Here is a 224974-nt window from a genome sequence, read left to right as displayed (position 1 = left end):
GAGACGACGTTGAACACCCCGTGTCGGAGCGTCGGCTCGAGTCGGCCGCCGAAGTCACCCTCGAGTGCGAGGATGGCGACGACGACCCCGCCGAAAAACGCCAGGACGGCGAGGTAGAAGCGAAACTCCTCGTTCTCGAGCGGACGGCGGTACTCACCCAGCGTGACGTAGTACAGCAGGATGAAGTTCGTCGCCCCCACGATCATGAAGGGGACGATCGCCCACTGTGCGGCCGGCGAGAACGCGCCGATGCTCTCGGCTTCGGGCGAGAAGCCGGCGGTCGAGACGCTCGTGAGCGCGTGGGCGACGGCGTTGAAGAAGGTCATGTTGGGTGCGAGTCCGAGGAGGTACAGCAGGTAGAACGTCGCCACGGCGAGTGCCGTAAGGCCGACGTACAGCCCCCAGATGAGCCGCGCGGTGTCGTCGATCTCCGGCCGGAGCTTCCGGACGCTTTTGGTCTGGGTTTCGGTCTCCATCAGCTGGGCACCGCCGACCATCAGGTTCGAGAGCAGCCCGATCGCGATGATCAGGATGCCGAGGCCGCCGAGCCACTGGAGGAGCTGTCGCCACAGCATGATCGCCCGCGGGTGGGCCCCGAAGTCTTCGATAACCGTCGCCCCGGTGGTCGTGATCCCGCTCGTGCTCTCGAAGAGGGCGTTGACGGGGTGGGCCAGGACGCCGTTGCCGGCGAGGACGAACGGCACCGCGCCGACGACTGCGACGGACAGCCAGGTCAGCGCGACCATCAGGAACGCCTCGCGCTGGCGGAGCTGGCGGTCGGCGCGCAACTGCTCGAGGCCGTATCCGATGGCGATCGTGACGGCGATCGCGGCGACGAACGGGACGGGATCGTCGCCGTCGTAGACGGCCAGAGCGAGCGGGACCGAAAGCGGGACTGCGAACCACTTCAGGACCGTCCCCGTGAGGCTACAGCTCGAGCGCCAGTCGACGCGAATCTGCATCGACCGACGAAATGGTCGCGAGCGACGAAAATCCTCCGGGGCGACGAACGTTACGGCTGGTTGTAGCCGTGGCCGGCGTAGAGGGCGAGGAGGTTCACTGCGACCAGGCCGAGGAACGCGGCTGTGACGCCTGGCTCGTCCAGTCCGCGCACGAGGAGGGGGACGTGTACGAACGGGAGCGTGATTGCGACCCAGAAACCGAGAAACTGAATCGGGCCTTTGACCGAGCGGACGAGCCGTTGTCGGCGGCCGTCGTGCTGGCGTTCCGTCTCAGGGCTGGACGGTGCGATCGAATCGTTCGAGAGCGGGGAGTGGTTGGGCATCGGTCGGCTACTCACCTCCAACTATCCACGACATTCTCTCCATGTATCATATAAACGGCCGAACGTTGGTCTCGTTTCGGCCCGTTTCATCTCGGTATACGACTGATAACCACCTTTCGAAACGGCTTCAGAACCGTCTAGATATTTTATAACCGCCTTTCAATCCGTTTCGATAGAATCGTCCAGTCGTCGAGTTTCGGGCTTCCACGCGAACGGAATCGCCTTGTACCGTCGCTGACCTCGTGTTAGCCATGAGCGAGCGAACCGCGACCGTCTCGCGGGAGACCGCCGAGACGACCATCGACCTCACCCTCGACGTCGACGGGACCGGCGAGACAGACGTCGAGACCGGCATCGGCTTCTTCGATCACATGCTGACGTCGTTCGCCAAACACGGTCTGTTCGACCTCACGGTCGAGTGTGACGGCGACCTCGAAATCGACGACCACCACACGATCGAGGACGTGGCGATCGTCCTCGGGACGGCGTTCGACGAGGCGCTGGGCGATCGATCGGGGATCGTCCGCTTTGCCGACCGCCGGGTGCCACTCGACGAGGCAGTCGCCAGCGTCGTCGTCGACGTCAGCGGACGTCCCGTCTTCCGATTCGACGGTGACTTCTCCCAGGAACGGGTCGGTGGGATGACCAGCCACATGGCGAAACACTTCCTGCGATCGCTGGCGACAAACGCCGGGCTGACGCTGCACGCCGACGTGGTCGGCGAGAACGCCCACCACGAGATCGAGGCGCTGTTCAAGGCCACCGCACGGACCCTCGACGACGCGACGCGGATCGACGACCGCCGCGAGGGGACGCCCAGTACGAAAGGGAAACTCTAGGGCCGCTCGAGTACGCCTCGCTCTTCGACGAGTTCGCCGTCGTCGATCGCGTGGTCGACGATCGCCTCGGCCTCGTGGCTCTCGAGGTCGTACGCGCCGGCGGCGAGTTCCTCGACGGCCGTCCGCTCCATCGGGAACTCGCGGTTGCGAAGCAGGCGCACGACCTTGCTGTAGGCGCGTGGCGGTCGCGCGGACTCCGTGGCGTCGGTTCCAGTTTCACGTCGACCGGCGGCCGCTCGAGTCGTCGTCTGCTCGTCGGTTGCGTCGTCGCTTCGTCCGTCGTCTCCCGTCTCGTCGCCCGACGACGGCGCGGTCGGTTCGCTCGAGTCGACGCTCTCGAGGCTCGTTTCGTCCGCATCGGTGTCCGTCGTCTGCGTGATCTCTCGAGTCGTGATCGTGACGCCGGTATCGGATTCGTCTTCGGAACCGCCTGTGGCTGGACGCTGCTGACGCTCGTGACCGCGCGTCCGTCCGTCGGTCGTCGCGGCGACCGTCTCGTTCGCGTCGCCGCCGGCGTTCGCCACGTCCACGCTTCCGTCGACACGGGCGAGCAGCGGCTCGAGAAGCGTCTCGAGTCGGTCCCGACAGTCTGGACAGAGGACGACGCGACGCTGTTCGTCTTCGCTCGGCTCGAGTTCGGCGGGGACGACCTCGAAGGTGCCGACTGCCTCGGATCCACAGAAGTCGCAGCTCTGGAGTGCGCGCATGCCGGATCGATCTCGTTTGGGAGTAAAAAAACGTCCGTCAGACGCCGTCGATCGTCGAACACCGACCATTATACGCTAGCGTGCGTAGTGGCTCCAACGGATGTTCGACGAGATCATGGAGAAGTTCGAGGGGTCGCCGAGTCAGCAGGCCGTCATTCGGTTGCTACTCGAGCGGGGCTTTTCGGTCAACGACGAGGGCAGAGTCGTCTCCGGCGGTATCGAAATTCCAAACACCGGCATCGCCCGGGAGATCGACGTCGACCGACGCGTGGTCGACTCGACGACGGACGTCATCCTCGAGGATCCCGAACTCAGGCGCATCTTCCAGAACATCTCGCAGGTGCCGAGTCTGATGGACCTCGCGCCGGTGCTCGACCTGACGGTGCTCACGATCGCGGTCGAGGATCCGGACCAGAAGGGGATCGTCGCTTCCGTCACCGGCTTGCTCGCCGAACACGACGTCTCGATTCGCCAGACGATCAGCGAAGATCCCGAGTTCACCGACGACCCGCGGCTGTATCTCGTCACGGACCAGGACCTGCCGGGCGAACTCATCACCGAACTCCGGGATCTCGAGTTCGTCCGCAAGATCGAGTTGCAGTGACCGCGCGCACGTAGCGTGGGCGGTTCGTGGCTCGACGAGCGTTTCGATGCCCTTACTCTCCTCGTCTGTACTCTCCTCGGCTCGTTCAGACGGCCGACTCGCGAGCGTCGGTCGGCCGGAACATGTGGTAGACGCAGCTGCCGTCGACGCGTTTCGTCGCCACCGTTTCGTAGCCGAACTGGCGGTAGACGTCCCGGTTCAGGTCGTCCGTCGTCGCGAGGTACACCCCCGACGTACCGGGATCGCGGTCGACGAGGTTCTGGACGGCCTCGAGCAACGACCGGCCGATCCCCCTGCCACGCCAGTCGGGGTCGATTCCGATCGCCTCGAGCGTGTAGGTGGCCGTCGGTAACACCTCTGGCGGCGTCGCCGTCCGGTAGACGCGGTACCAGCCCGGCCAGTCGGCCCGTCCGAGCAGTCTGAGCGTCGACGGCAACCGGGCGACGAGCGACCGTACGAGTCGCAACCGAGAGGGGCGAAATCCCGGCCGATCGACGATCGCCACGCCGACGACCCGGTCGTCGACGGTCGCGACGAAGACGGGCTGGCCGACCTCGAGGTACGTTCGCAGGCGGAGTTCGACGATCCGACGCAGGGCACGATCGAACCGCCCGTCGCGGTCGTGAAACGTCGTCTCCGTGAACGTCTCGGTGGCGAGTGCGGCCGAGAGGACGGCTGCCGCCTCGAGCAGGTTCTCCTCGCGAAGTGCGGTGATCGTGACGTCGGTCGACCCCGTGTCCGGGCCGACCGTGATCGACGACACCCGACGGAGACGATCGAGGACGGGCGTGAGCGGGAACAGTGCGTCGAGGCTCATCGAAGTCGCTGTCTCTCCGCGCCGAGAGAGTATAACGGTAGTGTCGCCCCGGATCGTCGGTGGTGGCTTCGACCTCGCGTGCGACGGTATCGGCGGGCGTCGGACCGACGTACTCTTTTCGCCGGCGAGAGTACCGCCGCCATGGAGTACACGCGGTGCAGACGTGGTGAACGGCCGTGAACCGAACGTACCACACCGTCGCCGAGCCGGCCACCGCGAGCTTCGTCGTGCAGGGCTCGGAGTTCATCGGCCACGTGCGGCCCGTCGAGTCGGTCGAGGCGGCAGAGACGTTCGTCGACGCCGTAAACGCGGAGTACGACGACGCGACCCACAACGTTCCCGCCTACCGGGTGCGGGCCGACGCCGACGGCGACCTCCTGCGGGAGTACTCGAGCGACGAGGGCGAGCCCTCCGGCTCCGCCGGCAAACCCGCGCTGAACGTCCTCCAGGGGCGTGACCTCGAGAACGTGGCCGTCGTCGTCACCCGCTACTACGGCGGGACGAACCTCGGCGTGGGCGGACTCGTCCGGGCGTACTCCCGCGCGGTCAAGGAGGCCGTCGACGAGGCCGGCGTCGTCGAGGAACGCCCCCACGAGCGCGTCTCGATCACCGTCGCGTACGACGACTCCGGCACCGTCCGGGGGATCCTCGAGAGCGAGGGCTACGAGTTCGACGCAGCGTACGAGGAGGCGGTGTCGTTCGACGTGCGCGTTCCCACGGCGGAGGCGGAGACGTTTCGCGACCGCATCAGGAGTGCGACGAGCGGCCGGGCCGACCTCGAGTGATCGTCGTCCGGACCGCTGTACGTCCGTCCGGCAGCGACCGCGTCTCCTCGGGCGGTCGCTGCGGAAGACAGGGACAACAGCCCGTATCAGGCGTCGCCTGGCGCAACCGTCGTCGCTTCTTCCGTCTCGGCTTTTGGCGACTGGCGGCGGTTGCGACTGGTCAGTCCGGCGAGCAGCGCGAGGCCGACGGCGCGAAGCGAGACGGTGAAGACGAACGCGGTCAGCCCAAGTTCGGCTCCGGCGAGGCCGAGCGCCCCCTCGAGGATCCGCAGCGGGATGTCCGGCACCATGAGGAAGATCGACGACAGCGAGAACAGCACTCGCTCGAGGCCGTCGACGGTCGCGTACTGGTAGCCGATGATCGCGATGCCGAGCGTGTAGATGCCGAGGAACATCCCGACGATCGGGATGAGGACCTCGGGGACGGCGTAGCCGAGGTCGGTGAGTTCCGCCAGACCGACCATGTCGAACCCGTTTTCGGTCGGCTGGATCAACAGGATGCCCGGCGAGAAGACGAACGCGAACGGGACGAGGATCTTGTTCAGCGAGAGCAGGAAGGCGATCGCCGCCGTGCCGAACTCGTCGGCTTTGGCGACGCCGGCGGCGGCGAACGCCGCGACCGCGACCGGGGGCGTGACGTCGGCCATCAGCCCGAAGTAGAGGATGTACAGGTGTGCGGCCAGCACCACGACGCCCAGGCTCTCGAGGGCGGGGCCGAGCATCGCGACCAGGATGATGTACATGACGGTCGTCGGCATCCCCATCCCGAAGATGATCGCGGCGACCCCTGCCATGACCATCAACAGGAGCATCGAATCGCCGCTGACCGTCGTGATGAGTTGCGTGAGGTTCGGTCCGAGTCCGGAGACGCTGATGACGCCGGGGATGATGCCCGCCGCGGCGACGGCGATGACGACCGTCGTCGCCGTCCGCGCGCCGGAGGCCATCGACTTCAGGATAAAACTCCCGAACTGGAACGCCGTGTTGTCGGCCAGATCCGGCCGTCCGAGCGCAGCAGCGCCGTTCGCCGCGCTCTCGTCGACCGCGTCGTCGAGCTCGAGCAGCGGCGCATCGCGGTTCGGCCGGGCGAGCATGAACGCGACGCTCACGAGAATCGCGATAGTCCCGAGGTCGGAGACGGCGGCAGTCGCGGCGGCATCGAGCGAGAGCGGATCACCACCGGCGTCGATCCCGGCCAGCACGCCGAGTGCGTCGACGAGGCCGACGCCGTAGGTCGCGTAAGCACCCAGCTGTGCGAGCGCGAGAACGCCGATCGTGCCGAGCAACGGTACGCGGTTTCGTTCGTCGTACGCCGCGATGACGGCGATGAGCGCAACGATCGTGACGATCGTGTACCAGCCGGCGCGGTTGATCGAGAGGCGAAGACCGATCAGGAAGTACAGCAGGAGCACGAGCGGCAGTAGGTAGAACCAGCCCTGCAGGAAGTGCGAGCGGACGTCCGGCAGTTCGCTTCGCGAGAGCCCACCGATGCCGCCGCGGGCGGCCTCGAAGTGGACCATGACCCACATCCCGAAGAAGAACGCGATCGCCGGGAGCGCGGCCGCGGTGATCACGTCGGGGTAGGGCGTCCCGGTCAGTTCGACGATCAGGAACGCCGCCGCGCCCATCACGGGCGGCAGGATCTGCCCACCCGAGGAGGCAGACGCCTCGACTGCACCCGAGAACTCCCGCGAGTACCCCGAGCGTTTCATCAGCGGGATCGTGAACGCCCCCGTCGTCACCGTGTTGGCGATCGACGAACCCGACAGCATCCCCATGAAGCCACTCGAGACGACGCTGGCTTTCGCGGGGCCGCCCTTGCGGGTCCCCGTCAGCGAGTACGCGAGGTCGATGAACCACTTGCCGGCCCCGCTCATCTCGAGGAACGCGCCAAAGAGGATGAAGATGTAGATGAACCGAACGCTGACGTCGACCGGCGTCCCGAAGACGCCGGTTTCGGTCGTGTACCACATGTTCCGGACGATGCTGTCCCACCCGGACGGCGGGATCGCAAGCGCGCCGATGGGCGAGTCGGCGGGGATGACGTACCCCCAGCGGGCGTAGGCGAGAAACGCCGCGATCAGCGACGTGAGCAGCAGTCCGAGCGCCCGACGGGTCGCCTCGAGGACGACCAGAACGCCGACGATGCCGAGCAGGAAGGCGTAGGAAATCTCGTCGAGTGGCACGCCGACGGCGGCGACGACCGACACGATCGGCTCGAGTACCGGGTAGACCTCCTGGATCGGCCGTACGCTAGCGAGTCCGAAGACGGCCGTCTCTCGGACCTCGTCGAACTCGGTCACGATGTAGGTGGTCGGAACGACCGAGAGCACGATCAACACGAGGTCGAAGGGCGTCACCCGCTCCATCTCTCGATCCACGGCGAACCAGCGGACGCCGTCGCCGAGCCGTTCGACGACGCGCGTCAGGACGTGATCGGTACCGAACCGATCGCGAGCGACGGGCTCGAGTCGGCCGAGCCGGCGGGCGACGGGGCCGTCGCCGCGGGTCGGCGGAAAGAGGAGGAACGCGATCACGAGCGCGAACGAGACGTGGATCGCGTTGAGCTGGAGCTTCTGGAGCTGGCCGAGCCGGTAGGGCTCCCCGAACGGGATCGGTATCTCGAAGGTGAACCCGCGGGCGGCGAGCCACATCTGGAACGCCGAGAAGGCGAGCCCGACGAGCGCGACTGCGATTGCCGCGGGTCCGCGAAGCGATCGTTGTCGCTCGACCTCCTGCAGGATCTCTTCTCGTTCTTCGTCGGAGATTGCGTCCGTGTCGGTCTCTACACTCATATTAGATGTCGGATATCATTGGTTCGTCTCGTCTCCACCCACCGCAGTACGTACCTCGGTAACGATTCCGTCGAAGAGTCCGCCGTCGACGAAGATGGCGACGCTGTCGACGTCGTCGCCAAGTGCGACCAGATCGTACCGGTCGTCGCCGACGACGAGTTCGTGGCCCGGAACGGGTCTCGGGGCGACGTAGAGCCGTTCGGTCGGTTTGTCGACCCTGGTTACGAGCCCGTCGCCGGTCTGTTCGACGTCCGCCCTCGCAGGGAGTCCCGCGCCGTAGGAGTTGAACTCCATTCTGACCATTCGGAGTCGATCTCCATCGACGACGTAGACGTCTTTGACGGGCGTTTTCTCCACGCTGTGGGTGTACGAAAGCGTCACCTCCGTCCCGTTCTCGACGGGCACCTCGAGCAACCGTTCGCCGGAGTCGGCGTCGGCGACGACGACCGTTCGGTCGGTCGACTCGGTCGCATACGCCGTCGTACCGACGACACTGCCCGCTACGAGCACGACGAGGAGTACAACAGCCAGCCGTTGCCGCGATAGTCGAAACACGATCGATGCTGTCGGGAGCTGACGTCGGTTAGTTGAAGTAGGCGTCAGCGCCAGCGTGCAGCTCGATCGACATACCTTCCTGTGCGGAGTCGACGCTGATGAAGTCGGCCTTGGTCGACAGCTCGTCGACGTTGTCGAAGATCGCCGCCGTAACCTCCTCGACGACGGTCTCGTCGACGCCGGTGTGCGTGGCGATCATCGCCTGCACGGAGACGGTCTCGACGTCCTCGTCGATGCCGCCGTACTGGCCGCCGGGGATGGTGTCGTCGGCGAACCACTCCGCGTCCGATTTGATGTCTTCGCGGACGTCTTCCGGAACTTCGACCAGCGAGATGTCCGACGTCGTCGCGAGGTCCTCGATCGCGCCGACGGGCCAGCCGCCGACGACGAACGCCGCGTCGATGTCGCCGTCTTTGATCTGGTCGGACGCCGAGGAGAACCCGGAGTTCTGTTCTTCGAAATCGTCGGTCGTGATTCCGACCGACTCGAGAATCTGCAGGGCGTTGACCTGCGTCCCGCTACCCAGGTCGCCGGTGTTGATCGTCGTCCCCTCGAGGTCCTGAATGGAGGAGATTCCCGAGTCGGCCTGCGTGACGATGTGGATCGTCTCGGGGTACAGCGTCGCGACCCCGCGGAGGTTCTCGACCGGTTCTCCTTCGAACTCCTCGAGGCCGGTCCCGTTGGCCGCGAAGTAGCCGACGTCGTTCTGGATCAGCGCGAAGTCGGCCTCCTCGCGACCGAGGCTGCCGACGTTGGCGACACTCGCGCCGGTCGACTGGACCTGCAGCGAGTAATCGGTGTTTTCGTCGACGATGCTCTTGAACTCGTTCGAGAGCGGGTAGTACGTCCCGCTTTGCCCGCCCGCGTGCCAGGAGAGTTGCGAACTGTCGCCGCCGTCGCCGTCGCCGCCGTCGCCGTCGCCGCCGAGACAGCCGGCGATCGCGGTAATACCTGCGACACCCGCCGCTTTGAGCAGTTTGCGTCTGTTGACGGAAGATACCATGTGGTTGAATCTGTACCGACTGCGTATATACTTTTAAAATTCGTATTACTATTCGGCATCGGTTGACAATTCATCACTGTTGGCCGTTATACATTGAAATAAATAACCGTTTTCGGATCGAAACATATACTCCCCTATGAACGATGATACTGGTCATGAACCGCATCGAAGCTCGCGATCATCGCGACCTCGTTCAGGTCGAGGATCCCCAGGTCGCACCCGACGGCGAACGCGTCGCGTTCGTCCGCAAGACTCCCGACGACGACGAGTCCTACGAGGCGACGGTGTACGTCGTCCCCGTCGGCGGCGGCCAGCCACGGCAGTTCACCGTCGCCGAGGGCGTCGACGGCGAACCGCGCTGGAGTCCCTCGGGCGACCGACTCGCGTTTGTCAGCACGCGTGGCGACGACGACGATCGGCCACAGCTGTGGCTCCTCTCTACCGACGGCGGCGAAGCCCGGCAGCTGACGACCGTGGTCGGCGGCGTCGCCGACCTCGAGTGGAGCCCCGACGGCTCCCGGCTCTGTTTCACCCAGCGAGTCAGCGCCGACGACCGCGAGCAAGAGCGCGACCTCGCCGTCGACCCGGAGTACGAACCCGACGAGCCCGATCCCCGCGTGATCGACCGGATGATCTACCGCGCCCACCAGGAGTACTTCGACGGGCGGCGAAGCCACGTCTACGTCCTCGACGTCGAGGCCGCACTCGAGGGCGACGACGCCGGGATCGAACGGCTCACCGACGGCGACGCCGACTACGTCGCGCCGACGTGGGGCGACGCCGAGACCGTCTACTACGCGTCGAAAGGCGATCGGCCGGACGACTCGATCACCTTCGACATCTACGCACACGACCTCGAGGGCGACGGCGACGCCGAGATCGTCACCCAGACGACGGGCGGGGTTTCGATGCTCGATGCGACCGCCGACGGCCGCGTGGCCTACCCGTACACGCCCGAGGAGAAGTTCTCGCTCCGCCAGACCGAGATCGCGGTCTACGACCGCGAGCGCGAGGAAGAAGTGATCCCCACCGAGTCGCTTGACAGGACGTTCGGCTACAAGGGCAGCTTCGAGTGGGGGCCGGACGAGGACCTGCTGTACTTCTCGACGCCCGACGAGGGTTCGATCGTCGTCCACTCGGTGCCGGGCGATGCGAGCGACGATCCGCGGACGATCTACGGCGAGGGCGTCACCGTCGAGGGCTTCTCGGTCGGTGAGAACGCAATCGCGTACGTCCAGAGCGAGTGGGACCACCCGGGCGACGTCTTCCTCTCGACGCGCGGCGGCAACGAGGTCACCCGGCTGACCCGCGTCAACGCCGACTACCTGAACGAACGGGCGGTTTCCCAGCCCGAAGAGCTATGGTTCGAAAGCGAGCAGGGGCCAGTCCAGGGGTGGGTGCTGACGCCGCCGGACTTCGACCCCGACGAGACCTACCCGCTGGTCGTCGAGATCCACGGTGGTCCCCACGTCCAGTGGACGACCGCGGGGACGATGTGGCACGAGTTCCAGACGCTCGCCGCCCGCGGTTACGTCGTCTTCTGGTCGAACCCGCGGGGATCGACGGGCTACGGCGAGGAGCACGCGATGGCGATCGAGCGCGACTGGGGAGAGGTCACGCTCACCGACGTGCTGGCCGGCGTCGACGAGGTCTGCGAGCGCGAGTACGTCGACACGGACAACCAGTTCGTCACCGGCGGTAGCTTCGGCGGCTTCATGACCGCCTGGACGGTCGGCCAGACCGATCGCTTCGCCGGCGCAGTCAGCCAGCGCGGCGTCTACGACCTCACCGGCTTCTACGGCTCGACGGACGCGTTCATGCTCGTCGAGGGCGACTTCGATACGCTCCCGTGGGAGGAACCCGACTTCCTCTGGGAGCGGTCGCCCGTGGCCCACGTCCCCGACGTGACGACCCCGACGCTCGTGGTACACTCCGACCGTGACTACCGCACGCCCGCGAACACCGCCGAACTGTTCTACCTCGGACTGAAGAAGTACGACGTCGATACCCGTCTCGTGCGCTACCCACGAGAGGGTCACGAACTCTCCCGTTCGGGCGAACCCGCACACGTCGTCGACCGCATCGAGCGCATCGCTCGCTGGTTCGACGGCTACTCCGACCACCACGACGTCCCACCTGCTCTAGAGCGCGACCCCGACGCCGACCTCTCGGCGGGTGCCGACGAGGACGAAGAGTAATCGCGCGAGTCGATCACAGGCCGGTTTCGACTGGAAAACCTCGGCTAACGACTCGCCGCAGTCTGCCGGTTTCGACGCGAAGTGAGCGGGTTCCGACCTGGAAGATCGACTCGCCGGTTCGACGCGGTGCGGTGACCGCGAGGGCAGCAGACGGCTGCGTCAGGTCGTCCGGAACGCGCGGTCGCCGGCGTCGCCCAGACCCGGGACGATGAAGCCGTCGTCGTCGAGGCGGTCGTCGATCGCGACGGTCAGCAGGTCGACGTCGGGGAACGCCTCGCCGACGCGGAGCAGCCCTTCAGGTGCCGAGACCGCCGAGAGAACGATCAGGTGCTCGGGGTCGGCGGAGTTCTCGATGACGTGATCTAACACCGTACACATCGTGCTCCCGGTCGCGAGCATCGGGTCGGCGACGATCACCGTGTCCTCCTCGGTGATCTCGGGCAGTTTGACGTAGTCGACCGTGATCGGGAACGACCCATCCTCGTCGCGTCCCGCCTCCTCGTTTCTGCTCGCGCTGATGACACCCTGGCGCGCCCGCGGGAACGCCTTGAGCAGCCCCTCGACGAACGGCGTCGCCGCCCGCAACACGTTGATGATGACCACGTTGTCCAGTCCCTTGACGCGCTCGCCCATCGTCTCCTCGAGTGGCGTCTCGATCTCGACGTACTCCGTCTCCATTCGCCCATCGATGATCTCGTAGCCACAGATGCGCCCGAGTTTGACGAGCCCTTTCCGGAAACTGACCTGTTCGGTCTCGACGTCTCGCAACTGCGAGAGAGTGTGTTTGGCCAGCGCGTGCGTGACGAGATGTGCCTCGTCCCGGTCTTCGATCGTCATTTTCGTTCGAACTGGTGGTCTCCGGGGAGTATAAGGTGTCGATACACGAATCGTCATCGGTGCAAACTGTCGAGTCGTCCAGGTTCGTCCGAGCCCCACCAGACGCAGTCGACCGTCATCTCACGCCCGAGACGATCGTCGAGTACGAGGGAAGTTTCACTGTCAGGGACGTTCGAGAGCGCGAGGACGACTGGCTCGTAACCGCCGGGACGGCCACCCTCGAGCTCACGTTCCGATTCGAACGCCTCGACAACGGCTTCTACTACGAACAGGAAGGGGAGGAGGGACCACTCGAGGTCATGGAGACGACGCTCACCTGCGAACCCGAAGACGAGGGTACCCGCGTCACCGTCCAGTCGACGGTACACATGGGACTGTGGCCGGCGGCGCTGACCGATCGGATCGCCGCCTGGAAACGACGAAGCGAACTCGAGCGGGCACTCGAACGGCTCGCGGCCGACCTCGAGTGATACTTACTGCCGGACAAAACGGTTCATACGGATTATTGTCACTGTGTGCCGGTGTACCCGCAGGACGGTCGCGGGTACACCGGTAATGACTGACAGTAAACCGTATCAGACATCGATCGCACTCGAGACGCTGTCGTCAGCGACGACAGCCGTCGAGACGCGATCGAGTATTCACTGACTTTGTCCGGGAGTAACTGTCTCGAGCCCTGCTCTCGTGTGCGCGTCGTGCACGGCCGGGGATACCGTTTTGATCCTGGCGTCCCTCGTTGGAATATGGGAATAGTTAACACTATCCGCGAGGCGTTCGGCGCGATCGAACCGGAGCGTCGCTCGAGCGCCGGCGGCGCGTACTGGTGTGACGACTGTGCGATCCGCCGTCCCGTCGACGAGGCGCCGGCGTCCGACGCGGACCGCCCGTCCTGTCCCGAGTGTGGCGAGTCGATGCGGTTCGAGCGCTCGCCCGACTCGGCCGGCTGTGCGTGCTGACCGCGCCTCGAGTGTCCTTCGACCGCTAGTGAGTCACGACGTAGGTGACGACCATGAGCAGGATCGTCAACACGGCAAACCGGAGCCACGTGAACGAGACGAGGTCGGCGAACTCGAGCAGCGAGAGGACGATACTGGCGAACGCCGCCGAGAGGATGGCGTTCAGTACGAACAGCACGCGCGGATCGCCTTTCGACGAGGAGACCCCCTCGGAGACAGACATTACGTCGACGTTTATGCTCCGTCCGAATAACTGCTTTGCCCGTCGCTGGACCGATCGCGATTCTGGTCTGTCTCGCCGGCCGACGGCTTTCATAGACAGCCTCCGTGGCTATATTGCTCGAGGCCGTCGATACGTGCGAGCCACCCATGCGCTTTCGACTCCGCAACGACGACGGGACGGCCGTCGACCCGGTTCCGTTTCTCGTCGTCTCACTGCTCTCGATCCCGATCCTGATCGGCTGGGGACCGCCCTTTCTCCTCGAGTGGGGCGTCCCCCTCGCCCCGGCCGTCGCCGTGTCGATAACGCTTACCGCCGGCGTCGTCGTCGTCGCCTACTATCGGTACGTCCTGTCTGCCCAGCCCGAACTGCGCGACGAAGTTCCCGTGGCGCTCAGAGTTCGACGGCTGCTGTACGCCATCTTCGTGGGCGTCGTCGCCCTGCTCGGACTCACCGGTGCGCTCGTCCTGGCGACCTGATTCCATCAGGATGACATCCAGGATGTCCTCGATCGCGTCTCGACGGCTGTCGTCGCCGGCGAGAGCGTCTCGAGTGACATCGACGGCTGAACCGTGCTGTCCGGCAGTATTACTTACAGCAGAGCGGTTGTCACAGAAGTGTTCCCATCGTGTTAATATGTAGTTCTAATTTAGCTCGTCGAGAAGTTGGTTCGCACGGATAATGATGTACAGAAAAACAATCCCACTGCCAACTGCGAGGATAAATTGTGCTGCGAGCACGAATACGAGTCTCAATATGGAGAATTCTACGACAAATTCAATTAATTGAAGAGCCAGGATTGGAAGAAAAGCGACTATAACGACGGCCCCGATAAGTTTTGCAAGGGGGAGCGCTTCATCAAGGATCTGAGCCGTATTGAGTTCCTCCGACGGAGACGTAAAGAACGGTTTTGGAGGCGACATATCTCTATAGGTTAATTACCGTCAGCCATGTTTTTTCCGATTCACTCCTGAAGCTATCTTGAGAGACTACCCGCAGAATTTCTTGGGTAAGTGAATGCGAATGCCGAATCAATTGTACATTCAGCAGGATATTCTGGAGAACATTCGATGAAACAAGCGTGTCTCATAATAGTGGCTGTGACTGGTTGCCGACGCAACCGCAAGATAGTTCGCGGTTGCGGCGGGACAGACTCACAGCCATCGTTATCAGTCACTGTAACACCTGTACTGATCGAATCAGGGTGCCTACAGAGTCGGTGTGAGAGACGCTTATGACACCCCTACAGCGGACGGTATCACTCGACGACCAGCGTCTCGCCGTCCCGTTCGGGGAACTCGTTCTCGTAGCTCGACCAGTCGTCGTCCATCTCCGCGTCGGTCAACAGGCAGTCGTCGAGCGCCTCGATCAACCCCGTCTCCGCGACGTCGGTGCCGATGAACACCAGTCTGCTCTCGCGGTCGCCCCACTCGGGGTCCCAGTGGTCCGTCGGCCGGTTGTCACGGTAGAGGTCGCGCTGTGGCTCGGGGAGACTCGCGATCCAGCGCCCGGACACGTCGACGCGGATCGACGGACCGGCGACGTTCAACACGAGCACCGGTTCTTCGCGACCGGCGACCCAGAACCGTCCTTTCGCGCGGACGACGTTCGGCGGCACCGAGGCGAGAAACGACCGGAACCGTTCCGGATGGAACGGGCGCTCGCGCCGGTAGGATACGGAGGTGACGCCGTAGACGTCCTCGGGGTTGCGATGGTCGTGATCGTGGTCGTGCTCGCAGTGCTCGCCGTGATCCTGCTCGTGCTCGAGTGCCTGCTTCCACCCCGCGGCGTCCTGTGCCTGGTTCGGATCGAACCGTCCCGTCTCGAGCAACTCGTCGGGGTCGACCTCGCTGTGGGTCGTCCGAACGATCGACGCAGTCGGCTGGAGCGCGCCGATCAGCGCCTCGACGCGCTCGCACTCGCTTTCGGTGAGCAGGTCGCACTTGTTGAGGACGACGACGTCGCAGAACTCGACCTGCTCGATCAGCAGGTCCGACAGCGGCCGGTCCTCGGCACCCGGCGCGGTCTCGCGCTCGAGCGGTTCCTCGGGATCGACCGTCTCGAGAAAGGCCCGGCCGTCGACGACCGTCACCGTCGTGTCGACCTCGTACAGCGCCGCCGCGCGCGACTCGGTGGTAAACAGCCGGGCGATCGGCGCGGGTTCGCTGATACCCGACGCCTCGACGACGAGGTAGTCGAACTCGCGATCGCTCGCGAGACGCGCGACCTCGGTCTCGAGGTCGTCCTGACGCTCACAGCAGATACAGCCGTTCGAGAGTTCGGCGACGCCGCCGGTGGGATCGAGTTCCGTCCCCGCCTGGAGCAACTCGGCGTCGACGTTGATTTCGCCCATGTCGTTGACGAGCACTGCGATCGAACGCCCCTCGTTGTTCTCGAGTAAGTGATTGAGAAGCGTCGTCTTTCCCGCTCCCAGCGCGCCGCTGACGATGGTGACGGGAACGCGGTCGTCGTGCATATCTCTACCAATCGATCTGTCGTACTTAGTGTCGTCGTCAGCGGAACGCGACGGGTACCGTCCGGCCGATACGTCGCCGACACGCTTTTTCCCGCCCGGTTGCGTAGCAACGTGTATGACGCTGGCAGACAGGATCGCGACGTTTCGCGACGTCGTCGAAGAGTGGCTCCGTGGGCTCTACCACGGGATGATCACGCATCCTGCATACGAGAAAATCGAGAAGGAAGCCGAAGACCTGGAAGACGCGTTCATGCTCGCCTGTTTCCCCGATGCCTTCGGCATTCCCAGCCCCGTCTCGTACTACACGGCGGAACTGCTGCCGTACCTCTCCGAGGAGTTCGAGGCCTGGGAACGCCGGATGTGGGACCGCGACTCGCTCGTCGAACGCAAGGGCCAGCAGTATCACTTCTGATGGCACGATTCGTCTTCTTCGGTGGCAAGGGCGGTGTCGGCAAGACGACCGTCTCGAGCGCGTACGCACTCGAGTGCGTCGACGCCGGTCTCGAGACGCTGCTCGTCTCGACTGACCCCGCCCACAGCACCTCAGACGTGTTCGACCAGCAGTTCGACGACGAACCCCGTCCCGTCGAGGGGTACGACGGCCTCTCGTTGATGGAGATCGACCCGGAACAGGAGGTCCAGGATCACCTGATGGACCTCAAGCGCCAGCTTGGTTCGCAGCTGAGTCCGGCGATGGTCAACGAGGTCGACGTCCAGCTCGAGATGGCCCACCAGACGCCGGGCGCCTACGAGGCTGCGCTGTTCGACCGCTTCGTCGAGGTGATGCGCGACGCCGACCCGTACGACCGGGTCGTCTTCGACACCTCGCCGACGGGGAGTACGCTCCGCCTGCTCTCCCTGCCGGACCTCCTCGAGCGATGGATCGAGCGGCTGATGCACAAACGCGAGCGAAGCATCGACCTCTTCGAGAAGGCCGCGATCGGTGATATGGAACCCCGCCGCATGATGGAGGGCGATCCGATCCTCGCGCGCCTCCAGGAACGCAAGGAACGCTTCGAGTTTGCCGGCGAGGTGCTCCGCGACGACGCCTCGTTTTACCTCGTGTTGAACCCCGACGAACTCTCGATCCGCGAGACCGAGCGATCGGTCGAGACGCTCGCGGAAGCCGACCTCCCCGTCGCGGGACTGGTCGTCAACCGCCTTACGCCCGAACCCGATCCGGACGAGGAGGGCCGTGGCGCACGATTCCTCCGCCAGCGCGTCCAGACCGAACGCGAGCGCCTGGAGCGGATCGACGCCGACTTCGACGTCCCCGTCGTGGCGACGATCGAGACACGCGTCGAGGAGGTTCGCGGAACCATTCTCGACGAGGTCGCCGCCGAACTCGAGGTCGACGTCGCGCCGGCCGACGGCGTCGCCGAGTCGCGATCCTGACCGGCGACTGCGACGGCGAGAATCCAGCGACTGTTATGATTCTCACCACTTCAGGTTGGTAAAAATACGAAAAACTGGTCGAACTCCGCTCGAATCACAACGATTCTTGAATACATTTATAGTGGACCCGCCCCAGAAGTGTGACAGGGTAACACTATGGCAGGAGTAATCTGGATCGTTGCACTGGTACTGGTGACGTTTTCCGTCGCGTACGTCGGGTACGGGCGGTACCTCGCCGAATTCGTCGACCTCGACGACTCGCGTGAGACACCGGCGCACAAGTACCAGGACGGTCAGGAGTACGTTCCGGCGAAAAAGCCGGTTCTACTGGGGCATCACTACTCGAGTATCGCGGGCGGCGCACCCATCGTCGGCCCGATCACGGCCGCGCTCGTCTGGGGCTGGGTGCCGGCCGTGCTGTGGGTCGCGATCGGAAATCCGATCCTCGGCGCGGTCCACGACTTCATCTCGCTGTCGAGCAGCCTTCGTCACGAGGGGAAGTCGATCGGCTACATCATCGGCGAGTACGTGGGTGAGCGCGGCAAGAACATGCTGCTGTGGTTCGCGTTCCTGTTGATCATCCTCGTCGTGGCGGTGTTCGCACTCGTCATCGGCGTCGTGTTCAACGCGTACCCGCAGGCGGCGACCTCGAGTCTCATCTACGTCACGCTCGCGTTCCTGTTCGGGTTCTGGCTGTACCAGCTGAACCTGCCGTTCTCGATCGGGACGGTGATCTTCGTCGCCGGCGTGTTCGCGTCGGTCTGGGTCGGCATCCAGTACCCGCTCGCGATCATGCCGGGCGAGTACCCCGAGGGAACGATCGTCCTGTTGAGCGGCGATCCGGCGTTCGTGCCGGCGCTGCTCGAGAGCACCAATATCGGCGCCTGGGTCGTGACGATCCTCGTCTACGGTGCGCTGGCCAGTATCCTCCCGGTGTGGATGCTGCTCCAGCCGCGTGACTACCTGTCGTCGTTCCTGCTGTATACGGGTGTCGGCGGCGGACTGCTCGCGGTCATCGTCGGCACGTTCTTTACCGGCATGGACGCGACGCACCCGGACACCGGCGCACCGCTCGACTTCGAGATCGCGACCGGCGCCTGGTACGGCTTTTTCGGTCAGGGTGGCCCGGTCGCCGAGTCGCTGCCGCTCATGCCGCTTTTCCCACTGCTTTTCGTCACGATCGCCTGCGGGACGATCAGCGGCTTCCACTCGCTGGTCTCGTCGGGGACGACGGCGAAGCAGCTAAACAGGGAGTCCGACGCCAAACTCATCGGGTACGGCGGAATGCTCGGTGAGGGACTGCTCGCGGCGGTCGCACTCTCTACCGTCGTGATCGTCGCGCTGCCGGAGGCGACCGGCGGCATCGGCCTCGCGTTGCCCAACTTCGCGACGGGCGGCGGCGCGATCCTCACCGGACTCGGCGTTCCGATGTCCTACGGCGCGCCGTTTATGGCGCTCGTGCTCGCGAGCTTCCTGCTGACGAGCATGGACACCGCGGTCCGTCTCGGTCGGTACATGATGGAGGAGATCGTCGGCACGCCGGAGACGACCGCCCAGGAGTACGCGGCCAACCGCTACGTCAACACGACCGTCATCGCCGTCGTGGCGTTCTTCCTGCTCGGAAGCGGCCGGTGGGAAGACCTCTGGACGCTGTTCGGCGGTGCGAACCAGCTGCTGGCGTCGCTCGCCCTGCTGACCGGCACCATCTGGATCGCCAACTGGGACGAGTCGAAACAGCTCATGTCCACCGGCGGCCCGATGGCGCTGATGGCGGTCATCACGCTCAGCGGCCTGACGTGGGTCGGCGCCTACCAGGTCATCGGCGGTCGACTCCTCGGCATCACCGCCGAGGCCGAGACGACGCTGCTCGGGCAGGTCTCCGCCGTCGTGCAGGTCGTCATCATCGCGACGCTCATCTTCCTCGCGCTGTCGCTGTTCAAGATCGGCTACGAGAACATCCAGACGGTCCGGGGAACCGGCGACGCGGTCGCCGCCGACGGCGGCGAACCCGGTCCGAACGACGACTAGCGACGCTACCGCTGTAACCGCCGGGCGATCGATCGGAGGACGCCCGGTTTTTCCGATTCTATCGGCTCCCAGAGTCGAAACGCCGCCCCGACGGTCGCTTCCTCGCTCGCGGCGAGTTCTTCGGTCTCGGGTGCGACGACGACGAGGTTGATCTCGTAGTGACCGTGGAAGCCGTACTTCAGCATGCTCCGATCGCGGAACGACTCGACGCGCTCGGCGACCTCGTCGGGAATCGTCGGCGCGATCACGACGAACGTAAAGTCCGTGCTGAAGTGCTCCTCGTCCGGGTCGATCCACTCGTCGGCGAGCTCGTGGCCGAGGTCGACGAGCCGATCGAGCGTCGCGTCGTCGACGCGATCCGTGCGCGTGACGAACAGGTGCTCGTGTGTCTCGTGATGGCCAAAGGACAGCGCCGGATGCAGGACGTGTTTCTGGCTGTGCAGTTCCATCCGTCCGTACATCGTAAATCGCTCCCCCCCGACCTTCCGATCCTTCTCGAGGTCGTAGTTGTGAACGAGGCGGCCACAGACCCGCTCTATGTACTCGTCGTCCCACTCGGGCAGATCGAGCTGTCCGCGTTCGTCGTCCGGGTCGCGGTCGGATGCCGGCGTCGAGTCGCTCATGAGCTGCGGTCGGTCCGTCCCTCGAGTTGCGTCGCTTCCTCGAGCGACGGCGGGCACGTCTGACACTCGTGCTCGTGCGTCGAGTCGACTGTCACCGGATCACTCGTGTCGTCGTTCATGTCCGTACTCAGCGACTGGATCGATTTATATCCACTGTCGAGCCCGAACCTTCTTTCCGATCGAACCCGTAGGAATGATCATGGCGGATAGAACAGAAGCCTGCGGCCGGTGCAGCGTTACGACCGTCGTCGACGCTGTCGACGAAGGCGACGACGAGGGGGGCCGAAACCCCTTCGACGGCGAGCGGATCGAACTTCGCGACGAGACGATGCGCCGGACCGCGTTCGTCGCCGTCTGGCTGGGACGGCTCAAGCGCCGGCTCGACGAGACCGTCTTCTCGCTCGTCTACGGCCGGTAATCGGTCGTTTTCGTCCTCGAGCCCTCGGAGCGACATCGCTTCCGCCTCGGGCAACGGCCGACGGCTGTGGCGACAACGTCGGAATTCGTCGTTCGAAATCGTCGTAACGGTTGTGCCGCTTTATTCGACCGATCACCGTAGCTCCCGTCGCCCCATCCAACGGGCAGTGATCGTAATGAGTCAACAGCACCAGCATCAGCCAACTCAGCAGCAGCCGATGGAGCGTGAATACGGTCAGCAGCCGACGCGGCGCGGGTCGATGGGCCAGTCGACACAGCAATATGGACAGGGCCAGCAGATGGGCGGTCAACAGTTCGGCCAGCGAATGGCCGGTCGACAGCCCACCGCACAGTTCGAAGACCACCTCTCGAACGAACTTCGCATCGCCCTCGAGGACCTGAACCACGTGGCCCACGTCGCCGAGTGGTGTGCAAGAGAGTGCGCCACGGCGGGGCCACAGCTCGCCGATTGCGCCCGGGTCTGTCACGACGTCTCCGAACTGGCCGAGATCAACGAGCGATTTATCGCGCGCGATTCGCCGTTCGGTCCCGAACTCGCGGACCTGTTCGTCCGCACCGCGATCGAGGGCTTGCCCGAACTCGAGCAACACGAGCAACAGCACCCACATATCACCGAGACGATCTCGGCGATCGACCGCGCGATCGACTCCTGCGAGACGGTGTTACAGACCGTCGGGCAGGAGACACAGCCGACTGGCGGGCAGCGTACGCAGGGGATGCAGTCGATGGGCGGCCAGCAGATGCAAGGCTCCGGCCAGCAGTTCTACTGAAACGGTATCCCTCATTTTTGGGTCGTCGGAGAAGTTTATACCGGCCGACCGCATACCACCCGACCAGCCGAATGGAAGAGAGCATCTCGGGATTCAGGGTTCGCGGTGACTGGGGCGACGTCGTCGAGCACGGCGAGCGGATCACGCGCGCGCTTCGAGACAGTGGCGTCGACGACCCAGATGCGGCCTACGACGCCCGGTTTGCCCGTGCGTTCGAGGAGTGGGAGGAGTGGCGTCCCAAGTCCCACGAAACGCTCGATGCCGACGTAAGCGAGAAGACGGCCGAGCAAGCCAGCGTCGAGGAAGGCAAAGGCGAGAAGGCCGGCAAAGATCCGGACGAGGACATCAAGACCGCAGGCGAGAAGCTCTCGGAGTCCTACGAGGCTCTCGAGGAGGACGACGCCGAAGGTGCCGTCGGCAAGTGGTCGGAGTCGATCGACTACGTCGCACGCGCTGCGGACTCGGCCGGTCGCAAGGCGCTGCGGCGCGTCGAGGACACGGTCTACCAGCGCGTGATGACGCAACTGGCACCGTACTACTTCGACAACGACCTCGTCAGCGCCAACATCCAGCAGTCCAGCCGGGGGAACGGCGAGGAGTTCGTCTTCGAGGTAAACGTCAACGACGACGACCTCAAAGACGAGGTCTCGGACACACTCGCCGAGTACGAAGACGAGGTCGACCGCTGGCACATCGAAGTCGAGAAAGACACAGAGGCAGCCGAAGCGATCGAGGGTGCCGAACCTCCGCCAGAAGCCGAGGACAACTCGAAGTCGACGCGGAACGGATGACGGTCGTCGATCGCGACGGTAGGCCGGCACACACTTGTAGGGGCCGCAAGTAGCCACTCGTAGATGGTCGACGTCGCGACGTTTGGAACGTTCGCCGTTGCCGCGGTAGCGAGTCTCTTTATGGCCTGGTCGATCGGGGCCGGCTCGAGCGGATCGACGCCGTTCGCTCCCGCAGTCGGCGCGAACGCGATTTCGGTGATGCGGGCCGGGTTCTTCGTCGGCATCCTCGGCTTTGCGGGCGCGGTCATGCAGGGGGCAAACGTCTCCGAGGCGGTCGGACAGGAACTGATCGGTGGCGTGACGCTGTCGCCTGTCGCCGCCACGCTCGGGCTGACGATCGCCGCGATCCTGGTTGCGACCGGCGTCTTCGCGGGGTATCCGATCGCGACGGCGTTTACCGTCACGGGTGCCGTGATCGGCGTCGGGCTGGCGATGGGTGGCGATCCCGCGTGGGCGAAGTACCAGGAAATCGCCGCCCTCTGGGTGCTGACGCCCTTTGTCGGTGGTGGGATCGCCTATTCGATCGCCCGCCTCCTGCGAATCGAACCCGTCCCGGAACGGTACCTGATTCTCGCATTCGCCGCGATCGTCGGCGTGCTCGTCGCGAACGTCGAGTTCGCCGTGCTCGGTCCCGAGGGAAGTGGTGCGTCGATCGCAGTCGCGGCGAGCGACGCGCTTCCAGGCTCGCGGACGGTCGGCGTGATCGCCGTGACGGCGCTCGTGGCGGCGCTCTGGGCGCTCGTCCTCGCGGTCGACCTCCGGCGGGACGTCGAGGCCGGGGAGCGACACTTCCTGCTCGTCCTCGGGGCGCTGGTCGCTTTCTCGGCCGGCGGGAGTCAGGTCGGCCTGGCGATCGGCCCGCTGATCCCGCTGTCGACCGACCTCGAGTTGCCGCTTTTCGCCCTGCTCGTCGGCGGCGGGTTCGGACTGCTCGCCGGCTCGTGGACCGGCGCACCGCGGATGATCAAGGCGATCGCACAGGACTACTCCTCGCTCGGCCCGCGCCGATCGATCGCCGCGCTCATCCCCTCTTTCGCGATCGCCCAGACCGCCGTCCTCTATGGCATCCCCGTCTCGTTCAACGAGATCATCGTCAGCGCGATCATCGGTAGCGGGTACGCCGCGTCGGATGACGGCGGCGGCGTCAGCGTCCGCAAGATGGGCTACACCGTCCTCGCGTGGGTCCTCTCGCTCGCGATCGCGCTCGGCGTCGGCTACGCGGGCTATACGGTCGTCGACGCTCTGCTGTTCTGACCGTCGGCCGACGAGACCGAACCGACTTTACCCGGTGGAATGCCAGGTTGCCCCATGGGAAACTCCCGAACGGTTCAGTGGCGACGTGACGCCTCGAACTCCCGGACCGTTCGCGTGCTGTGGGCGCTCGGAACCGGTACCTTCCTCGCTGCGATCGTCCTCATCGTCGCCGCGCGGCTGTTCTTGCTGCTCGGACAGACCGAATCCGTCGTCGTGGCCACGCTCGTCGCGGTCGCGATCGTCGCCGTCGCGGCCGTCAGCCGAACCACGGGCCGCCTCGAGTTTCTGCGCCGACGGCTTCCGTTCTCGAACGCCGGCGGTGGACTCGATCGCGTCCGGGATTCGACGATCGGTGCGATCGTGATGGCAGTGGTCATCCTCGTCCTCGCTCGCGGCGTCGGCGGTGGTCTCGGTCACGGTCTGGCGGCACTGACGATTCCGTTCGCGTTCGTCGCGATCGTCCTCGCGACCGCCCTCGAGTCGGTCGGCGAACTCGACTGCGAGCAGCGACGGCTCCGTCTCTACGACCCCGAGGAAGTCGTCGACCTCGAACTCGTCGACGACGTCTCCGTCCGAAGCGTCGGCGACACGGCGTTGCTCACGCTCGAGTACGCCCAGCCCGACGGCACGTACGTACCAGGGCCGCGACGCCTCGTCGTTCCTGCTGCGGTCGCTCGCGAACTACAGGCGCTCGTCGCCGAGCGATAATTACTCTTCGCCGGCGTCGTCGCCGTTTCCGGTCACCGTCTGTTCCTCGAGTTTCGTCAACCGTGCGCGCATGATCCGGGTGTTCTCGACTTCCTCGACGGTGATGCGGACGCCGTCGTAGGTGATCTCCTCGCCCTCTTCGACGAGCCGACCCGCGCGGTTGAAGATGAAGCCGGCGATCGTCTCGAACTCCTCGCCTTCGGGGAGGTCGATCTCGAGGGCCTCGTTGACGTCCTCGATGTTGACCTCGCCGCGGACGATGACGGTGTCCTCGTCGATCTCCTCGATGGGCTCTTCCTCGCCGCCCTCCAGGATCTCGCCGACGATCTCCTCGATCATGTCTTCCATCGTCACCAGCCCCTCGGTGGTGCCGAATTCGTCGATGACGATCACCATGTGCATCCGGTTTTCCCGCATCTCGCTGAGCAACTCGTCGACGTTTTTCGACTCGGGGACGTGCAGCGTCGGCTGGATGAGGTCCTCGAGTTCGAGGTTCTGGGTCTCGCCGTAGTTGAGATCGCGCACGAGGTCGCGAATGTGGACGACCCCCTGGACGTTGTCGAGGCTGCCCTCGTAGACGGGGATCCGGGCGTGGCCGCTCTGGATACAGGTCTCGATCGCCTCGTCGATGGTGGCGTCTTTCGGCACCGCCGTCATGTCCAGTCGCGGCGTCATCACCTCCTTGACGATGCTGTTGTTGAACCGGAAGATGCGCTGGAGCATCTCGTGTTCTTCTTCCTCGAGGACGCCCTCGCGCTCGCCCGTCTCGATCATGTCCTGGATCTCGTCGCGGGTGACGTACGGCGTCTCGATCGCGCTCGTCGAGCCGGTGAGCCGGTTGACCTGCCTGGTGAGGTAATCGAACAGCGCGATGAGCGGATAGAGGAGATACTCCGTCGCCTTCAGCGGCCTGGCGACCCGTAACGCCCACGACTCGGTGTTCTCGACGGCGTAGGACTTGGGGGCGCTCTCGCCGAACAGCAAGACGACGGCCGTGATGCCGAACGTCGCCAGGACGACCCCGAGCAGTCCGCCGAAGTAGATACTCAGCAGTGCCGTCGCGATCGACGACATCGCGATGTTGACGAGGTTGTTCCCAACCAGGATCGTCACCAGCAGACGGTGGGGATCGTCGTTGAGCGCTTTGACCCGCTTTGCGCCCGCGACGCCTTCCTCGACCATCCCCTCGATACGGTGTTTCGGCAGCGAGAACATCGCGATCTCGGACGAAGAGAAAAACGCCGAGAGCGCGATCAACACGGCCACCGCTATCACTCCCGCGATCGTCACCGTCGACTGGGTGACCTCGAATCCCGTTGTGGGGACCTCGTACGCGGCTAACATCGCCTCGAGGAGCGGAGACTGCAGCATTGACTGCCCGACGTTTGTCACCCTGCCGATTAACGTTTTCCGCTTTTCGTGCTCCAGATGCCGCCGACGACACGTTTACCCGGCCGCTTTTCGAACGAACGTGTATGAGCGAGACGACCGACCCGCAGATCACGTTCTACCGACTGCAGGGCTGTCCGTTTTGCGAACGCGTCGCCCGCCTGCTCGAGGAGTACGACCTCTCCTACCGGTCGCGATTCGTCGAACCGTTGCACTCGCGACGGAACGTCGTCAAACGCGTCGCCGGTGTCCGAACTGTCCCCGTCGTCGTCGACGACCGGACCGGCGCCACGATGGCCGAGAGCGCGAACATCGCCGAGTACCTGGAGGCAACCTACGGAGACGAGATCACGTCGGACGCCGACGTCGCCGCCGCGGACGGAGGTGAGCACTGATGGAGTTCGACGTCGTCGACCTCGGCCCGGCGGACCACCCCGAACCCGGCGACGAGGTTCCCGACTTCACCCGGCCGCTGGTCACCGACGAGTTCTGGGAGGATCGCTCGCTCTCGGAGCTCACCGCCGACGGTCGCGTCGTCCTCGTGTTCACGCCGATGGACGGCACGTTTCTCGCACAGTACACCTGGGACGAACTACGCGATCGCGGCTGGGACGAGTACGACGCGACCGTCGTCGGCGTCACGATCTCGACGCCGTACGTCCACTCCCGGTTCATCGACGACCGCGACCTCCCGTTCGCGCTCTTCGCCGATCCGACCAACGAGGTCGCCGACGCGTACGGCATCGCCCACGACCTGGACGACATGACCGGCGTGAGCGAACCTCGCCTCGCGATCTTCGTCGTCGACGAGGACCGCGTCGTCGAAGACGCCTGGGTGACCACCGAGTGGCCCGAGTTCCTCGCGTACGACGAGATCGAGGCCACGCTCGAGTCGGCCTGATCGTCGTCTCCAGACTCGAGACGCGGTACGTTTTTGCCCGCCACCGCCCGACTTGCGACTGATGGAAACACTCGCGCGTGCGGCGGACGCGATCCGGGCCGGCGAACTGGTCGTCTACCCCACGGAGACCGTCTACGGACTCGGCGCCGACGCCACGAACCCCGACGCAGTCGAACGCGTCTTCGACGCGAAAGGACGGGACCGCTCGAAGCCGATTTCGTTCGCAGTGCCGTCGGTCCCGGCGGCACTCGAGTACGTCCGTGCGACCGACCGCGAACGGCAGTTCATGGCGACGTTCCTCCCCGGCCCCGTCACGGTGCTCTGTCGTCGTCGCGACGCCGTCCCGTCCGCGCTCACCGCCGGCCGCGACCGGGTCGGCGTCCGGGTCCCGGACCACCAGCTCGCGCTCATGCTACTCGAGCGGGCCGGAACGCCGGTCACGGCCACGAGCGCGAACGTGAGCGGCCGGGAGAGCGCGCGAACCGTCGACGACCTCGACCCCGAGATCGTCGAACGGGCGGCCGTCGTCGTCGAGGACGTCGACGACCTGCCCGCGTTGCCCCGACAGCCACAACTGGGTGAGCAGGCGGCCGTCCCCGAGAGCACCGTCGTCGACGTCTCGAGCGACGAGATCCACCGCCGTGGGGCAATGGCCGACGAGATCGAACGCTGGCTCGAAGAGCACTGACACTGCCAGTCTCGGTTTCGGCCGCTGGCCGTCAGCCGAACCCGAGCAGCGACCGCAGCGTTCGGGTCCGCACGCCACACGTTTCGGCGTACGCACAGGACTCACACTTCGAGCGGTTTCGCACGCGCGGCGGCGGTCCGTCGAGGCTCCTGACGGTTCGAAGCGTGCGGCGATACGACGCCTTTCGTCGCGTCGTGAGGTCGATTCGCCGAATTACGCCGTAGGCTGGGTACTCGACGACGGCGGTCTCGACTGCCGTCTCGCGTTCCCACGCCAGGGCCTTCGCCGCCGCGACGGCGTGGACCGAGTGGGGTTCCCAGACGCCACGCGCTGGCGGTCGACCCGGCGAGAGCAGCGACGGCTCGAGCGGGTCGGCGAGCACCTTGTGGACGACGCCGCGACAGTGCCGTCCCATCGCCAGCAGGTCCCGCGTTTCGGGCTCGCACAGCGTCGCCCAGCGATCTCGTTCCTCGAGTCGATCGCGGGCCGTCTCGAGGCGCTCGCGGTAGGTCGCTGGACCGACGGCGATCGGTTCGGCTGCGAGGGTGGGGTCAGCCGACTCGAGGAGGTCGTCGTACCGAAACGCGAGGTCGCGGATGGCGTCGACGGCGGGTGGTCCACCGCGGTCGTCGTCCTGGCGGGCGTAGTAGAGCTTTCGGGGACAGTACGCCGCCGTCCGGAGGTCGCTGAAGGAGACGTGCGTCACGAGGGGGTCTGGCCCTGCCTTCCGATAAAAACCCTCGCAACGCCGATCGTACGGTAGTTTTGGCGCACCTACGACCTGTCCGCAGGGTGCACCGAGGGTCAGGTACGACCGGCAGTATCAGAACGAGACGTCGGTTTCCATCCCCTCGGTCGCGTCCTCGAGTCCGTCCTCGCGGACGTCCTTTGCGATCTGCGTCGAGAGGTCGGCGTCGGCGAGAATGCTGTCGAACTCGTCGCGGTACCTGTCGTTTGCCGCTCGCGACTCGTCTTTTGCCGCGGCGACGCGACGGTATCGACGGATCGTTCCCTCGTCGACACCGTACTCCGCGGCGAGCGTGGCGTCGTCTTCGTCGCGCTCGCGGATCGCGACCAGGTCGACCTCGTCGGCGTCGTCGTCGCTCACGAGGTGAAGCGCCATTCGGGCCTCGAAGACCGTCGACTCGTCGATGCCGAGTTCGTCGGCGATCTCGCCGTCGTCGCGTCCCTCGTAGAACCGCTTTGCGATGGCGACCAGCTCGTCGTCCTCGAGCGGCGTCTCGAACTCGTACCGTTCGCGCATTCTCGCGACGACGCTCTCGAGTCGCTCGTCGACGGTCCGGTCGTCTTTCTCGAGCGAACCACGGGTGTCTTCCTGGGATTCGGTGACGGTGTCCTCGTCGGCGACGCTGGTGAAGATATCTCGGAGCTCCTCGGTTTTCTCGTTCATGGATGGACACTGGCGATGGGCGGCTATTTAAGCCTGTTGCCAGATAGCGTCGGGAAACGCTCACTATTACCGACGGTTGTGGCTCATCTCCGACGCACCCACGACCTACCGTGTGGTTGCGTCGGGACACGTCATACTGCTGGACAACAGTCAGTGAATACTCGATCGCGTCTCGCCGTCTGTCGCCGCTGGCGACAGCGTCTCGAGTGCGATCGATGTCTGAACCGTGTTGTCCAGCAGTATCATAACCGATATTGTGGCTCGGCGGCGAACGACGTACGTCCGACTGGAATCCTTGCGTGCGACCGCTGCTATAAACTCACAACTTCGATACGATTCTCGACGGACGGCACCGGGGTACATCTGAATCGTTGTGACAAGAGTTAAGTCACCTCACTCCGGGTCATAGTACATGATAGGTGTCGCACAGACAGGGGAGACGCCGACTCGTGAGACCTTCTGGGGTCTCGGCGGCGTCGAAGAGATACTGTTTTACTATCTCGCCGCGGTCGCCATCGTCGTCTTCCTCTACGGTGTCTATACACGTTTCGCACGATACGCCGACGGCGACGACGACTGGTTCGACCGACTCGACGACTTCGGGAACCGGGTCCTCACGGCGACGAAGATCGTCCTCTCGAACGAGAAGCAGTTCAACCGCGACCTCTACGGCGGGTTGATGCACTCGTTTATCCTCTGGGGCTTTCTCACCCTGCTGATGGCGACGACGATTCTGGCGTTCGACATGGACGTCTGGACCAAGGCGCTCGGCCAGGACTCGTTTTTCGTCGGCGACTTCTACCTTGGCTACCAGTTCGCCGTCGACGCGATGGGACTGCTGTTCGTGATCGGCGTCGGGATGGCGCTCTACCGTCGCTACTGGGTCCAGAACGACCGCCTCTGGGGACGCCACACCTCCGGCGAGGACGCCCTCTTCGTCTGGACGCTCTTTCTACTGAGCGTCGGCGGCTTCCTCCTCGAGGGACTGCGCATCCTCGGGAACGGCTACCCCGAGTTCGAGACCGTCAGCTTCGTCGGCTGGGGGATCGCGATGACCCTCGAGGCGGCTGGGATCACGACCGAAGCCGCCGCGACGTTACACCGGTGGGCGTGGTGGTCGCACTCGCTTTTCGCGTTGTTTTTCGTCGCGTGGATCCCCTACGCCAAACCGTTCCACATGCTCTCGTCGTTCGCGAACGTCGTCACGCGCGACGAGAAGGCGGGCGCGCGCCTCCCCGGCGTCCCGTCGGACCTCGACGCCACGAACGCCGAGTCCATCGCTGATTTCACCTGGAAGGAACTGCTCGACCAGGACGCCTGTACCAAGTGCGGTCGCTGTTCGTCGGTCTGTCCCGCGAAGGCGTCGGATCGGCCGCTCGATCCCCGCGACGTCATCCTCGACCTGAAGAGCTACCGGGAATCGCTCGACGCCGGCGGCGAGGAACAGCCGATCGTCGCCGACGGCGGCACGTCGGTCATCGACAGCGAGACGATGGAGTCGTGTATGGCCTGTATGGCCTGCATGGACGCCTGTCCCGTCGAGATCGAACACCTCAAGTCCTTCACCCGGCTCAACCGCCAGCTCACGGATCAGGGTGACATCTCGCCGAACATGCAGGACGTCTTCCAGAACGTCATGCAAAACGGCAACACCTTCGGCGACGCCCCGCGCAACCGCGCCGACTGGGCCGACGACCTCGACTTTGACCTCACTGACGCCCGTGAGGAAGAAGTCGAGTACCTCTGGTACGTCGGCGACTACCCGAGCTACGACGAGCGCAACAAGAAGGTCGCCCGCTCGCTGGCGACGATCCTCCAGGAGGCCGACGTCAGCTTCGGCATCCTCTTCGAGGACGAGAAGTACGACGGCAACGACGTCCGGCGGGTGGGCGAGGAGTTCCTCTACCTCGAACTCGCCGGCCACCATGTCGAGTCCTTCGAGGCCTGCGAGTTCGACAAGATCGTCTGTACGGACCCACACTCCTACAACACCTTCAAGAACGAGTACCCGGAGGTCGACTTCGAGGAGTTCGCCGACGACCCGATGATGCCCTTCGAGTACGACGAGTACTGGAACGAAGACGGCGAGGTCGACGTGCTCCACTGGACCCAGGCCGTCGAGGAACTCGTCGCCGAGGGCAAACTCGCGCTCTCGGGCACGGAACTCGACTACACGGTCACCTACCACGACCCCTGCCATCTGGGCCGGTACAACGACGAGTACGAGGCACCTCGCGAACTCATCCGGGCGACGGGCTGTGAACTCGACGAGATGCCGCGCAATCGCGCCGATTCGTTCTGCTGTGGCGGCGGTGGCGGCGGCCTCTGGATGGACTTCGACGAAGATCCCAAACCCAGCGAGGAACGCCTCCGGGAGGCCCTCGAGGACACCGACGCCGGCGCGGCCGTCGAGAAGTTCGTCGTCGCCTGCCCGATGTGCATGACGATGTATGAGGACGGCCGCAAGACCGGCGGCTTCGAAGACGACATCGAGATCGTCGACGTCGCCGAACTCATCGTCGAGGCGATCGACGCGAAAGAGCGGGCCGGACTCGAGGCAGAGGCGACGGCCTAGACGGACGCGGGATCGACGCGGTCGACGATCCCGTCGAAGTCGTCGTCGAAGCTGAGGACGGCGTCGATGTTCTGTGTTCTGACGGTCGCAACGATACTCGCGTCGGTGAAGCTGAGCGCGTGGTCGTCGTACCGGTCGAACGCGTCGATCGTCCGTTCGAACAGGTCACTCGAGACGGACAGGAGCTCGATTCGGTCCGGATACGATTTCCGTCCCGCGATGCGATCCCCGACGGTGCACGCCTCTCGGTGGCTTCCGGTTCGACGACGAACGACCGTCACTGTCTCGTCGTATACGTAATCGCTCGTGTACAATGCGCCAAACTCTCCCTTAAACGCCGTTTCCAGGGCCGATCGTGCCGCATCGTGATGTTCGTCCCGTTCGTTCTGTAGGGCGACGAATACGCCCGTGTCGACGAAGAGACTCATTCTCCGTACAGTACCTCGTCGATCTCTTCTTCTGTCGTTTCGACGCCCCAGTCGGACGTCCCGGCCATCCACTGGTCGATCTCTTCGTCGGTGAGCGGTTCGAACTCGTCGCGAAACGAGTCGAACAGTTCGTCTTTCGACTCGTACGTTTCCGCGACGATCCGCTCGAGCAGTTCCTGCTGGGTGACGTTTCGGCCCGTCTCGAGGCGAATTTCAGCCTGTAGCTCCTCGAGCCAGTCTTTCGTCTGATCCGTTACCTTGACCGACGTGCTCATAATCGCTAGTAGCAACTTCCACGTGGTAAGTACTTCCCCTAGAAGTAATACTCCACCTACCGCGATTCGGGCCGACCAATAGCTACACGTATTCCGAACGTGTCAGATATGCTGTGTCACCAGTAGCGACCCCACCGATCGTCGAGGAGGCCCGGCTTTCGTCCGGTCGCCTCGAGACGCTCGCCGATCGCGTCGAGACGACGGGCGGGCGCGAGTCGATCCCCGTCCGTGCGCCAGCCGTCGACGAGGTGATCGGGGAGATTCCCGCCTGTACCGCGACGGACGTCGAGGCCGCCGTCTCACGCGCCCGAAGCGTACAGCCGAGCTGGGCGAACAGGGACGTCGAGGACCGCGCGGCGGTTCTCGAGCGCTTCGGCGACCTCGTCTTCGAGCACCGTGAGACGCTTCTCGATCTGGTTCAACTCGAGACGGGCAAGGCCCGGGGCCACGCCGTCGAGGAGGTGCTCGACGTCCCCCTGACCTGTTCGTACTACGCCGACGTCGGTCCCGGACAGCTCGCCGAGGAGCGACGGCGGGGCGCGATCCCGCTCGCGACGGACGTCCGCGTGAACTACGACCCGGTGGGCGTCGTCGGGATCATCTCGCCGTGGAACTACCCGCTGACGCTCGCGATGACCGACGCGATTCCGGCCCTGCTGGCGGGCAACGCCGTCGTCTGCAAACCCGACGCGAAGACGCCGTTCGTCGCGCTCGCGCTCGCCGACCTGCTCCAGAAGGCCGGCCTCCCGCCGGGCCTCCTCGAGGTCGTCACCGGCGAGGGATCGGTCGTCGGGCCGGCACTGATCGATCGCGTCGACTACGTCGCGTTTACCGGCAGCACCGAGACCGGTCGAACTGTGGCCGAACGCGCGGGACGGAACCTGATCGACTGCTCGCTCGAACTCGGCGGGAAGAACCCGATGGTCGTCCTCGCGGACGCCGACGTCGAGACGGCCGCCCGCGGGGCGATCCAGGGCGCGTTCACCAACGCCGGCCAGCTCTGTCTGGCTCCCGAGCGGATCTACGTCGACGAGTCCCGGTACGACGAGTTCCTCGACGCGTTCGTCGGCGCGACTCGCTCGCTGTCGCTCGACCTCGCATTCGACTACGGCCCCGATGTCGGCTCGCTGATCGACGCCGACCAGCTCGAGCGGGTCCAGTCCCACGTCGAGGACGCCGTCGCCGACGGCGCGTCGGTCCTCTCGGGCGGTCGCCACCGTCCCGACGTCGGCCCGTTCGTCTACGAGCCGACGATCCTGACCGACGTCGACCCCGATTCGCGGGTTGCCTGCGAGGAGACGTTCGGTCCCGTCGTCTCCGTGACGCCGGTCTCCGATACCGAGGCGGCGATCGAGGCGGCCAACGACTCCCCGTACGGCCTGAACGCGAGCGTCTGGACCGCCGACCGCGAGCGCGGCCGCGCGGTCGCCGACGAGATCGACTGCGGGACCGTCTGCGTCAACGACGCCTACACGGCGGGCTGGGCGGCCGTCGACGCACCGATGGGCGGGTTCGGCGACTCCGGGCTCGGTCGCCGCCACGGTTCCGAGGGACTCCGCCGCTACCTCGAGGCGCGGACGGTCGCCACCTCGAAAGTCGGCCCGCTCGCGCCGCCGCCGGGCGTCCCGACATCGTGGTTCGTCCGCGGGTTGACCGCGCTGACTCGCGTGCAGCGTCGTCTCCAGGGGTGGCTGCGATGAGTTCGACCGAGCCGACGATCCTGCTCACCGGCTTCCCCGGCTTTCTCGGCTCCGCGCTGCTCGAGCGGCTGCTCGCTCGCGGCGACGGCCCGGTCGCCTGTCTGGTCCAGCCGACGTATCGTGAACTCGCCGAGCGGCGGGCGGCCGAAATCGCCGGTCCCGACGACGACCGGATCCGGCTGTACGAGGGGGACATTACGGAACCAAACCTGGGACTCGACGGGCTCGCCGATCTCGAGTCCGTCCGCGAACTCTACCACCTCGCGGCGGTCTACGATCTGGCCGTCGACCCCGCCGTCGGCGAGGCAGTCAACGTTCGGGGCACAGAGCACGTCCTCGACGTCGCCGCCGACCTCGCCGTCGAGCGCTTCCAGTACGTCAGCACGTGCTACGTCAGCGGGCGCTACGACGGCGTGTTCACCGAGGACCACCTGCGGGAGGGCCAGTCGTTCAACAACGCCTACGAGGAGACGAAGTACCGGGCGGAGGTCGCAGTCCAGGAGCGGATGGCCGACGGGCTGCCCGCGACGATCTACCGGCCTGCGATCGTCGTCGGCGACAGCGAGACCGGCGAGACCGACAAGTACGACGGGCCGTACTACCTGCTTCGGCTCCTGCTCGCCCAGCCGTCGCGGCTCGCGCTCTCCGTTACCCTCCCCGGCTCGAGCGACGCCGAACTGAACGTCGTCCCGCGTGACTTCGTCGTCGACGCTATCGCCTACCTGAGCGGTCTCGAGTCGTCCGCCGGCGAGGTCTACCAGCTGTGTGACCCCGCGCCGCTTTCGGTACCGCGGTTCGTCGACGCCCTCGCCGAGGCCGGGGATCGCCGGACCCTCTCGGTGCCGACGCCGAAGCCGCTCGCCCGAGCGGCGACGGAACGGCTCGCCGATCGCGGCCTGCCCGCCGAACCCGCCACGATCGACTACCTCGACCACCCGACGCGGTACGCCTGCCCGAACACGCAGCGGGCACTCGCCGGAAGCGGTCTCGAGTGTCCTCCGTTCGAGTCGTACGTCGACCGACTCGTCGCGTTCGTCCGCGAGCATCCCGAAGTCGGCGACGCGGCGATGGTCTGACTGACGAACCGGGTCGAACGCTCGAGCGAGGCGTTTTTGCGTCCGCCGTCGAACAGTCGGGTATGGACCTCACCCACCGTCCGCGACGGCTCCGCCAGGACCGCGTTCGGGATCTCGTCAGCGAGACGACCCTCGAGCCGACGGACTTCGTCGCGCCCGTCTTCGTCGACGCGACGACCGACGAGCGGATCGAGATCGAGTCGATGCCCGGCCACGAGCGCGTGCCGATCGACGAGGCCGTCGACCGCGTCGAGGAAGTCCTCGAGACCGGCGTCGAGGCCGTCATGCTCTTCGGGATTCCGATCGCGAAGGACCCCGAGGGGACCCGTGCGTGGGCCGACGACGGCGTCGTCCAGGAGGCGACCCGTCGAATCGTCGCCGAGACGGACGCCTACGTGATCACCGACGTCTGCCTCTGTGAGTACACAGACCACGGCCACTGTGGCACCCTCGAGGAGGAGCTTCGGACGGACGCGGACGACGCCCACGCGACGTGTACCGTCGACAACGACGCGACCCTCGAGTCCCTCGAGAAAATCGCCGTCTCCCACGCCGCGGCGGGCGCTGACATGGTCGCCCCCAGCGGGATGATGGACGGCATGGTCGGCGCGATCCGCGGGGCACTGGACCGCGAGGGATTCGAGAACGTCCCCGTCATGAGCTACGCCGCGAAGTACGAGAGCGCCTTCTACGGCCCGTTCCGGGACGCCGCCGACGGCGCACCGGCGTTCGGCGATCGACGACACTACCAGATGGACCCCGCCAACGCTCGCGAGGCGATCCGCGAGGTCGCCCTCGACGTCGAAGAAGGCGCGGACGTGTTGATGGTCAAACCCGCGCTCCCGTATCTCGACGTCGTCTCCTCGCTGCGCCGGGAGTTCGACCATCCCATCGCCGCCTACAACGTCTCCGGCGAGTACGCCATGCTCCACGCGGCCGCCGAGAAGGGCTGGCTCGACGTAGAGGAGACGGCCCTCGAGTCGCTGTTGTCGATCAAACGCGCCGGCGCGGACCTGATCCTGACGTACTTCGCCGAGGACGTCGCGGCGCGTCTGTAGGCGCCTGCCTCGCCACTCGAGTTCGACGATCGTCAACTTCCGTCCCTCGAGCGTGGCGAGTGCGAACGCGATCCGCCGCGTGCAAGCGGAATCTGCGCTGTGGCCCCTCGTTCGGCGGGCTCGCGCCCACGTGCTCGCTCGAGTCGGTAGACGATCGTCCAGATTCGATCCCGAAATCATCCAGATTCTGGCGATCCGAACACCTTATATTGGGTAAGATATCCATATATTTCCGCATTCGTCTACCCATACACCCTAAACATAGACAATCATCAACGCTAAGCCTTATATCTACTACCTCCATCGAGTTCGAACGTGATGAAGCAGACGACCACAAACAAAAATCCGAAATATATGGACGAACGTCTAAGTAAAAACCAGTACACTACTATGATCACGGAGGCGGTATCATGGTAGATGCGACCGTCCTCGCGGAGGGGGTCAACCTCGCGTGGGTCCTGCTGGTATCGTTCCTGATCTTCTTTATGCACGCCGGCTTCGCGATGCTCGAGTCTGGGCAGGTGCGATCGAAGAACGTGGCGAACCAGCTGACCAAGAACTTGCTCACCTGGAGTGTGGGCGTTCTCGCCTTTTTCGTCCTGGGTGCGGGCGTCTCGACGGTCGTCGGTACCCTGACCGGCGGCGGCGGATTCGCGCCGGCGGACCTGTACGCGACGATGACGACCACGGCCGTCAACGACTGGGTCGACTGGCTGTTCGGCGCGGTGTTCGCGATGACTGCCGCGACGATCGTCTCCGGGGCGGTCGCCGGCCGCGCGAAGCTCCGGGCGTACGTCGGCTACACCCTGTTGCTGTCGGCGATCATCTACCCCGTCGTCGCGGGCATCACCTGGGGCGGCGGCTTCCTCGCCGACGTCTTCGGCGTCGGCTTTCACGACTTCGCGGGCGGGATGATCGTCCACGGCATGGGCGGTATCGCCGGCCTGACCGCGGCGTACGTGATCGGACCGCGTCTGGATCGGTTCAACGACGACGGCACCGTGAACGTCATCCCCGGCCACTCGATGACCTTCGCCGTGCTCGGGACGCTCGTGCTCGCCTTCGGCTGGTACGGGTTCAACGTCGGGACCGCTGCGACGGTGTTCGCCGTCGAGGGCGGCGAACTCGTCCTCGGTGACTTCGCCTACGTCGGCCGGGTCGCACTCGCGACAACCCTCGGTATGGCTGCGGGCGCGATCGGTGCGAGCGTCGTCGCGCTGGCGAAGACGGGCAAGGTCGACACGCTCTACGTCGCCAACGGGCTGCTCGCCGGTCTCGTCGGCGTGACCGGCATCGCCGACGCCGTCACCTGGTGGGGCGCGATCCTCGTCGCCTTCCTCGCCGGCGCACAGCTGCCGATCGTCTTCGAGTTCGTCGAGCAGACCCTCGAGATCGACGACGTCTGTGCAGTCTTCCCGGTTCACGGCAGCGCCGGCGTCCTCGGCGTCGTCGCCCTGCCGTTCGTCCACGTCGACGGCTTCTCCGCGAGCCTGCTCGCGGCGCAGGTCTCTGGCGTCGCCGTCATCACCGTCTGGACCGTCGTCGCGACCGCCGCCGTCTTCGGCGCGTTCAAGGCCGTCGGCCAGGCCCGGGTCACCCCCGAACACGAACGCGACGGGCTCGACGTGAGCGAACACGGCGTCGACACCTACCCCGAGTTCGGTAAACCGGAGCTCGCCACCGACGGCGGGAACCTGCGTACCGACGGTGGGTCCGCCGGCGAGATCAAGATGGTCACGGCGATCGTCCGTCCCGACCGCCTCGGTGACGTCAAACAGGCGCTGGCCCGCGTCGGCGCCCCCTCGCTGACCGTGACGAACGTCTCCGGTCGCGGTTCCCAGCCCGCGAAGAAAGGGCAGTGGCGCGGCGAAGAGTACACGGTCGACCTCCACCAGAAGGTCAAACTCGAGTGCGTCGTCGCCGACGTCCCCGCGGCCGACGTCGTCGACGCGATCCGCGAGGCGGCCAACACGGGTGAACCCGGCGACGGGAAGATCTTCGTGCTCCCCGTCGAGGACGCCTGTCAGGTTCGTACCGGCGCGACCGGCCCCGAAGCGGTCTAGTACGGAACGGGCTAGACGATCGAACCTCGGTACTACTTTCCCTTCCCGTTCCCTACCCGTCGCGTATGAACGACGAACACTCCCGTACGCTGTACGATCGGGCGCTGTCTGTCATGCCCGGCGGCGTCAACTCGGCGGTCCGGGCGGCGATCGAACCGTATCCCTTCTTCGTCCAGAAAGGCGACGGCGGCCACGTGATCGACGCGGACGGTAACCGCTACGTCGACTGGGTGATGGGACTGGGCCCGCTCCTTCTGGGTCACGACCTCCCCGAGGCGGTGACGGCCGCGATCCAGCAGCGGGCAAGCGAAGGGCCGATGTACGGCACGCCCACGGAGGTCGAGGTCGACCTCGCCGAGTTCGTCGTCCGACACGTCCCGAGCGTCGAGAAGATTCGCTTCGTCAACTCCGGCACCGAGGCGACGACCTCCGCCGTGCGACTTGCACGCGGGTACACCGGCCGGAACAAGATCGTCGTCATGCAAGGCGGCTACCACGGCGCACAGGAGTCGACGCTCGTCGAGGGCGACGCCGACGACCCGAAACCCTCCTCAGCAGGCGTCCCCCAGTCCTTTGCCGAGCACACTCTCCCCGTCCCGTTCAACGACGAAGACGCCGTCCGCGAGGTCTTCGAGGAACACGGCGACGACATCGCGGCCGTAATGTCTGAACCCATTCTGGGGAACTACGGCATCGTCTACCCCGAGGACGGCTACCTCGAGTTCCTCCGGGAGATCACCGACGAGTACGGCGCGCTGTTTATCCTCGACGAGGTGATCACCGGCTTCCGCGTCGGCGGCCTCGGCTGTGCTCAAAGCGAGTTCGGCGTCACGCCCGACATTACGACCTTCGGAAAGATCGTCGGCGGCGGCTTCCCCGTCGGTGCGATCGGCGGCCGCGCGGAAATAATCGAACACTTCGCGCCCTCGGGCGACGTCTTCCAGGCGGGCACCTTCTCGGGTCACCCCGTGACGATGGCCGCCGGCCTCGAGACGCTGCGCTTTGCCGCCGAGAACGACGTCTACGACCACGTCAATCGGCTGGGCGACCGGCTCCGGTCGGGACTGACCGACATCGTCGCCGACCAGGCCCCCGAGTACACGGTCGTCGGCACCGACAGCATGTTCAAAGTGATCTTCACGCGCGACGGGCCGGGTGCCGGCAGCCTCGAAGAACAGTGTACGAGTGGCTGTCGGCAGGATCCAACCTGTCCGCGCTACGACTACTGTCCGAAAAACGCCGGCGACGTCAAACGCGCCGAGACCGACCGCTGGCGGCGGCTCTTCTGGGGGCGGATGAAAGAGCAGGGCATCTTCCTCAGTCAGAACCAGTTCGAGTGCCAGTTCGTCAGCTACGCCCACATCGACGAGGACGTCGAGGAGACCCTCGAGGCGTACAAAGAGGCGCTCTAGCGCCACGGCGTTTCTGTTCGGCGGTTACGAGAACGCGTCCGAGCGATCACTGTCGCTCGTTTCCGACTCGTCGTCGTGTCCGTGATCGTGATCGGGTCCGTCGTCGTCGACGACGCGGCAGCGCACGTCCGATCGCACGAGCGCACACGCCTCCGGGCAGACGAGTCGGTCGTCTCGCGTCGACTCGGCGCTGACCCTGTCGCTGTCGGACCCCTCGAACTCCCAGACCCGCCGTTTCAGGCAGTCGCTACATCGATCTCGAACGACTGCCGCGACGTCCGTACGGCTCGCGTCGGCGAGGCTCCGGAGGTGACCCGTCTGTCGGGCGGCCGTCTCGCGAAACGACACGGGCTCGAGACGGTCGGTCCGGTCGCGGTACCAGGTCGCGATCGACGCGGGGTAGACGTCGTCGACCGCCCGGACTACACCTCCAGCGTCGAGGCGGAGACGCCAGCCACGTTGGAGTGTTTCACTCCCGCGGAGCGGCCGATAGTCGCCGTCCTCGTCGGTCCGTGCGAGTTCGGGGAGGTCGAACGGATCGATTTGCCGAAGTGCATCGGGTTCGACGGCCGCATCTTCGACGTGGCGAAGTTCGTACCGGCGATTGCCGGTCCGATCGCGTTCCACGCACACCGTGAGCTGGCCCCACGTTCGACACAGTCCCTTCCAGAGGTCGTCATACCGTTTGGCGATCGTCTGATCAGCCACGTCAACACCCTCGAGCCACCGGAGAAACGCTCGTTCTGGTGTTCCGTGACCGCCGACGGTTCGCTCCCAGTAGAACCAGTCGGTGACAAGTGGCGCGTGGTGGTCGACGACCGCATCCGGTGTGGCGTACCGATGCGTGTCGTCGTCGTCGACTCGGACCCCGGAGTCGGTCGCGACGACGGAGACGACCGCGGGTTCGTCGTGGGCGGCGTCGCTCCCGGGCCCAGGGTCCGCCTGCCCGTATCGGTGTTCGACGACGCCCGCGTCCTCGAGCGTCGTACGGAACGCCGCACGGACGCCGTCAGGCGCTTCGAGCGGTTCGACGAGTGCGTCCGTCACGAATCGGTCACCTCCGTCGTGGCCTCGAGGACGCGTCGAACGGCGACGTCTGCCAGGGCAGGGTGGGTCCCGATCGGCTCGGTGTACCTGACGGTCCGGCCATCGATCTTGCCCGCATGCGTCGCGGTCGCCGCGTCGTCGATCCGTTCAGTGGGATCGAGGCCGAGCAACTCCGGAACGTCGGTCGTGACGTGGCCGCCCTGTCCGACGAAAAGCGGGACGGCGACGATCTGCCGACGATCGAACGATTCGAGCACCTCGCTCACGTATGGCGGTTCTTCGAGGTAGAACGCCTCGACGGCCGCGTTCGGATCGTGGCTGCGAAGCCGCTGTGCGTGGTCGGCCGCCGCGACGGCGCTCCGAGGATCGTTCTCGGCCCCGTGGGCGACGATCGCGACAGCGATGTCCGCGAGATCACAAACGGCGTCGTCGGCCCGGAAAACCTCCAGTGCACGCGAGGCGATCAGGTCCGTGACTGCTGGAGCCGTGCCGACGGGGTCGGTGATCGTGACGTCGTCTTCGACGCCTGGAGGCGCAGTGAGTTCCCGCGGCAGGACCGTCCGCGTGAAGTACCCCTCACTGGCGAACAGCGGGACGACGAATCGATGCGTGGCCGTCGTCGCCCGCAGGACCTCGGCGAAGCCGGGTTCTTCCTGCCAGAAGGCGACCTGCACCTCGTCGAAAATGGGTCGTCTCCGGAGACGGCGCGCGTGGCCGTAGACCGGATCGCCGGAGCCACGGCTCCGGTGGGATCCGTGAGCGGCGAGTACGACCCCGAGGTCGCGGTCGAGTGCTCGCGGCGTCGCGTTCGTCGGTCGATACTGCTGTCGGTGTCCGTGTGATGGTGACTTCGTCATGGCTCAGAGAGGGTGTCTGGTGGCGACGATCCATCGGTCGACGTCGTCTCGGTCTCGAGCGGGCGTTCCGGATAGACCCGCACCTCGCCGTTGGTCTGGGAGACCGTCGCGTCGATCCCGAACACGTCGGCGAGCAACGTCTCCGTCAGCACCGTTGACGGCGTGCCGCTGTCGTAGATCTCCCCGCCGTCAAGTGCAGCGACGCGGTCGCCGAAGCGAGCGGCGTACTGGAGGTCGTGCAGTGCCGCGACGACCGTCCGGTCCTCGAGTCCTGTCAGCACCTCGAGGACGAGCAGCTGGTTGCGCAGGTCGAGATGAGTGAGCGGTTCGTCGACGAGCAACACCTCGGAGTCCTGAGCGAGACACATCCCGATCCAGGCGAGTTGCTGCTGGCCGCCGCTCAGGTCGTCGACGGGCCGATCGCGGATGGGCTCGAGCCTGGCTCGCTCGATCGCCCGCTCGATCGCCTCCCTGTCCTCGTCGCTGATCCCGTCGAAAAAGCCCCGGTGGGGATAGCGGCCGTGTTCGACGAGCTCTGCTACCGTGAGCCCGTCGGGTGACGGCCGACGCTGTGCGAGAAAGCCAAGCTGGCGTGCGAGTTCGCGCGTCCCGTACTGCTGGATTGCACACCCGTCGAGGACGACCTGTCCGTCGGAGGGCGAGAGCTTCCGGGACAACCCCCGCAATAGCGTGCTCTTGCCGCTTCCGTTCGGTCCGATCAGTGCTACTGTTGATTCTGCCGGAACGTCTATCGTGACGTCCTCGATGACGGGTTCCGTGGCGTCGGGATACTCGAGTCGGAGTTCGGTCCCTGTCAGTACGGCGTGCGATTCGTCTCGTTGGTGTCGTCTATCCCTCGTCATAATTTGCCGAGTCGTCGTCGTTTCCGCATGAGATACAGGAAGTACGGTCCCCCCACCAGTCCGGTGACGATCCCAACCGGTACCTCGACCGGCGAGAACGCGAGTCGCGCCGCGGCGTCTGCAGCCAGCAACAGTGCCGGACCGACGAACAGACAGCCGAGGACGACCCGGGCGTGTGCGGTGCCGACGATCGTCCGGACGACGTGGGGAACGATCAGCCCGACGAAGCCGACGATCCCGGCGAGTGCGACGCTTATGCCCGCCGAGAGGATCGCCACACAGGAGAGTCCGAACCGGACCCGCTCGACCGGCATTCCCAGCGAATGGGCCGTCTCCTCGCCGAGCAACAGCACGTCGAGCTGTCGTGCACCTACGATCGTCAACACGACGGTGACGACGCTCACGAGCAATCCGATTCGAACCCGGGGCCAGCCGGCCGAGGCGAGCGAGCCGGTCGTCCAGGCGAGCGCCCCCTGGACGACGCCGAGATCGTCGGCAACGAAGAACAGTCCCGTCTGGAGCGAGCTGAAGACGGTGCCCACGATCACGCCCGCGAGCACGAGCCTGACTGGACTGGTCCCGCCGTTCCAGGCAACGGCGTACACAAGCAGGAACGCGATCGCGCCGCCCAGTGCTGCGAAAAGCGGCAGGAAGTAGATCAGACTTCCGAGAAACAGCATCGTCAGGATGACAGCGAGCCCCGCCCCCGAACTCACCCCGAGTATGAACGGGCTGGCGAGTTCGTTCCGGGTCACCGCCTGGAAGACCGATCCCGAGATCGCGAGGTTGAGGCCGACGACGAGTGCAGCGAGAACCCGGGGCAGTCGGAGCTCCCAGACGATCGTCGTCTCCGTCGAGAGGTCGGTTGCCTCGCCGAACGCCGCCGTCGAGATCCCCTCCCCGAGCAGGAATCGGCCCAGGGTGGCCGGATCCCCCCAGACCGCCGGATCGAAGACGGCACGCCAGGCAGTCGCCGTCGTCATCGAGTACGCGCCGAAGCTCACCTGCACCACGCCCGTCACGAGACAGACGACGAGGCTGCCGAGGACGATGGGAACGAGACGCGAGTCGATCGACTCGAGACCAACCGCCGTCCGAACGCGATCGACGCGTGAGGAGTCACTCGACATGACGGTTATGCGGTCGCGATCAGTTCGCGGAGTCGGTCACGGTCGAACAGCCACTCGTCGTCTGGAATCTCGCCGACGCCGTGGAACTCCCCGAACTCGTCGGGATACAACTGTTTCGCGAGCATCTCGAACTGGAACAGGCTCGTGATCGGGCCCTGGTAGGGTGTGCCGCCGAGATAGAGGCGGTCGTTTCGAACTGCGCTGATGTCAGCAGCGACCGGACTGTTTCGAAGGACGTCCGCGGTTTTCGCGGCGTCGTCTCGCTGGCCGAGCCCGAAGTTGAACACGATGACGTCTGGATCGGCCGCTGCCATCGCCTCGTGACCGATTCGAGCGGTAGAGCCCGTTTCGTGGGCGCTCCCGTCGAAGGCTTCGCGGGCACCGAGCTGCCGGTACTGCACCTGTCCGTACGTCCCGTCCCGTCTTGGCAGCGTGTTGTAGAGGAAGTACGCGCCACCACGCCCCTCCGGATTCGGCCACGCGAGCAAGAGCGCAACGCGAGGTCGTTCGGATTCCGGTGGAAGGCGGTCGGTGACCTCGGTGATTACGTCCTCACGGAACGCGACGATCTCTTCCATCCGGTCGGTCTCGTCGAACAGCTTCGCGTACTTCAACAGCAGCTCCGAGAATTCGTAGTACCGGTACTCGCCGTCCGGCCAGTTCGGCCAGCCGCTCCCTCGAGCCTCGCGGCTATAGTTTCCGAAAAACGGCGCAACGTTCCGCTCGAGTTCGTCGAGGTCGGTCACCTCGAGTCCGTTGTTCACGACGAGGCGGTTCGGGTCGACGGCGATTACGTCCGGATCCAGTTCGTACAGGAGTTCTTTGTTCACCTGGTGGGTTTCGGGCTCGACGTTGGTCACGTCCGAGAGATCGACGTCGAGCCCGAGTTCCTCGAAGAAGCGCGTGTAGACGGAGTCGGGACGTACCATTCCGACCAGCGAGTCGAGTTCGCCGAGACAGAGTGCCACGTCGACCGCAAAGTCCCGTCCACCAATCCAGCGACCCGGCGGTTCCTCGAGCGGGAGTGTCCCGACCGGCTCGATCGCGACGCTGTAGTCGTCACTCGAGCCGGCCAGGGTCTCGTCGTCGACGTCAGAGCCGTCGTCGAGACACCCCGCACCGATTCCGCCGAGTGCCATCGTCGCGATCGATCCGAGCGCCGTTCGCCGGTCGATACGAGTGTGTCGGCTACCGGTGTCGTTCATCATCGGCCAGATGTTAATAATCTCGTAACCATATTATTTACTATTCATAACTTGGATTGCCTCATTAATATTGTCATCGACACACCTGGGTCGTGGTACCAACGCTGGACCACGCGGGCCCGTTCGTTCGACGGGACGCCCGGCGAGAGTTCGATAGAATCACACTGTCAGACAACGCGGTTCACACACCGCTCACACTCGAGACGCTCTCGCGGGTAGCGACAGTCGTCGAGACGCGATCGGGCTCACTGACTGCTGTCCGAGAGTATCAATAGCGGGGGACTGGTCAGTATGGAGAGGCGAAGCTACTCGTCGTCGAACAGGTGGTCCGCGAGGAGTTCGCGGCCGCGCTCGAGACGCGTTTCCCGCTCCTCGGGAGTGCGGGTTCGTCCGTGTACCCGTTCGCGGACGCGCTCGCGTAGCTGCTCGACGGACTCCTCGTCGGGGTCCAACTCCGGCGGCAACAGGTCGTCGAACCAGCTATCGAAGTCCCAGTCCTCGTAGCGGTGGTCGTGAACGACCCAGTCGTGGTGACGACGTGCGAGGTCGTCCCAGTAGCCCTCCTCGCACAACGCGTCCCGAACCACTGCCATGCCGGTCCGGGCACCGTCACCTGCTGCGACGAGGGCCTGGTGTTCCACACCGGCCAGGCGACCGGCAACGTAAAATCCCGTGACGTCGGTCCGGCCCGCCTCGTCACACGGGACGTGGTAGTTCCGATTGTCGTGTGTCGCTGGCCCGCGATAGAGTTGGCCATCAGCAAACCCCTCGAGATAGTCGTTTTCGGTACCTGAGGCACCGACGACGCGACGGGCTCCGATCGTCTCCCCCTCGGCGGTGGCGAGACGGAACCCGTCGTCGAGCTGATCTATCTCCTCAACTCGATCCGCCACGATTCGACACCCCTCTTCGCGGGCATGATCGGTCGCAAGTTCGAGGAACGAGCCCGGATCGACACCGCCGGGAAACCCCAGGTAGTTCTCGAGGAGGTGACACCGGAGCAGCGACGTCCGTCCACCGGTGAGACACAGTGTCTCGAGTTCGTTTCGTGCGGTGTACAGACCGGTCGCGAGTCCAGCGACGCTCCCGCCGACGACGACCACGTCGTAGTCGAAATCCTGTTCTTTCGATTCGTTCTGTTCGTTTTCGATTGACATGGGTTCGAATTCGATGCTCCCGACGAGCTGCCCTTGCGGGAGCGGTCTTGCAGTGAATCAATTCGTCGACGATGTGGTCGACATCGCCGACGGTCGATTCGCCATCGGACTGGTTATTATCAGAGATATATTTTTATTTCGTATTATTATAGTTTGGCGCTGTGTTAATACACGACGTCGCAAGCGAACCGCTGGGGTACACTAATCGAGAAACCGGCCCCGTGAAACGGAAACGGATCTAGCCGCGGTGAAACTCCCGTCGCATCGATAGACGGCTCCGAACTGGGCATCACGTCGACCCGGTCCGACTCGCCAAGCAGCATCTACGCCGTCGTCGGCGACGCTACTATTGTGCTTGCTAGCCAATTTCGAGGTATGGCCACAGACGATTCGCTTCTCCGGACGATCGTACTCATCGCCGCCATCGTGTTGCTCGCGCCGTTTCTCTTCATGATGCTCGCGATGCCGATGATGGGGATGTGGGGTGGCGGCCACATGTGGGGGTGGGACGGTGCGGGCGTCGGCTTGGCGTGGCTCCTGCCGTGGGCGCTGTTTCTCCTGCTGTTTCTCGGAATCGGCTACCTGCTGTACCGAACGGCGCTCGGTACCGACCGGAAGTCGGACGCCGCACTCGAGGAACTGCGCGTCGCCTACGCCCGCGGCGACATCTCGAGCGAGGAGTTCGAGGAACGACGGGAACGCCTGGAGCGCAGCGAGTGACGGTCGACCCGAACACGTTCGCTGTCATCTCGCGCGGACAGAGCGTGCGCTTTTCATAGCCGAAGCGCCGACGGACGAGTATGCGAACGCGTGGGACGTTACGACTGGCGACGCGGGGGTCGACGCTCGCCCGGCGACAGGCCGCCCTGGTACAGGAGGCACTCGAAGAGCGCCGGTACGAGGTCGAACTCGTGACCGTCGAGACGACGGGCGACCAGATCAGAGACGAGTTGATCCACCGCCTCGGGAAGACGGGCGCGTTCGTCCGTGAACTCGACGAGCGCGTCCTCGAGGGCGAGCTCGACGGTGCGATCCACTCGATGAAGGACATGCCGACCGAACAGCCCGACGACCTCGTAACCGCCGCCGTGCCCGAACGGGGTCGGCCGAACGACGTCCTCGTGACGCCCGACGGCGACGCGCTTGCGGACCTGCCCCAGGGTGCGGTCGTCGGCACCTCGAGTCTCAGACGCCAGGCCCAGCTGCTCTCGGAACGGTCCGACCTCGAGGTCGAACCGCTGCGTGGGAACGTCGACACGCGACTCGAGAAGTTGCTCGCGCCCGCGCTCCAGGCGGAACACCAGAAACGCAGCGAGGCCGACAAAGAGCGCAAGGGCAACGCCGGAGACGACGACTTCGAACCCGAGTACGACCGCACCGTCGACGAGTGGTTCGACGACCTCTCGGAACTCGAGAAACAGGCACTCGGCCGCGAGGTCGAGACCGACTACGACGCCATCGTCCTCGCGGAGGCCGGCCTCGAGCGCAGCGGCCTCGCACACTACGTGGAGTACCAGCGGCTCCCGCCGACGCAGTTCGCACCCGCACCCGGCCAGGGCGCGCTCGCGGTGACAGCCCTGGATGGCGAGACCGCCCGCGAGATCAACGAGGCGATCGACCACCCTCGAACGCGGGTGGAGACGACCGTCGAGCGGACGCTGCTCGCCGAACTCGGGGGCGGCTGTATCGCGCCGATCGGCATCTACGCCGTCGTTCAGGGCGAGTACGTCCACACCGCCGTCCAGGTGTTCGACCGCGACGGCGAGGAGTCGATCACCGCGACGCGCGACCTGCCGGTCGAGAGCTATCCGACGGCGGCCCGCGAGTTCGCCAACGACCTCGAGGACCGCGGTGCAGCCGAGCTGATCGCCGCCGCTCGTCGCGAGGCCGACGACGAACCGGAGGGGAAGTGAGATGGCCGACTGCCCCACTGTCGCCGTCTTCCGTCCCGACGACGAGCGCCTCGCAGAGGCCGTCGACCTCCTCGAGTCCCGCGGCGTCGATCCCGTCGCCGATCCGATGCTCGCAGTCGAGCCCACGAGTGAGACACCGCGGATGGACGCCGACTACGTAATCCTCACGAGCAAGACCGGCGTCGAACTGGCCGCCGAAGCCGACTGGGAGCCCGGCGACGCCACCGTCTGTGCGATCGGGCCCCGCACTGCCGACTCCCTCCGGGACGCCGGCTACCCCGTCGACGTCGTCCCCCAGGCGTACACCTCGAGCGGACTCGTCGCCGAGCTCGAAGACGAGGTCGACGGCGCTCGTATCGAGGTCGCCAGAAGCGATCACGGCAGCGAAGTGTTACTCGACGGACTCGAGACTGCTGGCGCGTACCTCCACGAGACGATCCTCTACCGACTCGTCCGTCCCGAAGGCAGCGGTGAGTCGACCGAACTCGCCGCGGACGGCGACCTCGACGCCGTCATGTTCACGTCCTCGCTCACCGTCGAGAACTTCCTCTCGGCTGCCGACGAGCGGGGCGTCCGCGAGACCGCGCTCGAAGGACTCGCGGAGGCGACCGTCGGCGTGATCGGCGACCCGACGCGGGAGACCGCCGAGTCGCTGGGCGTCGACGTCGACGTCGTCCCGGAAGACGCGACCTTCGACGCGCTCGCAGCGGCGACGCTCGAGGAGACGACCGGCGACGCGCGCGAGTGACCGACGCGTCCCATCTCGGTCTCGTTTCACCGGCGTTTTTACCGACTCGAGTCGACCAGCCATGCATGGAACGCGAACGCGGTCGACCGACTCCCGTCCGTCGCTCGCGGACGTGCTGGGGGGTCGAGCACCAATGACCGTCGGTCGTCGGCGACTGCTCGCGACGGCCGGGACCGCGATCGCGGGCGGCTGTCTGACGTCGCCCCGCCGACGTTCGGCACTCGACACCGACCGGTACGACCACGAGGACGGCACTGTCGTCGGCTTCGTCGGCGACGTCATGCTCGGGCGCAACCTCGACGAGTGCTACGGCGACGGCGGCCGGGATCCGGCATCGGTCTGGAGCGGCGTCCGCCCTCGCCTCGAGTCGCTCGACGGCGTCTTCTGCAACCTCGAGTGTACGCTCTCGACGCGCGGCGAGCGGTTTCCCGACCGTGCCTACTACTTCCGGGCCGATCCCGCCTGGGCCGTTCCCGCACTCGACGGCGCGAACGTTCGCTTCGCCGCACTCGCGAACAACCATCTGCTCGACTTCGGGGAACCGGCGCTTCGCGACACGCTCGCGGCGCTCGACGACGGTGGGATCGCACACGCCGGAGCGGGCGAAACCGCGACGGACGCCCGCCGGCCCGCGCTCGTCACCGTCGGCGACGTCGACGTCGCGGTCGTCTCCTTCGCAGACCACTACGCCGAGTACGCCGCGACCGCCGACCGGTCGGGGACCGCCTACCTCGAGTGCGACCCGGAAAATCCCGATACTCGGGCGGCCGTCGACGACGCGCTCGAGCGCGCCAGTGAGCGCGATCCGGACCTGCTCGTCGCGTCGCTACACTGGGGACCGAACTGGGTCGAGTATCCGGACGACCGGTACCGCGAGTTCGGCCGCTGGCTGATCGACCGGGGCGTCGACCTCGTCCACGGCCACAGCGCCCACGTCGTCCAGGGCGTCGAACGGTACGGGGAGGGCGTGATCCTCCACGACGCGGGCGACTTCGTCGACGACTACGTCGTCAAACCGGAGCTACGAAACGACCGCAGTTTCCTCTACGAGGTTCGCCTCGGCGACGACGGCAACCTCGAGCAACTGCGACTCGTCCCGGTCGTCATCGACGACTACGCCGTCCACGCTGCGACCGACGCCGACGCGTCGTGGCTCCACGAGACCATGCGCGAGCGTTCGGCCCCGTTCGACACGAGCTACGAACGCGACGGCGACGACCTGCTGCTCTCGTTGTGACGCGCCGCTTTACCCGACTCGAGAGTCCACGGGTTTATGACCAAAGCCGTCCCAATGATCCGTCGATGGCTGGACCGGTCCCCGAACTCGACGATCGCGCGGCCGCGTGTGCACGACGACTCCGCGAGGCCGACCGCGTCCTGCTCGCCTCCCACATCGACGCCGACGGGCTCACCAGCGCCGCCGTCGCTGCGAGCGCGCTCGAGCGCGCCGAAATCCCGTTCGAGACGGTCTTCGAGAAGCAACTCGACGCCGAGGCGATCGCACAGATTGCGGCCACCGAGTACGACACCGTCCTCTTTACCGACTTCGGGAGCGGTCAGCTCGACGTTATCACAGATCACGAAGACGCGGGCGACTTTACACCCGTTATCGCAGACCACCACCAGCCAGCAGACGCCGAGACCGCGTACCACCTCAACCCCCTGCTGTTCGGCATCGACGGGGCCTCGGAACTCTCCGGCGCGGGTGCGAGCTACGTCCTCGCACGCGCGCTAGAAAATGGATCGAGCAACCGGGACCTCGCCGCACTCGCCGTCGTCGGTGCCGTCGGCGACATGCAGGCCTCCGGCGGCGAACTCCACGGAGCGAACGAACGGATCGTCCAGGAGGGCATCGAGGCCGGCGTCCTCGAGACCGCGACGGACCTCACGCTGTATGGCAAACAGACGCGTCCGCTACCGAAACTCCTCGAGTACGCGACTGACGTCCACATTCCCGGCATCTCCAACGACGCGGGCGGCGCGTTGCGCTTTCTCGATGGCCTCGACCTCGAGTTGAAACGCGACGGCGAGTGGCGTCGCTGGGCCGACCTCACGCGCGAGGAGAAACAGATCGTCGCGAGCGCGCTGGTACAGCGGGCCGTCTCGAAGGGCGTCCCCGCCTCGAAGATCGACGACCTCGTCGGGACGGCCTACGTCCTGAGCGAAGAGCCGATCGGCACCGAACTCCGCGACGCCAGCGAGTTCTCGACGCTTTTGAACGCGACCGCACGCTACGAGCGCGCGGACGTCGGCCTCGGCGTCTGTCTTGGCAACCGCGAGGGCGCACTCGAGCGCGCCCGCAAACTCCTCCGGGACCACCGGCGAAACCTCTCGGAGGGGATCGACCTCGTCACCGAGGAAGGCGTCACGCGCGAGGAACACCTCCAGTGGTTCCACGCGGGCGATCGCATCCGCGAGACGATCGTCGGCATCGTCGCGGGGATGGCCGTCGGCAACGACGGCGTCGACAGGAACAGGCCGATCGTCGCCTTCGCGAACAAAAACGACGAGGAGGTGAAAGTCTCCGCCCGCGGGACCTACAGTCTCGTCGAGAACGGGCTCGACCTCTCGGTCGTGATGGGCGAGGCCTCCCGGTCCGTCGGCGGCGACGGTGGCGGTCACGACGTCGCCGCCGGGGCGACGGTGCCGAAAGGGAAAGAAGAGGCGTTCGTCGAACGCGCCGACGCGATCGTCGGCGACCAGCTCTCGTAGCTACAGTGGTTCCGCGAGACGACGCGAGAAATCGCCCGGTTACAGTCGAAGCTCGAAGAAGGCCGATACAGTAGCGAGCGTATCCGGCGACTGTACCGCAAGCGAACCTGTCGCCGCGATCACGCCCAGGAAGCACTGTGTCGTGACTTGCTCGAACGACTCTACGAGGACGGCGTGGACACGGTGTATATCGGCGGGCTGACTGACGTGTTAGAAACGCACTGGTCAGTCGACACCAACGCGAAGACCCACAACTTCTGGGCGTTCAAGCAATTCACCGAGCGACTCGCCTGTACTGCCGAGGAATACGGCATCTCAGTCGAAGTTCGGTCGGAAGCGTGGACCAGCCAAGAGTGTCCCCAGTGTGGTTCGATAGACAGAACGACACGGCATCAGGACACGCTCACCTGTACGTGTGGGTTCGAGGGCCACGCTGACCTTACAGCGTCAGAAACGTTCCTGAAGCGTCATCAGAACTCTCCGAGTTCTGATTGGCGAACGAGACACGTCGTGTCTCGTCAACGGCACACAAACAAAGAAGTCAGGCCGATGGCACGGCCCGTGCGGTTCGAGTGGGACGACCACAACTGGTCGGGGATACCACACCCTCACGAAAGTCCCAAAGAACAGCGCACAGACCCGAGTACCGTCCACCGTGACGGGAATGTTGCCTCCGGCGAGTCGTAGACCGGCTGAGACTCCCACAGAGGAAACCGCGCCGTTTACGGCGCGGAGGATGTCATGACCGGTCCATCGACGCGGGGATCGTCGGCACGAGTGGCGTCCGCGACGTGACCAGGTACGTCGACTTTCGAACGGCCCCTTTCGCGTACTGGATCGTGCTCTTGTGGACGGGCGTTCGCTTGCCGCGAATCTGGGTTCGGCCCTCGAGGATCGCGCCGACGAGGTCGTCGCCGTCGATGTCGGCTCTGGTCACGCCAGCGTTGTCTGGTTCGACCAGGATCTCGGTGTACGCCCGTCCGACGTTGGGCAGGTAGTGGGCGTCGCTCGCGCCGATCTGGGGATAGTCGCGACGCCGGGCGAACGTTCGCGCCCGGCGGTTCCGGTAGCCCGTAAAGAGCATCGAGTTGTACACCTCGATGGCGTCGGCGTCCTCGATGTGTCGCTTGCGGACGCCGTGGCGACTGCGCTGGAACGGGTGGGGGACGATGGCGGCTCCGCCGAGGTCCCGAACTGCCTCGACGGTCTCCATGAACGGTCGTCCGGGGTCGGGCCGTTTCTCGACGCCGATCGCGAGCAGGTGGCCGTGTCGTGTCGACACCTCGACGCCCGGAATCCCGATCAGCCCGTACTCGGGGGCCAGTTCCGCCGCGCGCAGCGATTCGCCGATCTCGTCGTGGTCGGTGACGACGACGCCATCGAGTTCGATGTCGGCCGCGTGCTCGAGAATGAGCTCGATCGGTTCGCGGCCGTCGTACGAATCGTTGGAGTGGACGTGAAAGTCGATGGCAAATGGGATCGGCGATGTCATTGGACTTCCAGGAGCGCTCGTCTGTCAATACCTCGTTGACGTGTATAAGCACTGCGCCGCCGACCAGTTTTCTGACGCTGATGTGCAATTTAGTATCGTAATATATGATTTATCGCGTGCGCTGCGACCGTCGTCCCTGGAGAGGAACGCTGACGTCGAGCAGTTCGTTCGACCGATGCGAAACCGCCAACGTCGTCGTTACTCTCGAGAGCCGACTACGACGAGACGGCGGCCAGAACACGTCGGGTCACGACTCGACGCTCGAGGTCACGGCGACCGGGCGTGTGACCCGTTTCGTCACGTCGTATAGGCCCATCGGCTGCCGCCGTACTCGAGCGCCTGTCTCGGCCGGAGACGCCTTCGCCACCGTCTCGATAACCACCCGGTCTTCGACGGATGTCCCCCAGTCCATCGTGGTCGACGTGGGGTTCGTGCGATCGTCGGGACTGACACTCCAGGGTGGATCCGACCGATACCGGCTACTGGCCGAGCACGTTCAGCGCCGGCGACGCGGACCGGTGAACGGTCCGTCGGTCGACTCACTCCCTCGTGTGACTGTCTCCTGTTTCACGTACTCTCCAGCGGCGGGTGGTCGCTCCGACTGCGCGCAGAGCCGTTCGCGATTCGAGTGCCACCGTTTCGCGGCCGTCGTCGATGGCGCTGCGATATTTCGTGGCAACTCCGGAGGACGTCCGGCCTACAGTACGAACGGCGCATCTCCATAGCGTCGTCTCGGATACGTGCACTGACCATCGGTGGCTGGTCTTAAACTACATCACGATATATGGAATCGGTACGGGCCGTGGGATGAGTCGACGAACGGGACTCGAGGGAGAAATTCGATCGCGGGTTCGCCAGCGGCGTATCCTCACACTCTCGAAACGACTCAGCCGAGCGTCGAAAACCTAAATTCGCGATTCCACGCGAGGTGCCCCTGCTCACTGCGGCCTCGCCGCTCCGTCGGGAACGACGCTGTCGAGCGAGACGCTCTCGAGGGCGGTCCTGACCTCGAGTGGATTGTGCAAGTCGTCGACGAACTCGTGGATGCGGTTCATACTCTCGAGGAGTCCCTCGAACGCAGCACGTCGGGTGGAGACGTGGCCGATCGATTTGGTGATCGAAAGCTCACCGATCGGGTGCCGGTAGCGAAGCTCCCAGCATCGACAGAGACCGAGAGCCGGGTGTGACTGATTCGCCTCCGTTCGCTCGGCGACGAGTTCGATCTGTGGCTGCCTGTGTCGGTACGCGACGTGATCGTTGCGAACCTCGGCTGGCCCCCACCCCGGCGGAAGCGCTTCGTGCGGGATGGGTGGCTGGTCGGTTGGCATCACCACTGCGAATGGTACTGGCGGGGGTGCCCGTTCGGCTTGCGTACTCATCCGTTATATGTAGGGGCCCACTAACGAGTCAGCGGATTAGCCTGTCGGCGGTGATCGATCGGCCGACTTTTGTCGTCACCGGTCCACGACCCGCACATGACCGAGTTCGATCCCGAGAAATTCGAGGACAAGTACGTCCACTACTTCCCCGAGTTACAGCAGGCCTACAAGAACGTGTTCAACCGGATGAACGATCGGTACGACTCCCAGTTGATCCACGCCATCGACCAGCAAGTGCTCAACGAGAGCGAACCGTTCTACGACGGTGCGCCGGACGACTCGAGCGACGGCGAGTTCTACGTCGACCTGCCCGACGATCCGTACGATCGGCTTACCGGCGTCCTCGTCGACCAAGAAACGTTCGAAACGGTTCTCGAGGAGTACGTCGCCGAGATCGAATCGGAACTCGAGCGCGTGTTCGGACTCGCCTGATACCTCTGCTGTCCGTCGTTCCCGGAACGACTGAACCTGTCGGCGGTGTTCGGAAACCAGCGACAGTCGACGTCGTGAATCCGTCGACCCCCGACGACGGAAGGTCTAAGGACGCTGACCCCCAATGGCGAATCATGAGTACCGAGACCCAGGACGAGGGAGACGACCTCGAGGAGCGCGTCACGAACTTCCTGCGTCGTAACTTCCCGCAGATCCAGATGCACGGCGGTAGCGCAGCTATCCAGGACCTCGACCGCGAGACGGGCGAGGTTTCCATCGCACTCGGCGGGGCCTGCAGCGGCTGTGGCATCTCGCCGATGACGATCCAGGCGATCAAGAGCCGCATGGTCAAAGAGATTCCCGAGATCGAGCAGGTCCACGCCCAGACCGGGATGGACGGCGGCATGGGCGGCGGCGGAGGGATGAGCCCGTCGTTCCCCGGCGAGACCGTCGACGACGACGGTGAAGAAGACGAAGGGCCAGAGGCGCCGTTCTAGACTACCGGAGCCCGTTACCACGTTCCCACGCTCGGATCAGCGTCGCGAGCATCCGATTTCTCGTCGCCGTGAGCCCGCGGCTTGTCGCTCGGTCGACCACGTAGCCGTTTATCGCGTCGACTTCCGTCCGCCGACCCCTGGTGACGTCCTGGTGCATCGAGGACGTGTTCGCCGCCGTCGCTTCTGCGACCGACTCCATCGCCGCCAGCGCCTCGCGATCCGAGAGCGACACGTCACACGCTCGAGCGACGCGAGCCGTCTCGCGGGTCGCCCCGCGGGCAAGCGCGGCCGCTGGCTCCTCGAGTATGGCCCCGTTTTCCGTTCGCGTGAGCGCCGTCACGGCGTTGATGCCTGCGTTGACCGCGAGCTTTTCCCACAGCCGACGAGGCATGTCGGGGGCGACGGTCGTCTCGAGGCCGGCCGCCTCGAACGCCTTGCCGACGCGGTCGGCGACCGACGAGGGGCCTCCCTCGGGGGGCCCGAGGACGACCTCGCCGATGCCAGTACACTCCACGACGCCCGGCTCGTGAAGGACCGCGCCGTATGTCGCCGTTCCCGCCAGGACGGGCGACTCGAGGTGCCTCGCGAGCGTCTCCTCGTTGCCCATCCCGTTCTGGAGCGAGAGCGCGGCGTCGACCGCACCCGTCGCGAGCGTCCGCGCTGCGGCTGCCGTATCGAAGGACTTGACGGTGACGACGGCGAGGTCAGCCTCCAGGTCGCGCCCGTCGGTCGTCGCCGCCGGCCGGACGCGTGCCTCGAGTTCGCCCTCGACGACGAGGCCGCCCTCGTGGACGGCGTCTGCGTGGTCGTCGCGGCCGACGAGCGTGACGTCGTGCTCGCGTGCGAGGACGCCACCGACGAGACTCCCCAGGCTTCCCGCCCCGAAGACGACGATTTCCATGCCGGAGGCTCTGAGAGGCGGCTACATAACGAGTTCGTCTCGACCTCGAGCGGCCGGGACGGTCAGTCTTCGGTCCAGTACATCAGGTTCTCCTTCTCGGTGCCACAGTTCGGACACTCCTCGGGGAGTCCGTCCTGAATCTCACCCATCTCGCCACACTCGATGCAGCGCCACATCAGTTCGGCCTCGCCGAACTCGTGGCCCGACCTGGCGTGTTCGACCGAGAGCGCCTCGACGCCCTCTCGAGTAGTCACGAAGAATCCGCCCTTGTCGAACCCTCGAACGCGGCCGAGCGCGTCGCCGTCCTCGCTGTAGACGGTCTCGCCGAATTCGACCTCGTGGACCTGCTCGACGGCCTCTTCATCGTCTTCTCTTGCTGGCGTCTCGCCTGTTCCTCCCATAGGCGCGGTGACATCGCCGTCGTCAATAAAGCCCCACCGCGCATTCGACGCCCGGTTCCCAGACCGGTCGTCTCACATGAAATCCTCGATACCTGATTGTTTGTTTTTGTCGTTTTCGAAGATACTCTCGAGCGAGCGCTCGAGTACCTCGAGGCGCTGTTTCGTGTAGTCCCGGCAGCCGTACTCCTCGGCGACCTCGATCGCCGTCTGCATGTACTTGTTGACCGAGCCCTGGTGGACGGTGAGGTTGACGCGCCCGCCACACTCTCGGCAGACCTCGGTCAGGGGCATCCGCCGGAACTTCTCGCCGCAGTCGAGACACCGCGTCTCCTGCCGTGAGAACGCCCGCAGGTTGCCGATCAGGTCCGGCAGGAAGTGATACTCGATGACCCGCTCGGCGACGTCCGTCTCGTCGACCGCCCGCAGCTTCCGTGAGAGCTCGAGCTGGGCGTCCATCTTGTCCATCATCGACCCGAGCGTCTTGTACGCCGACAGATCGGGCCCGAGCGCGATGTTCGACGTGTCGTGGGTGTGTTCGAAGCCGGTGTACTCCTCGTCGGTCCCCAGCGTGTCCTCTGCGATCTCGACGTCGACCTCGCCGGGGTCGGCCATCTCGAGGCTGGCCTCGTAGAACTCCCGCGGATACTGCGAGACGACGTCCATGTTGTGGGCCTCGTCGTCGATCTCGGCGGGATCGATGCGGGAGGACATGACCAAGGGCGCGTCCATGCGCCCGCCCCGCTTATTTGGCAAGAAACTGATACTAAAGTTCAACAGACCGTCCATAAGCAGCATCACGCAATCTTCGTCACCGTCGCAATTGCGACGTTTGGCGGCGTGAAAGAACGGATGAGCGTATCCGACCGCTGCGCTCGTGAAACCAATCACTCTCCCGACAGTTGCCGCCGACGTGTGGGGTGCCATCCCGAACACCAACTCGCCCACGAGGTCCTCCCGATCCTCGAGTTCGTAGAACGGCTCGAGCCCGTAGTAGTTCTCGAGGAGGTCGTCGATGAAGTCGGCCGTCTTGAGCATGTGTTCGGCCGCGCCGTCGGAGAGGACGATATCCTGGACTTTGAGTTCGACCAGCTGGTCCTCGTGGGTCAGCGGTTCGCCGTGGACGTCCTCCTCGTAGCCAAGCGCCTGGAGCTGGCCGACGGTGACGTCGAGTTCCGACGCGCGAACCGCCGTGACGGGCAGGTCCGTCATATCGTAGCGGACGGTACCGTCCTTGAACGTCGAGACGTCGTGTTTCGCCCGCAGGATCCCCTTCTCCATCGGTTCGGGAATCTTGTTCGTCGAGGTGAGCCCCTTGACGCCTTTCAGGATCTCGAAGGCGTTCTCGCGCTCGCCGACCGACTCGAGCGCGTCGCGATACTCGGCGTTGAGGTCGACCTCCTGGTGTTCGACGCAGGTCGCCTCGACCTCACAGCGGTCGCACTCGACGCGGCCGGCCTCGTCTGGTTCGACTTTCGCGTCACAACTCGGACAGCGGTAGTCGGGTTCGGTCCGCGAGCCACAGTCCGGACACCGGTTTTTGAACGTCTCTGTGTCACAGGCCCCACAGTACTGGCGACCGACCTCGAGTTCGACGACGCCCGGCGTGTCGGACATCGTCTCGGCGTGTTTGCCCGCCTTGGCGACGTCGCGCTGTGCGCCGCCGGCCTCGCCGATCGGGAACAGGGTGTGGACGGGTGGGCTGAGGTCCCGGCGCTCTGACTTCTCGGGGCGGCCCATCCGGTTGCCGATCCGCGTCGGTGCCCGTTCGCGGACCGCGAAGGGTGCGACCTCGTTGACCGCCTCGATCGCGTTCTCGCCGTCGGCCCACGTTCGGGCGCGCTCGGAGAGGTCCTCGTCGCGCCAGGTGCGCTCGAGGTCGGTCGTCAGTCCCAGCGTTCGGACGAACGGCTGCCAGTCGTCGACCTCGATCCGACCCTCGCTCTCGCGCTGGCGATGCTCGAGGACGATCGTCTCCAGGGCCTCGCGGGTCTCCTCGCGGAACTCGAGAACCAGCGTGTCGTCTTCGATCCGGCCGTTCGAGACCGCCTCGGCGAGGTCGCAGAACGCCTCGACGGAGAGGTCGTGCCAGAGGGAGGTGTACTCGGGGTGCAGCGGGGCGTCGTAGCGTTCGGCCCACTCGAGTGCGCGCTCGACGGTCGGCTGTTCGACGTCGACCCGGGGGTCGTCCTCGAGTGCCTGGGCGTCAGCGCCGGCAGCCTCGAGGTCCTGGATCCACCACTCGGGGACGTAGGAGGCGGGCGCGAGCGGGTGGTTGTTCTCGACGAACTCGCCGTAGTTGACGAGGTACTCGCCCAGATCGAGGATCGCCTCGACGCCGTTTCGGACCTCGAGTGCCTCGTCGGGGTCGTCGATCCGGCGGACGTCACCGTTGGCGAGTTTGACGGTCGGGCCTTCGATAGTGTCGACGGGGACGACGCCCGCCGCCTTCCCCGGCCGTTCGGTTTTGATCTGCGTCCCGGTCGCGAGGAAGTCGTCGACGAGGTGCATCGTCGCGGGGTGGACGCCGGCGGTCGCGAAGCCGTGGTTTCGTGCACGGCCGTAGCGCAGACGAAAGCCGCCCTCGGCACAGGGGTGAGAGAAGACGGGGCGGCCGGCGATCAGGTCCCGGAGGAACTTCGTCGACTCGTCGACGCGCGTCGGTCCCTGTGGCTCGTCGTCGTCCTCGGTTTCCCCGTCGTCGACCTCGTCGTCGTCCCCGCCGCTGTCGTCCTCGTCCTCGTCTTCGTCGGCTTCCTCTCCGTCGTCTTCGCTCGCTTCGTCCTCGCTTTCGTAGTAGGTGCCGTCGATCAAATCCTGGAGCCACGGCCAGTCGACCTCCTCGAGCTGGGAGGTATACCGCTGGATCTTCGGCGCTTTCAGGGCGATCCCCTCGGCCATGACGAGACACATCCCGCCGCGGGCGGAGTTAGTGTCGACCCGTTCCAGGTCGCGGTAGCCCGACACTTCTTCGTCGCCCGTCGCCTCCCCATCGAGCATGATCGGGAGGTGTCTGGCGATGAACTTCGTCTCCTCGTCTTTCGGAGAGTACTGCAGCCCCGTCTCCTTGTCGTAGAGGGCGACCTCCTCGGCGTAGCGTTCGGTTTCCTCGTCGCGGGCGTCGTACTGCTCTAAGCCGACGAGTGCCCGTGTGTAGTCGGCGACGAGCACCGACAGCGCCTGTGCGGTCCCGCCCGCAGAGCGGATCGGCCCGGCGTAGTAGACGTTGACGAACTCCGTGCCGTCGTCGTTTTCCAGGATCTCGATCTTGTCGATTCCCTCGATGGGCGCGGCGACGACGCCCTCGGTAAGCAAGGCGACGGCGGTCCGGACTGCGCCCTCGACCTTCCCGGCTTTCGTCTCGTAGTCGCCGACGTTCCCTTCCGCGAAGTCCTTCGCGAGTTCGAGGGCGGCCTCCTCGCGGGACATCTGCCCCTCGAGTTCGCGAACCCGCTCGGCGACGCCGTCGATACCGAGGATGTTCTCGACGCGGTCGGCCATGTCCTGGGCGACCGGAATCTCGACCTCGGGTTCGGGGTCGTCGCCGCGTTCTTTCGCCGTCTCGGCGACGTCGAACGCCGCCTCGAGTTGCTCTTCGAGTCTATCGAAGTACTGCTCGTCCTCCTGGCGCATCTCAGAGCCAGAGGTCGAGGTCGGTCGTCTCGTCGTGGGCGCGCTCGAGCGGCTCCTCGAAGACGCGCATGTGTACCTCGCCGGCGAAGACGGTCGCCTCGTTCAGGTGGCCGGCGACGGCGCCGCCGTCGGGTCCCGAGAGGACGACGTGGGTGTGTGCGAAGCGCTCGCCGTCTAACAACGAGACGTTACCAACGCAACTTGCGACCTCGAGCGGTTCGTCGAACTCGATCGGGCGGTACTCGAGGTCGTCCTGGTCGTAGAACCAGAGTTCGGCGTCCTGGACCGCGCCGAGCGCCGTAAACCAGGCGGCGTCGGCCTCGACCTCGTCCGCGAGCGACTCGATCTCTGCCCGCCAGTCGGCTCCGGTCTCGAGGCGGGCGACGTACTCACGTGTCGTCTCGACGGCGCGATAGTTCATACACGTGTTCTGTATCGGCTGGGAGAAAAATACCACGGGTCGCGAGCGGATCCAGTCGTCCGCCCCGGCAGTAGTGGCGTCGACGCTGCTCGGGGCGGCCGGTCACGACCGTCGACGGTGGCGTTCCGTCGACTGGGGTGGGGTGTGGGGTTTCCGGTCCGTGTGAGGCCGATCTGGGCGTGTCGTCTGACGAACGCCGGGTTGACGCCACACGCGGGTAGACTCAGTGTGCAGGAACGTTCCTCAGCAGACAGATGTGGGGACAGGTGGATCAGGTATTTCGACTATTCTCGAGAGTAAAAGCCGATTTGCATATTTTACCCTGTTGATACCAAAATAGGTGTGGTGATAACATCTGCCAAGATGGTGCTAGACCAGACCACTGTAACGCGGCGGCAACTGCTCGGTTCGGGTGCTGCCGTCTCCGCAGCAGTGATCGCAGGGTGCATCGGTGGCGACGGAAACGACGACAACGACGACAACGAAGGCGGCGGTGGCGGCGGTGGTGGCGGTGGCAACCGCCTCCACTTCACGCAGGAACAATCGCGCGAAGAGAACTTCGACCCCGTCATCTCGAACGACGCCTACAGCTTTCAGGTGATCCAGCAGGTCTTCGACGGCCTCTACGAGTACGGCGAGAACCTCGAGCTCCAGCCGAAGCTCGCGACGGGCGAACCGACCGTCGAACGCGACGGCACGCGATTCATCTTCGAGATCGTCGAGGGTGCGACGTTCCACAACGGGGACGAGGTGACCGCCGGCGACGTCGCCCACTCGTTTACCGCGCCCGTCGAAGAGGAGACGGAGAACGCGTCCACGTACGACATGATCGAGAGCACCGAGGTCATCGACGACTACCAGCTGCAGGTCGACCTTGGAGAGGACCCGTACGGCCCGTTCGAGCTCGCGACGATGGGGGTGACGGTCGTTCCCGAGAGCGTCCGCACCGAGGATCGCGAGGCGTTCAACACCAGCCCGGTCGGCTCCGGCCCGTTCGAGTTCGCCGAACTCCAGGAGAACGAGTACGTCGACCTCGCGCGCAACGACGACTACTGGGACGACCTCGAGCCGAACCTCGAGCAGGTCCGGTTCGTGGCCCACGACGACGACGCGGGCCGTATCTCCGACATCCGGGCGGAGAACACCGACGTCATTGCGGGCATTCCCAACGACGACTGGGACGTCCTCGAGAACGAGGGAGGCGTCAATCTCCACTCGGCCGAGAGTCCGTCGTTCATGTACATGGCGTTCAACTGTAACGAGGGGCCCACGACCAACCCCGAGGTTCGTCGGGCAATCGCTCACTCGTTCTCCATGTCGGACTTCATCGAGTCCAACGCCGGAAACGTGGCCTCGCCGATGTACAGTCCGATTCCGCCGGTCGTCAACGAGGTCTGGGGGTTCCCACAGGACGAGTACGAGGGGATGCTGCCGGAGTACGATCCAGACGAGGCTCAGTCGTTACTCGACGAGCACGCGCCCGACGGCTTTACGCCGACGATCATCACGCCGGAGGGGATCCGTGCGCAGTTAGCCGAACGGCTCGCCACCCGACTGGACGAGATCGGCTACGGCGCGGACGTGCAGGTCCTCGACTTCGCGACCCTGGTCGACACCTACACCAGCGGGAGCGCCGACGACTACCAGATGTACCTGCTGGGCTGGACCGGCGGTCCCGACCCCGACTTCTACCTCTACCCGCTCTTCCACGAGAGCCAGGCGGGGGTAAACCAGGGCCACTACTACGAGGGGAGCGCGGACTTCCACGACAACATCGCCCAGGCGCGCAACTCGGCCGACCAGGAGGAACGCTACGATCTCTACGAACCCGTCATCCGGGAGATCGTCGAGCAACTCCCCGTGTTGCCGGCGTTCACGCAGGACAACACGATGGCCTCCCGCGACTACGTCCAGGGCCTCCAGCCCCACCCGGAAGTGACGAGAAACCCGACGCTCGTCGCGGACTACACGAACGTATCGCTGCAGTGAACGCAGCGGCGTTTCCGGCTGTCGACGGGGCGAGCGGCCGGTTTCCGGTCGACAGACCGACGACGCAGTCGACGCCGGTACGATAGCGACGAAACGACTGATCAATGAAACTACTGAAATACGCACTGTTCAGGCTCCTGCAGGCGATTCCCGTCCTGATCGGGATCTCTATCATCACGTTCCTGCTCGCGAACCTGGGGCCAGGCGATCCGGTCAGCCTCATGCTCCAGGGACAGGAACACGACGAGGAACTGATCAGGGCGATCGAACAGCGGTACGGGCTCGACAAACCATTACACGAACGGTACGTGACGTACATGACCAGTCTCCTGCAGGGCGACTTCGGCCAGAGCATCTACTACCAGCGACCGGTTTCCGACCTGATGATGGACCGGATCGGGCCGACGCTCCTGCTGGTCCTGTCGGCGTACGCGTTCGCGCTGGTGACGGCAGTTCCACTCGGCGTCGTGGCCGCCAACCGACGAAATGCGCCGACCGACCACGTCTCGCGGATCGTCGCGCTCGTCGGCGTTAGCACCCCGTCGTTCTGGATCGGGATCGTCCTCATCCTGATCTTCGCGGTCAAACTCGGCTGGCTCCCCTCGAGTGGACTCGTCTACCCGTGGCGACCGCCCGACGCCTACCGGGGGATCGACAGCCGTCTCGAGTTGTTCCAGCAGACGATCAGACACCTGCTGTTGCCGATGATCGCGCTGGGGACGTTGCAGATGGCGACGATCATGCGCGTCGAGCGGACCCAGATGATAGAGTCGCTGCAAGGCGAGTACGTCAAACTCGCCCGCGCGTACGGTGTTCCCGAGCAGACGATCCTGCGAAAGCACGCCTTCCAGGTCGCCCAGCTACCGATCATCACTATCGTCGGTCTCAACCTGTCGACGGCGCTCGGCGGTGCAGTCCTCACGGAGACGGTGTTCAACATCAACGGTATGGGCCTGCTGTTCGTCAACGCGATCCAGCGGAACGATTACCAGCTCGTGATGGGCGTCACGATAGTGCTCGGCACCCTGTTCGTGATCGGCGTCATCATCACGGACATCTCGTACGCGTACGTCGACCCGCGAGTCACCTACGGAGAGCGTGAATAACAATGGCAGTCGGTGAATCACAGGTCGAGAGCAGTACGGATGCGGCCGGCGAAGACGAGGAGGTCGAAGCCCGCGTCGGCTGGCGGTACACCGTCGCGCGGATCCGGCAGGACACGACGGCCCGCTGGGGACTGTACGTCGTGGCGTTCGTGCTGTTCGTCGCGATCTACGCCGCTGTCGACAGCAACCTCTCGCGGCTCACGTTCGGCCAGTTCTCTGATTACACGTTCGCAAAGCTGTTGCCGATCTTCGATCACCCCACTCGCATCCCGCCACCGGGCGAGGGGACACAGCACATGCCGCCGTACTTCCCGCTCGCCGAGCAGCCGTGGAACCCGCTGCCAGCGGGCGGTACGCTCGAGCATCCCCTCGGAACGGACTCCTCCGGTCGAGACTACTTCACGCGGATCGTCTACGGCACGCAGGTGTCGGTGTTCGTCGGCATCGTCTCGACGACTATCGGCCTCGCCGGCGGCACGATCGTCGGCGCCGTCGCCGGCTACTACGGCGGCAGGGTCGACGACACCCTGATGCGGCTCGTCGAGATCGTCTACGCGATCCCGCCGCTGATCCTCATCATCGTCTTTACCGTCTTCGTCGGCGGTGCGAACATCTGGTACGCGGTCCTCGGCGTCGGGATCGCGTTCGTTCCCGTCTTCGCCCGCATCATCCGGAGCCGGGTCCTGAGCATCCGCGAGATGGATTACATCGAGGCAGCCCGCGCGTCCGGGGTGAAAGATCGCGACATCATCATGCGACACGTCGTGCCGAACAGCTTCGCGCCGGTGCTGGTGTACGCGACGCTCCAGATCGGCGTGACGATTCTCATCGTCGCTGGACTCTCGTTTCTCGGCTACGGCGCACAGCCGCCGACCCCGGACTGGGGCCAGATGCTCAACACCGCACACGGCTACATGCACTCGAACGTCTGGCTCTCGATCTGGCCGGGGCTGGCGATTATGATCACCATCATGGGCTTCAACCTGTTCGGCGACGGCTTACAGGACGCCCTCGACCCGCGAATCGACGACTAACATGAGCTCCGAACCACTCCTTCGCGTCGAGAACCTCAAGACGCAGTTCTTCACAGAAACCGGTACAGTACGCGCTGTCGACGGCATCTCGTTCGAGGTCTACGAAGGCGAGATCGTCGGGCTCGTCGGCGAGAGCGGCGCCGGCAAGAGCGTCGCCTCGATGAGCCTGCTGCGACTCGTCGAGTCCCCCGGCGAGATCGTCGGCGGCGAGATCACCTACAAGGGCGAGACGATCTTCGGCCTCGAGGAGGGGCCGGACGGCGACCTTCGGGAGCGTGACGACGTGCTCTCGAACGAGGAGATCCGCACCCGGATCCGGGGCAACGAGATCGCCGTCATCTTCCAGGATCCGATGGAGTCGCTCAACCCGGTCTTCACCGTCGGGGGGCAACTGCGGGAGTTCATCGAACTCAACCGCGGACTGTCGGAAGACGAGGCGCGACTCGAGGCGGTCGACATGCTCCGGGAGGTCGGCATTCCCGATCCCGAAAAGCGGTACGACGAGTATCCACACCAGTTCTCCGGCGGCATGCGCCAGCGGGTACTCATCGCGATGGCGCTGGCCTGCGAACCCAACCTCATCATCGCCGACGAACCGACGACGGCGCTGGACGTCACCGTCGAAGGCCAGATCATCGACCTCGTCGACGAACTCCAGCAGAAGTACGGCACGAGTTTCATCTGGGTCACCCACGATCTGGGCGTCGTCGCAGAAATCTGCGATCGGGTAAACGTCATGTACCTCGGCGAAATCGTCGAGCAAGCGCCCGTGGACGAGCTGTTCTACGACACGAAACACCCCTACACCGACGCCTTGCTCGACTCGATCCCCCGTCCCGACCGGACCGTCGAGGACCTCGAGCCGATCGAGGGGGTGATGCCCGAGGCGATCAATCCGCCGTCGGGCTGTCGGTTCCACCCCCGCTGTCCGGACGCCAGGGAGGTCTGTCGACGCGTCCACCCCGAGAACAGGCGGGTCGCGCTTGCGGGCGACGAGCCACATCGTGCGGCCTGCGTGAAACACGATGCCTTCGACGTCGGCTACGACGAGAGCGTCCCGATCGATCCCGAACCCGAGTTGACGGCGGACGCAGGTTCTGCCTCGGCGGACGGAGGTGAGGACCGTGAGTAGCCCCGATCGTCCGTCGGTCAGTGAGGGCGAGACGATCCTCGAGGTCGACGGCCTGAAGAAGCACTTCGCGTCCGAATCCGGCCTGTTCGCGAGCGTCAACCTCGAGCTGGATACGTTCCCCCCGATCAGCCTCGGCGTGGATCGGGTGAAAGCCGTCGACGACGTCTCCTTCGACGTCAGGCGAGGCGAGACGCTGGGGCTCGTCGGCGAGTCCGGCTGCGGGAAGAGCACGCTCGGACGGACGATCCTTCGGTTGCTCGAGCCTACGGCGGGTCGCATCTCGTTCAAAGGCGACGATCTGGCGGAGCTAAGCGGCGAGGAGATCCGCCGGAAGCGCTCGGAGATCCAGATGATCTTCCAGGATCCCCACGCCTCGCTCGACCCGCGGATGAAAGTCGGCCAGATCATCGAGGAGCCGATGCGCGCCCACGACATGCTAGACGACGAGGGCCGCGAGGCCAGGGCGAAGGAACTGCTCGAGAAGGTCGGCCTCGATCCACGCCACTACAACCGCTACCCCCACGCCTTCTCCGGCGGCCAGCGCCAGCGGATCAACCTCGCCCGGGCGCTGTCGGTCGACCCCGACTTCATCGTCTGTGACGAACCCGTCTCGGCGCTGGACGTCTCGATCCAGGCGCAGGTGCTGAACACGATGGAACAGCTCCAGGAGGAGTTCGGGCTGACCTACCTCTTCATCGCCCACGACCTCTCGGTGATCCGTCACATCAGCGACCGCGTGGCGGTGATGTACCTCGGGCACGTCGTCGAACTGGCAGACAAGGAGGAACTCTTCGAGAACCCACAGCACCCCTACACGAAGGCGTTGCTCGACTCCATTCCGACGCCCGATCCCCGCGACAGGGACGAACGCGGCGTCCTCGAGGGAGAGGTCCCGAGTCCGGTCGATCCCCCCTCTGGCTGTCGGTTCCGGACCCGGTGTCCGCGACTGATCGCACCTGACTCCGTCGAGTGGCGCGATCGGGAGTGGGAGCAGACGCGGGCGTTCATGCGTGCGGTCAAGCGACGGTCGTTCGAACCGACCATCGAGGCCGAGATCCGCGCGCGCTTTTTCGACGACGGGACGCCCCGCGGCGAGGCGGGCGAGATCGTCGACGAGGCCATCCGGCTGATCGCGATCGATCGCACCGCCGACGAGACGGCCGACGACGGCGATCGACAGGGGTGGGACCGGGCGACGACGCTCCTGCTCGAGTCGTTCGCCGAGGAGAGCATCTGTGCGCGGGAACGGCCCGCCTACAACGTCGAACCCGGGCACGGCACCGGGGAGCACTTCGCCGCCTGTCACCTGCACCGGTGACGTCGGTCGGTCGAATCACTCGCCGACGGCGTCGAGGTTGTCGTCCAGGTCGGCGATGTCGATCGTCGTGGCCGCGGTCGAACCGGCCGCGGTCGCTTCCGTGAGCCCCGTTCCCGTGGCGACCGCGACGACGTCGTCCGTCGACTCGAGGACGCCCTCGGCGACTAGCTTCCTGACGCCGGCCAGCGCCGTCGCGGACGCGGCCTCGACGCTCAGACCTGCCTGGGTCGCCAGCACGCGCTGTGCGGTCCGGATCGCGTCGTCGTCGACGGCGATCACCGCACCGTCGGTGTCGCGGGCTGCCCGGAGCGCGCGGGTTCCACTCGGCGGGTCGGCGTTGGCGATGGAGTAGGCGACCGTCTCGCCGCCCTCGACCGGCGTGACCGCGTCGGCCCCGGCCGCGTCCGCCTCGGCGATGGGTGCACAGGCCGCCGCCTGGACGAGGTACAGCCGCGGGAGGTCGTCGATCGTACCGGCCGCCTGCAGCTCGCGCAGTGCCTTCCAGACGCCGCTGGCGTGGCCGCCGCTGCTGACCGGCATGACGATCGCGTCCGGCACGTCGGGCGCGAACGCCTCGCAGATCTCGAGGGCCGTCGTCTTCTGTCCCTCGACGCGAAGCGGGACGTCGGAGTTGAGAAAGCAGACGCCGGACTCGAGGCCCCGCTCGAGCGTCCGTTCGTAGAGGCGGCCGTAGTCGCCGTCGACTTTGAGCAGCGTCGGGTCGTACTGTGCGATGACGTCCAGTCGCGCAGGTGGGACGTCGGTCGGGGTCATCACGACACAGGGGACGTCGGCCGCGGCGGCGAAAGCGGCGGTGCTCATCGCCATGTTGCCGTGCGAGACGGTGCCGACAGCGGAGACGTCGCCCGCGGCACCTGCCTCGAGGGCGGCCAGGCCGAACGCGCTCCCGCGATCCTTGAAGCTCCCGGTCGGGTTCTCGCCCTCGACTTTGACGTGGACGCGGGCACCCGCGAACTCGTCTACGGCCGGCTCGTGAACGAGCGGCGTTCCGCCGGCGGCGTCGGCGAGGCCTCCGGGTGGTTCGACCGGGAGCAGTGGCCCGTAGCGCCACATCCCCGGCGCGTCGACGACGTCGTCCCAGTCGAACGAGCCGGGGTCGGTCTCGAGCCAGAGCGGCTCGCCACACTCACAGCGAGCGACGGGTGCGGTCGTTCGCGTGCCACAGTCGTAACAGACGCGGTCGTATCTCATGGGTCGAAAACGGCGTATCACCCGGTTTCGCGGCCGCAAATAAAGCTCTTCGGCTCCGGACGATCACCGAAGCCTGACAGTCGTCGAGTCGCTCGGCTGGTACGTCTCGGGGTGGGTCGCGACGAACGCCGTGATCTCGTACTCGCCGGGTTCCGGTACTACCGACTCGTGGAGCCCGTCGGTTCGCTCGAGTCGACCGTTCCAGACGACCGAGACTCGCTTTCGCTCGCCGCCCCGGAAGTCGAACGTCGACGGGTCCGACCGGGTGTACCGGCGCTCGTCGCTGGCCTCGAGGTCGCCGTCGACCGTCCACCCCCACAGCCGGCGTTTCGGCGTCGGCACCGCGATCGGAACCGGGAGGCGATTCTCGAACTCGACGGTGATCTCGACGGGGTCGTCGCGCTCGTAGACGCGCTGGTCGGTGTCGACCGAGACGGCGACGCCGCGTCGAGCCAGCGTCGCCGGGACGAGGTCGGCGAACCGACGCGAGAGGCCACTCCGGTCGTCGAGGCCGAACTCGTCGACGGACTCTGGCTCGGACCGCGTTCGACGGCGTGGCATTCGGTCCCGATTCGACGCCCGCGAGTAAAACAGTCCCGCCCCAGATGCCGGACGACAGTCTCATACGGACCGCTGTACGTCCGTCCCGCAGCGACCGCGTCCCGTCGGGCGGTCGCTGCGGAAACTCGGTACAGCAGACCGTATCAGCGCCAGGCTGGAAGGGTTGCCGCCTCGTCCGCTCGCATCGAGAGCCACGCGCCGTCCGCGGAGATGTCGGCGATGACGTACTCGTCGCTGCGGCCGTCCGAATCGATCGAGCCGACGATCGTCTCGTTCGACGTGTCGGCGTGCCCGTTGTGATCCACCACCATGAGTGTAATTCACATTCGGCGACGTATAAAGTCGTCGAAATGCACCGCCTGCGTCCGGGCGCGCTCGCCGGCGACGTCACGACCCCTCGCGTGCGAGGGTGTCTCGAAACACTGGCTTTATACTCGGTTTGGCCGTACGAGCGGGATATGAACGTAGCCGACGCGATGACTCCCCGCTCTGAGGTGGTAACCGTCGAGTTGCCCGGCACCAGAAGCGACGTTCTCGAGTACCTCCAGGAACGGTCGTTCTCCTCGGTTCCCGTGATCAAACCGACCGACGACGGCCCGGAGTACCGGGGGCTCGTCTCTCGAGAGGTCCTGATCGAACAGCCGGACGAAGACCAGCTGGTGATGCTGATGGAAGACGTACCGACGACGACCGCGGACACGACGATCGAAGACGTCGCGTCACTGATGATCGACGAGGGTGCCCGCCGCGTGCCGGTCGTCGACGGCGAGTTCGAGGGCATCGTCACGGTGACGGACGTCGTCCACGCCATCGCGGCCGGCGACGCCGAGGTCGACGCCATCGTCGAAGAGTACGCCAGCCCCGACGTGAACACGACCTACGAGGGCGCGCCGCTACCGGTGGCAGAGCGTGGCCTCTCCTACGCGAACGTGCCCTACACCGTCGTGCTCGACGACGACGGGCGGATGTGTGGCGTCCTCACCGAGGTCGACATCATCGACGTCGCCCGGATCGTCGAGGGCGAAGAGGAGACGGGCAACTCCTTTGCCGACCAGGACTCGGAGTGGGCTTGGGAGGGGATCAAGGGCGTCGGCAGCCGGTATCTGCCGACTCGAGACATCGAACTCCCGGCCGGCCCCGTCTCGGAGTTTATGACCGACGACGTCGTCACGGTCTCGACCCAGAAGAGCGTCGAGGAGGCCGCACAGCTGATGATCAGCAACGACATCGAGCAGATCCCGATGGTCAGCGGCGACCGACTGGTCGGCATCGTCCGCGACGTCGACCTGCTCGCGGCGCTGTCGGCGTGACGCGGGCGATCATACTGCCGGACAACACGGTTCAGCCATCGATCGCACTCGAGACGCTGTCGTCGCTGACGACAGCCGTCGAGACGCGATCGAGTATTCACTGACTGTTGTCCGGTAGTATCAGTCCGTGCGCTGCTCCCGTTCCTCGCGTCGGAGTTCGACCCGGCGGATCTTGCCACTCGAGGTCTTCGGCAGTTCGTCGACGAACTCGATCCGGCGGGGGTACTTGTACGGTGCCGTCTCTTCTTTCATGAACGCCTGGAGGTCGTCTTTCAGGTCGTCGCCGCCCTCGTAGCCCTCCGCGAGGACGACGTAAGCCTTGACGACGCTGCCTCGCTCTTCGTGGGGGCTGTCGACGGCGGCGGCCTCGGCGACGGCGTCGTGGGAGACGAGGGCGTCTTCGACCTCGAACGGACCGATCCGGTAGCCCGCGGAGATGATGATGTCGTCGGCCCGTCCCTCGAAGAAGAAGTAGCCGTCGGCGTCGCGGCTCGCGAGGTCGCCAGTGCGGTAGTACTCGCCGTCGAACGTCCGTTCGTCCAGGTCTGGCTTCTCGTAGTAGCCGTCGAAGATGGCCGGCGAGTCGACGGGAACGGCGATCTCGCCGATCTCTCCGGTCTCGACTTCGTCTTCCTCGTCGACGTCGACGATCGTCGTTCCGACCCCCGGCGTCGGCTTGCCCATGCTGCCGGGCTTGACGTCGATGCCGGGGTAGTTCGTCACGAGTGCGACCGTCTCGGTCTGGCCGTAGCCGTCGCGAGGCGTGACGCCGACGGCTTCCTCGAAGCGCTCGATCGGCTCACGGTTCAGCGGCTCGCCCGCCGAGAGGGCGTCCGTGAGCGCGAGGTCGTACTCGGAGAGGTCGGCGTTCGAGAACATCCGGTACTGGGTGGGGACGGCACAGAGCCGGGTGACGCCCTCCGCTTCCATGATCTCGAGGAACCGATCGGGTTCGAACTCGCCGTCGTAGAGCAACTGGGTCGCGCCGGTCGTCAGCCCGACGCCGACGGGGCTCCAGAACCACTTCGCCCAGCCCGTCCCCGTGGTGGCCCACAGCAGCTCGTCCTCGAGGTCGGTCTCCTCGTCGACGCCCCACCAGTACGGGGCGTTGATCCGCTCGAAGCAGTACATCCAGCGGTGCCTGTGGAGGACGGGTTTGGGCTGGCCGGTCGTCCCGCTGGTGTAGTTGATCGACATCGGATCCTCGGCGGCGAGGTCGGGGCCGTCGAATGCGGTCGGCTGGTCCGCGACGACGTCCGCGTACGACGGATACTCGTCGCCGTCGCCGTCGAGGACGATCACGCGCTCGAGGGGCGTCTCCTCGGCGACGGGCTCGACCATCTCGAGCAGGGAGTCGTGGACGACGACCGTCTCCGCCTCGCAGTCGTTCGCGCGGAAGGCGATGTCCTTCGGCCGGAGCATCGACGAGCAGGGAACCAGCAACGCGCCGGTCGCGAGCGCGCCGAGCTGGACCGCGAAGGCGTCCGGGTGGCGCGGGAACAGGTGCATCACCCTGTCGCCCTTCTCGACGCCGCGCTCTGTGAGGCCGTTCGCGAACCGGGACATGTCCGCACGCAGGTCGTCGTAGGTTCGTTCGGTCCGCTCGCCGTCCTCGTTCAGGTATCGGACCGCGACTCGGTCGCCGAACGCCTCGGCGTGGGACTCGACGACTGACGGAATCGCGTATTCGGTCGGGACGTTCCACTCGAACTCCTCGGTCGCGGTGTCGTAGCCGACAGCCATGTGTTAATAGTCAACCAACATCATTATCAGTGTTCTTCTCTCCGGCGTGTTCAGAGAGACACCGTTAACATCGTTCCCCGACAATTCCGGGCCAGATGACCGACCTCGCCATCGAGACCGTGGGACTTACCAAACGGTACGGCGACGAGACCGCCGTCGACGACCTCTCGCTCGAGATCGAACCGGGCGCAGTCTACGGGTTTCTCGGTCCGAACGGTGCCGGGAAGACGACGACGATGCGGATGCTGACGACGCTCACCCGCCCCACCGCAGGAACCGCACGCGTCGTCGGCCAGTCGGTCGAAAACCGCGACGCGGTGACGCCCCACATCGGCTACCTCCCCGAAGAGCCGCCGATCTACGACGAACTCACCGGCCGCGAGCAACTCGAGTACGCCGCCGGCCTGCGAGACCTCCCCGAGGAGGCGGCGAGCGAGCGCATCGAGGCGATGCTCGAGCGCTTCGACCTGCTCGAGGACGCCGACAAGCGCATCGACGCCTACTCGAAGGGGATGCGCCAGAAAGTCGGCGTCATCCAGGCGGTGTTGCACGACCCCGCCGTCGCATTCCTCGACGAACCGACCAGCGGTCTCGATCCCCGGGCCGCCCGAACGATGCGCGAGACCATCGCCGACCTGGCCGACCGGGAGATGACGATCTTCCTCTCGACGCACATCCTCCCTGTCGTCGACGAACTCGCCGACACTATCGGCGTCCTCCACGCAGGCCGCCTCGTCGCCGAGGGCGACCCCGAGACGCTGAAACGCCGCGCAGAAGCCGGCGCAGTGGCCGACGCGACCGGTGGGCGAACCCTCGAGGACGTCTTCCTCGAGGTCACGGATACCGACGAGTACGTCGACCAGCGGGCATGAACTGGCCCCGGACGATCGCGCTCGTGACCGCGGTGCGCCACCGCGTCGAACTGCGCCGTCGCCGCAAGCACCCACAGCTGGGGTTCGCCGTCCTCCTCGGTGCAACGTTCGGAACGCTGTCGATCGTCGGACAGCTCCCGCTGCCACGCTACGAACGACTCTGGCCGGAACCGGGCGCGTACCACTACGGGACGCTGGTCGCAGACCACCCGGAGGCCGTCCTCGCACTCGTCCGCGAGGTCGCGGCGGTCGCGATCGTCGTGATCGCCGGTCTCGCCTCGCTGACCGCGGTGGTCAGCGACGACTGGGAGGACCCGCCGGTCGAGCTCGTGACGGCGGTGCCGCTGCCAGCGGCGATCCTCGGCGTCCTCGGAGACGAACTGCTCGAGAGCGTCTGGTTCGTCGGCCCGGTCGCGGTCGGTGGTGGGCTGGCGTTTACCGCCGGGACGGGACGGCTCGTGACGGTCGTCGGGGCGGCCGTCGGCGTCGTCGCCGTCGTCGCGACGGGACTGCTCGCGGGGACTGCGGCCGGTCTCGGCTTCCGAACGGCCATCCGCCGGTCGCCGCGCCTCTACGGAGCGCGGTACGCAGTCGGTGCCGTCACGCTGTTTCTGACGTTCATCGGGCTCGGAATCAGCCGGGCTGCCGGTGCAGCGCTTGCGGCCTCACCGCTTGGCTGGTACGGTGACCTGCTACTGGCGACGACGCCCGCGATTCCGACGGCGTCGGGACGGGTACTCCTCGCGCTCGCAGCGGCCGGCGTCGTGCTCACGACCGCGCTCGCCGTCGTCGTCGCGACGGCGCGGTCGCTGTGGTTCGCCGAGACCGTCCTCGACGACGGAACCGTCGACGCCGACGGATCGCGGTCGCGGTTCGAACCGTTCCTCGCGCGTCTCGTCGCCCCTCGAACGGCTTCGGTCGTCCGCGCGACGTGGCGGCGCATCCGTCGGTCGCCGCGGGCGATGATCTACGTCCTCCTCCCGTTCGCGCTCGTCGGCCCCGCGTCGGTCGAACTCTCGGCTTCCCGGCCCGGGTTCGTCCCGGTCCTGGTGACACTCTACGCTGCCAGCGCCGTCGGAATGGGGACGACACTCAACCCGCTCGGCAACGAGCGTGTCGCGCTCCCAGCGATCCTCACGACCCCCGGCGGCCGAACGTCGGTCCTGCACGGACACGCCGTGGCCGCGTTGCTCCCCGGCGCACCGTTCGTCGTCGCGGCCGCCGTCGTGACCGGCCTGTTCGGCGGCTACCCTCCGGCGGTCCTCCTCGCGCTCGTCGTCGCCGCGCTCGCACTCGTCGTCTCCGGCGTCGGCGTCTCGCTGGGCGTCGGCGCGTTCTTGCCGAACCTCGAGGGGCCGGCGAACGCGACGCTCGTCCCGCCCGAACTGTACGCGATGTTCGCGTACCTCCTGGCGATGTCCGTCGTCGCCTCGCCGTCGTTCGCCGGGTTCGGTGCTGCCGCGTTCGGCGACTCGCCGACCACAAGCGCCGCGGTCGCGACCGTCCTCACCGTCGCACTCGCCGCCGCCGTCGGCACCGCCGGCTACCGCTACGCGGCGCGAACGCTCGAGCGCTTCGAGGCCGACGGCGTCGAAAATTGAACACCTGCTCTCGATCGATCTAGTCGTCTGCGGGCGCAACGTCAGCGCCCTCGAACGCGCTCGCGGGAACCGTGCCGTCGTCGTTCCAGCCGCGTTCGTCGTAGTACTCCGCCAGCGCGTCCTCGAACTCGGGGATGTCGTACGGCAACCGATCGTCCGTCCGATCCATGCCGCGCTGGTTGTTGAAGTGTCGCTCCATGTCGATCACGCGGGCACCGATCTCGAGTAAGTCCTCGTAGTCGGCATCGAGCAGCGTCTCGAGGCGGTCGGGCGTGACGAAGTCCCGGGAGAACTTACAGAGGACGCCGCTGTCTTTGATCGCGTTGAGGTTCTCCTTCTCGATCACCTTCGGGGGTTTGCCCTCGAGTCCCGCTTTGTCCATCGCCTGCTCCTCGTCGACGAGCGGGTACTCGTAGGGGTAAAACTCCGCGTACATGTGGTCGGCCCCGCGGTTCGAGGTCGCAAAGGCGAGTCCCTGTCCGTTGAGGGTGCGGCCGTCGTGGGCGGGGAACTCCATGCCTTTCACCGTCCAGTTTCCGACCCCGAGGTCGTCGTGACAGCGCTCGACGCCCTCCGCCAGGACGTCGCCGACGCCCTCGCGGTGGGCGATTTTCTCGACGGTTTCGTGGATCAACTCGACGTTGCCGAACTCGTCCTCGCTCGCCAGGTAGGCAGCGACCGTGTCGCCACAGGAGATGGTGTCCATCCCGAGTTCGTCACAGAGTTTGTTCGACTGCATCACGTCGACGATGTCGTCGACGCCTGCGTTCGATCCGAACGCCATCACCGTCTCGTACTCGGGACCCTCCGTCTCGAGGCCGCTCTCCTCGTCTCGCGTGGGGAGTTTGCAGGCGAATGCACAGGCAGAACACGTTCCCTTCTCGTACTTTTTCTCCTCGACGCGGTCGCCGCTGATCCCCGACGCGCCCTCGAAGGAGAGTTCCGAGAAGTACCGCGTGGGGAGTGCCTCGACGGCGTTTGCGAACTCCGTCACCGAGGTGGTCCCCTGGCGTTTCATGATGTGATCGGAGGTGGCCGCCTCGCGGTGGACGTCCATCTGTAGCGGTGGAATCTCGACCTCGCGGGTCGAGTCCCCGTCGAAGGTGATTGCTTTGACGTTCTTCGCGCCGAGGACGGCACCGAGGCCGCCGCGACCGAACGCCCGCTCTCTCGAGGTCATGATCGAGGCGAAACGGACCTCGTTCTCGCCGGCCGGGCCGATGGTGACGGTGTGCTCGACCCCGAGGCCGTGTTCGTCCTCGATGTAGTCACAGATCTCGGAGGTCGTCGCACCTTCGAGGTCGGGCACTTCCTCGAACTCGACGCCCTCGTCTGTGACGTGGACGACGAGCAACTCGTCGCTTTCACCCGTGATCTCGACGGCCCCGTAGCCCGTGTCCGTGAAGTTCCGCGAGAGAAAGCCGCCGGCGTTCGAGGAGAGCAGGCCGTCGGTCAGCGGCGAAAGACCCGTCGCCGACATCCGGCCGGTGAAACTCATCGTCGAGTGCTGCAGTGGCCCAGTCGCGAAGTAGAGGCGGTTCTCCGCGCCCAGGGGATCGGCGTCGAAGGGGATCCGGTCGTGGGCGAGTTTCGTCCCGACCCCGCGACCGCCGACGAACGATTCGAGGACGTCGTCTACGTCTTCGGTCTCGGCCGTCCGGTCGCCGACGTCGATCGAACACAGCGGTCCTCGTACGTGTTTCATACTCTCAACGTGGTGGATACGCGCGCAAAACGATACCGATTTTTCGAGATACCCCGGTTCGACACGGCGGCGAGTGCGTGCTGATCGGCTCGAGCACGCCGGCGTTTCCAGCTGTGAAACAACGCTTAATGTGCCGGGGCGGGACCATCGGATAGATGGTGCGCCACGACTCCGCCGCCGCCGTCTATCGGCAGGCGCTACCGGTTATCCTCGTCAGTCTCGTGGCAGGGCTGTTCGCCGGAACGCTGCTCGGCACCGAATCCATGCGCGAGGGGATCGAGAACGTTCCCGGCCTCCTCCTCTTGCTCCCCGCGTTTCTCGCCACCCGTGGCGGCGTCTACGGCCCGCTCGGTGCTCGCCTCTCGAGTGGGCTCCACCAGGGGTTGATCAGTCCGCGCTTCGAGTGGAACGACCGGCTCCGGAACGCAGTCGTCGCCTCGTTTCTCAACGGAATGATCGTCTCGATTCTCATCGCGTTTCTCGCGTACGTCGTCCTGCTGGCGTTCGGCCGCTCCGGCAACTTGCTCGAGCTCGTGCTCATCCTGACGATCGCCGGCTTCTTGAGTGCCGTGACGATGCTCGGCGTCCTGCTCGCCGTGATCTTCAGGGGGTATCGCCGTGGCGTCGACCCCGACAACATCGTCGGTCCCGTCGTGACGACCGTCGGTGACGTCTTCGGCGTCGTGTTCTTGCTCGTCGCCGTCGAGATCACGGAGGTGATCCTGTGACCGAGACAGGAGACGACGGCGAGTTCGTCGACGAGTGGACCGTCTCGAACATCGTCACGACGATGGTCCCGCTTTTGGCCGTTCTCTCGTTGCTCCAGATGGGCTCTGGCACCGTCCTCGAGAACTTCGAGGAGCAGCTGCTCACCCAGCCCTCGCTGCTCGTGCTCGTCCCCGTGATGATCGGGACGGCGGGCAACCTGGGGTCGATCATGTGCGCGCGGCTGTCGACCCAGCTTCACCTGGGCATCCTCGAGTTCTCCCCCGACAATCCGAACGTGCGGGCGAACGTCGCGGCGGTGTTTGGCCTCGCCGCGACGGTCTTTTTCCTGCTCGGCATCGCGTCGTGGGCCATCGGCCGCCTGCTCGGCGGCTCGCTCGGACTCGGGGCACTCATGTTCATCACGATGGTCTCGGGTATGCTGCTGGCCGTCTGGGTCGTGATCGTCAGTTCCGTTGCCGTCTACGTTTCCTATCGCCTCGGGTACGACCCCGACGACACGACGATCCCCGTCGTCACCAACGTCTCCGACGTCACCGGCGTCTTGATCCTCTTTACTGTGGTCTGGATCGTTCTCTAGCCGGATCGCCTCGCGTTCATACTGCCGGACAACACGGTTCAGACATCGATCGCACTCGAGACGCTGTCGTCGCTGACGACAGCCGTCGAGACGCGATCGAGTAGTCACTGACTGTTGTCCGGTAGTATCAGGGCTCGAACGCGACGTTCGTCACCGTGTCGATCACGCCCGAGACGGCGTGGATCTCGTCGGCCACGACGGTCGGCAGGTCGTCGACGTCGTCGAGCTCGAGCTGGGCGATGAGGTCGTAGTCGCCGGTCACGATGTGAACCGTCTCGACCGACTCGAGGTCCGCGATCTCGTTTGCAGCATTCGAGACGGCTCCCGCGTCGACGATGACGTGTACATAGGCGTCTGTCATGGTCCGCGGTTCGTACACCGACCGTTCGAATATCGCTTTCAGCCGTGGCAAAAATTAACACATGCAACTGTCCGTGACAGACGTGCTCGAACCCGTCGTGATCGCGGCGGTTCGCGAGCGCCGGTCACCCGAGCGAATCAGGCGGATCCGGCAGCTTCGCCTGTTCGTCCGGATCGTGGTGGACGATCACCTCGGCGTCGTCGAGTCGTGCCCGCGTTCGCACCGTCTGGATCGACTCGAGTGACTCCTCGAGCGACCACGCGAACGAGGGGACGAGGTCCTGCTCGTAGCCGACCCGGCTGTTTGCGACGTCGGCCGCGAGGAGGACGTTCCCGGAGTCGAGTTCGACCGACAGCGACTGGTGGCCTGGCGTGTGCCCCGGCGTCGGGAAGGCGACGACGCTCCCGTCACCGAAGAGGTCGTACTCGCCTGTAATCGCGGTCACGTCACGCGACGGCCCGCGGAGCGGGGAGATGTCGCCCTCGAGGTAGAACAGCCGCTGGACGCCGTCGGGCCAGAAGGCGTACCGGAGCTCTTCTTTCTGGACGACGACCTCGGCGTCGGGAAACGAGTCGACGTTGCCAGCGTGGTCCGTGTGCAGGTGCGAGAGGACGACGTAGTCGACGTCCTCGGGTTCGTACCCCAGCGCGTGGAGGTGGTCGGTCGGCGACTGGCCGACCTCGAGGTCGAGCGTCTCCAGGAAGTCGACCATGTGAGGTGCGCCGTTCGGGCCGTAGCTTTCGGGGTCGGCGGCCATCTCGCGGCTGATCCCCGTATCGAACAGCACCAGCCCATCCGGGTGCTCGAGCAGGTAGCACGGACACCAGCCGACGTAGGGCTCGCCGGGATTCTGTAGCTGAACGGCGGCGCTGTAGTCGAACGTCCACTCGGCTGTGTTCAGGCGGTAGAGGCTGGTGACTGTCACACTCGAGATACGTACCGGGCGAACAAAAACGCTCTACCGCCGTCTCTCATGCCGGCGCACCGCAGCGCTCGATCGCTTCGCGAACCGCTTCGGTTCGGCCGATGAACGTCACGTGATCGCCGCGCTCGAGTTCGAGGTTCGGCTCCGGGACCTCGTTGTCGCCATCTCTGCTCACGAGCGCGATGAGCACGCCGTTGGGCAACCTGTCGTCGATGTCGGCGATCTTCTCGCCGACGATGGCGTCGTCCGTCACTTCGACTTCCTGTACGTCACCGGAGCGACCGAGTTCGGTCATCCAGTTCGAGAGCGCGGGGCGTTCGATCACGTTGTCGATCGCCCACGCGGTCGACTCCGCCGCGGAGATGGTGCGGACGCCGAGTTCCTCGAACGCGTCGACGTTCGACGGGTTGTTCGCACGGGCGATCACCGTCTCTACGTCGAACTTCGATTTGGCGAGCTGAGCGATGAGGAGGTTCGTGTCGTCGTCGCCGGTCGCCGCGACGACGATGCGGGCGTTCTCGCCGCCGGCCGAGCGCAACACCTCGGTGTCGGCACCGTCGCCCTCCCGGACGGTGAACCCGTCCTCGCGCGCCCGCTCGAGAGCGTCTCTGTCCTCTTCGATCAGGACCACGTTTTCGCCGCGCGCTTCCAGTCGTTCTGCCAGCAGGCGGCCGACTCTGCCGCTGCCGACGATGAGTACACGCATTGGTATCACTTCCAGTCGCTCCGCGATCTGCCGGGCGAAGCCACCCTCGAGGACGACCGTCACGAGGATGACGAGAAAGACGGTCCCGACGAGCAACTCTGCGCCGGTCTCGTTGGTCGGTGCCTCGGGTGCCTGCAGGCGGATCGCAAACAGCGTCGCGACCGACGCCGGAATGATTCCTCGCGGGCCGACGAAGCTCACGAACAGTTTCTCCCTGGTGGTAAACCGCTCTCCCATCGTCGAGAGGAAGACGAGTAGCGGCCGGAGGACGACCATTACGATCAAGACGACGGCGACGCCGCCCAGGCCGAGCGCGAACAGCTGGTCGAACTCGAGCAACGCCGCGAGCGTGATGAAGACGAACGAGAGGACGATCAGCGTCACGTCGCCTTTGAACGCCTCGATATCCTCCTCGTACGGCAGATTGGCGTTTCCGAGGATCAACCCGGCGGTCGCCGCTGCGGCGACGCCGGCCTCGGAGAACACCCAGTCTGCGGCACCGAACGCGACGATCGCTCCCGCGAGCGTGAGCAGCCGTGCGTTTCGCGGCGCGTCGTCGGGCGAGACGTCGACGTACTGCAGGACGTACCAGACGACCGCCGCGACCGCGAGGCCGACGAGGAGGCCGGTGCCGAGACGCTCGGCGAACAGCCGGACGTAGATGCTGGCGTTAAGCTCCCGCACCGTCATCGCCTTGAACATCACGATCGCGAGGATCGCCGCGGTGACGTCGTTGACGATCCCTTCGGTCTCGAGGGCCGCCGCGACCCGGTCGCGAACGGGGACGACTTTGAGAATCGGCGTGACGACGGTCGGTCCCGTCGCGACGAGCAGCGCGCCGATCAGCAGTGCGATGTCCCAGTCTGCGCCGAGCAGGAAGTGGACGGCCGCAGCCGTCCCGAACAGCGCGATCGCCGCCCCGATCGTGATCAACCGCAGCACGGCCGCCGGTGCTTCCCTGATTTTCTCGAATTTGAGGTGAAACGCGCCCTCGAAGACGATGATCGCGACGCTGAGTCCGACGATCGTCGACAGCCCGCTGCTGCCGCCGAAGGACTCGACCGTGAGCACACCGAGTCCTTCCGGACCGATCGCGACGCCCGAGAGGATGAGAAACAGGACGCTCGGGATCTGCAATTTGGCCGAGAGAAGCTGTGAGAGCACGCCGAGTCCGATGATGGCGGCGACGAGGACGATCAGGTCGCCGGTCGCTTCTGTAGCCATAGTTACCTCTGATCGTCGACCGACGTTCGCCTGCCGGGTGCGTCTTTCGGACTCATTCCCTGTCGAAAGAGAGTGACTACAGTGGCTTAAACACCGTTCTTCGCCGCCCCGATCGGCGACGTACCGGCCGGCGGGCGACCCGCGTGTAACCGGTCAGTCGGCCGGCTCGGCCTGCGACTCGCGTTCGCGCTCCGGGTAGATGTCCGCGACCTCGTCGGCGAAGCGCTCGAGGATGACCCGGCGTTTCTTCTTCATCGTGGGGGTGAGCATCTCGTTTTCCTCGGTGAACTCCCTGGGGACGAGCTGGAACTCCTTGATCCGCTCGTGGGGTTCGAAGTTCTCGTTGACCGCGTCGACCTCCTGCTGGATGAGACGCTGTACCTCCTCGTGGTCGACCAGCCGCTCGCGACCTGCCACGTCGCCGTCGACCGCGTCCTCGAGGTACTCGAAGTTGGGGACGATCAGCGCACCGACGAACTTCTCGCCGTCGCCGACGACCAGACACTGTTCGACGACCTGGCTCTTCGCGAACGAGTCCTCGATCGGGGCGGGGGCGACGTTCTTGCCGGTCGAGAGCACGAGGATCTGTTTTGCGCGCTCGCGGAAGACGACGTAGCCGTCGGGCCGGACGTTGACGATGTCGCCGGTCCGGAACCACCGCTTGCCGTCTTCGTCCTCGGTGAACGCTCGGTCGGTCGCCTCCGGATCGTTCCAGTAGCCGTCGGTCACGTTCGGCCCGCACACGAGCAACTCGCCGAGGTCGCCGAGGGTGTCGTCTGCGGTCTCTGCGGGGACGACCGACTTGTCGACCGTGATCTCACAGCCCTCGACCGGGACGCCGATCGTGCCGATCTTGGGCTCCTCGGGCGGGTTGGTCGTGACGACCGGTGCCGTCTCGGTGAGCCCGTACCCCTCGTAGATCGGCAGCCCCATCCCGTGGTAGAGCGTACACAGCTCCGGCGACAGCGTTCCGCCGCCGCTGACCAGAAACTCGACGTTTCCGCCGAGGGCCTCTTTCACCTGGCTGAACACCAGTCTGTCCGCGATCGTCATCTTCAGTTTGAGGTCCAGGCCGGGGCTGTCCGATCGGTAGTACGCCTTGCTGACGTCCGTCGCCCACTCGAAGATGCGCTCTTTGAGCGGCGACTCGCTGGCCTGTTCGCGGATGGCGTCGTAGATCTTCTCGTAGACCCGCGGAACGCTCGTTGCGGTCGTCGGCTCGACGAGCTGGAAGTCCTCCTGGAGCGTGTCGGCGCTCTCCGCGTAGGCCACACACGCCCCGCTCGCGAACATGACGAAGTGTCCCGCCGTCCGCTCGAAAACGTGCGCCAGCGGCAGGTACGAGACCGTTTCGGTCTCCTCGTCGATCGACGGCGACCCGCTCGGTTTGTCCGGTTGCGGGCCGTAGCGTCGGTACACCTGGTTGACGTTCGCCCTGAAGTTGCGGTGGGTCAGCTTCACGCCTTTCGGCCGTCCGGTCGTCCCGCTCGTGTAGATCAGACTCGCCAGATCGTCCAGCTCGGTCTCGTCGATCCACGACCGGTAGGCCTCGAGATCGAACGTCTCGGCACCGCACTCGTAGACGTCCGCGAGCGTGTAGACGTCCGCCATCCCGTCGTACTCGGGCCCGAGTTCGTCCATCACGACGACGAACTCGAGGTCGAGGTCGTCGTCGACCTCGAGGACGCGCTCGAGTAGCTCCTCGTTCTCGACGACGACGGCCGTCGCTCCGGGGTCGTCGAGCAGGTAGCGAACCTGACTCGGCGAGGAGCTCCGGTAGACGGTCGTCACGACGGCACCTGCCGCGAGGAGCGCGAAGTCGGACTGGGCCCACTCTATCCGCGTCCCCGCGAACATCGCCACGCGGTCGCCGTGGTCGACGCCGAGCGTTCGGAACCCGCTCGCGAGAGTTCTGACGACCTCGCGCATCTCGGCGTACGAAAGCGTCGCGTACTCCCCGTCTGGTGCCGACCCGAACGCCGTCTCGGCGAGCGTTCGGTCGTATACGCCCCCTTTGTATCGCTGCGCTGGTCGGTCCGCGTTTCGCTCGGCACTCCGCTCGAACGTCCGTCCCAGCGTCTCGAGTTCGATCACGTCGTCGTCGAACGCTCGTTCTGGCTCCCGTCGTTCCATGGGTTGGCGTGCCATGGAACTACACTCTCATGAATTATAGGGATAGTTATGACCAAAAACGTGATATTACTGTACTTCTATCGGGCAACAGTGAGTAAAAATCCGCTCGAGTAGGCGGCTTCTCGCATAACTTGTTACACTTTATAGAATACTTCCTCGCTCTCGATAGTCTCGCTCGAGCGGGACGACGAGCGACGAGGTGCAGCACTCACTCGGCGTACATCTCCTCGACCCGGTCCTCGAAGCGATCCATGATCACACGTCGCTTCTTCTTCATCGTGGGGGTGAGCATGTCGTTTTCTTCGGTGAACTCGCGGGGAACGATGCGGAACTTCTTGATCTGCTCGTGTTTCTCGAACTGCTGGTTGATCCGGTCGACCTCCTCCTGGACGTACTCGGTGACGCGCTCGTCCCCACAGAGCGCTTCGGGGTCGTCGGGGAGGTCGATTCCCTCCTCGTCGGCCCACTCGCGGATGTGGTCCTCGTTCGGGACGAGCAACGCGCCGACGAACTTCTCGCCGTCGCCGACGACCAGACACTGTTCGACGACCTCGCTGGCGGCGAACGCGTCCTCGATCGGCGCGGGGGCGACGTTCTTGCCGGTCGAGAGCACGAGGATCTGCTTTGCGCGCTCGCGGAACTCGACGTAGCCGTCCGGGCGCAGGTGGACGACGTCGCCGGTCCGGAACCACCGCTTGCCGTCCTCGTCTTCGGTGAACGCCTGTGTGGTCGCGTCGGGGTCGTTCCAGTAGCCGTCGGTCACGTTCGGTCCGCGCACGAGCAGTTCACCGACCTCGCCGGGGTCGTCGAAGGCGCTCTGGTCGACGACCCGCTCGTCGACCTTCAACTCGACGTCGACCACGGCCGGGCCGATCGTGCCGATCTTCGGTTCTTCGGGCGGGTTTACCGTGATGACGGGTGCCGTCTCGGTGAGGCCGTACCCCTCGTAGATCGGCAGGCCCATCGCGTGATAGAGGGTACACAGCTCCGGCGAGAGGCTGCCGCCGCCGCTGATCAGGAGTTCGACGTTGTCGCCGAGTGCCTCCCTGACCTGCGAGAAGACGAGCCTGTCAGCGATCGCCTGTTTGGCCCGCAACGCCGGTCCCGGCGAGTCGGTCTCCTGGTACTCGCGACCGACGTCGGTCGCCCACTCGAAGATCCGCTGTTTCGTCGGCGACTCGCTGGCCTGCTCGCGGATGGCGTCGTAGATCTTCTCGTAGACTCGCGGAACGCTCGTCGCCGCGTTCGGTTCGACGGCGCTGAAGTCCTCCTGGAGCGTGTCCGGGTTCTCGGCGTAGGCCACGCACGCCCCGCTCGCGAACATGAGGAAGTGTCCTGCCGTCCGCTCGAAGACGTGCGCCAGCGGCAGGTACGAGACCGTCTGCGCGTGCTCGTCGATCGACGGCAGGTCCGTGCTCTTGTCCGGCCGCGGCGCGAATCGCTTGCGGATCTGGTTGACGTTCGAACGGAAGTTCCAGTGGGTCAACCGCACGCCCTTGGGCTGTCCCGTCGTCCCGCTCGTGTAGATCAGACTCGCCAGGTCGTCTAACTCGGGGTCGTCGACCCACGTCTGGTAGGTCTCGAGGTCGAACGTCTCGGCACCGCGCTCGTAGACGTCCGCCAGACTCAGCACGTCCTCGCGGTCGCCGTACCGCGAGAGGCGATCGATCGAAACGATGAACTCGAGGTCGAGGTCGTCGTCGACCTCGAGGACCGACTCGAGTGCGTCCTCGTTCTCGACGACGACGGCCGTCGCCCCGGGATCGTCGAGCAGGTAGCGGACCTGATCCGGCGACGAGCCCGTGTAGACGGTCGTCACGACGGCACCCGCCGCGAGGAGCGCGAAGTCGGTCTGGGCCCACTCCATTCGGGTGTTCGAGAACATGCCGACGCGGTCGCCGGTCTCGACGCCGAGGTCGCGAAAGCCGGCTGCGAGGTTTCGGACGACGTCGCGCATCTCGGCGTAGGAGATGGCCTGAAACTCCCCGCGCGGGGCCGCCGGAAGCACGGACTCGGTCAGCGACCGGTCGTAGACGCCGCCTTTGTACCGCTGTGCTGGCCGGTTCGCGTTCCGCTCGGCGCTCTCTTCGAACATCCGTCCAAGCGTGGTCTCCCCGATGACCTCGTCTGTGTACTCGCGTTCCGCGTCCCACCAGTTCATATCTCCCCGACAGCACCTCCCTCGAGATAAAAGGTGAGGGAACTCGTAACACGCGACACACCGTTTATTTCGCTCGACACGCCGCGAGCGTTTCGACCCGCTCGAGCACGATCGGCGTCTGGCCTGTGTCGGCCAGCAGTATCATAACGATCGCTGTGAGTCTGTACCGCCGCAACCGCGAACCGTCTTGCGGTTGCGTTGGCAACCAGTCACAGCAATCAGTATCATTCCTCGCGCCAGTCCAGGTAGCCGAGGACGCCGCGGGTGTTCATTTTCCGCTCCTCGCGTGCCTTGCGCTCGCCCCAGACGTCTGCCATCTGTGGGCGGTCGGCGAAGTACTCGATGACCGCCTCGTCGTCGGCGAGTTCGTCGCGTTTTGCCTCGACCGCCTCGACCCACTCGGTGAGGACGTCCTTGTACTCCTCGAGCGCCGCGGTCGCGTCGTCGCCCACCTCGCGGGGACCGAAGTGGGTGTACAGGAGGACGTCCGGATCGAGCGATTTCAGCGTCTCGACGTCCTCGAGACACCGGTCGAAGTTGAACTGCGAGGGCGGCGAGGTCTCGACGATCTCCTCGCGTGCCGGCACCCAGATGCCCGCCGCGTCGGCGACGAAGATCGCGTCGTTCGCGGAATCTTCGAACACGACGTGGTGGGGGGCGTGGCCCGGCGTCGCGTGGACCCGGAGTTCGTGGTTGCCGAGGTCGATCACGTCGCCGTCCTCGAGTTCGACGATCCGCTCTTCGGGAATCGGTTTCGGCTCCGCGTAGAACTCCCACTGGTCGCCGACGGCCGTTTTCGTTCCCTCGACTAACCGTTCGGGGTCGACGAGGTGGGCCGTGCCGACTGCTGGCACGTAGACGTCGGCGTTCGGGCAGGCGTCGGCGAGAAAGCCCGCGCCGCCAGCGTGGTCGAGGTGGATGTGCGAGACGGCGACGACCTCGAGTTCGTCGCGGTCGATGCCGACCTCCTCGAGCGCCTCGAGGATGTACTCGTAGTTCGTCCCGATCCCGGTCTCGACGACTGCGGGGCGCTCGCTGTCGAGGACGTAGGCTGCGCCGTACTCGCTGGTGCCGTACATTCCGGTGTCGACGTAGTAGAGGTCCGAACAGTCGCCGCTCGTGACTTTTCGGACGTCGCCAGCTTCCATACCCGAAACGCGAGTCCCGATGTGATAAATACTGTCGTCTGCGCAAGGTGCGCACGGAACGAGGCCGACAACGGTTTTGCCAGCGGTCGAATAGGTAGATCGATGCCTGCTACCGGAGGTACGCCCGCGGTCGCCCTGGTCGGGGATCGCGACTGGACCGACGCGGTTCGGTCCGTGCTGTCCGCTGCCAATCGAGCGTTCGACCTCGTCGAGTGGTCGCCGGACGCAGCCCTCGACGGCGACGTGCGCTGTCTCGTCTGCGACGCGTCGGCGTCCGACGATCGCGGACTGTCCGTTCTCGAGCGAATCCGCGGGGAGCGCCCCGACCTCCCGATCGTCTTCGTCCCGCGCGACGGCGACGAGGCTCTCGCCGGTGCGGCGGTCGAGGCGGGGGCGACGGCCTACGTCCCCTTCGACGACCGCGAGTCGACGCTCGTCGATCGGATCGATGGTGCGATCGACTGGGGTGACCGCCAGCGCGAGCGACACGAGCGAGCACGGTGGTTCGACGCGCTCGCTGCCGATTCGGCGACGTTCCTGTGGGTACTCGAGCCGGACGGCACGGTCGCCGAGACGAACGCGGCCGTTCGAGACCGATTTGGCCCGGTTTGCGGGCCGTTCGCGACGCTCGATTGCTGGAGCGAACCGGCCCGCGAGACCCTCGAGACCGCCCTCGAGCGCGCCCGCCACGAGGATCGCCTCGACCGGACGGTCACGGCCGCCGGCGGCGAGACGACGCTGTCGCTGTCGTTCCGGCCGATCCTCGCGGACGGCGTCGACGGCGTCGTCGTCCACGGCCGGGACGTCACCGAACGGGCGCGACTCGAGTCCGAACTCCGTCGCTCGGAGGAACTCCACCGGGTCACGCTGAACAACATGACCGACACGGTGTTGCTCACCGACGACGACGGCGAGTTTACCTACGTCTGCCCGAACGTCCACTTCATCTTCGGCTACACGGCCGACGAGATCCACGAGATGGGGACGATCGACGCCCTGCTCGGCGACGATCTCTACGACGAGCCCGACCTCGAGGCCGAGGGCGTCCTCACGAACCTCGAGTGTACGGCGACCGACAGGGCCGGTCGCGAACACACGCTGCTGGTCAACGTCCGGGAGGTGTCGATTCAGGACGGGACGACGCTGTTTAGCTGTCGGGACGTGACGACGCGAAAACAGCGCGAGCGCGCGCTCACGTCGTTGCAGGACACCGCCCGCGAACTGCTGTACGCCGAGAACAAAGGAGAGATCGCCGACCGCGTCGTCGACGACGCCGCGGACGTCCTCGATTTGCCGACTGCGGCGATCTACCTCTTCGACGCCGGGCGGAACGTCCTCCGGCCGACGGCGTACACCGAGTCGATGGCCACGTTCGACGGCCAGCCCGGCCCCCGGTGGCCCGGCGACGGGAGCGTGATCTCGACCACGTTCGTGAACAACGACGCCCGGACGTTCGACGATCTCAGCCGGTGGACGACCACCGCACACGAGGTCCAGAGCGCTGTCGTCGCGCCGCTTGGCGACCACGGCGTCTTCCTCGTCGGCTCGGAGACGGCAGACGAGATCGACGAGGTGACAGGCGAGGTCGCGGACCTGCTCGCCGCCACGGCGGAAGCCGCCCTCGATCGCGTCGAGCGGGAGTCGACGCTACGCGAGCGCGACCAGGAACTGCAGCGACGGAACCGCCAGCTGACCGAACTCAACCGGATCAACGAGGTCATCCGCGAGATCGGCCAGGACGTCGTCCAGGCCGATACACGCGAGGAGATCGAACGAGCCGTCTGCGACCGGCTGACCGGCCCCGACCGGTTCGCGTTCGCCTGGATCGGCGAGGCGGACGTCGCCGCCGACCCGCGCGCGTGGGCCGGTGACGGGGAGGGCTACCTCGACGTGCTCGGCACCGACACGGCCGGGACCGATCCGGGCGAGCGGACGCTCGCGACGAACGAGCCGACGGTCGTCGAGAACGTCGCGGACGGCCTTCGCGAGGAACCCTGGCGCTCGGAGGCGCTTACCCGCGGCTTCCAGTCCGCCGTGAGCGTGCCGCTGTCGTACGACGAGGTCGGGTACGGCGCGCTGACGGTGTACGCCGACCGGGCGGCGGCGTTCGACGAGACGGCGCGATCCGTCCTCCGGGAACTCGGCGAGACGATCGCCTCGGGGATCAGCTCCGTCGAGCGGAAAAACGCCCTTATGGGCGGTCGAGTCGTCGAACTTACCTACGAGACGGCCGACTCGAGCGACGTCTTCGTTCGGCTCGCGAGCGAACAGGCGTGTACGATCGAACTCGAGGGTGGGCTCCAGCGGGTGACAGACGGGGTCCTCGCGTTCGCGACCGTCTCCGACGGCGATCCGGATCGGGTGGTCGATCGCGCCGCCTCGTTCATGGCCGTCGAAGACGCACGAGTCGTCAACCACGGCGAGAACGGCGGCCTGATTCGCCTGCTGCTCTCGCGGCCGTTCGTCGCGACTCGCCTCGTCGAACACGGAGCGGTCGTCCGGAACCTCGTCGCGGACGCCGACAGCGCGACGATGACGATCCAGGTGCCGTCGTCGGTCGAGACGAACGCCGTCGACGACCTCGTCCGGACGACCTACGCGGACGCGACGCTCGTCTCCCGCCGGGAGCGCGGCGGTACGCCGACGACCCGGGACCGACTCGAGGACGACGTCCTCGGGTCGCTGACCGATCGGCAACTCGAGGTCGTCCGGACGGCCTACCACGCCGGCTTTTTCGAGTCGCCGCGGGGACAGACCGGCGAGGAGGTGGCGTCCTCGCTCGGGATCTCGTCGACGGCGTTCTCGAATCACACCCGGACGGTCCAGCGAAAACTGTTCTCGGTGCTGTTCGACGACGCCGCCGTCGCCCAGGGGGTTGAATACTGAACCCACCCGGTCGGTTACGGGTGGCGTATTCAACCACTGTCTTCTTTCATTACCGTAGCAAAAATTGCCACACGGACCACCGACACCGCCGGTGGCCGGCCTGCACCATGATGGACGCCGAATACGACCCCAAGACGGAATCGACCTACGAGTGCCTCGACTGTGGAAATACGGTCCTTTCGACGACACACCCTGGCGAGTGTCCCGTCTGCGGCGCTACGTTCCGTAACCGATCGATGCCACTCGAGTGAGATGGCCCCGGACAGGTCGATCGCCACGAGGCGTGACGACGTCGGCAGCGAGGACGACGTTCTCTCGACGGCACTTTCACAGCTCGAGCGAGCGAGCGCGCTCGTCGACGTCGACCCGACGACGCTCGAGCGGCTCAGGCACCCGTCTCGCGTCCACCGCGTGATGGTTCCCTTCGAGCGCGACGACGGCTCGGTCGAGATCGCCACCGCCTACCGCGCCCAGCACGACGGCGTCCGCGGCCCGTTCAAAGGGGGCATGCGCTACCACCCCGGCGTTACCGAGGCGGAGTGTATCGGGCTGGCGATGTGGATGACCTGGAAGTGCGCGGTGATGGATCTGCCCTTCGGCGGGGCGAAAGGCGGCGTCGTCGTCAACCCCAAGGCGTTGAGCGAGGCCGAGACCGAACGCCTCACGCGCCGGCTCGCACAGGAGCTCCGGACGGTTGTCGGCCCCGAACACGACATCCCCGCACCCGACATGGGGACCGGCAGCCAGGAGATGGCGTGGTTCATGGACGCCTACTCGATGCAGCAAGGCGAGACCACGCCCGGCGTCGTCACCGGCAAGCCACCGGTCATCGGCGGTTCCTACGGCCGGGAGGAAGCGCCCGGCCGTTCGGTCGCCATCGTCACGCGCGAGGCCCTCGACTTCTACGATCGATCGCTCGAGGGAGCGACCGTCGCCGTCCAGGGATTCGGCTCCGTCGGAGCCAACGCTGCCCGACTGCTCGACGAGTGGGGAGCGGACGTCGTCGCCGTCAGTGACGTCACCGGCGGCGTCTACGACCCCGACGGTCTCGACATCTCGGCGATCCCGACCCACCAGGAAGAACCGGAAGCCGTCACTCGACAGGGCGAGGGCGACGAGATATCCAACGACGAACTGCTCACACTCGACGTCGACGTGCTCGTCCCCGCGGCCGTCGGGAACGTCCTGACGGCCGACAACGCCGACGAGGTCGGCGCGGACCTCGTCGTCGAGGGGGCGAACGGTCCGACGACCGCGGAAGCCGACGAAATTCTCGACGAGCGCGACGTCCCGGTCATCCCAGACATCATCGCCAACGCCGGCGGCGTCACCGTGAGCTACTTCGAGTGGCTCCAGGACATCAACCGGCGGTCGTGGTCGCTCGAGCGGGTCCGCGAGGAACTCGAGACGGAGATGCTCGCCGCCTGGAACGCCGTGGCACGGGAGGTCGACGGCGCAGACGACCTCACCTGGCGGGACGCGACGTACGTCGTCGCGCTCTCGCGACTCGCCGCGGCACACGACGCACGCGGCCTCTGGCCCTGATCGCGGCTCCGGGTGGCGGGCGTTCACACGACACGTCGTGTGCTCGTCTGGCACACTTCCGATACGGTTTTGCCGCGGCGCAAAGAACCGACGCGTACGAATGCTCGACCGGACCTATCTACGTGAGCACCCCGAGGAGGTGCGCGAGGCCCTCGACAACCGAGGTGCCGACGTCGACCTCGAGGCGGTGCTCGACCTCGACGAACAGTGGCGCGAACTGAAAGCCCGCGGCGACGAACTGCGACACGAACGCAACGAAGTGAGCTCGCAGATCGGCCAGCTCAAACAGGCGGGCAAAGACGAGGAGGCCGAGGAAGCCATCGAGAAATCGAGCGCACTCAAGGCCGAACTCGAGGAAGTCGAGACGGAGGCGGGCGAACTCGAGGCCGAACTCGAGGCGGCGATGTACGAACTCCCGCAGGTGCCCCACGAGAGCGTCCCCGTCGGCGAGGACGAGTCTGACAACGTCGAACGCCGCCGCTGGGGCTTCGACGACCTGCGTGACCTGCCCGACGAGGTCGTCCCCCACTACGACCTCGGCGAGGACCTCGACGTCATCGACGAAGACCGCGGTGCGAAGACCACGGGCGCGGGCTTTTACTTCCTCAAGGGCGACGGCGCACGGCTCGAGCACGCGCTGATCCAGTTCATGCTCGACGTCCACCGCGAGCAGGGGTACGTCGACGTCTTCCCGCCGGTGCCCGTCAAAAGCGAGTCGATGCGCGGCACCGGTCAACTCCCGAAGTTCGCCGACGACGCCTACCGGCTCGGCGGTAGCAACGACGAGGACTACGAGGACGACGACCTCTGGCTCTGTCCGACCGCCGAGGTGCCGGTGACGAACATGTACGCCGGCGAGATCCTCCTCGACGACGACCTGCCGCTGAAACACCAGGCGTACACGCCGAACTTCCGCCGCGAGGCCGGCGAACACGGCACCGAGACGCGCGGGATCGTCCGCGTCCACCAGTTCAACAAGGTCGAACTCGTCAACTTCGTCGAACCCGAGACCAGCTACGACCGCCTCGAGGGACTGCTCGAGGAAGCAGAAGCGGTCCTGCGCCGACTCGACCTCCCCTACCGCATCCTCGAACTTTGCACCGGCGACCTCACCTTCGCGTCGGCGAAGACCTACGACATCGAGGTCTGGGCACCCGGCGACGACATGGCCGACGGCCCCGAGGAGGGCGGCCGCTGGCTCGAGGTCTCGAGCGCGTCGAACTTCGAGGAGTTCCAGGCCAGACGCGCCGGTCTCCGGTACCGTCCGGAGCGCCACGAGTCGGCCGAGTACCTCCACACGCTCAACGCCTCGGGGCTGGCGCTGCCGCGCGTGATGGTGGCGATCCTCGAGTACTACCAGAACGACGACGGGACGGTCACGATCCCCGAGGCGCTGCGCCCGTACATGGACGGCCAGGAGGTCATCGAGGGCCACGAGAAGGTCGGCGAGAGCGCACTCGGTGCGGGCGAGCGCGAGTAGCAGTCTCCGCTACCCACTGATGCGTGTTAGTTTCTCGCGTTTCTCTGCAGGAACTGGGTTGACGTACGCCACGTCTTCACCGTTACACAGGTCGTCGAAGTCGCCGTCAGTCGTGAGCAAATAATCGGCGTCGTACGATCGTGCGAGAGCGAGGATAAACGAGTCGTAGACGTCGTGGTTCTTCTCGGCGCCGATTTCGTACGCCTCGAGAAGCGTCGTCTCGTAGCGCTTACGATTCGCGCCGGACTCTGCACGAGTGACTGGACTGCGTTGCGAGTATCGACCGCATCCACTCCGAAACTGCTCGTAACGGGTAATAGTCGAACACGAGCAAGACGTTCGGCCCATCGAGCGCGTTCTGGAGCCACGGGTACACGTCGTCGTGGACAGGATGATCGTCGATCAGTCCGACCGCGAGCACGTTCACGTCGGCGAGGACCGTCACCTCTGTCGGGAGCGTCTCGGACACGTCGTCCCTTCACCGATCCATCGGCCCGAAAAGCGTCTCTCCAGCGTCGGTCGGGGTGGTGCCCTCCCAGTCGGTCCGTCCTGCAGTTGCCGTCTCAAGTTTCGAACTGGGCTTCGGCTTGACCTCGAGGACAGAGCCGACGAGCGTCGCCGGGATCTCGTCGTTCGACTCGATACCTAACCGCTCTCGCACCTCTTTCGGGAGGGTCACCCGTCCTCTGTCGTCCACCGTGAGCGTGAATTCCTCTCCGTGGTTCGCCTCGAACGAGGGATTTCCCATTTCAAAGCACCTATTTCCAATTACTGGGCTAACAGACTCCATCCTTGTGCCCCCTCGTCGTTTCGACACGTGCGCACCTGCAGTGGCCGTCAATTTCTCCCGGTTTCGGTCGGTCTCGAGCGTGCGAACACCGCCTGCAGACGTCCTATGGGATAAAAGAGGACTCGAGGGCGAGGCTTCGAACGGTGGATGGTGGTGGTCGTCGCCCTCGAGGTGGTCAGTCGCTCGATGCGAGTGAGCCCACGAGGGCCCGAGAGCCACAGCACCGGGCGCGTCGATCCGTCGGTCCAGTCGCCACTCCGCCAGCGAGCAGTGTGTCACGGTGTGGACATGCCGACAGGAATGTCGAACCCGACTTCGGCGTCGTCACTCGACGGTGATACGTCGGTCGTGCGAGACGTTTATGTTCCGGTGGGACGAATCCGAGCATGGCTTTCGGACCCTCTCGGGTTGGAAGCCACGTCTCGGGTGCCTGTACACCCGGGGCACTTCGATTCGTGCCCCCGTCGGAGAGCGGCTTCCGTTCTGATCGTTGACCTGTAGCGAGATAAATCTACTGCACAGGAGGTGCGAAGATATCGCTCGCCGGTCCGTTCCTCGGCTATCCGCTGCGCGGCCGGTACTCGTCGCGGCTCGCTCGAGGAGGAAATCGCCGGCAAACGGGACGGACGTGTCGTCGAGGTGGTGGCAGCGGGACTTCCGGCCGACGTGATGGACACGATTCCAGCGGACCCACGGCCGACAGCCTATTTCCCAGCGCCGTCCGTATCGACCGACGATGGACGACCAGGGACTCTCGATCGCCTACGAACGCCACGACCGCGTCCGGCAACTGACCGACGTGCTCAGGTACTGTCTCGAGGGGCTGAGCCTCGAGTTCGACACCTTCGACGACCCGCAAGCGAAGGGGCCGGGGATGTACCTCGCCGTCGTCGCGGGTCGGTCGATCGCCGACCACGCCGACCCGATGGGGGACAACCGCTGGCCCGTCGAGACGTGTCGCGACCCGCTCGCCGACCTCGATCGGTTCTACGAGGCTGCCGCGGACGTCGCCGTCTGCAACGACGGGGCGGTCGTGGTGAGCGTCGACGGCGTGATTCAGGAGCGGATGGTCCGGTTTCGCGACCTGCCGGAGGCCGATACCGGGTACGCCGACTGGATGGGCTCGAGACACATGAGCGCCCTCGACACCTCGAGACGGGAGTCGGTCGTCGCGACGCTCACGCTGAGCCAGGAGACGGGACGGGTGACGGTCTTCCGGGACGGCGAGTTCGATTCCGTCGAGCGCGACGATCTCGCCGCGCGGTGGCGCGATACGCGGGAGTAACACGTTGCCGTCGCAACGGCCGCGCTTAGGGGTCTCGAGCGCGTACGAAAGACGGTATGGTCGATACGATCACGGCCGATCGGCTCGCCGAACTCCAGGACGCAGACGAGGCGTTCGCGCTGGTGGACACGCGCCCGGAGGAGAGTTACGAGGCCTGGCACGTACAGGGGGCGCTCAACTACCCCTTCGGCTCCGAGGAGGAACTCGACGGCGACGTAGAGGAGGTCCGGGACCTCGTCGGGGACGCGGACAGGGTCGTCGCCATCTGCGCGAAGGGCATCTCGTCGGGCAACTTCGCGACGGAACTCGACGAGGCGACCGACGAGTTCGCGGTCCAGGCGGTCGACGGTGGGATGGAAGCCTGGAGCGGCGTCTACGATCACGTCCCGATCGACGCCGGCGACGATCTGGTGATCGTGCAGGTACAGCGCCGGGCCAAGGGCTGTCTGGGCTACGTCGTCGGGAGCGAGTCCGGCGACGCCGTCGTCGTCGACCCCACGGCCGACACGGACGAGTTCGAAACCGCCGCGGCAGACCAGGGGTTGACGATCCAGGGCGTGATCGACACGCACGTTCACGCCGACCACGTCTCCGGCGGTCGCGACCTCGCGGCCGACCTCGACGTCCCCTACTACCTCGGCGAACGCGCCGCCGAGCGCGACCTCGCGTTCGACTACCGTTCGCTCGAGCGCAACGAGGTTCTCGAGGTGGGCGACCTCGAGGTGAAGGCGCTCTCCGCGCCGGGACACACGAGCGAGATGATCAACCTGCTCGTCGACGACCGCGCTCTCCTGACCGCCGACACGCTTCACGCCGACTCCGTCGGTCGGACCGAACTCGAGTTCGGCGAGGACGAAGGCGAGAAGGGCGCGCGGATGCTCTACGAGACGCTCCACCGGACGCTCCTCGCGGAACCCGACGGCGTCGTCGTGTTGCCCGGACACGTCACCGTCACCGCCGACGGCGAGTTCGGCTACGGCCGGCCGGGCGAACCGATCGCGACCACGATCCGCGATGCGCGGACGGAGATCGACGTCCTCGACCTCGAGGAGGAGGCGTTCGTCGACCGGTTGGCCGACGCCGGCGAGAAACCGGCGAACTACGAGGAGATCATCGAGCGCAACCGCGGCGTCCGCGACGTCGCCTCCGAAGAGCGGGTCGAACTCGAGATGGGGCCGAACAACTGTTCGGCCTGATACTGTCTGATACGGACCGCTGTCCGTCCGTCCCGCAGCGACCGCGTCCCGTCGGGCGGTCGCTGCGGAACATCGGTACAGCAGACCGTATGACAAACCGGTTCACACGTCGATCGCACTCGCACGGTCGTCGCTGTGGCGTCGGCCGTGAGACGCGCTCGAGTCTTCACTGATAACGATAGCTGTGAGTCTGTACCGCCGCAACCGCGACACGTCTTGCGGTTGCGTCGGCAACCAGTCACAGCCATCATTATGACTCGGGAGTGACACGGTACCCTTCCTGCAGTGTTGATTACGCCCACCTCTACGGTAAACCGACCGATAGGCGGGTCGTGCGAATTTACCGTTGCCACTTCTACTATCTACTGAAAATGTTGACGGAGTCGGGCTGAATACAGCGCGCGACTGCCGCATGGATCGTCACCCACTCGGAAGTAGTACGATTGCCCGGTACAGGACAGGTGTGCGACGGCGCGAGGACCGATCTATCCGGATGTGTCAGACGCAGAAAGTACTTATTACCATGAAAACATGTGTTACCATGTCAATACTTCCAGGGATTCTTTCCCCGGTCGCCGACCTGGCTCGAGAGATGCATTCGTCGGTTATCGACCTGGACAGGCGAGCGTTTATTGGCTGGCTGGTCGGCATCGTCGGGGTCGCACTGGCCTCGAGGGGGGCTCACTTGACGGCGATACTGGCGAATATCGACCTGCTGAAAGCTTTGCTGGACCCGCTGCAATCCATCAGCGGGTTGGCACCCTTCGTGGTTGGCGCCCTCGCGTACATGCGTATCCGACCGGCAGCAGGTGTCGGGGAAATCGGTCTCGTCGTACTCTGGGGGCTGTGTGCGATGTACGCTGCGTTCCTCTTCATATTCTTTTTCGGACCCGCAGTAGTTGGCGACGTCCGACTCTCGACCATCCTGGCGCCGTCCCGTGGCGCTGAAGTCATTCTGTGGGACTTGTTCCGCTCTCTCGGAACGGCCGTCGTCTTCGCCGGATTCTACGCTGTGGCGGCGTCTCGTCGTGATCGACCGCTCATCAGCGCCCTCGTGCTGCTTGCACTTCCAGCCGGGATCGTTGGTGTCTGGGTGATCGCGTAGGACCCGCCGACGTCTCGAGATGCCGCCGAACGACTGATCTTTCCGAATGATGGAGTCAGCTGTCACTGTCGTTCTATGTCAACTACCCCACCCTAAGCGCCGTCGGCGCTTTGAGGGTGGGGCTTGTCCGTGGACTCGGCTTGAATAATATTGTCAGAAACGAAACTGACGGTCTCATCGACGTGCCGTTGGTGGATACATCATCCTCTGTATCTCGCACGCAGTTCCTGACAGGATTCGGGTAGAAAGTTCATCCGCTGAATACACAGTGGTGTGGTGGTGCGGGATTTTCATCTGCGGAGCAGGGCGGAAACCCCGACCCTTGATGTCGGGACAGTTGACAGGAGCGCGAATGCAGCACGAGATTCGACGCGCCGTGCGTGCGGTCGGTCGTCGGTCCGCCACCGATTCAGCACGACGGGCGTAATCGTCAGTTCGAGGTTGCCCTACTCGACGGCGACGGCAGGGCGTGGACGTATCCGGATTCTCCCATACCGGGTGGTTCGCTCGGAAGACCCACAGCGTTGGGTATCGAGCCTCGGAACTGCATCGGCCTGCGCCTGCAGGTGTTAGCACTATCACCGATATCATCGTTCATGACAGTTACATGACTAGGGATGGCGTGAGCCGACGGCGAATTCTACAGATCGGCGGCGGCCTCGTGGTGGTCAGTGGCGTCGGAAGTACCACGGCCGCCTCGAGTGACCACGAAACGAACGACCAGTCAACCGATACCGGCTTCGGGACTCGAGTTGCACACCTCTCACCCGACGCGCCCAGTATCGACATCTACGTCGACGGAGAGCGGGTCCGCGAGGGCCTCTCGTACCGGACGGTCACCCCCTACCGCGACCTCGAGCCTGGCACGTACACGATCCAGGTCGTTCCCGCCGGTGAAGACCCGGCCGAGGCAGTGCTCGAGGAGACCGTCGAGGCCGGCGACGTGGACCCCACCCTCGACGGTCTCCTCGCAGTGGTCGGCGAAGTGGCCGCCGAAAACCAGCCCCTCGAGGCGCTGTTTCTCGATGACGACAATAGCCCGGTCGATTCGGGTACCGCTCGCGTTCGCGTCCTCCACGCCTCACCCGACGCGCCTGCGGTGGACGTCGTTGCCGGTGAAAATGGGGACGCGCTGTTCGAGAACGTCGCGTTCGGTGAATCCAGCTATATCGAGGTCCCGGAAGGCGAGTATCCGCTCGTCATCTATCCTGCGGGTGACCGGGAGACCAGCGTTTTCGAAATCGACGTTTCTCTCGCCGGAGGAACCGTCTACTCCGCGTTCGCGGTTGGCTACCTCGAGACGGAGAATGCACCCGCCGATGAACCGTTCGAGATACTCCTCACGGAGGACGCCCTCCTGGACGAGACGGACGGCAAACCCGACGAAGAGAAGACTGAAGAAGACGAATGCGAGACAGACGAGAAGGCTAATTGATTCTGCCGGTAGCCTGTCGTGGAACATTCTCGCTGCCATCGGGTAGTGAGTGTTTTCACGCAGGTACAGCCGTACGTATGAGCAAACGAAATACGTTTGCGATGTTCGACGAACTCACAACTGTATGAGTGGGTTGACAGGAGAACAGACTCGACGGGACGGCACCCGAGTTGCTCGTCGAGGATGAGTTGCGTTGGTACCATGAGTGTCGGCGGCGTCGACGACGAGGACGATGTCCTGTTCGCCCACGTCCTGCCAGACGAAGTCGACTTCCTCTCACTCGGCCCGGAATACAGGTCGGTCTCTTGTGCTCCCTGCTTGGTTTACACTCTCCTGGAGTAGCAGCGTTTCCATCGAGTCAGCAGGCCGTTCTATGACACTCTCACTGATCCGGCTATCGAGTGTACGTCTCGAGGCCGGCGATCCGGCCGTCCTCGAGTTCGAAGACGTCCGCGAACGCGAACAGTTCGTCGCCCTCGGCGTCGCGTAGCCGACCGCAAACGACGACCCTGTTCTCGTCCGTGATCACCTCACGGAGTTCGTGGCGCGTGTCGGTCTGCGGGCGACTGTCGCGCATGAACTCGACGAACGACGCCCGACTCTCGAACGTACGGTCGGGCCGACGCTGGACGAAATCGGGCGCGAGCACCGACTCGAGTGCGTCGTAGGCGTGTGTGTCGAGGGCGTCGTAGTACCGTCTGACAACTGCGTCGACGTCCATGGTAATCGTCGGGACCGCTACCGCCAAAAGCGATGCCGTCGACCGACGTCTCGGAACGTGGACAAAAGCTCGTTTCAGGGAACGGTTTTGCCGCCCGCTGTGTTACGTCGGACCATGGCAACGATCTCGGACGAATTCCTCGAGGCGACGGACCTCGAGGAACTGCGAGACGCGGGTCGAAAAGTGATCTCGGCGAACGGAACGGCGATCGCCCTCTTTCACCACGGGGGCGAGGTGCGGGCGGTGGACAACCGCTGTCCGCACATGGGCTTTCCCCTCTCGGAGGGGACCGTCGACGACGGCATCCTCACCTGTCACTGGCACCACGCCCGGTTCGAACTCTCCTGTGGGGACACGTTCGACCCGTGGGCCGACGACGTCCCGACCTATCCCGTCGAGGTACGCGACGGGACGGTGTACGTCGACCCCTCGCCGACGCGGGATCGGCCAGCCGCGGAACACTGGGCCGACCGACTCGAGACGGGTCTCGAGGAGAACCTCCGACTCGTCGTCGCCAAGTCGACGATCGGACTGCTCGACGCGGACGTCGACTACCGGGACCCGATGGCGACGACGCTCGAGTTCGGCACGCGGTACCGGGAGACGGGCTGGGGGCCGGGACTGACGATCCTCGGCTGTCTGGCCAACGTGATCGACGACCTCGAGCCCGCGGACCGAAAGCGGGCGCTGTACACGGGTGTTCGCCACGTCGCGAGCGACTGTGCGGACGAACCGCCGAACTTCGACCAGCCGTCGTTTTCGACCTCGGACGTCTCGTTCGACCGCCTCAAACGGTGGTTCCGCGACTGCGTCGAGGTTCGCGACTCTGACGGCGCGGAGCGCTGTCTCCGAACTGCCGTCGCGACTGGCCGCTCCGAGGCCGAGGTCGCCGAGATAGTCTTCGCCGCCGCGACCGACCACCCCTACCTCACGGCCGGCCACGTCCTCGACTTCGCGAACACGGCCTTCGAGAGCCTCGAGCACGTCGGCTGGGAGTTCGCCGACGACGCGCTCGCGAGTCTCGTCGATCCCCTGACCGACGCGACTCGCAGCGACGAACGCTCCTCGTGGCGACAGCCGATCGACCTCGTGGAACTGCTCGAGGACGTCTACGGCGGCGACGTGACCGAGACGAGCGGCCTCGCCGCCCTCGCGAGCGAGGGCGACGGTGACGAGTGGACCGTCCCAGACGACTTCCGGGCGACGCTGCTGTCCGACGACCCCGAGGTCATCGTCGACGCGCTCGCCGACGCCGTCCGGTCGGGAGCGACACCCGAGGACCTCGCCGCTGAAGTCGCCTCCGCCGCCGCGACCCGCGTCGCGCAGTTCGGCACGGCAAACGAGTTCGACGACTGGAACACCGTCCACCACACCTTCACGTACGCCAACGCGGTCCACCAGGCGACGCGGCGGACGGACGCCGTCGAACTCTACCGGGGCGTCTTCGACGGCGCGACGAGCGTCTACCTCGATCGGTTCCTCAACACGCCGCCAGCGCCGATTCCCGATCCCGCCGAGCACGACACCGGCCGCGACCCCGACGCCGTCCGGCAGAACCTCCTCGAGACGTTCGACGAGGACGGACGCGTCGACGAGGCCGGCCGCCTCGTCGGCGAGTTCTTCGACTGCGGCGGCGACCCCGCCGCGCTGAAGCGGACCCTCGGGCACGGCCTCCTGCGCGAGGACGCCGGCTTCCACACGCTCCAGAACGTCGAAGCCGCGTTTCAGCAGTTCGACGACGCAACGCGGCGCTTCGGCGACGCTGCGAGCGAGCGCGCAGTGCGGACCCGCCGAATCCCGATGATCGCCACCGCCCGCTACATGGCCGCCCACTTCCCCACCCGGCGGGAGGCCGAACAGACGTTCACGATCGCCACCCGCCTCAACCGCGGCGAGGCGATCCACGAGGGCTGACAATCCGGTCGAAACCGCCTCTCGGTGCGACCGTAACTCGTTGCGTCGGGTCACACCGGAACTGACTCGCGACCAGCGCCGTGACGGCGAGTCGGGTCGCTTTTCTCGAGTCCGTCCCTAGACCCGCGCGTGGAAGTCCACGTCTACTACGAGGGCGACGACGACCCCGACAAGTGCACGGCCCGTCGCCTCGAGCGCTTCGACCGCGCGACGCTCCACCGCTCGATGCGGGGCGTCCCCTACGGCGTCGTGCTCAACCCCCACGCCGAACAGGCGCTCTCGCCGGCCGACGCCGACGACGCGATCGACACCCTCGTCGCGCTGGACTGTTCCTGGGAGTCCGCCGGCGAAGCCGCCTTCTCGATGCAGGGCATCCACCGCGCGCTTCCGTTCCTCGTCGCCGCCAACCCGGTCAACTACGGTCGCCCGTTCCGGCTGACGACGGCCGAGGCGCTCGCCGCCGGCCTCGTCATCCTCGGCGAGCGCGAGCAGGCCGAACGCCTCCTCGAGCCGTTTCGCTGGGGCGAGACGTTCCTGACGCTCAACGAGGAACCGCTTCGACGGTACGCCGACTGTACGGACTCGAGCGAGGTCGTCGCCGTCCAGGACGACTACCTGGCCGACGAGGAGTGATCGCGGCCGATCGGTCGAGACGCGACCGACCTGCGGATCACAGCGGTTAAATGCACCACGGGCGAACGCACCGACATGGCCAGTTTCGACGCCGCGGAAAAGCGAATGCTCGAGAAACAGATCTGCATGCGCTGTAACGCTCGCAACCCGCCGGGAGCCGAGCGCTGCCGCAAGTGTGGCTACGACAAACTCCGTCCCAAGGCGAAGGAAGCCCGCAGCGCCTAATCCGTTCTCTGCTTCGATCCGCTCGACGATCGACTCACCGTCTCGTCGACACTCTCCCCCACCTGACTCTGTAGTCCGACTAGCGTTGGCGATCGTCGCGCGATCGGCCTCGAGTCTACTCGTCGGGGTACTTCGGTTCGCGTTTCTCGGCGCGCTCGAGTGCCGTCGCCACGACGTCGCGGACGTCGCCGTGGAAGACGCCGCCGTGGCCGGCGTACATGTGCTCGACAGAGTCGGGCATACGGGAGAGCAAGTCCTCGATGCTCTCGATGAGCCGTTCGCGTGACTGACCGGGCATGTCGGTCCGGCCGAAGCTTCCGTAGTCGAACGCGCCGTCGTCGTGGACGACCACGTCGCCGGAGTAAAGCGTCGTCTCGGAGACCAGCGAGACGTGGTCGTCAGCGTGTCCCGGCGTGTAGACGACCTCGAACGACTCGTCGCCGATCGCGACCGTCTCCCCGTCGTCGATCGAGTGGGTCCGCAGCGGGTGGTCCGCGTAGGCGTACACCTCGGGGTCGAACGCCTCGCAGACGGCCTCGAGTTGCTCGACGTGGTCGCCGTGCTGGTGGGTGAGGACGACGGCGTCGACGTCGTCCGTGTGTTCGCGGATCTCGTCGACGACGCCATCGTAGGTGCCCGCGTCGACGAGCACCGTCCGCTCGCCGACGGCCAGATACGCGTTACACGTGAACGTCTCGGCGTCTTCCGTGACGTGGTGGACCTCCATACGCGACGACTCGCGGGCCGACGGCAAAACCGTGGTGGCTCGCCGCTACCCGTTCGAGACGCGGGTCGTCTCGACCGACCCGGCGTCGACCCAGACGAAGCCCGACTCCTCGGCGGCCGCCTTCGCTTCCGACATCGCGCCCGGATCGAACTCGTCTTCGAACTCGATGCGCGTCTCGTCGGGCCCCGACGCCGGGAGTTCCGGGAGGAACTCGTCGTCGTCGAGCAGTCCTTTCACCGAGACGCTCTTGCCAGTCCCAAGCGCCGCGCCGAGCGCCCGGTATCGGTCGTCTTCCGTCTGGCTCTCGACGCCTGCGCCGAACGAGTCGTTCGAGACCCGCGCCGTCTTCGCGCTCCCCGAGAGCGTTCCAAAGCCCGAGGCGTCCGTCGATCGCTTCGTTCGCCGCGAGACGACCGACGCCCGATCGTTTCGATCGCCCGTCGATCCTGGGCCAGTCTCCGTCTCGCCCGGCCGGTCGCCCACGCTCGAGTCGCCTCCGTCCGACCTGTCGCCGGCGTCGCCGGTCGAGTCGGCTGCGTCGGCGGGTCGTCGCGAGACCGTCGGTGAACCGCCCACGATCTCGAGTCCGCCGCGCCTGTCCGGTCCGTCCGGCTCCGCCGCGTCGCCCGCTTCCGCCGTCGGTGACGACGCCGCTCGAGCTGGTTCCGCTTCGTCGATGAGCGATTCGACCCCGTCCCCGCCGGCCGCAGTCGTCTCCGCTGGCGCGCTCGCGTCGACGCCGGCTCGGCCACGTCGATCGGCCGCCCACGGCGGCCACGGGTCACACGCCGTCTCCCGCTCGTCGGGGACGTACGCGATCGGGTCGTGCTCGGGCACCAACGGCCGATCGAACGCCGAGACGCGGTCGCCGTACTGTTCTCGGACGCGCTCGAGTTCGTCGGGTTCGATCAGCGCCGCCCGCCAGCGGTCGACGCCCGACGAGAGGAGCACGAAGCGAGCGTCGACCCCGCCGAGCACCCGCTCGTTGATCGCGTAGAGGACAGCCGGAAGATTGTCCGTCCCGAGCGGCGTCTCCGGATAGCTGATCGTCGTCTCGCGGCTCCGTCCCGCCGGGTCGGTCGCCTCGAGTCGGAGTTCCCCGCCGTGACCGGCAATCGAGAGCGACCAGTCGACGGCTGCGAACGCCGTCGTCAGCCCTCGCCGGAGCGTCTCCCTCGAGTAGCGTGCAGAACAGTCGACGCCGCGGGCCGATCGACAGATCGTCTGGCGCAGAAACGCCGTCCGGTCGCGGGCGTCGCGGAGCGCGTCCTCGAGTGCCGTCTCGAGTGACGTCTCGGTGGGCTGATCCGCCGACCGGACGTCCGCCGGCGTCACGCCGAACGCGCCGAGGACGTCCGCACACACCAGCACGTCCTCTCGAGACCGCTTCATACGCGCCCGTTCAACGGACTCGGGTTTACGTCTTCCGTCAGACGAAAAATAGTGTGAACTAAACTGTGAAATTAGCGTCGCGGCGACTCGAGGGTGACGTCGGCCGCCTCGAGCAACTCCTCGACTTCCGCGCGTTTCTCCTGGTGGTCCTCGAGGAACTCCCGCATGAGCTGGGCGGCCTGCTCTTTGCAGTCGCCACAGAGGCGCTCGCCGCCGACGCACTCGTCGTAGACGCGTTTGGCGAACTCGTCGTCATCGCCCGCGAGCAGGTAGGCGTACAGTTCGTAGACCGGACACTCGTCGGCCCGGCCGCCCTTCTCGCGTTGCTCCGCTGCGGTCTCGCGGCCGCCGGTCGTCGCCGACTTCACCTTGTCGTACCCCTCCTCGGGGTCGTCCAAAAGCGAGATGTGGCTGGCCGGGATCGACGAGGACATCTTGCCGCCGGTCAGCCCGGTCATGAACCGGTGGTAGATCGACGACGGCGGGAGGAAGCCGTAACCGCCGTGCTCGACCTCGAGTCTGCGTGCGAGTTCCTCCGCCTCGGCGACCTCGAGGTCGAAGGCGTCGACGTGGCTCTCGTAGACCCGCTTTTCGCCCTCGACGGCGTCGATCAGCGCCTCGAACGCCTCGTCGGTCGCCTGCCGATCGAAAAAGCGGGTCCGCGGTCGGAGCGGCTCTTTTCCGCCGTTCTCGAGTTTCTCGACCGTCGACTCGAGGGTCACGTCGTCGGCGGGGAGGCCGTCCGCCGTCGCTCTCTCGGCCTCGAGCCAGGTGGCTGCCCCCTCACAGCGGGGCATCTCGGGGTCCTCGGCGTACTCCTCGCGAGCGTCGTAGGCCCGGGCGACGAGCGCACGCTCGTCGTCGGTCAACTCGAAACTCGCGTACGCCTTCGTGACCTTGAAAAAGCGCATCCGGGCGGCGAGGTCGCGAGCCAGCCGGACGTGTGGGTCCTGGTCCGGCCCGACCGGGATCACCGTCGGCTTTGGCTCCTCGAGTTGCGGGTAGAGGATGTCGGCCATCTGCGTGACGACCGACTGCATGTGCGAGACGTCGGTCTCGCCGTCGAAGCCGTAGATCGCCCCGAGTTCGGAGAAGTTCGCCTCGATCCCGAGTTCGAACGCCAGGTCCTGGACCTCGCGGTTTTCCGACTGCCGGTAGAGGGTCCCCTCCTCGGGGTCGAACCCGAGCGCCAGCAGCGAGAGGAGGTAGTTGCGAGCGTGTTCGTCGATCTCGTCCCAGGAGAGGCCGCGAGCGGAGTGAGCCTCGAGATCGGCGATCAGCGCGTAGGCGTCTCCACCCTGTCGTTGGTGCCAGATGATCTCGTCGAACACCAGTTTGTGTCCGATGTGGGGGTCGCCGGTCGGCATGAACCCCGACAGCGCGGCGAACGGCTCGCCCTCTTGCATTGCCTCGGCCACGGGCCGGTAGTCGCGGTGGCCGAAGATGACGCCGCGACGCATCAGGTAGTGTGGATTCGGCACGTCGGCGAGGATCTCGTCGAACTCCTCGATGCCGAACTCCTCGAACAGTTTGCGGTAGTCGGAGACGGTCGACGACCCCCACGGGTCGAGCGTCACGTCGTCTGCGCCCGCGACACCGCCGTCAGTGTGCGGCTCGGACGCGGCTCGCTCGCCGCCGTCTGCCTGGGGTGCTGTCCCCTCATCGAGTGGGTCGTCTCCGGTCATTATGCCCGCTTTCGCCCCCCGTGGCGCAAAAACCTTCGCTTTCCACCGATCAGGGGGTCAGTCGCTCGAGCGCCCACCACTCGATTCCCGCTTCGCCGACCAGCGCGAACGCCATCGTCTTGCGGACGCCGTGAGCGAGTCGGACGTCGAGGGCGAGGTCCCGCGGCTCGAAGACGTGGTCTTCGGGGAGCACCCGGATCAACAGTTCGGAGTGTCCCAGTTCGTCGACCGACTCCACGTCGGCGTACGTCCGGAAGTCGGCACCGAACTTGTAGCCCGTCTTCGGGACGACGCCACGCTCGCGCAGGGTCGTGTACACGCGCAGTCGCCGGTCGAACCGCTCGCCTTCGACCTCGCGGCCACGCTCTGTGACGGTCTCGGAGTCGAGGTCGACCGCCCCCGCTTCCGCGAGGTGGGCCGCCTCGAGCAGCGAGCACTGTAGTGTGGGCCGGTCGTACTCCCGACCCTCGAGGGGCTGGCCGTAGAACGTCCGCTCGTAGAGTTCGTGTGGCGGATCCCAGAGGACGACCCGATCCGCCAGTAGATCGGCTTCGACGCCCGTCGGGAGCGTCGTCGCCGACGAGCCCGTGATCTCCTCGCGGCCGACCTCGAAGTACGTGATCTCGCTTTCCTCGTCGACGACCGCGAGGACGCCTTCCTGCAGGTCGGCGGCGGGGACGTCGGTTCGCTCGCCGATCACCCGCAGGGCGTAGGCGATCTCGCCGTCTCTCGGCCCCTTCCCGCGGGGAAAGACGGCGAAGTCGGCGTCGGGCGGATCGTCGATCCACGGCTCGCTGGCCGGCGAGAGGTAAAAGCCCCGCGAGCGCAGATCGGCGTAGACGAGAAACTCGACGCCGAAGTCCTCGCCCGGTTCGCGCGCGGCGAACTCCCGGAACGTGAGCCGTTTCCCGTCGTCGACGACCGCCTCGAGGTCGCCCCGGTACAGCAGGTGGGCCGCCTCGACCGGCGCGAGCGCGATCTCGTTGCCCTCGAGTGGATAGCCGTAGCCGCGTGCGTCGTGGTAGCGCTGGCGTGCGTCCCCTGCGACGCGGACGACGCCGTCGTCGAACCGTCCCTCGAGTGCCATACCCGACCCTCGGTCGCCCGGCACATAGGGGCTGTGATACGGACCGTTGTACGTCAGTTCCAGCACGACCGCGAACCGTCTGCGGCTGTGCCGGGAAATCGGTACGACAGACCGTCTGGATCGACCGCGTCGCTCACGGATCCGGCTGCGCCTCTGTCGACGTCTCGAGGAGCCGTTCGCAGGTCGCGTCGAGACAGCGCCGTCCGCTCCTGGTCTCGAACGTCGGGAGGCCACAGCCGCACTCGCCGTCGACGACGCCGGCGGGGATCGCGTAGCCGGTGTCACACTCGGGGTAGTTCTCACAGCCGGCGATCAGGCCGCCACGGCGGAGGATTCGGAGGTCGCCGCCGCAGTTCGGACACGTCCACTCGCGGTCGAACGCCTCCCGGACGGCGTCGTCGAGCGACTCGCAGTCGCGATCGATGCAGACGTCGAACGCGAGACCGCGCTCGACGCGCATGCGGGGGAGGCCACACTCACAGCGCTCGTCGCGGACCGTCGCGTCGGCCGGCAGACTGTACCGGGTGTCACAGTCGACACAGCCGACGCCACCGGACGACCGGACGAGGGCCCCGCCACAGTTCGGACAGTCGCCGACCGGCGTTCCGGCCGCCGAGGATGGGTAGTTGGCGAAGCCATCCTGGTCGTGGGCCGCGATACGGAGGCTCTGTCTTCCCTTCTTGGCGACGAGGCTGAAGCCGTCCGCGCGGTCGCTCGAGACGCTGTCGGCGCGGGTGAGCCAGGCGACGGGCTGGTAGCCGTCGACGTCGTGGACGAGCACGGTGTTGTCCGGCTTGACGAGCGTCGTCACGCGACCGCGGTACTCCTCGCGGTCTGTCCCGTCCGTGATGACCGTACAGTCGCCTGCGAGCACGCGGATTGCGTCGTCGATCATGGGGACGATGGCCTCGCTTTCGTACTTAAACCCGCGGCGGTTTCGCGATCGAGCCACCAGGAGTGATCAGAGGGAATTGACGAGCCGCTCGCCCGTCTCGAGGCCGTTGCGAACTGCGGCGTGGAGACGACCCTCGCCGACGACCCAGTCGCCGACGAAGTAGAGGTCGTGCTCCTCGGCGGACTCGAGCGGGCCGGCAGGAGCGCGTCCCTCGGGTAACGCGTAGCGCCAGCCCTGATGGTCGGTCCAGGCCGGGTCGGCCAGGCGCTGGTCGCCGATCACGTCGGCGGTCGTCGACGCGAGGGTGGCGACGTTCTCAGCGGGCGGGGCGTCGTAGTGCTCGACGGACCACTCGTGGCTCGCCTGCACGACCAGCACCGACTCTCCGTCGGGGACGTGGCCCGGTTTGCACTCCTCACGGGCGATCCAGCCGATCTCGTGGTCTTTCCCCGGATTCACGAGCGCGTAGTAGGGGGCCTCGAGTTCGAACCCGTAGCCGAGGACGGCGGTCCAGATCGTCCGGTACGGAACCTCGGCGGCGGCAGTCGCGAGGTCGTCCCGGAGATGGTGGTCCCAGTCGGCGTCGGCGAGCAACGCTGCCGTCTGCGGTGCGGGCGGGTTCAACACGAGGACGTCGAACGGCCCCCACTCGCCCCCGTCGGCGTCGGTCAGCCACCACGTCTCCCCGTCGTGGACGATCCGCTCGACCCGCGTTCGACGATGGACCGTCACGTCCGTCCCGCCGAGGAGCCGCTTGGCGATCTGGGTGAGCCCCCGACGGTAGCTCCACTTGTGCGCGTCGGCGTCCCGACCCGGCGAGACGTTCCCATCGCGGTCGAACGTCCAGATCGGCTCGGTCACGTCCACGAGCCCGTCGGTCTCGAGCGTCTCCGTCAGGAGTTCGACGACGCGCTCGTCGTCGGCCTTGACGTAGTTCGCGCCGTAGTCGTAGGTGACGTCGCCGCGGCGACGCGTCGCGGCGCGCCCGCAGAGCCCACCCGACTTCTCGAGGATCGTCACGCCCGCCTCCGGAACCGTCCGATCGAGCACGGTCGCGGTCGCGCTCGCCGCCGTGCCCGCGCCGACGATACCGATGTTCGTCATCGGTTCGACCCTGGCTCCGGCGGGAAAAATAGCTGTGGCCTACGTCGGGACGAAAAGCGTTTACGTATCTCACGCCAGGGAGTCGCATGAGCGATACCGCGGAGGTCGTCCTGTTCGACGGGTTCGACGAACTCGACGCGATCGGCCCCTACGAGGTCCTCGCGAACGGTGCGCGGGCGGGTGCCAACCTCGAGACGCGACTGGTAACCCTCGAGCCGACGGCGGTCGTGACGGCGGGCCACGGCCTCCGGGTCGGTCCCGACGGCGTTCTCGGCGAACCGGACCTGCTTCTCGTTCCCGGCGGCGGGTGGACGACCGGCGACGGCGGCGTTCGACGCGTCGTCGAGAGGGGGCAACTACCCGATGCAGTCGCCGCCGCCTACGAAACGGGGACGACGGTCGCGTCCGTCTGTACCGGCGCGATGATTCTCGAGGCGGCCGGGCTCCTCGAGGGTCGGCCCGCGATCACCCACCACGGAGCGATCGACGACCTCGCCGAGACTGCGGACGTAACCGACGCACGCGTCGTCGACGACGGCGACGTCCTCACCGCGGGCGGGGTCACCTCCGGACTGGACCTCGCGCTGTGGCTCCTCGAGCGCGAGTACGGCGCGAACGTGGCGGATCGGGTCGCCCGCGAGATGGAATACGAGCGTCGCGGCGAGGTCGTTCGGTGATACTGGTGGCTGTGACTGTGTTCCAAGGCAACTCCACGACGGGTCATACGGTCTGCTATCCCTCTTTTCCGCAGCGACCGCCCGACGGGACGCGGTCGCTGCGGGACGGACGGACAGCGGTCCGTATCACGGGTGCCCCGGAACCGACTCGCACCCGTCGGTACGACCGTCGGCGTCGGTCGCTCGTTCGCCGCCCGATGACTGCGTCGCGAACCCGCCGCTCTGCCGCAGACCGAACGGCTATAGACCCCCGGCAAATATCGGGGACACGTCATGAGTGCCGTACTCTTCGACATGGACGGCGTGATCGTCGACAGCGAAGACTACTGGGTCGAACTCGAGCGCGAGACGATCCTGCCACGCGTCGTCCCGGACGCCGAGGTCGCCATCGCCGAGATCACCGGGATGAACTACCGCGAAATCTACGACTACCTCGAGTCCGAATACGGTACGGCCGTCTCCCGGGAGGAGTTTCTCGAGATCTTCGACGAGACGGCAGCCACGCTCTACACGGAACGCGTCTCGCTGCTCGAAGGCTTTCACGACCTCCTCGCGGCGCTCCGTGACCGCGGCGTCGCGGTCGGCCTCGTCTCCTCGTCGCCCCACGACTGGATCGACACGGTCCTCGAGCGGTTCGACCTCGAGGAGGCGTTCGACGCGGTTGTCAGCACGGAGGAGATCGACGGGGCAGGCAAGCCCGAACCCGACGTCTACGAGTACGCCGCCGACGCGATCGACGTTCCAGTCGAGGAGTGTCTCGCCGTCGAGGACTCCGAGCACGGCGTCGAGGCTGCCGCTCGAGCGGGGACGACGGCGGTCGCCTACAGGATCGACGCCCACGACGACCTCGACCTCTCCGAAGCGGACGTCGTCGTCGACGATCCCGACGAGCTTCGGCGGACGGTGCTGGCACTGCTCGAGTGACTCGGCCCGTCGTCCGTCGACTCGAGCGGTCGTTCATACTCTCCTTTTTTATACTTTTGTTCGCAACGGTTGGTATGCTCGCGAGACGGACGTTGCTCGGGGGACTCGCTGCGACAGCCGTCTTCGCCGGCTGTCTGGGCGACGAGCGCGACGACTCGAGAACGGAGCTCCGTTCGGACGGTAGCGCCGACGATAGGGAGAACGACGCGCCTACAGACGACGCTGGTCAGGGTCCTCGAGCGACGTTCCGTTTTCAGGACTACGGCGACGGACTCAGCGTCTCCGTGATGAAACTCGACCGGGCAGACCGATTTCGCATCGAGGGACGGGACTGCGACGTCGAGGCGGACCTCGAGACCGCGCTCAACGCCTCGGTGTCGCTCACCGTCGACGACGAGCTCGCCGACTGCGAGGACGAGGCGACCATCGACGTCGTCGGCGAGTACGGAGAGACCGAACGGACGGTTGCCTCGTACGACTGGAACGTCGACGCCTACGGTACGAGCTACGACGGCAACGCCGGACCGCCACTCGACGTCGGCATCGGCATCGACGACCAAAGCCGTGAAGACGCGGTCACGTTCGTCGTCAAGTCGGCCGAACGCGTCGACGGCGTTTCGATTCGCAGCCCCGACTGCGACGTCGACGTCCACCTCGAGGCGACCGCCGGAAACGCCGTGACGCTCCGTTCTGAAGACGAACTGCGCGCGTGCGGCCAGGAGACGACCCTGTGGCTCGTCGGCGAACACGACGGTGCTAAACAGCTCTTTGCGACCTACGACTGGACGCGGTCGTCGACTCACAGGTAACTAGTTCACCGCGACGGTACGCGTCTCCTCGAGCGGGACCAGCGGCTCCCCCGGAAACGCCACGCTGACGGTAAACTCGAGTTCGTCTTCGTTCGCGCCGAAGACGCCCACTGGGACAGTCTCCTCGTCACGGAGGTAGGTGCTCGTACTCGTCATCTCGACGCCGTTGACGGTGACACGGATTCCGGCCCGGGCAGGTTCGCCGACGTTTCTGACGGTCACCTCGTGGACGTCGCTTTCGCCCGTCGCGACCGATTCGGGGAACGTCCCCCACTCGAGGTCGAGCGCTGGAAGCGACTGTGCGCCCTCGTAGACGCGTTCGGCGACGCCCTCCGAGAGGCCGGCGTCGACCAGGCCGGCGACACCCGCGTCGACGACGTCGCGCGGCGTCGAGAGCCCCTCTTTCGAGAGTTTGCTCGCCCGGCCCGAGCCGACGCCGTCGATCCCCGTCAGCCCGACGGCGTCCTCGGCGACGCCGTTTTCGATCCGCGCCTCGAGTCGGCGGGCGAGGTTCGCTGCGTGCGGCCCGTGAAACCGGTCGAGGAAGGCCCGTAGCGCCGCGAGCAGTCGCAGGGAGTTCTGGCGGATCACCCACGCGTCGCTCCTGAGTTCGGCGGGCGTCGTCCCGCTCGCCGCTCCGCGGAGGATGGCGAGCACCTTCCGCTCGCCCGCCTCGAGGTCGCCGGTCTCTTGCCCGACGAGCACCGCGTTTATCGCGTCCCGTTCGGACTGCCGGGCCGACACCGAGTCGAACTCCGCGGCGGTCGCGACGGCCTCGAGGACGTCGCCGTCGCCGATTTGGTCGTGCTCGCACAGTCGAGCGAAGCGTGCGGCGGTGTCGAGTCTGAGGTAGTACTTCGAGGCGAGGACGCCGAGCGGGGTCGCCTCGATCGAGAGGTCTTCGCCCGTCTCGACGAACCCCTCTTCGACCAGTCCCTCGAGCGTGTCCCGGACGTTCTTCGTGAGGTTCGGGAAGTCGTACGCCTCCGGTTGCGACTGGCCGCGGACGTAGTAGAAGGTGGTCTCGAGCCACTCCATGACGTCCTCCAGGTCGGTGATCGTGCCCATCGCGATCTCGGCGTTGAGGTGGGCGTCTACGTCGTCGGCCAGTCGCGACTCGATCTCCTTGCCGTCGCGCAGCAGTCGGCGGTACTTGTCCGCCTCCGCCGCGTCGCAAACGACCCAGCCGTAGCCGACGTCGTCGTAGCCCGGCCGACCGGCCCGGCCGAGCATCTGCAAGACGTCGAGGGGGCTCATGTCGACCTCGCCCTCGAGCGGGTCGTGGAGTTTCGTGTCGCGGATGACCACGCAGCGAGCCGGCAGGTTGACCCCCCACGCGAGCGTCGAGGTCGAAAACAGCAGTTCGATCTTCCCCTCCTTGAACCACGCCTCGACGAGGTCCTTGTCGTTTTTCGACAGACCCGCGTGGTGGAACGCGACGCCGTCGAGCACGGAGTTGCGCAGCGTGTCGTTCTCGAGTTCTTTACTCTCCGTGTGAAAGTCGTAGTCACCGCGTGCGCCCATCGGGACGTCGCGTTCGGCAATCTCGTCTCTGGCCTTCTTCGCCGCCTGTACCGTGTCCTGGCGCGAGGCGACGAACACGAGCGCCTGGCCGTCCTCCCTGAGGTGGGGTTCCGCCAGATCCAGCGCTCGATACAGGCGACGGTACTTGTCCGCGAAGGAGTTCTCGCCGTGCGTGTAGGTCTTCACGCCGGCGTTCAGGTCGACCGGGCGGTACTCGTCGCCGAACTCGAAGGTACACGCCGGCGGGGCGTCGAGCCACGCCGCCACGTCGTCGACGTTCGGCATCGTCGCCGACAGCGCGACGATCCGGGGCGAACAGAGCCGTCGGAGCCGCGAGATCGTCACCTCGAGTACCGCCCCCCGCCGGTCGGCGTCGAGCAGGTGGACCTCGTCGATGACGCAGACGTCGACGTCGGTGACGAAGTCGTACCGTCGCGAGTCGTGTTTCCTGGTCGCCGAGTCGAGTTTCTCCGGCGTCATCACGAGGATGTCCGCGCGTCGCGCTCGCCGGGGGTTCAACTCGCGTTCGCCCGTGACGACGTACACCGAGTAGCCGAGTTCCTCGAAGCGATCCCAGTCGCTCTCTTTCTCGTTGGTCAGCGCCCGCAGCGGAGCGATAAACAACGCCGTCCCGTCGTCGGCGAGTGCCTTGCAGATCGCGAGTTCTGCGAGGGCCGTCTTTCCGGACGCGGTCGGCGCGCTCGCGACCACGTTCTCCTCGCGCTCGAGCAGTGCGGGCAGGGCCTCGCGTTGCATCCGGTTGAACTCCTCGAAGGCGAACGCGTCGGCGAACTCTGGCAGAACCTCGGCGACCTCCATCACACGGAGACGGGGAGCGGCCGGTCAAAGGCGTTTCTGTCGCGACCGACGGCGTCGATCAGGTCGACGAGCGAACCTCGAGGTCGTCGAGCTGTTCCGAGAGCACGGTACTCGCCTCGTGGGGGCGTGAGAGACGCTGGAACGTCAGCTCCGGGTCGCCGGAACCGGCCGTGTAGACGGTCAGGTTGCCGTAGCCGAGCAGTCGCCCCAGCGCCGACTGGCGCAGGCTCGTGTTCTGGATGCGATCGAGGCGAAACTGGGTGACGTCCCTCGAGACGACGCCGCGTTTCTCGTAGAGTTCGGAGGTAGTGATGACGTATCTTGTCGTAGTCCAGTGGACGTACCGTACGACTGCGAGGCCGGCACCGACGATCGCGACGACGAGTCCGATCGCCGTCACTACGCCGACGCCGTCGGCCGCTCCCCAGACGGCGACCAGGAACCCGACGAGCACGAGCGACACGCCGACGAGCAGTCTCGACCCCATCGCGACGGGATGTGGTCGGCTCTCCCAGACGACCGCCTCACCCTCCCCGAGGTGGAGCCAGTCCGGCGTCGACCCGTCGCTCATGGCTCACCGTTTCTCACTGGCGTCTGTAAAGCTATCGCGGCAGGTGACGATGCGACGGTCTCGAGACGTCCGTATACGGACCGTGTCCGTCGCTCTCAATCGCTCGCCGCCGCCGTCGCCTCGTCCGCCGCTCGAGCGTTCATGCCGTTCGTCGTCTCGTGCCAGTAGTAGAGGCCGAGTCCGACCGCGGCGGCGACGTTCGAGAGCGTGACAGCCCAGAAGACGCCCGAGGCGCCCATCTCGAGGACGTACACGCCGGCGGCCGCGATCGGCAGGCGGACCACCCAGTACTGCAACAGGCTGGCCACGAGGCTCGTCCGCGTCCGGCGGGCACCGTTGAACCCGCCCTGGAGGAGGTACATCGCGCCGATGGCCCAGTAGCCGTACGCGAGGATCCGCAGGTACTCGACGGTCAACTCGAGTTCGGTCGCGGTCACGTCGGGGACGAAGACGTGGGTCAGCGGCTCCGGGACGATCCACTGGACGACGCCGACGACGGTGAGTGCGCCGCCGGCGATGGCGACGCCGGTCCAGGTGGCCTGTCTCGCGCGGGCGGGCTTTCCAGCACCGAGGTTCTGGCCGACGACGCTCTGTGCGGCCTGCTGGAGCCCGATCGCGGGGATAAACGAGATGCTCGCGACGCGCGCGCCGATCGTGTACGCCGCCAGCCCTGCGTCGCCGCCCGCCACGAGGACGATGGCGACCATCACCACGCGGACCGACTGGCTGACGAGGAACTGACCGGCGTTCGGCCAGCCGACGTTGACGATCTCGAGGACGTCGTCGCGTCGAAACTCCATCACCGTCCGGTCGACGACGAACCCGTCTCGTCCGCGGACTGCCATCGCGACCGCGAGTGCGAGTCCGCCCGCGTAGCCGGTCGCGGTCGCGAGGGCGGCCCCGGCGACGCCGAGGGCGGGGAACGGTCCCCACCCGAAGATGAGCAACGGATCGAGGACGACGTTGAGCCCGACGGCGACGACGTTGATGTATAGCGCCGCCCGGGAGTCGCCCCAGCCGACGAAACTCGCCTCTAAGACGTCGCTCGTCGCGAGGATCGGCATCGCGAGGGCGTAGACGGCGAGATACGCGGCAGCCATCCCCTCCAGGTTCGGGCTCGCGCCGAACAGTCCGACGACGTCCCGTGCGAACAGAGCAGTGACGAGACCGACCACGAGTCCGGCGACGAACCCGAGGACCGTCCCGTTGACCGCGCCGCGCCGACTCGCCTCGAGGTCGTCGCCACCGGCACGCTGGGAGACGACGACCTGCGTCCCGACGCTGGCTCCGACGGCGACGGTCGCGAGCAAGCCGGTGATCGGGAAGTTCAGTCCGACAGCCGCGACGGCGTCGCCGCCGAGTCGCCCGAGCCAGAAGATGTCGACGACCTGCTGGAGTACCTGGACGAGATTCTGGACCAGAAGCGGTGCTGCGAGGACGACTAACGCCTTCGTGAGCGAGCCGTCGGTTATTTCCTCTCGAGATACGTCGAGCATGACCTGTTAGATGATTACCATTGACAATTCATCGCTAATATAAGTTCGTGTCCGTGTACGCCGTGATCGGTCTCCAGTCCGGAGAACCACCACGATTTTTGCACACGCGACCCCAGTAGTGGGTATGAGTCGCTCGCGAAAGCCCGACTGGTTGAAGAGCCGTCCGCCGTCGGGCCGGGAGTTCGCCGGAATCCGGGAGACGCTGCGGGACCACGACCTGCACACCGTCTGTGAGGAGGCAAACTGTCCGAACCTGGGTGAGTGCTGGTCCGGCCGAGGCGGTGAGAGCGGCGGCACCGCGACGTTCATGCTGATGGGCGATCGTTGTTCTCGAGGCTGTAACTTCTGTGACGTCGAGACCGGCGGGATGGAACCGCTCGACCCCGACGAACCGGCGAACGTCGCGAGCGCGATCGCCGAGATCGGGTTAGACTACGTCGTGCTGACGAGCGTCGACCGCGACGACCTCCCGGACCAGGGAGCGGGCCACTTCGCGGAGACGATCCGCGAGATCAAAGCCCTCCACCCCGGCATCCTCGTAGAAGTCTTGATTCCCGACTTCCAGGGCGAACCGCACCTCGTCCGGAAGATCATCGACGCCGAACCGGACGTCATCGCCCACAACGTCGAGACCGTCGAACGACTCCAGTTTCCCGTCCGGGATCGTCGGGCCGGCTACGAACAGAGCCTGCGCGTCCTCGAGCAGGTAGAGCGCGAGTCCGACATCTACACCAAGACCTCGATCATGCTCGGCCACGGCGAGTACGACCACGAGGTCTACCAGACGCTTGCAGACCTGCGCGAGCGCGGCGTCGACGTCGTCACGCTTGGCCAGTACCTCCAGCCCTCCCGGAGCCACCTCGAGGTCAAACGCTACGACCACCCGGACAAATACGAGACGTGGCGTCGGGTCGCCGAGAACGAACTCGGCTTTCTCTACTGTGCGAGCGGACCGATGGTCCGCTCGTCGTACAAGGCCGGCGAGCTGTTTGTCGACGCGGTCTTGCGGGAGGGAAAGACGATCGAAGAGGCGAGAAGCGAAGCTCGCCGCCGGCGAGCCTCGAACTAGCGAAGACGGTAGCACGCCCGTACTGTCTCGTTCGAGAATCCGAACCTCGATCGGACGCCGTTTCTCTCGGACCGAACAGTCTGAACGAGAGCCAGCACTATCACTCGAGCGTGAAACGCATAGGATGAGCGCGCCAGGTCGTCGCCGTCCGGCCATCTCCTTCTTACGACCATAATTACGAATGGTGGAATTAAACAATGTCTTCTCACACTCGTATCGGTGGTTCAAACGTCCAAAATATAGCCCATTGAACCAGAGTTTCGTTGCCCTTTCGCAAGAATAGCATTGATAGTAAGTTATTTACGAAACTCCTATAACGCGAGCGATAGACCATTAGGTATGCGCAGGTGGGTACACCCGTGAGTACGCTACAGCACGACCCCCAGGAACGAGTACAGGTACTCGACGATACCGGTCGCGTCCTGGACGGTGCTGACGTGCCCGATCTCTCCGAGGACGCGATGGTCGAGATGTACGAACAGATGCGTCTGGCCAGGCACTTCGACCAGCGGGCGGTGAGTCTCCAGCGCCAGGGGCGGATGGGGACGTATCCGCCGCTGTCGGGACAGGAAGGTGCCCAGATCGGGAGTGCTCACGCACTCGAGGACGACGACTGGATCTTCCCGAGCTATCGCGAACACGGCGCGGCGCTGGTGCGTGGCATCTCTCTCAAGCGGACGTTACTGTACTGGATGGGTCACGAAGACGGCAACTACGTCCCCAACGGGACGAACATCTTCACCGTCGCAGTCCCCATCGCGACGCAAATTCCTCACGCGACAGGGGCCGCCTGGGCCTCGAAGCTTCGTGGCGAGGAGAAGGCCTTCCTCTGTTACTTCGGCGACGGTGCCACGAGCGAGGGCGACTTCCACGAGGGGCTCAATTTCGCCGGCGTCTTCGATACGCCGAACGTGTTCTTCTGTAACAACAACCAGTGGGCCATCTCGGTTCCCCGAGAACGCCAGACTGCGAGCGATACTCTCGCCCAGAAGGCGACGGCCTACGGCTTCGAGGGCGTCCAGGTCGACGGGATGGACCCACTCGCCGTCTACAAGGTCACTCGTGACGCCGTCGAGAAGGCAAAAAATCCCGACGAGGACGACCGCCGTCCGACCCTCATCGAGGCGGTTCAGTACCGCTTCGGTGCCCACACCACGGCGGACGATCCGTCCGTCTATCGCGACGACGACGAGGTCGAACGGTGGAAACAGAAGGACCCGATCCCCCGCATGGAGACGTTCCTGCGTCACAACGGGATGCTCGACGACGAGCGCGTCGACGCGATCGAGTCGCGCATCGAGACGGCGGTCGCCGACGCCATCGACGCCGCAGAGAGCGTCGAACGACCAGACCCCGAGGAGATCTTCGCCCACGTCTACGAGGGGATGCCCGGTCGACTCCAGGAACAACTCGAGTGGTTCGAATCGATCCGCGAACGACACGGCGACGACGCACTGCTGGAGGACTAACATGGCTGCAGAATCGGAAAACCTCACGCTCGTACAGGCTGTCCGCGACGGATTGCACTCGGAGATGGAACGCGACGACGACGTCCTCGTGATGGGTGAGGACGTCGGCCGAAACGGCGGCGTCTTCCGCGCCACCGAGGGACTCTACGAGGAGTTCGGCGACGATCGCGTGATCGACACGCCGCTTGCCGAATCCGGCATCGTCGGTACCGCGGTCGGCATGGCCGCCTACGGCATGAAGCCGGTCCCGGAGATCCAGTTTCTGGGCTTTATCTACCCCGCGTTCGACCAGATCGTCTCCCACGCGGCGCGCCTTCGCACGCGTTCGCGCGGACGATACACGTGCCAGATGGTCGTCCGCGCCCCCTACGGCGGCGGCATCCGGGCACCCGAACACCACTCCGAGTCGAGCGAGGCGATGTTCGTCCACCAGCCCGGTCTCAAGGTCGTCGTTCCGTCGACGCCCTACGACACCAAGGGCCTCCTGACCAGCGCGATCCGCGATCCGGACCCGGTGCTCTTCCTGGAGCCGAAACTCATCTATCGGGCGTTCCGTGAGGAGGTGCCAAACGAGTCCTACGAGGTCCCGCTTGGCGAGGCCGCCGTTCGCCGCGAGGGATCCGACATCTCCGTGTTCACCTGGGGTGCGATGACCCGACCGACGCTCGAGGCCGCCGACGAACTCGAGGGCGAGATCGACGTCGAGGTCGTCGACCTCCGGACGCTCTCGCCGCTCGACACCGACGCGATCGTCGAATCGTTCACGAAGACCGGCCGCGCGGCGGTCGTCCACGAAGCGCCGAAGACCGGCGGGCTGGCCGGCGAGATCACCGCGACGATCCAGGAGGAGGCATTGCTCTACCAGGAAGCGCCGGTCAAACGCATCACGGGCTTCGACACGCCGTTCCCGCTGTACGCACTCGAAGACTACTACCTGCCCGAACCGGCGCGTATCGTCGACGGCATCCGGGAGGCGATGGAGTTCTAGCATGGTCCGCGAGTTCAAACTGCCCGACGTCGGCGAGGGCGTCGCCGAAGGCGAACTCGTCACGTGGCTCGTCGACGAGGGCGACACAGTCACCGAAGACCAGCCCGTCGCCGAAGTCGAGACCGACAAGGCCCTCGTCGAGGTGCCTGCGCCGGTAAACGGTACCGTGCGGGAACTGCGCGCCGAGGAAGGCGAGATGGTTCCCGTCGGCGACGTGATCATCACGTTCGACGTCGAGGGCGAATCGGCCGACGAAGCCGCCGCCGAAGCCGAGACACAGGAGAGCGAGGCCGAGAGCGTAGCCGAGCCGACGGAGACGGAGGCGGCAGCCGAGGAGGTATCGACGCCCGAGGGGTGCGTCTTCGCTCCGCCTCGAGTGCGACGGCTGGCCCGCGAGGAGGGCGTCGACCTCTCGCAGGTCACAGGAAGCGGTCCCGGCGGTCGCGTGACCGAAGGCGACGTTCGCGCTGCTGCCGAGGGCGGTGCCGACGTCGCCGAGCCGACGGAACCCGAACCGGCGGCCGAGTCCGCGGTCACGGAGTCCGAAACCTCGACGGCCGAGACCGCCGGCACCGAAGCGCCCGCACAGGCAGAATCCGCAGAGCGCGACCGAACGCTCGCCGCGCCTGCGACGCGTCGACTCGCCGAGGAGGAGGGCGTCGACATCGACGCCGTTCCGGCGGCCGAAGAGCGCGACGGAGAGGCGTTCGTCACGCCCGAGGCCGTCCGCGAGTACGCAGACGCCCAGCGTCAGGCCCAGGAAGCAGACGTTGCAGCCATCGAAGCGGGCGAGCCGACCGAACACGAACGGCGCGAGCCGTTCAAAGGCGTTCGACGGACCATCGCCGACGCGATGGTGGAGTCGAAGTACACCGCGCCCCACGTCACCCACCACGACGAGGTCGACGTCACCGCCCTCGTCGAGACGCGCGAGCGACTCAAACCCGTCGCCGAGGAGCAGGGCATCCGGTTGACGTACATGCCCTTTATCGTGAAGGCGGTCGTCGCTGCACTGAAGGAGTTCCCGGAGATGAACGCGGTCATCGACGAGGAGGCAGAGGAGATCGTCTATCGAGACTACTACAACGTCGGCATCGCGACGGCGACCGACGTCGGCCTGATGGTCCCGGTCGTCGACCACGCCGACGGAAAAGGCATGCTACAGCTGTCCTCGGAGATGAACGAACTCGTCCAGAAAGCCCGCGAGCGCACGATCAGCCCCGAGGAGCTGCGCGGGTCGACGTTCACGGTCACGAACATCGGCGGGATCGGCGGCGAGTACGCGACGCCAGTCCTCAACTACCCCGAAGCGGGCATCCTCGCCGTCGGCGAGATCAAACGCAAACCGCGAGTCGTCACCGACGAGGACGGGACCGAGTCGATCGAGCCGCGATCCGTGATGACGCTGTCGCTGTCGTTCGACCACCGGTTGATCGACGGCGCCGTCGGCGCCCGCTTTACGAACAAGGTGATGGAGTACCTCGAAAACCCCGAACTGCTACTACTGGAATAACGATGGTCGTCGGAGACGTCACAACTGGAACGGACGTGCTGGTAATCGGCGCCGGACCCGCAGGCTACGTGGCCGCGATCCGTGCCGGCCAGCTCGACCTGGACGTAACGCTCGTCGAAAAAGACGCCTACGGTGGGACCTGCCTGAATCACGGTTGTATCCCCTCGAAGGCGCTGATCACCGCCACCAACGTCGCACACGAGGCCGGTAACGCCGAAGAGATGGGGATCCACGCCGACCCCGCGGTCGACCTCGCGGGGATGATCGACTGGAAAGACGGCGTCGTCGACCAGCTCACGAGCGGCGTCGAGAAACTCTGCAAGGCAAACGGCGTCAACCTCGTCGAGGGGACCGCTCACTTCGCCGACGAGAACTCCGTCCGGGTCTCCCACGACGGCGACGGCCAGGGGAGCGAATCGATCGAGTTCGAACACGCCATCGTCGCAACGGGATCGCGACCGATCGAGATCCCGAACTTCTCGTACGACGACGAACCCGTCTTGAACTCGAGGGAAGCACTCGCGCTCGAGTCGGTCCCCGACTCGCTCGTCGTCGTCGGAGCGGGCTACATCGGGATGGAACTGGCCGGCGTCTTCGCCAAACTCGGCACCGACGTCACCGTCGTCGAGATGCTCGAGGACGTCTTGCCCGGTTACGAGGCCGACCTCGCCCGCCCGGTCAAACAGCGCGCGAACGAACTCGGCATCGACTTCCACTTCGGGTACACCGCCGCCGAGTGGCACGAGCGCGGCGAGGGAATCCGCGTCGTCGCCGACCCCGCCGAGGAGACCGCGACCGACGGCGGCACGCAGGCCCAGGAGATGGACCGACTCGAGCTAGACGCCGAGAAGGTCCTCGTCGCGGTCGGACGCGCCCCGGTCTCCGATACCCTCGCGCTCGAGGAAGCGGGCGTCGAGACCGACGAACGCGGCTTCATTCCGACGGACGACCGTGCGCGCACGAACGTCGAGCACATCTACGCCGTCGGCGACGTCGCCGGCGAACCGATGCTCGCTCACAAGGGGATGGCGGAGGGACAGGTCGCCGCGGAGGTGATCGCCGGCGAGCCGTCGGCGATCGACTACCAGGCGATGCCCGCGGCCGTCTTCACCGAACCCGAGATCGGGACCGTCGGGATGACCGAATCCGAGGCCGCCGAGGAGGGCTTCGAGCCGGTCGTCGGGACGTTCCCCTTCCGCGCCAGCGGCCGCGCGCTGACGACCGGCCACGCCGACGGCTTCGTCAAGATCGTCGCCGACGAAGCCGCGGGCTTTGTCCTCGGGGCCCAGATCGTCGGCCCCGAAGCCTCCGAGTTGATCGCCGAACTCGGGCTCGCGATCGAACTCGGGGCGACACTCGAGGACGTCGCCGCGACGATCCACACGCACCCGACGCTCTCCGAATCGGTGATGGAAGCCGCCGAGAACGCACTCGGACACGCGATCCACACGCTCAACCGGTAGCTGGGCGCTCGCTGCTCACGATCTCCGTCGAGTGGCGAATCAGACGACGTCGACAGCTCCTTTCATTCCGACTGCTTCGTGCGGGCGACAGAAGTAGGTGCAGACGCCGGTCTCCTCGAACGTGTACTTGAACGTCTCTCCCGCACGACGGTGGTTGTCGCTCTCGAACCGCTCGTCGGTCGCGACGACGTCGTGCGGGCCACCTTCGCCGGTCCACTCCCAGACGACAGTCGTCCCTTCGTCGACCCTGATCGCTGCGGGGCTGTACTGGTAGCCGTAGTTGCCAGTGCCGACACTGACCGTCACCTCGTCTCTGCCAGTCCAGTCGACCGTTCCGGTGTAACTTTCCGTCTCGTCAAGCCATCCGTTGTAGTCGGCCTCGTCGTCGACGTATTCCCAGCTTTCGTCTTCCTCGACGCCGTTTGCCTTGTGGCTCAAACAGCCGGCGACCGCGACGGGGATCGTTACTGCACCTGTCAGTTTTAGAAGCGTCCGTCGCGTCACTCCGTCGTTCGTGGCCATATCTCGTTTCGTAGGTAATTATCCTCGTGGTATACTCCCTCCGATTTCCTCCCGTTCGATTTCGACCCGTCGCTACCCTGCGGTGACTGCCCAGGGCCCAGCACCGTCACTCGAGCAGCCGAACCCGTCAAGTCGGCGTCGACCCAGACGCGCCCATAACCGTTGCACCTGGGCCCAGTGATCGTCGATCAATGTCGGTTGAACGTCAGCACCGACGCAACCGGACGACGGTTCGCGGTTGCGTCGGGCAACAGTTCCAACCGCCAGTATCAGACGACGTCGACGGCCCCTTTCATTCCGCGATGCTGGTGTGGTCGACAGAAGTAGGTGTAGATGCCGGCTTTTTCGAACGTATACTCGAACGTCTTTCCCTCCTCGATCTCCATCGGACTCTCGAACGTGCCGTCGGTGTCGACGACGTTGTGACCGCCGCCCTTGCCGGTCCACTCCCAGACGACGGTCGTTCCCGCGTCGATCCTGATCGCTGCGGGGCCAAACCCCATCCACTCGCTGCCGACGCCGACGAGGACCGTCACCTCGTCTCTGCCAGTCCAGTCGACCGTTCCCTCGTGGCTGACCGCATCGGAGAGCCAGCCGTCGTAATCGGGCTCTTCGGCGACGAACTCCTCGCCCTCGAATACGTCGTACTCGTCGCCGCCGCTGCCCATACAACCCGAAAGCGACGCCACGCCGATTCCACTCGCCAGTTTCAACGCCGACCGTCTCGTTACGTGCCTCGCGGTCATTCCCTACTGTATCGTTCGCTCCCGTCCTTTTATCTCTCTTACCTCCTCCCGGCTGCCGGGAACCGGCAGAACATAAATATCGTATTCGGTCGGTTCTCCGTACCACGAACACCCTCTCGCCGCTTGCAGCCACTCGAGACCTGCCGTCGTGGCCACACGACGAGCGGACCCGACGTCCCACCCTCCACGCGACCGTTACTGGGCGTACAGCGAGTACGCGATGATTCCGAATCCGATCAGCACCAGCAAACTCTCGATCAAGACGCCCGCCTCGAGCGAGACGTTGAGGATCTCGTATACCAGTCCAGCGAGCACGAATCCGAGCGTCACGATGCCAAACCCCGCCGCCAGATAGCCGAGCGCCCGCTGGCGAGTCCGACGATACGCCTTGAACGAGAAGTAGGTGATGATCCCGCCAACGACGAGAACGAGCGTCTTTACGATAGCCAGTGCGACTGCGACTTCAATTCCTGATGCGTGGTACAGATTCATGTCTCCTTTCGAACCTCCGACCACATCTCCGCCAGTCGTTCGTCGGCCGTCCGTGCAGGACGTTCGATCTTCACCGCGAGTGATCGATCGTCGTCGAGAAAGATCGTCACCTCGTCGAACGCGACCGAATACTTGCTCGCGTGGTGTCCGTCACGTCTGATCTCGGTCGACTCCTCGAGCAGTGTCGACTCCGTCAACAGCTCGAGCTTTCGGTACAGCGTCGACTGCGGGATATCACAATGTGACGTGAGTTCCGCGGCAGTCATTGGCTCGTCGAGATTCCGGATGATCTCTCGACAGTCGGGATCGTCGAGTGCGGAGCAGATCTCCTCCGCCGACGGCGCCGACTCCGAAGCGATCGGGTCCCGGACCATTCGTGCAGACGTTGTAACGCACCTGATTTAGACGCATCGATGGCGAGATTTCGGCCGTACGTCGATTTCTCGGGTCGTCACCGGTTTCTGACCATCTCGACGGCCCCGTTTCTCCGGGCGACTCGAGACACCCGGCCGAACGCCTCAAGCTCCCCTGTTGGGCACGACCACGACCCACCGCCCTCGATTCGATCCATCCGAACACAATGCTTTCATGCGCGTGCGCGCCTAACCTGAAAATGCGCGGGTATCATCCGATCCGACCACATCTTCGAGGACGGGATGACCGATCGACCTCCGCCCGCGCGATATCACCTTTCTCGAGATACTTCGCTGCCCGTTGTTCGTGTCGTCGAACTGGTTGGCTGATGGAATACAACCCCATGGTAGGCGGTTCCGATGGCGATTTCGTTCGACGGCCTTATGTATCGACCCTCTCCTCGAAACTAATGCGAACGACGTGGCCCACGCCGCCACGTTCCCTCCGGCCGTTTCCCGGCACGGAGGTAGGCACTGCATCCCGTACCCTCGACGTCAGTCGTCGGCTGGTTCCGACGCCGTTACGTGCTCGAGGGCGTTCGGATCAGAACGCGACTGGGCCGGTCCTTCCGGCTCTTCGATACGCTGCCCTTATATACTCTGGGCGCGTGTCCAATAGTACGCGAAAGCCCTCGCCGGATGCGGTTTCCGGCAGGGAATCGATCCGATGCCCTTAAGTGTACGAGGGCACTCGGATGTAAACGCAACGAACGCGTGATCGACGGGGCGTTCAACTCGCTCCGTCATCTTGGACGTCCGCTCCGAAGGGGTTAAGTACTCCTCGGGGCTTACGAATACGTCCGAAGGAAATGAGGATCTCACCCCTGCGGTCCGCCGTACAGATGGGATCTGATGTTAGCCTCGACAGTTCGGTGACGCCCGATCGGTCTCTCGATCTGGAGTCGCCGAACGTGGACCCATAGTGTGAGTGTGTACCTACATTCACCGCCAAACCTCCCTGGCTCCGCCAGGGAATAGCATTCCGGTTGATCCTGCCGGAGGTCATTGCTATTGGAGTCCGATTTAGCCATGCTAGTCGTACGAGTTCAGACTCGTGGCGAATAGCTCAGTAACACGTGGTCAAACTACCCTGTCGAGCGGGACACCCTCGGGAAACTGAGGCTAATCCCGCATACGGCTCGCTGCCTGGAGTGGCGCGAGCTCGAAACGCCCCGGCGCGACAGGATGTGACTGCGGCCGATTAGGTAGACGGTGGGGTAACGGCCCACCGTGCCAATAATCGGTACGGGTTGTGAGAGCAAGAGCCCGGAGACGGTATCTGAGACAAGATACCGGGCCCTACGGGGCGCAGCAGGCGCGAAACCTTTACACTGCACGCCAGTGCGATAAGGGGACTCCCAGTGCGAGGGCATATCGTCCTCGCTTTTGTGTACCGTAGGGAGGTACACGAATAAGGGCTGGGCAAGACCGGTGCCAGCCGCCGCGGTAATACCGGCAGCCCAAGTGATGACCGCTATTATTGGGCCTAAAGCGTCCGTAGCCGGCCACGCAAGTCCGTCGGGAAATCCGCACGCCTAACGTGCGGGCGTCCGGCGGAAACTGCCTGGCTTGGGACCGGAAGACCAGAGGGGTACGTCCGGGGTAGGAGTGAAATCCCGTAATCCTGGACGGACCACCGGTGGCGAAAGCGCCTCTGGAAGACGGATCCGACGGTGAGGGACGAAAGCTCGGGTCACGAACCGGATTAGATACCCGGGTAGTCCGAGCCGTAAACGATGTCTGCTAGGTGTGACACTGGCTACGAGCCAGTGTTGTGCCGTAGGGAAGCCGTGAAGCAGACCGCCTGGGAAGTACGTCCGCAAGGATGAAACTTAAAGGAATTGGCGGGGGAGCACTACAACCGGAGGAGCCTGCGGTTTAATTGGACTCAACGCCGGACATCTCACCAGCACCGACAGTAGCCGTGAAGATCAGTGTGATGAGCTTATTGGAGCTACTGAGAGGAGGTGCATGGCCGCCGTCAGCTCGTACCGTGAGGCGTCCTGTTAAGTCAGGCAACGAGCGAGACCCACACTCCTAATTGCCAGCATGACCCACGTGGTTGATGGGTACATTAGGAGGACTGCCAGTGCCAAACTGGAGGAAGGAATGGGCAACGGTAGGTCAGTATGCCCCGAATGTGCTGGGCGACACGCGGGCTACAATGGTCGAGACAGTGGGATGCTACGCCGAAAGGCGACGCTAATCTCCGAAACTCGATCGTAGTTCGGATTGAGGGCTGAAACTCGCCCTCATGAAGCTGGATTCGGTAGTAATCGCGCCTCAGAAGGGCGCGGTGAATACGTCCCTGCTCCTTGCACACACCGCCCGTCAAAGCACCCGAGTGAGGTCCGGATGAGGCCCCGATTCCGGGGTCGAATCTGGGCTTCGCAAGGGGGCTTAAGTCGTAACAAGGTAGCCGTAGGGGAATCTGCGGCTGGATCACCTCCACAGACCGAGACCACCCCGACGGGGTGGCTCAACTTCGCGGTCCACGTTCGGTCACCACTCCAGCGAGTGGCCGACCGGGCACCTTTGAACTGTCGAGGCTAACACTTGCTCCTCGTCGGGCCCCGATCGGCTCGACGAGGGTGGGCCCATAGCTCAGTGGTAGAGTGCCTCCTTTGCAAGGAGGATGCCCAGGGTTCGAATCCCTGTGGGTCCATCTCTCGGAGGAAATCTCGGATCGTATCCCTTAAGTGGGAGACGGCCCGACGATTGAATCCGAACGAAACCGATGCACCAGTCCGTGTAAACGTGGCTGGGAAGGGTCAATGCACGCCAGCCGTCTACTGGTGTTGCAGATGAGACCGTGTGTACGTGTAGTCCAGGCGTCCACTGGACCCGTTCCCGGGTCACTTTGATCCGACGAACGTGGCTACTGTGCCAACTGGTGGATCGCTCGGCTTGAGAGCCGATGACGGACGTGCCAAGCTGCGATAAGCCCAAGGGACCCGCACGGAGGGGAAGAACTTGGGATCTCCGAATGGGAATCCCCACCGCAATTGCTTCGCGCAATGGGGAACGCCGGGAATTGAAACATCTCAGTACCGGCAGGAAAAGAAAGCAACCGCGATGTCGTTAGTAAGGGCGACTGAACGCGACGCAGTCCAAACCGAAGCCTTCGGGCAATGTGGTGTTCGGACTGACTCTCACTCTCCGAAAGGCGACACGAAGTCTCCTGGAACGGAGCACGAAACAGGGTGACAGTCCCGTACTGTCGTTGAGTAAGAGACGCGTCAGCTCCAGAGTAGCGGGGGTTGGATATCCCTCGTGAATCTCGCGGGCATCGACCGCGAAGACTAAACACTCCTCAAGACCGATAGCGAACAAGTAGCGTGAGCGAACGCTGAAAACCACCCCCAACAGGGAGGTGAAATAGTGCGTGAACTCAGTTGGCGATAGAGCGACAGGGCATACAAGGTCCTGTACAAAACGACCCACCCGCGAGGGTGCAGTAGGAAGTACAGGAAGCCGATGTTCTGTCGTACGTTTTGAAAAACGAACCAGGGAGTGTGCCTGATTGGCAAGTCTAACCCGAGTATCGGGGAAGGCGCAGGGAAACCGACAGGGCCGCAGCACTTTGTGCGAGGGCCGCCGTGTTCAAGCGCGGGGAGTCAATCGGGCACAACCCGAAACCGGATGATCTAGGCGTGGGCAGGGTGAAGCGTGGCGAAAGCCACGTGGAGGCCCGATAGCGTTGGTGTCCTACAATACCCTCGCGTGACCTACGTCTAGGGGTGAAAGGCCCATCGAATCCGGACACAGCTGGTTCCAACCGAAACATGTCGAAGCATGACCTCTGCCGAGGTAGTCCGTGGGGTAGAGCGACGGATTGGGAGCCCTCACTCCGAGAGGAGTGAGCCTCCCTGTCCAACTCCGAACCTACGGACGCCGTTTGACGCAGGGAGTCCGGTATGCGGGGTAAGCCTGTGACCGTGACGAGTGGCCCTGGGTTAAGGTCCCCAAGTGTGGACTAAGTGCGATCGAAGGTGGTCCCGAGCCCTAGACAGCCGGGAGGTGAGCTTAGAAGCAGCTACCCTCTAAGAAAAGCGTAACAGCTTACCGGCCGAGGTTCGGGGCGCCGAAAATGATCGGGGCTCAAGTCCACCACCGAGACCTGGCGGCATCCGTCAAAGGATGATCCCGTAGGTTGGCGTTCTGTTCGGGCGGAAGCACGGAAGAGATTTCGTGTGGACCGTGCAGTAACGAAAATCCTGGTCATAGTAGCAGCGTGAGTCGGGTGAGAACCCCGACGGCCGAACGAGTAAGGGTTCCTCAGCAATGCTAATCAGCTGAGGGTTAGCCGGTCCTAAGTCTCACCGCAACTCGAATGAGACAACAGGGAAATAGGTTAATATTCCTATGCCAGTGTGCATCCAAAGCCGACGCTTTGGGGCCGCCTGAGCCGGGCTATCGCCCGGTCGAACAGTCGAAGTTCGTGGAAGCCGTAATGGCACGAAGCGACCGAATGGCTGGATAGCGCAAGTCAGGTCAACCTAGAGCCCGTGAAAAGGCGAGCACACTGTCCGTACCGAGATCCGACACAGGTACTCGTGGCGGCGAAAGCCAAGGTCTGTCGGGAATAACCGACGTTAGGGAATTCGGCAAGTTAGTCCCGTACGTTCGCAATAAGGGATGCCTGCCCCGGAAAGGGGCAGGTCGCAGTGACTCGGGCGCTCCGACTGTCTAGTAACAACATAGGTGACCGCAAATCCGCAAGGACTCGTACGGTCACTGAATCCTGCCCAGTGCAGGTATCTGAACACCCCGTACAAGGGGACGAAGGACCTGTTAACGGCGGGGGTAACTATGACCCTCTTAAGGTAGCGTAGTACCTTGCCGCTTCAGTAGCGGCTTGCATGAATGGATCAACGAGAGCGCCACTGTCCCAACGTTGGGCCCGGTGAACTGTACATTCCAGTGCGGAGTCTGGAGACCCCCAAGGGGAAGCGAAGACCCTATAGAGCTTTACTGCAGGCTGTCACTGAGACGTGGTCGCCATTGTGCAGCATAGGTAGGAGCCACTACACAGGTACCCGCGCTAGCGGGCCACCGAGGCAACATTGAAATACTACCCGATGGTGACTGCGACTCTCACTCCTGGCGGAGGACACTGGTAGCCGGGCAGTTTGACTGGGGCGGTACGCGCTTGAAAAGATATCGAGCGCGCCCCAAGGTTTCCTCACCCGGGTCGGAGACCCGGGAAAGAGCGCAAGAGCATACGGAAGCCTGACAGTGTCCGGCACAACGACGGACGCTGACGCGAAAGCGTGGTCTAGCGAACCAATTAGGCTGCTTGATGCGGCCAATTGCTGACAGAAAAGCTACCTTAGGGATAACAGAGTCGTCACCCGCAAGAGCACATATCGACCGGGTGGCTTGCTACCTCGATGTCGGTTCCCTCCATCCTGCCCGTGCGAGCGGGAAGCGGCAAGGGTGAGGTTGTTCGCCTATTAAAGGAGGTCGTGAGCTGGGTTTAGACCGTCGTGAGACAGGTCGGCTGCTATCTATTGGGGGTGTTATGGTTCCTGACGGGAACGTTCGTATAGTACGAGAGGAACTACGAATGGGTGCCACTCGTGTACCGGTTGTTCGAGAGAGCACGTGCCGGGCAGCGACGCACCACGGGGTAAGAGCTGAACGCATCTAAGCTCGAAACCCACCTGGAAACGAGGAACCACCGAGACCACTCGTAGAAGACGAGTTCGATAGACTCGGGGTGTACGCGCCAAGGCAACGAGGCGTTGAGCCCGCGAGCACTAACAGGTCGAGCCACCATTCATTTCGCATGGATCACAGGACCCGCGAACGGGTCCAGGCGCTAACTGGACTACACATACACACGGTTTTCCCACCGATCCTGGCCAGGTGTGACGACGGTTCGATTCCGTCGATCGGCGTTACGGCGGCCACAGCGGCGAGGCACCTCCCGTACCCATCCCGAACACGGAAGATAAGCTCGCCTGCGTATCGGTCACTACTGGAGTGGGCGACCCTCTGGGAACACCGATTCGCCGCCGACCATTCATACTGATCACGGCCAGCGTTCGCTGGTCGTGGTTTTCATCATTACCCCACACAGTGGCGACGCTGTGTGGGGATTTCTGTATTTGCGGACGACGTATAACGTCGTACCGCTACGCTTAAACGACAGCAGTGACTACGGTGAAATGCGCCAAGGTGGCAGAGTCCGGCCTAACGCAGCGGCCTGCAGAGCCGCCCACCGCCGGTTCAAATCCGGCCCTTGGCTTTTACACGTTACCCTAAAGCCCAGGACGACTACGTCTTGGCAACTCCTCTTATTTCGAGACGCTATGTATGATGCCTGACAAGGTTGCCTTCGAGGTAGATCTCCTCGTATAGCTTCGAGAGGGCGTCTTCGTTATCGAGTTCTTCGAGGATATAGATGTGCGCCGAGAGTACCTGCCGTTTACCAAGTGACGAGGATATTTCTGTCTCGGTGGTACCCGACTCAGTCGGTTCGAAATCTGCAGTGTGTTGCTCGATGGTTGTCGGTTCGTCAATCCGCAGTTCCTCAAAGGCTTCACCGACGAAGTATTCCAGTTTAGGCACGCGAATCTGAAACCGGGTCCGACCGATCATCGTAGTCGTACGCGAAGTGCCGAAGTCGAGGTTGGTCGTGGCACCTTGACTCTGGCTGTGGGTGTGTCTCGCTCTCTCGAGAACTTAGTAACCGTTATACGACGGGCGGACCACGCCTCACACATGCAATTCCGAGCAGGGCTGCTTTACATCGCCCTCTTCGCGGTGGTCGCTGCGGGCGCCTACGGTGTCATTGGCGCAGCAGAGTCCCCCGAAGTGACGGTCGATCCGGCAGACGCCGATTATCAACTGGAACCGGGTCAGGAGTTTCAGTTGAACGATCGGACGTACAACGCGACGGACGTCGGGGCTGATTCGGGCTCGATCGAGTACGTCAACGAGTCGGCGATCCTCGAGACGGAGTGGAGCGACGGCGATACGGTCGAACTCGAGGATGGCACGGAGTACGACGTGATGATCGACGGCGGAAACGAGACTGACGGTGGAAACGAGACCGACGGCGGAAACGAGACTGACGGTGGAAACGAGACCGACGGCGGAAACGAGACGGCTAGCGCTAGTTCGTTCGTGCTCGTCGAGAGCTTCAGCGAAGACGAGTACGAGACGGTCGAACGGGATGGCGAGCAGTACATCGTCGTCTCCGAGGGTGGTGACGAGGTGCTCGTTCCTCTCCTCGAGTTCGAGGGACTCGAGACGCAGACCTACGAACTCGGCGACACGATCGCGTACAACGATAGCGACGCCGGACGGATAATCGAAGGGAATATCACCGACATCTCGAGTGACACGGTGACCATCGAGTACGTGGGTGAGTCGTCGACGACCTACGACCTCACTGACGGCGAGGTGGCCACGATCGGTAATCAGGAGTTCGGCGTCGACTTCCCGGAAGAAGGGACCGTGTACCTCACGAGTGACGTCGAGAGCTTCGAGACACAGCAGGAGGAGATCACGCACTTCAATGAGCGAATCAGGGGTCTCTGGTGGGTGATCGCCATCGCCGTGACGACGATCGTCCTGTTGGCTGCGCTTGCGTACATGCCCGTTCGCGGATAACGTTTCGCGGTTTTCGCGGTTTTCGTCGTTCGTTTTCGGTATGCAGTGTCAGGTCTCTCGAGCGTGTTCGCTCTCTCGAGTGTGAACGATCTACAGCTCGGGTGTTTGCTCCAGTTGTAAGCGATACCGTGTTGGCACGTCCTGCAGTGGCGAGATGCTGGCCGCTGAATCGTCAGTTGTCGTTCTCGAGACGAGTCGTTGAAACAGTCTGGTGCCGTGCTACGGTGAAGATTTGCCGGAGAGCTCAGACCGTGTCAGCGCGTCGCGGTTCGACGGGGCACGGTCCGGTCCGATTTTCGATCGACACGTTTGACGTTGTCTCGCGGAACGGGCCGATTCCGCTACTGACAGCTCACGAGTTCGTTCGTGGCAAAAGCAGGCCGGGCGCGATTTGAACTACGCCGAGACATTCCGGGTCGCTCACTACGTTCGCTTCCCGGGCTGTGACTCGTCTACTTCAAACCGCTCGTGACCGTTTTGCCACTCACGAAGTTGTTCGTGGCAAAAGCAGGCCGGGCGCGATTTGAACACACGGTCGAAGCAAAGCTGTTCCTTGCGTTCAAATCACGCTGGCCGCTTTGCTCCTCATGAAAATGTTCGTGGCAAAAGCGGGCCGGGCGCGATTTGAACACGCGACCGTCTGGTTAAAAGCCAGACGCTCTGCCGGACTGAGCTACCGGCCCTGTACCAGACACTTCTGGCGAGTAGCGGTTAAACGTTTCTTTCTCCATCGGGTGATTCGGTTTCGGACAGCGGACTCGAGGTTGCCGACATCTGGCGATAGTCGTGGGGCGGGCCGACGATCGAAAGCGACGCTACCAGTCTCGTACTCTTGGCTGTCCCTGGTTCCCGAGGTGCCGGAATGATGGACGGTCGATAGTATCACTCGAGGTACGCCTCGAGTGCGTCGGCGACGAGCGTTCCCGGTTCGACGCCCTCGAGCGAGGCCTGGCGTCGAAGGTCGCGATAGGAGGTCGATGGCAGGGTGAGTTCGATCGTCCCGAGCGTGATGTCGTATTCGGCCAGTGCGCGGTCGATCGGGGTACCGTTGTTGATGGCGCTCGCGACGTTGCGGACTTCGCGGACGGTCAGGTCGCCGTCGAGTGTCGCCCACGCGAGCAGGAAGCGGGCTTCGCCACTGACGCGAGCGATGTGTTTTGCAGCGGTCGGCGCGATGGTACCGAGGGCGACCTGCCGTCGGACGGCACGCGGGAGATCGTGGACGCGGGCCCACTTGCGGATGAACGAGACGGTGACGTCGCCGGACGCCGTCTGCTCGGTGGCACGTTCCGCGGCAGCCTTGTACGAGCCGACACCCCTGACGAGGGCGGCGCAGGCGGCTGCGCCGCGGAGCATGTAGAGGTTGTCGTCCTCGCCCGCTGTTTCGGCCGCGAACCGTCGGACGACCTCGGCGGCCTCGGCGAGGCTCTCGGGATCGTCGGGGTCGAACTGGACGGCTTCGCGGGCGTGGCTGCCCGTGACCGACTCGTCGCCCCGGATGACGGGTGTCCCGACAGGCGACTCGCGGTCGGTCGGGATCGATTCTGGGCTGCCGTCCCGTGGGCGCTCTCTGGGACGCTCACTCGTCATGGCAGGACGGTAGGGGACTCGAGAGCAAAAACGCTCCCTCTCTGTGGCTCGTTCACGACTCTCGCTGCTCGGCGAGGTGTCGCCAGATCTCCGTGCAGCCGGCACCGACGTCGACGTCCTCGAGGTGGGCGTCGTCGCGGTCGTCTTCGTCGTCAGGAGTGGGTCGGTGCTGGCTGTCGTCGGTGTGGGCGCTGGTCATGGGTCGCCTCTCTCGAATGTCGCCGTCGGCGGTGTCTCTCTGGCTGCGTACCGTCGTGATTCGTGATTAGCTGTGCGGGTCGACATGGACGCACGTTCAGGCTATGGTCGCTTAAACGCACGTACGGCTGCAAACGATACCCTGTCTCTGAAATAGCGGAAACGACGGCCGCTATCTCGGTCGGTCGACTGTAGCGAATGTCGGCCGAGTCGGGCGGTTTTCGCGAAAGCAGCCGTCGTACGATCCGACGAGCACTGCACGGGCCGACGGAGCGAGGTGTACCGCCGTCGAACGAACGGTATGGCGATTGCACTGCGGACACTCGACGATGGGGCGTGGATCAGCGTCGACGACAGCCGAAAAGTAGGGGCCAGCGACGTCTGGACGCTCTCGAGTGGAACCTGATCCCGCTGGCCGATCAGCTCGGCATGGGCGATCCGGCGGACCTCCTCGAAGAGACCGCAGGGAAGAACAGGACGCACTCGAGAAGTTGAAAGGGCTCACGGAGTCGTTCGAGATGGAGGCAATTCCGGCGGGGTGATCACGATGGCTGATTCCGACCGCGGCCGAGAGTCGGACGACGAACGATCGGAGGAAGAGGGAGAAGAACAGGGCCAGTACGGCGGTACGCAGGATCACGAACTCACCGGTGTGGAAGGCGACAGTGACGACGACTCCTGATCCGTTCGCTTTCTTCAGGTTCCATCTGTCCGCATTGAGTTGCCATCCTGCTCGTCTACTGGTAATTAGTTCTTACTCTTGTGTTTCACGTTAACGAATAACGAACTTATACGATCCCTCGAATGATACGCCCTCCTGTGATTTGACGATGGCAGACACACCGGCAAAAACTGCTCGAGCCGAGTGGGGTACTCGGTTTGGCTTCCTGATGGCGATGATCGGGGCGATGGTGGGAGCCGGCAACATCTGGCGGTTCCCGTACGTCGCCGGAAACAACGGTGGTGGGGCGTTCATCCTCGCCTACCTGGCGCTGCTGTTCTTGCTCGCGGTGCCGGGATTGATGGCCGAGGTCGCACTCGGTCGCTACACCGGCAAGGGCGTCATCGGCGCGTTTCGCGAGGTCGTCGGCCGCAGCGGGCTCGTCGGCTTCGGCGTCGTCGTCTTGCTCGTAAACGTCGCGCTGATGTCGTACTACTCGCCGGTGATCGGGTGGACGCTGTACTACGCGATCCACTCGCTTCTGTTCACGTTCACGTCGGCAGGATTCCAGCCCGAGGCGTTCTGGACCGCGTTCCTCGACAATCCCATCCTCACGATCGGCCTCCACACCGTCGTGATGGGAACCATCGCGGCCGTGCTGGCGCTTGGTATCCGCCGGGGCGTCGAACGACTCGTCGTCTACGCGGTGCCGGCGCTGGTGTTCTCGCTCGTGGTGATGACGATCCGCGGGCTGACGCTCCCCGGTGCGAGCGACGGGATCGCGTTCATCTTCGGCGTCCAGTGGGAGTTCCTCGCGCGCAGCGAAACCTGGATCACGGCACTCGGGCAGGCGCTGTTCTCGACCGGTCTCGGCTGGGGAATCGCGCTCACCATCGGCAGCTACCTGCGGGAGTACGACGACGTGCCGCTCGGCGGCGGCGTCTTCACGGCGATCGGCGAATCCAGCATCGGCGTCCTCGCCGCGCTGGCGATCTTCCCCGTCGTCTTCGCCGTCGGCCTCGAACCCGACGTCGGGGCCAACCTGGCGTTCATCTCGCTGGTGCAGGTGTTCCCCGAGATTCCCTTCGGAGGCCTCGTCGCGATCCTCTTTTTCGTCGGCTTCTTCCTCGCGACGCTCACCTCGGGGCTGTTGATCACGGAGGTCAGCGTGACGACGATCTCCGAGGAGACCCGGCTCGATCGCACACAGACCGTCCTCGGGGTCTGTGGCGCGATCTGGCTGCTCGGCATTCCGAGCGCCTACTCCGTGACGATCCTCGACTACCTCGACTTCGTCTTCGGCAACTGGGGGCTGCCGCTCGCGACGCTCGCCATCATCGGCGTCATCGGCTGGGTGCTTGGTCCCCAGCGGCTGCGTCTGCTGACGGTCAACCAGAACGCCGGCATCTACGTCGGCCACTGGTGGAACCCCGTCGTGAAGTACGTCATCCCCGCCGTCATGCTCTTTATCGTCGCCTACTTCGCCTACGACAACTTCGGTTCCCCGGAGATGATCGGCGGGATGCTCGTGCTCGTATTGTTCCCGATCATCGGCTACGCGCTCATGTCCATCCTCGAGGGACGGGCCCCGCCCGAGGCCGCCGAAGTCCCCGGAGGTGACGACTGATGGCGCTGTCTGCTGGCGTCCTCGGGATGCTCGCGTTCACCCTGCTCGCCTTCTACGGCATCGCGGGCTGGGCACTCGTGCGCACGCTGCGCCAGGAGAGCCGGAAAGTCGAGATCCTCGAGGAGCAAGACCGGATGGATACCTACTCGCCGAAGGCACTCGCGGAACTTCGAGACTGGATCGAGGACAACCCCGACGATCCGCTGGTCGACGAGGCCCGCCGCCGGTACAACGAGTGTGTCGACACACTCGAGACGACGGACCGTCACTTCTACGACTGGTCCGACCGAGAGACCGATCGTCTCGAGCAAATCGGAGGCGAATAGTTCTTTGGTCCGCGACCACGTGAGTCGACCTGTGACGGTTTCCGCCCCCGAGGGAGACGACGTCGTCGTCCGCCAGGCCGAGCGCGCAGACCTGCTTGCTATCTTGCGAATCGAGAAGGCATCGTTTCCCCAGCCCTGGCCGTACGACGCGTTCGAAGGATTTCTCGGCGAACGCGGGTTTCTGGTCGCCATCGAGGACGATCAGGTAGTCGGCTACGTCGTCTCAGACGTGACGCCGAACCACGGCCGTGACATCGGCCACGTGAAAGACATCGCCGTCCATCCGGAACGACGGGGTGACGGCGTCGGTTCGGCGCTGCTCGCTCACTCGCTGTCGGTGCTTGCTGCCCAGGGCGCGACGTCGGTCAAACTCGAGGTCCGCGAGGGGAACGCGGGTGCCAGGCGACTCTACCGCGACTTCGGGTTCGAGGGACTCCGCCGGATTCCGGGGTACTACGACGACGGCGAGGACGCCATCATCATGGTGCGCAGCCTCGAGTGATCCCGTCGGACGACGCGGCCTCTCGAGTCGACGGGGCGTCGCTCCGGCAGTCGGACGTGGCCGTTATACGGATGCCAGCCGTACGCTCGAGCATGGGATACGTCTGTCCGGTCTGCGGCGCTGAACAGGCCGACGGAGTGCACCTCGCGAACCACCTCGGCGTCACCGCCTCGCTCGGCCGGGAGGACCACCTCGAGTGGCTCGAGCGCCACGCCCCCGACTGGGCCGACTGCGGTCCCGAGGAACTGGCGTCGCAGGTCGTCGAGTACGCCGCAGAGGTCGAGACACCCGAGTTCGAAGACGACCACGACCACGACCACGGGGCCACGTTCGAGGACGAACTCGCACGGCAGACCCGGCAGCCGGGCCGTGGCGCGATGGCGTCCCCGGGGACGACCGCCGAGACCGAGCGCGTCCTCGAGGAGGCCCGCGAGTTGACCCGGCAGATGTACGAGGACGGCGACGCCGATCGTTCGGACGGAGACGAAAACGAGTAACTGCCAGCGGTTCGACCGCTCCAGTATGCACACTGTCGGGACGTTCACGCCGGAGTCAGTCGACGACGCACGCGAGCACTACGAGGCGATCGGGCCGGCCGCACAGACGGTCGTTCGCGAACTCGCCCGCGCGATGTCGTTCGACCGCGAGGAGTACGCCGAACGCGTCACGAGCGACGTCGTCGCGACCGCCCGCGACGCCATGTTCGCGAGCCTGCTCGAGGTCCGGGTCGGAACGCGCGAGGAGTACGAGACCTGGCGGGACGAGTACGACGGCGACGTGACCGAGACCGGCCATGAGGCCGTCGACCGCGTCGTCTGGCACGCCGGGCCGACCGGCGAGGCGGTGGCGGCGACGTTCCAGAACGAGGAGGACGCCGCCGTCGCGACGCTGCGTCGGCAGGCGTTCGGACGTATCTACCGGGACCTGTTCTGATCGATCGGCGGTCGGCGACGAAACGCGTATGCCTTCCCGGTCCCGACCTCTAGCCGATGCGAAGGCGTTACCTGCTGCTCTTGCTGGTCCCTGCCGTCGTCTTGCTCGCACTCGGTGCCCTCCCGTCGATCCTCGGCGGTGGCGGTGACGTCTCCTACGTCGTCGCGGCCGAGGTCGACCTCGAGGACGGCGAGCCGGCGGCCGAGAACGCCACCGAGACCATCGCGTTCGAGAACCTCTCGGAGAATCGCTTTCCCTACACGGCCCAGGCGATCGACGAGGGCCGCTCTGATCCCTACGAGGAGGGACGCTTCGGACTGAAAAGCTCGTTCACGCACACCCCGTTCGACGAGTTCAGCGAGTTCGAGACGTGGAACCGCGCCGCCGTCGACGGCGACACGGTCTGGATCGAACGAAACGGTAGCTACTACCGCGTCGAGATCACACAGCATCCCGATGAGTGAGTCCAGCGAGTGGCGGGTGATCGAATCGGCGACAGAGTACGAGACCGGCTGGTACGACGGCGGCTACGACCTCGTCACCCAGCCCGACGGGGGCGAGAAACGCTACTACTGGGCCGACCTCCCCCCGGCGGTCGTCGTCGTCGCGCGGACCGACACCGACGTGCTGTTCGTCGAACAGTACCGCCCGACCATCCGCGAGACGCACCTCGAGTTACCCGCCGGAATCGTCGAAGAGGGCGAGTCCTACACGCAGGCGGCGGCGCGCGAACTCGAGGAGGAGACCGGGTTTCGTCCCTCGAGTACCGCCGTCCTCCAGGAGTACGCCGTCGCGACCGGTGTCCTCCGTCACGACCGGGCGATCGTCTACGCCGAGGGGCTCGAACCCGGCGAGCGCGACCTCGACGGCAACGAGTTCCTCGAGGTGCGGACGGTCCCGATCGAGGAGGCTCTCGAGCGGGCCCGCGAACAGCCGGCCAACGACGCGACGATCAGCGGGCTGTTGCTGGCGAAGGCGGACGGACTGCTGTGACGTCGTCTGTCGGGTGTTGAAACCGCTCGGAAACAGGGGTGTGGCTGGGAAGCACGAAGAGCGTGTGACACTGCACCCACAGCCACAGTGGTCTCCTCCACGGATTGATACATTACGTTTGTGTCCACTTCCGTCGCGTGAAACTGCGTGACACGGCGTTTCGACCCACCGCACTTTCTGCTCACGGATCGCTGTGCTCCCCGCTCGCTGTTCGATGTCTTCTGTCGTCTGAACGGGGCTGGGTCGCTCGACGGTCTCACTCGTATCACTCCACCGAACGCACGATCTCAACGGTGCCTCCACTCGAGCCGTGGTTCTTATTCGTCTCCCCTGCGAACGGCCCACATAATGGACGACGAAATCACCCCGGACGAGGTCTACGACCTCCTCGAGTCGGACGCCGACGTTCGGATCGTCGACATCCGCGCTCCGGCGAGTTTCGAACGCGGCCGCATCCCGAACAGCGAGAACGTCCCGTTCGACGAACTCCCGACGCGGATCGAGGAGTTCGAGGACGACGAACGCGTCGTGACGGTCTGTCCACACGGCAAGTCGAGCATCCAGGCGGCACGCCTCATCGGCTCTTACGAGGGGGCGGCCGACGCGCGCGTCGAGAGCATGGCCGGCGGACTCGAGGCGTGGGCGGAGTCCTACGAACTCGAGGCCGGCGACGACGAGTTCGCGGAGCCAGACGAATCAGATGCGCCGTTCTAGGACGGTCGAAGGCGGGGAGAAAGGGTAGTAACTGCGGGACGATACGTGAAGGTCCGTGGATCGGAAGCCGTCTCAGAGCATTGCGGGCTCAGGCGACGTTGAAGCCGCGGTCCCGAAGGAAATCTTCGACGCGGCCGGTGTGGTTGCCCTGCAGTTCGATGTGACTGTCTTCGACGGTGCCGCCACAGGCGAACTTGGACTTGAGATCCGACGACAGACTGTCGAGGTCGACGTCCTTCGGATCGAATCCTTCGATTATCGTTACTTCCTTACCGTATCTGCGCTCGTCAATGCGGATATTGAGTTGCTGTTGCCCCTTGGCGACGTCTTCACAGACGCATAGCTCTTCGGGGAGCCCGCACGTCGAGCAGACTTCCGACATTACGTCCAATGCTACGAAATGGGCATATTAAACACTATCGGGACCTTCACGCCTTCGTGCGGTCTTTTTTAGGTTTCGTGTGAATTATCGGCCCCCGTGATAACGGCGGACGCGAGTCGTCGTCGACACAACCGCAAGACGGGCCGGGGTGTGTCGGGACACGGTCCCATCCGACGGGACGAATCACCGCCGGAACCGGCGGACGATCGGCGTCCGGTCTCGAACGATCGCGTCGACGGTATGGACCGCCTCGTCGGCTTCTTCGCGGCCGACGCCGTCTCCGTACCTCGCCCGCTCGTACAGCCGTCCGACGCGCCAGACCCGACTGTCGACGAGCCCGTTCGCCGAGAGCGCCGAGAGGTACTGTCGCGTCGACTCGGACCGCCGCCGGGGGCGGTACTCCCGTTCGAGCAGTAACTCGAGTCGCCGGTAGGCGCGTTCGACGTCGCGGTCCGGATCACGTTGCCGCCATTGCCAGTGGAGTCTAAGTTCGCGGCTCGCTCGAGCGATCACGCCGGTCCGGTGTGCCCCTGCGACGAACCCGACCAGTAGCGCCAGTCCGAATGCGGTCTGCTCGACGCCCGGCCACTCGAACCCGTCGTCTGTCGACCTGCCTGCGTCGGACGCCGCGTCCGGATCGTCCGCACTCGAGTTGTTCGCGGTCCCGTTCGAATCGAACGATAGATTCCGTGGGTCGTTGGCGGTCAGCCGCGTCTCGTTTCTCGCCAGCACGTCCGTCCCGTTTCGCTCGCTCAGTCGGCCCACCTCGTCGGGCTGGTTCCCGGCGGACGCGTTGGAGACGCGGACCGCCTCGCTGCGATTCGTGTCGACGTCCTCGAGGCCGTCAGCGCGGGCCTGCTCGAGGCGCGCGGCGTGTGTCTGCTCGCGGGCACTCCCAGGCGTGGGATCGAACGCGACCCAGCCGTAGTCTGGGAAGTAGATCTCGACCCAGGCGTGGGCGTCGAGTCCGCGGACGACCCACTCGTCGTCGGCGACCTGCTGGCCGGTCGTGTAGCCGACGGCGTACCGGGCGGGGACGCCCTCTGTCCGGAGCATCTGGACCATCGTCGTCGCGAAGTAGACGCAGTATCCCTCGTCCATCTCGAGGAGGAACGCCTCCTCGATCGCGCCGTCGGGCCGCTCGATATCGAGCGAGTAGCCTTTCGTCAGCTCCAGGTGGCGTTCGATGGCGACGGCTTTCTCGTAGGGCGTCTCGGCGTCGCCTGTGATCTCCTGCGTGCGCGTCTCGAACGCGCTCGACGTTCCCTCGGGAAGCTGGAGGTATCGGTCGGTGACGTCCGCTGGGTAGTCGGTGCCGGCGGTCTGGAGTTCCGCGTCGGACGGATCGACGACGGCGCTCTCGACGCGGTAGGTGTCACCTTCCGCTAGCGGTTCGTCCGGTCGAATGCCGCCGTGGACGGTCACCTCTGTGTTCGCCGCGGCGTCGTCGCCGACCGCGACCGGCTGAGCCGCAGCGGGCATGACCTCTGCCGGTCCCTGGAGTCGGACGGTCTGCTGGACCGTCTTGGTTTCACCCGGTGGGGAGGGGAGCCCGCCGCCGTACGACTCCGACTGTCCCGTCCGGACCCACTGGTCGCCGGTGTATCGGTCGTAGACGCCCGTTCGCCAGTAGGCCGCGCGTTCGCTGCGGACGGTAAAGCGGACTTCCGGCGAGAGCTCGACCGAACCGCTGATTTCCACTCGCTCGGGGGCGTTCGTGGTCGTCCCCTCGAGGGTGGTGCTGTCGCCTTCGACGAGGAAGCTGGGATCGCTCGAGTCGCCGGCACTGGGGACGAACGTGACGGTCGTCGAGAGGAGCAACATCGTCGCAAAGAGGATCGCGAGGACGTCGGTCTGGGCGACGGTTCCATCCCGGCGCTCGAGTTCGCCGAAGCCGACGGCTGCGAGGGCGCCGACGGTGCCGAGAGCGGCCGTTCCGGTCGTCGCGTCGCCGGTGAGGACGAGAAACGTCAGGGCGGCCCCGCCGGCGACGACGCTCGCGGCGTACCGTCTGCGAAGCGCGAGGTACCACGAGAGGAAGACGGGGGCAGGGACGAATCCGAGCGTCCAGGTGCGGACGTCGATCATCTGGAAGATCGAGAGCCCGGTCGCGAAGGCGACGCTATCGGAGAGCAGTTCCCACGTTGCCGAGAAGACGACGCCGGCGCCGAGCCCTGCCGCAGTGAGGTAGTAGGCGAAGCCGACGCCGCCGATGACGACGGCGGCGACCGCCGCAGTTCGCGGCCTGATCACTCGAGCCAGCACCGTCGCCGTGGCGATCATCGCGACGACGAGCGCGACGAGCGGTTGCGTGCCGCCGACGACTGCCGTCACGTCCTGTAAGACGCTCACGTACGACGCCGTCTGGGCGAGGACGCCGCCCAGCGCGAGCAGGCGGAACGCCCGCGACTCGCGGGTCGCGTCGGCCGTGACGCCCGTCCCGCGACGGGACTTCGTGCTCACGTGATCACCCCTCGCCGCGGGTCGGCACCGCCGTCGATCGTCGCGCCGGCGAGTCGCTCGAACGGCACCTCGAGACCGTCGATTGTGACGGTCGTCCCGCCCTCGTCGGCCCGGATCAGGACGTCGGCTTCCCGTCGCGTTTCCGCGGCGAGCGTTCCGGGACCGGCCGTCGCGAGGAGCCTGAGTACGTCCCGGCGGTCGTGGCGTGCCGTCGCCGACGCCGATCCGTCCGGAACGACCACGTCGACTGGCACTGCCGACTCGAGGGCGTACGTGACGACGCTCGCCGTCGCCGCTGCCATCTCGTCCGTCGTTTCTGGGACCGACTCGGCGGCGACCGTGACCGTCCCGTCGTCCTCGTGGGCGGTAAACTCCTTGACGACGAGGTCGTCGTCGGGTCGTTTCGCGGCCGACTTCCAGTGGACGTTGCGCAGCGAGTCGCCGTGTTCGTACTCTCTGAGATGATCGAACTCATCTCGTCGGGACTCCTGGATTGCGCCCGTGAGCAGCGCAAAGTCGTCTCCCGAACCGCCACGGAGGTCGTACACCGGCGGATAGACGACGACTCGCGTCGTCCGGTCGATCTCGAACTGTCGCTCGACCAGCCCGAACGCGTCGGTCACCGATAGCGACAGCGGACCGACCTCGTGTTTGCCGCGGCACTCGAGTTCGAGTTCGTAGCTGTAGCCTCGCTCTGGCGCGAGCGTCGTCTCCGCGACGTTCCCGGTTGCCGAGAGGCCGCGACCGACGTCGTCTGCGAGTTCGGCGGCGATCGGTCGGTCGACGTCGGCCTCGAGCGAGACGGCTCGACGTTCGCCGACGAACCCCTCCTCGATCGCGGCACGACTGACGCGGGGTTCGTTGGCCCGGGTGACCGTGATCGCGCCGGCCACCAGTGCGACGACGAGGGGGACGACGATCGCGTTCAACGACCGCGGGCCGAACTTCCAGGCCATGACGAGACAGAAGCCGACGACGGCGACGACCCCCCACCCGCGTCTGGTGACTCTCATTCTACCGGTACGCGCTCTATGGCGTCGTCGACGACGGCTGCCCCGTCCCGGTCGTGACCGCTCGCAGCCGTCCTGATGCGATGGCTCAACACGGCGGGTGCCTCGCGTTCGACGTCGTCGGGGATCACGTACTCCCGCCCGTCGACGGCGGCGCGAGCCTGGGCGGCCCGCAGCAGCGAGATCGTGGCCCGCGGGCTCGCGCCCAGTCGGGCGTGCTCGCGGGTGTACCTCGCGAGTCGCGTCGCGTACTCGCGAACCGGGGCCTTCACCGACACCTCAGCAACCGTCTCGCGAGCCCGGACGATCGTCTCGAGGTCGGCCACGGGCTCTAAGCGCTCGATGGGGTGGTGGCCGACGGTTCGGTCGAGAAGCTCTGCTTCCTCGTCGGCGTCGGGGTAGCCGAGTTCGAGTTTCTTCGTGAAGCGGTCGACCTCTGCGAGAGGGAGCTCGTAGGTCCGGTTCGGCTCGACGGCGTTTTGCGTGGCGATGACCGTGAACGGATCCGGGAGCGGCCGCGTCTCGCCGTCGGCGGTGACCTGCTTTTCTTCCATCGCCTCGAGGAGCGCCGCCTGGGTCTTCGGCGGTGCGCGGTTGATCTCGTCGGCGAGAACGACGTTACCGAAGATGGGCCCGTGCTGGAACTCGAACTCTCGGTTCTGCTGGTCGAACACGTTCACGCCGGTGATGTCGGTCGGCAGTAGGTCGGGCGTAAACTGGATTCGGCTGAACGTACAGTCGATCGACGTCGCAATCGAGCGGGCGAGCATCGTCTTCCCGACGCCGGGGACGTCCTCGAGTAAGACGTGTCCACGGGCGAGGATGGTCGTGATAACGTGGTCGATCTCGTCTTCGTGGCCGACGATGACGCGACCGACGTTCGATCGAACGTCCTCACACAGCTGGGCCACGTCGCTCACCGGGAGGGGATCGACGGCCGTGGCTCGGTTCTCCTGCTCGGACGGGAGTGCGGCGTCTGTCATGATTCGAAAGTGTAACGCCAGCGTACCGGGTACCCTGGCCGCGCTCGTGCTTGTCAGAGATCAACGACTCACAGACATATGTTTTGTGCCGTTCAATTTTGACCGTTCTCGAGAGATTCACCGAGACTGATACGTGAAACGGGGATTAACGGCGCTCTCCAGAAATTGGTTTGTATCAGTTACGTTGTATATGCGCCGAAGAAAGCAGTAGCTACGCGAGTAGCGATCAGAGAACGATACCTCTACTGGACCACCTTACAGGCGCTCGACGTTCGTCGCGCGCGGGCCCTTCTCGGCCTCGACGATCTCGAACTCGAGTTCCTGACCCTCTTCGAGGTCAGGGCCACCGACGTCCTCCATGTGGAAGAAAACGTCCTCGTCCGCGTCGTCAGTCTCGATAAATCCGTAGCCGCCAGTGTCGTTGAAGAATGCGACCGTACCTTTCGCCATTGCATGCGTACAAAGCCACGACTGGGGCTTAAACCTTCTGGAGGTGGGGGTCCGATATCCGTCGTGGCACTGATTTTCCGGTCGTCGCCAGCCGTCGTCGTCCTTTGGACCCTGGTCGCCCAACGATCGCCCCGCCTTACCACTCTTTGCACGCGGGACAGACGAACGCATCTCCATCACGCCAGACCCGGTCGACGCTCGAGCCGCAGGCGCTGCACGTGTGCTTGCCCCACGCGTAGGTCCCGGTGGCGGGTTCGACGGCCGTTCGCTCGCCGTTCTCGCGTCCGTCCGCTTCGCCCGCCTGGGGACGCTGCGACGGCTCTTCCGGTTCGCGACCGGTCTCCCGGTCTGCGCTCTCCGCCGCCGTCCCGGCCTCCTCGAGAAAGTCCGTCAGCGTCGACTCGTCGGTCACACCTTACCTACGGCGTGGAGCCGCTTATATCTGTGAACTATCGGTCGATCGTGCGACGGTCGTTCGCCCGTCTCCGTGCCACGTTCGGGCAGTTCTTGTGCCTGACACGGATCGGCACGGCCAAGTACCCCCGGTCACAACCCGCGACTATGAACTCCGCTCCAGTGTTGAACGTCATCGTGGACAACCTCGTCGAGATGGTCGACCACTTCTCCGGCGTCGCTACGGGTGAGGCGCTCGCGCCGCTGCTCGTCCTCGTCGGGACGGCCCTCATCGTTCTGACGCTCGGCGCGTTCGGCTTCCTCACGCTCGGCGCGCTCGCCGACCTCGTTATTCCCGAGTAGCCCGCTCGAGCGCCTCGGCCGCGCGGACCACCGCGTCGTCGAGGTCCGGCCCGAGCGGCGACCCGACGACGATTCCGTCGACGTACTCGAGTACGGCAGCGAACCGCTCGGCGACCGTCTCGGTCGTCCCGGCGATACAGAACGCGTCGATCATGGCCGGCGTCACGTGGCCGAAGGCTTCCGAGAGGTCGCCCCGTTCCAGGGCGTCGCTTACGTCCGCTGCGGCCTTGCGGTCGATTTCGTGGCGCTCGAGGACAGGGTCTGCTGCGCCGCCGACGATGAACGCGACCGGCGGGCGGGCCGCTTCTCTCGCTTCCCGTTCGTCGCCTGCGACGCTCACGCTTGCGAACGCGAGCGCCTCGAACTCGCCGTAGTCGGCCGGTCGCTCGTCGAGCCCCTTCTCGATCTGTCCGGCCGCCCACTCGAAGTCGTCCGGGTGTGCGGCGTTGATCAGCGTCCCGTCGGCGTGTTTCGCGCTCATCCGAAGCATGTGTGGCCCCTGCGCGCCGACGTAGACCGGAATGTCGCGGGGCTCGAGGTTCAACGAGGCGTCGCGGGCGGTGAACGTCCCCTCGTGGGTGACGGTCTCGCCGGCCCAGAGGTCACGCGCGAGGTCGAAGCTCTCGAGGACCCGCCGGAGGGGACGCTCGCGGTCGATGCCGAGGTTCGCGAGCGCCGACCGGTCGCCCGCGCCGATGCCGAAGACGGCGCGTCCGCCACTCACCTCGTCGAGCGTCGCCGTCCGCGCGGCGAGGGTGACGGGGTGGGATTCGTAGGGGTTGACGACGCCCGGCCCCAGCCGGATCGTCTCCGTCGCCTCGGCCATCCGCGTGAGGGTCACGAACGGATCGCGGTTGAAGTAGTGACAGCTCGTCAGCGCCGCGTCGAACCCCTCGTCTTCTGCGAGGGCGGCGAGTTCGGCGATCCGGTCTGGTGGGTGTTCGGGCGTGAGTTCGATCCCGTTCATCGGCTCACCTCGTGGTCGTACCCCCACTCCCGCAGTGCCTGCCTGACGAAGTCCGTCTCCACGTCCCGGAACAGTTCGTCGCTCCCCTCGAGGTCGCCGAACGACCAGTCGCGGACGACGACGGCGGGCGTGCCGTCGGCTCCCTCTCCCGTCACGAGGTTCGCGGCCGCGGCGAGTTCGTCGACGACCGACTGGACGGTGACGCCGAGTTCGCGCCCGTCACGATCAGATTCGCCCCGCCAGTCCCGACTCGCGGGCATCCCCGCCCAGCCGAGTGCGACCCCGCGCTGGCCGTGGCGAAACGGTCGCCCGCAGGTGTCGGTGACGATCACCGCGACGTCGGCCGGGAGGCCCGACCGAATTCGTTCGGCACTTGCCGTCGGCCGCTTTGGCAACAACAGCAGGTCGTGGTCCGGCACGTTCGAGCGGTCGATCCCCGCGTTGACGCTCACATGGCCAAAGCGCGACTCGGTGAGCAAGAACGGGGCTTCCATCAGCAACTCGGTGCTCTCCTCCAGGACGGCCTGGGCGAATCGCGGATCCTTCCGCTCGCCCGTGATCGCCTCGAGGCGCGTCGCGATCTCTCTGGCTCGCGGTCCCGCCGGGAAGTCGTCGAGGTCGGCTCCGCGCCCCTCGGCTTTCGAGACAACGGTGCTCGCGACCGTCAGGACGTCGCCGTCCTCGAGATCGATCCGCTCGGCGACGAGTTCCGCGAGGTCGTCGCCGGGACGGATCTCCGGGAGGTCCGGCACGGCGTGTAGTTCCATACTCGGTGGGTGGGAAAGCGCGGTAAAAAGGCCTCCGTCACCGGAGACGGCGGCCGCTATGCGCGCTGGCGACCGTCGGCGACTCCGCCTATCCGGTTCGAAGCTCGATCTCGAGGTCGCCGTCCTCGACCGTCGCCACGAACATCGTCTCGCGGTCGGCGGGCGTCGCCCCGGTCGCGCTGCCAGGGTTCAACAGTCTGGTCCCGTCGACACGTTCGTCGACGACCTCGTGGGTGTGGCCCGCGACGCCCACCGCGTCTTCGTCTTCCTCTCGCTCGACCGTCTCCGCGACCCGATCGTGCCAGCCGCTGGGCGAGCCGGTGCCGTGGGTGACGACGAACGTCACGCCGTCGATCGCCACCGTCTTCGCTTTCGACAGTCCGAGCGCCGGCGGATCGACGTTCCCTCGAGCGGCGGTCAGGTTCCCGTCCGCGAGGTCCGCGATGCGTTCGTACACCCGCGGCGAGTCGAAGTCGCCCGCGTGGATCGTGTGGTCGGCTCGCAGGATTTCGTCGACGACCCACTCCGGGATCGCGTCGGCTCGAGACGGCACGTGCGTGTCGCTGATAATGGCAACCAGTGACATGGGTGGGCGTACGACGTCGACCCCGAAAGCGATTCCCCGTGCGCACTCGTTCGCTCGTCTATGACTGACGCTACGGACGAGACGACGACGGGCGACGACGCGAGTCACGTCGTCACCGCCTTCCTGCGAAATCGCGGGGAGGTACTGCTGTTGGGTCGCAGCGGCGAGGTCGGGACGTACGCGGGCCAGTGGGGTGGCGTCTCCGGCTTCGCGGAGGACGACCCCGACCGACAGGTCCGGGTCGAGATCGCCGAGGAGACGGGCCTCGCGGACGCGGTCACGCTCGTCCGGTCGGCCCGACCCGTGCGGTTCGAAGACGCCGACCTCGGTCGCGAGTGGGTCGTCCACCCGTACCTGTTCGACTGCGATTCCCGCGAGGTCGCGTTGAGCGAGGAGCACATCGATTACGCGTGGGTTCCACCGACGGCGATGGTCGACCGCGAGACGGTGCCGAAGCTCTGGGCGGCGTACGAACGCGTCGCACCTACTGTCCGCTCGATCGCCGCCGACGGCGACCACGGCGCGGCCTACCTGTCGATCCGCGCGCTCGAGGTGCTGCGCGACCGGGCAGGGCTGCTCGTCCGCGAGCGCCAGGAGGCCGAGACGGCCGAGTCGGACGCGGAGTGGGACGAACTCGCCGAACTCGCCCGGCGACTGCTCGAGGCTCGCCCCTCGATGGCGGTCCTGCGAAACCGGGTCAACCGGGCGATGGCCGAGGCCGACGAGGGGAGCGCCCCTGCGGTCCTCGAGTCCGCGCTCGCGGGGATCGACCGGGCGCTCGAGGCCGACGACGAGGCCGCGACGGCGGTGAGCGAGCACGTCGAGGGAACCGTCGCGACCCTCTCGCGGTCGGGGACGGTCCTCGAGGCGCTGCGGACGGGCGAGCCGTCGCGCGTGTACGTCGCCGAGTCCCGGCCGGCCTGCGAGGGCGTCGACGTCGCCGAGAAACTGGCCGACGACCTGCCGGTGACGATACACACCGACGCCGCCGTGGCACACGTGCTCGCGAGCGAAGACGTCGACTGCGTGCTCGTCGGTGCCGACACCGTCCTGCCGGACGGTCGCGTCGTCAACAAGACCGGCACGCGGGCGCTCGCGCTCGCCGCCGCGCGCGAGGAGGTTCCCGTCTACGCCGTCGCCGCGACCGACAAGGTCTCGACGCGCGAGGCGGTCAATCTCGAGTCCGGTTCCCGGGAGGCGGTCTACGACGGAGACGCGCCGCTCGACGTGCTGAACCCGACGTTCGACGTGACGCCCGTCGACTGCGTCGACGGCATCGTCACCGAGCGCGGAACGCTCTCGAGTGCGGGTATCGGCGAGGTGGCCGCGGAGTTGCGCAACCTCGAGGGGTGGGCGAGCGGCGAGTGACGGGTCGCAGTCGGAAGCGATAGACGGAAAGTCCTCGCCTGCCAAGCACGGGTAGGGCGGCCATGACGAAGAGTTACCCCCTCTGAGCCCCTTGTGACGATGCTTTTCACCCGAGCCGCCCACTTTACGCCGTCCAGATCGATCTTCGGGAGGCGTCTCGACCGGCCCGTTCTCGAGTGCGTTCGGCCGAATGTCGCTCGTGTTCGAGCGAAGATTGAACTCGAGACCGTTCGTAGCGCCGTGCATGCAACTCGAGCGACTCGGTGTTCACGACTCCGTCGACGCGGTCTTTCCGCCGGAAGAACTCGCAGACGAACTCGCCGACCTCCCGGTCGACGTCCGCGTTACCGACGACGAGGGGATCGGGGCCTGCGACGCCGTCGTCACCTTCGAGCACCGCGAGGCGTTCGCGGACCTCGAGTGGATCCACTCGATCCAGGCGGGAGTCGACCGGTTCCCGTTCGACGTCCTCGAGGAGCGCGACGTCGTCCTCACCAACAGCACGGGGATCCACGACCGGACGGTCGGCGAGACGGTCGCTGGCTACCTGCTTTCCTTCTCGCGTCGCCTCCACGACCACGTCGCCCACCAGCGGGAGCGGCGGTGGGAACGACCCGACTGGGACGAGGCGTTCACGCTCCCCGGCACGTCCGCCTGCGTCGTCGGAACCGGCACGCTGGGACGTGGCGTCGCGTCGGTCGCCGGCGCGCTCGGCGTCCGGATGACGGGCGTGCGCCGCTCCGCCGATCCCGTCCCCGAGTTCGACGAAATCTACGCGAACGACGACCTCCACTCCGCAATCGGCGACGCCGACTTCGTGATCGCGACCGTTCCGCTGACCGACGAGACCCACCACCTCTTCGGTCCCGACGAGTTCGCCGCCATGCGCGAGGACGCCTACTTCGTCAACGTCGCCCGCGGGAGCGTCGTCGACGAACCGGCGCTGGTCGACGCCCTCGAGTCCGGCGAGATCGCGGGCGCGGCGCTGGACGTCTTCGAGACCGAACCGCTCCCCGAGGAGTCGCCCCTGTGGGACATGGAGGAGGTGATCGTCACGCCCCACTGTGCGGCGTACACCCGCGACTACTTCCGCGACGTCGGCGAGATCGTCCGCGAGAACGTCGATCGACTCGAGACCGGCGAAGATCTGTACAACAGGGTCGTCTAGACGGATCGTCACAGCCGACCCCCGACGCCGGACGGACGTGTTTATGTTACGGGAGCGATCAGATACGGCCGATGACCGACAGACGGACGCTCGTGACGGGGGGTGCGGGCTTCATCGGCACCCACCTGGTCGCCCGACTGCTCGAGGACGGCGAGGACGTGATCGTCGTCGACGACTGCTCGAACGGCTCGAGAGAGCGCGTTCCCGACGCCGCGCGCTTCGTCGAGGCCGACCTGACCGATCCGGACGCACTCGAGGGCGTGCTCACGTCCGACGTCGACCGCGTCTTCCACCTGGCGGCGTCGAAGCTGGTCGACACGGATCGGCCGTACGACCAGTTCGAGCGCAACACGCGGATGACGCTGACGCTCCTCGAGGCGATGTGTAACGCCGACGTCACCGACTTCGCGTACACGTCCTCGTCGACCGTCTACGGCGAAGCGCCGCGACCGACGCCCGAGGATTATGCGCCGATGGAGCCGATCAGCACATACGGCGCGAGCAAACTTGCCGACGAGGGCCTGCTCGCGACCCACGCTCACAGCCACGACTTCACCGTCTGGAACTTCCGGTTCGCGAACATCGTCGGCCCGGGACTTCGTGGGGCAGTGATCCCCGACTTCGTCGAGAAACTCCACGAGAACCCCGAGACGCTCACCATCCTCGGCGACGGCCGACAGGAGAAATCCTACATGCACGTCGACGACTGCGTCGACGCGATGTGTCACGTCGTCGAACACGCCGACGACGCGATGAACACCTACAATCTCGGGACCCGGACCACCACGTCGGTCGACCGGATCGCCGCCATCGTCGCCGACGAGATGGGTCTCGAACCGACCTACGAGTACACCGGCGGCGACCGCGGCTGGACCGGCGACGTGCCGAAGATGCGCCTCTCCGTCGAAAAACTCGCTGCACTGGGCTGGGAGCCGACGCTCTCGAGCGACGAGGCCGTCAGACGGTCGGCTCGAGAACTGATCGCAGAACTGACCTGACCGCAGGCGACCCGTTCTATCACGATTCTGCCGCTAGCCGCCCGCTCGAAGCATCCTGGTCGAGTTTTAGGTGGACTTAAATATCTGCTCCCGCAGGGTTCGACCATGGACGACGGTAGCCGTGAGGATGCGACGGACGGTCGGCCGGCTCGCGGCGGGGTGTTCTCCCGCCGCTGGGCGACGTTCGCGGGGACGGCGCTCGTCGTCGTCGGCCTGCTCGCGGCCGTCCGTGCGGTCGACGTCGACGCCGTGGTCGCCGACGTGACGGGGGCGGACCCGCTCTTGCTCGGCGTCGCGACGGTCGTCTACGCCGTCTCGTGGCCCCTCCGTGGCCGCCGGTACGGCGACGTGCTCGCGACGATGGGCCACCACGTCGGAACGGGCTTTCTCACGACCGCCGTCTTCGCGAGTCAGACGGCGAACCTCGCGATCCCCGCCCGGGCGGGCGACGCCGTTCGGGCGTACCTCGTGAAAGACCGCGAGGACGTTCCCTACCCCACCGGGTTCGGTTCGCTGGCGGTCGAACGCGTCTTCGATCTGCTGACGATCGCGACGCTGGCGGGCGGGGCCGTTCTCGCGTTCGCCCTGCTCGGCGACTCGAGCCCACTCGGCCTGGTGGACGACCTCGAGTACGGTCGGCGGGCGCTCGAGGCGGCTTCGGTCGTCGCGACGGCCGCCGTCGTGGTCGCGACGGCTGCCGTCGGTGTCGCCTACAGCGACCGTGCGCTCGGTCCGCGTCTTCGCACGCGCGTGAGTCGGTGGCCACGCCTCCGGCGTGCGATCGACGCCCTTCTGGATCTACTCGCGGACGTCCAGCGCGTCGCGACGAATCCACGTGCGGTGGCGACCGTCGGCGTCGAGAGTCTCCTCGTGTGGGGACTGGACGTGCTGACCGCGGTGGTCGTCCTCGCGGCCGTCGGTGCGGGACTCGACGCGCCGACCCTGCTGGTCGTCGGGACGCTCGCGGTGAGCGTCGGGAACTTGGCGAAGGTCCTGCCGCTCTTGCAGGGTGGAATCGGGCTGTACGAGGCGGCGTTTACCGGCCTCGTCGTCGGGCTCACGCCCGTCGGCGCGAGCACGGCGCTGGCCGGGGCGATCGTCGATCACGCGCTGAAAAACGCGATCACGCTCGTCGGCGGCGCGGGCGCGCTCGCGTCGCTGAACGTCTCGCTATCGACTGCCGCCACCGACGGGCGAACCGCCGTTCCCGACGGACCGGCCGACGACTGACCGACATCGGCACGTTTTTTAGGCCAGCCTAAAATTGTTGGAGCATGAGCCAGGACATCTGCGTCGTCGTCCCGACGATCCGGGAGTACGAGTGTATGCGCTCGTACTTCGACAACGTGCGCGACCACGGGTTCGACCTCTCGAGACTCCACGTCGTGCTCGTGACCGAGGACTTCTGTGAGACCGAGGCGATGGAGACGATGCTCGAGGAGGAAGGCGTCTCTGGCGAGGTCTTCGACGGGACGCGACGCGAGGAGTGGTACGCCGACCACGGCGTCACCGAGTACGAACACGTCGTTCCGGCCGCGAGCCACGCCGAGACGAGTTTCGGCCTGCTATACATGTGGGCGAACGACGAGTTCGAGTACGGCGTGTTCATCGACGACGACACCCTCCCGCACGAGGACGAGGACTTCTTCGGGACTCACCTCGAGAACCTCGCCTTCGAGGGCGAGATCGAGGCCGTCTCCTCGGACGAGCAGTGGGTGAACGTCCTCTACCAGAACGCCGAGGAACACGGCCTGTACCCGCGCGGATACCCCTACTCGGCGATGGGCGAGACCGTCGAGACCGACACGACCACGATCGAGGCCGGCGAGGTCGTCGCCTCCCAGGGTCTGTGGACGAACGTCCCGGACCTCGACGCGGTGCGGATCCTGATGGACGGCGATCTGCAGGGTCAGGCCCAGACGCGGACGACCCGCGAGGACTTCGCGAACGACTTCGTCGCCGCGGAGGAGAACTACCTCACCGTCTGCTCGATGAACCTCGCGTTCCGCCGGGAGGTGATCCCGGCGTTCTACCAGCTGCCGATGGACGACAACCCGTGGGACGTCGGCCGGTTCGACGACATCTGGAGCGGCGTCTTCCTCAAGCGCGCCTGTGACGTCCTCGGCAAGCAGATCTACAACGGCGCGCCGCTGTGTGAACACAACAAGGCCGCCCGATCGACGTTCGACGACCTCCACAACGAGGTCGCCGGCCTCGAACTCAACGAACATCTCTGGGAGATCGTCGACGACGCCGGCGCGGACGCCGACAGTTACGCCGACGTCTTCGCGGCGATGGCCGACGAACTCCGCAGTCGGGAGTGGGAGGAGTACCAGAACGGCGAGTTCTTCGCCCACGTCGGCGAGTACATGCACGACTGGCTGGCGTGTCTCGACGCACTCGAGGGCGCTCGCGTCCCCGTCGCCGACGACTGATACCGTCGGACGTGAGTTGGTATGGATCGACGACTATAAGTGTTTTTAGGCGAGCCTAAAAACATGGACGAGAAAGGACGATTCCCCGATCGAAGCGACAGACGAACGTTCCTCGCCGGATCGGCGACGCTCGGCGTCGCCGGACTGGCGGGCTGTCTGGGCCTGTTTGGCGGCGACGACGACGGCGACGACGACGGTTCCGACCTCACAGAACTCGGCTACGGCCGCCAGGGTCAGGAACTCGGTGGGACGAGTATGGCGGAGATGCCCGACCTCGAGGGCGAACTCTCGGTCTACTCCGGTCGCGGCGAGTTCCTCGTTGGCAACCTCCTGAGCTACATCGAGGACCTGTACGACGACTTCTCGTTCTCGCCACAGCCGCGATACGGCAACTCGACGGAACTCGCCAACACGATCGTGACCGAAGGGGACGGCACGTCTGCGGACGTGTTCTTCTCCGTCGACGCCGGCTCGCTCGGCATGCTCGCCGACGAGGGCCGAACGCGCACGCTGTCGGACGACGTACTCGAGATGGTCGGCGAGGAGTTCCGGACCGACGGGTGGATCGGTACGTCCGGGCGCGCTCGCTCGATCCCGTACAACACGAACGTCCTCTCCGAGGACGACCTCCCTGACTCCATCATGGAGTACCCCGACGGCGTCGACGCCCAGCTCGGGTGGGCACCGGGCTACGCCTCCTGCCAGGCGTTCGTCACGGCGATGCGCATCCTCGAGGGCGAGGACGCGACCCGGCAGTGGCTCGAGAGCGTCGTCGACGCCGGTATCGCGACGTACGGCAACGAACTCGCGGTCTGTGAGGCGGTCGCCGACGGCGACCTCGACGCCGGATTCACCAACCACTACTACATCCAGCGCGTGAAAGACGGTCGGGAGGACGCGCCGATCGCGACGACGTTCACCCAGGGCGACGCGGGAGCGATCTTCAACGTCGCGGGCGCGGCGGTCATCGACGAAGCAGACGACCCCGAACTCGCAGAGAACTTCATCCGTCATCTCCTCTCGACGGAGGCCCAGGACTACTTCGCGGTCCGGACGTTCGAGTATCCGCTGGTCGAGGGCGTCCCGCCGGTCGGCGAACTGCCATCGATCGAGGACCTCGACGTCCCCAACATGGACCTGACTCGGCTGTCGGACCTCGAGCCGACGGTCGACATGATGCGCGACGTCGGCGTCCAGTTCTGATCGATCGCTCGCGTCTCACTCGCGCCGTCGCTTCCTGATCTACCGTGAGCCCCGATTCGTTCCGTGATTTCGTCGCTCGTACCGTCTCGACAGCGGCGGGTCGCGAGCGACTGGCCGCGGCCGGGATCGCCCTGACCGCCGGCGTCGTCGTCTTCGCGATCGCCACGCAGGTGTTCCCGTACCACTCGGTCAACCACGACGAGGGGGTGTACCTCCTGCAGGCGGCGATGCTCCTCGAGGGGCAACTCGAGTTACACGCGGGCGAACTCGCGGGTGCGTTTCGCCCATGGTTTTTCGTCGAGGACGGCGGCCGCCTCTATCCCAAGTACAACCCCGTCCCGGCGGCGATGTACGCCGTCTCGATGGCGCTGTTCGACGAACCGCGGGTGACGCTCGCCGCCGTCGCCGCCGGCAACGCCGCGCTCGTCGCCGTCCTCGGGACGCAGGTCTTCGACCGGCGGGCCGGCGTCGTCGCCGCCGCGATCTTCGCCGCGTCGCCGATGGCCCTGCTGGCGTCGGCCGTCTTCCTGCCGTACGCGCCGACGACGCTGCTGAACCTGGTCTTTGCCGTCTGCTACCTCCGTGGCGTCCGCGAGGGCCACCTCTCGAGTGCCGCACTCGCCGGAGTGGCGATCGGACTCGCCTTCTTCGCCCGTCCGTACACGGCCGTCCTGTTCGCTGCGCCGTTTATCCTCCACGCGCTGTGGACCGTCGGCCGGGCGCTCCTCGAGTCCGGTATTCGACCGCTCTCTGACCCCGTGCGTCGAAACGTCGTCACTGCCGCCGGCGGGCTCGCGTTCGTCGGCCTGACGCTCGCGTACAACGCCGCCCTGACCGGATCGGCGCTGCGCTTTCCCTACGAGGCGTTCGCCCCGCTCGACGGTCCCGGGTTCGGGCGGCGACGCATCCTCGGACACTCGATCGAGTACACCCCCGAACTCGCCCTCCGGGCGAACGGCTACGTCCTCGAGTATCTCACGACGCGGTGGTTCACCGCCGGTCTCCTCGGAACGGCGCTGGCGGTTGCCGGGCTGGTGCTCGCGATCCGCCGGTGGCGAACCGATCCCGCAGGTCGAACGGCGGGCCTCCTCCTCGCGGGGCTGTTCGTCTCCGTGCCCCTCGGGAACCTGTTCTTCTGGGGCAACTACAACGTCCTCGCGACGATGAGCGATCCGACCGACGGCATCGTCGCCCAGTTCGGGCCGCTCTACTACTTCGACCTGCTGGTCCCGCTGTCGATCTTCGCCGCGTTCGGTGCCGTCGCCGGCTGGCGTCGGCTCCGCACGCTCGCCGACCGCGTCGACGCGTCGCCGCCGGCCACGCGCGCTCTCGCGGTCGCCGTCCTCCTCGCGGCGCTCGTGACTGCAGGCGGGGCGAACGCCGCCCTCGTCGGACCGCCGCTCGAGCGAAACGCCGCGTACACCGACAAACTCGCCGACGCCTACGAGCCCATCGAAGACCACGACTTCGAGGACGCTCTCGTCTTCCTGCCGACGCCGTACGGCGACTGGCAGAACCACCCGTTCCAGTACCTCCGGAACGAACCGGGCTTCGACGGTCCCGTCGTCTACGCGCTGGATCGAGAGCCAGACGACGACTTCGCCGTCGTCGACGCCTACCCCGACCGGACGTACTACCGCTACGCGTACCACGGCGAGTGGTCGCCGAATCCGGACAGCCACGTCGTCCCGAAACTCGAGGCCGTCGACGTCCGCGCGGGCGAATCGCTGGCGGGCGAGACCGCCGTCGCCGTCCCCGACCGCGTCGACAGCGCGACCGTCAGGCTCGAGACCGACGACGGGACGTACGCGACCTACACGCTCACAGAACCCGGCGAGCGCGTCGCCGTCGACTGGACGCTCGAGGCCGACGGCGCGCGACTCGAGACGCCGACCGGCGACGCGACGGTCCCGACGGATGGGACCGACGAGGTCGCCCTGTCGATCACGCTGGTCCAGCCCGACGGGGGCTCGTTCACCTACCGACAGGACGTGACCGTCCGGACGACAGACGGCACTGTCGAGGCGATCTGGCCGCCCGAACGGACCGTCTGTTACCTCGTGACCGCCTGCGGGAGCGAGGATACCTACCTCCCCGACGACCCGGACGTCCACGCCGAGTGGGTCGAGTTCGAGACGCGACTCGAGGAGGGATGACGGAGTCGACTCGGTACGCGTCGACGTAGCGCGGTCGTTCGCTCACCCACCGGATTTCGCTCGCCACTCGTCGACGAGCGTCGGAGCGACGACGCCGAGTACGACGAATACGGCCACGATTCGCGTCTCTCAAGTGGTGATAACTATCAGGACAGATGACCGATTACTTGGCCGTACGTCGGTATCCGTGCCACGCTTCTTCGATCCCCTGGAGGAATCGGTATGCGACGAATACCCCGAGTAGCAACACGAGTAGTCCTAGCTCGTCCATACTGGCGGATTCGTTCGCACAGTTGATAAGTATTTCCTGCGTTCGTGGTTCCAGCGGATCGGCGTGACGAACGTGCACGCGTTACGTGTCGATCTATTCCTATACTGCCGGACAACAGTCACTGAACACTCGATCGCGTCTCACGGCCCGTCACCGCTGGCGACGGCCGTTCGAGTGCGATCGATGTGTGAATCGTTTTGTCCAGTAGTATACTACCGGACAGAACGATACCTCGAGACTCGTTCGCTGTCTCCGTCGACACCGACGAACCCGGCGAATCGCCCACGAACCGGGAGACTCGCTCGAGACAGTTACCGGAACCGTTCTTCGAGACAGACTTTCACGATCGACTTGGCGATCGCCGCGCCGCCCTGGATGGGGTCGAGTTTGGTTTCGCCGGCGCGCTCGCGGTACTCGATGGGATGTTCGCGGACGTCGTAGCCTCTCATTAGCGGCCGAATCAGGAGTTCGGCCGAGAGACCGGTGTTCTCGGTCCACTCGATCGACTCGACGACCTCCCGGCGGTACGCGCGCATCCCCGTCGTGGTGTCGTGGACGTGCGTGCCCATCAGGACGCTCGCGATCGCGGCGAAGGCGTGGTTCCCGAAGCGGTTGAACGCCGGCATCGCTGCTGCGCCGTGATAGAGGCGGTCGCCGCTGACGACGTCGTAGCCGGCGTTGATCGACTCGAGGAACTCGGGGAGCTGTTCCATCGGGTAGGTGTCGTCGCAGTCGGTCGTCACGACGATCGGGCGGTCGGGCGCGAGGATCGCCTCGCGTACCGCCACGCCGTAGCCCTGCGGTCGCTGTCTGATCACGCGAGCGCCGTGTTCGCGGGCGATCTCGGGCGTGCGATCCGAGGAGCCATCGACGCAGACGACCTCCGCCTTGCCGTCGGTCACGCGCTCGACGTCCGAGAGCACTTTGCCGATCGCTTCTTCCTCGTTGTAGGTCCCCATGACGACGCTGACGTCCTCGAACGTGTACTCGTCGGTGTCGGTCTCCGCTTTTTCCCCCTCGGTTCTCCCGCCCTCGTCGGCCGGTCGCGGTTCGCTCATTGCCCGTCCGTTGCTACCCCGCCGACTTATACTTTTAGGTTTGCCTAAAACAGGCGTGTGCTGACAGTAGCGCTCGTCTCACTTGAGTTCGGCGTCGACGTGCTCGGCGGCCCGGAGCGCCAGCGCCGCGATGGTGAGCGTCGGGTTCATCGCTCCGCCGGTCGGGAAGACGCTGCTCCCGACGATCCAGCAGTTCTCGAGGTCGTGCGTGCGCAACCGGGCGTTCACGACGCTCTCGTCGGGGTCGTCGCCCATCCGGGTCGTCCCCATGTGGTGGTAGGCCGGCCCGGTGTTCTCGGGACCGACCTGCCAGGTGATCTCGGCACCGAGTTCCTCGAGGATCTCCCGCTGGATCTCGTTGGCCCGCTCGAGCGTCCGCAGGGCGCGTTCGTCGACGTTCCAGTGGACGTCCGGGACGGGATTGCCGCGGTCGTCCGTCCGGTCGGGATCGAGCGCGACGTAGCTGTCCTCGCGGGGGAGCTGTTCGACCAGCGCGCCCATGCCGACCTGGGTGCCGTACTCGCGTCGCAGCCGCTCGAGGAGCTCGTCGCCCCAGTCGTCGCCCCCGAGGGCCGACTCGACGGGCGAGGGGCCGGCGTAGTTGAAGAACTCGAGTTTGAACGGGCCGACCTCTTCGTCGGCGTCGTCGTAGAACTGGTGGGATTCGCTGGTGAGAAAGCCGACGTGGTTCTGTCGGGTCGGCTCCTCGAGCGTGCCGCCCATCCCGGCAAAGAGGTGGTCCATGAAGAATTTGCCGACGAGCCCACTCGAGTTCGCCAGTCCGTTCGGGTACTGCTCCGATTCGGACAGCAAGAGCAGCCGCGGCGTCTCGACGCCGCCGCAGGCGATCACGAAGCTGTCGGCCTCCTGTCTGTGCTCGCCGTCGGGTGTCGCGTAGACGGCTGCGCTGATCGAGTCGGCGTCGTGCTCGAGGTACTGTACCGGTGCCCGGTCGATCACCGTCGCCCCCCGCTCTTCCGCTCGTTCGACGTGGACAGTCGCGTCGTACTTCGCGCCGGACGGACAGACCGGCTGGCAGGTACCGTAGCCGACGCAGGCGCTCCGGCCGTCGTACACTTCGGAGTTGCGAGCGTTCGGCACGGAGTGCATCGCGATCTCGACGTTCTCGCAGGCTTCGGCGAACAGCCCGTCGCTGTAGGAGGGCTTGAACGCCGGCATCGGGTGAGGTTCCTCGCGGGGCGGCGCGAAGGGGTTGTCGTCGGCTCCGGCGACCCCGATCTCGCGTTCCGCCTCGGCGTAGTATGGCCGGAGGTCCGCGTAGCCGATCGGCCAGTCGACGCCGACGCCCCGCTCGCTCGCGGAGTCGAAGTCGTCCTCGTGGAGCCGCATCACCATCCCCTGCCAGTGGAGCGTCGACCCGCCGACGCCCTTGACGCGAGTGTGGTTGAGCGGGTAGAACCAGTCCTCGTTCGACGACACGTGAACGTCCCGTTCAGGGTCGCCATCCCAGACGTCCGGGCGGTCGTAGGCGGGCCGGATCGCCCGCTCCTGGCGCTCGAGGCGGTCGTCGGGATCGAACCGGGGGCCGGCCTCGAGGACGACCACGCGGCGGCCGGCGTCGGCGAGTCGATCCGCGACCAGCGCGCCGGCCGGTCCCGCACCGATCACGCAGACGTCCGCGTCCCCGACCGGTGTTCTGTCGGTGCTCACGCCTCCGGCCCCCGCTGGTAGGTGTCGATCCCGCCGGGGTGACCCTGCGGGTTCTCGATTCCGACGAGTTCCCCGCCGGTCGGCGAGGCGTAAAGCGCCAGCAGCAGGTCGTTGACCACGTAGTAGCGCACCCGTTCGGCCAGCGTCCCGTCTGGGGTTTCCTCGGCGGTGTCCGCACCGACCTCCCGGAGCATTCGATCTCGATCCGCCGGCGACAGCGCCGGGAACTCGTCGCCGTGCCACTGTTCCGACACGTCGTTGAACGCTGCCGTCGTCTCGCGCAGCCCGCGTGCGTGTGCCTCCCGCTCGAGGCGTCCCTCGAGGAACGTCTCGACGAACGCTGCCGTCCCCGAGACGTCGGAGGGGTAGACGACCTCGGCGGCGGCGACCAGCGTGTCCTGGACGAGTTCGTCGTCGACGACGTCACCTCGGTCGTCGCGTTGCCAGTCACGAACGCCGAGAGCGGCCGCGCCGCCGACGCCGAGCGTGGCCAGCGCGGCGACCGCGTCGCGTCTGGTCAGCTCCATGTTCGCGGATTAGGCAAACCTAAAACTTATACCCGTTGGAACGAGACGGTTACACTGTTAGAAAATGCGGTAGCGAGCGACTGCCGTAGCCGACTGCGGCGGTCGGGTCGCTACCGGCCCGAATAGCGAGGTCGTCTATGAAATCACTGCTCTCGACTGTCTCCCGATCCGCGACCGATCGTCCCCCGATAGGGCTGACGCTGCTCGCGGGCGCGATCGCTGCCAGTATGGTCTTTCCGCTGACGTGGCTCTTGCTCCAGGCGGCGAACGTCCAGCCGGACCGCGCCTGGCAGTTGCTCGCCAGCCCGCGAACGTTCGACGTCCTGTTCAACAGCATCCTGCTGATGGCCGGCGTGACGGCGGCGTCGGTGCTGGTCGGCGTTCCGCTTGCCTACCTCACGGTGCGTACCGATCTCCCGTTTCGTCGCTTCTGGACGATCGCCGTGGCGTTGCCGCTGGTCGTTCCAAGCTACATCGGCGCGTTCACGTTCGTCTCTGCGTTCGGCCCTCGAGGCGAGTTTCACTCGATCCTGGCACCGCTCGGAATCGAGCGACTCCCCGAGATCTACGGCCTGCCGGGGTCGATCCTCGTCATCACGCTCTACACGTATCCGTACGTCTACCTGACGACCAGGGCGGCGCTGTTGTCGTTCGACACGAGACTCGTCGACGCCGCACGCACGCTCAACCACGGGCGGTGGCGGACGTTCCGTCGCGTCACCCTCCCTCACCTCAGGCCGGCGATCGCCGCCGGCGCGTTGCTCGCCGCGCTGTACGCGGTCTCCGACTTCGGGACGCCCGCCATCATGCGTCTGCCAGTTTTCACTCGCGAGATCTACGTCGAGAATCAGATGTTCGGCCGGGAGTACGCGTCGTTGCTCTCCTTGCAACTGCTCGCGATCGTCCTCGTCGTGCTGGCACTCGAGTCGCGGATCCGCCCGGACGAGACCATCCACAGCGACGGCTCCGGTCGGTCGGGCGAGTCGCGGGTCACGCTCGGCAAGTGGCGGTGGCCGGCGACGCTGCTGCCGGCGACGGTGTCGTCGGTGGCGCTCGTCGTCCCGGTCTGGATTCTCGGCCTCTGGCTCGTCCGTGCCGACAGCGGCCGACGTGCAGACCTCGCTTTCGAGTGGAGCTATGCGTTCAACTCGGTTACCGTGTCTTTCGTGACAGCACTCCTCGCCGCCGCGGCTGCCCTCCCCGTCGCGTACTTCGCCGCCAAGCACGACTCCCCGCTCGCGACGATCTTCGAGCGGGCGACCTACGTCGGCTTCGCGGTGCCGGGAATCGTCCTCGCGTTCGCGCTGGTCTACTTCGGTACCGGCTACGCCCCCGCGATCTACCAGACGCTTCCGCTGCTCGTGTTCGCGTACGTCGTGCGCTTTATGCCCCAGGCCGTCGGATCCATCCGGACCACGACGCTGCAGATCGATCCGGCACTCGTCGAGTCGGCGCGCACGCTCGGCGACGCCCCGCTCGGCGCGTTTCGACGGGTCACGCTTCCGCTCATCGCGCCCGGCGTAAGCGCCGGCGCGGCGCTCGTGTTCCTCACCACGATGAAAGAACTCCCGGCGACGCTCGTCCTCCGGCCGGCCGGGTTCGAGACGCTCGTCACCCAGATCTGGCGCGCACAGGAGGCCGCCTACTTCCAGTACGCCGCCGTCCCCGCCTTGCTCATCATCGTCGTCTCCGGCTTCTCGATGGTGATCATGCTCTCGCAGGAGCGACTCCACTGATCGTCACACTCGGTCGGTCGAACCGGCCGTCGGACACGCGATCGCCTCTGAACAGTGGCAACCCCTATGTGCCATTGTTACCGTGAAACAGGCATGAAGATTAGATCGGCGACCTCCGCCGACCGCGAGGCGATTCGTGCGGTCGCTCGAGAGACGTGGCACGATACCTACGACGACCTCGAGGCCGACACCATCGACGCGGTCGTCGACGAGTGGTACGGGGACGACGAACTCGAGACGGCGATCGGCGGCTGGCACGGCGACGACCTCGACGTCTCGCTCGAGGGGATCGACACCGTGCTCCTCGTCGCCGAGGTAGGCGGTGAGGTCGTGGGGTTCACTCACGCACTCGCCGACGGCGAGGAGGGCGACGTCCTGCGGATGTACGTCCACCCCGACCACCAGGACGCCGGCGTCGGCACCGCCCTCCACCAGCACCTGCGCGAACGACTGGTGGAACTCGGCGTCACGCGAATGCGGGCGTTCGACCTCGCCTCGAACGAGGCGTCACGGACGTTCTACGAGGGACTCGACTTCGAGGAGACCGACCGGGGGACCGTCCAGATCGGCGATGGGACGTACGACGAAGCGGTGTACACGCTCGAGTTTTGATCACTCCCGGTTCGTCTCGTCGGCGTCGGCGAACCGCTCGTCGGCAGTGACCGCTCCCGGATCGTCGACGCCCTCGAGCCAGCCGACGTCGGCGTCTTCGGGGGCGTCGAAGGCGGGGACGAACGGCTTGACGTCGAGCAACGGCGTGCCGTCGACGACGTCGGCTCCTTCGACCGTGATCGTCGCCCCCTCGACGGCTACGACACGGACGACCGAGAGCCCGATTCGGTTCGGCCGGACGGGCGCACGCGTCGCGAACACCCCCCGGTCGGCCTCGTCGAGAAAGGGCGTGACCGAAAGCGACGGCTCCGGGTCGCCCCGGTGGAAGTGGTAGACGAGAATCGCGTGAGAGAATTCCTCGAGGTCGGCGACGCCGGGTGCGAACCGCTCCTCGAGTTCGACGGTTGCCTCGGTCGCCGTGGCGGCGGACTGGATCGGCATCCCCGCCGGGTCGTCGAACGGTGTTCGAATCCACCCGATCGGTGTGTACTCGATCGGCTCGTCCATGCGAACACGTGGCGTTGAGAGTGGTTGACCGTTCTGGTCTATGCGTCTAGCGCCCGAGACCGCTAGAAGAACTTGAACAGATCGTCGCGCTGCTGTTCGTGGAGGTGGGTGCGAACGGCCTCGTAGAGGGGCTCGAGCTGGTCGCGTTTGGCGCTGATCGGGGCGATGGTGTCTTGCCACTGTTGCCACGGCGGGTGGAGTCCGAGTCGGTCACAGAGTTCGTCGAGCCGTTCGTCGCGGTCGTCGACCTTGTCCATCTTGTTGACGGCGACGACCGTCGGAATCCCCAGCTCGCGCAGGAAGTGGAACATCTCGACGTCGTAGGGGATCTCGTCGGGGCCGGAGTGGCGGTCGATGATGTCGACGACGCTCTTGCCATCGACGACGAGGATGGCGACGAGAATGTTGTCGGCGTACTCCTCTATGTAGTGGACGATGTCGGTCTTGATCGCCTCCCGTCGATCCTCGTCGACGCCGCTCATGAAGCCGAAACCGGGCAGATCCGTGAGCACGAAGTCCTCGGGCGCCCAGTCGTAGTGGTTCGGCTCGCGAGTGACGCCTGGCTTCCCGCCGGTGTCGAAGCTGTGACCGGTGAGCTTCCGCATGAGCGTCGATTTGCCGACGTTCGAGCGACCGACGAGGACGACTTCGGCTTCGCGATCCGGGCGCGTGTCGAACATACTCGAGTGTAGGATCGGCGTGGGTAATAAGGTCCGTCAACTGCCGCGACATCGACGTTACGTTCGACGTGACCGAGGCCCCAGACGCCGCGTCGAGAGAACGGCCCGCCGTTTCTCTCTGAGACGACCACGGAATTATGCTCCCTGGCTTCGTCACCACTCGACGTGCGGCTCGTACAACTGATGGTTCCGATGGGGGCGCGAGAGAAGATCCTCGAGACGCTCGAGGAGGAAGGGGTCGAGTACGTCGTCACCGACGAGACGAGCGGTCGGGAGTACACGGCGGTCGTCTACTTCCCGCTGCCGTCGGCGGCGGTCGAGTCGGTACTCGACGCGCTACACGAGGAGGGCGTCGACGAGGACGCTTACACGGTGGTCGTCGACGCCGAGACGGTCATCTCGCGGAAGTTCGAGACGCTGCGCGACGAGTACGAGAACGGCGACGTCGAGGAGGATCGCATCTCCCGCCAGGAGTTACAGACCCACGCCGAGGAGATGACTCCCTCGTTCAGCATCTACGTGACGCTAACCGTCGTCAGCGCGCTGGTGGCGACGGCGGGACTGTTGCTCGACTCGCCGGCCGTCGTCGTCGGGTCGATGGTGATCGCGCCGCTGATCGGACCGGCGCTGGGTGCGAGCATCGGGACGGTACTCGGCGACGAAGACCTACTCAGAAGCGGGGTGAAACATCAGGTACTGGGCGTCGCCCTCGCGATCGGATCGGCAGCGGTGTTCGCGTGGCTCATCAGGATGGGAAACATCGTGCCCCCGGGGCTAAACATCGCGACCATCGGCGAGATTTCCGAGCGCCTCACGCCCGATCTGCTCTCGCTCGTCATCGCACTCGGTGCCGGCGTCGCGGGCATCCTGAGCATCGCGACGGGCGTCTCGGTCGCGCTCGTCGGCGTCATGATCGCCGCCGCGCTCATCCCGCCCGCTGCGACGGCGGGCATCGCCATCGCCTTCGGCGAACCGGCGGCTGCGATCGGCTCGACGGTCCTCGTGTTCGTCAACGTGCTCTCGGTCAACCTCGCGGGGCTGGTCACGCTGTGGTACACCGGCTACCGCCCGGAGAGCCTGTTCGACCTCGAGCCGACGCGGGCCCGCATTCGACGCCAGATCGGCGCGCTCGCGCTCGTCGTGCTCGTCTTCTCGGCGTTTCTCGGCGGGATCACCTACTCCACCTACCAGACGGGGTCGTTCGAACAGGACGCTCGAGACGAGGCCGTGGCGGTCCTCGAGGAGAACGGCGACGACCTCCAGCTGATCGACCTCGAGGTCGTGTTGAACGACGACTACCCCTTCCGCGGGCCCGAGCGCGTCGTGGTCACGATCGGGGTTCCCCCGGACGAGGCCGACCCCGACCTCGCCGAAGAGTTACACGAGCGGATCAATCAGCACGCAGACGAACCCGTCGGCGTTCAGGTGCGGTACGTCGAGGTCGTCGAGCGCTGACCGTCTCCCGAGTCACTCGTCCCGGCTTTTGATCGTCGACTGTGACTGTCGGTGCGACCGACAGTAACTGCAGCATACGGGCGAACGCATGGCGGAAGCTTTTATCGCTCACCGTGGACGACGGTGCCGTGCGCGTCCTGCACGTCGTCGTTCCCGAGGATCGTCGTGAGCTGGCACGCGAGGCTCTCGAGTCACGCGACGTGACGTTCGTCGCGATCCCGCTCGACGATCGGGCGAGCGTCTTGCTCGAGATCCCGCTGCCGAGCGACGCGATCGGCGACACGCTCGATGCGCTCGAGGAGGCTGGCATCGAGACGGATGAGTACACGGTGATCCAGAGCGGCGAGGCAGCGCTGACCGCGACGTCCGAGACGCTCGAGGAGCGGTACGCGGGCGAGTACGATCCCCTGACGGCGGTCGAACTCCGGACGAAAGCGCGCGATTTGAGCCGCGATACCGAGTCGTACGCCGCGTTGATGGTCCTGAGCGCGCTCATCGCGACCGCCGGACTGTTAGTCGGCTCGCCAGCGATCGTCGTCGGATCGATGGTGATCGCGCCGATCATCGGCCCGGCGTTGACCGCGAGCGTCGGTACCGTAACCGGCGACCGGCAGATGGTCACGGACAGTCTCTGGATGCAACTGTACGGGCTCGCGCTCGCGGTCGCCGCCGCGGCGGTTCTGGCCGCCCTCGTTCGCGCTTTCGGGTTCGTTCCGTCGACGCTCGACCTCCCGACGCTCGATCTGGTCGGCGTCCGCCTCGCGCCCAACGCGCTCTCGCTCGTCGTCGGCGTCGCCGCCGGCACGGCGGCCGGGATCGGGCTGACGACGAAAGGACCGACGTCGATCATCGGCGTCATGATCGCCGCAGCGCTCATCCCGACCGCCGCCGCGACGGGGCTGGCGATCGCCTGGGCTGATCCGGCGCTCGTGATCGGTTCTGCGGTGTTGCTGCTCGTCACGATGGTCGCGATCAACCTCGCTGTCCTCGTCGTCCTCGTCGTCCTGGACTATCCGTCGCGAGAGCGTCCCTCCCCCGACGGGGAACGAAAACGGTCCCGCGCGGCTACGATCGCACTCGCGGCCGTCGTCGCCGCGCTCACGATCGTCGTCCTCGTCGCGACGGCCCAGCAGGTGGCTGTCGACAGGGAGATCTCGAGCGCCGTCGACGCCGAACTCTCCGATCCCGCACACGAGAACCTCTCTGCAGTCTCGATTCAGACGCAGTACAGCGACATGTCGCCGTTTACCGGCCCGCGGACGGTGACGGTCGTCGTCAGCGCGGAGGGCAATGGGGCTCCCGGCGAACTCGCGAACGACGTCGCAGAGCGGATCGAAGAACGAACCGGCGAACGCGTCGCCGTTCGCGTCGAGACCGTCCAGTACGAGCAGGCGGCGACGCGACGACGCCTCGACCGACGCTACCCCTCGAACGGCAACTCGGGCTCGTAATCGATCGCCTCGACCGCCGCCTCGAGCACCTCGTCGACGTTCTCGCCGGTCTCGACGCTCATGTAGTACGCCGCCTCGACGTCACGCGATCGGTCTGCCTTGTTCGCGACCGTGATGACCGGGACGTCTTCGAACTGGACTTCGATGGCGTCGCGCAGTTCGAGTTGCGACTCGAGGGGGTAGCCACACTCCCCGCTGGGGTCGAGCAGGACGAGCACGCAGTCGGCGAGGTGCTCTACGGCGCTGACCGCCTGCGATTCGATCTCGTTTCGCTCCGCCGGCGGGCGGTCGAGCAGGCCGGGCGTGTCGACGATCTGGTACCGGAGGTGGTCACGTTCGAAGTGGCCCACGCCGACTCCTTTCGTGGTGAACGGGTACGAGGCCGTCTCGCCGCGGGCTCTGGTCACGTCGTTGACGAACGACGACTTGCCGACGTTCGGGTAGCCGGCGACGACGATCGTCGGCTCGTCGGGGTCGATGTCGGGCAGGTCGCGCAGGTCGTTCCGGGCCTCGTTGATGTACAGCAGGTGATCGTCGATCTGCTCGACGATGTCCGCCAGCCGTGCGAACGCCTGCTTTCGGTGCTTGCGAGCCGTGTCGACGTCCGTCTTCCGTAGCTTCGACTGGTACTCCTCGTGGATCTCGCGGGCCTTGCGACTCGCCCACATCACCTCCGAGAGGCTCTGGCGGAGCGCGTCCACGTCTACGATCGCGTCCGCGAGTTCGTAGTAGAACGGATCGACGTCGTACTCGAAGTCCGGCCACGCGGTCACCACGTTCTCCAGGTTGTCCGAAATGATGTTCGCCGCCGTCTGGAGCATCGACTGCTGGGCCTCGAGTCCTCGCTGGGCCCTGCCGGCCCGCGCCGCCCGGGAGAACGCCTTGTCGATCAGCTCTTCCGACGTGGGCGTCGTCGGAAGGTCTTCGAAAATCATGGCCACGAGTAGGGCCTCCGGTCATAAAAGGGCGTTTGTTGCGCGGCGTGCGCTTTTGTCCGCGTGCAGCCAACGTCCGGTATGACGAACTGGCGAGCCGTCTTCATCGGGTTCGTGATCGCGACGATCATCGGCATCTTCGGCATCGCGTTCCCGGGACTCGGGCAGTTGACTGCCGGCCTCGTCGGCGGCTTCGCCGCCGGCTACCTCGCGCGTGGCGGCCTCGCGAGTGGCTTCTGGCACGGGCTGCTCGCCGGGGCACTCGGGGGCATCATCGGGGGTCTCATCCTCGGCGTCGCCGTCGGTATCGCCGGGCTCGCGATCGGCCCCGTCGGCGGTGCGATCTCCGGCGTGGTCGGTGCCGGCATCGCTACCGTCGCCGCCGTCGTCGCGCTGATCATGGCACTCGAGAGTGCGATCGCCGGCGCAGTCGGCGGCGCGGTCCACGACTGATACCGCCGACGCGCTCTTTGTGCTCGCGACCGAACCGTACTCGATGCGTGGTCGACGGCTCTCTCGGCTGCTCGCCCGTGTCCAGCCGCCGCCGCGAGTCGTCGACTGGTCGCTTCTCGTCCTCGTCTCCCTCGAGGTCGCGAGCGGCCTCCTCTCGTTTACCGTCGGCCGTCCCGACGGCCGGTACGTCTTCTGGTTCCACCGGATCGTCGGCCTCACGTTCGTCGTCCTGCTCGGATTCAAACTGTACCGGGTTCGCCACCGCGTCCTCGAGCGCGAGCGGTGGCGACCGACGACGGCGCTGTCGGTGCTCACGGCGGTCGCCGCACTCGGCGCGATCGGAACGGGAATCGCCTGGGTCGTCGGCGTGGTCGGGCCGGGGACGCGAATCGGCTACTGGACGCTGCTGAGCGTCCACGTCGGCTTCGGTCTCGCGCTTCTCGCGCTCGTTCTCGCGCACCTCTCGACCCGCGCGCGCCAGCCCCGTCGGGTCGACTTCGCGGAACGCCGGGTGGCGATCAAGATCGGGGGGCTGTTCGTCGCCGGCGCGGTCGCCGTCCGCCTGCAAGAAGCGGTCAACGCCGTCCTCGAGACTGGCGGTGCCGACAGGCGGTTCACCGGCTCCCGTCCCGCCGGCGAGGGCGACGGAAACGGGAGTTTTCCGGTCACGTCGTGGGTCGCCGACGACCCCGAGCCGATCGACCGCGAGTCGTGGTCGCTCTCGGTGTGTGGCCTCGTCGACCGACCCCTGGAACTCGCGGAACTCGAGGCCGACGCCGACCGGCGCGCACTGCTCGACTGCACGAGCGGCTGGTACACGGTCCAGGAGTGGCGTGGCGCTCGCGTCGGCGACCTTCTATCGCGGGCGAACGCAGCCGACGAGGCGACCCACGTCCGGTTCGTCTCGGTGACCGGCTACCGGTGGAGCCTCCCGATCGACGAGGCACGAGACGCGTTGATCGCGACCCACGTCGGCGGCGACCGATTGAGTCACGGCCACGGCGGGCCGGCCCGGCTCGTCGCTCCCGGCCGTCGCGGCTTCCAGTGGGTGAAGTGGCTCGAGCGGATCGAGGTGCGCGACCGGGGCGATCCGGCCCAGTGGCTCGTGACGCTGATCAGCGGCCTCGACTGATCTGACGGCCGCCCCCTCGCGCGGTTCGGTGGCTGGCGTCGGGTGGTCGGCGGCGGTCGACTCGCCGCTAGCGGACGTCGCAAGGTCAGAGCTTTGTGTGCTAGAAGGTCTCACTATCACACGAGTGCCTATGGTCGAATCAGTTGGGATCGACCTGCTGAACTTGCTCGGCGTGCTCACGCTCGCCTGGATATTCGGGACGATCGCCGAACGAGTGGGGTATCCGGCGTTGATGGGCGAGCTACTGGCCGGTATCGTGTTCGGTCCCGCACTTCTCGGGCTCTTACATCCGACCGAGGAGCTCGAAATCTTAGCCGAGCTGGGCGTGTTCCTGTTGATGATCTACGTGGGGATGGAAGTCGACATCCACGACCTCTTCGAACTCGGTCCGCAGTCGCTGATGATCGCGTTCGGCGGATTCGTCCTCCCGTTCGCCCTGGGATACGGCGTTGGCGTCTACGTCGGCACGTCGGTCGAGCAGGCGCTGTTCATCGGAATCGCGATGGCTGCGACGTCGCTGGCGACGAAGTCGCGGATTCTGGTCGATCTCGACGTCCTCGACACGCGCATCGCGGGCGTCCTGCTCGGCGGCGCGCTCCTGTCCGACGTCGGCGTGATGGTCGTCTTCGCCGGTATCAACGGCTTCATCCGAACCGGCGAGGTGACGGCCATCAGGCTCGCACTGCTCATCGGCCAGGCACTGTTGTTTTTCGTCGTCGTGCTCGTCGTCGGCGACCGATTCCTGCCGTACGTCTGGCTACAACTCCAGCGGTGGATGGAGCGCCACCAGTTCGTCGACAAGACCTCGACGTTCACCGTCGCGCTCGTCGTCGCCTTGCTGTTCGCGTTCTTCGCCGCCGCCGTCGGACTCCACATGATCATCGGCGGGTTTATGGCCGGGCTGTTCCTCCGACAGGCCCAGCTCGATCCCGAGATCTACGAGCATATGTACTCCGTCGTCTACGACCTCGCGATGGGCTTTTTCGCTCCGATCTTCTTCGTGACCGTCGCGTTCGACCTCACACTCGGCGTCTTCACCACCGCTCCGGGCTTGCTCGCGATCATCCTCGCGATCGCGTTCGTCGGAAAGATCGCCGGCAGCTGGCTGTTTTCTCTCCCGACGAAACTCTCTTCGAAGGAAGGACTCGTTATCGGCTTCGGCATGAACGGCCGCGGCACCGTCGAGATCGTCATCGTCTCCGCGGGCCTCTCGGCCGGCGTCATCGGTCAGGAACTGTTCTCCCTTCTCGTGTTCACGGCCATCTTCACGACCGCGCTCGTGCCCATAACGGTCAAATGGGGGATCGACTGGCTCGAGCGCACCGACGACCTCGTCTTCACGGACGACGAGGAGGGCGATCTCGAGGGTGCGTAACGAGTCGCCGACCGTTCCAGACTGCGAACCCGATCAGCGCCGTGTCTCGAGTTCCGCCTGCAGATCCGCGAGATCCATCTCTTTCATCGAGAGCAAGACGAGCAGGTGGTAGACGATGTCGGCGGCCTCGTGGGCCAGTTCGTCGCGGTCGTCGTCTTTCGCCGCCAGCACGAGTTCGGTCGACTCCTCGCCGAGTTTCTCGAGTACCGCGTTTTCGCCTTTCTCGTGGGTAAACAGCGAAGCGGTGTACGAGCCCTCGGGTAGCGTCTCCTTTCGGTCTTCGATCACTGCAAACAACTCCTCGAGTGTCTCGTCCATCTATAGATCACCAGCTACCTCGCGGATGTCTTCGAGTTCGGCGAACTTCTCCCTGTCGTCACGACCGTTCTCGAAGACCGATTCGGTGACCTCGATCGGGGCGTTCGTCCTGGCGGCGAGCGCGAGCGAGTCGCTCGGGCGGGCGTCGATCACGACCGAATTGCGGGGCGTCTCCACGTGGAGGTCGGCGATGTAGGTGCCGCCCTGCCCGTCGTCTCGCTCCTCGATCGAACTGACGACGACGCGGTCGATGCGTCCGCCGAGTTCCTCCATCACGTCGAGCAGGAGGTCGTGCGTCAGCGGACGGCCGATGTCCTCGGCTTCGAGGCCGCGGGCGATGCTGGTCGCCTCCTCGAACCCGATGAAGATGGGTACGACGTCGTCTTCGCCCTCGACTCCCAGGACGAGAACGGGAACCGGACCCTGCGGCGTCCCCGCGACTCGGACCGCGTCGATAGATGCCTTCATACCCTCACGAATGGTGGCGAGTGGGAAAAACCCCTACGGCCGCTCCGCCACGGTCGACCTCGTCGTCGCGGCACGTGGCGGGGCCGTGGCCGTCAACGGACGCTCGCGTCGACTCCCGCCGACTCGGCGAAGAACGCGAGCCGGTGGATCCGATCGTCTGGAAGCAGTTCCGGGTGAAACGCGGTGGCGACGACCGGCCCGTCGCGCACCGCGACCGGACGGCCGTCGAACTCCGCTAACACCTCCGCCTCACGGACTTCGTCGATGGCGGGGGCGCGGATGAAGACGGCGGGGAACGGCTCCTCGAGGCCGTCGACCGACAGTGGCGCTTCGAAACTGTCTCGCTGCCGGCCGAACGCGTTGCGCTCGACGGTGACGTCGATCACGCCGAGTTCGTCGACCCGCTCGTCTCGCGGATCGCTCGAGGCGACGATCAACCCGGCACAGGTCGCGAGAAGCGGTTTCCCCGCGTCGACGTGCGCTACGATCTCGTCGGCGATCCCCTCGTCGTGAATCAGACGGGAGATGGTCGTCGATTCGCCGCCGGGAAACGCGAGGAGGTCGCAGTCGGGGACGATCCCACCCTCGCGGACCTCCCGGACGGTGACGTCCTCGCCGTGTGCCTCGCCGGCTCGTCTGATCGCGTCTGCGTGTTCGGAGACGTCGCCCTGCACGGCGACGACGCCGGCAACCAGTGACATAACCGCCGCTAGGAAGAGGGGGAGCAAAAAGGCCGCGTCACGTCGCGGCCGTGGGTAAGATCCGGCGGCCCTCTCTCGAGCGATCCCCGGTCCCGGAAAGCGATTCTATGAAACTGCTAACGTCAGCAACTGGACGAGCACGCCCAGCAGGACGCCGAACGCGATGACCGTCTTCGGATCGATGCGGATCGCGTTCGAGTCCTCGGAGTCGAAGTAGCGGACGAGTCCGGCACTGGACATCAGCCCGCCAGTGTTCTGTCCTTTGTCCATATTCGATGTACTGGCCCACCCGGCACTAAATCTTTCGACGGACGTCTGGCGACTACTGGCGTCGAAACGTCCGTCCCATCGACGAACGCATATCACCTGCCGAGCCGTGCTGGTACTGCTCCCGTTTGCAATCGCCCGATCGCGGTTCGGTTGGCCGTCGACCTGGTTGGCCAGTCGAGTGCGATCGGTGTGTGACCCGTGTCGTCCGCCAGTCCGGCCTCCCGGCCCGGAAGGGCTTTTGAACGACGGACGCGGACCGTCGGACGATGACCGAGCGCGGTACGGACGACTTACTCTACTGTTCGACCTGCGACGAATACGTCTCGAGAGACGACGCGATCCGGACCAGGACGTACGGCGACCTCGACCCCGACAGGTGGCAGACGCTGTGCTGTCCGTCCTGCGGCACGCGGCTGAAGACCGTCTTCATCGGTGAGTAGTTCTCCCGCCCCGTCGCCCGTCGCGGCGACCCGCGCTCTGGCGGCAATTGCACATGGGTGGGAAACCCTTATGCGCGACGCGGGGAAACTACCGGTGAACGGTATGACTGTCACGCTCAAGGACTTCTACGCGGACTGGTGTGGCCCCTGCAAGACCCAGGACCCGATCCTCGAGGAACTCGAGGACGACTGGGAGGGGCGATTCGAAGTCGAGAAAGTAAACGTCGACGAACAACAGGAGATCGCAAACGAGTACCAGGTCCGGTCGCTGCCGACGCTGATCATCGAGAACGAAGACGGCGTCGTCGAGCGGTTCGTCGGCGTCACCCAGCGCGAAGACCTCGAGGACGCTCTCGAGTCGGCCGGCGCCTGATCGGGTTCAGGTAAACCGGACGCCGACGTCGTGCATCTCGTCGTTGTACCGCGCGACGTTGATCAAAAGCGGCGTCACGCTCTCGACTTCGGCGGCGTTCGCGAGCGGGCCAGCGTCGAGTACGCGAAGGCCGTCGATTCCCTCGGCGAGGAGTCGGACTGTCTCTTTTGCGTCGTCGTCGTCGCCGACGAGCAAGGTGTCGACCTCCAGCTCGAGGTCGAGATTTGCCAGTCGATCTGCCGAGAGGTTGTGGAACGCCCCGACGACGGGAACCGCGTCCGGGGCGCGACTGGCGACGAGTTCGGTCACGCTCCCCGTCGACGGCGGGTGGTAGTGGAGGCCGTCGTCGTCGCCTTTCATGCCGACGGCCGGACTGACCAGCACCGTCTCCTCGTCGAGTTTGTCCGCGACCGCGTCGACGGTGTCGCCGACGTGATACGGTGGGACGGCGAGAACGGCGACGTCCGCGCGGTCGGCCGCCATCTCGTTTCCGAACCCCTTGATCGTCCGGTCGGCGCCGCGACTGTCGAGTTCCGTCTCGTACTCTTCTGCTGCCGTTCGAGCTTTCTCTGGATCGCGCGAACCGATCAGGATCTCGTGGTTCGTGTCGTACGCCCACCGCAGCGCGAGTCCCTGTCCGATGTCGCCCGTTCCGCCGAGCAGTGCGATTCGCATACCGTCCACTGGGAGCGGAGTGGGAATAAAAGGGCATGGGTGTGGCCGTCTTCGCCGCTATTCCGCCGGATCGTATGCCGCCGTTCAGGGCGCGTTCTCCTCGTCGGGTTTCGTCGCTGCACCCACGTCGGTGTCGTACGCTTCTCGTTCGCTCACCTCGCGGAGTCGCTGCTGGACTCGATTCTCGAGCGCCCGTCGCCGTTTTTCGTCTACCGAGGCGTCGTTTTCGAGGGCGCGAACGTCTCGTCGAGCAGCACACAACAGGTCGACGGCCGCCTCGTCCTCGAGATCGGTCGCCCGCCCGAGGGCGTCTTCGACCGCCTCGAGTGTGGCGTCGGTCATACGGGATGTCCCACGGACTGGGTCGTCAACGTCCGCCTTGCGAGCGACGATCGCCCGCGACTGGCCCGCATACGGACGACTGTACGTCATCACCGGTGCAACCGTGATCGCCCTGCGGTTGCACCGGGAAATCGGTACAGCAGACCGTATCACTCGGTCGTCGACCGGCGGCCGTCTGGGCCGCCAGTGTCACTGGGGGTGGCGTCTCCGCCGCGAACCTCGACCAGGTCCGCCGGATCGGCGGCGAGCAGGGCCGGAAGTTCGCCATCGGTCGCGTACAGGTACAGCGCCGTGGTGAGCAGGCCGTTGACGGCGAATCCGAGGACGAACGCGGCGGCCAGTCCGCCGACGGCGAGGAGTACGGGGAGGGTGAACTCGCCCAGTGGGCCGACCTCGAGAGCGATCCATCCGAGCCACTGGGCGGCGACGAGTCCGACGGCGCTCCAGAGTCCCGCCATGGTGAGCAGCGTGCCGAGCGTCTGTGTGCCGACGGTCGTTACGACTCCGCTGCCCCACTCCGCTCGAAGTGCCTGGAGGCTCCGTTCGAGGGCCACAGTCGTGTCCCCGTCGGTCGTCGCGATGGCGGGGTAGACGAAGGTGCCGGCGATGCGAATCCCCCACGAGGAGACGACGCCGGCGAACTCGCCGAGGCGGCCGACGATTCCGAGATACCGGACGGCGTACCCGCCGGTCCCGAAGAGCAACGCGGCGAGGACGACGGCACCGATCCGGTCGGTCGCAACGCGGATCCCCTCGCCCGGAATCGGGCGCTGGCCGCGGTACGTCTGGGCCACCTCGGCGGTGAACGCGACCATCACGAACGAGAGCGAGACGGGCACGACGACGAGGTACGCGAGAAAGGCCACGCCGAGGGCACGGCTGCTGTAGGGGACGATCTCGAGTGCGCCGGCGAGCGGGTACGCGAGCAACGCGCCGGCCAGCCCCAGCGCGAGCACCGTGGCGACGATCGGGTAGGCGAGCAGGAACGGGTTGGAAGCGAGCGCACGTCCCGTACTCACGGCGACGCGCAACTGTCGTCTCACTCCGGTCATGGAGGCGGTGGCCGCGTCATCGTACTTAAACACCGGGTCGAGCGATTCCTCGCTGCACCTCTGGGCGGGGGAACGTACAACTCGCTTGCCCGCCTCGAGTGACCCGATGGACGAACCCACTGTCATCGCCCACCGTGGTTTCGCTGGCGTCGCTCCCGAGAACACCGTCGGTGCGGCCGTCGCCGCCGCCGATCGACCCGGGACCGCTATGATCGAGATCGACGTACAGCCCGCGGCCGACGGGACGCCCGTGGTCTTCCACGACGACCGTCTCGAGGGGGCCCGCGACGGCCGACCGATCACCGACGCCGAGGGACTCGTCCGGGAGACGCCGCTCGAGGACGTGTGCGCGGCCGAGGTCCTCGAGAGCGGCGAGACGGTGCCGACGCTCGCGGCGTTACTCGAGGTCGTCCCGTCGACGATGGGCGTGAACGTCGAACTGAAGAATCCGGGGCGGGCGGACCTGCGGTTCGGCGAGGCACTCTCCGAGACCGCACGCGAGAAGCGACGCGAGGCGTGGCAGCCGTTCGTCGAGCGCGTCGTCGACGACTGCGACGCCTTCCGCGGCGAGGTCCTCTTCTCGTCGTTCTGTGAGGGTGCGCTGGCGGCCGCCCGCGACGTCGCCCCCGAGTACGCCGCCGCCGTCCTGGTCTGGGGCTCACTTTCAGACGGCCTCGAGGTCGCCCGCCGGTACGACTGCGAGGCGATCCATCCGCCGCGGAACGCGATCGCCGGCACGGCGATGGCGACGGAACAGTACGCCGGATTCTCGGCGACGGAGCCGGAGATCGACGTCCTCGAGGTCGCTCACGACGAGGGCCGGACGGTCAACGTCTGGACCGTCGAGAACTGGCTCCAGTTCGCACAGCTTCGGGCGGCGGGCGTCGACGGGATCGTCGTGGACTATCCGGGGTTGGGTAACGCCACTGTCTGATTCACTGGCGGAGCCGATCGACGACGCCGCCGACGGCGACCCACAGGGCGGTAAGCTGTGCGACGAGCGCCACGAGCGCCACAAGCGCATCGGACGGCTCGAGCACCGTCGTGATCGCGGCAGTGAGAACCCCGAAAATGACGCCCGCGAGCGCGGCGTGGCCGACGCGTCGCGTCTCGAGTCCGAGTCGGTCGAGACCGCCGTACAGCGAGAGCCAGACGGCGAGAGCGACACACCCCAGCTGTACCGAGAGGGCAGCGACGCCAGTCGGACCGCCCGCGGTCGTCGCTCCGAGGCCGACTCGAAGCGGCAGAACCGCCAGTGGCAGATAGAAAAATGCCAGCCACGCGAACTGTGCGCCGCCCGTCGGGTCAGCGCCGAGCCGTTCGTACCCGCCGTCCTCGAGCCAGCTTGCGAGGCCGACGGCGAGGACGAGGACGCCGGCTCCGACGACCTCGAGCGGGACGACGCTCTCGAGGTCGGCTGCCGTCACGCCAGCGACACGGGCGACCATGACGCCGACGAGTATCGTCGTCCAGGCTACTCCGACGGTCGTTCCGAACGCTCGTCCGAGGCCGGTCAGCAGTGAGGTGCCGTTCGCTCTCCCGGTCTGGCCCATTCGACCCTCGATTCGACGTATTACTACGTGAACCTGTTGGAACGTGGGAACAATTTCGTTACCGTCGTCTGTCGTCTTTTCGCGGCAGGTCCTCCGTCGCCGGTCCCTCGAGGACCTCGCCGTCGGGCGAGAACCGCGAGCCGTGGCAGGGACAGTCCCAGCTTCCCTCGGCGTCGTTCCACTCGACGAGACAGTACATGTGGGTACAGATCGCCGAGACGGCGTGGAGCTCGCCGTCGTCGTCGCGAGCGGCCGCGATCGGTTCCGGCCCCCGTCGGATCACGTTTCCCTCGCCGCGCCCGATCGACTCGAGGTCGGGCGCGAGCAGCTTCCGGAGCCAGTCGGTGGCAAACTGGCTGGCTGCGTCGGCGTTCTCGGTGACAGTGTCGGCCAACGACGTCTTCGGCGTAAACCGGAGGGGGTCGAACAGTCCGAGTTCCGGCCGCTCTCGCCCGTCGATCGCCGCTGCCAGCAGTCGTCCGGCGCTGACGCCGTTCGTCATCCCCCAGCCACGAAAGCCAGTCGCGACGTAGACGGTTCCAGCACCGGCGCCGATGCGCCCGACGAACGGCACCCGGTCGACCGGCACGTAATCCTGAGTCGACCACCGGTAGTCGATCGACGCGACGGGAAAGCGGTCGCGCGTCCACCGCTCGAGTCGGCGGTATCGCTCGGCCGTCGAGCCGCCCTGTCCAGTCTTGTGGTTCTCGCCGCCGACGAGAACGTACGTGTCGTCCTCGTCGCGATGTGGTCTGACCGTCCGGTAGGGGTCGCCCGACCTGTAGTACATCCCTTCCGGCGGCTCGCCGTCGATCCGTACCCCGAGGACGTAGGACCGCTTCGGGTACATCCGGGCGAAGTAGCCCGCCCGATCGAGGATCGGGAAACCCGTCGCGACGACCACGGCGTCCGCGGTCACGTCGCCCTCGGACGTCTCGAGTCGACACGGCGTTCCGGGACCGAGGTCGGTGACGCGCGTGTGTTCGAAAATCGACGCGCCGTCGTCGCCGTGCAGGTCGTCGGCGAGCGCGAGGAGGTACTTCCGGGGATGGAAGCTCGCCTGATCGTCGAACCGGACGGCACACGCCGCCTGGTCGAATGGCGGGACGGACGTGACGAACGACGCCGGCAGGCCGGCCCCGCGGGCGGCGTCGACCTCCCGTTCGATCGCGTCCCGATCGTCGCCGTAGACGTACGCTGGTCGGCGCTCGAACCCACAGTCGACGTCCGACTCCTCGACCCGAGACGCGACCTCCTCGATCGACGCCTCGTTCACGCTGGCGTACTGTCGGGCCCGTTCGCGACCGAACTCTCGCCGCAGGTGGTCGTAGATCAGTCCGTGCTGGCTCGTGAGCTTCGCCGTCGTCTTGCCCGTGACGCCCGCCGCAACTCGGTCCCGCTCGAGGACGGCGACGGTCTTCCCTCGCTCGCGGAGCTGAACTGCAGTCGAGAGACCGGTGATCCCCGCCCCGACGATCGCGACGTCGACCGACAGGCTCCCCTCGAGTGGGTCGTACCCCGCGTCGGGCGTCGTTGCGAGCCACACCGAAGTCGGTTCGCCGGGGAGCGCACCCGCGCCGCGTGTGAACTCGTCACACATGAATGCTCTACTCTAGTACGGTGCGACCGGGCAAAAAGTGGGAGGGCGCAGCCGCAGGGATCAGGACTTGAGTAGCTCCGGAAGCTCGTTGATCGACTCGCAGACGGCGCTTGCCCCCTCGCGTTCGTACTTCTCGCGGCCATTCTCGCCGGTCAGACCGCCGGTCAGTACGCCGATCCCGTGGTACTCGCGGCCTGGATCCGCGTCGCTCGCGTTGACCGCCGTTCGGACGTCGTCCAGCGTGTCGCCGACGAACGCCACTGCGTCGGCGGAAAACCGTTCCGCGAGCGTCGTCAGCGCGTTCGGGTGGGGTTTGCCCTCCTCCCAGTCGTCCATCGTGAAGCGATGCTCGAGTGACACCTCGAGCCCGACGCGCTCGAGTGCGATCTCCGCCTCGGCTTCGGGACGACCTGTCAGGACGCCCACGTCGTAGTGTTCCGTGAGGTGCTCCCGGGTCTCTTCGGCGAGCAGGACCGGCTCGTCGTGGATGAATCCCGCCGTCTCGAGCTCCGGTTCGTCGCCCTCCAGAGCGCGGTAGAGGTCGGCCCCGAGGTAGAGCTGCTGGAACACGTCACGGAGTTCCTCGCGGTTCCAGCGCTCTTGGACGCGCTGGGTCGCGTTCGCGCCGAGCGCCTCGCGGACGACCGACTCGGCGGCCTCGAGCCCGCCTCCCTCGGCGGCGATGGCGTCGGTGAACTCGTCGATCGACGCGCGATACCCCTCGCCGGTGGCCAGCACGTAGAGGGCGGCCGCGTAGGTCAGCTCCCAGTCGTTGTTGAACCCACCGGCGTCTTTGAACTGCTGGACGTCCTCCTTGCGAATCGTCCGCCCGTGAACCCGTTCGACGGACTCGAGGATCGCTCGACGATAGGAATCGCTGACTTCCACGAGCACCCCGTCTACGTCCAGTACGACGGCGTCGACGTTCATGACCGAGGCGACGAGGTCGGAGGCTATGGGCGTGTCGACTTCCAGCTACCGGGGGCGGTCTCGAGCCACGTACAGCGTGTCTCCGGGGATCGTCTTTCGTTCGACCGGAATCGTCGGCTGGTCGCCGCCAAGCGTCGTAAAGCAGAAGTCGGCGTCGACGCGACGGGCGACCTCGAGCGCTGGTCTGTGCAGTTCGGGCGGGAGGTTGAGCGCGTAGATCGCGTCGGCGTCCGCGTAGACCGCGAGGTCGGGATCGACGACGTCGTCGACGACGAACGCGACCCCGTCGGGAACCTCGCGAGGGTGGACGTCGGTCGCGGTGACGGAAACGCCCCGTTTTACGAGCGCGTTCGCGACGTCAGTTCGACGCCCGATCCCCACCTCGACGACCTCGTCGTACCTCGTGAGGTAATCAATGATTGCCTCGCAATTCCGGCGAGAGTGTGCCACGGCGGGACGTTTATGATACGTGCCGCCATAGACGTTGCCATATGCTCGTCGACATCGTGCCGGTCGGCAACGTCCCCGCGGAGGTCAAGCGGGCGGCCTCTTCCGCACTGCGGTCGGTCTACGACTGCGACGTCACGGTCAACGACTCGCAGTCGGTCCCCAACGGCGCGTACGACTCCGGGCGGAACCAGTACTGTGCCGAGACGTTCATCCAGCTCGCCGAACGCGTCGGTCGCGGCGACAAGAACATCGCGATCACCCCCCACGACCTCTTCTATCGCCGACGAAACTACGTCTTCGGTCTCGCCTACCTCGACGGCAGCGGAAGCGTCGTCTCGACCTACCGGCTCCAGACCTCGAGCGACGGCGGCTTCTCGAACAAGAGCGCCTCGGACATCTTCGAGGACCGCGTTCGAAAGGAGATCGTCCACGAAATCGGCCACACCTACGGCCTCGAGCACTGCGACAACAACCGCTGTGTGATGAACTTCTCGCCGACGGTACGCGAAGTCGACATCAAAGAAGAGAATCTCTGTGGGAGCTGCCAGCGACTCCTCGACTGAACTCCGTCTTCCCCTTCGTCCGTCTCGCTCTCAGGGCGCGTAGTAGTACTCGCCCTCGCGTTTCTGCTGGCGATCCAGCTGCGAGTCGGGCTTGTTGATTCGCGGGCGGGAGGTGCGTTCGTCCCGGCGGAACGTCACCTCGAGGTTCGACAGGAAGTCGTTCATGCCGTCGCGCATCGGCTGTGGTCGGCCGGCGTGACCGTGGACGGCGGGTTCGCCGTCGAAGACCATCAGCCGGTCGGCGAGCAGGTCGATCATGTAGATGTCGTGGTCGATCACGAGCACCGTCGCGTCCTGCTGTTCGGCGTAGCGCCGGATGGCGCGAGTCGCCTGCACACGCTGTTCGACGTCGAGGTGAGCCGACGGCTCGTCGAGTAAGTACAGGTCCGCCGAGTCGGAGAGACAGGCCGCGATGGCCACCCGCTGGCGCTCGCCGCCGGAGAGATCCGAGAGGTTCTGTTCCATGATCCGCTCTAGCTGCAGCGGCTGGGCGATCTCGGTGTTCCAGTACGAGGAGCCAAACTGGTCCGTGATCGACGAGAGGAACGCGTCGACGCGCATGTGCTGGTCGATGGTGACGTACTGGGGTTTGTACGAGATCTCGAGATCCAGGTCGACGTCGCCCTCGTCCGGCTCGAGCGCGCCGGTCAGCAACTTCGCGAACGTCGACTTCCCGATCCCGTTCGGGCCGACGACCCCCAGCACCTCGTTGTGGCGGATCTCGCCGCCTTCGACCTCGAGGCCGAACTCGCCCTCGCCGTAGGACTTCGCGACGTCGGGGTACTCGACTAAGACGTCACCGCTCGCGACCGCCCGCGGGGCGTGTTCCTCGAACTCGATGGGGTTCGGGCGGATCCGCATGTTCTCGTTCTCGAGGTACCCCGAGAGGTACTCGTTGATGCCGTTTCGGACCGACTTGGGCGTCGTGACGACACCGTAGGCACCCGGCTCACCGTAGGCGACGTGTAGCGTGTCCGCGAGCAAGTCCAGAATCGCGAGGTCGTGTTCGACGACCAGCATCGACTTGCCCTCCTCCTCGGCGAGTTCCCGGATGAGTCGCGCCGCGGTGACCCGCTGGCCGATGTCGAGGTACGGCGTGATCTCGTCCAGGAAGTAGAAGTCGGTATCCCGCGCGAGCGTCGCCGCGAGTGCGACCCGCTGTAGTTCGCCACCCGAGAGGTCGTCGATCGACTGGTCCATGACGGGACCGATCGAGAGCCGCTCGACGAGCGACTCCAGTGCGTCGCGTTCGTTCGTCCGCTCGAGTAACTCGCGGGTGTTGCCGTCGAACTGGTTCGGTATCTGGTCGACGTACTGCGGCTTCCGGGCGACCGTGATCTCGCCGTCACGCACCGCGGCGATGTAATCCTGGAGTTCCGTGCCGCGGTAGGCCTCGAGGACGTCGTCCCAGTCCGGCGGGTCGTCGTGGCGACCGAGGTTCGGCTCGAGTTCGCCCGCCAGGATGCGGACGGCGGTCGTCTTCCCGATCCCGTTCGGCCCGAGGATACCCGTCACCTGGCCCTCCTGGGGGGCAGGCAGACCGTACAGCGAGAAGGCGTTCTCGCCGTAGCGGTGGGCGGGATCGTCCTGCAGCTCCTGGGGGAGGTTGATGATCTCGATGGCGTCGAACGGACACTTCTCGACGCAGATCCCACACGTCTCGCCGAGACAGATCTCCTCGGAGATGCGAACCTGATCTGGCTGGCCCTCGTCGGTCTCCTCGCCCCGGAGCGTGATACACTCCTTGCCCGTCCGGTTGGGCGGACAGTAGTTCTTGCACTCGTAGTTACAGCGGTCTGGCTGGCACCGATCCAGGTCGACCACGGCGATGCTATCGTCTGCCATCGTTTATGCACTCGTCGTCAGCAAGATTCCCCACGTCACGTACCACAGCGAGAAGGTCATGAACGCGACGAACAGGTAGTGTTTCGGCCCGAGTTCGTCCTCGTCGTAGATCCCCGTGACTCTGATTAGCAGGAACTGCACGAGGATCGCCCCGAGGACGATAAACTGGGCCCGCTGATCGCCCGCCGCCTCGCCGGCTGCCATCCCGCTCGTGATCGTCGCGGAGAGCAGCGCTGACCCGATGCCAGCCAGGGCGGCGAGTGCCGTCACGCCGATCGAGCGGACGTGCTCGCGTCGGTCGCTGATCGATTCGGTCGCCATGGGTCGATGTCTGCGGTCGGGCGTGAAAAGGCGTTCGGGTTGGTCTCGAGGATCGTTTCCGCTCCGGGATACCGAACGATCGTCAGCTGACGTCGATGCGGTCTTACCCGACGACGATGTGATCGGAATCGATGTCGATACCGGTATCGTCAATCACCGTGTCCGACCCGCCCACGTTGTCCGAGTCGGATTCGCCGGGTCCGAGGTCCGGGGAGCCACCGTCGCTGGCACTGCCGCCGAGATCAACGTCGGGATCGTCGACGCCGCCCACGTCACTCCCGTCGCCGGGGTCGACATCGGGTCCGTCGCCACCACTAGGACTGATCGTGATGCTCGGCTTTCCGGGATCGACGTCTGCCCGTTCGACCTCGACGTAGACGATCAGGTCGTTGAAGTTCGGGTCGCCAGCACTAGTTTGCTGCTGTGCACTCTCCCACAGCGCATCGATATCGTCATCGTCGGCATTGCAACCAGAGTCAAACATCCCACATTCGGTGGTCATCTCGAAGAGGAAGATGAACTCATTTTCGTTCAGGTCAAGCTCACCGTCTTCCCAGAGATTGTCGCGGTCTATGGCAGGGTCGGAGATATCCGAAAGAATCTCGTCGACACTCTCTTGCTCTTCGTTACCGGGTTGGAGACTGGGGAGATCGTTGTTTTCCGCGGTTCGAACTCTGAGGTTTTGTTCTTGCTCGTCGGCGGTTGCGTCGACCGGATCGACGAGGTAGCTTGTCGAAGAGGTATCGAAGTCCTCGCACCACTGATGGTGACTAGTAGGAATTCCAAAGAAGGTGCTACGGACCTCTTCGCTTAGTTCACACCCCGCTGTCTGTCCTGGTAGGCCGTACGACTTGGATGCGAGCGTCAGTGTCGCTTCTTCTTCAATCTCTATCGTCGTGTTGTAGACGTGGTGACTCTTGTCCTGCCACGTCGGGTACGTGTTAATATTGCTCCCGTTTTCAGGATTCTCGAACACGTGTTCCGTGTTCGTTTCCCCATCCCGTTCAGTGAGAACTTCGAGCGTCATGGTTCCAAGCCCATGATCTCCTCCATAGATACCGGAGACTTGCGAACTCAACACAGATATATCGACGGTCGCGTTCTCGACCTCACCGAGTCCGACCCGACCAGGGTCGACGCCGGCAGTCACGTTGAACCTCACATCGACCTCGTCGTCCTCGGTCTTGATCGTCGCGTCGTACGTCCCGTCGATGAGCACGCTCTCGTTGATCGGCAGTTCGATGGTGTCGTTCTTTCCGAACGCCCACTCGGTGGTGCTTCCCGCGTCGATCGGCTCCGCATAGGGATCGTCCTCGAGTTCGTCCGGCAGGTCGCCCCGGTAATCGAGCTCGAGGGTCACGTTCTGTTCGTCGTCGTCGACGCCCGTGTTGTGCAGGTCGGCTGTGAGCACGATTTCGTCGTCGCCGTCCGACGCGTTCGCGTTCGACAGTTCGAACTCGCTACCGGGTTTGCCGAAGTAGAACCGCCCCGTTTCGTTCAGGCCGGTTCCGTCGGCCTGGACGTCGTACTCGTAGGCGCGTCCGTGGTCGAAGTCGTGTGCGTCTGGGTCGACGTCGAACGTGACCGTCTCGCGTTCGCCGCTGTCGAGTGTCACCGGCTCGTCGACGTTCACGCTCGCATTCGGGATCGTCAGCGTGACGTTCCGCCTCACGTCGTCGGTCGGGTACGTGCTCTGGACGGCGGCACTCACCTCGAACATCGTCCCGTCGTCCGCGACGAGCTGATCCTCGCCGACGCCTTCGTCCTCGACGACGACGAACGCGCCCCCCTCGCCGGTCGCCTCACCCTCGACCGTGGCCGAGGCGGTTTCGTCGCCGGTGTCGATCGTGACGTCGTGTTCTCCCGCCGGCAGGGCACTCTTGTTCACCGTCCACTCGACGGTGCCGGTACCGCCGTACTCGACGTCCAACGTCTGGTTATCGCTGACGTCGAGGTCGTCGAACTCGAGGGTGACGTCGGCGTTCGTCGCGTTCTCGATGCCGACGTTCCGCACGTCGACGCTGATCGTTACGTTGCCGTCCTCTTCGCTCGTTTCGACGTCGTCGTTGGTCAGGTCGAGGTGCGTTCCCTTCTTGCCGAAGTAGAACGACCCTGGCTCGTCGAGTTCGTCGTCCTCGGTCCAGATTGTGTACTCGTAAGTCTCGCCGTCCGTGAACTCGAAGTGCGCTGAGCTAGGTGACGGGAACTGACCAATCAGGCTCGGTTCGGAAATATCCTGTTCCTCTTCGGGATCGAGTGTCAACTCCACGTCATCGCTGTATCCGTCTTCGCTCTCGTCTTCGATCGTTATCCCGACGTCCTGGGTGTCCACTTCATCACCAACGTTCTCAATCATGCCGCCAATTCGGAACGCAGAAGACTCGTTACTGAGAACTGGCGGATCGATCGGATCTCCACCCTTTCCCGGCTCTTTCAGCCCTTTGTCCTCTGCAACAACGAACGTCGGATTCTCGACCGTCTCTCGCACGCCCTCGATCACCACAACGACAGTTTCGTCCTCGCTCGTCTCAGAATCGGATTTGACGGTCACGTTGCCGTCGCTCGTGTCGAACGAGTCCTGAAAGTGCTCGTACCAGCCGTCGTGGTAGGAACTCTGAACTTTGAGCGCAACGTCGCCCTTGTCCCGGCAGTCGTCGCCCGCGCCCTTGAGTTCACGCGTCAACGCCGTCGACTTGCTGTGATTGGCCCGTGCAGTCAACTCACCATCGAATTTGCCCTCCTCGAGCTGCATGATCTTGAGCTGGAGCGTCTCGCCGTCGTACCCGACGTTCGGCCCCGAGACGACCGTCGTCGCACCGTTCTTTCGCTCCCAGACGCCGCCGCCCTGATGGGCGATCGTTCGGCCGTCGAGTTCGTACTCGAGTGCGTTCAGCTCGCCAGAGACGTTCTCTGGGGCAGTACATCCCAGGCTCTCGTCGTCCCACGGTGGATCGGACGACGCGCTCGCGTTGTACCAGACGACTTCGATCTCGCCGTCGTCCACGATCGATGCCTCATACTGTCAGCCAAAAATATTTCAAAGAAAAGCACGTTACTCCGATATGACCTCTCTCGACAACGTCTCTACCGAAGACCTCCGCCAGGTCTTGGCGGAGGTCGAGGGAAAAAAGCCATCACAACGGCTCATGGCGGCGATCAATTACCTTGAAGAAGACGGTGCAACGCTACAAGAGGTCGCTGAACGCTATGGATACACTGCTGGCTGGCTCTCGCGGTGGCTTGATCGACTCGAACGGCTCGCCGACGAGCCGTTCGAGGAGGTCGTCTACGACGAGCACCGTTCAGGAAGGCCCTCAAAACTCTCCGACAAAGAACATGAACAGTTCGTTGAAGCGCTTCACAAGTCTCCAGAGGAAGTTGGACTTGACGCGCCTGCGTGGTCCGTTCCACTAGCTCGTCACTATCTCGCCGAGGAATTCGACGTTGAGTACAGTGAGCGTCACGTTCGACGATTGATGACCGAGGCCGGGCTGTCCTGGAAGACAGCCCGGCCGGAGTTTCACAAATCCGATGAGAGAGCACAGGAAGCATGGCAAGACGGGTTCAAAAAAAGCGCGACAACCTGGACGACGAATACACGATCTTAGCCATTGATCAGACGCGACAGGTTCTCTCGACACTGATTCACGCATGGTTTCCCAAGGGTGAGCGCCCGTCACTCCCGGTGACGGGCGCGTGGGACAGCATCAAACTTCTCGGTGCAGTCAGCGATACTGATGAGACGTTCTTTCTCCCCTGCGAAGAGAACTTCAACAGCGACACGACGATTCGTTTTCTGGACGCTCTCCAGACCGAGTTCGGCGAGAAAATCTGGTCCCGTCACAAACTCGTCTAGAGTTCGCCTCTGGTAGCGTCAACTGACACCTCCAATGTGATGGCTGTTTTGGCTGAACGCTCGAGCAGTTCGTCGGCGAACGCCGCGAACTGCTCGGACTCGGCATATCTCACGAGATTGAGCCAGAGGAGCGATTCTAAGCCGGACTCTGTCCATCTCATCCACTGGTTTTTACACCGCTTCGAGATTTCGCCCATGGCTCGTTCGACCACGTTCGACGTCCACAGAACCTCTTGTCCCTCGAGTGCGAGTTCGGCGAACGTGACGGTTGCTTCTGCCCATTTTCGGAGGTACGCCGCTGCTTTTGGAGAGTCCTGTTGCTCTAAGCGCCACGCCTCCTTCGTGAGGTTCTCGAGCGTTTGGGCGATCCGCTCGCGGATCGCCAAACGCTCATTCCTCGGTGCATGGAGCGCAACCGAGTTTTTCAGATGGAACAAGTCGTTTGTGACGTCTGAGGCGATCGCTTTCCGCGTTTCGAGCGAAAAGGTACCGTCCTTCCACAGCTTGTATCCAAGCGTTCGACCGACATGAACGAGATCGAGCTGATGAGATCGATAGCTGGTCTCGAAGGCGTCGACGAGGGATTCCTCGGCGTCACTGACGACCGTCGCGTCGTCAGTGATCGCCTCGTTCTCTTCGAGATCTTCTGCTGTATCGTCCCACGGCTCGTTGACATTGACGTCTAAGAGCGTGGTTTCCGCGTTGTCTTCGGTGATCTGTCCGAGAGTGACGTTGACGTCGTGGTACGTGCAGTGATCGTCCTGGCTATGACACTTCGTTCCGTCAGGAACGACAGTGTCTGCATTCGTCCCAGGAAGCCGATCACGAACGAAGTCACCGAGTTTGCTGCCGTACTCACGGACTCGGCGGTTGATCGTCGTTCTCGAAGGCATCGGAGTGAAGCCGTCGCCGTGGGCGACGGCATCACGAAAGCTGAGCGACGTAGCGAGTTCGGTACTCTGGAGTGAAATATCCTCTTGATAGATGCGCTGCCCGTCGAATTTGATGAGATCTTCGAGAGGGCGGAAGTAGGTAGGATTGTCACCGGTGGCAGCGGTATCTTTGACGTGATGAAGGGTGAATTCGTGCTCTCCTGCGGTTGTCACAGCTGTTCGTGTTGAGGTTCCGGCGCGCTGGAAACGGCGATCGCCGTTTCCGCGCGCGTGCTTCTCCCCACAGTACGCCTCGACGAGGCGCTCGTCGAGGCTTTTGACAAGCTCCTCGAGGATCGTCGCCTCGAGGTGAAGCTCTGTAAAAGATTCAGCGAGAGTGGCAAGCGGTAGCGTTTTGTCTAAGTCGATACTAACCGTGACTTGCGCGTCGATTGTGGCGTGCATGGGTCACTTCGGGGTGGATACCAGAGGTGACCCTGTTTCCACAGGAGTCAGTTACGACTCTAGACGAGTTTGGGACACGACCGAAAATCTGCGTTGTCCTCGACAACGCCTCGTATTTCACGGCGAACAGAGTCCAAGAGTTCGTTGAAGGTACTCCGATCGAACTGTGTTACCTTCCGCGGGGTTCACCAGAGCTGAACCCCGCGGAAGAGTGCTGGCGACAACTCGATCAATCACTCGGCAACCGCCTATTCGAAACGCTTGACGAACTTCGTGATGCTGCTCTCTGTGCACTGGACGAGATCAACGTGCCAGATGTCTTTACGTACTTATGTCCGTGAGTATCAGCACCTGGTGGGACGTCGAGCTGGTGAACGCTTTCGGTGACCGCCGCCGTCGAAAGCACCTTGTCCGTCTGGCTCATGTACTGGTGTGCCCGCTCTGCGTTTCCCTCGCTTTCGAGCGAATCGAGCAGTGCAGTACCTGTAATAAACAGGAGGGTGACACCGATAAACACCATCCCGAAGAGCAGTACGATTCCAAGCAGGGGTGCAGCCCCACGTTCGGAAGGGTCGTCGCTACCGAAATCTGTCCCGAGGACCATTTTATTACTTCCACATATACAGTCTTCTTATATATACTGTGACGATATATTATGATTTCAGCAATACACAGATGGCGTCAAGCAGGGCTTGAAACGAAGTCCACGTCCGACCCTCGGCTGTGATACCAGATAGATCGCAAACTCCGATCGGTCTCGTTGTTGGTTTTGCTACCGGTGGCCTGCCACTTCTTGGCGACCCACTTTCTTCTGGTAGACCATTTTGATTGCAGTCGGAGATGAGCGTCGCCGAAGTGTTCTTCCGTGGCCGTTACGCCGCGACAGTTGCCTTCCTGCGCAAATATCGACTGTTGTCGCCACCACTCGGCACCGTGACGTTGGATCCGCCGTTGTTTCGGATAATATCGATCTCAGTATTGTCATACGGTTGTTGTGATACTTTACTGGTGATCGCAGCCCCCTTCGAGCGATCGCCGGTAAATCGTTACAGCAGACCGTGTCAGACGGATCACTGGCTATCAATCGGGCACGCATTCGACGGTGACTTCCCGCTCGAGCGTGGTCGAAAACGACCCGTCGCTTGCCTCGAGCGATATCGTCAGCGTCGCGGTGGCTGCCTGCTGGGTTCCGTAGCCTAAGAAGACGGGATCCACCTGACACTCGAAGTCCCCTCTGACGACTCTCAGACTGTTCTCCCCGTATTCCTCATTGATCGCGGCTGTCACGTCGTCGCCAGTTGAAACGACAGTGAGGTCCTCGACGGCGAGATTTCCCGACGCCGTTTGGTCCGTGATCACGACGACGTCGACATCGTCGTAGCGATAGGGGTCACAGGAATACAAAACACAGAAGCCACCGCTATCTGCGGTGCTGCTTTCCAGTCGAATCGTTCGCGCTTGATCGGCTTCGGGGTACTCGAGTCCCACGTACGCGTCCGCGTCGGGTGCGGTCTCGACGCCAATTCCACGGTCAGCAGACAGCGAGTCGAACGCACCACTCGACGTAACGAGTACGGCTGCTCCGACGACGAGGAGTCCGAGTCCGAGTTTCGTGATCGTCTTCATATCGTCACTGGCGTTTGGTGTGGATCTCGAGTGGGGTTCGTGTGATACCGCGCGTCAACTTTACGTGCTATCGATTTGACTAGCGTGGCTTCGTGTCAGGGTGGTCGTTCCATCTCGCCGAGTCGCATCCGTCGGTTCTGGACCACGTGGACGACTGCCGACGCCGCGAACAGCCCGACGACGAGCGTCGCCCAGCCGACCGCCGGCACTGTCTCGGTCGGCACCACCTCGAGCCACACGCCTGCCATCACGACGAATCCGACCGCCGACAGGCCGAGGTAGTACAGCCCCCACGGGATCGAGTCGCCGGGGACGACGTCGAGGTACACCTCGAGGTCGGACGCCTCGTCGGTCAACTCGATCGTTCGGTCGTCGAACTCGATCATGTCCGCGCGCTCGAGCGTGGGCAGGTGGGTCTGCTGGAGTGACGTGTACACCCGCTTGCGTTCGGCGGAGGTGAGTTCGGCGACGTCCTTGTCGAGTTCCCAGGCGGCGACGTGTTCGGCGAGGTCGCCCAGTTCGACGGGTTCGTCCTCGCGCTTGCAGTAGTGGATGGCGTACCGCCGCCGGTGGTTACTCAGCAGGTCGAAGATCTCCCCCCGCTCGATCGTGCTTTCGGACTTCGTCGCCATCCCCCTTACGCCGAACTAGGGCGCATCGATGTATAAGCGTTCTGTACTGTCGTTCGTTGTCACATATCTTTCAGGCTGGTCTTGGGTCGATCGGTGGCGACGCTCGAGCGTTCAAGACGGGCTTGAACGGAGGTATCGCTCGCCGTGCGGCGATTCTGGCTACTCAATACAAAGTGGGTAGGACGCTAGTATAGAGATAGAAGCCGTCCGGTAATCGACGCATACGGTTGCCGGTGCGGGACAAACACAGGTAATACATAATCATGAGAACAAATCGCAAGAACGTTCTGATCGGACTCGGATTGATCATCGCTATCGGCGGAGCCGTCGTCGGTTCGGGTGCGTTCTCGACCGTCGAGGCGGATCGTGGTGTGAGTGTTGAAACGGCTGGTGACGCGGATGCGTACCTCGCGATCACTCCCGGTGACGACTACAAAGGAAGTGCCTACATTTCCAACGATAGTGATGGATCACTCACGTTTGACCTCGGTCAAAATGGTACAACCGATTTTGGTGGTAGTGGCTTCAACGAGAATGCGACGACCACGCTTAATCAATTAGTTGAGATCCAGAACCAGGGAGAAAGCACTGTTGATATCAGTGTTAGTAACGAGAGTGACACTCTCGCAGGCGATTCGACGACTATCACGCTCGACGGGGCAAAAGTCACGTTCAACGTGAACGACCATGAGCCGCTTTCCGGAAGCGACTCTACAAACATCGATGTTATCGTGGATACCGACGACTCCTACACTGCAGACGGGAATACTGATGTTACCATCCACGCTGAAGAGAGTTCGTAACGTCTGTGTCGCTTAATTCGGCTAGTTGATTTTTCCTTCGAGTACGGAACCGCTTTCCGATCCCTCAGCAGGTGAACAACGTGTCCCCGCTCAAACCTACTCTCGTCGTCGCCCTCGTTCTTACACTCGGTCTCGCGGCTCCGACCGCCGCGATCCCCCTCGAGCACGACGCCACCGGTGCGGTCGTCCTCGAGCCCTCGTCCTCGTCGAACGGCACGTACGCCACGCTCGAGAGCGGCGAACTCGAGGTCGACTTCGAGCGGCTCAACGACGACGCGGTGACGACTGCGAACGCGGTGTTCACGATCACGGCGACCGACGACGTTGGGGCGGTGTGGATCGACCACGAGGTGGCGGGGGTGGCGTTCTACCGGGGGAGCGACCCGACTGCGACGATCGACGCCTCGAGTCCGCTCGAGCTGTCAGCCGGCGACACGGCTGCCGTCGGCGTCGCGGTCGATACGCACGTCGCGACGGACGCGAGCGAGTCGTTTTCGGTTCACGTCCGGTACGCGGACGACGACGAGGACGACGCCTCGTCGTCGCTCGAGGTGACGGACCTCGAGGTGTCGCCGACCGTCCTCGATCCCGGCGACGCCGTGACGGTGCGGGCGACCTACGCGAACGACGACGACGACGTGACGAGGACGACGATCGCCGAACTGACCGTCGACGGGCGGGTCGTCGACGAGCAGGTGGTGACCGTCAGGCCGGGCGAGACCGAGACGGTCGCGTTCGAACGGCCGATAGTCCGAACGGGGTCGGTCAGGGTCGGCGTCGGTGGCGTCTTTCGGACGGTGGTCGTCTCGCACCCCGACGTCGCGGTGACCGACGTCACGCTCGCAGCAGACCGAATCCCGCCCGGCGAGTCGATCGTCGTGACAGCCACGTTCGAAAACGAGGGCAACGCCTCGCTCGAGGCGACGGGCGAACTCGCGGTCGGCGGGGCCGTCGTCGACACCCACGCGTTCGCGCTCTCGCCCGGCGAGGCGACGACGGTGACGTTCGAGTGGCGACCCACCGAGCCCGGAACCTACGACGTCGCGGTCGACGGCGTCGACGCGGGGACGGTCACGGTCGTCGAATCGAGTGTCTCGGTCGGCAATCGCGAACTGGCGAGTGCGACCGTGGTGGCGGTCGTCCCACCGGCGATGGTCGCCTCGCTGTTCTTGCTGGGGGCGGTGTCCCGCCGACTCGGGCGGTGAGACGTCGATTCGAGGACCGTACCACGTCGAACGGCCGTAAACCTTAGACCCCTCTCGCTCCGAGTGACATGTAGGGTATCTGGAGAAGTTACGTTGGCAGGTGCACGCGACGTCACGTCGACCGGCAGACGCGAAATATCGACCATGCGTGGGGGGTTCGACCGAGTATGACGGGCGGGACGATCGCACGCCGAGCGGTCGGTCTCGTCGTCGCCGCGGTCGTCGTCTTGCTCGTCCTCGGACAGGTGCTCGGCCAGCCGATCTTGCTGGGGTACGTCGCGACGGGCAGCATGGAGCCGACGATGGACGCCGGCGACGGCTTCGTCGCGATCCCCGGCGTCGTCGCCGGACCGATCGAGGAGGGCGACGTCGTCGTCTTCGACGCGGACGAACTCCACGGCGGCGGGCTGACGACTCACCGCGTCGTCGGCGTCACCGACGAGGGGTACGTCACGAAGGGGGACGCGAACCCCTTCACCGACCAGGACGGCGGCGAACCCCCCGTGTCGGACGCCCAGATCGTCGCCGTCGCGTTGCAGATAAACGGTGAGGTCGTGACGATCCCTCATCTCGGGGCCGTCATCATGGGGATCCACGGCGTCCTCGAGTCGGGGTACGGTATCCTGGCGTCGACGGTCGGGCTGACGACTTCTGCCTCGAGTGACGACCTGGGATCGCTGCTGGTCGGGCTCGGAGTCGCGCTGCTGGGCGTCGGCCTCCTGCTCGATCGGTTAGGACCGACACAGCGACAGACGAGTCGGTCGACGTCCCGGGAGCACGTGCTCGCGTTGCGTGCGACACTCGGGGTGATTGTAGTCGTCCTCGTCACGGTCGCGACCGCGGCGATGGTGGCCCCGTCGGGCGTCACGGAGTACGGCCTCGTGAGCACCGACGATCCGACCGACGACCCACAGATCGTTGCCCCCGGCGAGACGACCGAGCTGTCGCGGACCGTCGACAACGCCGGATTCGTCCCGGTAGTGGTCGTCCTCGAGGCCGAAAGCGAGGGTGTCGCGGTCGATCCTGGGCGAGTGACCGTCGGCAGTCGCACGACGACGACGGTGACGGTCACGCTGACCGCCCCCGACGAGACCGGCGACTACGTTCGCCACGTCGGCGAATACCGTTATCTCGCCGTGTTGCCGCCGTCGGTTCTCGGGCGGCTCCACGCGGTTCACCCGCTCGTCGCGATCGCTGCGGTCGACGCGGTCGTCGTCGGCGTCACCGTCGCCGTCGTCCTCGCGGTGTTCGGCGGTGGCGACCTGCGGCTTCGAAGTGCTGGCGACCACGTCCCACTGTCGACTCGAATCGAGCGAAAACTGCGGCGATGGCGGTGACGACATCGAAGAACCACCATGACTATACTGTTTGGAAACACACACGAACCGATGAACGACACGGGATCGGACCGGTCGGGGGACGTCGCGTTACGGACGGTCGATCACGTGTCGACGCCGGTCGACGGCAGGCGACGCTCGAGAGGTGAGTGACGTGATCGAGAATCCACGTGTCGATCTGCTGATCGCCAGACACGGTCGGTCGCTGTTGATCGCGCTGGTCGCCGTCGGGGTGCTCTCCGTCGCTGCTGCAGGGTGGGTCGTCGCGACGCCGTCGACGACGACCGTCACGCAAGAGGTCGGCCAGGAGCGCGTCGCGACCGACGTCGACACGCGCGCCGAGGTCGTCGAGAGCGGGTTCTGGGACGACGGGACCTGGCGAGGAGGATCGGACCTCGAGAACAATCCCGTCTACCTGCTGAACGCGTCGCCGTCGGTGACCCTCGCGCCGCGGACGGCTGTCCCGACCGACGAGACGAAGGTCGTCCACGAGATCACAGTGCGATTCGAAGCGGTCCGAAACGGCGAGGTGTTCTGGGAAGACGTTCACGTCGAGGAGCGAGCGACGGCGAGCGTCGAAGACGGCGTGGGGACGTCGTCGACGTCCCTGGACGTCGAACCGATCGCCCAGCGAAAGCGCACGCTCGAGCGCGAGCTCGCCGGCGTGGGGTCGGTGACGACCTCGGTCGACGTGCGGACGGCGTACGATACCGGGTCGAACGCGGGGAACCTGACGTCGTCGACGACGCTTCACGTCACCGACGACGCCTACTGGTTCGACGGAGGGCTCTCTGCAGAACGGAGTCACCCCCAGACCGCCGAGGTCGAGGTGACCGAGTCGCCAAATCCCGCGCTCGTCGGCTTGCTGGGGGTACTCGCGGTGGGATCGTTCGGTGCTGCCGCGTTCGTCTACACTCGAGCGGACGTCGACGTCGAGTCGGCACGCCGGGCAGTCCACGAACGACGGTACGCGGAGTGGATCTCCCGTGGCCGAATTCCGATGTGGATCGGCGACCACCAGATCGAACTCGACACCCTGGAGGACGTCGTCGACGTCGCGATCGACACCAACGAGCGCGTCGTGCACGACCGGCAACGCGGGTTGTTCGCGGTCGTCAGCGACGACGTGGTCTACTACTACAGCGACCAGGGCACCTGGGAGGGGACGGCCTGGCCCGAGATCCAAATCGACAGCCACCAGGACGGTTCTGGCGTCGAGTTCGACCACGACCGACTCTCCGGGACCGACGGCGACTCTCCGTCGTCCGATCTCTTCGGCGCGGCCGACGAGCCGTCGGAGTCGCTTCCCGACTCGGACGACGACGACGCGTGGCACAAACTGTGAGTCGGCCGCGGTCGACGGTGGATCGCCCCGCCGTTCGGACGGTCGCGCCTCGGGTGATCGTTCTTGCCACGATTCTTTCCCTCGTTTCGTCTGTCGATCCTGCTCGACGCGATTGTGGCCCCATCCGTAAAGAGTATCACGAACTATCCTCGAGGTTTCGAGTATGGAAGTTCCACTCCTGGTTACAGATTTCCTCGACCGGGCGCGCAAGTACTACGGTGACGAAGAGGCGATCGTCGCCACGACCGGCGAGCGGTACACCTACGACGAGTTCGGCGACCGGGCCGATCGACTCTCTGCGGTCTTGCAGGAACGTGGCATCGAGAAAGGCGACCGCGTGGCGGTGCTCGACCCCAACACGCACTACCACCTCGAGGCGGCCTACGGGATCATGCAACTGGGCGCGGTCCACGCGCCGCTGAACTACCGACTGACGCCCGACGACTACGAGTACATGCTCAACGACGCGGGCGTGGACGCGATCTACGCCGACTACGAGTACGCCGGGAAGATCGAGGCGATCCGCGACGAGGTTCCGACGGAGACGTTCATCACGAACGACCCAGAGGCCGTCGACGGCGACTGGGAGAGTTTCGAGGCGCTCATCGACGACGCCGAGCCGGAGTACGATCGGCCGGAGATGAGCGAAGACGACGTCATCACGATCAACTACACCTCTGGGACGACCGGCGATCCGAAGGGCGTCATGCGCACCCACCGGACCGAGTCGCTGCACGCCCAGCTCGTGACGATCCACCACGAGATCACCGACGACGACGTCTACCTGTGGACGCTGCCGATGTTCCACGTCAACGGCTGGGGGCACATCTACGCCATCACGGGCATGGGCGCGAAACACGTCTGCACCCGCGGCGTCGACCCCGCACAGATCTTCGAGGACATCGTCGAGGAGGACGTCTCCTTCCTCTGTTGTGCGCCGACGGTGCTCAGCATGCTCGGCGAGTACCGCGAGGACAACGACGTCGAGACCGAGGGCGACAACCCGATGCGCGTCACCGCGGCCGGTGCCGCGCCGCCGGAGGCCGTCATCGAGATGGTCGAAGAGGAGTTCGGGTGGCACTTCCGCCAGCTCTACGGTGCGACCGAGACGGGCCCGCTCATCGGCACGTCCGCGACCCGCCGGCTGATCGACGAAGACAGCGACACCCGCTTCGCCCTGAAAAAGCGCCAGGGGATCGCTCCGCTCGCGACCGAGGTCGAGGTCGTCGACGAAGACGGCAACGAGGTTCCATGGGACGACGAAACGATCGGCGAGATCCTCGTCCGTGGCAACCAGGTCATGGAAGGATACTGGGAGAAACCCGAGGAGACCGACGAGGCGTTCAACGAGAAACGCGAGGGCTGGTTCCACACCGGCGACCTCGCCGTGGTCAACGAGAACGGCATGATCGCGATCCAGGACCGCGAGAAGGACATCATCATTTCGGGCGGCGAGAACATCTCGAGTATCGAACTCGAGGACACGCTGTTCGACCACGACGCGGTCGCCGACGTGGCCGTGATCCCCGCGCCGAGCGAGAAGTGGGGTGAGACGCCCAAAGCGTTCGTCGTCCCCTCGAACGACGACCCGCAGAATCCGCCGGTTTCGCCCGAGGAGCTGACCGAGTTCACACGCGAGAACCTGGCGGGGTACAAGGTCGTCCGTCGTATCGAGTACGTCAAAGAACTGCCCAAGACGGCGACCGGCAAACTCCAGAAGTACGAACTCCGCGAGCAGGAGTGGGAAGACGAAGAGCGGATGGTCGGTCAGGGATAACGCCTGGACGCCGACAGTAGAGCCTGCGCGTTCGTCGCCAGCTATTGGCTATTTTCGTCCGACGCTACTCGACTGGCGTCTCGCCGGGTGCTCGCTCGAGTCAGTGCCCGTCCTCGAGGTACCGCATCGGAACGTACGAGCGTAGTTCCGCCGGCAGCACGCCGACGAGGACGGTCGCCATCGTCGGCAGGACGCGCCGAACGGCGGTGTAGACGGCCGCGACGGCCAGCGCCGCGAGGACGACGCCCCGGAGCGTCCCCTCGAGTGTCACCAGGAGCGGCCCCGCGAGCGTCAGCGACAGCAGGAAGTCGCCCGGCGATCCGTCGTACCGGACCAGGCGACGCGGTTCGATCCACCGACCGCGGAAGTGGTCGTACACCGCACGGTCGGAGGTACCCTCCCACGGCCGCAACTCGAGTCCGCCGCCGAAGACGTCCGAGACGGCGTGAATCGCCGCGCCGAGCAGGAACGTGGCCGCGGCGACCGTCGCAGCCGTCGGCACGGAAAGCGCCGCGAGGACCGCCACGACAGCCAGCGCAGAGAAGTACACCGGGAAGTGAAGCGTCTTCCGGTGACCGACGTACATGTCCAGGTCGGGGAAGACGCCACCGAGGAACCCGGCGACGAACGCGACGGGGGCGAATTCGGGTGCCACGGCGACGAGTGGCAACGCGAGTGCCATCCCGCCGAGGGCGTGCGTCGGGAGCATCATCGTGTTGGATACGAGGCGACGCAAAACCTTCAACGTATCGTACAGTGTGTGACTATCACGCATTCGCGTAGCAGTCGCGAGGCGTGGTCGTTTCGCGCGTCGGATCGACTTCCGCCCGATCGAGCGTACGTCACCCACGCGGGGGATTTACGCGTCGTCGCCACCGACCGTCCGTATGAGCCTCCTCGAGGCGATCCGTTCGGATGCAGATGCCGCACGGCGATACGACCGGATCGCGCCGTATTACGACCGCTACGTGAGTTGGTTCGAGCGTGGCCCGCTCGAGCGCCTCGTCACTGCCCTCGACCTCGAGCAGGGCGAGACCCTCCTCGACGTCGGCTGCGGGCCGGGATCGGCGCTCGTCGCGCTCGGCGACCGCGTGGGACCGGAGGGTGTCGTGATCGGCCTCGACGTCTCCGGGCGGATGATCGACCTCGCTCGCGACCGACTCGAGACGCGTGGCTTTGGCGATCGGGCGCTCCTGATCCACGGTGACGCCCGCGATATGCGCCACGTCGACGACGACTCCGTCGACGCGGTCGTGCTGTCGTTTACGCTCGAACTCTTCTCTCGCGAGGAGATGCGGACGGTCCTCGCGGAGTGTCGTCGCGTCCTGGTGCCGGACGGACGGCTGGGCGTCCTCTCGCTGTCTCGCGAAGATCGCCTCTCGGTCGCGGTCTACGACCGCTTCCACCGCCTCGCGCCGGGCGTGTTCGACTGCCGGCCGATCGACCTGCCTGCCGTCCTCGAGCGGCACGGATTCGCGGTCCGCTCGGTGTGGACTGAGCGTCTCTACGGGTTGCCCGTCTCCGGGGCGATCGCCTCGATCGACGACTGATCGTCGGCGTCGTGGCGCGTTCGTCCTCGAGAGACAGACCACGCTGCTTAACGCCGTCGCCTCTCGAGTACCCCTATGCGCGTTACGGAGGGCGGCATCGACCTCGAGGTGCCGGGCGAGTCGACCGAGGGCGTCGAGGAGTCGGTGTTCTACAACCCGCGACAGGAGCTGAACCGGGACCTGACCATCGCGACGCTTCGCGCCTATCGCGAGCGAGAACCGCGCGCGGCGTCGTACCTCGACGCGATGACCGCGAGCGGCGTCCGGGGTGTCCGCGCCGCCGCCGACGGCTGGGACGTCACGTGCTGTGACCGCGATCCGGAGGCCGTCGAACTGGCCCGGGAGAACCTCGAGCGAAACGACCGCGAGGCGACGGTCATCCACCGCGACGCGAACGCCTGCATGCACGACTCGACGTTCGACGTGATCGACCTCGACCCGTACGGGACGCCGATCCCCTTCGCCGATGCCGCCTTCGCGAACTGCCGGGACCTCGTCTGCGTGACGGCGACCGACACCGCGCCGCTGTGTGGCGCACACTTCAACAGCGGCGTCCGGTCGTACTCTGCCGTTCCACAGAACACCGACTACCACCCCGAGATGGGCGTTCGCATCCTTCTCTCCGCGCTCGCCCGGACCGCCGCCCGCTACGACGTCGGCGTCACGCCAATTCTGACCCACGCGACGAGCCACTACGTCCGCACCTACCTCGAACTCGAGCACAGGGCGACGGCGGCCGACGCTGCTATCGAGGAGCTGGGCTACCTCTCGCACTGCGAGGACTGCCTCTATCGCGAGGCCGACGACGGCCTGATCGCGGACCCGCTCGAGCGATGTCCGAACTGCGGCGGCGAGCGGATGCTCGCGGCCGGCCCGGTCTGGCTCGGACCGGTCCACGACCACGCGTTTGTCGCCGACGTTCGCGAGCGATTCCCCGAGTCGTTCGGCACGGCGACGGCGGCGGATCGGCTGCTCGAGACGCTCGAGACGGAACTCGACGAACCCACCCACTACGACCAGCACAAGCTCTGCAAGAACTGGGGGCTGCCCGCGAACGCGATGGACGACTTCCTCGCGGACCTCCGCGAGGCCGGCTACGACGCCTCGCGAGCCCATTACGGGGGGACGACGTTCAAGACGGACGCCGACGTCGGGGAGATCCGCGAGGCGACCGAAGCGAGTCTCGGCTGACCGACTCGAGGCGGTCGCCCCTCGTGCGTATTTAGCCGCGTTCGTCGTAGAGAGGCGTGTGATCGACTACAGGACGGGACTCGAGGTCGCCCGTCGGGTCCTCCGGGTAGCTCGTGACGAACAGCTGACGCTTCTCGCCGCAGGCGTCGCCTTCTACGCGTTCGTCTCGCTCGTCCCCCTGGCGCTGATCGGACTCGCACTCGCGACGTTCGTCGGCGGCCAGGAGTTCGCCGCGTTCGTCACCGACGCGCTGAGCGAAGCGCTCACATCGGACGCACAGGCGCTGCTCGCGGACGCGCTCACCGCCGAGGCCGGACGCAGCGGGGCGACGATCGTCGGTGCGATCGGCCTCTCCTGGGCCGGAACGCGCGTGTTACGCGGCCTCGATCGCGCGTTCTCCCAGGTTTACGGCACCGTGGCGGCGAAGTCGCTGGCCGAACACGTCCGCGACTGGACGGCCGTCCTCGTCACGATCACGTTCGGACTGGTCGCACTCGGCGGCATCGAGACCGTGATCGGAGCCGCGGCGACGAGCGTGATGGCGCTGGTCGGACCGGTCTTTCTCTTCGTCACGCTGCTCGTCGCCTTTCTCCCGATGTACATCGTGTTTCCTGACGCCGGCGTCACGGCTGGCGAGGCGCTCCCCGGTGCGGCGCTCGCGGCGACGGGCTGGATGGTGCTCGCCAGGACGTTCAGCGTCTACACGGACGTCGCGACCACGTACGCCCTCTACGGCGCACTCGGGGGTGTCTTCCTCGTGTTGACCTGGCTGTACGTCGGTGCCGTGGTCGTCGTGTTCGGGGCGGTTCTTAACGCCGTTCTGGCCGGCCGAGATCTGGACCGGCAGCTACAAAGTCCCGGCGCGCGACAGGTCCGTTCAGAAGCGATGACCGACGACGCCACGGGGACCGACGAGGAGCCGGCAGGCGGACCCGCCGCGAGCGCGCGGACGAGCGACCGTGCGGACGATCCCGAAGTGCTGCGCGAGGAGATCGAGCGCCTGCGCGACGAACTCGAGTCGTTCGAAGACGACGTCGACCGGCGAACCGTCCAGAAAGAATCCCTCGAGAACGAACTCAAGCGGTACGTCCGTCGTCGAGTCCGCCGCGGTCACGCACGCGACTGGGGGCCGTACCTGGTGTTGCTCTACGGCACCGCGATGACGATCGGGGCGTTCTACTTCCTCGACGGTCCGTGGGCCGTCCTCGCGATGTTCGTCGTCTGGACCTCGACGCTCGGCGTCTACGTGCTGATGGTGCTTTTCGGCACGGGCCTGTCGCTGCTCGACGTGCCCGGCCGCGTGCGCGACTGGCTCGGCGAGCGTCGGTCCTGATCTGGCCGGCGAGTCGCGACCGCCGCTGCTCTCACCGTTCTACGGCTTCTCTACCGGTTCGTTGCGATACCGTCTCCTCGCGTGACTCTGCGGGCCGTCGTCGATCGACTCGTCGACTATCTCCGCTTTTGTGTCGAGTTTGTCGGCGACACTGGCGCGGTCGACGAACCGTTCTGCCGCCGGGGACGAATCGAACGCCTACCGCTAGACAGTCGTCCGGTCCGGTTGAACGAACGCGACAGGAACTGACTACATCCATACGTTATTACCACGAAAAAATAACATCGATCTACCGTTGCGATATCTGTCGGCTATCCGTAGCTCCTCGAATCGGTTCCGTCACCGAAATCTCCTGTTCGATCGTTGAACGGCTCTGTCGATTTATTGCCAGTAGCATTGACGGATCGGTGCCCTGACAGGCAGACCGATCATGAAAATAGCGACTCGGTTTGGAACGGTAACGATGGTACTGATCGCGCTCGGTCTACTCGCGACGAGTGTCGGAGTTGGTGCGGTAGGCGCTGTCCCACAGCAGACGATCGAAGAACGTGTCGACCAGCAGTCGAGCGAGGTTTCCGAGAACGTCGAGCAGGAATCTGTCGAGGTTACGGAAGAGGAATCCACTGTGCCGGATGACGCCCTCGACGACGTGCCCGGCGACCTGCCTACGGAACCGCCGGCAGACGTCCCCGAAGACTCCGTGGGTCTCCCCGACGACCCGGTCGATGACGCTCTAGACGACGGTCTTGGCGACATTCTCTGACGAATTTTGCCGAGAATTCTCCGATTCGTCGGCTCCGCGACCCCTTTCCGGGACGGGGGTGTTGTCACGGCCTGACACTACCGGACAACAGTCGGTGAATACTCGATCGCGTCTCGACGGCTGTCGTCGCTGACGACAGCGTCTCGAGTGCGATCGAAGGCTGAACCGTGTTGTCCGGCAGTATGAAAAGCGCGGCATTCGACGCGATCCTCGTCGACGTTTCCGCTCGCTCGGAAGCGAACCAGCGACGTGACAACGACCGCGAAACGCCGTTGGGGTCCGTTTTCTTTCGGAGTCGGCCGCGACGCTGCGCGTCAAACGACGAGCGTCCGGTGATCCGCACGGGAACGACCGACTATACGGCCCGGAGAAGACGGCAGATAGAGTTACGGCGGTCGTCTCGCCGCTCTCAGAACGTCTCGAGGTAGCGGTCGAGTTCCCACTCGGAGACTTCGACGATGTAATCGCCGAACTCCTGTTTTTTCGCCTCGATGAACTTCTCGGAGACGTGGTCGCCGAGGGCCTCGAGCATCGCCTCGTCCGCTTCGAGGGCCTCGACCGCCTCGCCGAGGTTGGCCGGCAGCGTGTCGATACCGTACTCCTCGCGTTTGGCCTCGTCGAACTCGTAGATGTTCTCGCGAACCGGGTCCGGTGCCTCGAGGTCTTTCTCGATGCCGTCGAGACCGGCGTGGATCATGACGGCCAGCGCGAGGTAGGGGTTACACGACGGGTCCGGCGAGCGCAGTTCGATGCGCGAGGCTGCCGGCGTGCGCGCGGCGGGCCGGCGGATCAGCGCCGAGCGATTGCGATCCGACCAGGCGACGTAGACTGGCGCTTCGTAGCCCGGTACGAGGCGCTTGTAGCTGTTGACGGTCGGATTCGAGATCGCCGTGATCGCGTCGGCGTGGTCCAGGATACCCGCGAGGAACGACTTGGCGGTGTCGCTCAGGTCGAACTCGTCGTCGCCGTCGTGGAAGGCGTTCTCGCCGTCTTCGGTGAAAAGCGAGATGTGGGTGTGCATCCCCGAGCCGTTGATGCGGGCGATCGGCTTGGGCATGAACGTCGCGTGGAGGTCGTGCTCTGCGGCGATCGCGCGGACGACCGTCCGGAACGTGCCGACGTTGTCGGCCGTCGACAGGGCGTCGTCGTACTCGAAGTTGATCTCGTGTTGCCCTTCGGCGACCTCGTGGTGGCTGGCCTCGATCTCGAAGCCCATGTTCTCGAGTCCGTAGATGATGTCGCGGCGCACGTCGCTGGCGAGGTCCTTGGGTGCGAGGTCGAAGTAGCCGCCGGCGTCGTTGGTCTTCGTCGTCGCACGCCCCTCCTCGTCTTCCTCGAACAGGAAGAACTCGGGCTCGGGCGCGGCGTTGACGGTGTAGCCCATCTCCTTTGCGCGCTCGAGGGCCTGCTTCAGTACGTACCGCGGGTCGCCCTCGAACGGTTCGCCCGTCGAGGTGTTGATCACGTCACAGATCATTCGCGCGGCGGCGCTTTCCTCGTTGGTCCGCCATGGCAACACCGCGAACGTCTCCGGATCGGGTTTGAGGCGCATGTCCGACTCCTGAATCCGGACGAACCCCTCGATCGACGAGCCGTCGAAGTAGATCCCCTCTCTGAACGCCTTCTCGGCTTGCCGTGCCGGGACCGAGACGTTCTTGACCGTGCCGAGAATATCGGTGAACTGTAGCCGAAGGAAATCGACGTCTTTCTCTTCGATCTCCTCGAGCACGTGCTCTTCTGCGGTAGTGAGATTTCCGCTTGTCATCTTCTGGTCGTCTTATCCAACTATCCCTAGTACTAAAATCCTGCTGTTCTAAGCAAATCTTCTCTCACCGCCGAGGAACTGGATATTCGTAAAGTTCTAATGGGTGGGGTGAGAGGGTGTACGTGATGACGTACGAAAATCTCGACGCAAAGTTGGTGAATGCACTCCTCGGCGATGGCCGGGCGAGCCTTCGCAGCCTGGCAGAGGAACTCGACGTGTCGGTGACGACTGTCTCGAATCACCTCTCCGAACTCGAAGACCAGGGCGTAATCGAGGGCTACACGCCGCGCGTCGATTACGATTCGCTCGGCTACGACGTCACTGCAGTCATTCAACTCAAAGTCGAGGGCCACGCGCTTCCCGACATTACCGATAGCCTGCGCGAACACCGCCAGATGACGAGTGTCTACGAAGTTACCGGCGATTACGACATTATCGCCGTCGGGAAGTTCAAAGACACCGACGGGATGAACGAGCAGATCAAGACGCTGCTGACCGACCCCGACATCAAAGAGTCGAACACGAGCGTCGTCTTGAACTCCGTCTCCGAGAACGAGCAGTTCGAACTCGACGTCGCCGACACCTGATACTCTCGGCCAACAGTCAGTGAGGACGCGATCGCGTCTCACGGCTCGTCGCAGTGGCGACGATCGTTCGAATGCGATCGACGTCTGATAATGATGGCTGTGACTGGTTGCCGACGCAACCGCACGATGGTTCGCGGTTGCGGCGGTACAGACTCACAGCCATCGTTATGAAACCGTGTTGTCTGGCAGTACGAACCGGGTACGCGGCGTTCTTCGCTGGACCAGCACACCAGTCCTGACGGCCGTGGCCGTCACCCGATCGCTATTCGAGCAAACCGACGGTCGTCGACGGTCGACGAGTGAGCAGCTAGCTCTCTTCCGGACTAGTTTCCCGATCTCCTGAGAAAGTGGTATGTTCGCACGTAGCGTACTCCGCTCGATGGACTCGGAGTGTCTCGACTGTGGCTGGCGTGGCGACGCGAACGAACTGAACTGGATGATCCGCGAGAACGACGCCGACGTCGGCGGCGAGCGCGTCTGTCCAGTGTGCCGAGCGTCGAACGTCGTACTCGTCGCGTGAACGACCGTCGCCACTGATCGCCAGATCGACTCGAACGGTCTCTCGAGCGGCGCCTGTGGTCGTCGACGGAATTCGAAGAGAGGAGCGTCGAAAAGGGGGCCGACGAAACGGTCTCGACTCGATTCGCGCGTAGTGGGTGGTAGGTGAGGACCCGGACGGGTTACATCATGCCGCCCATGCCGCCGCCCATGCCGCCCATGCCGCCGGCACCGGGGGCGCCTTCCTCGTCTTCACCCTTGTCGGTCGAGAGGTCGCCAGCCGAGATGATGTCATCGATCTTGAGCACGAGGTTCGCCGCCTCGGAAGCACTCGTCACGGCCTGCTCTTTGGCGTGTGCGGGCTCGACGACGCCGGCTTCGAACGTGTCCTCGACGTCACTCGAGAAGACGTTCAGGCCGGCCGTGACGTCGCCCTCGTCGTGGGCTGCACGGAGGTCGACCAGCGTGTCGATGGAGTCGAGGCCAGCGTTCTCGGCGAGCACACGGGGGACGAGCTCGAGCGAGTCGGCAAAGGCCTCGACGGCCAGCTGCTCGCGGCCCGAAACGCTGTCGGCGTAGTCACGCAGGCGGCCGGCGAGTTCGACCTCGATCGCACCGCCACCAGCCAGGACGCGGCCGTCGGAGACTGTCTGGGCGACGACGTCGAGCGCGTCGTTGACGCCGCGCTCGAGTTCGTCGACGACGTGGTCGGTCGAACCACGCAGCAGGAGGGTGACGCCGTGGGCATTCTCGCCCTCGACGTAGAACAGCTCGTCTTCCTCGTCGCGGGTGATCGTCCCGAAGCCGAGGTCGTCTTCGGTCGCGCTCTCGAGGTCCGAGACGATCGACGCGCCGACGACTTCCTTGAGGAACTCGAGGTCGGACTTCTTCGCGCGGCGGACGGCGAGGATGCCCTCCTTGGCGAGGTAGTGCTGGGCGAGGTCGTCGATGCCCTTCTGGCAGAAGACGACGTCGGCACCGAGGTCGGCGATGTGCTGGACCTTCTCTTTGAGCTGCTGTTCCTCGCGGTCTAGGAACTGCTGGAGCTGGTCGGGGTCGGTGACGGAGACTTCGGTGTCGATGTCGGTCTCCTCGACCTCGATGGGGTCGTTCAGCAGGAGGATGTCGGCATCTTCCGCCTCGGTGGGCATGTTGTCGTGGACGGGGTCTTTGTCCACGATACCGCCCTCGAGCAGTTCGGACTCGCCGACGGCGCGGCCCGTCTGGGTCTCGATGTTGAGGAACTCGAGGTCGACGACGTTGTCACCCTCCTCGTTCTCGACGGTGACCGCACGCACGGCGTCGACGATGAGCTGGGAGAGGTGCTCTTTGTTGACCTCCGCACCCTTGCCGGTCATCGAGGTCTCGGCGGTCTTGCGCAGGAGGTCCTCGTCTTCCGTGTCGATCTCCGTCGCGATGTCGTCGATCTCCTCGCGGGCCTGCCCGGCGGCCATGTGGAAGCCCTTGATGATAGCCGTCGGGTGGATGTCCTGCTCGAGAAGGTCCTCGGCGTTCTTGAGGAGTTCGCCTGCGATCGCGACGGCCGTCGTGGTACCGTCGCCGGCCTCGTCCTCCTGGGTTTCGGCGACCTCGATGATCATCTCGGCCGTCGGGTTGTCGATGTCCATCTCCTTGAGGATGGTGACGCCGTCGTTCGTGATGGTGACGTCGCCCATCGAGTCGACGAGCATCTTGTCCATTCCCTTCGGGCCGAGCGTCGAGCGTACGGCCTCCGCGACCGCGCGGGCAGCGCGGATGTTGTAGTCCTGCGCGTCCTGGTCTTTGACGCGCTGGGAGTCCTCGCTCATGACGATCATCGGCTGGCCCTGTTGCATTCGCTGGCTCATAGTCAGCTGAATCATTGATTGTCCTTCTACATAAAAATACCGCTATTCGTGGCGTGCATCTATCGATGAGCGTCGGGGAGAAACAGCGAAAAACACCGTACTGAGGCGGGAATCGTCGGAGTACCTGTGACACGATACCGTCAGCCTCGCGGGCGAATTTCCGCACGAGAGGCGCTACATTTAAGTACTGTCGGACGTGCCGATCACGGCTCCACCGGGTCGACCAGCGACGGGTCGTCGGCCGTCGGATCGTTGACCGCCGTCGAGACCGGGTACGCCCGCATCTCTTCGGCCGGGTAGGGCTCGAGTACCTCCCGTGGGTCGTCGTCGTTCAGCCACCGACGCTCGTCGTCGGGCGAGAGGACGACTGCCATCCGGTGGTGGAGGTCGGCGACGAGGACGTTCGGTTCGGTCGTGACGATCGTCACCGTCTCGAGCGCGTCGTCGCCGCTCTCGACGCTGCCGTCGCCGAACGCGTCGAGTCCGACCTGCGTCGTCTCCGGCTCCCACCGTTCCCACAGCCCCGCCATCGCGAACGGCCGGTCGTCCTCGAAGGCGACCCGGTAGGGTCGTTTTCCCTCCTCCGTCTCGACCCACTCGTAGAACCCGTCGGCCGGGACGAGACACCGCCGTCGGGCGTAGGCCTCGCGAAAACTCGGCTTCTCGGCGATCGTCTCCGCACGCGCGTTGACGATCCCGCCCGCGTCGTCGTCGGCCCACGACGGGACGAGTCCCCACTCGAGTCGCCGGACCGTCTCGGGATCGTCGTTCGTGATCACCGGCACACGCTGGCCGGGCGCGACGTTGTACCGCGGCGAGAACGGTTCGTCGAACGTCGCGTCGAACCGCTCCTCGAGGTCCGCCTGGTCGACGAACAGCGTGTAGCGGCCACACATGTCTCCGCGTACGCGGGCGACGGACAAATCGCTGCCCCTCTCGTCGTCGAACCACGTTCCCGTCACCCTGCCGTTCCTGTCTCCTTGCGGGTGAAACGTACCCCATCGGATCGATAGGCACCGCTTACCCGGTTTCGCGACGCCAGTACGGCGGGGTTTACCATGTGTTCGGATCGGGACGACCAGACCGCCATGGAGACCCGATACGAGATGGTCGTCTGCGAGGACGGCACGCTCGAGCTCCGCGACCGCGACGATCCAGACTGCTGGATCGCGACCGACTCGCCGGTCGAAATCCAGCAGTGAGCCGACTCATAAGGACAGCCCGCCTACACGCCGCTCGCGGCTGATGAATTCGAAAAACGCCAGGACTGGGATTTGAACCCAGAATCCCGAAAGGGAACACGCTTTCCAGGCGTGCGCCTTACCGTTCGGCCATCCTGGCTCGTCCGTACCTACCCACGTCGGTCGTTTAACTATTTCGAAGCCTGCTACGGGATGTGGGGGCGTCTCACCGTCGCGATAGCCGGCGTCGACCGACACGACTGTTTATATGCGATGGCGGGGCCAGAGCCGATGGAATACGACCGTGACCGATTCGAATCACATCCATCGTCTGTACGTGACCACCGTCGGCGACCGACTCGTCTTCGGTCGCGTGTACGACGACGTCGACCACCAGTACGGCCAGCCGCGGGACGTGTGCTTTCACCGACGCGAGTGGGACCTCGAGGAAGACAGCGTCGTCCGGGTGACCTACGAGCGAGAGCGAACCGATATCGACGACCTCCCGCCGATGCTCGTCGGCGTCGAGTCGATCGACGTCGTCGAACGGCAGGCGAGTCCGGACCTCTTGCTCGATCTGTGACTCGGCTACTCGTCGGCTCGCCTCGCCGCCCACCTGACGACCCGAACCTCGAGTACGTACGCGCCCACTCCCGCACCAGCGCCGACGGCGACCGCGACGAGCACCGCCTGCGTGATCGAGACCAGCGGCTCGACGAGCAGGGCGTAGCCCTGCGTGAGTACGAGAAAGGCGAGGAAGCCGACGGCTCCCCACAGCACGGCGGACCTGACGCGAGGGTTCACGTCACTCGAGGGCGGCGACGGCTTCGATCTCGACGCCGACGCCCTTGGGGAGGTTCGCCACCTCGACGGCGCTTCGGGCCGGTGGCTCCGACGCGAAGTAGTTCGCGTAGGTCTCGTTCATCGCCTCGAACTCCTCGATGTCCGTGAGGAAGACGGTCACCTTGAGGACGTCGTCGACGGCCGCGCCTTCGGCCTCGAGGATTGCGACGAGGTTGTCCAGCGCCTGCTCGGTCTGGGTCTCGATCGGTTCGTCCGCGAGCAACTCGCCGTCGGGCGTCAGCGGAATCTGCCCCGCGGTAAAGAGCAGCGAGCCGTTGGTCGTCGCCTGACTGTACGCGCCGACCGCTTCGGGTGCGTCGTCGGTGCTGATCGTCCGTTTCATGTGCGAGTCGTCGCTGTGACGAACCTTAAACGTCCGCGAAACGCGACCGTCGCGTACAAGCGAACGACGCACCTACCGTCGGACGATGGGTCGAACACGCTGGCTCGCGCTCCTCGTCGGCGCACTCGCCGCTGCCGCTGTCGCTCTCGTTCGGGCGCTCGCTGCCCGTCGCGTCGACGACGTTCCGTTCTGTCCGCTCTTCGCTCGCGGTCGCGTCGGCCCGGAGTGGGCGTCCCGCCGTGACGTCGCGAGCGAACCGGCACCGGGCGAACTCGAGGACTTCGCGGTCTACGACCGGGACGACTTCGACTCGAGTGCGATCCACCCCGAAGTCCGCCGGTTCTACGAACGCACCGCCGACTACGATCTTACCTACGAGACGACCTGGCACCGTGGCTTTCGCCTGGGTGCGTGGCTCGCCTCGATCGCGACGAGCCGTCTCGAGCAGCTGAACCTGCCGGGTCGATCCGACGGCCGCCGCCGTCGCCTCGAGAGCCGAATCGCCCGCGTCTCGCCGGCTGCCGATCCGCGCGGGGATTCGCGAGTGTGGACGCGCACCGATCCCGACACCGGGGAGGCGGTGTTCGTCGCGATCTACACCACCCACGAACGCGACGGGGTGGTCTACGCGAACGTCGCGACCCCGCTGCCGTGGGCGAACCTCTCGACGGTGCTGCGACCCGAGGCGATCCGCGGCGACGGAGACGGCGGCGGCGTCGTGTTTACCACTCGAGACGACGGGGACAGCGACGGCGGACTCTTTCTGGTCACGCCGATCGGTGTGTTCGACCTGCCGATGGCACAGCGGTTTCGCGTCTGGCCGGCCGATTCACCCGACGCCCCGCGCGTGCAGACCGACGCCGACCTCGTCGCGACCCACGAGATGTGGCTGTTCGGCCGGCAGTTCCTGACGATTCGCTACGGCATCGAGCGCTCGAGGCCGTGACCGCGAGTCGCTGCGATCCGACTGCAGATACTTCAAATTCTGTAGTAATTAGCTATTGTTTCTGTAGTCATACGAGAACCTCGACCTCGTATCCCTGCTTCTCGACCGCGGCGATGAGTTCCTCGACGTGGTCGTGGCCGCGGGTCTCGAGGTCGATCTCGACTTCGGTGTCACTCATGCCGATGTCACGGGAGGTGCGGTCGTGCTGGATGGCGTAGATGTTCGCCCGGTGGCCGGAGATGATCGCCAGCAGGTCCTCGAGTGCGCCCGGCCGGTCTTTCAGGACGGTCCTGATCTTCAGATAGCGGCCCGTCTCGACCAGGCCGCGGACGATGACCGTCGTGAGCGTATTGAGGTCGATGTTGCCGCCGCTTATCGTCGGCACGATCACCTCGTCGTCGTCGAAGTCGAACTTCTCGAACAGCATCGCGGCGAGCGACACCGCGCCTGCCCCCTCGACGAGCGTCTTCGAGCGCTCGAGCAGGTAGACGACGGCCATCGCAATCTCGGGGTCAGAGACGGTCACGACCTCGTCGACGTACCGCTCGATGATGGGGAACGTCTTCTCGCCGACGCTGCGGGTGGCGATGCCGTCGGCGATGGTCTCGACGCCCTCTCGCGTGACGACCTCGCCTTTCTCGAGTGACTGGACCAGACTCGAGGCACCCTCGGCCTGGACGCCGATCACCCGCGCGTCGGGCTTTTTCTCTTTGATCGCGGTCGCGATGCCGCTGATGAGGCCGCCGCCGCCGATCGGGACGACGACGGTCTCGACGTCGGGACGGTCTTCGAGGATCTCGAGGCCGATCGTCCCCTGGCCGGCCATCACGTACTCGTCGTCGAACGCGTGGACGTACGTTCGCCCCTCCCCGCGTTCGATCTCGTGGGCTCGCTCGGCGGCCTCGTCGTAGTCTCCACCGGCGAGGACGACCTCCGCACCGTAGGCTTGCGTTGCTTTGACCTTCGAGATCGGTGCGTTCTCGGGCATGACGATCTTCGAGTCGACGCCCACCCGGGAGGCCGCCAGCGCGACTCCCTGTGCGTGATTGCCCGCACTCGCGGTGACCACCCCGGCCTCTTTCTCCGCCGCCGAGAGCGTCGCGATACGGTTTGTCGCCCCGCGGATCTTGAACGCGCCCGTCCGCTGGAAGTTCTCGAGTTTCAGTGAGACGTCGGCACTGGTCATCGCCGAATACGTGTACGAGTATGTAAGCGGCGTGTGGCGAGACGTTTCCCGTACCCGTTCACGCGCCTCGAGAATATCTGAAAGTTCGAGCATACTGCCGACTATTCGTGGGGTGTTGTTAAGATTGTGCTGCCGGGTGCCGGGCAGCACGACAGGGAATACAGGGAGTGCACGGCGTGTGACGTGCGAGTGAACAGGGGATCGCAGAGTATATAAATCTCATGCACGCGACCTGAAAGTGTAACCGCAAGAAGGCGGCGGTGTGAGCTGACTGTCTGACGGTGAGCAGACGCGCGTCATTCACCTCTTCGAACCGTGAAATTATTGTCGAAATAATATTTGTGTGACCGCTGGCCGACGCTCGACCGCACTCACCAAAAGTTTGACACTGATGGCGAGCGGTCACTGCGTATGGAATACGATACCATCACTGTCGACGCCGACGAGCACGTCGCGACGATCACGCTGAACCGGCCCGAAGCGATGAACACGTTCAGCACACAACTCGCCGTCGACCTGGACGACGCGCTCGAGGCCCTCGAGGCGGACGACGACGTCCGTGCGATCGTCGTCGCCGGCGCTGGCGACGCGTTCTCTGCGGGGATCGACGTCTCGGAGCACGCCGACTACGATACGAAAGCGGAGTACGAACGGTGGGTCGCCCGGATGGAAGAGCCGTTCCGGACGCTCGTCAGCATGGGGACGCCGGTCATCGCCGCCGCACACGGCCACGCCGCCGCAAATGGGCTCGGACTGGTCGCCGCCTGCGACCTCGCGGTCCTCGCCGAGGGGACGAAACTCGGCGCGACTGCGCCCAAAGTCGGCCTCTTCTGTATGGGGCCTGCGGTGCCGATCATGAACTCGGTCACCGAGAAGCGGTGTCTCGAGCTCTTGCTGACCGGCGAACTCGTCGACGCCGAGACGGCCCTCGAGTGGGGGCTGGCCAACCGCGTCGTCCCCGAGGATCGGCTCCAGGAGACCGCCAGAGAACTCGCGGACACGATCGCGACGAAGAGCCCGACCGCCGTCCAGCTGGGCAAGCGAGCGTACTACGAGATGGCCGACATGGAGTACGAGGAGGCACTCGAGTACTCGAACGAGCGGTTCGCCGCGCTGTGCACCACCGACGACGCTGCCGAGGGGATCGACGCCTTCCTCGACGGTCGCGAACCCGAGTGGTCGGGGCAGTAGCCGTTCGCTGCCAGACGCTGGGGTCGGCCTCGAGTGTGGCCTCAGCCGGACCGCCGTACGTCGTTACCGGGGCAACCGCCAACCGTTTGCGGTTGCTCTGGGACACAGGTACAGCAGACCGTACGAAAGAACGAGGGTCGTCGCGTTACCGGTCCTCGAGCGGGACGAACTCCGTCTCCATCGGGTCGGGACCGACGTACCGCGAGCGCGGTCGAATCAGGCGGTTGTCGTCGTACTGCTCTAAGACGTGGGCGATCCAGCCGCCGACGCGGGACATGGCGAAGATGGGCGTGTAGATGTCGACCGGGATACCCATCTGGTAGTACGTCGACGCCGAGTAGAAGTCGACGTTCGGCGCGAGCCCCTTCTCTTCGCTGAGGTGGTTTTCGATGGTGACGCTCATCTCGTACCACTTCATGTCGCCTGCGGCCTCACCCAGCGCCTCGGACTTCTCGCCGAGGATCTTCGCGCGAGGGTCTTTGACGTTGTAGACGCGGTGGCCGAAGCCGGGAACCCGCCGTCCCTCCTCCAGGGCGGTCTCGACCCACTCGAGGGGTTCCATCTCGCTCTCGTCGACCTCCTTGAGCATCTGCATGACGTCCTGGTTCGCGCCGCCGTGGAGGCTTCCGGAGAGCGTGCCGATCGCGCTCGTGATCGCGGCGTGGAGGTCGGCGAGCGTACTCGCGGTGACCATCGCGGAGAACGTCGAGGCGTTGAGGCCGTGGTCGGCGTGGAGGACGAGCGCCTGGTCGAACGTCTCGGCGAGCACCTCGTCGGGCTCTTCGCCGTTTAGCATGTAGAGGAAGTTCTCGGCGTGGCCGAGGTCCTCCCGTGGGGACAGGAACGGTTTGCCGCGGCGGGCGCGTTCGAACGCGGCGAGGACGGTCGGGACCTTCGCCGTGATGCGACGACCCTTGCAGAGGTTCGCCTCGCGGTCGGTCGGTTCGGCGCCCGCGTCGGGGTCGAACGCCGATAGCTCCGAGACGACAGTTCGGAGGGCGGCCATCGGCTCCTCGTCGGCGTCGGCGAGCATCTGGACCGTCTCGAGGACGCCGTCGTCGACCTCGCGTTCTGCCGCCATCGCGTCGGCGAACGTCGTGAGTTCCCCCTCGTCCGGAAGGTGGCCGTGCCAGAGCAGGTACAGGACTTCTTCGTAACTGGCGTTTCGAGCCAGGTCTTCGATGGTGTACCCGCGGTAGATCAACCGGCCTTCGTCACCATCGATCGAGCTGAGCTCGGACTCAGCGACGAGCACACCCTCTAGCCCTTTCTTGAGGTCGTCAGCCATGGTGATGACTTTCGCACGCCTCTGGAAAAGTATTGTCTTTTTCAATGCAGAACCCGGTGAAACCCGTCGACGGACGTGGAACTCGAGTTCGTCTCACGACGTTCTCCACGCCGTTTCCGCACAGTCGGTAACGTTTTTCTCACCCGCCGGGGAAGACTTACTATATGGACGCCCGGGACGTCGAGTACCGCCCAGTCAGCGTCAAGGAGGTGCTCGCGGAGATGAAAGACACCGCCGAGCTATTGATCGACCTGTCGTACTCGGCGGTGCTGTTCGGTAGCGCGGAGGTCGCAGAGGAGGTACTCGCGCTCGAAGAGCGCATGGACATCCTCCAGCTGCAGGCCCGGATGAGCCTGTTGATGGCCGCCCGGAGCACCGACGACGCAGAACAGCTCGCACCGGTACTCGGCGTTGTCGGGGCCGCCGAGAAGGTCTCCGACGCCGCGGGCGACATCGCCAAGGTCGTCCTGGAAGAGATCGGACTCCCGGACGCGATGCGGACGGCCCTGCCCGAAGCGATCGAGTCGATCGTCCGTGCGACCGTCGACGACGACTCCCGGTTCGCCGGTCGAAGCCTCGGCGAAATCAACTTGGAGACCGAGACCGGCGTTCGCGTGATCGCCATCAGGCGACGCGGCGAGTGGTTGCTCGACCCCAACTTCGACACCGTCCTCGAGCCCGTCGACGTCGTGCTCCTGCGTGGGTCCGAGGAGAACCTCGGACCGGTCTACGAGACCGTCACCGGCGATCCCTACGAGACGCCGGCGGCGGCCGAACCCGGGATCGCCGACCTGGAGCGGGCCGTCGACGCCATCGTCCTCATGAAGAACATGAGCGAACTCGCCGTCGACCTCGCCTACGGCGCAGTGCTGTACGACAGCACGGACCTCGCCGAGGAGGTCGCCGCCCTCGAGGCCGAGGTCGATCAGCTCGAGTCCCGGTTCGAGGCGTGGACGCTCCGGGCGGCCTCCCGCGTCGACGACCCCGTCGACCTGCGCGGGCTGGTCCACCTCGCCCAGAGCACGGAGGTGATCAGCGACGCCGCCCTCGAGATCAGCGAGGGCGTCCTCCGCGGGCTCGGAACGCACCCGGTCGTCGCCGAAGCCGTCTCGGAGAGCGACGAGGTGATCGTCCGTCGCACCGTCGGCGAGGAAAGCACACTCGACGGCGCGACGCTCGGCGAGCAGATGGTCCGCACGGAGACGGGAATGCGAATCATCGCCGTCCGTCGCCCGCGTGGCTCTCCTAACGTGGCGGACGACGAGTGGGAGATCCAGCCGGGTCCCGAGACGAAACTCCACGCCGGGGACGTCGTCCTTGCGAAAGGGACCCGGTCGGGCGCAGACCGACTCGAGGAACTCGTCTAGACGTCCTCGGGTCGGTCGACGTCCTCGAGTTCCCGCGAGAGCGCGATCGCCGATCGGATCGTCAACACGACTGCGATGGCACCGGCGAGCGTCGTTGCGACGACGAACGCCAGCCCGACGTAGTAGATCGGACTCCCCCTCGTGTCGGGTGCGAGGGCGACGAAGAAGACGAAAAGCGCCGTCGCGACGACGACGCCGCTCAGGAGGCCGATCTTCGCGTTTCGTTTGACCTCGAGTGCGTCGAGGAACCGCGCCGTCGGCGGCCGCTCGGGTCGATCCTGTGACACGCTCGAGTGTAGTTCCCACGGGACCAAAACCGCGTCGAAACCTCCCACGCGGTTCGTAACGATGGTTGTGAGTCCGTTCCGGGCAGCCACAAGACGGGTCACAGTCTCCTCGATATACAGGGACAGACAGCCATCACTATCGGGCGTACGCCTCGAACTCCTCGCCGAAGACGACGAAGTAGCCGGTGCCGACCAGACCGACGACGCTGGCGACGGCGAACGCGAGGACGGGACTGCCGGCGAAGACGGCCTCGCCGGTCAGCGGACTCGAGACGCCGCCGTAGAGGAGGCCGCCGAGTACTGCACTCGGGATCACGAGCAGGTTCCGGACGAGGTAGTACGCGCCCGTCACGCGCCCGCCGGTTCCCATCTCCGCAGGGCCGACGATGAGCGCCTTGTGTGCTGGCAGGCCGGCAAAGCGCAGCCCCGAGAACGCAAAGAGGACGGCGAGGACGGCGGCGTCCGGGGGTGCAGTGATCAACAGGACCGGGAAGACCGCGTAGACGAGAAAGCCGAGGCCGACGACAGGTTTCAGTCCGACGCGTTCGGCGGCCTTCGCGACCGGGATCATCGTGAGCAACGCGACCAGCATCTCGAGGCCGAGCAGGAGGCCGAAGTACGACTGCGGCGACAGCGAGAGCGTCCCGACGACGGGCAGCGACAGCGAGAGGCCGACCTCGAGGAAGCGGGTGACGACGACGACGAAGAAGGCGTAGACCATGCCGTTGCCGAACCGGACCAGGGTGTCGCCCACCAGCAGGGGCCGCAGTTCCGGTGGGAGGTTCTGGAGGTCCGCGACGAGTTGCGAAACGCCCGCGAACTCCGTCCCGAAGCTGTCGCCACTCGAGTCGTAGAGGACGTGCTGAGCGACGGTTCCGAGGACGCCGAAGACGACTGCGACGGCGAGGATCAACTGGAAGGCGAGGACGACGTCGGCGTCGCTCGAGCCGAACGGGTAGAAGAGGGCGGCGGCGATCAGCGGGCCGACGAGGAAGGCCGTCCGCCGGAACGTCTCGGTACTGGCGAAGCCCGCCGCCAGCCGGGAGGGCGACACCGCCTGCTTGACGATGGCGAACGACGCCCCGAGACCGAACGACTTCCAGGCCTGGGAGAGAAAGAGTCCGGCGAAGACCGCGGGGATCGCCAGCGGGCCGAGCCAGGGAGCGACGAGCCAGACGACGAACCCGATCGTCGACAGCAGGCCGAAGACTGTCAGCGCGTACCGGGAGCCGATCCGGTCGGAGATCGCTCCGCCCGGATAGGGGTAGAGCGCGCTGACGACGTTGCCGACAGAGCCGAACAGACCGACCACCAGCGCTCCCGCGCCAAGCGCGTAGATGTACTCGGCCATGTACCGGCTGGTCATCTGGAAGCCCAGACTGAACGCGAACATCGCAAGCGAGAGGACCAGGACGTCACGCTCGAGGGCGAAAAACTGCCGGAACGCGTCGAACGGGTCGGCGTCGTCCCGTGAGGGTGCTTCTTCCTCGAGACTCATCAGTGTCCCTGTGGTTGTGACTCGACACTCTTTGTCGTTGGTTTCCCGGCTCGGCACGGGATCGCAGGCTCGAATCGCGACCGGCTCCGTTCGACGCACTCGTCGTCGAACTCGGCCCCGTCAGATAGATGTAACCGAACCAGTAAAGGCAGGCGCGCCCGTCGTCGCCCACATGACGACGACGCTCGGAACGGCGAGCGCGGCCCCGGGTGAGATCGATACGGGCCGTCTCGAGGTCGGCGAGACCAGAGACGGGGCCTCGTTCGGGCTGCCGGTCGCCGTGATAAACGGCGCAAAGCCGGGGAAGACCCTCTACGTGCAGGCGGTGAGCGACGGCGACGAGTTGAACGGACTCGGTGTCGTCCAGCAGTTCGTTCCGCAGGTCGACCCCGCCGAACTGTCGGGGACGATCCTCGTGGTGGGGATCGTCAACTACCACGCCTTCCAGGTGGCCGAACACCGAAACCCGGTCGACGACACGAAGATGAACCGCGCGTACCCCGGCAACGAGGCCGGGACCTCGAGCGAGCGTATCGCGGCGGCGACCTTCGAGGTGGCGATGCGTGCGGACCTGATCCTCGACCTCCATCAGGGATCGACGAGTCGGATGATCGACGAGGCCCGCGTTCGGTGCGGGAAACGCCACCGCCTCCACGGCGACTGTCTCAAACTCGCGAAGGTCTTCGGCTGTGGATACGTCCTCGACCAGAAAGGACCCAGCGGCCAGCTCGCCCGGGCCGCCCCAGACGAGGGCATTCCGACGATCGATCCGGAACTCGGCGGCTGCGTCGGCTGGGACGAAGAGAGCATTCGCAAGGGCGTCGAGGGCATCTTCAACGTCCTCACCTACTACGGCTTCCTCGAGGGCGAAGTCGACGTCGAGGCGCAGACGCGTGCCTCCGGATTCGAGCAGTACGGCGCACCTGCGGGTGGCCTGGTCTCGTTCGAGAAGGATCTCGGCGACCGCGTTCGCGCCGGCGACACGCTGTTTACGGTGACGACGCCCTTCGGGGAACCGAAAGCCGAGATCACCGCCGACAGCGACGGGCTCTTCTGGCGTGCGCGACGGCTGCCACAGGTCGCGACCGGCGAGTACGTCTGTTCGGTCGGGACGAACGTCGACAGGTACTAACATGCCGACCGATCTCTACTGCCCCGACTGCGGTGCGGAGTACGAGGCCGGGCCGGACGAGCCCTGGCGCTGTGCGTGCGGGCACGCACTCGAGTTCGTCGACCGTCCCCACCCGGAGGGGAACCCGTTACCGCTGTCCAGACTCGACACGAGCGACGGCCTGTGGACGTTCTTCGAGTTCCTCCCGATCGAGAAACACGTCACGTTCCACGAGGGGTTCACGCCGCTGGTCGACGCACCCGGGTGGGACGCCCAGTTCAAACTCGAGTACGTCTTCCCGACGGGTTCGTTCAAGGACCGTGGTGCGACGACGACGCTCTCTCGGGCCGTCGAACTCGGCGTCGAGAAGGTGATCGAAGACTCCTCGGGCAACGCCGGTGCCGCCATCGCGACCTACGCCGCCCGCGCCGGCCTCGAGGCCGACATCTACGTGCCGGCGGACGTCAAGCAGTCGAAGCTGATGGCGATCCAGCGCGCCGGTGCTCGCCCGGTTCGAGTTGAGGGGACGCGCGAAGACGTCACGATCGCCTGCGTCGACGCCGTCGAGTCCGGCGAGGGCTGGTACGCGAGTCACGCCTGGAACCCGGCGTTTTACGCCGGGACGATGACGTTCGCGTTCGAGGTCGCCGCCCAGCGTGACTGGACCGTCCCTGACGCGGTCGTCCTCCCGGTCGGACACGGCACGCTCTTTCTCGGTGCCTATCGCGGCTTCTCGCTGCTCGAGGAGGCGGGGATCGTCGACGAGATGCCCCGTCTGCTCGGCGCACAGGCCACCGGGTACGCCCCGATCGTGACCGCAGCCGACGGCGTCGTCGTCAGCGAGGACGGCAGCGACAACGACATCGCCGACGGCATCCAGATCCGCGAACCCGCCCGGGGGACCCAGCTCCTCGAGGCCATCGAGGCGACCGACGGCGAGGTCGTCGCACTCGGCTCCGATCCCGTCGAGGCCACGCTGGATCGACTCCACCGGAACGGCTTCTACGTCGAACCGACCGCCGCCGCCGCCCCGGCGGCGCTTCGTCACTACCGCGAGCAAGGCGTCGTCGACGAGAGCGACGACGTCGTCGTCCCGCTGACCGGGAGCGGACTGAAGACGCTCTGATACCGATAGCTGTGAGTCGTTACCGCCGCAACCGCGACCCGTCTTCGGTTGCGTCGGCAACCAGTCACAGCCATCAGTATGAGCTGGGGTCGCCGCCCGCCGCCGTAACCCGACATTCCTTTACTCCCCGCCAATATACGGGCGGGTATGTTCCTTGCCCTACGCACGGAGGTCGAGGACGCCTTGCGCGAGGCGCTCTCTACCCTCGAGCTCCCGACCGACGACCTCGGGATCGAAGAGCCGCCAGACGACGTCGACAGCGTCCTCGCCTCGAGCGTCGCCTTCCGGCTCGCCGGCGAACTCGGCGTGGCCCCGCCACAGGCCGCCGCAGACGTGGCCGACGAGATCGACACCGACGAGTTGACCTACGTCTCTCGCGTCGAGACCCAGGGGCCGTATCTCAACTTCCTGCCGAGCGAGGCCTACTTCGCGGAGACCCTGGCGAACGGGACCGACGACGACTACGGCACCCTCCCGAACCGCGATGAGTCGGTCGTCGTCGAACACACGAGCGCGAACCCGACGGGACCGGTCCACGTCGGGCGCGCCCGCAACCCGATCATCGGCGACGCGGTAGCGAACGTCCTCGACGCCGCTGGCTACGACGTCGATCGCCACTACTACGTCAACGACGCCGGCCGGCAGATGGCGGTCTTCACGTGGGCCTACGAGACCTTCGACGAGGACGACCTCGAGACCGAGCCCGAACGCGACCGCATCGAGTACGACCTCGTACGCTACTACCGCAAGGGCAACGAGTTCCTCGAGGAGGGTCCCGAGAGCGAGGTCGAGGCGGCCGAGGCCGAGATCGACGCCATCATGCAGGGACTCGAGGAGGGCGACGAGGCGACCTACGAGCGGGTCAGCGAGGTCGTCGACCAGGTCCTCGGCGGGATGAAAGAGTGTCTGGCTCGCCTGCCGGCGGAGTTCGACGAGTTCGTCAAGGAGACGCGTTTCATGTTCGACGGTTCGACCGACGACGTCGTCTCCCGGATCCAGGACCTCGAGGAGTCGGTCTACGAGGAGGACGCCTGGCAACTCGAACTCGACGAGTACGGCATCGACAAGAACCTCGTCTTCCTGCGCTCTGACGGCACCTCTCTCTACCCCACTCGCGACCTCGCCCACCACGAGTGGAAGTTCGACAACTACGATCGCGCCGTCACGGTGCTCGGCGAAGACCACAAGCTCCAGGCCGAACAGCTCCGGCAGACGCTCGAGTTGCTCGGCAACGACACCGACCCGCTCCGGCAGGTGCTTTACTCCTACGTCAACCTGCCAGAGGGGAAGATGTCGACCCGCCGGGGCACAGGCGTCGACCTGGACGACCTGCTCGACGAGGCGATCGACCGCGCCCGCGAGGAAGTCGAGACGCGCCTGGACGACCGCATCCGCGACGACGACCTGGACGAGGCGGACGTCGAGCGCATCGCCCACCAGGTCGGGATCGGCGCGGTCCGCTACGACATCGTCGCCAAGCAGCCGACGAAGGCGATCACCTTCGAGTGGGACCGCGCGCTCGACTTCGAGGCCCAGTCTGCCCCGTACGTCCAGTACGTCCACGCACGTTGCTGTGGCATTCTCGAGGAAGCGGGGATCGACCTCGAAACCGGGACGAGCGAGGTCGAGACTGACGTCGACGCCTCCCTACTCGAGACGCCCGAGGAGCGCGACCTCCTCGAGACGATCGCGCGCTTCCCGTCGGTGATCGACGCCGCTGCCGACGACCTCGAACCCCACCAGGTCGCGACCTACACTCGCGAGTTCGCAGAGCGATTCAATGCCTTCTACCGCGAGTGTCCGGTCCTCGCCGACGACGTCGATCCGGACCTGCGCGAGGCGCGACTCGCGCTGGTCGCCGCCGCCAGACACACGATCGCCAACGCGCTGTCGGTGCTCGGCGTCGCCGCTCCGCGGTCGATGTGACGGCGACGGGGGATATCGATCGTCGCGGAACTACCGATCGGAAAAACGCGGCGTCGAGATCAGTTGGCGTTCGACTCCGCTTCGGTGATCGCACTCGAGACGTCGTCGTGGGAGGCGACCGTCGTGTCGTCGTCTGGCTCTTCCTCGAGTGTGTCTTCGTCGTCGGAGTCGTCGTCTGGCATTTCGACTCCGGCTATTTCGGCAGCGAGACGGCGGTACGAAGCAGCTGCGGGGCTCTCGGGATCGTGGACCACGAGCGGCGTCCCGGCGTAGACGCTCTCGCGAACGGTCGGATCGTCCGGAACCGTCGCGAGCAGCGACACGTCGAGTCGGGACGCGATTTCGTCGTAGGAAACGTCGCCCGCCGGACGGGTTCGGTTGATCACGAGTCCCTCGACACGGCCGCCGGCGCGGTCGGTCAACTCGAGAGTCTTTTTCGCGTCGTGGACGGCGGCAGGTTCGGGTGTGGAGACGAGCACGACGGCGTCGGCGAGCCCGAGCGGGAGGACGGTCTCGTGGCTCACGCCCGCCCCGACGTCGAGCAGGACGTAGTCGAACTGCTCGCGGAGCGTCTCGACGGCGTCACGGAGCCCTTCGGGCGACGTCGCCGCGTACTCGTCGAGATCCGTTCCGCTCGGTATCGCGACGATGTTGTCTGCTATCTTGTACGTGGCCTCGTGGATCGACGCGTTACCGGCCAACACGTCGTGGAGGGTGGTCGAATCGGCGTTCAGGCTGATGAACCCGGCGAGGTTCGCCATGCCGAGATCGACGTCGACGATCGCGACGCGCTCGCCGGCCTGTGCGAGCGCCGTCCCAAGGTTTACCGTCGCCGTCGTCTTCCCGACGCCGCCTTTACCGCTCGCGATGGCGTACACCGTTTGTTCGGACATACTCGGTCGTTGTCCAGACAGTGTGGCGGGAACGTCTTAAATCGTGACCACACGCACGCGAAGGAAAGTGACAGCCGCCTGATCGCAGTCGTCGGGCGTGTAGCGTGTCAAAGGATACTTACCCACAGCACCACTTTGTACAGTCAATGAGCCAGGAGGGCGAGCAGGAACAATCCGACCGGAAAAAATACGAGTTCCGGAAGGTAATCGAGGACCTCAAAAACTACGAGGGCTCGGGCACGCAGCTAGTCTCCATCTACGTCCCCGAGGATCGCCAGATCAGCGACGTCGTCGCCCACGTCACCCAGGAACACAGCGAGGCGTCGAACATCAAGTCCAAACAGACCCGGACGAACGTTCAGGACGCGCTGACGAGCATCAAGGATCGACTCAAGTACTACAAGGAGCCGCCGGAGAACGGCATGGTGCTGTTCTCGGGTGCCGTCGACTCCGGCGGTGGCCGGACCGAGATGGTCACCAACGTCCTGGAGAGACCGCCCCAGCCTATCGAGTCGTTTCGCTATCACTGCGACTCCGACTTCCTCACCGGACCGCTCGAGGAGATGCTCGAGGACAAGGGCCTGTACGGCCTGATCGTCCTCGACCGTCGCGAGGCCAACGTCGGCTGGCTCAAAGGCAAGCGGATCGAGCCGGTCAAGTCGGCCTCCTCGCTCGTTCCTGGCAAACAGCGCAAAGGTGGCCAGTCCGCACAGCGATTCGCCCGCCTCCGTCTCGAGGCGATCGACAACTTCTACCAGGAGGTCGCGGGCATGGCAAACGATCTGTTCGTCCCCAAACGCCACGACCTAGATGGCGTGCTCGTCGGCGGTCCCTCGCCCACCAAAGACGAGTTCTTAGACGGCGACTACCTCCACCACGAACTCCAGGACAAGGTACTCGGCAAGTTCGACGTCGCCTACACTGACGAATCCGGCCTGAAAGACCTCGTCGACGCCGCACAGGACGTGCTGGCCGACGCCGAGGTGATGGAGGACAAACGGCAGATGGAGCAGTTCTTCGAGGAACTGCACGCCGGCGACCTCGCCACCTACGGGTTCGAGCAGACCCGGACCAACCTGATGATGGGCTCGGTCGATCGGCTCCTGATCAGCGAAGACCTCCGGAAAGACGTCGTCATCTACGACTGCCCGGAGTGTGGCAACACCGATCGCGAACTCCTCGACCAGCGGAAGGCGACGCCGTCACACACCTGCAGCGAGTGTGACACCGAGATCGACGCCGACGAGGCCGAGCGAGAAGACGCCATCGACCACCTCATCGGGATCGCCGAACAGCGAGGCACCGAGACCAAGTTCATCTCGACCGATTTCGAGAAAGGCGAGCAGCTCTACAACGCATTCGGCGGCATCGCCGGCATTCTCCGGTACTCGACCGGCGTCTGATCGGCAAACTGATAGAAACCGTGTAATTTTTGTCGAATAGATATGTATTCGGGGTTAAACAGTTCCGATGCCAGCTTCTCCTGACGATTCCGTCCTCGAGACGATCACCCGGCGGCGATCTCTCCTCGCAGCACTCGAGGATGGTCCTCGGGACAAACGCGACATCGTCGACGCGCTCGAGTGTTCGCGCTCGACGATCGATCGGGCGATTCGAGAACTCGAGTGGCTCGCCTTCGTCGACCGGACCGACGGCGCGTATCGGCTCACCGTCGCTGGACAACTCGCGCTCGCAGAACACCGACGGCGTCTCGAGTCGATCGACGCAATCGCACGGGTCGCCGACCTCCTCGAGTACGTTCCACACGACGCGCCGATGGCCCCCAGCATGCTCGAGGGGGCGACCGTCCACGAACGCGAACCCCACGCACCGAACGAACCGCTCGAGGAGATCGCGTCCCTGATCGGCACTGCGGATCGTCTCCGTGGGTTCGCCGCGGCCGACCGCATCCCCCAGTTTCGCCACCAGCTGTACGACCGGACTCTCGACGGCACGCTCGACGCCGAAGTGCTGTTCACCGACGAACTCACCACGTTCTTGCTCGAGGACCGCCCACGAGAGATCCGCAAACTCCTCGTCGACGGCACCCTCGACATCTACTCGATTCAGTCGATTCCGTACGGCCTCGGTATCGTCGAGACACAGTCGTCCTCCCAGGCGTTCGTCGTCGTCCAGAACGAGGCCGCCGAGGTCCAGGGCGTGATCCAGAACGACTCGCCGGCCGCACTCGAGTGGGCCGACGCGGTCTATCGCCGCCACCGGGCGACCGCGACGAAGCTCGATCCGCCGGCGTAATCGTCGGGACGTCGGTCATACAGTCTGCTGTAACGGGTTCCCGGCACAATCGCGAACAGTCTGTGGTTGTGCCGAAACTGACGTACAGCGGTCCGTATCAGTACAGCAACGCCTCGAGTTGTACTCGTCTGCGCTCGAGATCGATCGCGGGCTCGACCGACGGCTCCGCGAGCAGTCGATCGAGCGCCAGCAACGGGTCGACGCCCGCCCGTTCGATCCGCTCGAGCAGGGTCTCGAGGGCCGCGCGGTTCGTCGCGAGCGACTCACAGCAACCGAGCGCCAGCGCGAGCGGGACCGCCGCGTCGGGACGCGTCGGGAACGCACCGCTCACCCGTGTGAAGTCCGGATCTTCACACCCCTCGTCTGCCGCCTCGACCGTGAGACACCGAGAGCAGATCGACGCGGCGTGTGCACCGTCCGGTGCGTACTCGCGGTACGCGTCGGGAACGAGAAAGTCGACCGTCTCGGCTCCACATACCGAACAGGCCATCGGTCAGTCGCCGCCCGGTACGCCACCCGCCGTCGCCTGCTCGACCGCTTCGTCGCTTTCGGTCTCCTCGTCGGCCGCCTCTGCCTCCCGCTGTTCTTCCTGTTCTTTCTTCTCTTTGATCTTCTTCAGGCGGAAGATCTCCTCGCGCTCTTGCTCCTCGAGTTTCTGCTCGATGTACTCTTTGTTCTCGTAGAGCTCCGGCAGGAGTTTGAACTCGAGGGCGTTGACGCGGCGCTTGGTCGTCTCGATCTCGCGAAGCATCTTCTTCATCGCCGTCTCGACCTCGGCGGCGAGGATGATGCTCTCCAGGAGGTCCTCGTAGGCCTCTGCAGCCTCGTCGATGCGCGCGGAGGTGCCGAGTACACCGTAGCCACGCTGATCGAGGCTCTTCGAGACCCGGGAGGACTCGATCTGCGGGACGACGACGCCCATGATGTTTTTTGCCTCGGTCGTGATCTCCGGGTGTTCCTCGAGTGCGGCCGCGGCTCCCCGGACTGCGACGTCGCCTTCCATGGCGCGTGCCATGTTGATCTTCTTCTGGGCTTCCTCGTAGTCGTCGGACAGCTCCCCGCGAACGTCCTGGGCCTTGTCGAGGATGTCCATGAACTCCATGATGAGCCCGTCGCGTTTCTTCTCGAGCGTGCCGTGGCCCCGCTCCGAAAGATCGATGCGATCGTCGATCGCCATCAGGTTTTTACGGGTGGGCTTGACGTCCTTGGCCATCTTGTGGGTGCCTTACGCCCCCAGTCGGATAACTGTTTACAGTTTTGTTCCGTCCTCGACGACGTTTACGGGTCGAGTGTGCGAGCGGACGCCGCTCGGTCTGGTGCCGTATCGATGCGAAACGTTCGAGCGCGTCAAACGCGGGAGTGGCGATGGATCGTGGAAGGTCGGTCGACGGTCGGTGTGGCTACCCAAGAAAGAGGTCGATGACGTCGCCGGACGATCGGCCCTTGTACAGTTCGGCGTAGCCGCAGTTCGCACACGAAATGACGGTGAACCTCCGGTTCTGGATGTCGAACATCTTCGAGAGACCGGATCCGGTCGTCGCGATCTCGTCGACTTCCGTTTCCGTGTGCCCGCACTTCGGACAGCCGTGTTCGCCGATATCTTCCGTACTGGACATAGGAGTACATCTTAACCTGACGATAAAATCTTTGTGTTGGCACGACCGAGTGTGAAACCGAGATGGCGGCAGAGTTGTTCGTGCTGTTCGTGCTGTTCGCGCTCGCAGCACCGCTCGTGCTGTGGCTGCTCATCGCCGGAGAAACCTCGAATCCGACGGTTGTCGACCGCGAGGAGGCCGAACGGATCGCGAGAGAACGCGGTGGCCTCGACGAGACGGATCGGCGCGAGTCGCCCGATCGACGGACCGACCGGGACGACCGCACCGATCGCGACGAGTGGGGCGTCGACAGCCGGTGGGACGAGTAGTCCGGACCTCGTCGGTCGCCGGCGTCGGCTTCATCACGTCTGCTGTGTGTCGGTCCCGAAAACCGCGAGCAGCCCGGCCGTTTTCGGAACACGGGTACAGCAGGCAATGTCAGCCCTGCCCGACCATCCGGTCTTCGTCTTCCCACTCTCGCTCGCGGAGTTCGTACTTCTGAACCTTGCCGGTCGCCGTCGTCGGGAGCTGCCTGACGTACTCGACCCGCCGAACCGCCTTGTATCCCGCCAGGTTCTCGCGGGTGTACTCCGTGAGTTCTTCCTCGGAGACCGGCGGATTCTCCGGATCTCCGTTCGAGGGGACGACGAACGCTTTGGGCGTCTCGCCCCACTCGTCGCTCGGTGCGGGGATCACGGCCACGTCGGCGACCGCGTCGTGGTCGAACAGCGTGTCCTCGAGTTCGATACTCGAGATGTTCTCCCCACCCGAGATGATGATGTCTTTCTTGCGGTCCTGGATCGAGATCATGCCGTTGTCGTCGACGGTTGCGAGGTCGCCCATGTGGTAGTAGCCCTCGACGCGGTCGTT

220 protein-coding genes, 4 tRNA genes, 3 rRNA genes and 5 pseudogenes (2 of these 232 cut by a window edge) are annotated in these 224974 nt (G+C 65.4%); 120 read left to right on the top strand and 112 right to left on the bottom strand.

What is annotated here, in order from left to right; all coding sequences use genetic code 11:
- Both MU558_RS06665 and MU558_RS06660 read right to left on the bottom strand, forming a co-directional pair.
- Positions 1–962: the 5' portion of a TrkH family potassium uptake protein gene (locus MU558_RS06665; RefSeq protein ID WP_246973162.1), read on the bottom strand. It extends 535 nt beyond the left edge of the window; 962 of the gene's 1497 nt are visible here — the first part of the coding sequence; the start codon lies at positions 960–962; the stop codon falls past the left edge of the window.
- Between the two features lie 50 nt (positions 963–1012).
- Positions 1013–1285: a DUF8028 family protein gene (locus MU558_RS06660; RefSeq protein ID WP_246974853.1), complete on the bottom strand. Its 273-nt coding sequence runs from the start codon at positions 1283–1285 to the stop codon at positions 1013–1015.
- 251 nt (positions 1286–1536) lie between these two features.
- On the opposite strand from MU558_RS06660, the gene hisB reads away from it, so the two are divergent.
- Positions 1537–2124, top strand: coding sequence for an imidazoleglycerol-phosphate dehydratase HisB (gene hisB, locus MU558_RS06655; protein ID WP_246973160.1), 588 nt, complete (start codon positions 1537–1539; stop codon positions 2122–2124).
- Here hisB and MU558_RS06650 read toward each other — a convergent pair.
- Positions 2121–2831 carry a hypothetical protein gene (locus tag MU558_RS06650; RefSeq protein ID WP_246973155.1) on the bottom strand — a complete coding sequence of 237 codons (711 nt, stop codon included), beginning with the start codon at positions 2829–2831 and terminating at the stop codon, positions 2121–2123. The two genes, hisB and MU558_RS06650, sit on opposite strands and share 4 nt — an antisense overlap.
- Positions 2832–2931: 100 nt before the next feature.
- Between MU558_RS06650 and trpY the strand changes: the two genes are divergently transcribed.
- Positions 2932–3435, top strand: a complete 504-nt coding sequence (gene trpY / locus MU558_RS06645) for a TrpY family transcription regulator (protein WP_246973152.1) — start codon at positions 2932–2934, stop codon at positions 3433–3435.
- Between the two features lie 85 nt (positions 3436–3520).
- Here the strand turns inward: trpY and MU558_RS06640 are convergent, their stop codons facing one another.
- Positions 3521–4252, bottom strand: a complete 732-nt coding sequence (locus tag MU558_RS06640; RefSeq protein WP_246973149.1) for a GNAT family N-acetyltransferase — start codon at positions 4250–4252, stop codon at positions 3521–3523.
- Positions 4253–4428: 176 nt separating this feature from the next.
- Here MU558_RS06640 and MU558_RS06635 point away from each other — a divergent pair, with 176 nt between their 5' ends.
- On the top strand, positions 4429–5037 hold the full coding sequence (locus MU558_RS06635; RefSeq protein WP_246973147.1) for an IMPACT family protein: 609 nt from the start codon (positions 4429–4431) through the stop codon (positions 5035–5037).
- 86 nt (positions 5038–5123) lie between these two features.
- Here the strand turns inward: MU558_RS06635 and MU558_RS06630 are convergent, their stop codons facing one another.
- Genes MU558_RS06630 through MU558_RS06620 form a run of 3 tightly spaced genes read right to left on the bottom strand, consistent with a single transcriptional unit; the run spans position 5124 to position 9390 of the window.
- Positions 5124–7832 (bottom strand): TRAP transporter permease, encoded by a 2709-nt coding sequence (locus MU558_RS06630; RefSeq protein ID WP_246973145.1) that lies wholly within the window; start codon positions 7830–7832, stop codon positions 5124–5126.
- A 15-nt stretch (positions 7833–7847) separates the two neighbouring features.
- Positions 7848–8387: a DUF1850 domain-containing protein gene (locus MU558_RS06625; RefSeq protein ID WP_246973143.1), complete on the bottom strand. Its 540-nt coding sequence runs from the start codon at positions 8385–8387 to the stop codon at positions 7848–7850.
- Between the two features lie 28 nt (positions 8388–8415).
- Positions 8416–9390, bottom strand: a complete 975-nt coding sequence (locus MU558_RS06620; protein WP_246973141.1) for a TAXI family TRAP transporter solute-binding subunit — start codon at positions 9388–9390, stop codon at positions 8416–8418.
- A gap of 155 nt (positions 9391–9545) precedes the next feature.
- Here MU558_RS06620 and MU558_RS06615 point away from each other — a divergent pair, with 155 nt between their 5' ends.
- The gene (locus MU558_RS06615; protein ID WP_246973139.1) at positions 9546–11588 is read left to right on the top strand and encodes a S9 family peptidase; all 2043 of its coding nucleotides are present in this window, start codon (positions 9546–9548) and stop codon (positions 11586–11588) included.
- Between the two features lie 159 nt (positions 11589–11747).
- Here MU558_RS06615 and upp read toward each other — a convergent pair whose 3' ends face one another.
- Entirely contained in the window at positions 11748–12425 is a 678-nt protein-coding gene (gene upp / locus MU558_RS06610) for a uracil phosphoribosyltransferase (protein ID WP_246973136.1), read from the bottom strand.
- A gap of 59 nt (positions 12426–12484) precedes the next feature.
- On the opposite strand from upp, the gene MU558_RS06605 reads away from it, so the two are divergent.
- Both MU558_RS06605 and MU558_RS06600 read left to right on the top strand, forming a co-directional pair.
- A complete protein-coding gene (locus MU558_RS06605) occupies positions 12485–12895 on the top strand; it encodes an SRPBCC family protein (RefSeq protein ID WP_246973134.1) in 411 nt (136 codons plus the stop codon).
- Between the two features lie 273 nt (positions 12896–13168).
- Positions 13169–13381: a hypothetical protein gene (locus MU558_RS06600; RefSeq protein ID WP_246973132.1), complete on the top strand. Its 213-nt coding sequence runs from the start codon at positions 13169–13171 to the stop codon at positions 13379–13381.
- Positions 13382–13406: 25 nt separating this feature from the next.
- Here the strand turns inward: MU558_RS06600 and MU558_RS06595 are convergent, their stop codons facing one another.
- A complete protein-coding gene (locus tag MU558_RS06595; RefSeq protein WP_246973129.1) occupies positions 13407–13604 on the bottom strand; it encodes a DUF8107 family protein in 198 nt (65 codons plus the stop codon).
- 146 nt (positions 13605–13750) lie between these two features.
- Between MU558_RS06595 and MU558_RS06590 the strand changes: the two genes are divergently transcribed.
- The gene (locus MU558_RS06590; RefSeq protein WP_246973127.1) at positions 13751–14080 is read left to right on the top strand and encodes a hypothetical protein; all 330 of its coding nucleotides are present in this window, start codon (positions 13751–13753) and stop codon (positions 14078–14080) included.
- Positions 14081–14245: 165 nt separating this feature from the next.
- Here MU558_RS06590 and MU558_RS06585 read toward each other — a convergent pair whose 3' ends face one another.
- Positions 14246–14524 (bottom strand): hypothetical protein, encoded by a 279-nt coding sequence (locus MU558_RS06585; protein WP_246973125.1) that lies wholly within the window; start codon positions 14522–14524, stop codon positions 14246–14248.
- Between the two features lie 335 nt (positions 14525–14859).
- The gene (locus MU558_RS06580; RefSeq protein ID WP_246973123.1) at positions 14860–16077 is read right to left on the bottom strand and encodes a CobW family GTP-binding protein; all 1218 of its coding nucleotides are present in this window, start codon (positions 16075–16077) and stop codon (positions 14860–14862) included.
- A 115-nt stretch (positions 16078–16192) separates the two neighbouring features.
- Here MU558_RS06580 and MU558_RS06575 point away from each other — a divergent pair, with 115 nt between their 5' ends.
- The 3 genes from MU558_RS06575 to MU558_RS06565 all read left to right on the top strand — a co-directional run bounded on the left by MU558_RS06575 (position 16193) and on the right by MU558_RS06565 (position 19500).
- Complete coding sequence (locus MU558_RS06575) at positions 16193–16489, top strand: DUF7990 family protein (protein ID WP_246973121.1); 297 nt, start codon at positions 16193–16195, stop codon at positions 16487–16489.
- A complete protein-coding gene (locus tag MU558_RS06570; RefSeq protein WP_246973120.1) occupies positions 16489–17472 on the top strand; it encodes an ArsA family ATPase in 984 nt (327 codons plus the stop codon). The genes MU558_RS06575 and MU558_RS06570 overlap by 1 nt, the downstream gene beginning before the upstream one ends.
- A gap of 156 nt (positions 17473–17628) precedes the next feature.
- Entirely contained in the window at positions 17629–19500 is a 1872-nt protein-coding gene (locus MU558_RS06565; RefSeq protein WP_246973117.1) for a carbon starvation CstA family protein, read from the top strand.
- A gap of 5 nt (positions 19501–19505) precedes the next feature.
- Here MU558_RS06565 and MU558_RS06560 read toward each other — a convergent pair whose 3' ends face one another.
- Both MU558_RS06560 and MU558_RS23140 read right to left on the bottom strand, forming a co-directional pair.
- Positions 19506–20123, bottom strand: a complete 618-nt coding sequence (locus MU558_RS06560) for a DUF8052 family protein (RefSeq protein ID WP_246973114.1) — start codon at positions 20121–20123, stop codon at positions 19506–19508.
- A complete protein-coding gene (locus tag MU558_RS23140) occupies positions 20120–20242 on the bottom strand; it encodes a hypothetical protein (RefSeq protein ID WP_265781575.1) in 123 nt (40 codons plus the stop codon). Before MU558_RS23140 ends, MU558_RS06560 begins: the two co-directional genes overlap by 4 nt.
- Before the next feature lie 80 nt (positions 20243–20322).
- On the opposite strand from MU558_RS23140, the gene MU558_RS06555 reads away from it, so the two are divergent.
- From MU558_RS06555 to MU558_RS06535, 5 genes are all read left to right on the top strand, one after another.
- A complete protein-coding gene (locus MU558_RS06555) occupies positions 20323–20541 on the top strand; it encodes a DUF8007 family protein (protein ID WP_246973112.1) in 219 nt (72 codons plus the stop codon).
- A gap of 259 nt (positions 20542–20800) precedes the next feature.
- Complete coding sequence (locus tag MU558_RS06550; protein ID WP_322987038.1) at positions 20801–21331, top strand: four-helix bundle copper-binding protein; 531 nt, start codon at positions 20801–20803, stop codon at positions 21329–21331.
- Between the two features lie 71 nt (positions 21332–21402).
- Complete coding sequence (locus MU558_RS06545; RefSeq protein WP_246973110.1) at positions 21403–22122, top strand: DUF5828 family protein; 720 nt, start codon at positions 21403–21405, stop codon at positions 22120–22122.
- Between the two features lie 63 nt (positions 22123–22185).
- Entirely contained in the window at positions 22186–23376 is a 1191-nt protein-coding gene (locus tag MU558_RS06540) for an inorganic phosphate transporter (RefSeq protein ID WP_246973100.1), read from the top strand.
- A gap of 54 nt (positions 23377–23430) precedes the next feature.
- Positions 23431–24084 (top strand): hypothetical protein, encoded by a 654-nt coding sequence (locus tag MU558_RS06535; RefSeq protein ID WP_246973098.1) that lies wholly within the window; start codon positions 23431–23433, stop codon positions 24082–24084.
- Here MU558_RS06535 and MU558_RS06530 read toward each other — a convergent pair whose 3' ends face one another.
- A complete protein-coding gene (locus MU558_RS06530) occupies positions 24085–25455 on the bottom strand; it encodes a hemolysin family protein (protein WP_246973096.1) in 1371 nt (456 codons plus the stop codon).
- A 104-nt stretch (positions 25456–25559) separates the two neighbouring features.
- Here MU558_RS06530 and MU558_RS06525 point away from each other — a divergent pair, with 104 nt between their 5' ends.
- From MU558_RS06525 to MU558_RS06515, 3 genes are all read left to right on the top strand, one after another.
- Positions 25560–25868 carry a glutaredoxin family protein gene (locus tag MU558_RS06525; protein ID WP_246973094.1) on the top strand — a complete coding sequence of 103 codons (309 nt, stop codon included), beginning with the start codon at positions 25560–25562 and terminating at the stop codon, positions 25866–25868.
- Positions 25865–26374: a peroxiredoxin family protein gene (locus tag MU558_RS06520; RefSeq protein ID WP_246974846.1), complete on the top strand. Its 510-nt coding sequence runs from the start codon at positions 25865–25867 to the stop codon at positions 26372–26374. Before MU558_RS06525 ends, MU558_RS06520 begins: the two co-directional genes overlap by 4 nt.
- 61 nt (positions 26375–26435) lie before the next feature.
- Positions 26436–27062: an L-threonylcarbamoyladenylate synthase gene (locus tag MU558_RS06515; RefSeq protein WP_246973092.1), complete on the top strand. Its 627-nt coding sequence runs from the start codon at positions 26436–26438 to the stop codon at positions 27060–27062.
- A 31-nt stretch (positions 27063–27093) separates the two neighbouring features.
- Here MU558_RS06515 and MU558_RS06510 read toward each other — a convergent pair whose 3' ends face one another.
- Positions 27094–27768: a CRISPR-associated protein Cas4 gene (locus MU558_RS06510; protein ID WP_246973089.1), complete on the bottom strand. Its 675-nt coding sequence runs from the start codon at positions 27766–27768 to the stop codon at positions 27094–27096.
- A gap of 117 nt (positions 27769–27885) precedes the next feature.
- Positions 27886–28473: a conditioned medium-induced protein 4 gene (locus tag MU558_RS06505; protein ID WP_246973085.1), complete on the bottom strand. Its 588-nt coding sequence runs from the start codon at positions 28471–28473 to the stop codon at positions 27886–27888.
- Positions 28474–28885: 412 nt separating this feature from the next.
- On the opposite strand from MU558_RS06505, the gene MU558_RS06500 reads away from it, so the two are divergent.
- A complete protein-coding gene (locus MU558_RS06500) occupies positions 28886–31048 on the top strand; it encodes a heterodisulfide reductase-related iron-sulfur binding cluster (RefSeq protein ID WP_246973083.1) in 2163 nt (720 codons plus the stop codon).
- Here the strand turns inward: MU558_RS06500 and MU558_RS06495 are convergent.
- A complete protein-coding gene (locus MU558_RS06495; RefSeq protein ID WP_246973080.1) occupies positions 31045–31476 on the bottom strand; it encodes a type II toxin-antitoxin system VapC family toxin in 432 nt (143 codons plus the stop codon). The genes MU558_RS06500 and MU558_RS06495 overlap by 4 nt on opposite strands.
- Positions 31473–31751: a hypothetical protein gene (locus MU558_RS06490; RefSeq protein ID WP_246973078.1), complete on the bottom strand. Its 279-nt coding sequence runs from the start codon at positions 31749–31751 to the stop codon at positions 31473–31475. Before MU558_RS06490 ends, MU558_RS06495 begins: the two co-directional genes overlap by 4 nt.
- A gap of 113 nt (positions 31752–31864) precedes the next feature.
- Here MU558_RS06490 and MU558_RS06485 point away from each other — a divergent pair, with 113 nt between their 5' ends.
- The 5 genes from MU558_RS06485 to hemL all read left to right on the top strand — a co-directional run bounded on the left by MU558_RS06485 (position 31865) and on the right by hemL (position 39060).
- The gene (locus MU558_RS06485; protein WP_246973076.1) at positions 31865–33451 is read left to right on the top strand and encodes a succinic semialdehyde dehydrogenase; all 1587 of its coding nucleotides are present in this window, start codon (positions 31865–31867) and stop codon (positions 33449–33451) included.
- Positions 33448–34527 (top strand): SDR family oxidoreductase, encoded by a 1080-nt coding sequence (locus tag MU558_RS06480; protein WP_246973073.1) that lies wholly within the window; start codon positions 33448–33450, stop codon positions 34525–34527. The genes MU558_RS06485 and MU558_RS06480 overlap by 4 nt, the downstream gene beginning before the upstream one ends.
- A 62-nt stretch (positions 34528–34589) precedes the next feature.
- A complete protein-coding gene (gene hemB, locus MU558_RS06475) occupies positions 34590–35585 on the top strand; it encodes a porphobilinogen synthase (protein ID WP_246973061.1) in 996 nt (331 codons plus the stop codon).
- A 410-nt stretch (positions 35586–35995) separates the two neighbouring features.
- On the top strand, positions 35996–37648 hold the full coding sequence (locus tag MU558_RS06470; protein WP_246973060.1) for an ammonium transporter: 1653 nt from the start codon (positions 35996–35998) through the stop codon (positions 37646–37648).
- A 65-nt stretch (positions 37649–37713) separates the two neighbouring features.
- Positions 37714–39060, top strand: coding sequence for a glutamate-1-semialdehyde 2,1-aminomutase (gene hemL / locus MU558_RS06465; protein WP_246973056.1), 1347 nt, complete (start codon positions 37714–37716; stop codon positions 39058–39060).
- A 24-nt stretch (positions 39061–39084) separates the two neighbouring features.
- On the opposite strand, the gene MU558_RS06460 is transcribed toward hemL, so the two are convergent.
- The 6 genes from MU558_RS06460 to MU558_RS06435 form a co-directional block, all read right to left on the bottom strand.
- Complete coding sequence (locus tag MU558_RS06460; protein ID WP_246973054.1) at positions 39085–40107, bottom strand: DR2241 family protein; 1023 nt, start codon at positions 40105–40107, stop codon at positions 39085–39087.
- Positions 40104–40964, bottom strand: coding sequence for a CbiX/SirB N-terminal domain-containing protein (locus tag MU558_RS06455; protein ID WP_246973052.1), 861 nt, complete (start codon positions 40962–40964; stop codon positions 40104–40106). Before MU558_RS06455 ends, MU558_RS06460 begins: the two co-directional genes overlap by 4 nt.
- On the bottom strand, positions 40961–41827 hold the full coding sequence (locus MU558_RS06450) for an ABC transporter ATP-binding protein (RefSeq protein ID WP_246973050.1): 867 nt from the start codon (positions 41825–41827) through the stop codon (positions 40961–40963). Before MU558_RS06450 ends, MU558_RS06455 begins: the two co-directional genes overlap by 4 nt.
- On the bottom strand, positions 41824–42957 hold the full coding sequence (locus MU558_RS06445) for a FecCD family ABC transporter permease (RefSeq protein WP_246973048.1): 1134 nt from the start codon (positions 42955–42957) through the stop codon (positions 41824–41826). The genes MU558_RS06450 and MU558_RS06445 overlap by 4 nt, the downstream gene beginning before the upstream one ends.
- A 5-nt stretch (positions 42958–42962) precedes the next feature.
- Complete coding sequence (locus MU558_RS06440) at positions 42963–44162, bottom strand: ABC transporter substrate-binding protein (RefSeq protein WP_246973045.1); 1200 nt, start codon at positions 44160–44162, stop codon at positions 42963–42965.
- A gap of 305 nt (positions 44163–44467) precedes the next feature.
- The gene (locus tag MU558_RS06435) at positions 44468–45319 is read right to left on the bottom strand and encodes an FAD-dependent oxidoreductase (RefSeq protein ID WP_246973043.1); all 852 of its coding nucleotides are present in this window, start codon (positions 45317–45319) and stop codon (positions 44468–44470) included.
- Positions 45320–45694: 375 nt separating this feature from the next.
- Between MU558_RS06435 and MU558_RS06430 the strand changes: the two genes are divergently transcribed.
- The 6 genes and pseudogenes from MU558_RS06430 to MU558_RS06405 form a co-directional block, all read left to right on the top strand.
- Positions 45695–46039 (top strand): SHOCT domain-containing protein, encoded by a 345-nt coding sequence (locus tag MU558_RS06430; RefSeq protein WP_246973040.1) that lies wholly within the window; start codon positions 45695–45697, stop codon positions 46037–46039.
- Between the two features lie 80 nt (positions 46040–46119).
- Positions 46120–47232 (top strand): hydroxymethylbilane synthase, encoded by a 1113-nt coding sequence (gene hemC, locus MU558_RS06425; protein ID WP_246973037.1) that lies wholly within the window; start codon positions 46120–46122, stop codon positions 47230–47232.
- Position 47233: 1 nt separating this feature from the next.
- Positions 47234–47980, top strand: a complete 747-nt coding sequence (locus MU558_RS06420) for a uroporphyrinogen-III synthase (protein WP_246973033.1) — start codon at positions 47234–47236, stop codon at positions 47978–47980.
- Between the two features lie 133 nt (positions 47981–48113).
- A complete protein-coding gene (locus tag MU558_RS06415) occupies positions 48114–49217 on the top strand; it encodes a CapA family protein (RefSeq protein WP_246973031.1) in 1104 nt (367 codons plus the stop codon).
- Positions 49218–49282: 65 nt separating this feature from the next.
- The gene (gene recJ, locus MU558_RS06410) at positions 49283–50692 is read left to right on the top strand and encodes a RecJ family nuclease (protein WP_246973029.1); all 1410 of its coding nucleotides are present in this window, start codon (positions 49283–49285) and stop codon (positions 50690–50692) included.
- 3 nt (positions 50693–50695) lie between these two features.
- Positions 50696–51379: pseudogene (locus MU558_RS06405) on the top strand (transposase); the annotation flags it as partial.
- 52 nt (positions 51380–51431) lie between these two features.
- On the opposite strand, the gene MU558_RS06400 reads toward MU558_RS06405, so the two are convergent.
- Together MU558_RS06400 and MU558_RS06395 are read right to left on the bottom strand one after the other, a co-directional pair.
- On the bottom strand, positions 51432–52184 hold the full coding sequence (locus tag MU558_RS06400) for a PHP-associated domain-containing protein (protein ID WP_246973027.1): 753 nt from the start codon (positions 52182–52184) through the stop codon (positions 51432–51434).
- A gap of 938 nt (positions 52185–53122) precedes the next feature.
- On the bottom strand, positions 53123–53512 hold the full coding sequence (locus MU558_RS06395) for a hypothetical protein (RefSeq protein ID WP_246973026.1): 390 nt from the start codon (positions 53510–53512) through the stop codon (positions 53123–53125).
- Positions 53513–53659: 147 nt separating this feature from the next.
- Between MU558_RS06395 and MU558_RS06390 the strand changes: the two genes are divergently transcribed.
- Positions 53660–53995, top strand: a complete 336-nt coding sequence (locus MU558_RS06390; RefSeq protein WP_246973025.1) for a DUF5783 family protein — start codon at positions 53660–53662, stop codon at positions 53993–53995.
- Between the two features lie 134 nt (positions 53996–54129).
- Entirely contained in the window at positions 54130–54492 is a 363-nt protein-coding gene (locus MU558_RS06385; protein ID WP_246973024.1) for a NifU family protein, read from the top strand.
- 1 nt (position 54493) lies between these two features.
- Here the strand turns inward: MU558_RS06385 and MU558_RS06380 are convergent, their stop codons facing one another.
- The 4 genes from MU558_RS06380 to MU558_RS06365 all read right to left on the bottom strand — a co-directional run bounded on the left by MU558_RS06380 (position 54494) and on the right by MU558_RS06365 (position 59845).
- Positions 54494–55393: a ketopantoate reductase family protein gene (locus MU558_RS06380; protein WP_246973023.1), complete on the bottom strand. Its 900-nt coding sequence runs from the start codon at positions 55391–55393 to the stop codon at positions 54494–54496.
- Positions 55394–55455: 62 nt separating this feature from the next.
- Positions 55456–55794: a DUF7130 family rubredoxin-like protein gene (locus tag MU558_RS06375; RefSeq protein WP_246973022.1), complete on the bottom strand. Its 339-nt coding sequence runs from the start codon at positions 55792–55794 to the stop codon at positions 55456–55458.
- A 72-nt stretch (positions 55795–55866) separates the two neighbouring features.
- The gene (locus tag MU558_RS06370; protein WP_246973020.1) at positions 55867–59424 is read right to left on the bottom strand and encodes a DNA polymerase II large subunit; all 3558 of its coding nucleotides are present in this window, start codon (positions 59422–59424) and stop codon (positions 55867–55869) included.
- A 1-nt stretch (position 59425) separates the two neighbouring features.
- Positions 59426–59845: a PPC domain-containing DNA-binding protein gene (locus MU558_RS06365; protein ID WP_246973018.1), complete on the bottom strand. Its 420-nt coding sequence runs from the start codon at positions 59843–59845 to the stop codon at positions 59426–59428.
- Positions 59846–60208: 363 nt separating this feature from the next.
- Here MU558_RS06365 and MU558_RS06360 point away from each other — a divergent pair, with 363 nt between their 5' ends.
- The 5 genes from MU558_RS06360 (at position 60209) to MU558_RS06340 (ending at position 66424) form a co-directional block, all read left to right on the top strand.
- Positions 60209–61834 (top strand): ABC transporter substrate-binding protein, encoded by a 1626-nt coding sequence (locus MU558_RS06360; protein WP_246973015.1) that lies wholly within the window; start codon positions 60209–60211, stop codon positions 61832–61834.
- 104 nt (positions 61835–61938) lie between these two features.
- Positions 61939–62940 (top strand): ABC transporter permease, encoded by a 1002-nt coding sequence (locus tag MU558_RS06355; protein WP_246973013.1) that lies wholly within the window; start codon positions 61939–61941, stop codon positions 62938–62940.
- Positions 62941–62942: 2 nt separating this feature from the next.
- Positions 62943–63974, top strand: a complete 1032-nt coding sequence (locus tag MU558_RS06350) for an ABC transporter permease (RefSeq protein ID WP_246973011.1) — start codon at positions 62943–62945, stop codon at positions 63972–63974.
- Between the two features lies 1 nt (position 63975).
- Positions 63976–65106, top strand: coding sequence for an ABC transporter ATP-binding protein (locus tag MU558_RS06345; protein ID WP_246973009.1), 1131 nt, complete (start codon positions 63976–63978; stop codon positions 65104–65106).
- Positions 65099–66424, top strand: coding sequence for an ABC transporter ATP-binding protein (locus MU558_RS06340; RefSeq protein WP_246973007.1), 1326 nt, complete (start codon positions 65099–65101; stop codon positions 66422–66424). The genes MU558_RS06345 and MU558_RS06340 overlap by 8 nt, the downstream gene beginning before the upstream one ends.
- A 15-nt stretch (positions 66425–66439) precedes the next feature.
- Here the strand turns inward: MU558_RS06340 and MU558_RS06335 are convergent, their stop codons facing one another.
- The 3 genes from MU558_RS06335 to MU558_RS06325 all read right to left on the bottom strand — a co-directional run bounded on the left by MU558_RS06335 (position 66440) and on the right by MU558_RS06325 (position 68508).
- Positions 66440–67636, bottom strand: a complete 1197-nt coding sequence (locus MU558_RS06335) for a threonine synthase (RefSeq protein ID WP_246973004.1) — start codon at positions 67634–67636, stop codon at positions 66440–66442.
- A gap of 63 nt (positions 67637–67699) precedes the next feature.
- The gene (locus tag MU558_RS06330) at positions 67700–68197 is read right to left on the bottom strand and encodes a DUF7974 family protein (protein ID WP_246973002.1); all 498 of its coding nucleotides are present in this window, start codon (positions 68195–68197) and stop codon (positions 67700–67702) included.
- Between the two features lie 143 nt (positions 68198–68340).
- A complete protein-coding gene (locus MU558_RS06325; RefSeq protein ID WP_246972997.1) occupies positions 68341–68508 on the bottom strand; it encodes a DUF7556 family protein in 168 nt (55 codons plus the stop codon).
- A gap of 147 nt (positions 68509–68655) precedes the next feature.
- Between MU558_RS06325 and MU558_RS06320 the strand changes: the two genes are divergently transcribed.
- Entirely contained in the window at positions 68656–69507 is an 852-nt protein-coding gene (locus MU558_RS06320; RefSeq protein ID WP_246972994.1) for a CBS domain-containing protein, read from the top strand.
- Between the two features lie 120 nt (positions 69508–69627).
- On the opposite strand, the gene MU558_RS06315 is transcribed toward MU558_RS06320, so the two are convergent.
- Positions 69628–71250: an acetate--CoA ligase gene (locus tag MU558_RS06315; protein ID WP_246972992.1), complete on the bottom strand. Its 1623-nt coding sequence runs from the start codon at positions 71248–71250 to the stop codon at positions 69628–69630.
- Positions 71251–71345: 95 nt separating this feature from the next.
- Between MU558_RS06315 and MU558_RS06310 the strand changes: the two genes are divergently transcribed.
- A complete protein-coding gene (locus MU558_RS06310) occupies positions 71346–72122 on the top strand; it encodes an ABC transporter ATP-binding protein (protein ID WP_246972990.1) in 777 nt (258 codons plus the stop codon).
- Positions 72119–73723, top strand: a complete 1605-nt coding sequence (locus tag MU558_RS06305; protein WP_246972988.1) for a hypothetical protein — start codon at positions 72119–72121, stop codon at positions 73721–73723. The genes MU558_RS06310 and MU558_RS06305 overlap by 4 nt, the downstream gene beginning before the upstream one ends.
- Before the next feature lie 19 nt (positions 73724–73742).
- Here MU558_RS06305 and MU558_RS06300 read toward each other — a convergent pair whose 3' ends face one another.
- On the bottom strand, positions 73743–75428 hold the full coding sequence (locus MU558_RS06300) for an aldehyde ferredoxin oxidoreductase family protein (protein ID WP_246972986.1): 1686 nt from the start codon (positions 75426–75428) through the stop codon (positions 73743–73745).
- A 155-nt stretch (positions 75429–75583) separates the two neighbouring features.
- On the opposite strand from MU558_RS06300, the gene MU558_RS06295 reads away from it, so the two are divergent.
- Together MU558_RS06295 and MU558_RS06290 are read left to right on the top strand one after the other, a co-directional pair.
- Complete coding sequence (locus MU558_RS06295) at positions 75584–76156, top strand: magnesium transporter (protein WP_246972985.1); 573 nt, start codon at positions 75584–75586, stop codon at positions 76154–76156.
- On the top strand, positions 76153–76734 hold the full coding sequence (locus MU558_RS06290; RefSeq protein WP_246972984.1) for a magnesium transporter: 582 nt from the start codon (positions 76153–76155) through the stop codon (positions 76732–76734). Before MU558_RS06295 ends, MU558_RS06290 begins: the two co-directional genes overlap by 4 nt.
- Positions 76735–76861: 127 nt before the next feature.
- Here the strand turns inward: MU558_RS06290 and MU558_RS06285 are convergent, their stop codons facing one another.
- The 6 genes from MU558_RS06285 to MU558_RS06260 all read right to left on the bottom strand — a co-directional run bounded on the left by MU558_RS06285 (position 76862) and on the right by MU558_RS06260 (position 85392).
- On the bottom strand, positions 76862–77095 hold the full coding sequence (locus MU558_RS06285) for an Lrp/AsnC family transcriptional regulator (RefSeq protein WP_246972983.1): 234 nt from the start codon (positions 77093–77095) through the stop codon (positions 76862–76864).
- Between the two features lie 124 nt (positions 77096–77219).
- The gene (locus MU558_RS06280; protein WP_246972982.1) at positions 77220–78020 is read right to left on the bottom strand and encodes an N-acyl homoserine lactonase family protein; all 801 of its coding nucleotides are present in this window, start codon (positions 78018–78020) and stop codon (positions 77220–77222) included.
- 46 nt (positions 78021–78066) lie between these two features.
- Positions 78067–79950: a cation:proton antiporter domain-containing protein gene (locus MU558_RS06275; protein ID WP_246972981.1), complete on the bottom strand. Its 1884-nt coding sequence runs from the start codon at positions 79948–79950 to the stop codon at positions 78067–78069.
- A 153-nt stretch (positions 79951–80103) separates the two neighbouring features.
- Complete coding sequence (locus tag MU558_RS06270) at positions 80104–82083, bottom strand: AMP-dependent synthetase/ligase (protein WP_246974843.1); 1980 nt, start codon at positions 82081–82083, stop codon at positions 80104–80106.
- A gap of 208 nt (positions 82084–82291) precedes the next feature.
- Entirely contained in the window at positions 82292–84244 is a 1953-nt protein-coding gene (locus MU558_RS06265; RefSeq protein WP_246972979.1) for an AMP-dependent synthetase/ligase, read from the bottom strand.
- Between the two features lie 224 nt (positions 84245–84468).
- Entirely contained in the window at positions 84469–85392 is a 924-nt protein-coding gene (locus MU558_RS06260; protein WP_246972977.1) for an MBL fold metallo-hydrolase, read from the bottom strand.
- A gap of 102 nt (positions 85393–85494) precedes the next feature.
- Between MU558_RS06260 and MU558_RS06255 the strand changes: the two genes are divergently transcribed.
- The 4 genes from MU558_RS06255 to serS all read left to right on the top strand — a co-directional run bounded on the left by MU558_RS06255 (position 85495) and on the right by serS (position 91303).
- Positions 85495–88278 (top strand): bacterio-opsin activator domain-containing protein, encoded by a 2784-nt coding sequence (locus MU558_RS06255; RefSeq protein WP_246972974.1) that lies wholly within the window; start codon positions 85495–85497, stop codon positions 88276–88278.
- Positions 88279–88385: 107 nt separating this feature from the next.
- Positions 88386–88529, top strand: coding sequence for a rubrerythrin-like domain-containing protein (locus MU558_RS06250; RefSeq protein ID WP_246972971.1), 144 nt, complete (start codon positions 88386–88388; stop codon positions 88527–88529).
- A 1-nt stretch (position 88530) separates the two neighbouring features.
- Positions 88531–89823: a glutamate dehydrogenase GdhB gene (gene gdhB, locus MU558_RS06245; RefSeq protein WP_246972968.1), complete on the top strand. Its 1293-nt coding sequence runs from the start codon at positions 88531–88533 to the stop codon at positions 89821–89823.
- A 100-nt stretch (positions 89824–89923) separates the two neighbouring features.
- A complete protein-coding gene (gene serS / locus MU558_RS06240) occupies positions 89924–91303 on the top strand; it encodes a serine--tRNA ligase (protein WP_246972966.1) in 1380 nt (459 codons plus the stop codon).
- 9 nt (positions 91304–91312) lie between these two features.
- On the opposite strand, the gene MU558_RS06235 is transcribed toward serS, so the two are convergent.
- The 3 genes from MU558_RS06235 to MU558_RS06225 are packed head-to-tail and all read right to left on the bottom strand — an operon-like array spanning position 91313 to position 92051.
- Entirely contained in the window at positions 91313–91498 is a 186-nt protein-coding gene (locus MU558_RS06235) for a PIN domain-containing protein (protein ID WP_246974840.1), read from the bottom strand.
- Positions 91499–91532: 34 nt separating this feature from the next.
- A complete protein-coding gene (locus tag MU558_RS06230) occupies positions 91533–91772 on the bottom strand; it encodes a hypothetical protein (RefSeq protein WP_246975085.1) in 240 nt (79 codons plus the stop codon).
- Between the two features lie 9 nt (positions 91773–91781).
- On the bottom strand, positions 91782–92051 hold the full coding sequence (locus MU558_RS06225) for an AbrB/MazE/SpoVT family DNA-binding domain-containing protein (protein WP_246972964.1): 270 nt from the start codon (positions 92049–92051) through the stop codon (positions 91782–91784).
- A 778-nt stretch (positions 92052–92829) separates the two neighbouring features.
- Between MU558_RS06225 and MU558_RS06220 the strand changes: the two genes are divergently transcribed.
- The 4 genes from MU558_RS06220 (at position 92830) to MU558_RS06205 (ending at position 97114) form a co-directional block, all read left to right on the top strand.
- Positions 92830–93378, top strand: coding sequence for a diadenylate cyclase (locus MU558_RS06220; protein ID WP_246972962.1), 549 nt, complete (start codon positions 92830–92832; stop codon positions 93376–93378).
- A gap of 56 nt (positions 93379–93434) precedes the next feature.
- On the top strand, positions 93435–94574 hold the full coding sequence (locus MU558_RS06215; protein WP_246972960.1) for an MBL fold metallo-hydrolase: 1140 nt from the start codon (positions 93435–93437) through the stop codon (positions 94572–94574).
- Positions 94575–95115: 541 nt separating this feature from the next.
- Positions 95116–95679 (top strand): hypothetical protein, encoded by a 564-nt coding sequence (locus MU558_RS06210; RefSeq protein WP_246972958.1) that lies wholly within the window; start codon positions 95116–95118, stop codon positions 95677–95679.
- A 607-nt stretch (positions 95680–96286) separates the two neighbouring features.
- A complete protein-coding gene (locus MU558_RS06205; protein WP_246972947.1) occupies positions 96287–97114 on the top strand; it encodes a DUF4397 domain-containing protein in 828 nt (275 codons plus the stop codon).
- A gap of 192 nt (positions 97115–97306) precedes the next feature.
- Here the strand turns inward: MU558_RS06205 and MU558_RS06200 are convergent.
- Together MU558_RS06200 and MU558_RS06195 are read right to left on the bottom strand one after the other, a co-directional pair.
- Positions 97307–97390: pseudogene (locus MU558_RS06200) on the bottom strand (Lrp/AsnC family transcriptional regulator); the annotation flags it as partial.
- A gap of 118 nt (positions 97391–97508) precedes the next feature.
- Positions 97509–97835, bottom strand: coding sequence for a nuclear transport factor 2 family protein (locus tag MU558_RS06195; protein ID WP_246972945.1), 327 nt, complete (start codon positions 97833–97835; stop codon positions 97509–97511).
- Between the two features lie 114 nt (positions 97836–97949).
- On the opposite strand from MU558_RS06195, the gene MU558_RS06190 reads away from it, so the two are divergent.
- The 3 genes from MU558_RS06190 to MU558_RS06180 all read left to right on the top strand — a co-directional run bounded on the left by MU558_RS06190 (position 97950) and on the right by MU558_RS06180 (position 100607).
- Positions 97950–99749, top strand: coding sequence for a Rieske (2Fe-2S) protein (locus MU558_RS06190; protein WP_246972943.1), 1800 nt, complete (start codon positions 97950–97952; stop codon positions 99747–99749).
- A 129-nt stretch (positions 99750–99878) separates the two neighbouring features.
- A complete protein-coding gene (locus tag MU558_RS06185; RefSeq protein ID WP_246972941.1) occupies positions 99879–100382 on the top strand; it encodes a DUF367 family protein in 504 nt (167 codons plus the stop codon).
- A gap of 75 nt (positions 100383–100457) precedes the next feature.
- Positions 100458–100607 (top strand): 50S ribosomal protein L40e, encoded by a 150-nt coding sequence (locus MU558_RS06180; protein WP_246972938.1) that lies wholly within the window; start codon positions 100458–100460, stop codon positions 100605–100607.
- 115 nt (positions 100608–100722) lie between these two features.
- On the opposite strand, the gene MU558_RS06175 is transcribed toward MU558_RS06180, so the two are convergent.
- The 6 genes from MU558_RS06175 to MU558_RS06150 all read right to left on the bottom strand — a co-directional run bounded on the left by MU558_RS06175 (position 100723) and on the right by MU558_RS06150 (position 107497).
- Positions 100723–101334, bottom strand: a complete 612-nt coding sequence (locus tag MU558_RS06175) for an MBL fold metallo-hydrolase (RefSeq protein ID WP_246972936.1) — start codon at positions 101332–101334, stop codon at positions 100723–100725.
- A gap of 45 nt (positions 101335–101379) precedes the next feature.
- Positions 101380–102726, bottom strand: a complete 1347-nt coding sequence (locus tag MU558_RS06170; protein ID WP_246972934.1) for a hypothetical protein — start codon at positions 102724–102726, stop codon at positions 101380–101382.
- A gap of 71 nt (positions 102727–102797) precedes the next feature.
- Complete coding sequence (locus MU558_RS06165; RefSeq protein ID WP_246972931.1) at positions 102798–104411, bottom strand: tryptophan--tRNA ligase; 1614 nt, start codon at positions 104409–104411, stop codon at positions 102798–102800.
- A gap of 49 nt (positions 104412–104460) precedes the next feature.
- Positions 104461–105498 (bottom strand): tRNA-intron lyase, encoded by a 1038-nt coding sequence (endA, locus tag MU558_RS06160; protein WP_246972929.1) that lies wholly within the window; start codon positions 105496–105498, stop codon positions 104461–104463.
- Positions 105499–105631: 133 nt separating this feature from the next.
- Positions 105632–106393 carry a topoisomerase DNA-binding C4 zinc finger domain-containing protein gene (locus MU558_RS06155; RefSeq protein WP_246972926.1) on the bottom strand — a complete coding sequence of 254 codons (762 nt, stop codon included), beginning with the start codon at positions 106391–106393 and terminating at the stop codon, positions 105632–105634.
- Between the two features lie 66 nt (positions 106394–106459).
- On the bottom strand, positions 106460–107497 hold the full coding sequence (locus MU558_RS06150) for an NAD(P)/FAD-dependent oxidoreductase (protein WP_246972922.1): 1038 nt from the start codon (positions 107495–107497) through the stop codon (positions 106460–106462).
- Positions 107498–107583: 86 nt separating this feature from the next.
- On the opposite strand from MU558_RS06150, the gene MU558_RS06145 reads away from it, so the two are divergent.
- The 3 genes from MU558_RS06145 to MU558_RS06135 all read left to right on the top strand — a co-directional run bounded on the left by MU558_RS06145 (position 107584) and on the right by MU558_RS06135 (position 109907).
- Positions 107584–108174 carry a DJ-1/PfpI family protein gene (locus MU558_RS06145; RefSeq protein WP_246972919.1) on the top strand — a complete coding sequence of 197 codons (591 nt, stop codon included), beginning with the start codon at positions 107584–107586 and terminating at the stop codon, positions 108172–108174.
- A gap of 273 nt (positions 108175–108447) precedes the next feature.
- A complete protein-coding gene (locus MU558_RS06140; protein ID WP_246972916.1) occupies positions 108448–109098 on the top strand; it encodes an HAD family hydrolase in 651 nt (216 codons plus the stop codon).
- Positions 109099–109172: 74 nt separating this feature from the next.
- Positions 109173–109907: a hypothetical protein gene (locus MU558_RS06135; RefSeq protein ID WP_246972913.1), complete on the top strand. Its 735-nt coding sequence runs from the start codon at positions 109173–109175 to the stop codon at positions 109905–109907.
- On the opposite strand, the gene MU558_RS06130 is transcribed toward MU558_RS06135, so the two are convergent.
- The 3 genes from MU558_RS06130 to MU558_RS06120 all read right to left on the bottom strand — a co-directional run bounded on the left by MU558_RS06130 (position 109908) and on the right by MU558_RS06120 (position 114317).
- Positions 109908–112250 carry a DEAD/DEAH box helicase gene (locus tag MU558_RS06130; RefSeq protein ID WP_246972912.1) on the bottom strand — a complete coding sequence of 781 codons (2343 nt, stop codon included), beginning with the start codon at positions 112248–112250 and terminating at the stop codon, positions 109908–109910.
- Between the two features lie 58 nt (positions 112251–112308).
- On the bottom strand, positions 112309–112821 hold the full coding sequence (locus MU558_RS06125; RefSeq protein ID WP_246972911.1) for a PH domain-containing protein: 513 nt from the start codon (positions 112819–112821) through the stop codon (positions 112309–112311).
- A gap of 95 nt (positions 112822–112916) precedes the next feature.
- The gene (locus tag MU558_RS06120; protein WP_246972910.1) at positions 112917–114317 is read right to left on the bottom strand and encodes an MATE family efflux transporter; all 1401 of its coding nucleotides are present in this window, start codon (positions 114315–114317) and stop codon (positions 112917–112919) included.
- A gap of 124 nt (positions 114318–114441) precedes the next feature.
- Here MU558_RS06120 and lipA point away from each other — a divergent pair, with 124 nt between their 5' ends.
- The 5 genes from lipA to lpdA all read left to right on the top strand — a co-directional run bounded on the left by lipA (position 114442) and on the right by lpdA (position 120819).
- Complete coding sequence (gene lipA / locus MU558_RS06115) at positions 114442–115386, top strand: lipoyl synthase (RefSeq protein ID WP_246972906.1); 945 nt, start codon at positions 114442–114444, stop codon at positions 115384–115386.
- A 359-nt stretch (positions 115387–115745) separates the two neighbouring features.
- Positions 115746–116855, top strand: a complete 1110-nt coding sequence (pdhA, locus tag MU558_RS06110) for a pyruvate dehydrogenase (acetyl-transferring) E1 component subunit alpha (protein WP_246972905.1) — start codon at positions 115746–115748, stop codon at positions 116853–116855.
- A gap of 1 nt (position 116856) precedes the next feature.
- Positions 116857–117843, top strand: coding sequence for an alpha-ketoacid dehydrogenase subunit beta (locus tag MU558_RS06105; RefSeq protein WP_246972904.1), 987 nt, complete (start codon positions 116857–116859; stop codon positions 117841–117843).
- Between the two features lies 1 nt (position 117844).
- Positions 117845–119356: a 2-oxo acid dehydrogenase subunit E2 gene (locus MU558_RS06100; protein WP_246972903.1), complete on the top strand. Its 1512-nt coding sequence runs from the start codon at positions 117845–117847 to the stop codon at positions 119354–119356.
- A 2-nt stretch (positions 119357–119358) separates the two neighbouring features.
- On the top strand, positions 119359–120819 hold the full coding sequence (gene lpdA / locus MU558_RS06095; RefSeq protein WP_246972901.1) for a dihydrolipoyl dehydrogenase: 1461 nt from the start codon (positions 119359–119361) through the stop codon (positions 120817–120819).
- 39 nt (positions 120820–120858) lie between these two features.
- Here the strand turns inward: lpdA and MU558_RS06090 are convergent, their stop codons facing one another.
- From MU558_RS06090 to MU558_RS06075, 4 genes are all read right to left on the bottom strand, one after another.
- Entirely contained in the window at positions 120859–121341 is a 483-nt protein-coding gene (locus MU558_RS06090) for a halocyanin domain-containing protein (RefSeq protein WP_246972897.1), read from the bottom strand.
- Between the two features lie 269 nt (positions 121342–121610).
- Entirely contained in the window at positions 121611–122087 is a 477-nt protein-coding gene (locus MU558_RS06085) for a halocyanin domain-containing protein (RefSeq protein ID WP_246972894.1), read from the bottom strand.
- A 195-nt stretch (positions 122088–122282) separates the two neighbouring features.
- Complete coding sequence (locus MU558_RS06080) at positions 122283–122579, bottom strand: DUF7521 family protein (RefSeq protein ID WP_246972891.1); 297 nt, start codon at positions 122577–122579, stop codon at positions 122283–122285.
- Positions 122576–122953 carry a winged helix-turn-helix domain-containing protein gene (locus MU558_RS06075; protein WP_246972890.1) on the bottom strand — a complete coding sequence of 126 codons (378 nt, stop codon included), beginning with the start codon at positions 122951–122953 and terminating at the stop codon, positions 122576–122578. Before MU558_RS06075 ends, MU558_RS06080 begins: the two co-directional genes overlap by 4 nt.
- Positions 122954–123971: 1018 nt before the next feature.
- Between MU558_RS06075 and MU558_RS06070 the strand changes: the two genes are divergently transcribed.
- From MU558_RS06070 to MU558_RS06050, 5 genes are all read left to right on the top strand, one after another.
- Positions 123972–125443, top strand: a 16S ribosomal RNA gene (locus MU558_RS06070).
- A 142-nt stretch (positions 125444–125585) separates the two neighbouring features.
- Positions 125586–125657: transfer RNA gene (locus MU558_RS06065), tRNA-Ala, on the top strand.
- Between the two features lie 204 nt (positions 125658–125861).
- Positions 125862–128776: ribosomal RNA gene (locus tag MU558_RS06060) — 23S ribosomal RNA — on the top strand.
- A gap of 120 nt (positions 128777–128896) precedes the next feature.
- Positions 128897–129018, top strand: a 5S ribosomal RNA gene (gene rrf / locus MU558_RS06055).
- The 16S, 23S and 5S rRNA genes sit together here with 2 tRNA genes alongside, the layout of an rRNA operon.
- A 151-nt stretch (positions 129019–129169) precedes the next feature.
- Positions 129170–129245, top strand: a tRNA-Cys gene (locus MU558_RS06050).
- A gap of 62 nt (positions 129246–129307) precedes the next feature.
- On the opposite strand, the gene MU558_RS06045 is transcribed toward MU558_RS06050, so the two are convergent.
- Positions 129308–129568 carry a hypothetical protein gene (locus tag MU558_RS06045; RefSeq protein ID WP_246972889.1) on the bottom strand — a complete coding sequence of 87 codons (261 nt, stop codon included), beginning with the start codon at positions 129566–129568 and terminating at the stop codon, positions 129308–129310.
- A 153-nt stretch (positions 129569–129721) separates the two neighbouring features.
- Between MU558_RS06045 and MU558_RS06040 the strand changes: the two genes are divergently transcribed.
- Entirely contained in the window at positions 129722–130615 is an 894-nt protein-coding gene (locus MU558_RS06040; protein WP_246972887.1) for a hypothetical protein, read from the top strand.
- Between the two features lie 609 nt (positions 130616–131224).
- On the opposite strand, the gene MU558_RS06035 is transcribed toward MU558_RS06040, so the two are convergent.
- From MU558_RS06035 to MU558_RS06025, 3 genes are all read right to left on the bottom strand, one after another.
- A tRNA-Lys gene (locus MU558_RS06035) sits at positions 131225–131298 on the bottom strand.
- 199 nt (positions 131299–131497) lie between these two features.
- On the bottom strand, positions 131498–132205 hold the full coding sequence (locus MU558_RS06030) for a DUF7119 family protein (protein ID WP_246972884.1): 708 nt from the start codon (positions 132203–132205) through the stop codon (positions 131498–131500).
- A 52-nt stretch (positions 132206–132257) separates the two neighbouring features.
- Positions 132258–132404: a hypothetical protein gene (locus tag MU558_RS06025; RefSeq protein WP_246972883.1), complete on the bottom strand. Its 147-nt coding sequence runs from the start codon at positions 132402–132404 to the stop codon at positions 132258–132260.
- Between the two features lie 300 nt (positions 132405–132704).
- Here MU558_RS06025 and MU558_RS23520 point away from each other — a divergent pair.
- From MU558_RS23520 to MU558_RS05980, 10 genes and pseudogenes are all read left to right on the top strand, one after another.
- Positions 132705–132803, top strand: a pseudogene (locus MU558_RS23520) (DUF8134 family protein); the annotation flags it as partial.
- Between the two features lie 147 nt (positions 132804–132950).
- Positions 132951–133085 carry a hypothetical protein gene (locus tag MU558_RS23135; protein ID WP_265781574.1) on the top strand — a complete coding sequence of 45 codons (135 nt, stop codon included), beginning with the start codon at positions 132951–132953 and terminating at the stop codon, positions 133083–133085.
- 208 nt (positions 133086–133293) lie between these two features.
- Positions 133294–134691, top strand: coding sequence for a sodium-dependent transporter (locus MU558_RS06015; protein ID WP_246974837.1), 1398 nt, complete (start codon positions 133294–133296; stop codon positions 134689–134691).
- A complete protein-coding gene (locus MU558_RS06010) occupies positions 134691–135017 on the top strand; it encodes a DUF8026 family protein (protein WP_246972882.1) in 327 nt (108 codons plus the stop codon). Before MU558_RS06015 ends, MU558_RS06010 begins: the two co-directional genes overlap by 1 nt.
- 31 nt (positions 135018–135048) lie before the next feature.
- Positions 135049–135519 carry a ribosomal protein S18-alanine N-acetyltransferase gene (rimI, locus tag MU558_RS06005; protein WP_246972881.1) on the top strand — a complete coding sequence of 157 codons (471 nt, stop codon included), beginning with the start codon at positions 135049–135051 and terminating at the stop codon, positions 135517–135519.
- Positions 135520–135611: 92 nt separating this feature from the next.
- Positions 135612–136016, top strand: coding sequence for a DUF5810 domain-containing protein (locus MU558_RS06000; RefSeq protein WP_246972878.1), 405 nt, complete (start codon positions 135612–135614; stop codon positions 136014–136016).
- Between the two features lie 25 nt (positions 136017–136041).
- The gene (locus tag MU558_RS05995) at positions 136042–136452 is read left to right on the top strand and encodes a DUF5809 family protein (RefSeq protein WP_246972877.1); all 411 of its coding nucleotides are present in this window, start codon (positions 136042–136044) and stop codon (positions 136450–136452) included.
- Positions 136453–136508: 56 nt separating this feature from the next.
- The gene (locus MU558_RS05990; protein ID WP_246972876.1) at positions 136509–136916 is read left to right on the top strand and encodes a hypothetical protein; all 408 of its coding nucleotides are present in this window, start codon (positions 136509–136511) and stop codon (positions 136914–136916) included.
- The gene (locus MU558_RS05985) at positions 136909–137445 is read left to right on the top strand and encodes an NUDIX hydrolase (RefSeq protein ID WP_246972875.1); all 537 of its coding nucleotides are present in this window, start codon (positions 136909–136911) and stop codon (positions 137443–137445) included. The genes MU558_RS05990 and MU558_RS05985 overlap by 8 nt, the downstream gene beginning before the upstream one ends.
- 348 nt (positions 137446–137793) lie before the next feature.
- Positions 137794–138159 (top strand): rhodanese-like domain-containing protein, encoded by a 366-nt coding sequence (locus MU558_RS05980; RefSeq protein WP_246972872.1) that lies wholly within the window; start codon positions 137794–137796, stop codon positions 138157–138159.
- 88 nt (positions 138160–138247) lie between these two features.
- Here the strand turns inward: MU558_RS05980 and yciH are convergent, their stop codons facing one another.
- The 6 genes from yciH to MU558_RS05950 form a co-directional block, all read right to left on the bottom strand.
- Positions 138248–138541 carry a stress response translation initiation inhibitor YciH gene (gene yciH, locus MU558_RS05975; protein WP_246972871.1) on the bottom strand — a complete coding sequence of 98 codons (294 nt, stop codon included), beginning with the start codon at positions 138539–138541 and terminating at the stop codon, positions 138248–138250.
- Between the two features lie 183 nt (positions 138542–138724).
- The gene (locus tag MU558_RS05970) at positions 138725–141004 is read right to left on the bottom strand and encodes a transglutaminase TgpA family protein (RefSeq protein ID WP_246972870.1); all 2280 of its coding nucleotides are present in this window, start codon (positions 141002–141004) and stop codon (positions 138725–138727) included.
- Positions 141001–142017 (bottom strand): DUF58 domain-containing protein, encoded by a 1017-nt coding sequence (locus MU558_RS05965; protein WP_246972869.1) that lies wholly within the window; start codon positions 142015–142017, stop codon positions 141001–141003. The genes MU558_RS05970 and MU558_RS05965 overlap by 4 nt, the downstream gene beginning before the upstream one ends.
- Complete coding sequence (locus MU558_RS05960) at positions 142014–142997, bottom strand: AAA family ATPase (RefSeq protein WP_246972866.1); 984 nt, start codon at positions 142995–142997, stop codon at positions 142014–142016. Before MU558_RS05960 ends, MU558_RS05965 begins: the two co-directional genes overlap by 4 nt.
- A 255-nt stretch (positions 142998–143252) precedes the next feature.
- Positions 143253–143447: a cold-shock protein gene (locus MU558_RS05955; protein ID WP_246972863.1), complete on the bottom strand. Its 195-nt coding sequence runs from the start codon at positions 143445–143447 to the stop codon at positions 143253–143255.
- Positions 143448–143583: 136 nt separating this feature from the next.
- On the bottom strand, positions 143584–143859 hold the full coding sequence (locus tag MU558_RS05950) for a DUF7573 domain-containing protein (protein ID WP_246972861.1): 276 nt from the start codon (positions 143857–143859) through the stop codon (positions 143584–143586).
- 149 nt (positions 143860–144008) lie between these two features.
- On the opposite strand from MU558_RS05950, the gene MU558_RS05945 reads away from it, so the two are divergent.
- On the top strand, positions 144009–144203 hold the full coding sequence (locus MU558_RS05945; RefSeq protein ID WP_246972857.1) for a DUF8024 family protein: 195 nt from the start codon (positions 144009–144011) through the stop codon (positions 144201–144203).
- Here the strand turns inward: MU558_RS05945 and MU558_RS05940 are convergent.
- The 3 genes from MU558_RS05940 to MU558_RS05930 form a co-directional block, all read right to left on the bottom strand.
- Complete coding sequence (locus MU558_RS05940) at positions 144190–145170, bottom strand: 5,10-methylenetetrahydromethanopterin reductase (protein ID WP_246972856.1); 981 nt, start codon at positions 145168–145170, stop codon at positions 144190–144192. The genes MU558_RS05945 and MU558_RS05940 overlap by 14 nt on opposite strands.
- Positions 145167–145937: a coenzyme F420-0:L-glutamate ligase gene (locus MU558_RS05935; RefSeq protein ID WP_246972854.1), complete on the bottom strand. Its 771-nt coding sequence runs from the start codon at positions 145935–145937 to the stop codon at positions 145167–145169. The genes MU558_RS05940 and MU558_RS05935 overlap by 4 nt, the downstream gene beginning before the upstream one ends.
- An 88-nt stretch (positions 145938–146025) precedes the next feature.
- Complete coding sequence (locus tag MU558_RS05930) at positions 146026–146523, bottom strand: metallophosphoesterase family protein (RefSeq protein WP_246972852.1); 498 nt, start codon at positions 146521–146523, stop codon at positions 146026–146028.
- Between the two features lie 60 nt (positions 146524–146583).
- On the opposite strand from MU558_RS05930, the gene MU558_RS05925 reads away from it, so the two are divergent.
- From MU558_RS05925 to MU558_RS05895, 7 genes are all read left to right on the top strand, one after another.
- Positions 146584–147891 (top strand): eIF2B alpha/beta/delta subunit family protein, encoded by a 1308-nt coding sequence (locus MU558_RS05925; RefSeq protein WP_246972850.1) that lies wholly within the window; start codon positions 146584–146586, stop codon positions 147889–147891.
- Positions 147892–148135: 244 nt separating this feature from the next.
- Positions 148136–149059 (top strand): D-2-hydroxyacid dehydrogenase, encoded by a 924-nt coding sequence (ddh, locus tag MU558_RS05920; protein ID WP_246972848.1) that lies wholly within the window; start codon positions 148136–148138, stop codon positions 149057–149059.
- A 71-nt stretch (positions 149060–149130) separates the two neighbouring features.
- On the top strand, positions 149131–150057 hold the full coding sequence (locus MU558_RS05915) for an NAD-dependent epimerase/dehydratase family protein (RefSeq protein WP_246972842.1): 927 nt from the start codon (positions 149131–149133) through the stop codon (positions 150055–150057).
- Between the two features lie 105 nt (positions 150058–150162).
- On the top strand, positions 150163–151287 hold the full coding sequence (locus MU558_RS05910) for a lysylphosphatidylglycerol synthase transmembrane domain-containing protein (RefSeq protein ID WP_246972840.1): 1125 nt from the start codon (positions 150163–150165) through the stop codon (positions 151285–151287).
- A 44-nt stretch (positions 151288–151331) separates the two neighbouring features.
- Positions 151332–152492, top strand: a complete 1161-nt coding sequence (locus MU558_RS05905; RefSeq protein ID WP_246972838.1) for an alpha-1 4-glucan-protein synthase — start codon at positions 151332–151334, stop codon at positions 152490–152492.
- A gap of 63 nt (positions 152493–152555) precedes the next feature.
- Positions 152556–153695: an extracellular solute-binding protein gene (locus tag MU558_RS05900; protein ID WP_246972836.1), complete on the top strand. Its 1140-nt coding sequence runs from the start codon at positions 152556–152558 to the stop codon at positions 153693–153695.
- A gap of 44 nt (positions 153696–153739) precedes the next feature.
- On the top strand, positions 153740–155851 hold the full coding sequence (locus tag MU558_RS05895; RefSeq protein ID WP_246972834.1) for a DUF7846 domain-containing protein: 2112 nt from the start codon (positions 153740–153742) through the stop codon (positions 155849–155851).
- A gap of 582 nt (positions 155852–156433) precedes the next feature.
- Here the strand turns inward: MU558_RS05895 and MU558_RS05890 are convergent.
- The 3 genes from MU558_RS05890 to MU558_RS05880 form a co-directional block, all read right to left on the bottom strand.
- Positions 156434–157081 carry a dolichyl-phosphate hexose transferase gene (locus tag MU558_RS05890; protein WP_246974834.1) on the bottom strand — a complete coding sequence of 216 codons (648 nt, stop codon included), beginning with the start codon at positions 157079–157081 and terminating at the stop codon, positions 156434–156436.
- A 177-nt stretch (positions 157082–157258) separates the two neighbouring features.
- The gene (locus MU558_RS05885) at positions 157259–158851 is read right to left on the bottom strand and encodes a GMC family oxidoreductase (protein ID WP_246972832.1); all 1593 of its coding nucleotides are present in this window, start codon (positions 158849–158851) and stop codon (positions 157259–157261) included.
- Positions 158848–159378 (bottom strand): gluconate 2-dehydrogenase subunit 3 family protein, encoded by a 531-nt coding sequence (locus MU558_RS05880; protein WP_246972830.1) that lies wholly within the window; start codon positions 159376–159378, stop codon positions 158848–158850. The genes MU558_RS05885 and MU558_RS05880 overlap by 4 nt, the downstream gene beginning before the upstream one ends.
- A gap of 137 nt (positions 159379–159515) precedes the next feature.
- Here MU558_RS05880 and MU558_RS05875 point away from each other — a divergent pair, with 137 nt between their 5' ends.
- The gene (locus tag MU558_RS05875) at positions 159516–161114 is read left to right on the top strand and encodes an ABC transporter permease (protein WP_246972828.1); all 1599 of its coding nucleotides are present in this window, start codon (positions 159516–159518) and stop codon (positions 161112–161114) included.
- Between the two features lie 93 nt (positions 161115–161207).
- Complete coding sequence (locus tag MU558_RS05870; protein WP_246972827.1) at positions 161208–161726, top strand: GNAT family N-acetyltransferase; 519 nt, start codon at positions 161208–161210, stop codon at positions 161724–161726.
- On the opposite strand, the gene tsaA is transcribed toward MU558_RS05870, so the two are convergent.
- Positions 161727–162233 carry a tRNA (N6-threonylcarbamoyladenosine(37)-N6)-methyltransferase TrmO gene (gene tsaA, locus MU558_RS05865; protein WP_246972824.1) on the bottom strand — a complete coding sequence of 169 codons (507 nt, stop codon included), beginning with the start codon at positions 162231–162233 and terminating at the stop codon, positions 161727–161729. It abuts the gene before it with no gap.
- 62 nt (positions 162234–162295) lie between these two features.
- Complete coding sequence (gene engB / locus MU558_RS05860; RefSeq protein ID WP_246972821.1) at positions 162296–162913, bottom strand: GTP-binding protein EngB; 618 nt, start codon at positions 162911–162913, stop codon at positions 162296–162298.
- 165 nt (positions 162914–163078) lie between these two features.
- On the opposite strand from engB, the gene MU558_RS05855 reads away from it, so the two are divergent.
- The gene (locus MU558_RS05855; protein WP_246972818.1) at positions 163079–164368 is read left to right on the top strand and encodes a TIGR00341 family protein; all 1290 of its coding nucleotides are present in this window, start codon (positions 163079–163081) and stop codon (positions 164366–164368) included.
- A gap of 128 nt (positions 164369–164496) precedes the next feature.
- Positions 164497–165819 (top strand): DUF389 domain-containing protein, encoded by a 1323-nt coding sequence (locus MU558_RS05850; RefSeq protein WP_246972816.1) that lies wholly within the window; start codon positions 164497–164499, stop codon positions 165817–165819.
- Here the strand turns inward: MU558_RS05850 and MU558_RS05845 are convergent.
- Positions 165789–166754 carry an NOG1 family protein gene (locus MU558_RS05845; RefSeq protein WP_246972813.1) on the bottom strand — a complete coding sequence of 322 codons (966 nt, stop codon included), beginning with the start codon at positions 166752–166754 and terminating at the stop codon, positions 165789–165791. The two genes, MU558_RS05850 and MU558_RS05845, sit on opposite strands and share 31 nt — an antisense overlap.
- Positions 166755–166835: 81 nt before the next feature.
- On the opposite strand from MU558_RS05845, the gene MU558_RS05840 reads away from it, so the two are divergent.
- The 3 genes from MU558_RS05840 to MU558_RS05830 all read left to right on the top strand — a co-directional run bounded on the left by MU558_RS05840 (position 166836) and on the right by MU558_RS05830 (position 169714).
- Positions 166836–167207: a DUF5518 domain-containing protein gene (locus MU558_RS05840; protein WP_246972808.1), complete on the top strand. Its 372-nt coding sequence runs from the start codon at positions 166836–166838 to the stop codon at positions 167205–167207.
- 43 nt (positions 167208–167250) lie between these two features.
- Positions 167251–168339: a molybdopterin-dependent oxidoreductase gene (locus tag MU558_RS05835; RefSeq protein ID WP_246972806.1), complete on the top strand. Its 1089-nt coding sequence runs from the start codon at positions 167251–167253 to the stop codon at positions 168337–168339.
- A gap of 130 nt (positions 168340–168469) precedes the next feature.
- Positions 168470–169714, top strand: a complete 1245-nt coding sequence (locus MU558_RS05830) for a cation:proton antiporter (protein WP_246972803.1) — start codon at positions 168470–168472, stop codon at positions 169712–169714.
- Between the two features lie 33 nt (positions 169715–169747).
- Here MU558_RS05830 and hisE read toward each other — a convergent pair whose 3' ends face one another.
- The 4 genes from hisE to MU558_RS05810 form a co-directional block, all read right to left on the bottom strand.
- Positions 169748–170032: a phosphoribosyl-ATP diphosphatase gene (hisE, locus tag MU558_RS05825; protein ID WP_246972800.1), complete on the bottom strand. Its 285-nt coding sequence runs from the start codon at positions 170030–170032 to the stop codon at positions 169748–169750.
- Positions 170033–170500: a bifunctional nuclease family protein gene (locus MU558_RS05820; RefSeq protein WP_246972797.1), complete on the bottom strand. Its 468-nt coding sequence runs from the start codon at positions 170498–170500 to the stop codon at positions 170033–170035.
- A gap of 92 nt (positions 170501–170592) precedes the next feature.
- Complete coding sequence (gene pdxT / locus MU558_RS05815) at positions 170593–171201, bottom strand: pyridoxal 5'-phosphate synthase glutaminase subunit PdxT (protein WP_246972795.1); 609 nt, start codon at positions 171199–171201, stop codon at positions 170593–170595.
- Between the two features lie 105 nt (positions 171202–171306).
- On the bottom strand, positions 171307–171471 hold the full coding sequence (locus MU558_RS05810; protein ID WP_246972792.1) for a preprotein translocase subunit Sec61beta: 165 nt from the start codon (positions 171469–171471) through the stop codon (positions 171307–171309).
- A gap of 266 nt (positions 171472–171737) precedes the next feature.
- Between MU558_RS05810 and MU558_RS05805 the strand changes: the two genes are divergently transcribed.
- On the top strand, positions 171738–171911 hold the full coding sequence (locus MU558_RS05805; RefSeq protein ID WP_246972789.1) for a hypothetical protein: 174 nt from the start codon (positions 171738–171740) through the stop codon (positions 171909–171911).
- Positions 171912–172014: 103 nt separating this feature from the next.
- Positions 172015–172284, top strand: coding sequence for a thioredoxin family protein (locus tag MU558_RS05800; protein ID WP_246972787.1), 270 nt, complete (start codon positions 172015–172017; stop codon positions 172282–172284).
- A gap of 6 nt (positions 172285–172290) precedes the next feature.
- On the opposite strand, the gene npdG is transcribed toward MU558_RS05800, so the two are convergent.
- The 3 genes from npdG to MU558_RS05785 all read right to left on the bottom strand — a co-directional run bounded on the left by npdG (position 172291) and on the right by MU558_RS05785 (position 174353).
- Positions 172291–172959: an NADPH-dependent F420 reductase gene (gene npdG, locus MU558_RS05795; protein ID WP_246972785.1), complete on the bottom strand. Its 669-nt coding sequence runs from the start codon at positions 172957–172959 to the stop codon at positions 172291–172293.
- Between the two features lie 84 nt (positions 172960–173043).
- Entirely contained in the window at positions 173044–173301 is a 258-nt protein-coding gene (locus MU558_RS05790) for a hypothetical protein (protein ID WP_246972783.1), read from the bottom strand.
- 149 nt (positions 173302–173450) lie between these two features.
- Positions 173451–174353: a DUF6159 family protein gene (locus MU558_RS05785; protein WP_246972782.1), complete on the bottom strand. Its 903-nt coding sequence runs from the start codon at positions 174351–174353 to the stop codon at positions 173451–173453.
- A 106-nt stretch (positions 174354–174459) separates the two neighbouring features.
- Here MU558_RS05785 and MU558_RS05780 point away from each other — a divergent pair, with 106 nt between their 5' ends.
- Positions 174460–175287 (top strand): glycerophosphodiester phosphodiesterase, encoded by an 828-nt coding sequence (locus MU558_RS05780; RefSeq protein ID WP_246972780.1) that lies wholly within the window; start codon positions 174460–174462, stop codon positions 175285–175287.
- A gap of 1 nt (position 175288) precedes the next feature.
- On the opposite strand, the gene MU558_RS05775 is transcribed toward MU558_RS05780, so the two are convergent.
- Genes MU558_RS05775 through MU558_RS05760 form a run of 4 tightly spaced genes read right to left on the bottom strand, consistent with a single transcriptional unit; the run spans position 175289 to position 178886 of the window.
- Positions 175289–175906, bottom strand: a complete 618-nt coding sequence (locus MU558_RS05775) for a hypothetical protein (RefSeq protein WP_246972778.1) — start codon at positions 175904–175906, stop codon at positions 175289–175291.
- 58 nt (positions 175907–175964) lie between these two features.
- Positions 175965–177506 (bottom strand): FAD-dependent oxidoreductase, encoded by a 1542-nt coding sequence (locus MU558_RS05770; RefSeq protein WP_246972777.1) that lies wholly within the window; start codon positions 177504–177506, stop codon positions 175965–175967.
- A 60-nt stretch (positions 177507–177566) separates the two neighbouring features.
- On the bottom strand, positions 177567–178436 hold the full coding sequence (locus MU558_RS05765; protein WP_246972760.1) for a TIGR01548 family HAD-type hydrolase: 870 nt from the start codon (positions 178434–178436) through the stop codon (positions 177567–177569).
- Positions 178437–178481: 45 nt separating this feature from the next.
- Positions 178482–178886 carry a UPF0146 family protein gene (locus MU558_RS05760; RefSeq protein WP_246972758.1) on the bottom strand — a complete coding sequence of 135 codons (405 nt, stop codon included), beginning with the start codon at positions 178884–178886 and terminating at the stop codon, positions 178482–178484.
- Positions 178887–178927: 41 nt separating this feature from the next.
- Here MU558_RS05760 and MU558_RS05755 point away from each other — a divergent pair, with 41 nt between their 5' ends.
- Positions 178928–179449, top strand: coding sequence for an archaemetzincin family Zn-dependent metalloprotease (locus MU558_RS05755; RefSeq protein ID WP_246972756.1), 522 nt, complete (start codon positions 178928–178930; stop codon positions 179447–179449).
- 30 nt (positions 179450–179479) lie between these two features.
- Here the strand turns inward: MU558_RS05755 and MU558_RS05750 are convergent, their stop codons facing one another.
- The 3 genes from MU558_RS05750 to MU558_RS05740 all read right to left on the bottom strand — a co-directional run bounded on the left by MU558_RS05750 (position 179480) and on the right by MU558_RS05740 (position 184619).
- Complete coding sequence (locus tag MU558_RS05750; protein ID WP_246972755.1) at positions 179480–181294, bottom strand: ribosome biogenesis/translation initiation ATPase RLI; 1815 nt, start codon at positions 181292–181294, stop codon at positions 179480–179482.
- Between the two features lie 3 nt (positions 181295–181297).
- The gene (locus MU558_RS05745; protein ID WP_246972753.1) at positions 181298–181615 is read right to left on the bottom strand and encodes an EMC6-like membrane protein; all 318 of its coding nucleotides are present in this window, start codon (positions 181613–181615) and stop codon (positions 181298–181300) included.
- 103 nt (positions 181616–181718) lie between these two features.
- Positions 181719–184619: a DUF7289 family protein gene (locus MU558_RS05740; RefSeq protein ID WP_246972752.1), complete on the bottom strand. Its 2901-nt coding sequence runs from the start codon at positions 184617–184619 to the stop codon at positions 181719–181721.
- Positions 184620–184677: 58 nt separating this feature from the next.
- Between MU558_RS05740 and MU558_RS05735 the strand changes: the two are divergent.
- A pseudogene (locus MU558_RS05735) lies at positions 184678–185447 on the top strand (IS630 family transposase); the annotation flags it as partial.
- 20 nt (positions 185448–185467) lie between these two features.
- Here MU558_RS05735 and MU558_RS05730 read toward each other — a convergent pair.
- On the bottom strand, positions 185468–186808 hold the full coding sequence (locus MU558_RS05730; protein ID WP_246966948.1) for an ISH6 family transposase: 1341 nt from the start codon (positions 186806–186808) through the stop codon (positions 185468–185470).
- A 65-nt stretch (positions 186809–186873) separates the two neighbouring features.
- On the opposite strand from MU558_RS05730, the pseudogene MU558_RS05725 reads away from it, so the two are divergent.
- Positions 186874–187149, top strand: a pseudogene (locus tag MU558_RS05725) (transposase); the annotation flags it as partial.
- On the opposite strand, the gene MU558_RS05720 reads toward MU558_RS05725, so the two are convergent.
- The 3 genes from MU558_RS05720 to MU558_RS05710 all read right to left on the bottom strand — a co-directional run bounded on the left by MU558_RS05720 (position 187038) and on the right by MU558_RS05710 (position 189066).
- Positions 187038–187412 carry a DUF7289 family protein gene (locus MU558_RS05720; protein ID WP_246975083.1) on the bottom strand — a complete coding sequence of 125 codons (375 nt, stop codon included), beginning with the start codon at positions 187410–187412 and terminating at the stop codon, positions 187038–187040. The pseudogene MU558_RS05725 and the gene MU558_RS05720 overlap by 112 nt on opposite strands.
- A gap of 476 nt (positions 187413–187888) precedes the next feature.
- A complete protein-coding gene (locus tag MU558_RS05715) occupies positions 187889–188434 on the bottom strand; it encodes a hypothetical protein (protein WP_246972751.1) in 546 nt (181 codons plus the stop codon).
- A gap of 95 nt (positions 188435–188529) precedes the next feature.
- Complete coding sequence (locus MU558_RS05710) at positions 188530–189066, bottom strand: DUF7344 domain-containing protein (RefSeq protein WP_246972750.1); 537 nt, start codon at positions 189064–189066, stop codon at positions 188530–188532.
- A 263-nt stretch (positions 189067–189329) separates the two neighbouring features.
- On the opposite strand from MU558_RS05710, the gene MU558_RS05705 reads away from it, so the two are divergent.
- The 5 genes from MU558_RS05705 (at position 189330) to MU558_RS05685 (ending at position 195533) form a co-directional block, all read left to right on the top strand.
- Entirely contained in the window at positions 189330–189869 is a 540-nt protein-coding gene (locus MU558_RS05705) for a hypothetical protein (protein WP_246972749.1), read from the top strand.
- Between the two features lie 80 nt (positions 189870–189949).
- Entirely contained in the window at positions 189950–191074 is a 1125-nt protein-coding gene (locus tag MU558_RS05700; RefSeq protein WP_246972748.1) for a CARDB domain-containing protein, read from the top strand.
- Between the two features lie 167 nt (positions 191075–191241).
- Positions 191242–192411 (top strand): signal peptidase I, encoded by a 1170-nt coding sequence (locus MU558_RS05695; protein ID WP_246972747.1) that lies wholly within the window; start codon positions 191242–191244, stop codon positions 192409–192411.
- A gap of 145 nt (positions 192412–192556) precedes the next feature.
- A complete protein-coding gene (locus MU558_RS05690) occupies positions 192557–193756 on the top strand; it encodes a DUF5305 domain-containing protein (protein WP_246972745.1) in 1200 nt (399 codons plus the stop codon).
- Between the two features lie 163 nt (positions 193757–193919).
- Entirely contained in the window at positions 193920–195533 is a 1614-nt protein-coding gene (locus tag MU558_RS05685) for a long-chain-fatty-acid--CoA ligase (RefSeq protein WP_246972743.1), read from the top strand.
- Positions 195534–195633: 100 nt separating this feature from the next.
- On the opposite strand, the gene MU558_RS05680 is transcribed toward MU558_RS05685, so the two are convergent.
- Complete coding sequence (locus MU558_RS05680) at positions 195634–196245, bottom strand: metal-dependent hydrolase (protein ID WP_345781509.1); 612 nt, start codon at positions 196243–196245, stop codon at positions 195634–195636.
- Positions 196246–196420: 175 nt separating this feature from the next.
- Between MU558_RS05680 and MU558_RS05675 the strand changes: the two genes are divergently transcribed.
- The 4 genes from MU558_RS05675 to MU558_RS05660 all read left to right on the top strand — a co-directional run bounded on the left by MU558_RS05675 (position 196421) and on the right by MU558_RS05660 (position 200370).
- Positions 196421–197083: a class I SAM-dependent methyltransferase gene (locus tag MU558_RS05675; protein WP_246972738.1), complete on the top strand. Its 663-nt coding sequence runs from the start codon at positions 196421–196423 to the stop codon at positions 197081–197083.
- Positions 197084–197158: 75 nt separating this feature from the next.
- Entirely contained in the window at positions 197159–198274 is a 1116-nt protein-coding gene (locus tag MU558_RS05670; protein ID WP_246972735.1) for a tRNA (guanine(26)-N(2))-dimethyltransferase, read from the top strand.
- Positions 198275–198332: 58 nt separating this feature from the next.
- Positions 198333–199607, top strand: coding sequence for a YihY/virulence factor BrkB family protein (locus tag MU558_RS05665; protein WP_246972731.1), 1275 nt, complete (start codon positions 198333–198335; stop codon positions 199605–199607).
- 463 nt (positions 199608–200070) lie between these two features.
- Complete coding sequence (locus tag MU558_RS05660) at positions 200071–200370, top strand: hypothetical protein (RefSeq protein ID WP_246972730.1); 300 nt, start codon at positions 200071–200073, stop codon at positions 200368–200370.
- A 409-nt stretch (positions 200371–200779) separates the two neighbouring features.
- On the opposite strand, the gene glnA is transcribed toward MU558_RS05660, so the two are convergent.
- Positions 200780–202135, bottom strand: coding sequence for a type I glutamate--ammonia ligase (gene glnA / locus MU558_RS05655; protein ID WP_246972729.1), 1356 nt, complete (start codon positions 202133–202135; stop codon positions 200780–200782).
- A 125-nt stretch (positions 202136–202260) separates the two neighbouring features.
- Between glnA and lrp the strand changes: the two genes are divergently transcribed.
- Positions 202261–202722 carry an HTH-type transcriptional regulator Lrp gene (lrp, locus tag MU558_RS05650; protein WP_246972728.1) on the top strand — a complete coding sequence of 154 codons (462 nt, stop codon included), beginning with the start codon at positions 202261–202263 and terminating at the stop codon, positions 202720–202722.
- Between the two features lie 379 nt (positions 202723–203101).
- Positions 203102–203242 (top strand): hypothetical protein, encoded by a 141-nt coding sequence (locus tag MU558_RS05645; RefSeq protein WP_246972727.1) that lies wholly within the window; start codon positions 203102–203104, stop codon positions 203240–203242.
- Positions 203243–203402: 160 nt separating this feature from the next.
- Here MU558_RS05645 and thsB read toward each other — a convergent pair whose 3' ends face one another.
- Together thsB and MU558_RS05635 are read right to left on the bottom strand one after the other, a co-directional pair.
- On the bottom strand, positions 203403–205067 hold the full coding sequence (gene thsB / locus MU558_RS05640) for a thermosome subunit beta (RefSeq protein ID WP_246972726.1): 1665 nt from the start codon (positions 205065–205067) through the stop codon (positions 203403–203405).
- Positions 205068–205270: 203 nt separating this feature from the next.
- Entirely contained in the window at positions 205271–205963 is a 693-nt protein-coding gene (locus MU558_RS05635; RefSeq protein ID WP_246972725.1) for an SOS response-associated peptidase, read from the bottom strand.
- Positions 205964–206125: 162 nt separating this feature from the next.
- Here MU558_RS05635 and MU558_RS05630 point away from each other — a divergent pair, with 162 nt between their 5' ends.
- A complete protein-coding gene (locus tag MU558_RS05630) occupies positions 206126–206269 on the top strand; it encodes a hypothetical protein (RefSeq protein ID WP_246975081.1) in 144 nt (47 codons plus the stop codon).
- Between the two features lie 57 nt (positions 206270–206326).
- Here the strand turns inward: MU558_RS05630 and MU558_RS05625 are convergent.
- A tRNA-Ser gene (locus MU558_RS05625) sits at positions 206327–206408 on the bottom strand.
- Between the two features lie 144 nt (positions 206409–206552).
- Here MU558_RS05625 and MU558_RS05620 point away from each other — a divergent pair.
- Positions 206553–206831, top strand: coding sequence for a hypothetical protein (locus MU558_RS05620; RefSeq protein ID WP_246972724.1), 279 nt, complete (start codon positions 206553–206555; stop codon positions 206829–206831).
- Between the two features lie 5 nt (positions 206832–206836).
- On the opposite strand, the gene MU558_RS05615 is transcribed toward MU558_RS05620, so the two are convergent.
- Both MU558_RS05615 and MU558_RS05610 read right to left on the bottom strand, forming a co-directional pair.
- Positions 206837–207052 carry a DUF7981 family protein gene (locus tag MU558_RS05615; RefSeq protein WP_246972723.1) on the bottom strand — a complete coding sequence of 72 codons (216 nt, stop codon included), beginning with the start codon at positions 207050–207052 and terminating at the stop codon, positions 206837–206839.
- 1 nt (position 207053) lies between these two features.
- A complete protein-coding gene (locus tag MU558_RS05610; protein WP_246972722.1) occupies positions 207054–207434 on the bottom strand; it encodes a Rid family detoxifying hydrolase in 381 nt (126 codons plus the stop codon).
- An 85-nt stretch (positions 207435–207519) separates the two neighbouring features.
- Between MU558_RS05610 and MU558_RS05605 the strand changes: the two genes are divergently transcribed.
- Positions 207520–208380 (top strand): hypothetical protein, encoded by an 861-nt coding sequence (locus MU558_RS05605; RefSeq protein ID WP_246972721.1) that lies wholly within the window; start codon positions 207520–207522, stop codon positions 208378–208380.
- Positions 208381–208447: 67 nt separating this feature from the next.
- Here MU558_RS05605 and ilvA read toward each other — a convergent pair whose 3' ends face one another.
- On the bottom strand, positions 208448–209659 hold the full coding sequence (gene ilvA, locus MU558_RS05600) for a threonine ammonia-lyase (RefSeq protein WP_246972717.1): 1212 nt from the start codon (positions 209657–209659) through the stop codon (positions 208448–208450).
- A gap of 318 nt (positions 209660–209977) precedes the next feature.
- On the opposite strand from ilvA, the gene MU558_RS05595 reads away from it, so the two are divergent.
- Positions 209978–210757 (top strand): enoyl-CoA hydratase/isomerase family protein, encoded by a 780-nt coding sequence (locus tag MU558_RS05595; protein ID WP_246972714.1) that lies wholly within the window; start codon positions 209978–209980, stop codon positions 210755–210757.
- Positions 210758–210902: 145 nt separating this feature from the next.
- Here MU558_RS05595 and citZ read toward each other — a convergent pair whose 3' ends face one another.
- Entirely contained in the window at positions 210903–212045 is a 1143-nt protein-coding gene (gene citZ, locus MU558_RS05590) for a citrate synthase (RefSeq protein ID WP_246972712.1), read from the bottom strand.
- Positions 212046–212209: 164 nt separating this feature from the next.
- Between citZ and MU558_RS05585 the strand changes: the two genes are divergently transcribed.
- Positions 212210–213412: a potassium channel family protein gene (locus MU558_RS05585; RefSeq protein WP_246972710.1), complete on the top strand. Its 1203-nt coding sequence runs from the start codon at positions 212210–212212 to the stop codon at positions 213410–213412.
- Here the strand turns inward: MU558_RS05585 and MU558_RS05580 are convergent.
- Both MU558_RS05580 and MU558_RS05575 read right to left on the bottom strand, forming a co-directional pair.
- Positions 213409–213699: a DUF7536 family protein gene (locus MU558_RS05580; protein WP_246972708.1), complete on the bottom strand. Its 291-nt coding sequence runs from the start codon at positions 213697–213699 to the stop codon at positions 213409–213411. The genes MU558_RS05585 and MU558_RS05580 overlap by 4 nt on opposite strands.
- Before the next feature lie 136 nt (positions 213700–213835).
- On the bottom strand, positions 213836–215197 hold the full coding sequence (locus tag MU558_RS05575; RefSeq protein ID WP_246972706.1) for an MFS transporter: 1362 nt from the start codon (positions 215195–215197) through the stop codon (positions 213836–213838).
- A gap of 172 nt (positions 215198–215369) precedes the next feature.
- Between MU558_RS05575 and MU558_RS05570 the strand changes: the two genes are divergently transcribed.
- The 3 genes from MU558_RS05570 to argS all read left to right on the top strand — a co-directional run bounded on the left by MU558_RS05570 (position 215370) and on the right by argS (position 219360).
- Positions 215370–216329 carry a succinylglutamate desuccinylase/aspartoacylase family protein gene (locus MU558_RS05570; protein ID WP_246972704.1) on the top strand — a complete coding sequence of 320 codons (960 nt, stop codon included), beginning with the start codon at positions 215370–215372 and terminating at the stop codon, positions 216327–216329.
- Position 216330: 1 nt separating this feature from the next.
- Positions 216331–217434, top strand: a complete 1104-nt coding sequence (locus MU558_RS05565) for a pyridoxal-phosphate dependent enzyme (protein WP_246972702.1) — start codon at positions 216331–216333, stop codon at positions 217432–217434.
- A 147-nt stretch (positions 217435–217581) separates the two neighbouring features.
- Positions 217582–219360: an arginine--tRNA ligase gene (gene argS / locus MU558_RS05560; RefSeq protein ID WP_246972700.1), complete on the top strand. Its 1779-nt coding sequence runs from the start codon at positions 217582–217584 to the stop codon at positions 219358–219360.
- Positions 219361–219419: 59 nt separating this feature from the next.
- Here the strand turns inward: argS and minD are convergent, their stop codons facing one another.
- On the bottom strand, positions 219420–220253 hold the full coding sequence (gene minD / locus MU558_RS05555; protein WP_246972698.1) for a cell division ATPase MinD: 834 nt from the start codon (positions 220251–220253) through the stop codon (positions 219420–219422).
- 146 nt (positions 220254–220399) lie between these two features.
- On the opposite strand from minD, the gene prf1 reads away from it, so the two are divergent.
- Positions 220400–221656 (top strand): peptide chain release factor aRF-1, encoded by a 1257-nt coding sequence (gene prf1 / locus MU558_RS05550; protein ID WP_246972695.1) that lies wholly within the window; start codon positions 220400–220402, stop codon positions 221654–221656.
- Positions 221657–221723: 67 nt separating this feature from the next.
- The gene (locus MU558_RS05545) at positions 221724–222509 is read left to right on the top strand and encodes a helix-turn-helix transcriptional regulator (RefSeq protein WP_246972693.1); all 786 of its coding nucleotides are present in this window, start codon (positions 221724–221726) and stop codon (positions 222507–222509) included.
- Positions 222510–222606: 97 nt separating this feature from the next.
- Here the strand turns inward: MU558_RS05545 and MU558_RS05540 are convergent, their stop codons facing one another.
- The 3 genes from MU558_RS05540 to MU558_RS05530 all read right to left on the bottom strand — a co-directional run bounded on the left by MU558_RS05540 (position 222607) and on the right by MU558_RS05530 (position 224125).
- A complete protein-coding gene (locus MU558_RS05540; protein WP_246972691.1) occupies positions 222607–222999 on the bottom strand; it encodes a DUF6276 family protein in 393 nt (130 codons plus the stop codon).
- 3 nt (positions 223000–223002) lie between these two features.
- Positions 223003–223722 carry a V-type ATP synthase subunit D gene (locus MU558_RS05535; RefSeq protein WP_246972689.1) on the bottom strand — a complete coding sequence of 240 codons (720 nt, stop codon included), beginning with the start codon at positions 223720–223722 and terminating at the stop codon, positions 223003–223005.
- A gap of 187 nt (positions 223723–223909) precedes the next feature.
- On the bottom strand, positions 223910–224125 hold the full coding sequence (locus MU558_RS05530) for a zinc ribbon domain-containing protein (protein WP_246972687.1): 216 nt from the start codon (positions 224123–224125) through the stop codon (positions 223910–223912).
- Between the two features lie 62 nt (positions 224126–224187).
- Between MU558_RS05530 and MU558_RS05525 the strand changes: the two genes are divergently transcribed.
- On the top strand, positions 224188–224433 hold the full coding sequence (locus MU558_RS05525) for a DUF8143 family protein (protein WP_246972685.1): 246 nt from the start codon (positions 224188–224190) through the stop codon (positions 224431–224433).
- Between the two features lie 109 nt (positions 224434–224542).
- Here the strand turns inward: MU558_RS05525 and MU558_RS05520 are convergent, their stop codons facing one another.
- On the bottom strand, positions 224543–224974 hold the end of the coding sequence (locus tag MU558_RS05520; protein ID WP_246972682.1) for a long-chain-fatty-acid--CoA ligase. Its footprint extends 1182 nt past the window's final position; 432 of the gene's 1614 nt are visible here — the last part of the coding sequence; its start codon lies beyond the right edge, outside the window; it ends in the stop codon at positions 224543–224545.

Source organism: Natribaculum luteum (assembly GCF_023008545.1).
Classification (GTDB): Archaea; Halobacteriota; Halobacteria; order Halobacteriales; family Natrialbaceae; genus Natribaculum; species Natribaculum luteum.
Note: the sequence above shows the minus strand (reverse complement) of the source record. Positions and strands in the feature narration are given on the sequence as shown.

Bases quoted from the DNA above. Each gene is read 5' to 3' on its own strand.
- trpY (WP_246973152.1), top strand. From the start codon at position 2,932: ATGTTCGACGAGATCATGGAGAAGTTCGAGGGGTCGCCGAGTCAGCAG.
- MU558_RS05990 (WP_246972876.1), top strand. From the start codon at position 136,509: ATGCGAAGGCGTTACCTGCTGCTCTTGCTGGTCCCTGCCGTCGTCTTG.
- MU558_RS06265 (WP_246972979.1), bottom strand. From the start codon at position 84,244: ATGAACTGGTGGGACGCGGAACGCGAGTACACAGACGAGGTCATCGGG.
- MU558_RS05685 (WP_246972743.1), top strand. From the start codon at position 193,920: ATGGAAGTTCCACTCCTGGTTACAGATTTCCTCGACCGGGCGCGCAAG.
- MU558_RS05565 (WP_246972702.1), top strand. From the start codon at position 216,331: ATGCCGACCGATCTCTACTGCCCCGACTGCGGTGCGGAGTACGAGGCC.
- MU558_RS06415 (WP_246973031.1), top strand. From the start codon at position 48,114: ATGACCGTCGGTCGTCGGCGACTGCTCGCGACGGCCGGGACCGCGATC.
- endA (WP_246972929.1), bottom strand. From the start codon at position 105,498: ATGGCACTCGAGGGACGGTTCGACGACGGCGTCGTCCGCGTCGCAGGG.
- MU558_RS06515 (WP_246973092.1), top strand. From the start codon at position 26,436: ATGGAAACACTCGCGCGTGCGGCGGACGCGATCCGGGCCGGCGAACTG.
- MU558_RS06305 (WP_246972988.1), top strand. From the start codon at position 72,119: ATGAACTGGCCCCGGACGATCGCGCTCGTGACCGCGGTGCGCCACCGC.
- MU558_RS06375 (WP_246973022.1), bottom strand. From the start codon at position 55,794: ATGGGAGGAACAGGCGAGACGCCAGCAAGAGAAGACGATGAAGAGGCC.
- MU558_RS06385 (WP_246973024.1), top strand. From the start codon at position 54,130: ATGAGTACCGAGACCCAGGACGAGGGAGACGACCTCGAGGAGCGCGTC.
- recJ (WP_246973029.1), top strand. From the start codon at position 49,283: ATGGCTGGACCGGTCCCCGAACTCGACGATCGCGCGGCCGCGTGTGCA.
- MU558_RS05595 (WP_246972714.1), top strand. From the start codon at position 209,978: ATGGAATACGATACCATCACTGTCGACGCCGACGAGCACGTCGCGACG.
- MU558_RS05980 (WP_246972872.1), top strand. From the start codon at position 137,794: ATGGACGACGAAATCACCCCGGACGAGGTCTACGACCTCCTCGAGTCG.
- MU558_RS05695 (WP_246972747.1), top strand. From the start codon at position 191,242: ATGACGGGCGGGACGATCGCACGCCGAGCGGTCGGTCTCGTCGTCGCC.
- MU558_RS06500 (WP_246973083.1), top strand. From the start codon at position 28,886: ATGATAGGTGTCGCACAGACAGGGGAGACGCCGACTCGTGAGACCTTC.
- MU558_RS05780 (WP_246972780.1), top strand. From the start codon at position 174,460: ATGGACGAACCCACTGTCATCGCCCACCGTGGTTTCGCTGGCGTCGCT.
- lrp (WP_246972728.1), top strand. From the start codon at position 202,261: ATGACGTACGAAAATCTCGACGCAAAGTTGGTGAATGCACTCCTCGGC.
- MU558_RS05715 (WP_246972751.1), bottom strand. From the start codon at position 188,434: ATGAAGACGATCACGAAACTCGGACTCGGACTCCTCGTCGTCGGAGCA.
- MU558_RS06250 (WP_246972971.1), top strand. From the start codon at position 88,386: ATGATGGACGCCGAATACGACCCCAAGACGGAATCGACCTACGAGTGC.
- MU558_RS06040 (WP_246972887.1), top strand. From the start codon at position 129,722: ATGCAATTCCGAGCAGGGCTGCTTTACATCGCCCTCTTCGCGGTGGTC.
- MU558_RS06150 (WP_246972922.1), bottom strand. From the start codon at position 107,497: ATGACGAACATCGGTATCGTCGGCGCGGGCACGGCGGCGAGCGCGACC.
- MU558_RS06195 (WP_246972945.1), bottom strand. From the start codon at position 97,835: ATGGACGTCGACGCAGTTGTCAGACGGTACTACGACGCCCTCGACACA.
- MU558_RS06435 (WP_246973043.1), bottom strand. From the start codon at position 45,319: ATGTCAATCGAAAACGAACAGAACGAATCGAAAGAACAGGATTTCGAC.
- MU558_RS05830 (WP_246972803.1), top strand. From the start codon at position 168,470: ATGGTCGAATCAGTTGGGATCGACCTGCTGAACTTGCTCGGCGTGCTC.
- MU558_RS06015 (WP_246974837.1), top strand. From the start codon at position 133,294: ATGGCGATGATCGGGGCGATGGTGGGAGCCGGCAACATCTGGCGGTTC.
- MU558_RS05960 (WP_246972866.1), bottom strand. From the start codon at position 142,997: ATGACAGACGCCGCACTCCCGTCCGAGCAGGAGAACCGAGCCACGGCC.
- MU558_RS05905 (WP_246972838.1), top strand. From the start codon at position 151,332: ATGAGCCAGGACATCTGCGTCGTCGTCCCGACGATCCGGGAGTACGAG.
- MU558_RS05720 (WP_246975083.1), bottom strand. From the start codon at position 187,412: ATGGTCCTCGGGACAGATTTCGGTAGCGACGACCCTTCCGAACGTGGG.
- MU558_RS06000 (WP_246972878.1), top strand. From the start codon at position 135,612: ATGGGATACGTCTGTCCGGTCTGCGGCGCTGAACAGGCCGACGGAGTG.
- MU558_RS06130 (WP_246972912.1), bottom strand. From the start codon at position 112,250: ATGGAGGTCGCCGAGGTTCTGCCAGAGTTCGCCGACGCGTTCGCCTTC.
- gdhB (WP_246972968.1), top strand. From the start codon at position 88,531: ATGGCCCCGGACAGGTCGATCGCCACGAGGCGTGACGACGTCGGCAGC.
- MU558_RS05530 (WP_246972687.1), bottom strand. From the start codon at position 224,125: ATGTCCAGTACGGAAGATATCGGCGAACACGGCTGTCCGAAGTGCGGG.
- MU558_RS05870 (WP_246972827.1), top strand. From the start codon at position 161,208: ATGAAGATTAGATCGGCGACCTCCGCCGACCGCGAGGCGATTCGTGCG.
- MU558_RS05710 (WP_246972750.1), bottom strand. From the start codon at position 189,066: ATGGCGACGAAGTCCGAAAGCACGATCGAGCGGGGGGAGATCTTCGAC.
- prf1 (WP_246972695.1), top strand. From the start codon at position 220,400: ATGAGCCAGGAGGGCGAGCAGGAACAATCCGACCGGAAAAAATACGAG.
- MU558_RS06090 (WP_246972897.1), bottom strand. From the start codon at position 121,341: ATGGCCACGAACGACGGAGTGACGCGACGGACGCTTCTAAAACTGACA.
- MU558_RS05875 (WP_246972828.1), top strand. From the start codon at position 159,516: ATGAAATCACTGCTCTCGACTGTCTCCCGATCCGCGACCGATCGTCCC.
- MU558_RS05585 (WP_246972710.1), top strand. From the start codon at position 212,210: ATGGACGCCCGGGACGTCGAGTACCGCCCAGTCAGCGTCAAGGAGGTG.
- MU558_RS06545 (WP_246973110.1), top strand. From the start codon at position 21,403: ATGGAAGAGAGCATCTCGGGATTCAGGGTTCGCGGTGACTGGGGCGAC.
- MU558_RS06075 (WP_246972890.1), bottom strand. From the start codon at position 122,953: ATGGTCCGGGACCCGATCGCTTCGGAGTCGGCGCCGTCGGCGGAGGAG.
- MU558_RS06490 (WP_246973078.1), bottom strand. From the start codon at position 31,751: ATGAGCACGTCGGTCAAGGTAACGGATCAGACGAAAGACTGGCTCGAG.
- MU558_RS05675 (WP_246972738.1), top strand. From the start codon at position 196,421: ATGAGCCTCCTCGAGGCGATCCGTTCGGATGCAGATGCCGCACGGCGA.
- MU558_RS05575 (WP_246972706.1), bottom strand. From the start codon at position 215,197: ATGAGTCTCGAGGAAGAAGCACCCTCACGGGACGACGCCGACCCGTTC.
- MU558_RS06530 (WP_246973096.1), bottom strand. From the start codon at position 25,455: ATGCTGCAGTCTCCGCTCCTCGAGGCGATGTTAGCCGCGTACGAGGTC.
- MU558_RS06315 (WP_246972992.1), bottom strand. From the start codon at position 71,250: ATGGCTGTCGGCTACGACACCGCGACCGAGGAGTTCGAGTGGAACGTC.
- MU558_RS06025 (WP_246972883.1), bottom strand. From the start codon at position 132,404: ATGACCAGCGCCCACACCGACGACAGCCAGCACCGACCCACTCCTGAC.
- MU558_RS06190 (WP_246972943.1), top strand. From the start codon at position 97,950: ATGGCAACGATCTCGGACGAATTCCTCGAGGCGACGGACCTCGAGGAA.
- MU558_RS05845 (WP_246972813.1), bottom strand. From the start codon at position 166,754: ATGATTTTCGAAGACCTTCCGACGACGCCCACGTCGGAAGAGCTGATC.
- MU558_RS06155 (WP_246972926.1), bottom strand. From the start codon at position 106,393: ATGATCGACGACGCAATCCGCGTGCTCGCAGGCGACTGTACGGTCATC.
- MU558_RS06220 (WP_246972962.1), top strand. From the start codon at position 92,830: ATGGACGACCAGGGACTCTCGATCGCCTACGAACGCCACGACCGCGTC.
- lipA (WP_246972906.1), top strand. From the start codon at position 114,442: ATGAGTCGCTCGCGAAAGCCCGACTGGTTGAAGAGCCGTCCGCCGTCG.
- MU558_RS06125 (WP_246972911.1), bottom strand. From the start codon at position 112,821: ATGAGCGACGGGTCGACGCCGGACTGGCTCCACCTCGGGGAGGGTGAG.
- MU558_RS06640 (WP_246973149.1), bottom strand. From the start codon at position 4,252: ATGAGCCTCGACGCACTGTTCCCGCTCACGCCCGTCCTCGATCGTCTC.
- MU558_RS06365 (WP_246973018.1), bottom strand. From the start codon at position 59,845: ATGAACTATCGCGCCGTCGAGACGACACGTGAGTACGTCGCCCGCCTC.
- thsB (WP_246972726.1), bottom strand. From the start codon at position 205,067: ATGAGCCAGCGAATGCAACAGGGCCAGCCGATGATCGTCATGAGCGAG.
- MU558_RS05750 (WP_246972755.1), bottom strand. From the start codon at position 181,294: ATGGCAGACGATAGCATCGCCGTGGTCGACCTGGATCGGTGCCAGCCA.
- MU558_RS06470 (WP_246973060.1), top strand. From the start codon at position 35,996: ATGGTAGATGCGACCGTCCTCGCGGAGGGGGTCAACCTCGCGTGGGTC.
- MU558_RS05670 (WP_246972735.1), top strand. From the start codon at position 197,159: ATGCGCGTTACGGAGGGCGGCATCGACCTCGAGGTGCCGGGCGAGTCG.
- MU558_RS06270 (WP_246974843.1), bottom strand. From the start codon at position 82,083: ATGGAACGACGGGAGCCAGAACGAGCGTTCGACGACGACGTGATCGAA.
- MU558_RS06630 (WP_246973145.1), bottom strand. From the start codon at position 7,832: ATGAGTGTAGAGACCGACACGGACGCAATCTCCGACGAAGAACGAGAA.
- serS (WP_246972966.1), top strand. From the start codon at position 89,924: ATGCTCGACCGGACCTATCTACGTGAGCACCCCGAGGAGGTGCGCGAG.
- MU558_RS05945 (WP_246972857.1), top strand. From the start codon at position 144,009: ATGAACTCCGCTCCAGTGTTGAACGTCATCGTGGACAACCTCGTCGAG.
- argS (WP_246972700.1), top strand. From the start codon at position 217,582: ATGTTCCTTGCCCTACGCACGGAGGTCGAGGACGCCTTGCGCGAGGCG.
- MU558_RS06105 (WP_246972904.1), top strand. From the start codon at position 116,857: ATGGCTGCAGAATCGGAAAACCTCACGCTCGTACAGGCTGTCCGCGAC.
- MU558_RS06010 (WP_246972882.1), top strand. From the start codon at position 134,691: ATGGCGCTGTCTGCTGGCGTCCTCGGGATGCTCGCGTTCACCCTGCTC.
- MU558_RS06620 (WP_246973141.1), bottom strand. From the start codon at position 9,390: ATGGTATCTTCCGTCAACAGACGCAAACTGCTCAAAGCGGCGGGTGTC.
- engB (WP_246972821.1), bottom strand. From the start codon at position 162,913: ATGTTCGACACGCGCCCGGATCGCGAAGCCGAAGTCGTCCTCGTCGGT.
- MU558_RS06380 (WP_246973023.1), bottom strand. From the start codon at position 55,393: ATGGAAATCGTCGTCTTCGGGGCGGGAAGCCTGGGGAGTCTCGTCGGT.
- MU558_RS05805 (WP_246972789.1), top strand. From the start codon at position 171,738: ATGACCGAGCGCGGTACGGACGACTTACTCTACTGTTCGACCTGCGAC.
- MU558_RS05705 (WP_246972749.1), top strand. From the start codon at position 189,330: ATGAGAACAAATCGCAAGAACGTTCTGATCGGACTCGGATTGATCATC.
- MU558_RS06525 (WP_246973094.1), top strand. From the start codon at position 25,560: ATGAGCGAGACGACCGACCCGCAGATCACGTTCTACCGACTGCAGGGC.
- MU558_RS06165 (WP_246972931.1), bottom strand. From the start codon at position 104,411: ATGACCGGAGACGACCCACTCGATGAGGGGACAGCACCCCAGGCAGAC.
- MU558_RS06175 (WP_246972936.1), bottom strand. From the start codon at position 101,334: ATGGAGGTCCACCACGTCACGGAAGACGCCGAGACGTTCACGTGTAAC.
- MU558_RS06600 (WP_246973132.1), top strand. From the start codon at position 13,169: ATGGGAATAGTTAACACTATCCGCGAGGCGTTCGGCGCGATCGAACCG.
- MU558_RS05840 (WP_246972808.1), top strand. From the start codon at position 166,836: ATGACGAACTGGCGAGCCGTCTTCATCGGGTTCGTGATCGCGACGATC.
- MU558_RS06275 (WP_246972981.1), bottom strand. From the start codon at position 79,950: ATGGCTACAGAAGCGACCGGCGACCTGATCGTCCTCGTCGCCGCCATC.
- MU558_RS06215 (WP_246972960.1), top strand. From the start codon at position 93,435: ATGGTCGATACGATCACGGCCGATCGGCTCGCCGAACTCCAGGACGCA.
- MU558_RS06550 (WP_322987038.1), top strand. From the start codon at position 20,801: ATGGGCCAGTCGACACAGCAATATGGACAGGGCCAGCAGATGGGCGGT.
- MU558_RS06135 (WP_246972913.1), top strand. From the start codon at position 109,173: ATGCTCGCGAGACGGACGTTGCTCGGGGGACTCGCTGCGACAGCCGTC.
- MU558_RS06495 (WP_246973080.1), bottom strand. From the start codon at position 31,476: ATGAGTCTCTTCGTCGACACGGGCGTATTCGTCGCCCTACAGAACGAA.
- MU558_RS05610 (WP_246972722.1), bottom strand. From the start codon at position 207,434: ATGAAACGGACGATCAGCACCGACGACGCACCCGAAGCGGTCGGCGCG.
- MU558_RS05755 (WP_246972756.1), top strand. From the start codon at position 178,928: ATGCTCGTCGACATCGTGCCGGTCGGCAACGTCCCCGCGGAGGTCAAG.
- MU558_RS05765 (WP_246972760.1), bottom strand. From the start codon at position 178,436: ATGAACGTCGACGCCGTCGTACTGGACGTAGACGGGGTGCTCGTGGAA.
- MU558_RS06440 (WP_246973045.1), bottom strand. From the start codon at position 44,162: ATGAACGACACCGGTAGCCGACACACTCGTATCGACCGGCGAACGGCG.
- MU558_RS06480 (WP_246973073.1), top strand. From the start codon at position 33,448: ATGAGTTCGACCGAGCCGACGATCCTGCTCACCGGCTTCCCCGGCTTT.
- MU558_RS06560 (WP_246973114.1), bottom strand. From the start codon at position 20,123: ATGAGCGACTCGACGCCGGCATCCGACCGCGACCCGGACGACGAACGC.
- MU558_RS06295 (WP_246972985.1), top strand. From the start codon at position 75,584: ATGGTGCGCCACGACTCCGCCGCCGCCGTCTATCGGCAGGCGCTACCG.
- MU558_RS05775 (WP_246972778.1), bottom strand. From the start codon at position 175,906: ATGGGCCAGACCGGGAGAGCGAACGGCACCTCACTGCTGACCGGCCTC.
- yciH (WP_246972871.1), bottom strand. From the start codon at position 138,541: ATGTCGGAAGTCTGCTCGACGTGCGGGCTCCCCGAAGAGCTATGCGTC.
- MU558_RS05630 (WP_246975081.1), top strand. From the start codon at position 206,126: ATGTGTTCGGATCGGGACGACCAGACCGCCATGGAGACCCGATACGAG.
- hisB (WP_246973160.1), top strand. From the start codon at position 1,537: ATGAGCGAGCGAACCGCGACCGTCTCGCGGGAGACCGCCGAGACGACC.
- MU558_RS06260 (WP_246972977.1), bottom strand. From the start codon at position 85,392: ATGGAAGCTGGCGACGTCCGAAAAGTCACGAGCGGCGACTGTTCGGAC.
- MU558_RS06360 (WP_246973015.1), top strand. From the start codon at position 60,209: ATGGTGCTAGACCAGACCACTGTAACGCGGCGGCAACTGCTCGGTTCG.
- MU558_RS05790 (WP_246972783.1), bottom strand. From the start codon at position 173,301: ATGACCGACGCCACACTCGAGGCGGTCGAAGACGCCCTCGGGCGGGCG.
- MU558_RS06345 (WP_246973009.1), top strand. From the start codon at position 63,976: ATGAGCTCCGAACCACTCCTTCGCGTCGAGAACCTCAAGACGCAGTTC.
- MU558_RS06330 (WP_246973002.1), bottom strand. From the start codon at position 68,197: ATGCCACGCCGTCGAACGCGGTCCGAGCCAGAGTCCGTCGACGAGTTC.
- MU558_RS06450 (WP_246973050.1), bottom strand. From the start codon at position 41,827: ATGACGAGGGATAGACGACACCAACGAGACGAATCGCACGCCGTACTG.
- MU558_RS06145 (WP_246972919.1), top strand. From the start codon at position 107,584: ATGAGCGATACCGCGGAGGTCGTCCTGTTCGACGGGTTCGACGAACTC.
- MU558_RS06120 (WP_246972910.1), bottom strand. From the start codon at position 114,317: ATGCTCGACGTATCTCGAGAGGAAATAACCGACGGCTCGCTCACGAAG.
- MU558_RS05525 (WP_246972685.1), top strand. From the start codon at position 224,188: ATGGCGGCAGAGTTGTTCGTGCTGTTCGTGCTGTTCGCGCTCGCAGCA.
- MU558_RS05540 (WP_246972691.1), bottom strand. From the start codon at position 222,999: ATGGCCTGTTCGGTATGTGGAGCCGAGACGGTCGACTTTCTCGTTCCC.
- lpdA (WP_246972901.1), top strand. From the start codon at position 119,359: ATGGTCGTCGGAGACGTCACAACTGGAACGGACGTGCTGGTAATCGGC.
- MU558_RS06555 (WP_246973112.1), top strand. From the start codon at position 20,323: ATGGCGGATAGAACAGAAGCCTGCGGCCGGTGCAGCGTTACGACCGTC.
- MU558_RS06585 (WP_246973125.1), bottom strand. From the start codon at position 14,524: ATGTCGCCTCCAAAACCGTTCTTTACGTCTCCGTCGGAGGAACTCAAT.
- MU558_RS06660 (WP_246974853.1), bottom strand. From the start codon at position 1,285: ATGCCCAACCACTCCCCGCTCTCGAACGATTCGATCGCACCGTCCAGC.
- MU558_RS06225 (WP_246972964.1), bottom strand. From the start codon at position 92,051: ATGGGAAATCCCTCGTTCGAGGCGAACCACGGAGAGGAATTCACGCTC.
- MU558_RS06335 (WP_246973004.1), bottom strand. From the start codon at position 67,636: ATGAGATACGACCGCGTCTGTTACGACTGTGGCACGCGAACGACCGCA.
- MU558_RS05785 (WP_246972782.1), bottom strand. From the start codon at position 174,353: ATGACCGGAGTGAGACGACAGTTGCGCGTCGCCGTGAGTACGGGACGT.
- MU558_RS06505 (WP_246973085.1), bottom strand. From the start codon at position 28,473: ATGAACGAGAAAACCGAGGAGCTCCGAGATATCTTCACCAGCGTCGCC.
- ilvA (WP_246972717.1), bottom strand. From the start codon at position 209,659: ATGCTCGAACTTTCAGATATTCTCGAGGCGCGTGAACGGGTACGGGAA.
- MU558_RS05910 (WP_246972840.1), top strand. From the start codon at position 150,163: ATGGACGACGGTAGCCGTGAGGATGCGACGGACGGTCGGCCGGCTCGC.
- MU558_RS06420 (WP_246973033.1), top strand. From the start codon at position 47,234: ATGGCCGACTGCCCCACTGTCGCCGTCTTCCGTCCCGACGACGAGCGC.
- MU558_RS05635 (WP_246972725.1), bottom strand. From the start codon at position 205,963: ATGTGTGGCCGCTACACGCTGTTCGTCGACCAGGCGGACCTCGAGGAG.
- MU558_RS06170 (WP_246972934.1), bottom strand. From the start codon at position 102,726: ATGAAGCGGTCTCGAGAGGACGTGCTGGTGTGTGCGGACGTCCTCGGC.
- MU558_RS06595 (WP_246973129.1), bottom strand. From the start codon at position 13,604: ATGTCTGTCTCCGAGGGGGTCTCCTCGTCGAAAGGCGATCCGCGCGTG.
- MU558_RS05900 (WP_246972836.1), top strand. From the start codon at position 152,556: ATGGACGAGAAAGGACGATTCCCCGATCGAAGCGACAGACGAACGTTC.
- MU558_RS06085 (WP_246972894.1), bottom strand. From the start codon at position 122,087: ATGACCGCGAGGCACGTAACGAGACGGTCGGCGTTGAAACTGGCGAGT.
- MU558_RS05570 (WP_246972704.1), top strand. From the start codon at position 215,370: ATGACGACGACGCTCGGAACGGCGAGCGCGGCCCCGGGTGAGATCGAT.
- MU558_RS06430 (WP_246973040.1), top strand. From the start codon at position 45,695: ATGGCCACAGACGATTCGCTTCTCCGGACGATCGTACTCATCGCCGCC.
- MU558_RS06445 (WP_246973048.1), bottom strand. From the start codon at position 42,957: ATGTCGAGTGACTCCTCACGCGTCGATCGCGTTCGGACGGCGGTTGGT.
- MU558_RS06455 (WP_246973052.1), bottom strand. From the start codon at position 40,964: ATGACGAAGTCACCATCACACGGACACCGACAGCAGTATCGACCGACG.
- MU558_RS06285 (WP_246972983.1), bottom strand. From the start codon at position 77,095: ATGACAGACGCCTATGTACACGTCATCGTCGACGCGGGAGCCGTCTCG.
- MU558_RS06390 (WP_246973025.1), top strand. From the start codon at position 53,660: ATGACCGAGTTCGATCCCGAGAAATTCGAGGACAAGTACGTCCACTAC.
- MU558_RS05935 (WP_246972854.1), bottom strand. From the start codon at position 145,937: ATGGAACTACACGCCGTGCCGGACCTCCCGGAGATCCGTCCCGGCGAC.
- glnA (WP_246972729.1), bottom strand. From the start codon at position 202,135: ATGACAAGCGGAAATCTCACTACCGCAGAAGAGCACGTGCTCGAGGAG.
- MU558_RS05605 (WP_246972721.1), top strand. From the start codon at position 207,520: ATGGGTCGAACACGCTGGCTCGCGCTCCTCGTCGGCGCACTCGCCGCT.
- MU558_RS05880 (WP_246972830.1), bottom strand. From the start codon at position 159,378: ATGGAGCTGACCAGACGCGACGCGGTCGCCGCGCTGGCCACGCTCGGC.
- minD (WP_246972698.1), bottom strand. From the start codon at position 220,253: ATGTCCGAACAAACGGTGTACGCCATCGCGAGCGGTAAAGGCGGCGTC.
- MU558_RS06080 (WP_246972891.1), bottom strand. From the start codon at position 122,579: ATGAATCTGTACCACGCATCAGGAATTGAAGTCGCAGTCGCACTGGCT.
- upp (WP_246973136.1), bottom strand. From the start codon at position 12,425: ATGACGATCGAAGACCGGGACGAGGCACATCTCGTCACGCACGCGCTG.
- pdxT (WP_246972795.1), bottom strand. From the start codon at position 171,201: ATGTCACTGGTTGCCGGCGTCGTCGCCGTGCAGGGCGACGTCTCCGAA.
- MU558_RS05645 (WP_246972727.1), top strand. From the start codon at position 203,102: ATGGACTCGGAGTGTCTCGACTGTGGCTGGCGTGGCGACGCGAACGAA.
- MU558_RS05985 (WP_246972875.1), top strand. From the start codon at position 136,909: ATGAGTGAGTCCAGCGAGTGGCGGGTGATCGAATCGGCGACAGAGTAC.
- MU558_RS05800 (WP_246972787.1), top strand. From the start codon at position 172,015: ATGACTGTCACGCTCAAGGACTTCTACGCGGACTGGTGTGGCCCCTGC.
- MU558_RS05955 (WP_246972863.1), bottom strand. From the start codon at position 143,447: ATGGCGAAAGGTACGGTCGCATTCTTCAACGACACTGGCGGCTACGGA.
- MU558_RS06030 (WP_246972884.1), bottom strand. From the start codon at position 132,205: ATGACGAGTGAGCGTCCCAGAGAGCGCCCACGGGACGGCAGCCCAGAA.
- MU558_RS06575 (WP_246973121.1), top strand. From the start codon at position 16,193: ATGACGCTGGCAGACAGGATCGCGACGTTTCGCGACGTCGTCGAAGAG.
- MU558_RS23140 (WP_265781575.1), bottom strand. From the start codon at position 20,242: ATGAACGACGACACGAGTGATCCGGTGACAGTCGACTCGACGCACGAG.
- MU558_RS05535 (WP_246972689.1), bottom strand. From the start codon at position 223,722: ATGGCCAAGGACGTCAAGCCCACCCGTAAAAACCTGATGGCGATCGAC.
- MU558_RS05995 (WP_246972877.1), top strand. From the start codon at position 136,042: ATGCACACTGTCGGGACGTTCACGCCGGAGTCAGTCGACGACGCACGC.
- MU558_RS05545 (WP_246972693.1), top strand. From the start codon at position 221,724: ATGCCAGCTTCTCCTGACGATTCCGTCCTCGAGACGATCACCCGGCGG.
- hemL (WP_246973056.1), top strand. From the start codon at position 37,714: ATGAACGACGAACACTCCCGTACGCTGTACGATCGGGCGCTGTCTGTC.
- MU558_RS05745 (WP_246972753.1), bottom strand. From the start codon at position 181,615: ATGGCGACCGAATCGATCAGCGACCGACGCGAGCACGTCCGCTCGATC.
- hisE (WP_246972800.1), bottom strand. From the start codon at position 170,032: ATGGACGAGACACTCGAGGAGTTGTTTGCAGTGATCGAAGACCGAAAG.
- npdG (WP_246972785.1), bottom strand. From the start codon at position 172,959: ATGCGAATCGCACTGCTCGGCGGAACGGGCGACATCGGACAGGGACTC.
- MU558_RS06140 (WP_246972916.1), top strand. From the start codon at position 108,448: ATGAGTGCCGTACTCTTCGACATGGACGGCGTGATCGTCGACAGCGAA.
- MU558_RS06180 (WP_246972938.1), top strand. From the start codon at position 100,458: ATGGCCAGTTTCGACGCCGCGGAAAAGCGAATGCTCGAGAAACAGATC.
- MU558_RS06615 (WP_246973139.1), top strand. From the start codon at position 9,546: ATGAACCGCATCGAAGCTCGCGATCATCGCGACCTCGTTCAGGTCGAG.
- ddh (WP_246972848.1), top strand. From the start codon at position 148,136: ATGCAACTCGAGCGACTCGGTGTTCACGACTCCGTCGACGCGGTCTTT.
- MU558_RS05925 (WP_246972850.1), top strand. From the start codon at position 146,584: ATGACTGACGCTACGGACGAGACGACGACGGGCGACGACGCGAGTCAC.
- MU558_RS05835 (WP_246972806.1), top strand. From the start codon at position 167,251: ATGCGTGGTCGACGGCTCTCTCGGCTGCTCGCCCGTGTCCAGCCGCCG.
- MU558_RS05730 (WP_246966948.1), bottom strand. From the start codon at position 186,808: ATGCACGCCACAATCGACGCGCAAGTCACGGTTAGTATCGACTTAGAC.
- MU558_RS06355 (WP_246973013.1), top strand. From the start codon at position 61,939: ATGAAACTACTGAAATACGCACTGTTCAGGCTCCTGCAGGCGATTCCC.
- MU558_RS06565 (WP_246973117.1), top strand. From the start codon at position 17,629: ATGGCAGGAGTAATCTGGATCGTTGCACTGGTACTGGTGACGTTTTCC.
- hemB (WP_246973061.1), top strand. From the start codon at position 34,590: ATGGACCTCACCCACCGTCCGCGACGGCTCCGCCAGGACCGCGTTCGG.
- citZ (WP_246972712.1), bottom strand. From the start codon at position 212,045: ATGGCTGACGACCTCAAGAAAGGGCTAGAGGGTGTGCTCGTCGCTGAG.
- MU558_RS06325 (WP_246972997.1), bottom strand. From the start codon at position 68,508: ATGGTGGTGGATCACAACGGGCACGCCGACACGTCGAACGAGACGATC.
- MU558_RS06650 (WP_246973155.1), bottom strand. From the start codon at position 2,831: ATGCGCGCACTCCAGAGCTGCGACTTCTGTGGATCCGAGGCAGTCGGC.
- MU558_RS06590 (WP_246973127.1), top strand. From the start codon at position 13,751: ATGCGCTTTCGACTCCGCAACGACGACGGGACGGCCGTCGACCCGGTT.
- MU558_RS06100 (WP_246972903.1), top strand. From the start codon at position 117,845: ATGGTCCGCGAGTTCAAACTGCCCGACGTCGGCGAGGGCGTCGCCGAA.
- MU558_RS06210 (WP_246972958.1), top strand. From the start codon at position 95,116: ATGTCAATACTTCCAGGGATTCTTTCCCCGGTCGCCGACCTGGCTCGA.
- MU558_RS06540 (WP_246973100.1), top strand. From the start codon at position 22,186: ATGGTCGACGTCGCGACGTTTGGAACGTTCGCCGTTGCCGCGGTAGCG.
- MU558_RS06580 (WP_246973123.1), bottom strand. From the start codon at position 16,077: ATGCACGACGACCGCGTTCCCGTCACCATCGTCAGCGGCGCGCTGGGA.
- hemC (WP_246973037.1), top strand. From the start codon at position 46,120: ATGCGAACGCGTGGGACGTTACGACTGGCGACGCGGGGGTCGACGCTC.
- MU558_RS05810 (WP_246972792.1), bottom strand. From the start codon at position 171,471: ATGGACAAAGGACAGAACACTGGCGGGCTGATGTCCAGTGCCGGACTC.
- MU558_RS05680 (WP_345781509.1), bottom strand. From the start codon at position 196,245: ATGATGCTCCCGACGCACGCCCTCGGCGGGATGGCACTCGCGTTGCCA.
- MU558_RS05915 (WP_246972842.1), top strand. From the start codon at position 149,131: ATGACCGACAGACGGACGCTCGTGACGGGGGGTGCGGGCTTCATCGGC.
- MU558_RS06370 (WP_246973020.1), bottom strand. From the start codon at position 59,424: ATGCGCCAGGAGGACGAGCAGTACTTCGATAGACTCGAAGAGCAACTC.
- MU558_RS23135 (WP_265781574.1), top strand. From the start codon at position 132,951: ATGGCTGATTCCGACCGCGGCCGAGAGTCGGACGACGAACGATCGGAG.
- MU558_RS06300 (WP_246972986.1), bottom strand. From the start codon at position 75,428: ATGAAACACGTACGAGGACCGCTGTGTTCGATCGACGTCGGCGACCGG.
- MU558_RS06395 (WP_246973026.1), bottom strand. From the start codon at position 53,512: ATGCCAACCGACCAGCCACCCATCCCGCACGAAGCGCTTCCGCCGGGG.
- MU558_RS05890 (WP_246974834.1), bottom strand. From the start codon at position 157,081: ATGGGGACCTACAACGAGGAAGAAGCGATCGGCAAAGTGCTCTCGGAC.
- MU558_RS05770 (WP_246972777.1), bottom strand. From the start codon at position 177,506: ATGTGTGACGAGTTCACACGCGGCGCGGGTGCGCTCCCCGGCGAACCG.
- MU558_RS05930 (WP_246972852.1), bottom strand. From the start codon at position 146,523: ATGTCACTGGTTGCCATTATCAGCGACACGCACGTGCCGTCTCGAGCC.
- MU558_RS06310 (WP_246972990.1), top strand. From the start codon at position 71,346: ATGACCGACCTCGCCATCGAGACCGTGGGACTTACCAAACGGTACGGC.
- MU558_RS05940 (WP_246972856.1), bottom strand. From the start codon at position 145,170: ATGAACGGGATCGAACTCACGCCCGAACACCCACCAGACCGGATCGCC.
- MU558_RS06350 (WP_246973011.1), top strand. From the start codon at position 62,943: ATGGCAGTCGGTGAATCACAGGTCGAGAGCAGTACGGATGCGGCCGGC.
- MU558_RS05965 (WP_246972869.1), bottom strand. From the start codon at position 142,017: ATGAGAGTCACCAGACGCGGGTGGGGGGTCGTCGCCGTCGTCGGCTTC.
- MU558_RS06205 (WP_246972947.1), top strand. From the start codon at position 96,287: ATGACTAGGGATGGCGTGAGCCGACGGCGAATTCTACAGATCGGCGGC.
- MU558_RS05820 (WP_246972797.1), bottom strand. From the start codon at position 170,500: ATGAAGGCATCTATCGACGCGGTCCGAGTCGCGGGGACGCCGCAGGGT.
- tsaA (WP_246972824.1), bottom strand. From the start codon at position 162,233: ATGGACGAGCCGATCGAGTACACACCGATCGGGTGGATTCGAACACCG.
- MU558_RS06535 (WP_246973098.1), top strand. From the start codon at position 23,431: ATGGGAAACTCCCGAACGGTTCAGTGGCGACGTGACGCCTCGAACTCC.
- MU558_RS06255 (WP_246972974.1), top strand. From the start codon at position 85,495: ATGCCTGCTACCGGAGGTACGCCCGCGGTCGCCCTGGTCGGGGATCGC.
- MU558_RS06570 (WP_246973120.1), top strand. From the start codon at position 16,489: ATGGCACGATTCGTCTTCTTCGGTGGCAAGGGCGGTGTCGGCAAGACG.
- MU558_RS06400 (WP_246973027.1), bottom strand. From the start codon at position 52,184: ATGACATCGCCGATCCCATTTGCCATCGACTTTCACGTCCACTCCAAC.
- MU558_RS05660 (WP_246972730.1), top strand. From the start codon at position 200,071: ATGGTACTGATCGCGCTCGGTCTACTCGCGACGAGTGTCGGAGTTGGT.
- MU558_RS06320 (WP_246972994.1), top strand. From the start codon at position 68,656: ATGAACGTAGCCGACGCGATGACTCCCCGCTCTGAGGTGGTAACCGTC.